Here is a 230,686-nt window from a genome sequence, read left to right as displayed (position 1 = left end):
TGCGCAACTCGGGCGACGACGCGCTGCAGCAGCAGGCGATCGACGCGATCGACCGCAGCGCGCGTTCGCTCACGCGGATGGTCGGCGACATCCTCGACGCATCGTCGCTCGCGACCGGCAAGCTGCAGCTCGACGCGATGCCGGTGGATGTCGTGCGGCTGTTCTCCGACTCGGTCGGCGCGTTCCAGACGGCCGCGTCGTCGGCCGGTATCGTGCTCGAGTTCGAATGCACGGCGGCCACCTGCATCGTGTCGGGCGATGCCGAGCGGCTGCGGCAGATGCTGTCGAATCTCGTGTCGAACGCGCTCAAGTTCACGCCGAGCGGCGGCGCCGTGACGGTCGCGCTGGCGCGTGTCGATACGCGCGTGGTGCTGACCGTGTCCGACACGGGGCAGGGTATCGCGGCGGAGTTCGCGCCGTTCGTGTTCGACATGTTCCGCCGTGCGGACGATTCGCCCGCGTCGTCGCGGCGCGGCCTCGGGCTCGGCCTGTCGATCGTGCGGCATATCGCCGAACTGCACGGCGGCAGCGTGGCCGTCCAGAGCGCGGGCCGCAATCGCGGCGCGACGTTTACGGTGACGCTGCCGGCCGGCTGGCAGCCGATGGGCGCGATGGCCTGGGGGATCGCGCAGGCGGATGGCCGTCACGAGCCGCTCGTGCTGGATACGCAGCGCATCCTGATCGTCGACGACGATGCAACGACGCGCGCAAGCCTGACCGCCGCGCTGACCACGTTCGGCGCGACCGTCGCGATCGCGTCGTCGGGCCGGGAAGCGCTCGCGGTGGCCGCCGACATGCGGCCGACCGTCGTGCTGTCCGATCTCGCGATGCCGGACGGCGACGGCTTCTGGCTGCTCGACGCGCTGCGGCGCAGCGCGATGAACGGCGACGGTGCGCTGACCGACCTGCGCGTGCTGGCCGTGACCGCGCACGCGGGCCTCGCCGACGAACGCCGCGCGCTCGAAGCCGGGTTCGAAGGTTATCTGTGCAAGCCCGTCGACGTGCGCGAACTGGCACGCAAGATTGCGCAGATAACGAAGCGCAACGGTTGACGCCGCGCATGCGGTAGCGCGCCGTCGCGCCGAGGATTCCACAGGCATATCTTTCCCGCGCCGGCGCGGGTTCGCCGATCGATGCGATTCCCTGCATGATGTCGCCGCCGATGCAGGTGGGCGCGTCGACGCGCGCCCGTTGCCCACCCAATACACGCCTGTTACCCGCCCGTTACCCATCGCCGGGCAATCGTCATGCCCGGCAGATACACGCCGAAAAAATTACAACGCATTGGATGAAAGCACCTCCACAAGGCGCCACGCGCGTGCATGCGGCGCCGGCGCCGCGGCACGCGCCTTGCGCGGGTGACACGTGCCCGCCGGCCATGCCGGCCCGACGAAAGGAGGTCACGATGAGGATATTCCCGCTGCAAGCCCGTTCCGCGCGATCGGGCAGTCACCCCGCGAAGCGCATCGGCATGGCCGTCGCGATTGCCGCGGCCACGGCCTGCGCAATGGTCGCGCCGAACGTACTCGCCGCCGGCGACGACAGCGCCGCGTCGTCGTCGCATTCGACGACCGGCACGAAGATCCGCGACGCGACGATCACGACCAAGGCGAAGGCCGAACTCATCGGCACGAGCGGCCTGACGGCCGGCGACATCCATGTGAAGACGCGGCGCGGCATCGTGACGCTCACCGGCAGCGTGCCCGACGAGCAGCAGCGTACGCAGGCCGTCGGCGTCGTGAAGCAGCTCGACGGCGTACGGAGCGTGCGCGATCAGCTGACAATCCGGCCCAAGTGACGTCGGCGCCGTAACAGGAGTCCAGTCATGAACTGCATGCTCAAACCGGTCGGCGAGCAGACGATCGTGATTACCGGCGCGACCAGCGGCATCGGCCTCGTCACCGCGCGCAAGGCGGCACGGCGCGGCGCGAAGCTCGTGCTGTTCGCACGCAACCAGGAGGCGCTGAACACGCTGTGCGACGAAATCCGCCAGCACGGCGGTCTCGCGGTGCCGGTCGCCGGCGACGTCGGCAACATCGAGGATCTGCAGCGCGCGGCCGCGACCGCGGTCGATACATATGGTGGTTTCGACACGTGGATCAACAACGCGGGCGTGTCGATCTTCGGCACGGCGGCTGCCGTGCCGCTCGAGGATCAGCGGCGGCTGTTCGATACCAACTACTGGGGCGTCGTGCATGGGTCGCTCGTCGCGTCCGACCATTTCCGGCGCAAGAGCGATTTCCACGGCGGCGCGATCATCAACATGGGCAGCGAGGCGTCCGACGCGCCGGTGCCGCTGCAAAGCGCCTACGTCGCGTCGAAACATGCGGTGAAGGGCTTCACCGATTCGCTGCGGCTCGAAATGGAAGCGGACCACCTGCCCGTATCCGTCACGCTGATCAAGCCGGCAGCGATCGACACGATGTTCGTGATGCACGCGAAGAACTACATGAACGTCGAGGCGAAGCTGCCGCCGCCGATCTACGACCCCACCCTCGTCGCCGACGCGATCCTGTTCGCGGCCGCGCACGCGCGCCGCACGCTGTTCGTCGGCGGCGCCGCGAAATTCGCGTCGGCGAGCGCGTACCACGCGCCGCACCTGTTCGATCGCGTCGCGGCCACGCTGTTCTCGCGCGGCCAGCGCACGGTGCGGCCCGCGCGGCCGCGCGACGACAACGCGCTGTACGAGTCGCGCCACGCGCTGCACGAGCGCGAAGGCATGGACGGGCCGGTGCTGCGCGGTTGCGCGTACAACACGGTGGTGCAGCGGCCGAAGGTCGCGGGTGCGGTCGCGCTGGGCGCGGCGCTCGTGGTCGCCGCGCTCGCGCGTTCGCGACGCGCTTCCACGTGAGCCGAGCCCGGCATTTTTTCCGAAGGAGGCTTCGATGACATCCCGATTGCATACGGGCCACGAACTCAGTCGCTCGCGTTCGCACGAAGGCGAGCGCGCGGTGCAGGACCGCGACAAGGGCGGCCACCAGGCAGGGCACGGCAAGGCGCCGGGCCCGGTCGACATCCGGAAGACGCTGAAGGGGCTCGACTATCCGGCGAGCAAGGCGGACGTCGTCCAGTGCGCGGAGCGCGCGCATGCGGACCGCGGCGTGATCGACCTGCTCACGCGCATTCCCGATCGCGAATACGGCACGCCGGCGTCCGTGTCGAAGGAACTCGGGCGGCTGATGTGAGCGCCGCCGTGCCGCGCCGTACGCCCGGCGCACCGTTACGAGGAGACGAACATGGCGATGATCGTCGCAGGCCGCTTCACGACGTTCGATGAAGCGGAAGGCGGGGCGCGCTATCTGTACGAACGCGCGTTCGGCCCGGACGACGTGTCGATCTTCTTCCTGAACCCGGGCGGCCAGCATGCGCGCTTTCCGATCGGCGGCGACGTATATGCCGACTCGGCGGCTAAGCCGGGCGGCCGCGGCGCGATGATCGGCGCGATGCGCGGGTTGCTGATCGGCGCCGTCGCGGGGCTGGCCGTTTACGCACTCGGCGAGCGCGAGTGGTTCGTACCGGCCGCCGGCGCGCTGGCCGGCGCGTATCTCGGCGCGTTCGGCGGCGCGCTCGGCCGGATGCGCGGCGAGCGCGCCGAAGGCAAGGGCACGCTCGCGCACAGCGACACCGGCGTGATCCTGGCCGCGCGCGTGACGTCCGATACCGCGAACACGGCGGAGGGCGTGCTGCGCGCGAGCGGCGCGATGTCGATCGAGCGCGTCGAAGGCGACTGGCAGGACGGCGAATGGCGCGACTTCGATCCGGTGCGCCGGCCGGACGACGCCGCGTCGGGGAGCAGGACGAACTGATCGGCTGCAACGTGCCGCTCGTGTCCGATTTCGCGAGCGGCGGGCGGGCCGGACATCGCGCCCGAACGGCGGTTCGATCGGCAGCGGCGGGCGGTTGTCCGTCCCGGCCGCCCCCAAGCAAGGAGAAGACGGATGAAGCAGTTCAACTGGACGATCGCGGCACTCGCCGCGCTCGCGCTCGCTGTCCCGGGCCTCGCGCATGCGCAGATGCCGGGCGGCGTGATCGACCCGTCGTCGGGCGCTGGCGACGCGCGCATCGTGAAGGCGCCGCAAGGCGGCGACGCGGAATTCATCGACAAGGCCGCGATCGCCGGCAAGGCCGAGGTGCAGGCGAGCCAGCTTGCGCTGAAGCAGGCGCAGTCGCCGGACGTGCGCGCGTTCGCGCAGCGCATGGTGGCCGATCACGGCAAGGCGAACGCGCGGCTGAACGAGATTGCCGCGCGCAAGGGCATGAAGCCGCAGGCCGATCAGATCGCGGACCCGGACGTCGAGGCGCTGCGCGGCAAGCGCGGCCGCGATTTCGATGTCGCATACGTCGCGGCGGCCGGCCCCGATGCGCACCGCAAGGCCGTCGCGCTGTTCGAAGGCGAGGCGCGCGACGGCAGGGACGCCGAACTGCGCGCGTTCGCGAGCGCCGCGCTGCCGACGCTCAGGCATCACCTGAGCATGGCACAGGCGCTCGAACGCAAGGTGGGTACGCAATAACGCGTGCCCGTTCAACCCCGGGCCGCATGCGCGGCCGTATCCTGGAGACATTCATGGCACACCGGCAACAGAAGCACGAAGGCATCCGCGAACTGCTTTGTCAGGCGTATGAAACCGAGCTTGGCGGCGCGAAGATCTACGAGGCTGCGCTGCAGTGCGCGACCGACGAGGATTTGCACAAGGAATGGGAGAAGTACCATCGCGAGACGCTCCATCATCAGGAGGTGCTGCGCAAGGTGTTCGACGCGCTCGGCATGGACCCCGACGCGCAGTCGCCCGGACGCAGCGCGGTGGCGGCCACCGGGAAGTCGCTCGTCCACGTGATCGAGCAGGCGCGCAAGCAGGCCGATCCGGCCGTCGCGCAGGTCGTCGCGGCCGAATGCGTGGTGCTCGCCGAGACCAAGGACCACCTGAACTGGGAACTGATCGGCTATGCGGCCGACCAGTTGTCGGGCGATGCCGCGAAGGTGCTGAAGGGCGCGCACGACGAGGTCGAGGCAGACGAGGATCACCACCTGTACCACACGCGCGGCTGGGCACGCGAGATGTGGATCGAGTCGATGGGCTTCAAGGCCGTGCTGCCGCCGCCGGAGGAAGTGAAGAAGGTCGAGTCGGCGGCCGATGCGGCACGCGCCGAACGTTCGCGCGGCAAGATGATGTGACGGGCTGATGTGACGGGCGCGCCAGCCGGGCAGCGGCGGATTGCCGGCGGCCCGGCTGCCATCACGTGCCATCACGTTGTGGGCGCAACGATCCGACCGAGCCGGATCGCGTCAGCATGTCGACGACCATCCACAGCGTGTTGAAGCCGAACTGGCTGCCCGCCTGCGCGTAGACGGCGACGTTGCTCGGGTCGGCGCCGGATGCGCCCGCGAGCAGGCCCGGGCCGAGCCGCCGGTATCACGGCTTCGCGGCGGCGTGCGGCACGGCGGCGCGTCCGGCGGCGCACGCCAGCACGCCGGCGAAGACGAGCAGCGCCGCGCTCGTCGCGAACGTCGCGCGATAGCCGTGCGCGTCGTACAGCAGGCCGCCCGTCGTTGCGCCGAGCGCGATCGCGAGCTGCACGACCGCGACCATCAGCCCGCCGCCGGCTTCGGCATCGTGCGGCAGCGTGCGCGCGAGCCACGTCCACCAGCCGACGGGCGCGGCCGTTCCGGTCAGCCCCCACAAGGCAAGCAGGCCCGCGGTGGCCGCCGTCGACGCGCCGCACCATGCGAGCGCGACGGCGATCGCCGCCATCAGCAGCGGGGTGACGACGAGCGTCCGGTAGAGCGCGTTCTTCAGGAACGCACCGATCAGGATCGTCCCCGCGACACCGGCCACGCCGATGACGAGGAGCATCAGCGACAGCGCGGTATGGCCGACGTGCGTCACCGTTTCGAGGAAGGGGCGCAGGTACGTGAACAGCGCAAACTGCCCCATGAACAGCAGGTTGACGGCCGCCATGCCGAGCGCGACCGGCCGACGGGCGAGCAGCGTCAGCGCATTGGCCGGCGCCGCGCGTGACGCGGTTTTCATCGGCGGCAGGCTGACGAGCTTCCAGCCGAACGCGATCGCCGCGATCGGCACGACGCAGAAGAACGCCCAGCGCCAGCCGACGATGCCGCCGAGAAAGCTGCCGAGCGGCGCGGCGACGACGGTCGCGAGCGCATTGCCGCCGTTGACGATCGCGAGCGCGCGCGACACCTGCGCATCGGGCACCAGGCGCATCGCGGTCGCGGCCGACATCGACCAGAAGCCGCCGATCGCGATGCCGATCAGCGCGCGCCCCGCGATGAAGGCGGGGTAGTTCGGCGCGAGTGCGACGACCGTGCCGGACACGATCGTCAGCAGCGTCAGCACGAGCAGCAGCCGCTTGCGGTCGCGCCTTCCGGCCAGCGACGCGATCAACAGGCTCGTCGCGAGCGCGAATGCGCCGGACACGGAAATCGCCTGGCCCGCCAGGCCTTCGCTGATATGCAGGTCGCTCGCGATCGGCGTCAGCAGGCTGACCGGCATGAATTCGGACGCGACGAGCACGAACGCGCCAAGCGCCATCGCGAGGACGGCGCCCCATGCGGCGGGGCGAACGGTCGCGTCGTCGCGATCGGAGGTGGAAGCGGCTTGCATCGTCGACATCGGCTCGGGTCGGGTGGAATCGCGGCGCAAACGCGCATCAGTCGCAGCGGGCGCCAGCCGTGCTGCGATCGGCCACGCGGGTGCGGCCGCCGGCATCGCGCGCGCCGGCTACGCTTGCAGCCGCGGCCTGTGCGTCGTCGACCCACGTGCGCGGATTGGCGCGCGCCGGATTGAAACCGGCGGCTTCGTAGCGAATCATGTCCTCGCGCACCTGCTCGCGCGTCAGCCCCAGCGCATGAGCGAGCAACGGGCTGGAGGCGGCAAGCGCGACTGCGAAAAAGCGAAGAAGAGGTTTCACGAGCGGGCTCCGGGAAGGAATGCGTGGACGGTCCCGACGCGTGCGGTGGCCATGCGGGAACCGGAAGGCTTCGCAGTCTATCGGCTCGAATCCGATCGATTAAGTAGCACGGCGCGCTTGGACTTATAAGCTGCGCCGATGAATCGGCGGAAGTCGCGCCGGGCGGTCCCGGGCGGTGTCGGTGCTAGGATGGGCGTCCGTTTCGACAGGAGCCGCCCGACATGCCGCGCGAAAACCTCAACGATCTGCTCGTGTTTCTCGCGGTGGCGCGCGACCGGAGCTTCACGCGCGCGGCGGCCCGGCTCGGCGTGTCGCAATCGGCGCTGAGCCAGACGGTGCGCGATCTCGAAACGCGGCTCGGCGTGCGGCTGCTGACGCGCACGACACGCAGCGTGTCGACGACCGAAGCAGGGGAAGAACTGTTTCAGGCCGTCGCGCCGCGCATCGACGAAATCGAAATGAAGCTCGCCGCCGTGTCCGATTTCCGCGACAAGCCGGCCGGTGTCGTGCGCATCACTGCCACCGAGCATCCGATCGACACGATCGTGTGGCCGAAGCTCAGGAAAGTGCTGCCCGATTACCCGGACATCCGCGTCGAGCTGTCGGTCGACTACGGGCTGTCGAACATCGTCGAGGAACGCTACGACATCGGCGTGCGTTACGGCGACCAGGTCGCGAAGGACATGATCGCGGTGCGCATCAGCCCGGACATCCGGATGGCGATGGTCGCGTCGCCCGCCTATCTCGACGGTCGCAAGCCGCCGAAAACGCCGCAGGACCTGCTCGACCACGACTGCGTGACGCTGCGGCTCGCGACCGCGAAGGGCATCTATGCGTGGGAGCTGAAGAAGGGCAGGAACGAGATCCAGGCGCGCGTGAACGGACGGATCACCTGCAATACGCAGCCGCACATGGTGCAGGCCGCGCTCGACGGGTTCGGGATCGCGTTCGTCACCGAAGACATCGTGCTCGAACACGTGCGCAGCGGCACGCTGCGCATCGTGATGCCGGACTGGTGCCCGGTCTTTCCCGGCTATCACGCGTATTATCCGAGCCGCCGCCAGGCATCGCGCGCGTTCTCCGTCGTGATCGATGCGCTGCGGCACCGCGCGTAGCAGGCGTCGGAGCCGGGCATCTCCCGGCTGGGTGAGCTTGCCCGAATCATGCAAAATACCCGGCATCTGAAATGTGGAGACGTGGTCCGTGGGAATCAACTTCGATTTGACCGATTTGCAGGCGTTTCGCGCGGTGGTGGAGCTGGGAAGCTTCCGAAAGGCCGCCGACGCGATCAGCATTTCGCAGCCCGCGCTGAGTCGCCGGATCGACAAACTCGAGGAAGCGCTCGGCGTGCGGTTGTTCGAGCGCACCACCCGCAGCGTCACGCTGACCACCGTCGGGCGCGTGTTCGCGCCGAGCGCCGAGCAACTGCTGGACGATCTCGACGTCGCGCTGCTCGGCATCCGCGACGTTTCGTCGAGCCGCCTCGGTCATGTGACGATCGCATGCGTGCCGTCGGTGGCCTACTACTTCCTGCCGAACGTGATCGCGAGCTATCATCGCCGCTTTCCGCGCATCAGGGTCAAGCTGCTGGATGCGAGCGCGAACGACGTGCTGGGCGCGGTCATCAGCGGCGAGGCCGATTTCGGCGTGAGTTTCATGGGCAGCCAGGAGCCGGAGATCGAGTTCAAACTGCTGCTGCAGGAACGGTTTGTTGCCGCGTGCCGGCGCGATCATCCGCTCGCGCGCAAGAAGCGCGTGACCTGGAACGAGCTTTACGAGTACGAGTATGTGTCGGTGGACAAGACTTCCGGCAACCGCCTGCTGCTCGACCAGGCATTGACGACCGTCGCGCCGCGGGCGCCGAGCGTGTGCGAGACGCGCCACGTGACGACCCTGCTCGGGTTGATCGAAGCGGGGCTCGGCGTCGCCGCGGTACCGTCGATGGCGATGCCCGGACACGACCATCCCGTGCTCACGAGCGTGCCCCTGGTCGAACCGGTGGTCAAGCGCCGGGTGGGCATCGTGAAACGGCGCGGCCGCGCGCTGACGCCGGCCGCGGAGGAGTTTCACCGGGCGATCGTCGACGCGAAACGCGCCGGTGCGGCAAGCGGCGACGCATCCCGATGACGACGATCGGGCCTACGGCCGGAACATCGGGGAGCACCGCATCGTGAGGCTGGCAAGACCGCTTCGTTCGCTCTATGTGCAGGTTCTGCTGGCGATGGTGCTCGGCGTGAGCGTCGGCCACTTCTGGCCGTCGGCGGGCGCGCTGCTCAAGCCGCTCAGCGATGCATTCGTCGGCCTCGTGCGGATGATGATCGCGCCGATCGTGTTTTGCACGATCGTCTCCGGCATCACGTCGCTGGCGAACGGCAAGGCCATCGGGCGCACGATCGTGCGCGCGCTGGTGCTGTTCTATCTGCTGACCGCCGCCGCACTCGCATTCGGGCTCGTCACCGCGTTCGTGCTGCGGCCCGGCGCCGGCATGCACGTCGACGTGCACCATCTCGATTCGAGCATCCTCGCGCAATATGTACGGCATGCGCAACCGCACGGGCTCGTCGAGTTCGCGCTGAGCGTGATCCCGGACACGATGCTCGGCGCGTTCCGCACGGGCGAGGTGCTGCCGGTGCTGCTGCTGTCGCTGCTGTTCGGTTTTTCGCTGAACGCGTATCCGCAGGCCGGTCGGCCCGTGCTGGCGCTGATCGACGGCGTCGCGCAGATCGTCTTTCGCGTGCTCGCGATGATCATGCGGCTCGCTCCGCTCGGCGCATTCGGCGCGATGGCGTTCACGGTGGGCCGCTTCGGCATCGGCTCGGTCGGCTCGCTCGCGAGGCTGATGGCGTCGTTCTACGTTGCCTGCGTGCTGTTCGTTGCGCTGGTGCTTGCGCCGCTCGCACGACTGCACGGTTTCGCGTTGTGGCGGCTGTTGCGCTACCTGCGCGAGGAATTGCTCATCGTCCTCGCGACCTCGTCCACTGAGCCGGTGTTGCCGCGGCTGATCGTCAAGCTGGAGTCGCTGGGGTGCGACAAGGGCGTCGTGGGGCTCGTGCTGCCGGCCGGCTACTCGTTCAACCTGGACGGCACCGCGATCTACCTGACGCTCGCGGCGTTGTTCATCGCGCAGGCGTGCGACGTGCCGCTTTCCGCGCCGCAAATCGCGGCGATGCTCGCCGTCATGCTGCTCACGTCGAAGGGGGCGGCCGGCGTGTCCGGCAGCGGGCTCGTCGCGCTCGTCGCGACGCTCGCCGTGATGCCCGACCTGCCGGTTGCCGGGGTCGCGCTGCTGGTCGGCATCGATCGCTTCATGTCCGAGGCGCGCGCGCTGACGAGCGTGATCAGCAATGCGTGCGCGGTGATCTTCGTTTCGTCGTGGGAAGGGGAGTGCGATCGTGCGCGGCTCGCGCGGGTACTGAGCGCGGCCGAGCCGGCGAACCTCGACTGCGCCGATGATGCCGCGGACAACGCCGGGCGCGACGGGAAGGCTGTCTGACGCACGCCTTCCCGTGGCTCGTGCTCAAGGGGCGGAGACGGAATCCAGTCCGGTCGACTTTACTTGCGCCTGCACGTCGGGCGATGCGAGATAGTCGAGGAGTGCCTTCGCTTCCTTTGGATGTTGCGCGCCGACGGGGATGCCGGCAGCGAAGCGCGTGACGGATTGCAGCGATTCGGGAATCTTGCCGACGAAGGTCGCGCCCTGGACGGGCAGCAGTTCGCTCACCTGCTGGAAGCCGATTTCGTAGTCGCCGTTCGCGACCACGGACGCGACCGGAATCCGCGGGATCATCTTCGCCTTCGATTTCATCTGGTCGTCGATGCCGAGCTTCCTGAACAACTCCCGCTCGATGTAGACGCCGCTCGCGCTATCCGAGTAGGCGACCGACTTTGCATGCAGCAGCGCTTGCTTCAGGCCTTCGGCCGAGCTGATGTCGGGTTTCGCCGCGCCGTCGCGCACGACCATGCCGATGCGGGAATCGGCCAGCTCGACGCGCGATCCGGGGATTACCTTGCCTTGCTTGATCAGGTCGTCGAGCGCGTAGCCGACCATGATCACCGCGTCGGCAGGCTCACCGCGCGCGAGCCGGTTCGGAATCGCTTCGGGCGCCTTGCCCATCGACGGGCCGAGCGCGGTGTCGAGCGTGTTGCCCGTGCGGGACGCGAACTGCGGGCCAAGGAGCTTGTAGGCCGCGGTGAAGCCGCCCGAGCTCATTACGTGCAGCTCGGCGGCCTGTACATTCGCGGTGACTGCGGCGGTGGCGACGAGCGCGGTCGCGCACAGTTTCAGGAGCGGGTTTTTCATGGTTGTCGTCGTGCGGAGTCGGGGCAGGTTGCTCGGTTTGGGGCTTCAGTGCGCGGGCGTCAGCGTCGGCGTCCGGCGGCGATAGAGGGCGAACGTCGCCAGCAGCGCGCACACCGCGGCGAGGCTCATCCAGTAGCCCGGTGCAGCCTTGTCGCCGGTCATGTGAATCAGCGCCGTCGAGATGGCGGGCGTGAAGCCGCCGAATACGGCCGTCGCGAGGCTGTAGGCGAGCGAGAAGCCTGCCACGCGCACCTCCACCGGCATCACTTCCGTCAGCGCGACGATCATCGCGCCGTTATAGATCCCGTACATGAACGACAGCCACAGAAGGACGAGCAGCATGTTGACGAACGACGGCGCATGAGCGAGCAGCGACAGTGCAGGATAGGCGGTCGCGATCGCGAGCACCGTCATGCCGACGAGCAGCGGCCGGCGGCCGATCCTGTCCGACAGCGCACCGCCGATCGGAAGCCACACGAAGTTCGACACGCCGACGCACAGCGTCACGAGCAGGCTGTCCGCGGTGCTCAGGTGCAGAACCGTCTTGCCGAAGGTCGGCGCGTAGACCGTGATCAGGTAGAAGCTCGTGGTCGTCATCGCGACCAGCATCATGCCTGCGAGAACCACGCCCCAGTTCTGGACCAGCGTACCGAACACTTCCTTCATGCCGGGACGATGCCGGCGCGCCTTGAATTCCTGCGTTTCCTCCAGGTTGCGACGCAGCATGAAAATGAACGGCACGATCGTGCAGCCGACGAAGAACGGCACGCGCCATCCCCATGCGGCGATGGCCGATGCGCTGAGCCATTGATTGAGCGCGAAGCCGAGGCCCGCCGCGACGACGATCGCGACCTGCTGGCTGGCCGACTGCCAGCTCGTGTAGAAGCCCTTGCGGCCGGGCGTGGCCATCTCGGCAAGATAGACCGACACGCCGCCCAGCTCGGCACCTGCCGAAAAGCCCTGCAGCAGTCGCCCGATCAGCACGAGCGCGGGTGCGAGCAGGCCGATCGTCGCGTAGCCCGGTACGAACGCGATCAGGATGGTGCCGCTTGCCATGATGGCCAGCGTGACGATGAGGCCCTTGCGGCGGCCGACGTCGTCGATGTACGCGCCCAGCACGATCGCGCCCAGCGGCCGCATCAGGAAGCCGGCGCCGAACACGGCGAACGTCATCATCAGCGAAGCGAACTCGCTCGCGGCGGGAAAGAACACGGCGGCGATCTGCGTCGCATAGAAGCCGAACAGGAAGAAGTCGAACTGCTCGAGGAAGTTGCCGGCCGTGACGCGGAATACCGCGGCGGCCTTCGAACGTCCGGTCGGAAGGCTGGGCGAGGGGTGCATCGGGGGTGTCTCCAGAAAAATTCAGGCAACGCGCGGAAGGCGATCGATTGTCGTTTTGGCAATGTTCGCCCGGAGACGGAGAAACGATAAGTGCGATTTTTGGATGGATTGATGTCGTATGGTTATCAATAGGGTCGGCCGGCAGACGAAAAAAAGCCCCGCATGAGCGGGGCGTGTCGGCCGGTCGCGAACGATCAATGAGGGTCGCGGGTGCGCGGATTGTTCAGTTCCTCGGTCGGATCGGTCAGCCCGAGCTCGTCGCCGGGGCTCCAGTACGGCGCACTGCCGTAGTACTCGTGCAGCGGCTCGGCCCATTGCGGATCGGCCATCGCCGGCCAGTGGTCCTTGTCGAAGCCGGGGGCGTTCTTGATCCGCTCCGACGACACCGACAGCAGGAAGCACTTGCGCTCGGTGTCGAGCGTCAGCGCGCTCCACGGGATCGCGAGCAGCTTGTCGCCGATGCCGAGCAGGCCGCCGCTCGACAGCACCGCGTACGCGATGCGGCCCGAACGCACGTCGAGCATGATGTCCTTGATCTTGCCGACGTCGTCGCCGTCGGTCGTGTAGACCTTGTCGCCTTCCAGCGTATTGGCCGCCATGACGTCGGGGCCGGGGCCGGCCGCCGTTGCGGCGCCCTTGCCGATGATGCGGGTCTGACCTTGATTGGAAGTCTGCATGGTGTTTCCTCCAGGCTGCGTGGTGCGCGATCGTGCCCGGGCGGGCCGCGGGTCGCGCGGGTGGTCGGGACGGGGCGAAGCGCAGGCTCGACCCGTCACGTCTGCCTCGGCTGCGACACGCCTTCGAGCGTGTTCGCGACGTCGTCGTGCGTCGGGCCGGCCGAGCGCGTCGCGATGTCCGCGAGCGACAGCATGCCGACCAGCCGCTTGTCGTGATCGACGACGGGCAGGCGGCGCAACTGTGCGTCTGCCATGTAGTGCTGGATCTCTTCCAGCGAATCGTCGTCGAAGCACCATTCGATCGGGCCCGACGCGACTTCGTGAATCCGCGTCTCCGGCGGCTTGCCGGCCGAGATCGCGCGCACCGCGAGATCGCGGTCCGTCACCATCCCGATCAGCCGGTTGTTGTCGCACACGGGCAGCGCGCCGATGTCGTAGCGCTCCATCAGTTGCGCGGCATGGCGGATCGAGTCGGTCGGCGCGATGCACACGACGTCCTGCGACATGATTTCGTTGACGCGATGCATGAAAGTCCTCCTTGCAGGTTGGGGGGCGATGTTCCAGCACATTCCATTCAGCAAACCGCATGCCGTGCGGCGCGCGCGGCCTGTCGTTCGTCGCCGTCATTTGTCGCGGCGTTCGCGCTTGTCCTGCCACGGCCCGTCGTCGTGCGTGCCGGGCGGCGTGTCGGGCTCGATGCGCGTGATGCCGCCGGTCGCGGGCGGGTCGCTGGCCGGGAACGTGTCCTCGAGCTGCTTGTCGATATGGCGTTCCGAATGGCGCGTGTGCGTGCGGTCCTCAGGCTTCAGCGGCTGCGATGGGGAGGGTCGCTGCTTGCGCTCCGGCGCGTGGCCGGACCGGGTCGAATCCTTCATGGCGAAGCTCCGTATCGGTAACGATGACGCGGATTTCCCGCAACGGCCGTTCCCGGATCGCACGCGGCACGCGATTTGCCACGTCGGCGGCGAAGACGAAGACGACGACGATGAATACGTCCATTGCAGCAACGCGCGCGCACCCGGTGCCTGCGGTGCGCGCATCAAGCGGAGACACGACGATGATTCCGAAACGACGACCAGGCGTACGCTACGAGATCAACGTATGCGGCGGCGGATTCGATTCGGTGAAGAGCCATTTCGATACGTGGAAACACGAACCGCTGATCTACCGGCCCGAGCGCCGGATGTTCGAGGGCAAGGCCGACGTGCGGCCGCTCGGCGACGAGACGTTCGGCTCGACCGAGCCGGCGCGCTTCGCGCTGCAGCGCGCATGCGAGCCGGCCGATCCGTATGCGCTGGCGGCGCGGGTGCGGGACGACGGCCGCGAGCTGTGGCTCGTGATGGCTGCGTACGACGCGTAGCGGCGCGCTTGCAAGAATTGCAGCGAACGGTGTAGCGAATGCACGGCGCGCGCCGCGCGCGCGTATGCGCGGCAGCGCCGGCGTGCGGGCGTCGCGAACGGACGGCACGCGGATTGCGGACCCTGGCCACATCCGTCAGACCACGCAACGATGCGCGCTATGGAGTGCCGATGAATCACGACCGCGATCAGCGGCTGGACCGGCCTGACCCGCCGATGCCCGACGTGGAGCCGGACCCCGAGCCGCCCGATCCCGACGACGTGCCGCCCGACATGCCGGAACCGTACCGCCATCCCGAAGGCGACCCGCCCGGGCATGCGCCGCCGGAACGCGAACCGCCTTTGCGCGATCCGCCCGTGCGCGCATCGCCGGCGGGCGCGCTGCCGCGAACGCGAATGGAGGGCATGCAATGAGCATCCGTATCAAACCCGGCATGCTGCGCGACATCGCCGAGACGCTCGGCCGCCATTTCGAGGCGCGCGCGATGCCGTTCCATGTCGAGGAGCAGCCGGCCGGCGCATTGCATATCGGTTTTCGCGTCGACGGCCATCCGGCGTCGCTGACCGTGACCTTCGATGCCGACGCGTTCGCCGCGCTCGAACAGGCGGATATCGCGCGGCAACGCGGCACGCTCACGCGCGTCGCGGCCGAATTCGACGTGATGATGGCGCGCCGCGCACCCACCGCGTATGCGGGGGATTTTCGTTTCAACCGGCTCTGAGCCGTCGATCCGACGGAGGATTTCGATGAACACGATCCAGACGATACGCGCGGGTGCATGCGCGTTCGCCGCCGCGTGCGCGCTGGGCGCATGCACGCAGGGCACCACCTACGGCACGCGCGCGGCGCCGCCCGCACCGCCCGACGGCCATGCGACGCCGCCGAGCGCGACGATGCCTGATGCCAATACGCGTTACGAGACGCGTCCGTCGCCGGGCAACACGATGCCGCAGGGCGCGACCGGCGGCGATCCGGCCGACGTCCCGCCGCCGGGCCCGAACGGCGTGCAGGGCGGCCAGACGCTGCCGGGCACGCCGCCGCCGATGCAGTACTGACGCATTGCGTGTGTCGCACGGCATGCGCGTTGCGGAACGGCATGCGCGCCGCGCATCGCGCCGCGCGGCATGCCGCATTCGTGATGCGGTGAAGGAACGTGATGGCGAAGATGAAACCCGCGGCGTGCCGCGAGTGGATCGTGCAGCAGGAGCGCGACATGGCCGCGTGGCTGCTGCGTCACCTGCCGGAGCTGACGACGGCATTTTTCCCGATCGCTCGGCCGTCGATCGCATCGATGCGAGGCACGGCGAAGCGACAACGACGCGGGCGACCGGGCGCACTTCTTGCCGCGCGAAATGCGTGCCCCAAACTTGCCGCCGGCTTGTAAAAAAGCGGCCCCGTCAGGTTGCGTGATGGGGCATGAACCCGCGAAAACCCCGGCACGGCGCGCGTGGACGGATTGGCACGAAAGCTGCGTAAACCCTGTCGACGAAATACCGCGAACCGAACCGTCAGGAGGCTTTCGATGTCCGTCTCGCTTGCGCTGCAGATGCGACAGCATCTCGCACTTACGCCGAGGCTTCAGCAGTCGCTGCGGCTGCTGCAGTTGTCCTCGCTCGAGTTTCAACAGGAATTGCGGCAGGCGCTCGACATGAACCCGTTTCTCGAAGACGGCCAGGGCGACGGCGAAGAGGAAGCCGCCGCCGGAACGCCCGAGCAGGCGGCCGAAGCCGCCGCGCCCGAAGCGTCGCCCGAACCCGACGACGTGCGTCCGCCGGGCGGCGAGGTGTCGTATACGGCCGCGCCCGCGCCGCGCGGTACGGGCCGCCAGGGCGACGACGCCGACGGCCTGTCGCCCGGCGAATGGATGGCCGCCGAGCCGTCGCTGCATCAGCAGCTGCACGATATGCTGCGGCTCTACCCGCTGAACAAACGCGACCGCGAAGCCGCACGCATCGTGATCGATGCGCTCGACGACGACGGCTACCTGCGCCAGGAGCTGCCCGACCTGCTGGTCGCGGCCGATCCGGCGCTGCTGCTGTCGCAACAGGATCTCGCGGTCGCGCTGCGGCTCGTGCAGATGCTCGACCGCCCGGGCATCGCCGCGCGCTCGCTGTCCGAATGCCTGGTACTGCAGCTCGACGCGATCCCGGCGGGCACGCCGGCGCTCGCGGAAGCGAAGGCGATCGCGCGCGAGCATCTCGAACGGCTCGCGCGCCGCGAGACGGCCGAGATCCAGCGGCGCATCGGCTGCAACCCGCAGACGCTGCACGCCGCATGCGCGCTCGTGCGCGGGCTCGATCCGCGCCCCGGCAATCACTACGGCAGCACGCGCGGCGACTACGTGGTGCCCGACGTGATCGTGCGCCAGGTGCGCGACGAGTGGATCGTGACGATCAACCCGGCCGTGCTGCCGCGCGCGCGCCTGCACGAGCGCTATGCGACGCTGTTCGCGCAGTCGAGCGGCGAGCGCGATTCGCCGCTCGGCCAGCAGTTGCAGGAAGCGCGCTGGCTGATCCGCAACGTGCAGAAGCGCTTCGAGACGATCCAGCGCGTCGGCGAATGCATCGTCGCGCGGCAGCGCGATTTCTTCCGCTACGGCGAGATCGCGATGAAGCCGCTCGTGCTGCGCGACATCGCGGATGAGCTCGAGCTGCACGAATCGACCGTGTCGCGCGCGACGGGCAACAAGTACATGGCCACGCCGCACGGTACGTTCGAATTCAAGCACTTCTTCCCGCGCAAGCTCGAGGCGGCGGGCAAGGGCGTGTGCTCGGCAGCGGCCGCCAAGGTGCTGATCCGCGACATGATCGCGGCCGAGCGTCAAACCGATCCGCTGTCCGACGTCACGCTCGCGCAGAACCTCGCGGGGCGCGGCATTCTTCTTGCGCGTCGCACGGTGACGAAGTATCGCCAGGCGATGAAGATCCCGCCGGCCGACCTGCGGCGCCGTGACGCCGCATGACGACCCGGGCGACCGAACCGCGCGCGTGCGGCCTGTTGCACCGACATTGCGTCGTAGCGCGCGCGCCAACGAGAGGAGCGCAACCATGCCAGCAAAATCCCAGGCCCAGCAGCGTGCTGCCGGGGCCGCGCTGTCGGCCAAGCGCGGCGACACGAAGATGAAGGACCTCAAGCCGCCGGCGAAGTCGATGGCCAGGTCGATGAGCGAGAAGGAACTCGAGAAAATGGCTTCCACGCCGGTCCGCGGCAAACCCAGGCACAAGCACGATGCGTGATCGACGACGACGTGTGTTCGCGACCGCTGTCATTCAGGAGGGCTCCATGCTTCGATACGCCATCATTTTCTTCATCATCGCGCTCGTCGCGGCCGTGCTCGGCTTCGGCGGCATCGCGGCCGGCGCGGCCGAGATCGCGAAGATCCTGTTCTACATCTTCGTCGTGATCTTCCTGGTCACGCTGCTGCTGGGCGTCGTGCGACGATGACCGGCGCGCCCGACCGCTCGCAGCGCGTCGCGGAACTCGAGCACGCGCTCGCGAACGGCTTCCCGTCGGAGTCGACCGTCGTCGTGCATGCGGACGACGCATCCGGGCGGTTGACGATCCAGGTGTCGTGGGTGCGCGTGCCGGTCGACGAAAGTGCGCGCGAATGGCGTTGCACGGTCGACCTGCGGTTCGATCCGCACGTGGTCGAGCGTTATGCGTGGCTCGGCGAGGACGACCGGCTGCGCGTGCGCACGTATCTGTGCGATGGCGCGCGACGCGCGGTGGACGAACGCAAGCCGCGCGTCGAGGACGACGCGATCGAATGCAACGTGGCGCTCGATATTACGGATGCCGAACTCGACGCGGCGTTGCGCGCGCCCTGACGCCGAGGCCGACGCCGACCGCCGCCCGCGCGGCCGCGCGGCCGCGAGCGCGGCGGACGGCCATCGAATTCCACGAGGACACCTCGATGACGAATCCCCCACCAGCCGGCAAGACGCCGCCGTCCGCGCAGCGAGACGTGCGCGAGGCGTTCAGGCACCTGAAGCCGGTCGCGGCCGTCGGTGGAGGACGGCTATTGACGATCGCCGCGTATCCGCCGGACTCGGCACAACGCGTGGCGGTCGATCCCGACGCGGTAACGCACACGTTCCCGGACGACCTCGGCCGCCACCGGATCCGGGCGCGCAAGCAGCAGGCGGTCGACCTGCCCGCGTAGCAGCGCCGCGATCATGGACGTCGTCGTCGCGCTGTTCGGGCAGGGCCGGATGCTCGGCCCCGGCCAGATGGCGTTGCGTGCGATCGTCGTGTTCGTGATCGCGCTGGTGCTGATTCGCATCGCCGGGCGGCGCGCGTTCGGGCAGCGTTCGCCGTTCGACTACGTGGTCGGCATTCTGCTCGGCGCGATCCTGAGCCGCGCGGTGGTCGGCGCGTCTCCGTTCGTCGCGACCGTCGCGGCGTCGCTCGCGATCGTGCTGCTGCATCGTGCGATCGGCTGGGCATGCGTGCGCTCGCGCCGGCTCGAGCGGATGCTGGTAGGCGCCGAGCGCGAGGTATATCGCAACGGCCGCTTCGACGACGCACAGATGCGCGCCGCGCTGCTTACGCCGACCGACGTGCGCGAAAGCGTGCGGCAGGCGACCGGCGCGACCGACCTGTCCGACGTCGACGCGGCGATCCTGGAGCGCAACGGACACGTGAGCATCGTGCGGCGCAGCCGCGGCCGCCGGCCGTAGCATCGGCCGAGGACGACGGCGTCCGGCGCAACGATGCCGCAAGGAGGACACCCATGGCACGGATGATCTGGAAAGGCGCGATCAGCTTCGGGCTCGTTCACGTGCCCGTGCAGCTGTTCCCGGCGACGCGCACCGTGAAGCCGTCGTTCAGGCTGCTCGACAAGCGTTCGATGGACCCGGTCGGCTATCGGCAGATCAACAAGCGCACCGGCAAGGAGGTCGCACGCGAGGACATCGTGCGCGGCTACGAGTACGAGAAGGAGCGTTATGTCGTGCTGACCGACGACGAGATTCGCGCGGCGAACCCCGAATCGACGCAGACCGTCGATATCGTCACGTTCGTCGACGCGGACGCCGTGTCGTTCCTGTATCTCGACACACCGTACTACCTGGTGCCGGACCGCAAGGGCGAGAAGGTCTATGCGCTGCTGCGCGACGCGCTGCAGGACAGCGGCAAGATCGGCATCGCGCACGTCGTGATGCACGATCGCCAGCATCTCGGCGCGCTGATCCCGGTCGGGCCGCTGCTCGCGCTCGATACGCTGCGCTGGCAGGAGGAACTGCGCCCGCTCGACGAGCTGCCGGTGCCGGCCGGCGACGCGAAGCGCGCGGGCGTCAGCGCGCGCGAGCTCGCGATGGCGAAGAAGCTGATCGACGACATGTCGGGCACGTGGACGCCCGACGAGTATCGCGACACGTTCCGCGACGACATCCTCGAACTGGTCGAGCGCAAGGTGCGCGCGGGCAGCGTCGAGGAGATCGAGGATCGGCCGGCGCAAACGGCGCGCACGGCGACCAACGTCGTCGACCTGACCGAGCTGTTGAAGCGCAGCCTGAAGGGCGGCGGCGGCGCGCGTGCCGCGCGCGAGGACGACGACACCGGCGCGTCCGCGCCGCGCACCGCGAGCGGGCGACGCAAGCCGGCCGCGAAGGCTTCCGCCCGGGGCGCCGCGAAAGCAACCGCGAAACGGCCGGCCGCGAAGCAGGGCGCGACGGGCGCGCATGCTGCGAAGAAGACCGCCGCGCGCCGGAAGCACGCCGCATGACACCGCGCGACAGGAGGTGACGCGATGGCAGGCAAGCTCGATCCCTATCGTCGAAAACGCCGCTTCGACGCGACGCCGGAGCCGGAAGGCGCTCACGGGAAGCGTCGCGCAAAGCCGGGCGCCGAGTCGAAGCAGACCAAGCAGACGAAGCCGGCGCGCACGGCTGCCCGGGCGCGCCATCCGTTGCGTTTCGTGATCCAGGAACATCACGCAACGCGGCTCCATTACGACTTCCGTCTCGAACTCGACGGCACGCTCAAATCGTGGGCCGTGCCGAAGGGGCCGAGCGTCGATCCGTCGGTGAAGCGTCTGGCCGTGCAGGTCGAGGACCATCCGCTCGAATATGCATCGTTCGAAGGCGAGATTCCGCCCGGACATTACGGCGCGGGCACGGTCGTCGTATGGGACGAAGGGACGTGGACGCCCGACGGCGGCGTCGCGCAGGCGCGCGACGGCTATCGCGCGGGCAAGCTGACGTTCCGGCTCGATGGCGAAAAGCTGCACGGCGGCTGGGCGCTCGTGCGCAGCGGGCGGCAGCAGGGCCGCCAGCCGCAATGGCTGCTGATCAAGGAGCGCGACGACGACGCACGCGATGCGGACGAATTCGATGTCGTCGCGCAGCAGCCGGGCAGCGTGCATGACCGCAGTGCGCGGGCCGCGCGCGCGGCGCCCGCCGATGCATCACCGTCCGCACGCACGTCCGCACGCTCGTCACGACGCAGCCGCGACGATGCGCCCCGTACACGCGGCACGCCGCGCGACCGCAAGGATCGCAATCCGCCAGCCGACGTCGACGCCGACCTGTCGCACGTCGAAGGCGCTGTCCGCACACCGCTGCCCGAGCGCGTCGCGCCGCAGCTCGCGACGCTGGTCGATGCTCCGCCCGCGCAAGGCGACTGGCGCTACGAAGTGAAGTTCGACGGCTACCGGATTCTCGCGCGCGTGTCGGGCCGCGGTGCGCGGCGGCACGTCGCGCTGATGACGCGCGAGGGCCGCGACTGGACCGCGAAGCTGCGTGCGCAGCGCGATGCGCTCGCGGCGCTCGAGATCGAAAACGCGTGGTTCGACGGCGAGGCCGTCGTGCTCGGCGACAGCGGCCTGCCCGACTTCCAGGCGCTGCAGAACGCGCTCGGCGCGGGCCGTTCCGACGCGATCACGCTGTTCGTGTTCGATCTGCCCTATCTGAATGGCCGGGATCTGCGCGAGGTGCCGCTCGCCGCGCGCCGCGCGTTGCTCGAACCGCTGCTGGCGGGCAGCGACGCCGCGCGGCTGCGCTATTCGCCGGATCTCGGCGGCGACGTCGCGTCGCTGATCGCGAGCGCGTGCGACACCGGCCTCGAAGGCTTGATCGGCAAGCGCGCGGATTCACGCTATCGCGCCGGCCGCTCGGCCGCGTGGATCAAGCTCAAATGCCGGCGGCGGCAGGAGTTCGTGATCGGCGGCTACACGGAGCCGTCGGGCAGCCGGCACGGCTTCGGCGCGCTGCTGCTCGGTGTGTACGAGCCTGAATCGGGCGGCAAGCGGCGGCGCGGCACGCCGCCGTTGCGCTATGTCGGCCGGGTCGGCACCGGGTTCGATGCGCGCATGCTCGACCGGCTCGCCGCGATGCTGCGCAGGCACGAACGCGATACGACGCCGTTCGACCCGCCGCCGCGCGAACGGTCGCGCACGCGCGTGCACTGGATCGATCCGACGCTCGTTGCCGAATGCGAATTCGCGGAATGGACGGGCGACGGCATCGTGCGGCAGGCGGCGTTCGTCGCGCTGCGGGAAGACAAGCCGGCGGCGCAGATCGTCCGCGAGATGCCGCGCCACACCGAAACGGAGACGACGATGGACGAACGCGATGCAGCGCACGACAAACATGACAAGCACGACAAGCACGAACGCGCACGGCACACGGATGCCGGGAGCGGCCGCCAGCGTCGCGCGACATCGCACGCATCGTCCGGCGACGCGCGCGGCGAATCCGGCGCCGACCACGTCGGCCGCGTGCGCATCACGCATCCCGATCGCGTGCTCGATCCGCAGCACGGCACGCGCAAGATCGACCTCGCGCATTACTGGCAATGGGTCGCGCCGTGGCTGCTGCCCGACCTGAAGGGCCGGCCCGTGTCGCTCGTGCGCGCGCCGGGCGACATCACGGGCGAGCTGTTCTTCCAGAAACATGCGGAGCGCCTCGAGATTCCGTTCGTCACGCAGCACGAAGGGCTGGATCCCGGCCACGGGCCGCTGCTGTCGATCGACAGCGTCGACGCGCTGCTCGGCGCCGCGCAGATGGGCACGATCGAGCTGCATACGTGGAATGCGCACGCATCCAGTATCGAGCGGCCGGACCGCATCGTGTTCGACCTCGATCCCGATCCGGCGCTGCCGTGGCGCGCGATGATCGACGCCGCGCAACTCGTGCGCGGGCTGCTCGACGAGCTGGGGCTCGCGTCGTTCTGCAAGACGAGCGGCGGCAAGGGGCTGCATGTCGTCGTGCCGATCGCGCGGCACGCGGGATGGGACGACGTGAAAGACTTCGCGCGCGCGGTCGCGCAGCACGTGGCGGGCGCGCTGCCCGAGCGCTTCACCGCGACGATGGGGCCGCGCCACCGGCGCGGCAAGATTTTCGTCGACTATCTGCGCAACGGCCGCGGCGCGAGCACGATCGCCGCGTATTCGGCGCGCGCGCGGCCGGGCATGGGCGTGTCGGTGCCGCTCGGCTGGGACGAGGTGCCCGATACGACGGGCGGCGCGCAGTGGACGATCGACACGCTGCACGCGCGTCTCGACGGGCTGAAGCGCGATCCGTGGGAAGGTTATGCGGAGGCGCGCCAGCGGATCACCGCGAAGATGCGCGCACGGCTCGGCGCATCGTGAGCATCGCGAGCAGCGGCACGGTGACGCTCATCGCGAGCAGGCCGACGCGGCACGGGACGCGCCACAGCCGGTCGGACGGCGGCACGCGCAGCCGCAGCCCGATCGCGAACAGCGACACGAGCAGCGCAACCTCGACGATCGAGCGCAGCAGCGGCGCGTCCCGTTCGAGGTCGAGACGCAGCAACCCGGTGCCGGCCGGGCCGAGCGCGATGCCGAGCACGAGATAGATCATCGCGGTGCTGCACGGCAGGTGGCGCAGCGCGGATGTCGCGATGCCTATGCCCATCAGCACCGCGCCGACGATCAGGTACCACGGCGTTTCGTGCATGCGCGCGATTCGGGCGGGGCGATGCGGCGGTGGCCGGCCGCCGTCACGGCTTGCGGCCGAAGGCTTCGCGCAGTTTCCGCTTCGCGCGTTCGAGCGTCGCGCGGCGCGTTTTCGGCAGGTTGCGGCCCGCGCGGTTCACATAGAAGTTCAGCATCGACATCGCCGACTGGAACGGCGAAGACTTGCGGCGGCGGCTCCGTTCGGCCGAGCGCTTCAGCGAAGCGGCGATAGCGCCCGGATCGTCGGACTTGAAGATGTCGGGCTCGATGTCGAGCACGTCGCTTTTTTGCGTGACTTCGGCGGACCAGCGCTTGCGATGTTGCGGATCGGCGCTGCGGGCCCGGCCGGGGCGGCGCGTCGGGCGTTTGCCGTGCGCGCGGGAAGCGGAAGCGGAAGGCATTGCAGGGCTCCGGATGGCGTCGCAGGGACGTACGGGCAACGGCGCCGCAATTCGCGTGCCGCGCGGCGCCCTGCCGCCGGAGGTATGGCCCTTGCTGCAAAGTCCGCGCAGGCGTGCCATTCCGCGCTCTTCGTTCAGCACGAAAACCTCGTGACATCCGCATTACATCCGCATACGAACCGAATGGCCGGCGCCGTTTGAAGCGAGCGCGCGCGGCCGCCACGCAGGAGGACACCATGCGATCGAACTCCCGGATCAGTCTGGAAGACGATGCAACGGACGCCGACACGGCCGACGCCGGCGATCTCGATACGACGGTCCGTCTCGACGTCGAGACAGGCACGGTCACGTTTCATGCGGCGTGGTCGATGGAGGCCGATGCGCCACCCGATACGGGGCGGCATTCGGTCGTGCTGGTGCTCGACTGCGACACGATGGAACGCTACGCGGGCCTCGACGACGGCGCCCGGATGCGCGTGCACACGATGCTGCACGAGGCCGTGCGGGACATGCTCGACCGGCTCCCCGACAACGACGACGACGATCTGACGCTGACGGTCGAACTGACCGACGCGATGCTCGATGCGGCAACCCGCCTGCAGTAATCGTGCCGGGTCGGGTTACACGCCGTTGAAATCTTTTCAGCCCGTGCGCGGCGGCGCGGCATGGGCCGGTTTCGGCCGGTCTCTTGTCGCCGTCGTCCGGTCGGTCGCACGCGGCACGGCGATTGCTCCGTGACCGGGACGGCATAAAGGGTGCCGCGGCATCCACGGAGGTTTCCATGAGCGGCAGACTGGACCATTGCAAGGTAGCGATCCTCGCGGTCGACGGCTTCGAGGAGGCCGAGCTTGTCGAACCGCAACGCGCGCTGGCGGCCGAAGGCGCGCAGGTCGACGTGATTTCGCAGAAACGCGGCGAAATCCAGGGGTTCAGGCACGTCGACAAGGGCGCGCGCGTGAAGGTCGACCGCACGTTCGACGACGCGCGCGAGGGCGACTACGACGCGGTCGTGCTGCCCGGCGGCGTCGTCAACGGCGACGCGATCCGGATGATCCCGGCCGCGCGCGAGTTCGTGACGGCGGCCGTCGGCGCCGGCAAGCCGATCGCCGCGATCTGCCACGGCGGCTGGCTGCTCGTGTCGTCCGGGCTCGTGGAAGGGCGCACGATGACGAGCTGGCCGAGCCTGCAGGACGACATCCGCCATGCGGGCGGCAAGTGGGTCGACGAGGAAGTCGTGCGCGACGGCAACCTGATCACGAGCCGCAAGCCCGCCGACCTGCCGGCATTCAGCGGCGCGCTGGTCGAAAGCCTCGCGTCGCGGAGCGCGTGATCCGATGCCGGCCGATTCCCCCCGCCGCGTGACACTGGCCGATGCGCCGCCCGAGTTCGACGGCGCGGCGCTGCAACTGTGCTTCACCGTCGACGTCGACGGCCAGCCGGAGCACTGCGCGATCACGGTCGAGGCGCTCGAGGATCATTTCGGCGCGCCGTCGGCACTGGAAGCCGACCTGCGCGACGCGTTCGAGCGCGGCCGCGCGCGTATCGAGGCTGCGTGCGCGGAGGTGCTGGCGGACGGCAAGGGCGGCGTGGTACTGCACAGCGGCTATTTCCGCGCGCACGGCCGTGCGGCGGCAGGCAGCGTGAAGGCCGGCATGTCCCGTTCGCGGCGCTCCTGATCGAGGCGCCGCGGCCGACGCGTTTGACCCGCGTTCGCGTTCGGCCCGCTCGCGTCCGGCATTACACGTCGTTGAAAACTTTGCACGGGCGGCCGGACGCCGCGCGGTGCCATATCGGGCCGCGCGCCCACGGCTCGGACGAGCGCCGCTTCGCGCGGATTGGCATGGTCCGTGCACGCATCGACGATCGCCGGTGCGCGTGTCGCGCCGCATGCCGATGCGACGCCGTCGTCGCATCGCGTGAAGCCGTCAACGGGGAACGAGCATGCTGACCGCCCATGAATTTGCCGCGTTGTTCCTGGTGTATCGCGCACCGGAACAGATCCAGATCGATCGCGAGGACGTCGCCGCGCTGGTCGAACGGAACCTGATCGTGATGCAGGGCGACGGCGCGGCGGGCGAGCGCCGGCCCGCGTTGACGGCCGACGGCCTGTCGGTGCTGCGGTGCGTGCAGCGGCACGACGGGTACGAACCGGACGGCACCGATGCGTGACGCGTGACGATGACGCGCGGGCGCGCTGCTCACCGCGCGATCGCGACGGACGCGTTCACCTGCGCGACGGGCGTGTCGCCGTCGAACGGCGGCGCGTACAGGAAGCGCTCGATCACGCCGGCCTCGAACAGCAGGCAGTACGTCGAGCCGCCGAACTGGAAGCGGCCGATCTCGTCGCCCTTGTCGACGCGCTGGCCCGGCAAGACCTCGATCACGCACGACGACACGTCGCCCATCCCGACGAATACCGCGGCCACGGTGCCGATACCCGGGTCGTCGCTCTCGATCGCGACGATCGCGCGCGCGGCGACCGCCGTCATGTAGCCCTGCGAGTCGTTGAGCCCGGCCGGGTCCGGGCCTTCGGCTTCGGCGACCGAGTAGTAGGTGCCGTCGATCCGGTACGCATGCGTGACGGTGCCGCGCACCGGCGCATGCCAGCGATGGTAGTTGTACGCGCTGAGATAGGCCTGGTAGAGATCGCCGCCGACGAAGCGCTCGGCGAGCGGTCGCCCCGCGCGCGTGAAGATGTCGTGCAGCGAATACGGCTGCGCCTTGATCCAGAACGTGTCGCGCAGCTTCACGTTCGTTTCGGTGTGGTACGGCGCGGCCTCGCACGCGCTGACGATCACGTGCGGATCGTCCGGCGCGTCGACGGGCCGCGCGCCTTCCCGAAAGCGTCGCGTGAAGAAGTCGTTCCACGAATCGAAGCCGAGGTGCGGTTGATCGTCGCGATAGCGGAATTGCGACAGCCCGATGCGCTTGCTCGCTTCGTCGCAGAACCAGCCGTCGGGCGCCGACGCGTCGAGATGCTCGCATGAATGCGGGCCGCCGAGGAAGTCGCACCATACGTTCAGCACCCGTTTCAGGTACGCGTTCACGGTTGCGTCCCGAAACACCGCGTGGCCCGACGGCATGCACATCGGCCAGTCGAGGAACGCGTTCAGCGGGCACACGATCAGGCTCGATTCGCTGAACGGCGGCGTGTAGGTCATCAGGTGGTCGATCACGGTCATCAGTTCGCCGATCGACGTGTAGCCGAGCCGGCGGCCGGATTCGACCGCCTCGTCGATCGCGCGGACGAGGCCCATGCGCAGCACGGGGCAGTCGTCGAACAGCCGCGCGAGTGCCTGCACGGCCGGCGTGCGCAGTCGTTCGCCGGCATGCGCGCGCGCGTCGGCCGCGATCTTTTCGCGGAACGCGGCCATGTGCGCTTCCTCGTGGGTCAGCCATTCGCCGAGCCGGCGGCGCGTGGCAGGCGGCGTGTGGGGTTCGGTCGGCATCGTCGGCTCCTGCGGCTGATTCGGTACGAACACGTAGCAAGACGCTTGCCCGGGGGCGGCATCGAAATTGCGGCGTTTTCACCGGTTTTTCGGTTTTTCAGTGACGCAGGAGAGAAACGATGAATGCGGGTTCGAATGTGCGGCAGACAAAAGGCACGGCATCGGCCGACGAGCGCCGGGGCGGCGGGCAGCGCACCGTGACGCCGACGCGCACGCGGGTTCGTGCGGCGAAGCGCGGCGAGACGCGACGGTCGAAGGACCGCGATGCGAAAGGGACCGTGACCGCTGGCCATGGCGACAACGCGGGCGCGCCGCTGTGGGAGGACGACGGCGGGACGATGCCGCCGGACGAGTGGTCGTGATGTCGGGCGCTTACTGTCCCGCCGGTCGTTCTGGCCGGTAACGACCGACTCTCGCGCGATCGCTCGATTCCCCGTCGCGAAAGGCCAGGGATACGGTGACATCACGGTTCGCGATAAGCCATGCGGTACCGTCGCTGCGCAAAATCGACTATGAACGCCCGTTCCGGGCAGAAATCGATTTTGGGCGTACAAAAACGATTACACGCGGACCGTTTTGCATAAATTCGATTACGACCGGGCGATTCAGGGATTCCGATCCGTTGGGGTTGGGTGAGCCGCGACGAGCACGGCGACAGGCAGCGCAGCCAGACAGCGATCGAGCCTGATCAAGCCATCCGGCGCGTCGATTCCGTCCCGCGCATTCAGCCAGTCCGTCCAGGGCCCTTTGGCACCACGCGGCAACACGACCGCCGTATCGCCCCATAACGCGGGCTCCACGCGCGGCAAGCCGGGCCTGTCGCCGAACAGCCGGCACGCAAGCCGCGTTGCTACGACCACCACGGTCGCCGCATCGCCGCACCGCGCGAACGCAACCGCGTGACGCCCGAGCGTGCCGCGCACGCGCAGCGGCACATACGCACCGTCGGCGAACGTCGCCGGCCACCGCGCGCGCAGCGCGAGCATCCGTTCGACCAGCGCCCGTTTCACGCGCGCATCCGGCCAGGTCGGCAGGTACGATTCGACCGGCGCGTCGACGCGCTCGGCCGCCAGCGCCGCGAACGGCACGTCGCGCCGGTTGTCCGGATCGACGAGCGAGTGATCCCATCGCTCGGTACCTTGATACAGATCGGGCACGCCGGGGGACGCGATCCGCAGGGCCGTCTGCGTCAGGCTGTTGACGATGCCGGCCGGCGCGATCCGCGCCACGAACGCATGCAGCCGGTGCGCGAAATCGCCTGCGCCGCGCGGCGTCAGGATCGCGCGGACGAACGCTTCGCAAGCGCGCTCGTAGTCCGTCTCCGGCGCGAGCCAGTCCGTATGCCGCTTCGCTTCGCGCAGCGCCTTCGTCTGCCAGCGCACCACGCGTTCGGCGAGCGCCGCGAGCCCCGCGTCGTCGTCGGGCATCAGCGACGGCGGCCAGCAGCCGACCAGCGTCTGGTACAGCATCGCCTCGGCGGCCGGCCCCGGCGCCCACGCCAGGTCGCGATGCGCGCCGCCGCGCCGGGGCAGGTTGAGCGCGGACCAGTCGAGCGATACCGCGCGCCAGGCGTCGGGCATCTCGCTGAGCACCGCGAGCCGCGCGCGCGCGTCCTCGCCGCGCTTGTGGTCGTGCGTGGCCGTCGCGACGAGCGTATGCGGCACGATTCGGGCGCGGCGCCGGTTGCGCGCATGGAATGCGCCGCGCGACAGGCTGAAGTCGCTCGCGTCGGCGCCGACCTCGTTGCGCGACAGCAGCCGGCCGTAGCGATAGCAGGCCGTATCCTCGACCCCCTTCGCGGCGAGAGGCGCGGTGAGCTGCGCGAACGCGACGCGGGCCGCGTGCAGCGCGGCGGCGCCCGCGCGCGGCACGCGCACGACCGGCAACCCGAGCCACGCGGCGACGCGGTCGAGCGCGTAGCGGTCGGCCGGATCGACGGCCGCGCATGCCCCTTCGTACGCTTTCGCGAGCACCCGGCGGTCGGTGTCGGCCGGCGGGTCTTCCTGCGCCGGATACATCCGGTACACCGGCAGCCGCACCGCGAGTTCGCCCAGCACGCGCTGGATCGCGACCAGACTGACGTCGCGCGTCGCGGGCGACGCGCGCGCAATGCCGTGCAGCAGCCGCGCGACGCGCGCATGCTCGGCGGCGAGCTGGCGCATCAGCACGCGCCGCTTGCCGTCGAGCGCCTCCTGCGCGAACGTGCGCGACGAACCGGACACCGCCGCCCAGTGGGCGGCCAGCGGCGCGGCGCCGGCCGGGTCGTGCAGCAGCGCGCCGACGTCGTTCATGAAGTCGTAGCCGGTCGTGCCGTTGACACCCCAGTCATCGCGCAGCGCTTCGCCGGGCGCCAGGATTTTTTCGACGACGACGTACGGCGGCTGGTCGCGCAGCGCCGCGAGTTGCGCATGCAGCCGCCGGCAGTACGCGCGCGGATCGGCGAGCCCGTCGACGTGATCGACGCGCACCCCGTCGATATATCCGGCTGCGTAGAGGCGCAACGGCAGCGCATGGACGGCGTCGAACACCGCATCGTCGTTGCTGCGGATGCCCGCGAGCGTCGCGATGTCGAAGAAGCGCCGCCAGTTCAGTTCGTCCGAGGCCGTGCGCCACCACGCGAGCCGGTAGTGCTGGCGTTCGAGCAGCCGGTGCAGCCACGCGCGCGAGCGTGCGTTGCGCGGATCGGCGCCGCGCAGCACGGCGTCGAACGCATGCGGGCCGTGCGCGGCCGCGTAATCGCGCAACGCCTCATGCGCGGCGGCCAGCCGGGCGCTGTCGCGCGCCGGCACGGCACCGAAGCGTTCGGCGAGCGTGTTCAGGTCCGAGCGGTTCGCGATGCGCAGGATGTCCGCATAGGTGGCGGCGGACACGGGCAGCTGTCGCCCCGGGCACGCAACGAAGAAGCGGCCGGTCGACGGATCGGCGCCGAGCGCGATGTCGCCGGCCGCGAGCGCGTCGCCGTACGGCGTGCCGAGGCAGGGCAGCAGCACCTTGCCGTCGAGTGCCGCGTCGGGCGGATGCCAGTCGATGTCGAAGCAGTGTGCGTACGGGCTCGCCGGCCCCCATTCGAGCACGTCGTTCCACCAGCCGTTCGACGCGCCGCCGACGCCCATGTGGTTCGGCACGATGTCGACGATCACGCCGATGCCGCGTGCGCGCAGCGCGCCGACGAGCCGGACCAGGCCGGCTTCGCCGCCGAGTTCGGCGCTGACCGAGCCGTAGTCGACGGTGTCGTAGCCATGCAGCGAACCGGGCTCGGCCGTCGTGACCGGCGACAGGTACAGATGGCTCACGCCGACGCGCGCGAAGTAGTCGGCATGCGTGGCCGCATCGTCGAACGTGAAACCCGCATGCAGCTGCAGCCGCAGCGTCGCGCGCGGCGTCATGGGTCGCGCTCCCGCGAGCGGCGCGCGTGCTCGACGGCCGCGATGCGCTTGCGCGCGTCGGCGTCGAACAGCATATCGACGGCGCGCGGCAGGCGCCGCAGCCAGTTCGGATGGCCGCATGGCGGCCCCGGCAGGTTCGGCTGCTCATCCAGCCCGAGCAGATCCTCGAGCGGCAGGATCGCGAGCGGCGACGGGCTGAGCGCGACGTACGCGAGTATCGCGCTCACGGGCGGCGCGCCGGCCGGCGGGACGGCGCTGTTGGCGGGCGCGCAACCTGCTTGCTGCAGCGCGTGCCACAGCGCCGCGCGTTCGGTTGCGCGTTCCGCCTGGGCGGCGATCAGGTCGGGATCGGACGCAGGCGGAGGCGTGGCGCGGCCTGCTTCGGGGCGGGGCACGGTGTCATGCCCGACGTCGGCGCATTGCACGATTTCGTTCGGGTCTTGCGCACTCGCATCGCCCGGCGTGCTGTCGGCCGCGCCGTTTTGCGGCTTCCGCTGTCGGCCGCCACCCGCCGCCACCCCAGATCGACCCCGCGCCACCAGCCGGCCACGGTCGGCAAGTCGTGCGTCGACGTCATCGCGATCGCATCGCGATCCCACGCGGACGGCGGCCGGAACGCGCCGGTCGCATCGCGCTCGAACCACAGCACGCGCATCCCCGCGATTCCCTGTGCGCCGAGCCGCTCGCGCAAACCGCCCGGCACCGTGCCGAGATCCTCGCCGATCGCGATCGCGCGATGGCGTGCCGCCTCGAGCGCGACGAGCCGCACGAGATCGTCGACCGGATAGCGCAGGTAGGCGCCGTCGCGCGGCGTGCCGCCGTCCGGCACGATCCACATCCGCGCGAAGCCGAGCACGTGGTCGATGCGGATGCCGCCCGCATGCGCGAACGCCGCGCGCAACAATTCGATGAACGGGACGAAACGGTCGGCGCGCAGCGCGGCGGGCGTCCACGTCGTCACGCCCCACGCCTGGCCGGCCGCATTGAACAGGTCGGGCGGCGCGCCGAGCGACACGCCGCGCAGCAGCGTCGTGCCGTGCGCCCATGCGTCGCTGCCCGCGCGATCGGAGCCGACCGCGAGATCGGCGATCAGCCCGGTCGCCATGCCTGCGCGGCGCGCCACATGCTGCGCGTCGCCGAGCGCGCGCGATGCGCACCATTGCAGGAACGTGTGGAATGCGATCGTGTCGGCATGCGCGTGCGCGAACGCATCGACTTCCGCCGATGACGGCATGCGCCACGGCGCCGGCCATTGCCGCCAGTCCGCGCCGATCCCGTGTTCGATGCAGAACGCCTGCAGCGCGTCGAAGCGCGCATGCGCGTCGAGCGCCGCGCCGCCGGCCGCGCGAAAGCGCTGGTACGCGTCGCGCGACGGCGTGCCGTTGGCACGCCATGCATCGAAGCATGCGCGCAGGCGGCGCAGCTTCTGCGGCAGCACGCGCGGCCAGTCGATCAGCGGCGCATCGACTGCATCGTCGCGCGTGTGAAGCGCAGCCTCGGCGCCCGGCACCGCGTCGCAGTCGAGATACGCGACGTTGTGCCAGCGCCGCGACGACGGCGAATACGGGCTGTCGTGCGCGGGCAGCGCGGGATAACCGGCGTGCGTCGGGCTGATCGCCACCGCCTGCGCGCTGTGCCGCGCCGCGTGCGCGGCGAGCCGCGCGAGCGCGGTGTAGTCGCCCGCGCCTTCGTCGCCGATACGGCGCAGGCTGTACAGCTGGGCCGCGACCCCCCAGCGGCGGCCTGCGTCGGGCGCGCGCGCGAACGCGTCGAACGGGCGCGCGCGCAGCGGCGCGATCGCGAGCCCGATGCGCTGCTCGCCGATGTCTAGCGCGTGATAACCGGGCATCGCGAGCGGCGGCAGCGTGCCGTGCCCGCCCGCACCGGCCACGCGCCCGTCGACGTAGCCGCCGGTTTCGAGCGCGATTCGGAAGTGTGCGCCCGGCAGTGCGATCGTATGCGGCAGCGTCAGCGGCAGGCCGGCATCGCCGGTGACGATGCGCGGCGGCGCCGCGTTCTCATCGGCGAGCGCCGCCGCGCTGTCGACGCGCTGGAGCGCGGTGCCGCACGGCCAGCCGAGCGCGTCGACGAGCGCGGCGAGCGCATCGTCGCCCACCCGCCGCGCGACGCCGCCCGCGTCGGTCCAGTCGGTTTCCAGTCCGGCCGAACGGGCGAGTGCCGCGATCGATACGTCGGTCGTCATGATGGGCCTCGCCCGTTCGGGCGGTGACTCAGCGCATCGTCGTTGACCGCGCCGTCGCGCCACGCGATGCACGCACGTGGCGGCAGGCGCAGGTCGCGCAGCCGGTCGCGCGCGCGCGGCGGCGTCTCGAACACGATCTTGCCGACCGGCAGCGCGGGCAGCACCGCGTCGTGCGAGCCGAGGTTCAGCGCGATCGTCAGCGTGCTGCCGTTGCCGAGCCGCCAGCGTGCGGCGAGCGCCTGCGGTTCGCCGTCGCCCGCGAGCAGGTCGACGCCGAGCGCGCGCGCGCCCGTCAGGTGCGGCGTCACGAGCGCCGCGCGCACGGCCAGCGCGCTGCGGTAGAAGCGCCGCCATGCGTCGGCGTCGGGCCATGCTTCGTCGGCCGGGTGTTTCGACAACGAGCGCACGAACGTCGCGATGTCGTTCGGATCGGGAATCGCGTCGCGATGCGCGGGATCGGCGAACGCGGGAAACGCCGCGAATTCGCGGCGCCGGCCTTCGCGCACGGCGTCGGCGAGCGCGCCGCGATAGTCGGTGAAGAACTGGAACGGCTGCGTGCTGCCTTCCTCCTCGCCCATGAACAGCAGCGGAATCTGCGGCGCGAGCAGCATCAGCGCGGTGGCCGCGCGGAGCGCATCGTCGTTCGCGAGCGTGCGCAGCCGTTCGCCGAACGCGCGGTTGCCGATCTGGTCGTGGTTCTGCAGGAACGCGACGAACGCGGTCGGCGGCAGGTGCGCGCTCGGCTCGCCGCGCGCGGCGCCGTCATGCAGCGGCGACGGCTCGCCCTGGTACGCGAAGCCTTCGCCGAGCGTGCGCGCGAAATGGCGCAGCGGCGCGTCGGCGTACGCGCGGTAATAGCCGTCGCGCTCGCCGGTCAGCAGCACGTGCGCGCTGTTGTGGAAATCGTCGTTCCATTGCGCATCGAAACGGCCGGGCCCGAGCAGGCTCGCCGCATTGCGTTCGTTCTCGAGCACGAGATGCACGTGGCGTGCGTCGCCCGCATGCGCGCGCACGCGGCGCGCGAGCTCGCGCAGCCACGCATCGTCGTCGATCGCATGCGCGGCGTCGATGCGCAGCCCGTCGAAGCGGTATTCGTCGAGCCAGTAGAGCGCGTTGTCGATGAAGAACGCGCTCGTCTGCGCACGCGCGAAGTCGATCGCGGGGCCCCACGCCGTTTGCCGGTCCGCGCGGAAGAACGCGGGCGCGTAGCGCGGCAGCAGGTTGCCGTCGGGGCCGAAGTGGTTGTAGACGACGTCCAGGAACATCTGCAGCCCGAGCCCGTGCGCGGCGTCGATGAGCGCCTTCAACTCGTCGGGCCGCCCGTACGATGCATCGGGCGCGAACGGCAGCACGCCGTCGTAACCCCAGTTGCGCGTGCCGGGGAACGCATTGACGGGCATCAGCTCGATCGCCGTCACGCCGAGCGCGGCGATGGCCGGCAGGCGCCGCTCGACGCTCGCGTAGCCGCCGCATGCGCCGACGTGCAGTTCGTACAGCACCGTCTCGTGCCACGGGCGGCCGCGCCATGCGTCGTGACGCCAGCGATACGCGGCCGGATCGACGACCTGGCTCGGGCCGTGTACGTCGTACGGCTGGAAGCGCGACGCGGGATCGGGCACCGTGAGTGCGCCGTCGAGCCGGTAGCGATACAGCGTGCCGGACCCGCACGGCGCGAGCGCTTCGAACCAGCCGTCGCCGGCCGGCGTCATTGCGATCGTGCGGTCGCTCGGGTCGTGCAGCTCGACGGCCGCGGTGCGGCTCGCGGGCGCCCACAGCCGGAAGCGCGTATGGCCCGCATCGATGCAGGTCGCGCCGAACGACGACGCGAACGCATGCGTGCCGGGCGGATGAGCGGAACGTGACGTCATGGCGGTCCTCACGAAGGCGGGTCGGGCGGCACGGCCGCGACGGCGACCGCGGCCGCATGCGCGGCGACGTCGAGGCCGTCGGCCGGCCATGCGCGCGGGCCGGCGTCCGGCGCGGCGGTGTCGACCAGCACGCGATAGTTGAGCACGGGCGCGGGCGGCGCGAACGTGATCGTCTCGGACGACGCGTTCAGCATCACGAGCAGCGATTCGGTGCGCCCGGTGCGGCCCGCGCCGACGCGCCGCATCGTCAGCGCGCGGCGTTCGCGGTCGTGCCACGCGGGCACGGTCAGCGCGTCGCCGCGTTCGTCGAACCAGTCGATCTCGGCCATGCCGGGCGCGCCGTCGTGATCGCCCGACGGATAGCGCGGCGCCGACATCAGCGGGTACATGCGCCGCAGCGCGGCGAGCCGCGATACGAAGCGCATCAGCTTCACGGCTTCGTCGCTGCGTGCCAGGTCCCAGTCGAGCCAGGACAGCTCGTTGTCCTGGCAGTACGCGTTGTTGTTGCCGTGCTGGGTGCGGCCGAACTCGTCGCCGGCGACGAGCATCGGCGTGCCGAGCGCGGTGAACAGCGTCGCGAGCATCGAGCGCGCGACGCGCGCGCGCACGTCGCGGATCGCCGCGTCGGCGCTCGGCCCTTCGACGCCCCAGTTCGCGCTGCAGTTGTCGTCGCGGCCGTCGCGGTTGTCCTCGCCGTTCGCGTCGTTGTGCTTGTCCGCATACGACACGAGATCGGCGAGCGTGAAACCGTCGTGCGCGGTGACGAAATTGACCGACGCCCACGTATGGCGCCGCTGGTGGTTGAACAGGTCGGCCGACCCCGCGAGCCGCGCGGCGAGTTCCGGCCGCTGGCCCGCGTCGCCGCGCCAGAAGCGCCGCACGGTGTCGCGAAAGCGGTCGTTCCATTCGGCGAAGCCCGGCGGGTGGCGGCCGAGCTGGTAGCCGCCGGGGCCGAGATCCCACGGCTCGGTGATCAGCTTGCGCTGCGCGAGCACCGGGTCCTGCCGCAGCGCATCGAAAAATCCCGCGCCGGGATCGAAGCCGTGATCCTCGCGGCCGAGCGTCACGCCGAGATCGAAGCGGAAGCCGTCGACGTTGAACGCGGTGGCCCAGTAGCGCAGCGAATCCATCACCATCTGCACGACGCGCGGGTGCGACAGGTTCAGCGTGTTGCCGCAGCCCGTCTCGTCGACGTGGAAACGATGGTCGCCCGGCAGGAGCCGGTAGTAGCTCGCGTTGTCGAGGCCGCGCCACGACAGCGTCGGGCCGAGCTCGTTGCCTTCGCAAGTATGGTTGTAGACGACGTCGAGCACGACCTCGATGCCGGCCGCATGCAGCTGGCGGATCGCGATGCGCATCTCGTCGAGCCGCCGCGTCGCGAGATACGCGGGTTCCGGCGCGAAGAACGCGGCCGTGTCATAGCCCCAGTAGTTGCGCAGCCCGCGTTTCACGAGTTCGCGCTGCTGCAGGAACGCGTGGACGGGCAGCAGCTCGACCGTCGTCACGCCGATCGACAGCAGATGATCGATGAAAGCCGGATGCGCCAACGCCGAGAACGTGCCGCGTTCGGGCGCGCGCAGCCCGGCGCGGCGCATCGACACGCCGCGCACGTGCGCCTCGTAGATCACCGTGCTGCGCCACGGCACGCGCGGGCGCCGGTCGGTGCTCCAGTCGAACGCCTCGTCGACCACCACGCATTTCGGCATCGCGGGCGCCGAGTCGCGCCGGTCCATCGACAGGTCCGCGCGGTTCGAATGCACGCGATAGCCGAACAGCGCGTCCGACCAGCGGAAATGGCCGACCAGCTTGCGCGCGTATGGGTCGAGCAGCAGCTTGGTCGGATTGAAGCGATGGCCGTGCTGCGGCTGGTACGGGCCGTCCGCGCGAAACCCGTACACGGTGCCCGGATGCGCGTTGGGCAGGTAGCCGTGCCACACCTCGTCGGTGCATTCGGGCAGATCGAGGCGCGCGAGTTCCCTGCGGCCGGTCGGATCGAACACGCACAGCTGGATGCGCTGCGCGTGCGCGGAAAACACCGCGAAGTTGGTCCCGAGGCCGTCCCAGGTCGCGCCGAGCGGATAGCGGCGGCCGGATTCGAGGCGAGCGGGCAGGGCACTCGGCATGGGGCGGATATCTCCGTGTCGAAGGGGCGGGGAATCAGGCGGGGCTCAGCCACAGCGTCGCGAGCGGCGGCAGGCGCAGCGCTGCCGACCACGCCTCGCCGTGCGCGGGCACGGCCTCGGCCCACACGGCACCGTCGTTGCCGGCATTGGTGCCGCCGTACGACGCGGCGTCGGTGTTCATCCGTTCGCGCCATTGGCCGGGCGCCGGCAGCCCGACGCGGTAGCCGGTGCGCGGCACCGGCGTGAAGTTGCAGACCGCGACCACCAGGTGCCCCGCATCGTCGCGGCGCGCGAACGCGAACACGCTGTTGTCGCGGTCGTCGCCGATCAGCCAGGCGAAGCCGGCCGCGTGGCAGTCGAGCGCATGCAGCGCGGGTTCGGCCGCATACGCGCGGTTCAGGTCGCGCACGAGCCGCTGCACGCCGCGATGCGCGGGCGCGTCGAGCAGGTCCCAGTGCGGCGTCGAGTCGTGCGCGAACTCGGCCCATTGCGCGAACTCGCTGCCCATGAACAGCAGCTTCTTGCCGGGGTGCGCCCACATGAAGCCGAAGTACGCGCGCAGCGTCGCGAGCCGCTGCCACGCGTCGCCCGGCATCTTCGCGACGAGCGAGCCCTTGCCGTGCACGACCTCGTCGTGCGACAGCGGCAGCACGAAGCGCTCGGAGAACGCGTAGATGAGCCCGAACGTCATCCGGTCGTGGTGATAGCGGCGGTGGATCGGGTCCTCGCGCAGATACGCGAGCGTGTCGTGCATCCACCCCATGTTCCACTTGAAGTCGAAGCCGAGCCCGCCGTCGCCGGTCGGCGCGGTGACGCCGGGCCACGCGGTCGATTCCTCCGCGACGGTGACGACGCCGGGCGGCGCGGCCGCACCGTGCAGCGTGTCGTTCAGCATGCGCAGGAATGCGACCGATTCGAGGTTCTCGCGCCCGCCGTACACGTTCGGCACCCATTCGCCTTCGTTGCGCGAATAGTCGCGGTACAGCATCGACGCGACCGCGTCGACGCGAATGCCGTCGACGTGATAGCGGCGCGCCCACGCGAGCGCCGATGCGACGAGGAACGCGCCGACCTCGGTGCGCCCGACGTTGAACACGCACGTGTGCCAGTCGGGATGCAGCCCCTCGCGCGGGTCGGCATGCTCGTACAGCGCGGTGCCGTCGAACTGCGCGAGGCCGTGCGGATCGTCGGGGAAATGCGCGGGCACCCAGTCGACGATCACGCCGATGCCGGCCGCATGCGCGCGGTCGACGAACCGCGCGAAGCCGTCGACCGGCCCGAAGCGCGCGGACGGCGCGAACTGCGCGAGCGGCTGGTAGCCCCACGAGCCGCCGAACGGGTATTCGGCGATCGGCATGAACTCGACGTGCGTGAAGCCCATCCCGTGCACGTACGGAATCAGCCGCTCCGCCAGCTCGTCCCACGTCGCGCTGCGGTCCATCTCCTCGGGCACGCGCAACCACGATTCCGCATGCACCTCGTAGATCGACCACGGCACGCGGTAGCGGTCGGCGTGCGGCCGCGCATGCATCCAGCCGTCGTCGTGCCACGCGAACGCGTCGAGCGCCGCGACGTCGGCGACGACGGACGCCGTGCGCGGCGGTGCTTCCGTCGCGCGCGCGCACGGATCGGCCTTGTGCGGCAGTACGCGCCCGTCGGCCGCGCGCAGCTCGTACTTGTAGCGTTCGCCCGCGCCGATGCCCGGCACGAACAGCTCCCATACCCCCGACGGCCGCCGCAGCCGCATCGGATGGCGGCGGCCGTCCCATCCGTTGAAATCGCCGACCACCGACACGCGCTGCGCGTTCGGCGCCCATACCGCAAAGCGCACGCCGTCGGTGTCGTCGATGCGCACGGGCGTCGCGCCCAGGCAGTCGAGCACGGCGGCCGGATCGCCGGACGAGAAGCGCGCGAGCGCGGCGTCGTCGAGCAGCGTGCCGAACGCATACGCGTCGTCGGTCACCTGCCGCGCGTCAGGCCAGTCGATCGCGAGCAGGTAATGGGGAATTCCGCCGTCGTGCGCGATCGTGCCGGCGAAGCAGCCGGCGCGGTCGACGCACGCGAGCGCGCCGAGTTCGTCGCCGTCCGGCGACAGCGCGCGCACGCGTTCGGCGCCGGGCAAGAGTGCGCGCACGACGATCCGGTCGGCCTGCCCGTGCGGGCCGAGACACGCGAACGGATCGGGATGGCGGCCGGCGAGCAGCGCATCGATGTCGGCCTGTTCGAACAGCGTGTCGGTCATCGCGTTCCTCCGGGTTCGGGCGCGCTGCCGTCGTCGAGCAGGCGCTCGACGAGCGCCGCGAGCCCGCCGACCGGCACGCTCAGCCAGTCGGGCCGGTTCGCGGCCTCGTAGCACAGCTCGTACGACGCCTTGTCGATCAGGAACAGCGCGAGCAGGCGATCGGCATAACGCGGGTCGACGAAGCGTGCGGGCGCGAGCGCGGCGGCCGCGCGATAGCATTCGACGAAGCGGTCGGCGGCGGCCTGCCCGAACCGGTCGAACAGCGCGCGCTTGCGGCCGGCCGCCTGCGGCGGCGCTTTCTCGATCGCGAATTGCGCGGTCGCGCTCACATACGACAGCGAGCGCAGGAAGCCGGCCACGTCGCGCAGCGGATGCGATTTCGCGCGGCGCCGTTCGAGCGGGCGCGCCGGTTCGCCTTCGAAGTCGATCAGCAGCGCGTCGCCCTGCACGTCGAGCACCTGGCCGAGGTGGAAATCGCCGTGAATCCGCGTGCATTGCGCGTCGAGCGTGCGCGGCACCAGTTCTCCGAGCGCGCGCACGGCGGCGTCGCGCGACGCGAGCAGCGCGTCGGCCGATGCGCGCATCGCGGGATCGAGCGTATCGAGCGCATCGAGTCGCGTGCGCAGCACGTCGAGCGCGCGCTCGAACGATGCGATCGCGTCCACGCACCAGCCGTCGACGTGATCGGGTGTCGCGCGTTCCGGCGCGAACGCGGGATCGTCGGACGGCTGCGCGAGCGCGACGTGCAGCTGGCCGAGCCGCGTGCCGACGATGCCCGCGAACGCCGCATAACCGAGCAGCGCCTCGGGTTCCTCGTCCTCCTCGGCCGCTTCGTCTTCGTCGGCGGCCGGCAGCGCGAGCTCGTCGACCGCGCGCCGCAGGAAGTCGAACGAACGCGTCCACGCGTCGCCCTGGTTGTCGACGTAGCGCTGCAGGATCGCGACCGTGTGCGGCGTGCCGTCCGGATCGACGTGCACGACCTCGCCCGCGAGCGTCGCGGTGTTCGCATAGCCGATGCGCGTCAGGTGCCGGCTCATTTCCGCTTCCGGATGCACGCCGTGCGCGACCTTGCGCACCAGCTTCAGCACGATCGCGTCGCCGATCACGAGCGAGCTGTTGCTCTGCTCGGCCGCGAGCCAGCGCACTTCGGCGTCGTCGCCGGGGTCGAGCGCGGCGAGCGCGCTCTCCGGCAGGAACGCGAGCCGGCCGCCGTCGGAGGTCGGCACCGTTGCGCCGTCGCGCAGCTTGCGCAGCATCCCGCGCGCGAACGACGGCAGCGCGAACGCGTCGGTCAGGTAGCCGACCGTATGGCCGCGCCGCACGCGCGCGAGCGCGAGCTGCGCGAACAGCGGCTGGGACGTCTCGCCGCCCCAGGCCGCCGCGAGCGGCACGATATAGCGCTCGACGCCGCCGTCGCTGGCGCAGACCCACGCCTCCGCATACTGGAACGCTTCGCCCGGCACCGGCGTGACGACGTTCAGCCATGCATCGCCGATCGCGCGATCCTTCGACGCGAACCAGCGCCGCCGCGCGAGCCACGACGCGAGCGCGTCGTGCGCGAGCGCGTGCAGCTGCCCGACGTCCGGCCGCGTATCGCCGCGCCGCATCACGAGCGTCACGTATTCGGGCAGCGGCTCCGCATGCGGCTGCCGCCACGACGGCTCGCGGCCGTGCCCGGACAGCTCGAACCACAGGAACCCGTACGGCGGAAAGGTGAGGAGATACGGGAGCTGGCCGATCGGCGGAAACGGCGAATCCGACGTCATCTCGATCGGCACGCGGCCCGCGAATTCCGACAGGTCGAGCTCGACCGCCTGCGACGCGCGCGACAGGTTCGCGACGCACAGCACCGGATCGTGGCCGTCCAGCTCGCGCAGGTACGCGAGCACCTTGCGGTTCTCCGGGCGCAGGAAACGGATCGTGCCCCGCCCGAACGCCTGCGACGCACGGCGCGTCGACAGGATGCGGCGGGTCCAGTTCAGCAGCGAATGCGGGTCGCGCGTCTGCGCCTCGACGTTGATCGCGTCATAGCCGTACAGCGAGCCCATCACCGGCGGCAGCACCAGCAGTTCGGGGTCGGCGCGCGAGAAGCCGCCGTTGCGGTCCGACGACCACTGCATCGGCGTGCGCACGCCGTCGCGGTCGCCGAGGTGGATGTTGTCGCCCATCCCGATCTCGTCGCCGTAGTAGATCACGGGCGTGCCGGGCATCGACAGCAGCAGCGAATTGATCAGCTCGATGCGGCGCCGGTCGCGCTCCATCAGCGGCGCGAGCCGGCGCCGGATGCCGAGGTTCAGCCGCGCGCGCCGGTCGCTCGCATAGGTCTGCCACAGCAGGTCGCGCTCCGAATCGGTCACCATCTCGAGCGTCAGTTCGTCGTGGTTGCGCAGGAACACGGCCCACTGGTTGCTCGGCGCGAGCGCGGGCGTCTGCCGCATGATGTCGACGATCGGGAAGCGGTCCTCGCTCGCGATCGACATGTAGATGCGCGGCATCAGCGGGAAGTGGAACGCCATGTGGCATTCGTTCTCGTCGCCGAAATATTCCTGCACGTCTTCCGGCCACTGGTTCGCTTCCGCGAGCAGCATCCGGTTCGGGTACTCGGCGTCGATCGTCGCGCGGATCCGTTTCAGGATCGCGTGCGTTTCCGGCAGGTTCTCGTTGTTCGTGCCTTCGCGCTCGACGAGATAGGGCACCGCGTCGAGCCGCAGCCCGTCGATGCCGAGATCGAGCCAGAAGCGCATCACCTGGATCACCTCGCGCACGACGGCCGGGTTGTCGAAGTTCAGGTCCGGCTGGTGCGAATAGAAGCGGTGCCAGTAGTACTGGCCGGCGATCGGGTCGTGCGTCCAGTTCGATGTTTCGGTATCGAGAAAGATGATCCGCGTGCCCGCGTATTTCGTGTCGGTGTCGGACCACACGTAGTAGTCGCGATGCATCGAGCCCGGCTTCGCGCGCCGCGCGCGCTGGAACCACGGATGCTGGTCCGACGTGTGGTTGATCACCAGCTCGGTGATCACGCGGATGCCGCGCGCATGCGCTTCGCGGATGAAGCGCCGCACGTCGGCGAGCGTGCCGTAGTCGGGATGCACGTCGCGGTAGTCGGCGATGTCGTAGCCGTCGTCGCGGCGCGGCGACGGGTAGAACGGCAGCAGCCAGATCGTGTCGACGCCGAGTTCGGCGATGTAGTCGAGCTTCGCGATCAGGCCGGGGAAATCGCCGATGCCGTCGTTGTTCGAGTCGTAGAACGACTTCACGTGCACCTGGTAGATGATCGCGTCCTTGTACCACAGCGGATCGTCCGCACAGAGCGCGGGCGCGCGGCGGCGCGCACGGCGCCGGCGCGGCGTGCCGGCCGGCGCGAGCGACGGGAACTGCGCGCGGCGCACGTCGTCGAGGGAATCTTCGCGTTTCATCATCCGTGAGCTCCCGAAGGTCGTCGGGCGTCGTCCGGTCCGGGCGCGGCCGCCCGCGCGGCGCCCGGAGACGGCGCGAGCCGCCAGATCGCATACGGCCGCACGTGCGGATCGAGCGACACGTACTGGCGATGGCCGCGCCACGTCTGCGCGTGCGCGGCATCCAGTTCGAGCGCGTCGAGCGGTTCGCCGTCGGCGAGCCCGAAGCCGCGCCACAGCGCGGCGTCGAGCGTGAAGTTCGCGGCCTGCGGATGCCACGGGTCGAGGCTGATCGCGACCACGACGACGCTGTCGAACGCCGGCGTCGCCTTGACGAACACGAGCACGGCGTCGTTGTCCGCGTCGGCGAACGTCAGGCCGAGATGCGTCTGCAGCGCCGGGTGATCGCGCCGTGCGCGGTTCAGCCGCGCGACTTCGGCACCGATGTGCGCGGCGCGGCTCCAGTCGCGCGCGCGCAGCTCGTACTTCTCCGCGTTCGCGTATTCCTCGCTGTCCGGCAGCGGCGCCGATTCGCCGAGCTCGAAACCCGAGTACATGCCCCATGAACCGGCCAGCGTCGCCGCGAGCGCCGCGCGGATCACGAACTGCGTGCGCGGCGCGTTCTGCAGGTGGCGCGGGTTGATGTCGGGCGTGTTGACGAAGAAGTTCGGCCGGAAGAAGTCGCGTGCGGGTCCGGCCGTCAGCTCGGTCAGGTAGTCGATGAACTCGCGCTTCGTCTCGCGCCAGGTGAAGTACGTGTACGACTGCGAGAAGCCGACCTTCGCGAGCCGGTACATCATCGCCGGCCGCGTGAACGCCTCGGACAGGAACACGACGTCCGGATGGCGGCCGCGCACGTCGTCGATCATCCACGCCCAGAACGGCAGCGGCTTCGTGTGCGGATTGTCGACGCGGAAGATCCGCACGCCCGCGTCGACCCAGAACAGCACCGCGTCGCGCAGCGCGAGCCACAGGCCGGGCAGCGCGTCCGGCGCGTAGAAATCGGGGTTCACGATGTCCTGGTAGCGCTTCGGCGGGTTTTCCGCGAAGCGCAGCGAGCCGTCGGGCCGCCACGCGAACCAGCCCGGATGCGCGGCGAGCCACGGATGGTCGGGCGAGCACTGGATCGCGAAATCCAGCGCGATCTCGAGCCCGTGAACGCGCGCGGCCTCGACCAGCGCGCGGAACGATTCGAGCGTGCCGAGCTGCGGGTGCACGGCCGTGTGGCCGCCGTCGGGCGAGCCGATCGCATACGGGCTGCCGACGTCGTCGGGGCCGGCTTTCAGGCTGTTGTTGCGGCCCTTGCGCGCGGTGGTGCCGATCGGGTGGATCGGCGGGAAATACAGCACGTCGAAACCCAGGTCGCGAATGCGCGGCAGGTGCGCGATCACGTCGTCGAATGTGCCGTGCCGATGCGGATCGTCGCTCGCCGAGCGCGGGAACATCTCGTACCAGCTCGAGAAGCGCGCCGCGCGGCGCTCGACGTCGACCCGATAGGTGGTTTCGTCGTGCGTGACGAACGGCCGGTAGCGCAGCGCGGCGAACGCGTCGGCCAGCGGCGGCGCGCCGAGCAGCGCGAGCCGTTCGGCGGGCGGCGCGTCCCTGAACTCGGCGACGAGGCGCTCCATGTGCGGGACCGCGCGCGCATCGGCCGGATCGGCGAGCTTGAGCGCGGTCGCGAGCAGCAGCTGGGCTTCGCGCAGTTCGAGCGTCACGTCCTGGCCGGCCGCGTGTTTCTTCGCGACGTCGTCGGCGAGCGACGCCCAGTCGTCGCGCCACGCGATCACGCGAAATGCGTGGCGGCCGACCCGGTCGAGCATGATGCGTGCGTGCCAGCGGTCGTTCGGCTCGGCTTCGAACGGCACTTCGCGCCAGTCGTCGTCGCCTTCCGCGCGCCACTGGAGCGCGGCCGCGAGATGCGCGTGCCCGTCGGAGAAGATCGATGCATGCACGACGAGCGGTTCGCCGATCACGCGCTTGACCGCGAAGCGGCCGCCGTCGACCGACGGCTCGACGCGCTCGATCGCGATCCGGTCGGCCGCGAGCGCGGCCGACAGCACCGTGCGTTCGCGCGCGGCGTCGGCGCGCGTCGTGACGGGCGGCGCGCGCCGTGCATGCAGCAGTGCATGCGCGCCGGGGCCGAGCGTGAAGGCGTCGAGCGCGGTGGGCGGCTGTGTTTGCGTGCCGTCCTGCGTCACGATGCGCGTGAAGCCGCCCGGCACGCCGGGCAGGATCGTTGCGGGTTCGACCGTTACCGACGCGTTGAGATCGGGATTCAACGCGATCAGCAGTGCCGCTTCGTCGTGTTCGAGCGACGGCCCCGTGCCGCGCAGCAGCACCGTCGCGGTTGCACCGGGCGCGCTCAGCTGCGCGATCTCGCCGCGCGCGGCCGCCACGGGCGTCGCGCGACGCCACGCGTTCGCTTCGGCGATCGCACCCGACAGGTCGAAGCGCGCATGCTCGAACGCGGCGCGGTAGCGATCGGCATCCGCGTCGCGCGACATCAGCGGCAGCGTGACGCCGCGCTCGAAGCCCATCGGCGCGAGCCAGCCGGTGCCGACGGCCGCGGCCGTCCACAGTGCACGGCGATATGCGCGTGCGACGGTGTCGTCCGGTGCGTCGGGCCAGTCGTCGGCGAGGCGCGGGCCGTCGAACGCATCGGGAAACGCGATCGGCGAGCCGATGCGCCGCAGCAGCCGGTGTTCGTCGGCGAACCACGGTGCGTGCAGATCCCACCAGCGCACCGACGAGAACACCGCATCGAACCCGGCCGATTCGAGCTGCGCGAGCGCGTCGCGCGCATGGCCGGGCAAGCCGGCGAGCACCGCTGCGTCCGGGCGCGCGCGGCGCAGCGCCGCGCGCCAGCCGGGCCACCAGTCGGCCGGCAGATGATGCGGCGCGTCGACCAGGAAGCCGGCCGCGCCCGCGTCCGCAAAGGCGGCCAGATGCGCGCACCACCACGCCGACAGCGCGTCGCGTGCCGCGTCGTCGCCGAGGTTCGCGTGCACGACATCCAGCGCGTGCGCGGTACCGCGCGGGTCGATCAGCGCATCGTCGTGCGTGCGTTCGACGTACCAGCCCGGATGCGCGGCGCGCAGCGGGTTCTCGCGCGCGATGCGGTCCGGCACGACTTCGAGCAGCACGCGCAGCCCGTGGCCGTGCGCGAGCTGCGCGAGCCGCGAGAACGTTTCGAGCGCGCTCGCGCGCGTCGCGAACGTGTGGGCCGGGCGATGGAAATCGGCCACGTGGCGCGGGAAGCCGGCGACGCTCGCGGCCCAGAACGACCCGACCAGCACGTGATCGAAACCCATTCCGGCGATATGCGCGCAGGTCTGCCCCCACGCGTCGAGCGGCCCGACGAGGCGAGCGTCGCAGAAATAGATATGCGGAGCGAAGGTCGGCGTGGAGTCCATGGCGCGGGGCGTGCGGGCGGCGGCGGTCGATAACGCCGGGTTGCCGCAACGCGTGTGCCTGCCGCGTGGAGTCCGGTGCGGCAATGGTCAGGCGGGATGCCGGCGCCGGCGGGCTGTCGTTTTTACATGACCGCTGTACTGCCGCTTGCACTTACATGCGCGGGATGGAGCGGATGTCCGTGCTGTCGCCCGCGGCGCGATCGTCGTCCGGCGGCAGCGCGGCGGCCGCGGCATCGTCCGGGCCTGCCGTTGCGATGGCGGCGAGCCGCACGCTCCTGCGGTCCGGCGCGATCATCGTGCGTCGACGTCCCGGTCGCCGTCGATGCGCTGCAGCAGCACGTCGCAGCGGGCGCGCAGCGCCTGCAGCTCCGGCGAACGGGCGTCGAGCCGTACGCGTTCGCCGTTTTCGAGGCCGTGCGTGACCGCGATCTCGTAGATCTCCTGCGCGATCGTCGCGGCTGCGCTCGCGATCCTGATCCGGTCGAGCCAGCTGCATTCGGCGTGATGGCACGCGAGCCACGCGCGCAGCGCACCGACGCGCTGGCTGATGGTGAGCCATCCGCCGAACCGCATGCGGGCGGCCAGTTCGCTCGTCACGAGATAGGAGAGCAGGTCGGTCTGGGTCACACGAAGCTCCTTGACGAAGTGTCGGGGCGGCAGGTCCGCACGCCGGCGATGTTTTGCAGCGTCTTGCCGAGCGTTGCAAATTCCGGTCCGCTCGTGCGCGAGAACGGGGCCGGGATGTCGTCGGTGTCCGGATCGTCGTCCGACTGCCTGACGATGAACCGCTTCACGCGCACGCGTCGCGCGCCGGGTGTATCGTGCAGCGTGCCGAGCGTGAGATCGCTACGCTCGACGACGAGCGCAGCGTGCGCGGTTGACGCTGCGCGATGACGCGGCATTCGAGCCGCGAGCATCACGAGTGCCGGGCAGCGCGGCCGGCAGCAGGGGGCCGACGCGTTCGAGGTGCCCGATCATGATGTGCATTCCTTCCGTTTCGCCCAAACGCTTACCGGTAGCGGTTCGACGCGCAATGGGGCTGTAAGGGGACGCAAGGGGGCGCAAGGCGCGTGCCGGCCGGGCACGCTGCGTGCGAGCAGGGCGGCCGGCGCGCGCGGCGCTCGGGCGGCGCGCATTTTTTGCATCGTCATCGCAGATAAGCACAGGAGGCCATCGTGCAACATCAACAGGATGCACAGGTTCGAGACCCGTATCGCGGCCACGAGATCCTCGTATGGGCGCGGCGCAACGATAGCGGCGCATGGCGCGACGAGGTGCAGGTGTATGTCGGCGGCGAGCGCATCGAGCTGGTCGAGCCGGCGGCCGCCGGCCCCGAATGGCTGACCGAGAACGAAGCATTGCGCGCGGGTGTCGAGCGCGGTCGCTACCTGATCGACAAGCGCGTCGACGACGATTGACCGGGACGCATCGACGTACGATCCGCGCACCCGCGCGGTCTGCCGGTACGACCCCGGCCGCGATGCGCGGCCTTGCCCGCAGCCGCTACGAAATCGACGTGAACCCGGCCGGCCGCGTGCTGTTCGCCGTGCCGGCCGCGTGAAGTGCGCGCGGGGGGCTCAATCCGGCGCAGGCGACCCCGGTGCGGCGGATGGTCTACGGCCGCGCGGCGATTTCATCCAGATGCCACAGCAGATCCGCCGGATCGTCGTACACGCGCAGCGCGCCCGCACGTTCCAGTTCGTCGCTGCCGTAGCCGCCCGACAGCAGCCCGACGCCGAGCGCGCGGCAGCGGCTGGCGGCGAGCATGTCCCAGATGCTGTCGCCGACGACCACCGTGTGTTCGATCGGCACGTTCAGTTGCGCGGCCGCGGTCAGGAACAGGTCGGGGTCCGGTTTCGCATATTTCACCTGGTCGCGCGTGACGACGACGTTCTTTGCCGGATCGACGCCGAGCGCCTCGAGATTGATGGCGGCCGTTTCCATCCGCCCGCTGGTGGCGATCGCCCAGCGGATGCCCGCGCCCGACAGCGCGGCAAGCAGCTCGCGCGCGCCCGGCAGCGGCCGAACCTGCGCGCGCAGCCGCTGGTACGCGGCCGCATGCAGCCGGGCGAGCCGTTCGACGCGCTCGGCGTCGATGTCGCCCGCCGTCTCGCGCAGCAGCTGGTTCAGGAACAGCCCGCCGCTCATCCCGATCTTGCGGTGGATGCGCCACACCGACAGTTCGATGTCCTCGGCATCGAGCGCTTCCTTCCACGCGAGCACGTGCTGATAGACGCTGTCGACGAGCGTGCCGTCGAGATCGAACAGAAAAGACGTTTCAATACGCATGTGAATCTCCTGGCTCGATAGGGTTCGAGCGAATCGTCGATGAAAATCCTGCCGACACATTATCGGCGCGCGGCCATGTCATGGCGATGTCCCGTGGCCCCAACGTGCCGCGCCGTGCTGCGACGAGTCAGGCACCGCTGGTACAATCGCGGCGATGCGCCGGGCCGGGCCCGGGCCGGACTTTTCCGCGCCGTACGCGCCCCCAACCCTCGTCGATCCCAGGTATGGCAACACCGGACGCCGTCAGTTCCAGTCAATCGTGGTGGGGCGTATGGGCCCTGGCACTCACCGCCTTCATCTTCAATACCACCGAGTTCGTCCCCGTCGCGCTGCTCAGCGCGATCGGCGACAGCCTGCACATGCAGCCGACCGACGTCGGCCTGATGCTGACGATCTATGCGTGGGCCGTCGCCGTCGTGTCGCTGCCGCTGACGCTGGTCACGCGTCATGTCGAGCGCCGCAGGCTGCTGGTCTGGGCGCTGGTGGCGTTCATCGTCAGCCATATCGTCACCGGTATCGCGTGGAATTTCGCGGTGCTGATGGTCGGCCGGCTGGGCATCGCGTGCGCGCATGCGGTGTTCTGGTCGATTTCCGTCCCGCTGGCCGTGCGGCTCGCGCCGAGCGACCGGAAAAGCCGTGCGCTCAGCATGCTGGCGATGGGCACGTCGATCGCGATGGTCGCCGGCATTCCGCTCGGGCGCGTGATCGGCGAGGCGTTCGGCTGGCGCGTCACGTTCCTGATCATCGCGGGCGCGGCGGGCATCGCGTTGCTGCTGCTGCGCGCGACGCTGCCGGAACTCCCGAGCCAGGGCGCCGGATCAGTCGGCAGCATCGGCGTATTTCTGCGCAAGCCGGCGCTGGTGGCGCTGTACGCGATCACCGTGCTCGTCGTGTCCGCGCATTTCACGTCGTACACGTACATCGAGCCCTTCGTCCAGAGCGTCAACCACGCGAGCAACAGCCGGATCACGTATGTGCTGATCCTGTTCGGCATCGCCGGCATGCCGGCCGCGGTCTGCTTCAACCGCGTCTATCCGCACCAGCCGGACAAGTTCCTGCTGGCGTCGATCGTCGCGTTGTCGGGCTGCCTGTTGATCCTGTTCCCGTGCGCGCTGAACATCGTCACGCTGTCCGTGCATACGCTGGTCTGGGGCGGGGCGATCGTCTGTTTCGGCCTCGCGATGCAGGCGTGGGTGCTGAAGCTGGCGCCGGAGGGGACCGACCTGGCCGTGTCGATCTTCTCGGGCCTGTACAACGTCGGCATCGGCGCCGGTGCGCTGCTCGGCAACCATATCGCGGGCGACTTCGGGCTGCCGTGGGTCGGCACCTTCGGCGGCGTGGTCGGCGCGTTCGCGGTCGGGATCGCGTGGCTCGCGTTGCGCCTTCACGCGAAACGGGCGGTGGCGGAGCCGACACCGGCCTCCGGCGTGCAGTGAAGTGAAGGCGGCAGCGGCCCGATGCATTCGCTTCCCGTGCGAACCGGGATGCGCGAACCGACCGCGCGCTGCCATTTCGCGCTGTCGGTCCGGTTACGCGACGATGAGCCGCCACGGCATCTAGGTTCGCGCTTCAGGCGTCATGCAATCGAATAGCCGCCGTCGGCCACGAGCGCATGCCCGGACACATAGCTGGAATCGTCCGATGCGAGGAACGCGACGATCGTCGCCATCTCCTCGGCGGACCCCCACCGTCCTGCCGGTGTCGCTGCGGCAAAGCCCTCCCGCGCATCGTCCGACGGCCAGATGCCGCGATGATGGAACGGCGTTTCGATCAGTCCGGGGCACAGTGCGTTGACGCGGACGCCGCGCTTGAACCACTCGATCGAAGCCGTCTTCGTCATCCCGATCACCGCGTGCTTGCTCGCGATATAGACCGACGCATTCTCGAAGCCGATGAGCCCGCCCATCGACGCGTTGTTGATGATGCTGCCCGAGCCCTGACGCAGCATGATTTCGGCCGCGTACTTCATCGAATTGAACACGCCGCGCACGTTCGGTTCGAACACCATGTCGAATCGTTCGGCATCCTGCTCGAGCAGCGGCGCGAACACGCCTTCCGTGCCGGCATTATTGAATGCGATGTCGAGGCGTCCATAGGTCGAAACCGTGAAATCGAACAGCTTGCGGAGCTCGTCTTCGTTCGCGACGTCCGCGGCGAAGGCCTTCGCTTCGCCGCCGGCGGCCGTGATTTCGTCGACCAGTCGATCCAGTTCGGTCTTGCGCCGTGCGGAAACGACGACCTTCGCGCCGCGCCGCGCGAGTTCGATCGCGGATGCGCGGCCAATGCCGGAACTGGCACCCGTCACCAGTGCGATGCGGCCCGCGAGTTGAGCCGGATGTGTGCTTGCGTTCATGATGAGATTCCCCAAAGTGGTTGACCATTCACGTCGAAGCGACGTCTGATGCTCATTGTGGTCGTTCGTCGGTCGCAAAAAAATGGAACAATGGCGCATTCAGAATTCCCGTTTCGGGAATTGAAACCGCTTCTTCGCGAGCGTCAAAAGGGTTCCTCATGCTCAACCGGCTCGACATCCTGAAGATCTTTTCCGCGGCGGCCACGGCGCCCACGTTCCGCGAGGCGGCCGCGCGGCTCGGTGTGTCGCCGCAGGTCGTGACGCGCGCGGTGCGCGAACTGGAAGAGATGCTGGGCGAAACCCTGTTCCACCGGACGACCCGCAGTATCCGGATCACCGCCTTCGGGCAGTCGTTTGCGCTTGAAGCGCAGGCGGCGCTTTCAGCCGTCGACGGGCTGTTCGGCGCCGCGAACGGTCAGGTCGACGAGCCGGTCGGCGTCGTCAGGATCACGGCCCCGTCAGGCATGGGGCGTCATTATGTCCAGCCGGTCCTGACCGATCTCATGCAGCGGTATCCGGGTCTCGTGCCCGACCTGCGGCTGTCGGATGTGCCCTCGCCGGTGGTCGACGAACAGATCGACATCGGCGTGCGGGTCGGGGCGATCGGAGACAACCGCTTCGTCGCGCGAATGGTCGGGCCGTTGCCGATGTGGGTCGTTGGCGCTCCGTCGTTGATCAAACGGCTGGGCGAGCCGAAAAACCTCAAGGCACTGGAATCGATGCCGGTGACGTGCCTGATCGACCGCGCGAGCGGTCGGGCGTGGCCGTGGATTTTTCGCGCGGAGCAGCAATTCAAGCCCGCGTCGCCGGCCTATCTGACGGACGACGCCGAGGCTGAGATCGACGCCGTGTGCGCAGGGCTGGGATTCGGCCAGTGCTCGGAATATCTCGTCCGGCCGTACATCAAGAAGGGGCGCCTGGTGCGGTTGCTGTCCAGCCTCGAACCCGAACCGTGGAAGTTGCACGTCTATCGGCCGCGGCGCGGCCCGATACCCCGTCGTATCCGGGTGGTGTACGACGAACTGGTGGCGAAGCTGGCGCAGGCAACGTGGCGAGGGTAGTCGGTGGCGCCGGGTTGAGTCGGCGCCACCGACCGGCCGGTAAAGGTTGCCGCGCCATGCTCCGGATGGGGACCTGACGAGGTTCGCCGCCCCGCGTCGGAGGGCACGTGGAAAGCCGACATATTGCGGCATCATCATGGGGCCGACGCACCCGCGCCCGGGTGCCCAACGATCGACTGGAGACCTGCATGCCGATACCCCGGATTGAAACGCGCGACGCCATGGGCGATCCCGATGTCGTCCATGTGAACCCGGATCACGTGCTCTGGATGTCGCTGCCGACTGCCGCGCACCGGCGGCCGGACAGCATGGCCATCCGCGTGGACGATCGCGTCAAGGGCGGCAGTTTGCTGATGGCCGACCATCCGCCGGCCGCTCGACTTCTGCAGGACCTCGGCCCGTTCGTGACGGTGACGCTGGCGAACCCGTCGTCAGACTATCCGGACGGTCTCGTGCATATCCGCGCGCATGCGATCGTCAAGATCGCGACGGACGAGCACGACAAGCCGCTGGCAGACCGGACGCTGGGCTGGGTCCATGTCCAGGACGGCTCGGCTTTCAAGATCAGGGATTACGCCGGCGTGGCCGCGCAATGGCAGGCGTCGGTCGCAGCGGCTGGCCGCTGACCCTTCGGTGGCGTGGTCTGCGCGTTCGTGGTCGAGATCGCCTGGTTCGCGTGGCGGCCGCATGAGAGGCGGGCCGCGGCGTAGGCACCATCGCCGCACGCAGTGTCAATGCGGCCCGTCGTTCGTGATTCCCGTTGCATCGAGCTGCCTGAGCTTCGCGTACAGCGTGGTGCGCGAGATGCCGAGTTGTCGCGCAGCGGCCGACACATTGCCGTCGTGCTCGTCGAGCGCACGGCGGATCGCGTCGAGCGACTGCTCGTGCAGGCTTGCCTGCGGGCTGGCGGCCGGCGCGGTGCCGCACACGTCGGCGGCGTCTTCGAGCGCATCGGATTGACGCCGCATCGTCGCACGATCGAGCGGCGCGCGCACGGCCCGAACCCAGACGTGACTGCCGTCGTCGCGCGCGATTCGCTGCGGCGTACGCGCGGGTGTCAGCAAACGACGCTGCTGCGCGGGCGTCGCGCCGGGGAAGAGTTGCCGGAGATCGCGCGGTTCGATCGGCCCGGCAGGCGCGAGGTCGAGCATCTGCCGAGCGAGCCGGCTCGCCGCGCGCACGCGGCCCGCCTCGTCGAGTGCGACGACGCCCGCGAGCGGTGTGCCGAGCCAGCGCGGATCGTGCTGTACCTGCAGCAGATGGCAGTCGCGCAGCATCGCATACAGCCGCTGCTCGGCGGACAGCGCCGCATGCCGGAACTGCTCGCGCAACTGCACGACATTGCGCCGGCCGACGCCGGTGATGTCCAGCGCGCCGATCACTTCCCCGTCGAAACCGACCAGCGGCACCGCGAGACAGAACACGCGCGACAATTCGTCGAGATAGTGCTGGGCGCCCGCGACGACCGCCTCGGTGCCGTCGTGAATCACACAGCTCGGCGCGGTCGTGCCGATGTTCGGCTCGACGATCCGGCGTCCGGCGATGATCGGCGTGAGCAGCGCGTCGTCGCAATGCGGGCTGCGCCGCGCATGGATGATCGTGCCGCGCGGATTGACGCAGAAGATCGTCCAGTCGCTGCCGCCGAACGCGGCCCACAGCGGCTCGATTTCCTGCGCGACGCAGCGGTACAGCCGCCGGTCCGCGCGCGATTCGTCGAGCTCGCGCTGCATTTCATAGCGGGCGGTTTGCCACGGCCGGAGCCCGGCGTCGCGCGAGCGCAGCCACGAGCGCGCGACGCTGGCCGGCAACGCCGTTTCCGGCAGCGGTTCGCCCGCCGCGAAGCGGGCGCGGAGCCGGTCGAGGTCGACCGGCCGCGAGGGGGATTCGGGTGCCGTCTTCACGCTGCGCTCCATGAGGGTCGAAGGTCCGGGCCGGGCGTGCCGGCGCGGCGTGTCGCGCGAATGCGTAATATAGCCCGGCGCCCGAAGCGGCGTATTTTCACGAAAGGGGCCGCCGCCGCGTGCCGCCGAGTGGCCCCGGCAGCGGGCGGCGCCCCCGCGCTCAATGCGGCAAACGGAGGATCGGCTTGAGCGTGATGCCGTTGCTGCTGTCCTCCGCGGCCTGGTTGATCTGGTCGAGCGGATAGAACTTCACCAGCCGGTCGAACGGAAACCGCCCTTGCAGATGGAGCTGGACGAGCTGCGGGATGAACGTCTGCGGCACGCCGTCACCTTCGACGATGCCGCGGATCGAGCGGCCGCCGAGCAGCAGGTTGTTGACGTCGAATTCCGCCTTCGTGCCGAGCTTCGGCGCGCCGACCACGCCCATCGTGCCGCGCGAGCCGAGCGCTTCGATCCCTTGCGACAGCACGGCGGGCAGCCCGGTCGATTCGAGCGCGAAGTCGACGCCGCCGCCGGTGATCGTGCGGATCGCGTCGACGACGTCGACTTCCTTGCTGTTGATCGTGTGCGTCGCGCCGAGCTCCAGCGCCAGCGCGAGCCGCGACGGCACGATGTCGACGGCGATGATGGTGGTTGCGCCGGCGACGCGTGCGGCCATCACGGCGCTCATGCCGACCGCACCCGCGCCGAAACTCGCGAAGCTGCTGCCCGGGCGCACCGCGAGCGAGTGGATCACCGCGCCGGCGCCGGTCTGGATCCCGCAGCCGAGCGGCCCGAGCAGTTCGAGCGGCGCTTCCGGCGGCACCTTGATCGCGTTGTTCTCGCGCGCGAGCGCGTAGCTGGCGAACGACGACTGCGCGAAGAAATGATCGTGCAGCGGCTGCCCGTGTTCGTCGCGGATCGCGGTCTGCCCGTCGGCGTCGGCGCCGCCGAAATTCAGCCCGAAGAAGTGCCGGCAGTACGCGCCGTGACCGCCGACACAGGACGGGCAGTGACCGCACGCGCCGTAGGTGAGCACGACGTGATCGCCCGCGGCGAGCGTCGTCACGTTCGGGCCGACCGCTTCGACCACGCCGGCGCCCTCGTGACCGAGCACGGCCGGCAGCGGCACCGGGTAGTACTGGTCGCGCACGATCAGGTCGGTGTGGCACAGGCCCGTCGCGACGACGCGCACCCGCACCTCGTCGTCGCGCGGCGCGCGCAGGCGGGCGGTTTCGATCGAGAAGGGCGCGCCGGCCGCGCGCGCGACGGCTGCGGTGACGACGCGTGAATCGTTTTCCGTGTACATGTTCGGTCTCCTTGTCAAATCGGATACGGCGGCGCTTCACCCTTGATCGTCAGCCACTGCCACTGCGTGAACTCCTCCCAGTTCGCGGCACCGCCGATGCTCGAGCCGTTGCCCGATGCGCCGACGCCGCCGAACGGGTTGATCACTTCGTCATTGACCGTCTGGTCGTTGATGTGCAGCAGCCCGGTGTTCAGGCGCTCGCCGATCCTCAGCGCCCGGCCCACGTCGGCGGACAGGATCGCCATCGACAGCCCGTATTCGCTGCGGTTCGCGAGCGCGATGGCGTCCTCGTCCGTATCGAACGGCACGACGACCGCGACCGGCCCGAAAATCTCCTCGTCGAACGCCGGGTTGCCCGGCGCGACGCCGCTCAGCACGGTCGGCTCGAAGAACAGGTCGCGATGGCCGCCACCCGTCTCGACATGCGCGCCCGCGCGACGGGCTGCGTCCACCAGGCTCGCCGCATGATCGAGCTGCGCGGCATTGATCAGCGGCCCGAGGCCGACGTCCGCGGTCGCGGGATCGCCGACGCGCAGGCTTCGGGCCTTCTCGACGAGCTTCGCGACGAAGCGGTCGTGAATGCCGCGCTGCACGAGCACGCGGCCGGTCGCCATGCAGATCTGGCCTTGATGCAGATACGCGCCCCATGCGGTATTGGCGACGGCGCGGTCGAGGTCGGCGTCGTCGAGCACGATCAGCGAGTTCTTGCCGCCGAGCTCGAGCGAGACCTTCTTCAGGTGGCGGCCGGCCGCCTCGCCGACCTTGCGCCCCGCCGCGGTGGAGCCGGTGAACTGGATCATCGCGATGTTCGGATCGGCGACCAGCGCGGCGCCGGCCGCGCCGTCGCCGGGCAGGACGTGCAGTATGCCTTCCGGCAGGCCGGCGAGCTCGAACACGCGGGCAATCGCGACGCCGCCGCACACGGCGGTACGCGGATCGGGCTTCAGCACGACCGCGTTGCCCAGCGCAAGCGCCGGCGCGACCGCGCGTATCGCCAGGTACAGCGGGAAATTGAACGGCGAGATCACGCCGACGACGCCGCGCGGGCGGCGCCGCGCGAGCGACAGCCGGCCGGCCGCCGACGGCAGGACTTCGCCGGCCGCGCGCGACGGCAACCCCGCCGCCTCGTGCAGCGCCTTGATCGTGACGGACGTTTCGAACGACGCCTTCGCGCGCGTCGATCCGCTTTCGCGCACGAGCCAGTCGACGATCGAATCGAAGTGCGTTTCCGCGACGGCCGCCGCGCGGCGCAGGACGGCCGCGCGTTCGTCGTACGGCAGGCCGAACCACGCGGGCTGCGCGCGATGCGCGGCGGCTGCCGCATCGGCCACCGCCGCGCCGTCCGCGAGGCCGACGCGGCCGAGCGTGTTGCCGGTCGCGGGTTCGATTACGTCGACCGCGTGCGGGCTGGCGTGCCAGCGCCCGTTGAAAGTCTTGCCGTGCCAGACGCCGGCGTCGAACAGTGCCGTGTTGCTGCTGCTATCCATGTACGCTCCTGAGGAAATTCCGACCCGCCGGATCGGGCCTTGCATTGCGCCGACCGGCATGCGCGCGAGGGTAGGCGGCCGAGAGGAAGCGGAGCCATCCGGGTTTGTTCCCACCCGCCGTGCCCGCGCCGGCCGGTGGGGGCACGCGTCGACGTGTGCGGAAACTGAACACTCCGATACCGCCGTGCGAACGGCGTGTCGTTTCCGCCGTCACGGCGGCAGGGACGCGCGCCGTCGAGCGAAACAGCGGGTGTCGCCGCACGAATCGGCGAGCACGTCGGTATCCGCGTACCGATTTCCTGCCGATCGCGTTCACCGAAGTCGAAGTCGCAATCCGGAAGGCCAACCACGCCGTTGTTCCATCAGGAAAACCCTGATCCCGTCCCGGTGGGACACGGATTTCGGCCGGATTCCCCGGCTCGGAGCGCCGCCGCGTCACGCCCTCGCGCAAGCAGTGGCTCGAGCGCGCGCAACCCGCGCCATCAAGCCTTCCGGCCCATATACCTATCCACACAAGGTATGGCGCATCGCAATATTTCGCGTATCCAGTCCTATTTCAATACCTGTAAGGTATCGAAAAACACGCCTAAAAGTATTGGACGGTGAATTTGCCCGGCGCGTATAAATCCGTTCCATGAACTCCCCACACGCAGCGCGCCCCATGTCCACCGTCACCATCGAACGCATCGAAACCCGTCTCGTCGACCTGCCGACGATCCGCCCGCACAAGCTGTCGGTCGCGACGATGCACGGCCAGACGCTGATGCTCGTGAAGGTGTTCTGCAGCGACGGCGCGACGGGCATCGGCGAAGGCACGACGATCGCCGGGATGGCCTACGGCCCGGAAAGCCCCGAGGCGATGAAGCTCGCGATCGACACGTACCTTGCACCGGCGATCGTCGGCAAGGACGCGACCCGCATCCAGACGCTGATGGCATTCGTCGGCAAGCTCGCGAAGGTCAACCACTTCGCGAAGAGCGCGCTCGAGACCGCGCTGCTCGACGCGCACGGCAAGCGGCTCGGCGTGTCGGTCGGCGAGCTGCTCGGCGGGCGCCGGCGCGACCGCCTGCCGGTCGCATGGACGCTCGCTTCCGGCGACACGGCCACCGACATCGCCGAAGCCGAACGCATGCTCGACCTGCGCCGCCACAACGTGTTCAAGCTGAAGATCGGCGCGAAGTCGCCGGACGCGGATATCCGGCACGTGGCCGAGATCAAGAAGGCCGTCGGCGATCGCGCGTCGGTGCGCGTCGACGTGAACATGGCTTGGAGCGAAACGCAGGCCGTGCGCGCGATTCCGGCGCTGGCCGATGCCGGCTGCGAGCTGGTCGAGCAGCCGGTCGCGTCGGCCGCGGCGCTCGCGCGCCTGATGCGCCGCTTCCCGGTCGCGCTGATGGCCGATGAAATCCTGCAGGGCCCCGACAGCGCATTCGACATCGCGAAGCATCACGGCGCGGACGTGTTCGCGATCAAGATCGAGCAGAGCGGCGGGCTCTTCGCAGCACAACGTGTGGCCGCGATCGCGGACGCGGCCGGCATCGAACTGTACGGCGGCACGATGCTCGAAGGCGCGTTCGGCACGGTCGCTTCCGCGCACCTGTTCGCGAGTTGCGCGAACCTGCAGTGGGGCACCGAACTGTTCGGGCCGTTGCTGATCACCGAAGAGATCCTGACGCAGCCGCTGGATTACAGCGATTTCGAACTGACCGTGCCGGACGGCCCCGGTCTCGGCATCGAACTCGACGAGGACAAGGTCAGGCGTTTCACCCGCGACGGGCTGACGAAAGTCGCGCGGTAACCCGAGTCACGCAAAGCCGTCATTCCCCTAAATACACATGGAGACATCATCATGAGCGTCAAAGTTTTCGATAGCCGGGAAGTGCAGGATCTGCTGAAGGCCGCGTCGAACGCCGGCGGCAACGGCGGCAACGCGCGTACCCAGCAGATCGTGCTGCGCCTGCTCGGCGACCTGTTCAAGGCGATCGACGATCTCGACATCACGCCCGACGAAGTGTGGGCCGGCGTCAACTACCTGAACAAGCTTGGTCAGGATGGCGAAGCAGCGTTGCTCGCGGCCGGCCTCGGCCTCGAGAAGTATCTCGACATCCGGATGGACGCCGAGGACAAGGCGGTCGGCCTCGACGGCGGCACGCCGCGCACGATCGAAGGGCCGCTGTATGTGGCGGGCGCGCCGGTGCGCGACGGCGTATCGAAGATCGACCTCGACGCGGACGAAGGCGCGGGTCCGCTCGTGATCCACGGCACGGTGACCGGCCTCGACGGCAAGCCGGTAGCGGGCGCGGTGGTCGAATGCTGGCACGCGAACTCGAAGGGCTTCTACTCGCACTTCGACCCGACCGGCGCGCAGACCGAATTCAACCTGCGCGGCGCGGTGAGGACGGGCGCCGACGGCAAGTACGAATTCCGCACGCTGATGCCGGTCGGCTACGGTTGCCCGCCGCAGGGCGCGACCCAGCAGCTGCTGAACGGCCTCGGCCGCCACGGCAACCGCCCGGCGCACGTGCACTTCTTCGTCGACAGCAACGACCACCGCAAGCTGACGACGCAGTTCAACATCGCCGGCGATCCGCTGATCTGGGACGACTTCGCGTACGCGACGCGCGAGGAACTGATCCCGCCGGTGATCGACAAGACCGGCGGCACGGCGCTCGGCATGAAGGCCGATGCGTACCAGGACATCGAGTTCAACTTCGTGCTGACGCCGCTGGTACAGGGCAAGGACAACCAGATCGTCCACCGCCTGCGCGCAGCCGCGACGGCCTGACCGCCCGCCGGCGCGGCGCGGATGCGCCGCCGCCGGCCGGGTCCCCTCGAGATTCAACCGATACCGATGCGAGCGTGCGTTGCAGGACGCGGCACGCGCATGGGAGGAGCCAACATGTCCGCCACCCTCGACCAAGCCAACGAACTGGATCACCTGCTCGCCACCGCCGTGCAGGATGACAAGGAGGCCGGCGTATTCCGCTGCCGCCGCGACATCTTCACCAATGCCGAGCTGTACGAACTCGAGATGAAGCACATCTTCGAGAGCAACTGGGTGTATCTGGCGCACGAAAGCCAGATCCCGGACAACAACGACTACTACACGACGTGGATCGGCCGCCAGCCGGTGGTCGTCACGCGCGACAAGACCGGCGAGCTGCATGCGGTGATCAATGCGTGCGCCCACAAGGGCGCGATGCTGTGCCGCCGCAAGCACGGCAACAAGGGCAGCTTCACGTGCCCGTTCCACGGCTGGACGTTCTCGAACACCGGCAAGCTGCTGAAGGTGAAGGACGAGAAGACGACCGAGTATCCGGTGCAGTTCAACACGAACGGGTCGCACGACCTGAAGAAGGTCGCGCGCTTCGCGAACTATCGCGGCTTCCTGTTCGGCAGCCTCAGCGCCGACGTGCTGCCGCTCGAGGACTACCTCGGCGAAACGCGCGTGATCATCGACCAGATCGTCGACCAGGCGCCGAACGGGCTCGAAGTGCTGCGCGGCAACTCGTCCTACATCTACGAAGGCAACTGGAAGATGCAGATGGAGAACGGTTGCGACGGCTACCACGTCAGCACCGTGCACTGGAACTACGCGGCGACGATGGGCCGCCGCAAGGAAGACGGCACCAAGGCCGTCGACGCGAACAGCTGGAGCAAGTCGGTCGCGGGCGTGTACGGCTTCGACAACGGCCACATCCTGCTGTGGACGAAAACGATGAACCCGGAAGTGCGGCCCGTGTACCAGCACCGTGAAGAGATCAAGGCGCGCGTCGGCGACGTGCAGGCCGATTTCATCGTCAACCAGACGCGCAACCTGTGCGTGTACCCGAACGTGTTCCTGATGGACCAGTTCAGCACGCAGATCCGCGTCGTGCGGCCGCTCGGCGTCGACAAGACCGAAGTCACGATCTTCTGTTTCGCGCCGAAGGGCGAGAGCGAAGCCGACCGCACGCTCCGCATTCGCCAGTACGAGGATTTCTTCAACGTGACCGGCATGGGCACCGCCGACGATCTCGAGGAGTTCCGTGCATGCCAGGCCGGCTATGCGGGCATTACGGCGATGTGGAACGACCTGTCGCGCGGTGCGCCGCTGTGGGTCGACGGCCCGGACGAGAACGCGAGGAAGATGGGAATGAACCCGCGCATCTCGGGCGAGCGCAGCGAGGACGAAGGGCTGTTCGTGTGCCAGCACGAACACTGGGTGCAGGTGATGCGCGATGCGCTGAAAAAGGAACGCGGGGAGGTGGCGGCATGAACTTCGATTACCGAACCATCTGCGCCGCGCTGTATCGCGAAGCGCGCCTGCTCGACGATCGCCAGTGGGACGAGTGGCTGACCTGTTACGCGGAAGACGTCACGTACTGGATGCCCGCGTGGGACGACGACGATCGGCCGACCGACGACCACCAGAGCCAGATCTCGCTGATGTACTACCCGGATCGCGGCGGCCTCGAGGATCGCGTATTTCGGATCAAGACCGAGCGCAGCGGCGCATCGACGCCCGAGCCGCGTACCAGCCACAACGTGACGAACGTCGAGGTGCTGGCCGAACGCGGCGACGAGGTGGACGTGCGCTACAACTTTCACACGCTGAACCATCGTTACCGCGTGACCGATCACTTCTTCGGCACGATGTTCGTCACGTTGCGCAAGGCGGGCGACGCATGGCTGATCTCGTACAAGAAGATCTTGCTGAAGAACGACTACATCCGGCAGGTGCTCGACGTCTATCACGTCTGACGCCGTTGTTTTGTCATGAAGGGAAGTGGAGGTGATTCCATGTCCAGCTACAAGATTGCACTGAATTTCGAGGACGGGGTGACCCGCTTCATCGACTGCAAGGCCGGCGAGAAAGTCCTCGACGCGGCCTTCCGCGCGAAGATCAACCTGCCGATGGACTGTTCCGACGGCGTGTGCGGCACCTGCAAGTGCCGCGCCGAAAGCGGCAGCTACGACCTCGGCGACGACTACATCGACGACGCGCTCACCGAAGACGAAAAGGACAGCGGCCTCGTGCTGACCTGCCAGATGGTGCCGCAAGGCGATTGCGTGATCGCGGTGCCGACGTCGTCGGTCGCATGCAAGACCGGCCACAGCGGGTTCGCCGCGACGGTGACCAAGGTCGAGCAGCACAACGATGCGGCCGTCGTGCTCGAACTCGACGTCGGCGCGGCCGCGCCCGTGTTCCTGCCGGGCCAGTACGTGAACATCGACGTGCCCGCGAGCGGCCAGCACCGTTCGTATTCCTTCTCGTCGGCGCCGGCCGACGCGAAGGTCAGCTTCCTGATCAAGAAGATTCCCGGCGGCGTGATGAGCACGTGGCTCGAATCGGCGCGGCCGGGCGACAAGCTGGACCTGCACGGGCCGCTCGGCAGCTTCTACCTGCGCGACGTGCAGCGGCCGCTGCTGTTCCTCGCGGGCGGCACGGGCCTCGCGCCGTTCCTGTCGATGCTCGAGGTGCTGGCGCGTACCGGTTCGCAGCAGAAGGTGCACCTGATCTACGGCGTGACGCGCGATCTCGATCTCGTGCTGGTCGACGCGATCGAGGCGTATGCGGCGAAACTGCCGAACTTCAGCTTTGCGACCGTCGTCGCGGACGCCGGGTCGAGCCATCCGCGCAAGGGTTGGGTCACGCAGCACATTCCGGCCGATGCGCTGAACGACGGCGACGTCGACGTGTACCTGTGCGGGCCGCCGCCGATGGTCGACGCGGTGCGCACGTACTTCGACGACGAAGGCGTGAAGCCGAACAGCTTCCACTACGAGAAGTTCACCCCCAACGTCACGGCAAAGGCGGCATGATCATGCAACGATTCTCGGGCAAGGTCGTCGTCGTTACCGGCGCGGCGCAGGGCATCGGCCGCGGCGTCGCGCTGCGCGTGGCGGCCGAAGGCGGCAAGGTGCTGTTCGTCGATCGCGCGGATTTCGTCGCCGAGGTGGCGGCCGAAGCGACGGGCGGCGAGACGGCCGGATTCGTCGCGGATCTCGAAACCTACGAAGGCGCGCACGCGGCGATCGCGTGTGCGGTGCAGACGTTCGGCGGCATCGACATCCTGATCAACGGCGTCGGCGGCGCGATACGCATGCGCCCGTTCGCCGAATTCGAGCCGGCACAGATCGACGCGGAAATCCGCCGCTCGCTGATGCCGACGCTCTATACGTGCCACGCGGCGCTGCCGCACCTGCTCGCGCGCGGCGGCGGCACGATCGTCAACATCTCGTCGAACGCGACGCGCGGCATCCGCCGCGTGCCGTATTCGGCGGCGAAAGGCGGCGTCAATGCGCTGACGCACGCGCTCGCGATGGAATACGCGGAGCACAACATCCGCGTCGTCGCGACCGCGCCGGGCGGCACCAGCGCGCCGCCGCGCCGCGTGCCGCGCAATGCGGCCGGCGACAGCGAGCAGGAACAGGCGTGGATGAGCGAAGCCGTGCGGCAGGTGACCGATTCGACGTTCTTCAAGCGTTACGGCAGCCTCGACGAGCAGATCGCACCGATCCTGTTCCTGGCATCCGACGAAGCGAGCTACATCACCGGCACGGTGCTGCCGGTCGCGGGCGGCGATACGGGCTGAGCGGTGCGCGGTGAAGCTGCTTGCACGTGTTCATCGATAACCAACCGGCCGGCGCCGAGACGCCGGCCACGGAGACATTCATGGGTGATCGCAAAGCCATCGTTCCGGCCGGAATGGAAGCGGTGTACGAAAAAATCGGCTACGCGCCGGGCCTGAAGGTCGGCGATACGCTTTACGTGTCCGGCCAGATCGGCCGCGATGCGGCGATGCAACTGGTCGAAGGCCGCGAAGCGCAGATCGTGCAGGCGTTCGAGAACCTGAAACGCGTGCTGGAGGCGGCCGGCGCATCGTTCGACGACGTGGTCGACCTGACGACGTTCCATACCGACATGCGCGACCTGCCGCTGTTCATGCAGGTTCGCGACCGTTACGTCGATGCGCATCCGAAGCCGGCGTGGACGGCGGTCGGCGCGCACATGCTGGGCGGGTCGCCCGGTTACATCGTCGAGATCAAGGCGGTGGCGGTGCTGCCGGAGTGACGCGTTGCAGGAGCGGGCTTCAACCTGTCGATCCCGCGGAGGCTCCAGTTCGCAGGTTGCGCACGAGGCTATGTTCAATCAGTCCGCCGGTCGGTTGCTTTCATTCGGTTGACGGGGCGGGACGGTCGAAGTCGGTTTCGTGTACGAAGTAACGGAGCGTGGGCAGCCCGGACGCGTGGAACCCTCGGCGAACCGCATTCGACGCATTCCCGAACAGCCGGGACCGGGCAGGCTATGCAAGCGCGGCGGGTGAATTGCAGGGGATGGTTTGGCGCGCGTTGATTTGCGCTTTATGACCGGAGGCCGCGGTTCGAGCCCGCCGGGCACGCGAAATGCTCGTCGAAATACTCGTTCGTCGACGGCGCCCGCATACGGGCCGAACCCCGTGCCGCACGCGCCGCGATCGACAGTCTCATCCGGGAGGCACCATGCGCGAATCGAACGATTCATCCCGCGGCCGTCCACGCGCTGGCGGCGGAGCGGCGGCCGATCCACGGTTTGTGCCGGCCAGGCATCCCGTTACGCGTGCATTCGAACGCCTGGCGTCGCACGTGACCGTCTGGGCCGGTTCGCCGGTCGCGTTCGGCAGCGCGGTCGCCGTTATCGTCGTGTGGCTCGTCAGCGGGCCGCTGTTCCATTATTCGGATGCGTGGCAGCTCGTGATCAATACCGGGACGACGATCGTCACGTTCCTGATGGTGTTCCTGCTGCAGCACAACCAGAACCGCGACAGCGTTGCGCTGCACCTGAAGCTCGACGAGCTCGTCGCCGTGACGCGCGCGGCGAACGATTAGCTGATCGGGATCGAGGATGCGTCGGAAGACAAGTTGCGCGAGCTTGCCCGGAACTATCTCGAACTGGCGAAGCGGGCCGCCGCGAGCGAGGGCACGCCGGGCACCGGCGACGATCGCGGAACGGCCGACGATCAGCCAGGAACCCGGCGGGAATCGTGACGGGCGCGCATGCATGCTTCGCTATCGGGCCGAGCATCCGGATTTTTCAAATGCTTGTCATTTCGTGACCGTCGGGTACGGACATATGTGTCCGACAACGCAGGTCGAAGAAACCGGGTCCCGGGCCGTCGCGAGCGGTGTCGCCTCGCAGTGGAGGATGAACGAGACGAAGTCGGCGTGCGCGTGACCGCCGCCCCGGCGGCAACGCGGCGCCCCATCCGGAGACGAGCCGATGACCGAACGCCAGCCCCCCGACATCACGCCTCCGCACGCGGAGCCCAGTGCGCACGATGCGCTCGAACACCTGCTTGGCAGCCTGCACCGGCATGGTTTCCTGCATTTCGCGAACGAGGTCGTCAGCGCGAACGCGCGGCTGGCCGACACGTTCGTCGATGCGTTCGACAAGCCCGGCATGCAGAGCGGCATGCAGAATCTCGCGGCGCTGCTGATGGCGCTGTCGCGCATTCCGCCCGAACAGTTCGCCAAGGCCGTGTTCGCGGCGGCCGACGCGCTGCATCACGTGAGCGCGTGGCAGCCGGCGCAGCACGAGCACGTCGCGCCCGGCGTGCGCGGCGCGTACCGGCTGCTGCACGACGACGCGCTGTGGGATGCGTTGACGCCGCTGCTCGAAGGCCTGAAGGTGTTCGCGCAAGGGCTTGCGCGCGATCCGGAACAGGCCGTGACCGCGTTCGGCGAGAAGACAGCGGGCAAGTGACGGCGCCGCGTTGCATATCGGGTATCGGCCGCGCGCGAGTGCGCGGCCTTCCGCTTACCGGCTCGCGCGTGAAAACAGCAACGAATCGGTGTCGTTGAAGCGGATGCGCACCGGATCGCCATAACCGGCTTTCTCCGCGACGCGGATCGACGCGACGTTGGTCGGCGCGATCAAACACACGCTGCGTTCGAACCGCTGCTGCGCATCGAGCCATGCGAGCGCGGCCGCGAGCGCCTCGGTCGCATAGCCCTTGCCGTGCGCCCACGTCGCCAGCGCCCAGCCGGCTTCCGGCACGCCGCGAATCGACGGCTCGACGAGCCGGTGGAAATCGGCGAAGCCGAGATCGCCGACATAACGGCCCGACGCCTTCTCGCGAATCGCCCAGTAGCCGTAGCCGAGCAGCGGCCACAGCCCGCGATACGCGAGCAGGCGCATCCACGAATCGCGCGGCGCGGACGGCTCGCCGTTGAAGATGTGCGCGACGACGTCCGGCTCGGTCCACATCGCGGCGAGCGCGTCGAAGTCGCCGAGCGGATGGCCTTCGAGGACGAGGCGCGGCGTGTCGAGAACGGGCGGGGAGGCGACGGGCGGCGGGACATTCGACGTCATCGGGCATTCCATGGGCAGGAAGGGGGAGGCACGCGGACCGGCCGCGCGGAACGTGCCGGTACGATACCGCGGAATCCGCCCGCGCGGCCGCTACTTCAGGCTTTTCAGGAAGGACCGTCCTGCGGACGTGATCGAAATGCCGGAACGGCCGTGCGGCGGATGGCTGGCGAAACCTGCGCCGACGAGTTCCCGCGCGATCGACCAGCCGAGCGCCGGCGCATCCCGGCCGTAGCGAACGTCGGCGAGGCGTTCGAGTGCCCAGACGGCGGACGCCGACAGGTTGGGGGCGTTTGACGTGTCTTGGTCGCTCATGACTTCCTCCGGGAATGGGTATACGGTGTGGATCGCGGCAGCGTGGGTGCGGAATGCGGCGGCAGGCATTCCGTCATCGGGCGCGTGTCTCGCGGCGTGCGCGCATCGACAGCAGCGGGTCGACGCGCGACGGGGCGGAGGGCGGCACGCGGGTCAACCCTCCTGCAGCAACGGCAGCAGCGCCTGAAGCGCCGCCTCCTCATCGGGCCCGGCGGCCAGCACCTGGGCGGACGTGCCGCCGCGCAACTCCAGCGACGCGATCGCGTCGCCGTTTTTCGCGTTGCCGCGGCACCCGTTCACGATCAGCACGATGTCGCTTTCGAAGCGGCGTGCAACTGCGACGACGGCGTCCCTGGCCGCGCCTGCGCGGGTCCGGTTCCACGCGGCGCCGATTTGTAGGTAGACGACGGTTGCCACGTTTTCTACGAAAGCCTCTGGTTGAGTCGTCGGGGGCCGTGCGCGGCGCCGAGCCCGCAGTGCGCGAGAAACGCGCGAAACGCGGTTTCCCACGCGGCGTCGCGCAAGTCGATGTCGATGCCGGCGAGTCGTTCCATTTCCGGGCTGACGAACACGGCGCGCAGCGATCGAGGCGGCACGCCGCGCGCGAAGCAATGGTCGTCGGCGTCGAGCAGCAGGTGAGGATGGCGCCGGAACCGCACGCAGGCGACCGAGATCGGGTCCGTCACATGCCGGGCCGATTCCGCCGGATACACGAAAGCCAGGTGGATCTCGGCCGCCGCCAGCTGTGCGCCGACGTCGTGGAAGCGATGAATCAGCTGGAAGCCGCGTTCGACGCCGCGCCCGACGCCCACGACGACGAGCGGCCGGTTTTCCGTGAGTTCCCGAAGGGTAACGGGGCGCCGATCGGGCCGCAGCAGTGCACCATCCAGCTCGAACATGTCGACATCCTCAGCGAAACCGCCTGCAAGTCCGATGAACGGCGGAAAGCGAGGATTATAGTACAGCGCTGGAAAACATGTGTATTGTATTATAATGCCGTGTGCACCAGATGCTGCACGCCCCCGTTTTTTCGACTCGAACCTTACCCGATGGAAGCTGCAATGAACGCCGCCCCTGCCTGCCCGCAATGCGCGATGGAAAACACCTACCCGGACGGCACGCTCTACGTGTGCCCGGACTGCGGCCACGAATGGTCGGCGACGGCCGGCGCCGAAGCCGGCGATGAAGCGGCCGGCGACGTCGTCAGGGACGCGAACGGCAACGTGCTGTCGGACGGCGATTCGGTCGTGCTGATCAAGGACCTGCGCGTGAAGGGCTCGTCGATCACGCTGAAGATGGGCACCAAGGTCAAGAGCATCCGGATCGTCGGCGGCGATCACGAAGTCGACTGCAAGACGGACGCCGGCGGCTTCATGCTGAAGGCCTGCTTCCTGAAGAAGGTGTGATTGCGCGCGTGCGCCGCCGCGGCGGCGCTTCGTTCGCGCGGCCGGCCGCCCGTGCTTCGAGCGGCTTCGACTGTTTGACTACCCGGGCATAACCAGCATGGCAGAGGATCGAACCTCCTATGATGCGTTCGTCAGATTCCTGTCGACGCCGTTGCACGATGGCCGGCCGTTCGTGCTGGAGACGCGCGATGCGGTGTCGCTGCACTTCGATCATCTCGCCACGCAGAGCTTCATGTCGCTGAAGAATCCGGCCGCGCTCGCGCTCGGCTACACGCGCGTGATGATGGGCTTCCTGCTGCTGCAGCCCGCGCCCGTGCGCATCTGCATGCTCGGGCTCGGCGGCGGCTCGCTGGCGAAATACTGTCACCGGCATCTGCCCGATACGGCGATCGATGCGGTCGAGATCAATCCCGAGGTGATCGCGCTGCGCGACGTGTTCAGGATTCCTGCGGATGATGCGCGCTTCAGGGTAGTGTGTGCCGACGGCGCGGACTACATGATGGAGACGGACGTGCGCACGGACGTGATCCTGCACGACGCGTTCGTCGCCGAAGGCATGCCGGGCCGGTGCGCGAGCGCCGCCTTCTTCGCGGCGTGCCGCGAGCGGCTGAACGAGGCCGGCGTGCTCGCGATCAACTTCACCGACGACGATCCGGCGCTGCCGCTGTACCTCGAGCGGCTGCGCGACGTGTTCGGTACGTCGTATGCGCTGGTCCCGTGCGGTGACGACAACAACTTCATCGCGTTCGCATGGAAGGGCGGCGAACGATTGCCGTCGTTGCGCATCCTGCTCGAGCGCGCGCTTCAGTTCGCCGTTGCCGGCGAGCTGAAGCTGGCCTCCACGGCCCGGCGGCTGAAGGGCGGCGCGGGCATCGATCCGGCGCGGCTGGCCTGGCGCGAGCAAGCCGGGCGCTGGGAAATCGGGGCTTGACCCGCGGTTACTTCATGCGCTTGCCGAGCGGGCTCTTGGTCTTGTAGGTCACGCCGTGATGCTCGAGATACTCGCGGATCAACTGACGGACGACTTGCGACGGCGTGAGATCCTGCGCCGCGCAGAGCATCTCGAATGCTTCCTTCTTGGCGGGATCGATCAGGACGGTCAGGCGGGCGGTCTTCGTTTCCATTGCGCGGACAGGTCGGCGGATATGTTAATCAAATTATAATACATCTGCTTTCGGCATCACGGCCGAAACGGGTTGTCCGGCCGGTTGAATCCACCGTGCGGTCCGGCCATCCATCCGGACGGCCCGCCGGAATGTTCGCGCACGGGTCGGGTTTCGCGCCGGCTCAGGGCCGGCGATCGAGCCGGCAGAACCAGGTCAGCACGTCGTCGGCCACGGGCACGATCGCGAGCATGACGAGCATGCCGGCGAGCGGTACCGTCGACACGTAGCCGACATACTTGAAGCCGATCGCACCGGCCAGGCCGCCGACGAAGAACGACGCCAGCATCGTGGCGTGAATCCTCAGCTTCGCGCGGTTGGCGACGACCGCATGCATGTCCACGTCGACGGCCGAGCGGTTCCAGTAAAACAGCTTGCCCAGCTCGATGCCGAGGTCGGTCACGATGCCGGTCATGTGCGTCGTGCGGATCTCCGCGCCCGACAGCTTCGTGATCATCGCGTTTTGCAGCCCCATGATGAAGCACAGCAGGATCACGGTCACGGGCACGAAGAACGCCTCCCACAGCGCGAGGTGGCTGCCGAGCAGCCCGAACAGCAGGAGCAGCACGGCCTCGACCAGCAGCGGCAGCACGTACTGGCTCTGCAGGCCGCGGCGGCGCCCCCAGTTGACGAGCACCGCCGAGCAGCCGGCACCGACGAGAAACGACGCCAGCGAACTGATGCCGGCCAGCGCGAGCGGAATGTCGCCGAGCGCCGCCTGGTCGGCGATCGCCGACACGATGCCGCTCATGTGCGACGTGTATTGCCTGACCGCAAGGAAGCCGCCCGCGTTGGTCGCGCCGGCGACGAACGCGAGCGAAAAGCCGAGCTGGCGGTTCGCGGTTGCGCTGCGGTGTTTACCCGTCAGGCTTCGAAAGTACTGCGCTGGCATAAGGGTTTCGCTCAATCGCCGGGATCGCGGGCGCGGACGTGCCGGACGGCGCCCTGCGGGCCGAACGGGCGGCCCGCGAAGTCGCCGGCTTCCTCGAATCATGTGGCTTGTATGATAATGCCATTATCATATCCTGTTAGCCAGATTTGGCTTTCGATGCAATAATGCATGTGGAGCCGGCGCGCCTGCCGTCGCCGTTCCATGCCCCCGTTCAACCCGAGCGTACTGGAGACAATCCGGATGGCATCCGTGCCGGTCGTCCATTTCGTGCTGCTGGTCGTGGCCGCCTGGCTCGCGATCGGCGCGCTGGGGCTCGGGGCGCTGCATCGCACGCGGGTCGTTGCGCACGGATTGTTTCCGCTCGGTGCGCTGGGCGGGCTGCTGCTGGCGGCCGCGGGGCTCGCGGGCGTGTTTGCCGAGCCGTCCGTCGCGGTGCTGCCGATCGGGCTGCCCGACCTGCCGTTCCATCTGCGGCTCGACCGCCTGTCCGGCTATTTCCTGTTCGTGCTCGGCCTCGTCAGTGCCGGGATCGGCGCGTTTTCCGCCGGCTACTTCCGCAAGGGCGAGGGCGCCGCGCCCGGGCTCATCTGCTGCGAATATCACGTGTGCGTCGCGAGCATCGCGCTCGTGCTCGTTGCCGACGACGCGTACGCGTTCATGGTCGCGTGGGAAACGCTGACGCTGTCCGCGACCTTCCTCGTGATGTCCAATCACCGGATCGGCGAAATCCGCCGCGCGGGCTACCTGTATTTCCTGATTTCGCATGTCGGCGCGCTCGCGCTGCTGCTGTGCTTCGGCATCCTGCAGGCGCGCACCGGCGATTACACGTTCGCGAACATGCGCACCCAGTCGCTCGATGCAACCTGGGCGTCGCTCGCGTTCCTGTTCGCGCTCGTCGGCTTCGGCGCGAAGGCGGGCGTATTTCCGCTGCATGTGTGGCTGCCCGACGCGCATCCGGCCGCACCGTCCCCCGTGTCGGCGCTCCTGAGCGGGTTCGTGCTGAAGGTGGGGCTCTACGGGCTGCTGCGCACCGTGTTCGACCTGCTGCACGTGCAGATCGCGTGGTGGGGCGTGCTGCTGCTCGTGCTCGGCGGCGGCACCGCGCTGCTCGGCGTGGTCTTCAGCACGATCCAGGTCGACATGAAGCGCCTGCTCGCCTATTCGTCGATCGACAACATCGGCCTGATGTTCGTGTCGCTCGGGCTCGCGGTGCTGTTTCGCGCGTTCGGCATGACGACCCTGGCGGCGCTCGCGCTGACCGCGATGCTCTATCAGGTCGTCGCGCATGCGGCATACAAGAGCCTGCTGTTCCTGGGGACCGGCGCCGTGCTGCACGCCACCGGAGAACGCAATCTCGGCAAGCTCGGCGGGTTGATCCGTTTCATGCCGTGGACGGCCTGGGCCGTGCTCGTGGGCGTCGCGGCGAGCGCGGGCCTGCCGCCGCTGAGCGGTTTCGTCGCGGAGTGGCTGTTGCTGCAGGCGTTCCTGTTCACGCCCGGCCTGCCGGATTCGGTGCTGGCGATGACGGTGCCGATCGCGGCCGCGCTGGTCGCGATGTCGGCCGCGCTCGCCGGCTACACGATGGTCAAGTTCTTCGGCATCGTGTTTCTCGGGCAGCCGAGGGAAGCCAAGCTGAGCCGCGCCCGCGACGCGAATGCGTGGGAGCGGCTCGCGTTCTGCTGGTTCGCGGCGGTCAGCGTGCTGCTCGGGCTGATGCCCGCGCAGTTCGTCAAGCTGCTGGATCCGGTCACGCGCGGGCTCGTCGGCGCCGGTGTCGGCGCGGACAATCACGGCTGGCTGCTGTTCGTGCCGGTGTCGACCGCGCGCGCGAGCTACATGCCGGCCGTGTTCATGCTGTTTTTCGTCGCGTGCTGCGGGCTCGCATGGCTGCTGGTGCGGCGCTTCTACCACGGCCGGCTGCGCCGCGCCGCGCCGTGGGGTTGCGGCTTCCCGTTTCCGACCACGCGGATGCAGGACACGGCCGAGGGGTTCGGGCAGCCGATCCGCGAGATCTTCGCGCCGCTGCTGCGCATCGAGCGGCAGGTGCCGTCGCCGTTCGACGCACAGCCCGCGTACCGGGTGTCGGTCGCCGATCGCACCTGGCTGCTCTACGAGCGCATCGCCGCGATCACGCTGCGCGCGGCCGAATGGGCGGGCCGGCTGCAGACGGGCAGGATCGCCGTCTACCTGACCTACAGCTTCGCGGTGCTGATCCTGCTCCTGATGCTGGTGAGAAGATGGTGACCGTCTCCGGCGTGGTATCGCAGATTCTCGAGATCGTGGTGGCGCTCGCCGCCGCGCCGCTGCTGTCCGGCTGGATCAACCAGTGCCGCGCGTGGCTGCAGAACCGGCGCGCGCCGTCGGTCTGGCAGCCGTACCGGATGCTCCACAAGCTGTTCAACAAGGAATCGGTCGTCGCGCACGGCGCGAGCGCGGTGTTCCGCGGCGCGCCCTACGTCGTCTGGGCAGCGATGACGCTCGCGTGCGCGATCGTGCCGACGCTGTCGACGGAGCTGCCGCTGTCGCCCGCCGCGGACGCGATCGCGCTCGTCGGCCTGTTCGCGCTCGCGCGCGTCGCGCTGTCGCTCGCCGCAATGGACATCGGCACGGCATTCGGCACGCTCGGCGCGCGGCGCGAGATGCTGATCGGCTTTCTCGCGGAGCCGGCGCTGCTGATGGTCCTGCTGTCCGCGTCGCTGATCACGCAGTCGACGCTGCTGACGAGTATCGTCGGCACGCTCGGGCGCGGCGAGCTCACGCTCTATCCGAGCCTGGCGTTTGCCGGCATCGCGTTCACGCTGGTGTCGCTCGCCGAAAACGCACGGCTGCCCGTCGACAATCCGGCCACCCACCTCGAACTGACGATGATCCACGAGGCGCTGATGCTCGAATACTCGGGGCGGCATCTCGCGCTGATGGAATGGGCGGCGAGTCTCAAGCTGTTCGCCTATTCGTGCATCGGCCTCGCGCTGTTCGTCCCGTGGGGCATCGCCGAGGCCGGTAACCCGCTCGCGCTGCTGCTGGCGGTGCCGGTGCTGTTCGTCAAGCTGATGGCGGGCGGCGCGGCGCTCGCCGCGGTCGAGACCGTCAATGCGAAGATGCGGCTGTTCAGGGTGCCCGAGTTTCTCGCCACCGCGTTCCTGCTCGCGGTGATCGGCATGCTCGTGCACATCCTGCTGGGGGCGTGAATGCACGGCTACGCGACGCAACTGATCAACTTCCTGGCAGCGCTGCTGCTGATCCTGTCGTTCGCGATGCTGAGCCAGCGACGCACGCTGTCGCTGATCCATCTCTATACGCTGCAGGGCGTCGCGCTCGTGTCGGCCAACCTGATTCTCGGCGTCCTGACGGGCGATGCGAACCTGTTCGTGTCCGCCGGGTTGACGCTGGTGCTGAAGGTCGGCGTGATCCCGTGGCTCCTGTATCGGCTGGTGCGCCGGCTCGACGTGTGCGCCGACGTCGAGCCGCTGATCAACATCCCGACCACGCAACTGATCGGCATCGTGCTCGTGATCGTCGCGTTCAACGTCGCATCGCCGATCAGCCAGCTCGCGACCTCGGTCGCGCGCGGCGCGCTCGGCATCGCGCTCGCCTGCGTGCTGCTGTCGTTCATGGCGATGATCACGCGCGCCAAGGCGATTCCGCAGGTGATCGGCTTCCTGTCGATGGAGAACGGGCTGTTTTTCGCGGCGACGGCCGCGACCAACGGGATGCCGATGATCGTCGAACTCGGCATCGGGCTCGACGTGCTGGTCGGCATCCTGATCCTGGGCGTGTTCATGTTCCAGATCCGCGAGCAGTTCGACAGCCTGGACATCCATCACCTCGAGACGCTCAAAGATGAATGAGGCCCATGTCGTGCTCGCCGTGCTCGGCCTGCCGCTCGCGGCCGCCGCGACGCTCGTGTGCGTGCGGTCCAGCCGCGTCGCGCGCAACCTGAACGCCGGCTTCAGTTTCGCGACGTTCGCGGCGACGCTCGTGCTCGCCGCGCACACCGTCGAAAACGGCCCGTCGAGCGTGTTCGACGGCGCGTTCTTCGTCGATCCGCTCAACGTCTACCTGGTCGCGCTGACCGCGTTCGTCGGCTGGACGACGTCGTTGTTCTCGCGTCCGTACATGCAGGTCGAGGAGGATCGCGGCCGGATGACGGCCGCGCGGATGCGGCTCTATCACACGATGTATCAGCTCTTCATGTTCGCGATGCTGCTCGCGCTGCTGACCAACAACCTCGGCGTGCTGTGGGTCGCGATGGAGGCGGCGACGCTGGCGACCGTGCTGCTCGTCAGCGTCTACCGGACGGCCGCGAGCCTCGAGGCCGCGTGGAAGTATTTCATCCTGTGCGGCGTCGGCATCGCGCAGGCGCTGTTCGGCACGATCCTGCTGTACCTCGCCGCAAGCCGGCAACTGGCCGGCGGGGATGCGCTGCTGTGGACGAGCCTCGTCGCGGTCAAGGCGCACCTCGACCCGACCATCGTGTCGATCGCGTTCGTGTTCCTGCTGGTCGGCTACGGCACGAAGGTCGGCCTCGTGCCGATGCACAGCTGGCTGCCGGACGCACATGCCGAAGGTCCGACGCCGATTTCGGCGGTGCTGTCCGGCCTGCTGCTGAACGTCGCGCTGTATGCGGTACTGCGCTGCAAGGTGCTGGCCGACGGCGCGCTCGGCAACGGGCTGCCGGGGCGGCTGCTGGTCGGGTTCGGGCTCGTGTCGGTGCTGGTCGCGTCGTTCTCGCTGTTCCGGCAGAAGGACGTGAAGCGGCTGTTCTCGTATTCGTCGATCGAGCACATGGGGCTGGTGACGTTCGCCTTCGGCCTCGGCGGCCCGGTCGCGACCTTCGCCGGATTGCTGCACATGACGGTGCACTCGCTCGTCAAGTCGGCGATCTTCTTCGCGGTCGGCCATGCGGCGCAGAAGGCCGGCACGCAGGCGATCGACGGCATTCGCGGGCTGCTGCAGGTCAGTCCGACCGTCGGCTGGGGGATGATGCTCGGCACGCTCGCGATTCTCGGCCTGCCGCCGTTCGGTGTGTTCGCGAGCGAATTCCTGATCCTGACGACCGCGATGAACACGCTGCCGTGGACCGCGCCGCTGCTGCTGCTCGGGCTCGCCGTCGCCTTCGCGGCGATCTTCGCGCGCGTGCAGCGGATGGTGTTCGGCGGCACGACGACGGCGAAACCGCTCGGACACCGGCCGGCGCTGTTGCCGGTGTTCGTCCATCTGGCGCTCGGCCTGATGCTCGGCCTGTACGTGCCGCCTTATCTGGCGACCTGGTATCGCCAGGCCGCGACGATGCTGGCGGGGTGACGCATGCGACTCGAATCGATACCCAGGGAGGCCGCGGTCCCGCTCGAATGCCGGGCGGGCCAGGTTCGCGCGGCGCTGATGGAAGTCGACCCGGCGGGGTGGCTCGAGACGGCGCGCGTCGCGCGATCGGAGCGGAGCCGGCTCGTCGCGATGTGGGGCGGCGACGCGCGCGACGCGGGTTTCGCGGTGAACGCCGCGTACGAATGCGACGACGGCATCCTGTGGGTGCGTCTCGCGACCGGGCGGCAGCCCGACGCCGGCGGGGATTTTCCCGATCTGGCGCCGCTGTTTCCGTCCGCCGCCCGGATGCAGCGTGCGATCTTCGACCTGACCGGCCTGAGCGCGCGCGGCGCGCAGGACACGCGGCCGTGGCTCAATCACGGCAACTGGCCCGACGACTATTTCCCGCTGCAACGATCGGCGACCGGCGTCGAAACGTTCGAATCGAACGAGGCGAACTACCGGTTCGTGCCGGTGGCCGGCGACGGCGTGCACGAGATCGCGGTCGGGCCCATCCACGCCGGCGTCATCGAGCCGGGACATTTCCGGTTCTCGGTCGTCGGCGAGAAGGTGCTGCGCCTCGAAGAGCGTCTCGGCTACGTGCATCGCGGCGTCGAGCGACTGTTCGAGCGGACGGCCGCATCGAACGGCCATCGGGTCGCGGGCCGGATCGCCGGCGATTCGACCGTCGCGTTCTCGTGGGCCTATTGCATGGCGCTCGAGCATGCATGCCGCACCGCAGTGCCGAAGCGCGCGCTGTATCTGCGCGCGCTCCTGCTCGAACGCGAACGCGTGGCGAACCACCTGGGCGATCTCGGCGCGCTCGGCAACGACGCCGGGTTCGGGTTCGGTCTCGCGCAGTTTTCACGGCTCAAGGAGGACTGGGTCCGGATGAACGATCGCGCGTTCGGGCATCGATACCTGATGGACCGGATCGTGCCCGGCGGTGTGGCGGTCGACGTCGGGCCCGACAGCGTCGCGAGCCTGTCGGACGCGTGCGAACGCATCGAACATGAAGTGCGTGTCATGCGGAAAATCTACGACGACCAGTCGGGGCTGCAGGACCGGTTCGTGGGCACCGGCCGATTGACCGCCGAGGTCGTCGCGCACTTCGGCGTGCGCGGCCTGGCCGCCCGCGCCAGCGCTCATGCGTTCGACGTGCGCGCGGCGATGCGGTCCGTGCCGTACGACGAGGTCGCCGTCAACGCGGCGAGCGATCCGCGCGGCGATGTTGCCGCGCGCGTGGCCGTGCGGTTCGCCGAGATCGACGAATCGATGCGCGTGATGCGCGTGCTGCTGGAGAATCTGCCGGCGGGCCCGGTCGCCGTCGACGTGGCGCCCGCCGCGGCGCCTGCCCGCGGGATCGGCTGGGTCGAGGGATGGCGCGGCGATATATTCGTCGCGCTCGAGACGGAAGCGGGCGACGCGATCGCGCGGTGCCATTGCCATGACCCGTCGTGGCAGAACTGGCCGGCGCTCGAACATGCGATCATCGGCAATATCGTTGCCGATTTTCCGTTGATCAACAAATCGTTCAACCTGAATTACGCGGGGCACGACCTCTGATGTGGCAGCTTATCCGGCAATTCGCGCGCACCGATTTTCCCGACGAGCCCGTGCCGGCCGCGGAGGACGCGTGGCGTCGCGAGGAGCGGCGCATCCGGCAGGACATTCTCGATCTGCTCGGGCGGGCGCTCTGCATCCGGCAGATCGACGCGGGATCCTGCAACGGCTGCGAGCTGGAGATCCATGCGCTGAACAACGCGTACTACAACATCGAGGGGCTCGGCATCAAGTTCGTCGCGAGTCCCCGCCACGCGGACCTGCTGCTCGTGACCGGGCCCGTGACGCTGAACATGCGGGCGGCCGTGCTCGCCGCATACGACGCGACGCCGGCGCCGAAGCTCGTCGTCGCGGCCGGCGAGTGCGCGTGCACGGGCGGCATCTTTGCCGACAGCTATGCGGTGTGCGGCCCGGTTGCGTCGATCCTGCCGGTCGACGTGACGATTCCCGGCTGCCCGCCGCCGCCTCGCGATTTGCTGCGCGGGATCCTGGCGGCCTGCCGGGCGCGCGGCGCTTGACGAGGCGGGGACGTGGCGATTTTCAGCGCGTTCGTTCGGGGATCCTGCGATCATCGTGCCGCGACAGGGTGTGCGGCGCGACGGGCGCGGGGAACGCGGCAGAATCCTGTTTTCATCCCCGCTTTTATCGGCTGGCGAGCCGGATATCCGGCTCGTTCGCCATGACTTCGACTCCTGCTTCATGACACCTGTCAAATTCATTCTTCGCTACACGGCGATCCCTTTCACGGCCATCGTGGCCGTGGTGATCTGGACCGTCATACCATCGTCGAAAGAGATCGATGCGAGACAATATGCGGCGCTGTCGCGTTCGTATGCAAGTTTCCCGCTGCCGTTCCGGCACGAGATCTCGGAAGCGATGGACCACGGCCGGATCAACGACCGGCACTACCAGGCACTCGTGCGCGATTCGCTGGGCAACGGCGTCGCGCTGGACTGGCCGGCATCAGGCGTCGGCGACATCGCGGACGAACGACAAAAACTGGCCGAACTGATTCAGGCCGATTCGGATCTTCAAAGGCAACACCCATGAAAACCCTGCTGGTCTCCGTGGCATTCGCGATGATCATCGCGAGCCTGATTTTCGCGCTGTATTTCATGAATCACGATCGCGGCAAGTCCAAGCGGATGGCGTGGTCGCTCGCGGCACGCGTCGGGCTGTCGGTCACGCTGTTTCTGTCGCTGCTGATCGCGTACAAGCTCGGCTGGATCGAACCGACCGGATTGCCGATCGGGCGTTGAGCGGGGCACGCCCCGCAGCATGCGGGGCGTTTTCGTGAATGCAAGTTTGATTCGGTAATCGAGGTGTTGTGATAAGAATACTTATCCCGATGGTACTGGTCGGATGCCGATGAACGTGCGGCGAGTCGGGTAGATCCCCCCGTTTATCGGACGATCGCGTGCCGTCTGATCGCGCTTGAGGGCACGGGGGCTTGCATGGCGGTATTCGTGGTCGGCGCGAAGCGTGTCGCCTTCGGCCGACGGACCTTCAGCGCAGCAATTCCTCGGCGCGAAGGTTGCCGGGAAGCGGTAATTCGGCGAGGCCGTCGCGTATCGCATACGCGGTCACTTCGGCCACGTTATGCAACGACAGTTTCGTCATCAGATTCTGACGATGCTTGCGTACCGTCAACACGCTCAGGTTCAGCCGGGTGGCAATCTCTTTGCTGGAGTGTCCGTTGGCGATCAGCACGAGGATTTCCTTCTCCCGCGCGGTGACCGGTGGTGGTGCGGCACCGCCGCCGGCGTTCTCCAGCACATGGGCGAGCGCGTCGCTGATATAGCGGATACCCGACAGCACCAGGGAAATGGCATGCAGCAGTTCGTCGCCGTCTTCGTGCTTGAGCATGTACCCGTCGACGCCGATCGCCACAGCCGCGCGCACCGTGACGGGGTTCTGATTGCCCGTGACCACCAGGATCCGGGTCTGCGGCGATTGCGTCTTGATTTGCTTCGCCAGTTCGATGCCGGGGTAGCCCGGTAGATCCAGATCCAGCAGCAGTAAATCCGCCTGCGTGTCGCGCACCATTCGAGCGGCGATCTGTCCGTCTCCGGTTTCCCCCACGACCTGCCAGTTGGCGCGCGTTTGCAGCAACAACTTCAACCCGTCGCGAATAATGGCGTGGTCTTCGGCAAGCACGATGCTTTTCATTTTTCTTTCGCCTTCTCCCGGATCACCCGGAAGTGCATTCCTTTGCGACAATACGACGCGATCCCCGTTGCCGGTGCGTCACGCGGCGGACCCGATCGACACCAGGCCAGTTTAACGCCGGATTTGCTACGCGACTTTGAAATGGCAAAAAGCATAGCGCAAGAATATCGTGCCAACGTGCGGCTGGAACTGGTCAATACGCTGTACCGCCAGTCGCCGCCCATCCTGTTCGGCAACATCGCCGTGGTCAGCCTGACGACCTTCCTGCTGTGGAACGAGGTGTCGCGACGCACGCTGCTCGGATGGGCCGCGGCGATCTGCGTGCTGACCGCGATCCGCGCCGTGATGGTCTGGCGCGATCGCCGCGCGGGCGAGCATCCCGTCGAGACGGCCAGCGGCCGCGCGCGGCGATACGTGTTGTTCGCGGGATTGTCCGGCTGCCTGTGGGGCGCCATGGGCGTCCTGTTTTTCTCGCCGCACAACACGATCGTGACAGCCTTGATCTGCATCGTGCTGGCCGGCATGACCGGCGGCTCGGTGGCGTCGCTTTCATCGTGGTGGCCGACCTATGTCGCTTACGCATTGCCGACCGTGCTGCCGTTCGCGATTCGGTCGTTCGAGTATGGCAATGCGCTGTTTTCGGTGCTCGGATTGCTGTCGCTGTTCCTGCTCGCGGTCAATCTCGCGTTCAGCCGCACGCTGCAGCGTACCGTGCGGGACGCGGTATCGCTGCGCTTCGAGAACGTCGACCTGATCCGGCAGCTGACTGCGGAGAAGGAGCGCGCCGAACTCGCGAATCGAAGCAAGTCGCAATTCCTGGCTGCCGCCAGCCACGACCTGCGTCAGCCGACGCATGCGCTGGGCCTCTACATCGCGACGCTGCGTGCAATGGCCCGGGCGCCGACCGTCGACGGAACCGCGCTCGACGATATTGCCGAACGGCTTCGGGCCGCGTTGAAAGGCATGTCGCAATTGCTGAACGTGTTGCTGGACATTTCCCGGCTCGATGCGGGCGTGATCGATGCCGAGCCGCGCCGCTTTCCGCTGCAGCAGGAACTCGATGCACTGGACAATCAGTTTCGTCAGGCCGCGTTGGCGAAAGGATTGACGCTCAGGATCCGGCCGACGTCGATCTGGCTGGAAACCGATGCGGTGCTGCTGCATACCATCCTGTCGAACGTGTTGTCGAACGCGGTGCGCTATACGCGCAGCGGCGGCATTCTGGTGGGCTGCCGCCCGCGCGGCACGGACGTCGAAATCCAGGTCTTCGATACCGGCATCGGCATCGAAGCCGATCAGCTGCCGAACATTTTTCGGGAGTTTTACCAGATCGGCAATGCGGCGCGCGACCGGGAACAGGGGCTGGGCCTCGGGCTGGCCATCGTGCAGCGCACGGCCGTGCTGATCGGGGCCGGCGTCCAGGTGCGCTCGGCAGCGGGCCGCGGCTCGCTGTTCTCCGTGCGGCTTGCCGCGATCCGGCAAGCGCAGTTGCGCGAGGCCGCGATGGATCTGCGGAGCAGGGGCCCGGAATCCGCACGCGGGCGAACGCGGAAAACCTTTCTTGTCGTCGACGACGATCGCGACGTGCTGGCCGGCATGCAAACCCTGCTTCAAACCTGGGGCCACACCGTGGTCGCCGCGCAATCGCTGGAGCGCGCAATCGAGCTGGCCGCGTCCCGTCGTGCCGAGCTGGACATGATCGTGACCGATTTCAGGCTGGCCGGGCACGTGACCGGCGCGGATGTCGTCCACGCGGTGTTTCGGGTCATCGAACGCGAGATCCCGGCAATCATCATTACCGGCGATACGTCGCCCGAGGGCATCCATGCCGCTTCGGCGAGCGGCTTCAGCGTGATGCACAAGCCGCTCGATCCGCAGGAAATGCAGGCGCTGATCGACGGATCGGCCTGACGGCCTCGTTCCCGCCCGTGCCGGTGCACGGGCGTGAGGCATTCGACGCGTCGGCCGGTGCGGCGAATACTGCATATGCGGTATTTACCCAAGCGAATCGCGTGCAGTACCTTCGCACCTGCTGGCAATCGTAAAAAAACAGCAGCGCGGGGTATCGAAGAAAGCCTGGATAGCCGGGGAGACCAACCTGTCGTTCGGGCCGGCGGGCAGTTGGCCGGCCCGATCGCGACGGCGGCCGGGCCGCACGTCCGATCGGATCGGCACGTCGCCGGCACGGCCCGATGTGGCGGAAGAGCCGGTCGGACCGGCCGCGGCCGATTTGTCCGGGCGCAGTACTTTCTGAAAGCATCGCGACAGGGGGCCGTGCCTGCACCCTGAATCGCGTTCACCTTGCGCATGAGCCGACCGGCGGATCGCGGTCGAATTCTTGAACGGCAATGGCCTTGGTGCCATCGCCCACCGGCCTGGAGCGCAACGGTCATGCAAAACCTGCCCGATATCATGGTGGCCGCGTTGCCGGCTTTCGCGGTGCTGATCGCGGTCGAGGTCGTGCTCGCCGCGATGCTCGGGAGGCGGCTGTACCGGACCCGCGATACGCTGGCGAATCTCGCGCTTGCAGCAGGCGCGTTCGTCGCCAGCGTCCTGACCGGCGGGCTGGTGCTGACGGTGCTGAGCTGGGTGTACGCGCACCGGCTTTTCACGATCCCGATGAACGTCTGGTGGGCGTGGGTGCTGTGTTTCTTCGCGGACGATTTCAGCTATTACTGGTTCCATCGCCTGAGTCACGAGGTGCGCTGGTTCTGGGCCTCGCATTCGGTGCACCATTCGTCGGAGCAATACAACCTGTCGGTGTCGCTGCGCCAGACCTGGACGGGCACGATCAGCGGATCGTTCCTGTTCTGGGCGTGGATGCCGTTGCTCGGGTTCCATCCGAAGATGATCCTGTTCATGCAGTCGGTGAGCCTGATTTACCAGTTCTGGATTCACACGGAAGCGATCGACAAGATGCCGCGCTGGTTCGAGGCGCTGCTGAACACGCCGTCGCAGCATCGCGTCCATCACGGCAGCGATTTCGACTATCTGGATACGAACTACGCCGGCACCACGATGATCTGGGACCGGCTGTTCGGGTCGTACACGCCGGAGCGATTCACGCCGCACTACGGTTTGACGTCGAGCATCGGCACCGACAATCCGTTCAGGATCGCGTTCTACGAGTGGGGCAACATCGCGCGCGATCTCGCGAAGGCCGGGGACCTGCGCACTGCGATCAATTACCTGATCCGGCCGCCGGGCTGGAGCCCTGACGGCAGTTTCCTGACGACGCGTGACGCGCGGCGCGCGACACAGCAGGTTTCTTGAGCAACGGATACGCCGACCCACCGCGCTGCGATGCCGGGCGCCATGTCGTGTCCGCGCGGGGGCCGGGAGTGACCGGGAATCGAGGTCCGGGATACCGAATGACATCGGAGTGAGAACAATGAAAACACCTATGCCGAATACACGCGATTCGCATGATCCGCATTCAGGCGCCGTCCCGGCCAGCACCGGTCGCCGGCAGTTTCTCGAGTATGCCGGCGCGGGATTGCTGTCCGCGGTGCTGCCAGGTTGCGGCGGGTCGGACAGCATTCAGAAGCAGCCGACGTATGGCGCAACCATTGCCGTGGGGCGGCAAACCATTCAGGCCGCGCTCGACGCCGACCGGCAGAACGTCGCGAGCATCTCGGTTGCCTTGCTGAAGGACAACCAGGTGGTGTGGGCCGAGGCTTTCGGCAATGCCGTGGTCAGCCCGGCCGCCGCCGCCACGCCGACGACGCGCTACAACATCGGCTCGGTCACCAAGGTCATCGCGGCGCTGGCCGGCGTGATCCTGCAGGATCGCGGGCTGATCGACCTGGACGCGCCGATCGTGCGCTACGTGCCGTCGTTCTCGATGTTGTCGCCGCAGTACGCGCAGATCACGTCGCGTCATCTGCTGTCGCATTCGTCGGGCCTGCCCGGCCAGAATGTGAACGACATGTTTTCGTATGTGCCGATCCCCGGCTACGCGGCGGCGGCGCAGAAGGTGCTCGCCAACGAGCACCTGAATCACCTGCCGGGCCAGTTCGCGGTGTACTGCAACGACGGCTTCACGATATTCGAACTGGTGGTCGCGGCCGTCACCGGGCAAAGCTTCACGGATTTCGTTCAGCGCAATATCCTCTCGCCGCTGAACATGACGAATTCCGGCTTTCTGACCAGCGTGCCGACCCGCGGCGAATTCGCGCTCGGGTACGCGAACGGAACCCAGTACGGGCAGGAAATCACGAACGCGTATGCAACGGGCGGCCTGGCGACGACGCCGCTCGACATGATGAACCTCGCGCAGATGTTCATCGGCAACGGCCTGTTCCAGGGGCAGCGGATCGCGTCGGCGGCGGGGATTGCCGACATGCTGACGGACCAGACCGACCGGTGGCAGATCAAGTCGACCCGGCTCGGCTATGCGTACGCGTTCGGTCTCGGCTGGGACGACGTCGACGATCCGGTGCTGCGCGCCGCCGGTGCCGCGGCGGCGTACAAGAGCGGCGGCACGCAGTTCTTTTCCAGCCATTTCTACGTGCTGCCGGCCGCGCGGATGGCGCTGATGATCACGGGCAGCATGGGCTACGACGCGGGCAGCATCGCGCCTGCGATCCTGCTGCAGGCGTTGCAGGAAGACGGCAGCATCGCCGCCGCGCCCGCACGCGTGAATACGAGTGCGCCGTCGGCGGCGCCGTCGCCGGACGTTTCCGCGGTCAATGGCGTTTACGGTAACGAATCGACGCCGGTGCAAGTCGCCGTGAACGCGGACGGCAGTCTGGCGTTGACGAAATGGAGCGGCACCGGGTGGGCGCAGCTCGGCCCCGACGCCACACCCTACCGGTATCGCAGCGACGGCTGGTGGTGGAGCGACGGCGATACCACGTCGTACCGGTTCGATATCCTGCCGGGCACGGACGACGCGGGCAATGCGGTGAGCAACCGGTACCTGACCAAGCGTGTCATCGACCACTCGGGTTATGTGTTTCGCGTCGCGCCGTATGCGCAGCAACTGCAGGCACTGGCGGCGCTCGACCCCGCGTGGCAGGCGCGCGTGAATTCGTCATGGAACGTGATCAACGAGTCGGCGCAGTCGGTGTCCCCGCCCGGCAAGCTGCGCGTGTCGCTCGGCAGCCTGGACGCGTTGCGGGGCTATGTGGTGTTCGGTTACAGCGCCGACGGCGGGGCCCACACGAGCTACCAGCTATTGAAGCCGCTGGCCGACGATCGCTGCGGCATGTCCGTCACGGTGCCGGTCATGCTTGGCCGCGACCTGTTCGAAATCAGCCTGACGAACGTGAACGACGTCGAGACGATGGCCGCTTCCGGATGGCTGTGCCAGCGGGCTTGAGAACCAAGGTGAAGGGTTCGATGATCGACGTTCGTCCCGATCGGAATCATGGCGTCGGCGATACCTGGCCGGCGAACGGCGTTTGTGCCGCTGCGAAATCGATATCCGCGCTCATCCGCTCATCCGCGCGCCTGACGAAGCGCGCGACCCATCTCCGCGATCGGCATCGACGCAATTGAGTTAAGCAGGCGGATTTCCCCGGCATCGGGGCGGGCGATCTCGCGCACTTCGTCGAGCGTCTGCGCGACGCTGCGATCGAGCGGTTCGAGAAAGCGCCGAAGCTCGCTTTCGGCCGCCTTCTCCTTGAGCCCGAGCGCGTTGCCGAACGCGATCAGCGCGCCCATGTCGATATCGGAGAACCGCGTCGCCGTGCCGAGCGGCATCGTCAGTTCGCAGTGCGGCCAGTGGTCGCCGCGATGGTCGGGCCGGTGCGTGGGCGTGTGATAGACGACCGTGCTGACGATGTCGTAGAACGGCGCAAGCCGGTAGCCGCGCGCGTCGACGAAGAACGACAGGTTTTTCAGGTGCGCGTCGCCGTTGCCGACCACCACGTTGAAGATCGTCCAGCGGAACACCGACAGGCGCGCGAGGGCGCGCGTGCTGGTCTGCCCGATCGCGCGGGCGAGCTCCTCCGCGTTCGCACGCTGGTACTTGAAGCCGCGATCGTAGTTCAGCAGCTGCATCGCATCGATCGTGTGCAGGCGTCCGGCCGGCTGCGATGCGGTGTCGCGGTCGAAGCGGTCGATCACGTAGCACGCGGACGGTGCGCGAAGAAAATGCACGTCCGGAACGTCGAGGCCCATCCGCTTCGCAAGCTTCATGCAGAAGAACTCGTTGATCGCCGAATGCGGATAGCCGGCGGCGCGCATGTCCGGCTTCAGCAGATGCATCGACGGCTCGCTGCCGACCGGTTCGAACAGCGCGTAGTCCGGCGCGTCGCCGCGCAGGATCAGCAGCAGCTTCTGCTGCGCGCCGGCCGCGGACATGCGCTTGGGCGCGGTGGCCGTCAGCGCGTGCTCGGGCATCGCCTGGATGCGGCGCTCGAGTTCGTCGAGCCCAAGCGGCTGCATGCTGCCGGCCGCTTCCTGCTCGCCTTCGGCCAGCAGCGTGAGCGCGCCGGCCGATTCACGCCCGAAGTAGGCGAGCAGGCCCCACGCGTCGGCGGCATCGACCTTCGCCTCGCGCGCGAGCGACGTCCGCATGCCTTCTTCGGGCAGCAGGTTGTCGAAGAACCACTGGACCGGGCGATCGGTCGAGCTGTCGGTGAAGGTACCGGCGCGCAGCGCGAACGCGGGCGACAGCGGGTACGCGTGCGGCGACGCGAGCCACTGCGCGTCGTACGTGAACGACCAGATGCCCTTGTCGTCGGTCAGCGTGCCCATGCGCAGCCCGTTCGCGGACGCGATCAACGTTCTAGCCGCCATGGCTGCTCCTGCGGCGTCGAGCGGCCTTGAGCGCGTTTTCCGCCGAAATCTCGATCGACGACTGCGCGAACAGGCTTACGCCCAGTTCGCCGAGCAGCAGCAGCACCTTGCCGATTTGCGCGGTCGGCTTCCCGGCTTCCACCTGGCTGATGAATTTCGGCGAGAGCCCCGTGGCGTTCGCGAGTTCGTCCCGCGTGAACCCCTGCTGGAGCCGCACGGCGCGAATGAGGTTGGCGAGGGCGCCGATCGTGTTGACGGACCGAGTCTCCGGCATGACGTTCTCCGTGCTTCGTATCTGAGCGGGAACAGTATTGCACAACTTGCGGGTTCGGGCATTGATTCGTATCCGTTCGGAAACGAAAGTGCTCCACGGGTGACTGGATGATCGTTTCGTTCCCGAGCGGGAACCGGATGGCATCGAATCGCAGGCAACGGCATTTCCGTATCCGAGCGGATACGTGATTGGCGCGCAGGACGGAGCCGGCCGCGCGTGCAACCCGGGCACGGGACGGCGCGCATCGACGCTGACGCTACGTTGTGCTCGTCCGGACCGACATGAGCGTGCACGTCCGTCCGACGATCGTACGGCGTGCGTCAACGCCGCTGTGCAGCGGTCGGCAGCGCGCGTCGACATCGTTAGAATGACCGCGGCACAGCGGCCCATTCCGTGACCCGTCACCCGATCGACATGAACCCATGACCGTACAAGAACTCGAAAAACTGATGCGAAGCCTGTTCGACGACGACAGTCTCGAAGTCTTCGGCGAGACCGGCTACAGCCTCTCTTTCGTCGTGCCCGGCAAGGTCAAGGACGTCAAGGCGGCGCTGCTCGCGCGCACGGACCCGGCCGGATGGGACGGCGAGGCGGTGCACTGGTTCTACCGATGCGACGACGAGGACTGGGCACTGTATCTGCGCTCGATCCCGCATGCGGTGTCCTGCATCGCGACCGTGCAGTCGCTGCATGCGCTCCACATGCAGCGGCATCTGGACGCATCGGCGGTCACGCCGGAGCAGCAGGCGAGCTACGACGCCGAGGAGGCGCAGCGACAGCAGGAGGCCGAAGCCCGGCGCCGGCGCGACACGCGGACCGAGCCGCTTGCGCCGCTCGGCGGGCCGTTCCATACCGATGGCGAACGCGTATGGGCCCGCATCGGCAGCGAGCATCGGTATCGTGCGCTCAACAATTTCGATCTCGGCAGCTTTCGGCATCTGGTCGACAACTTTGCCGTCGATGCGTCGGGGCTGCGCTACTACGCGAGCGGCGCCGCGTTCGGCTACGACGACGAAGGCGAAGGGCTGATCGCCGACGGCGATGCCGCGACGCTGGAATCGCTGGGCGGCGACTGGTATCGCGATGCACGGCAGGCCTACTATTTCGGCCCTGATATCTACGATCGCGGCGAATGGCATCTGACCGTGGTCAACGCGGACGTCGCCAGCCTGACCCATATCGGCGGCGCGTACGCGCGGGATGCGAAGCACCTGTTCTGTGCCGGCGTGCGCAAGCGCGGCATCGCCGATCCGGCCCGCGTGGTCAGCCTCGGTTACCGGTATGCACGGCTCGGCGCGCAGATTCTTTACGACGGCAAGATCGTGACCAAGCCGGGGGGCATCGACGTCGAGACGGCGCGCGCCGTCTTTCACGACGTGCTGGTCGACGATGACGGCCACGTGCTGTGGGGGCAGAGCTATCGCAAGCCGTTGCCGGGGATCGACGCGAAAAGCCTGCGCTTTCTGACGCGGTTCTATGCGGTCGACGACCATCGCGTCTACTACCGGACCAACACGAACCTGGCCGTTTGCGACGGCGTCGATCGCGCGAGCGTGGAGGTCGTGTCGTCGATGAGCATCCGCGACAAACACGGGTTGATCGGCCTTGGGTATCCGGATGGCGTCGTGCGCGTGCCGGATTCATCGACGCAATCCTGAAGGTCCCGATCGGACGGTTTCGTGCGCGGCGCAACCGCCCGTTGCCGCCCGTATGCCCGAGCAGCGATCTTTATGACCGCAGCAGATAAACGTATCCGAATCGCTTCGTTGACGCAGTCCGGCACGCACTCGTAGATTCGCGTTTTGACCGAATCAGGGGCCGTGCCGTGACGACTACCGCCATCCGCGACGCTGCAACGCTTTCCGCCGGGCATCCGCCCGCATCTTGGCCGGGCGGTGCGGCGCAACGCTTCGACATCGTTCCGTTCGACGCGCCGCTCGGCGCCGAAGTGGTCGGCCTCGACCTGTCGCGGCCGCTCGACGCCGAAGGTTTCGCGCGCATCCATCGCGCGCATCTCGACCATCACGTGCTGGTGTTTCGCGACCAGCGCATCACGCCGGACGAGCACATCGCATTCAGCCGCCGCTTCGGCCCGCTGCAGATCCACGTGTTGCACCAGTTCGCGCTTGCCGGCCACCCGGAGGTGCTGATCGTGTCGAACATCGTCGAGCACGGCAAGCCGATCGGGCTCGGCGACGCAGGCCATTTCTGGCATTCCGACCTGTCGTACAAGGAGAAGCCGAGCCTCGGTTCGCTGCTGCACGCGCAGGAATTGCCGGCGGAGGGCGGCGATACGCTGTTCGCGAACATGCATCTCGCGTGGGACACGCTGCCGGCCCACCTGCGCCGCGCGGTCGACGGGCGGCGCGCCGAGCATACGTATCTCGCGCGTTATGCGGAACTGCAGGCGCGCAGCCCGTGGCGGCCGAACCTGTCGCCCGAGCAGATCGCGCAGGTCGATGCGGTCGTCCATCCGGTCGTGCGCACGCATCCGGAAACGGGCCGCAAAGCGCTGTTCGTCAGCGAGCATTTCACGACGCGCATCGTCGGCCTGCCCGACGACGAAAGCCGCGCGCTGCTCGACGAACTGTTCGCGCACAGCGTGCGCGCCGAACACCTGTACCGGCACCGCTGGCGCGAGCACGATCTCGTGTTCTGGGACAACCGTTCGCTGATGCATCTCGCCGCCGGCACGCCCGACCATCTGCGCCGCAAGCTGTACCGCACGACGATCGAAGGCGACGCGCCGTTCTGAGCCGCGTGCCGCGTCATTCTTCCGCCCCATCCTGACCGGAGTTCCGATGTCGTTTTCGTTTTTGCCGGCGCGCCGCGCGCTGGCGGCCACGCTCACTGCCGCGCTCGCGTTTGCGGGCACGCTCGCACCGCACGCCGCGCACGCGGAAGGCCGCATCCGCATCGCCGAGCAGTTCGGCGTCGTCTACCTGATGCTGAACGTCGCGCGCGACCAGCAACTGATCGAAAAGGAAGGGCGCAAGGCCGGCCTCGACATCAAGGTCGACTGGGTACGGCTGTCGGGCGGCGCGGCCGTGAACGACGCGCTGCTGTCCGGCGCGGTCGATATCGCGGGCGCGGGCGTCGGGCCGCTGCTGACCGTGTGGGACCGCACGCGCGGCCGGCAGAACGTGAAGGGTGTCGCGTCGCTCGGCAATTTCCCGTACTACCTCGTCAGCAGCAACCCGAACGTGAAGACGATCGCCGACCTCGGCGCGAAGGACCGCATCGCGGTGCCGGCGGTCGGCGTGTCGGTGCAGTCGCGCGTGCTGCAGTACGCGGCCGCGAAGCAGTGGGGCGACAAGCAGTTCGACAAGCTCGACGCGCTCACGCAGGCGATTCCGCACCCCGATGCGACGGCCGCGATCCTCGCGAACAGCAGCGTGATCACCGGCCACTTCGGCAATCCGCCGTTCCAGGAGCAGGAGCTTGCCGGCAACCCGAATGCGCATATCGTGCTGAATTCGTACGACGTGCTCGGCGGCCCGAGCTCGGCGACCGTGCTGTACGCCACCGAGAAATTCCGCGACGACAACCCGAAGACCTACCGCGCGTTCGTCGCCGCGCTGGCGGACGCCGCGCGGCAGATCGCGGCCGACCCCGAGCGCGCGGCCGATACCTATATCCGCGTGAACGCATCGAAGATCGATCGTGCGCTGCTGTTGAAGATCCTGCGCAATCCGCAGGTGCAGTTCAAGACCGCGCCGCAGAATACGCTGCCGCTCGCGCAATTCATGCATCGCACCGGCGCGATCCGCAACGAGCCGAAGTCGTGGCGCGACTACTTCTTCGACGATCCGGCGACCGCCGGCGGCAGTTGAGCGGTGCCGCCGCTTCGACGCCGCGATCGACGCTTATGCGTCGGCACGGTTTCGATATGCGCAATCGTTGGTTGGTCCGCGCGATGCCCGGCCGTATGTTGACGCTTTACCCGCAAGAGATCCGATCGTGAACGCCACTTCTCCCCGAACCTGGCTGCCGCCGTATGCGGCGCGCGGCGGCGCGTCGCCCGCCGCCCAGGCCGCGCCCGACGCGCGCGCGGCGATCCGGCCCGCGCAGGCCGGCGCGCACAGCGAACGCCTGCTCGCCATCGACCGCGTGAATCTCGAATACCGCAGCGGCGTGCGGATCGTTCGCGCGACGCACGACGTGAGCTTCGACGTGTACGGCAGCGATCGCTTCGTGCTGCTCGGCCCGTCGGGTTGCGGGAAGTCGACGCTGCTGAAGGCGATTGCCGGCTTCATCGAGCCCGTGTCGGGTTCGATCGCGCTCGATGGCCTGCCGGTGCGCGGGCCGGGGCCCGACCGCATCGTGGTGTTCCAGGAGTTCGACCAGTTGCCGCCGTGGAAGACGGTCGTCGAGAACGTCGCGTTTCCGTTGCGCGCCGCTGCGAAGCTGTCGCGTGCCGAAGCACGCGAACGCGCGCTGCACTATCTCGACAAGGTCGGGCTGAGCGCATTTGCCGATGCGTATCCGCACACGCTGTCGGGCGGCATGAAGCAGCGCGTCGCGATCGCGCGCGCACTGGCGATGCAGCCGCGCGTGCTGCTGATGGACGAACCGTTCGCCGCGCTCGACGCGCTCACGCGCCGCAAGATGCAGCAGGAACTGCTGCGGCTGTGGGACGAGTTTCGCTTCACGCTGCTGTTCGTCACGCATTCGATCGAGGAAGCGCTCGTCGTCGGCAACCGGATCCTGCTGCTGTCGCCGCATCCGGGCCGCGTGCGCGCGGAACTCAACAGTCACGAGCATTCGCTCGACAGCGTCGACACCGGCGACTTCCGCGACAACGTCGCGCGGATCCATCGCCTGCTGTTCGATACCGATGCAACGAACGCGCCGACGACGGAGGAAGCCGCATCATGAGCACGATCGATCCGGTCCTGCCGCCGCTGCCGCCCGTGCGCGCCGAATACGAACGCACGCTCGACACGCTGCCCGACGCCGAACGCGCGGCGCCGGCCCCGCTGTCGCGCCGCATCGCCGGCGCGGGCTGGTTCCGCCGCAGCGTCATCGCGCTCGTGCTGATCGCCGCATGGGAGATCGTCGCGCGGATCGTCGCGAACGATCTGCTCGTGCCGACCTTCGGCGCGACGCTGGCCGCGTTCGTGCAGGGCATCGAGTCGGGCGAACTGCTCGTGAAGACGGGCATCTCGATGTCGGTGCTGCTGCGCGGCTACGCGCTGGGCGTGTTCTTCGCGTTCGCGCTGACGTCGCTCGCGGTTTCGACGCGCATCGGCCGCGACCTGCTGACGATGCTCACGTCGATGTTCAATCCGCTGCCGTCGATCGCGTTGCTGCCGATCGCGCTCTTGTGGTTCGGGCTCGGCACCGGCAGCCTGCTGTTCGTGCTCGTGCACGCGGTGCTGTGGCCGCTCGCGCTCAGCATGTACACGGGCTTCGCCGGTGTGCCGGCCACGCTGAGGATGGCCGGGCGCAACTACGGCCTCACGGGCCTGCGCCAGATCGCGCTGATCCTCGTGCCGGCCGCGCTGCCGTCGATCCTGTCGGGCCTGCGCGTCGGCTGGGCGTTTGCGTGGCGCACGCTGATCGCGGCCGAGCTCGTGTTCGGCGCGAGCGCGGGGCAGGGCGGGCTCGGCTGGTACATCTTCCAGAACCGCAACGAGCTGTATACCGACCGCGTGTTCGCGGGTCTCGCGGCCGTCATCGTGATCGGCCTGCTCGTCGAGAACCTCGTGTTCGACACGCTCGAACGCGCGACCGTGCGGCGCTGGGGCATTCAGCACTGATGCGATGGTGCGCCGCCATTCCCGGCGCACGCATAACAAAAGCTGAAATAGGTTTTTCGCGCGCGGCGGGTGCGTCCCTATACTTTGCGGTGCCGCGCGTGCGCCGTGTCGCGAATGCCTCGACCACGCCACGCAGCGACGCTCCCGATCTTCTCGCATAAGGAACCGCCGAATGACTGCCCGTGATGCCGTCGACCCGCGCGACGCGTTGCGCGACGCGCTCGCCGCGCTGCCCGATCTCGCGAACGCGATCGGGCAGGATGCCGCGCAACGCGAGGCGCGTCGCGAGCTGCCGTTCGAAGGCTTCGCGATCTTCCGGCGCTCGGCGCTGGGCGTGCTGCGGATTCCGGTGGCGCGCGGCGGCCTCGGCGGCACGCTGGTCGATCTGTTCGACACGATCGCGACGCTGGCCGCGGCCGATTCGAATCTCGCGCACGCGCTGCGCATCCACTACGACATGACCGAGACGCTGAGGCTGTCGCCGCGCACGCCGTTCAACGACGTGCAGCTCGAACGTGCGCTGGCCGGCGCGATCTTCGGCGGTGCGTCGACCGAGCGCGGCACGTCGCGGCCCGGCGAGAACACGACCGTGCTGCGCCGGGACGGCGCTCATCATCGCGTGACGGGCCGCAAATACTATTCGACGGGCACCGCGTTTGCCGATTTTGCGCGCATCAACGTGGAGAACGAGCAGGGCGACGCGCTTGCCGTGATCATTCCGGTCGCGCGCGACGGCGTGCAGGTGCTCGACGACTGGGACGGGATGGGGCAGCGCATGACCGCGAGCGGCAGCCTGCTGCTCGACGACGTGCAGGTGTTCGCGGACGAAGTGGCCGCGCGCGACGGTTCGTCGCTCGTCGGCCGCCATTGCGGTGCGCTGCGGCAGCTTCATCTCGTTGCGACGGGTGCGGGCATCGTGCGCAACGTGGTCGCCGATGCGCGCCGCTATGTGCTCGCGCACGGCCGCCCGGCGCTGCACAGCCCGGCGCCGACCGCGCGCGACGATCATTTCATCCAGCAGATCGTCGGCGAACTGTCCGCGCACAGTCACGCGATCGACGGGCTCGTGCGCGAAAACGCGCGGGCGCTCGACCGCTCCGCCGACGCGATCGAGGCCGGCGACGCCGATGCGCATGCGCTCGTGCTCGACAGCGCGCTCGCGACCGCGCGCACGCAGTTGATCGTCAGCAAGCTCGCGTTGCATGCGGCCGAGCGGTTGTTCGAAGTCGGCGGCGCGTCGGCGACGGCGCGCGAACACAACCTCGACCGGCACTGGCGCAACCTGCGCACGATCTTCAGCCACAACCCGTTGCTGCACAAGGCGCGCGTGATCGGCGACTACGAGTTGAACGGCGTGACGACGCACCTGACCGAAGGGCGCGTGTTCTGATCCGGCCGCGCGCGGCCATGCGCAACTCGTCGGCACGGCGGAGCAGATCGTCGACCCGCTCGAGGAGCGGTTCGTGCGCTACGGCGCCGACGGCTACAACGTGATGGCGCCGACGCTGCCCGAGCTGGCGCCGCCGCGGGTTGTTTCGCAGCGACCATGCGGGCCGCAAGCTGCGCGACCACCTCGGGTTGCCGCGGCCCGTGCGCCGCGGCGCGCGACGCATCGGCCGCCTGACTTCAGTGCCGCAACCCGGCGTCGCGCAGCAGCGGCAGCACGCGCTCGCCGAAGAAGTCGAGGTCGGGCTTGAAGTCGTAGAAGCTCAACTGGATCCCGTCGATGCCCGCGCGGTGCAGTCGCACGATGGTGTCGGCGACTTGGTCGGGCGAGCCCGTGATCGAGATATTGCCGCCGATCGCGCGTGCGGCAGCCTGCGAGCGCTGTTCGAAGCCGCCGCGCCACGCATGCGCGTCGCTGTCGAAGCGATGGAAGCTGCCTTCGTCCGCATGCGCGACGATCGCGTCGTGGTACGCGCGCGCTTCGGCCGCCGTCTCGCGGCAGATCACGAGCGGATTGAGCAGCGTGCGGATCGTCCGGCCGCGTGCTGCGGCGGCCGCCTTCACGCGTGCGGTATGCGCGGGCAGCGCGTCGAGCGCGCGATCGACGTCGGGGCCGGCCGGGCTCGTGACGAATACGATGTCCGAATAGCGCGCCGCGAAATCGATGCCCGCGTCGGAGCCGGTCGCGTTGATCAGCAGCGGGCGGCCGTAGCGCGGCTTCGGTGTCACGAATGCGCCGCCCAGGCGCCAGCTCGACAGTGCGGGCGCGTAGCTGAAATTGTCTGGTTGCGCCCACAACTGCTGGACCGCGTCGACGAATTCGGCGGCCATCTCGTAGCGCCGGTCGTGCTCGATCCGGTTCCAGCCGAACATCTCGTGCTCGATCGCGCGATGGCCGGTCACGACGTTGATGCCCCAGCGCCCGCGCGAGATGTGATCGAGCGTCGCGGTGAATTTCGCGAAATGCAGCGGATGCCACGGCCCGTAGAGCACATGGCTCGTCGCGACGAGGATGATCCGCTCGGTGCGCGCGGTCAGCGCGGCCAGCGTCATGAACGAGTCGAGTGCCTGGCCGTCGAACACGCCGCCGTAGCCGCCTTTCGGCAGCCACTGCGACAGCGCGAACACGAGATCGAAGCCGAGCGCTTCGGCGCGCGCGACCAGGTCGGCGTTGTAGTCGAAGGTCCAGTCGGTCGAGCGCGGCAGCGTCGATGCGCTCCATCCGCCGGCCTGGATCGGCAGGAACAGCCCGAGCATCAGCGGTTGCGCGAGCACGCGCGACACCGGGCTGTCGGGGAAATCCGCCGGCGAGCGAACGTCGACGAACGGCGACGATGCGACGGGGGCGGCGAGGGTGGTTTCGCTCATGACGGGTTCCTTGCGAGGAGTGTGCACGCTGAAGCCGAACGAAGACGAGGCGCACGCGCTGCGGCGGTTCGCGCGGGAACGATTGCGGATTGCATGGCGAGCGGATCGCGCCGCGTCATAACCGGCCCGGCCTCGGATCGGGCACGAAACCGTCGCGGTTCGGCATCTTCACGCGCGGCAGCGTGCGTGCGTCGAGCCGCGCGTCATCGGGCACGATGCCGTTCAGGTGCAGCACGTATGCGGTGACCGCGTAGACGTCGTCCGCGCTCAGCGATTGCGGCGCGTTGTACGGCATCGCACGGCGGATGTAGTCGAACAGCGTCGTCGCGTAGGGCCAATAGCTGCCGACGGTTTTTTTCGGTTTTGCACCCGCGAGCGAGCCGATGCCGCCGACGAGCGGATCGCCGACGCCACCTTCGCCGCCGGCGCCGTGGCACATCGCACATTTGTCCGCGAACACATGGCCGCCGCGCGCGACCGTGCCCGCGCCGGGCGGCAGGCCGCTGCCGTCGGGTGCGACGTCGATGTCCCACGCGGCGAGCGCCGCGCGATCAACAGGCTGCCCGAGGCCGAAGCCTGCGCCGAACGCGCTTGATACGACCGTGGATGTGGCGACGAGAAAGGCGAGCAGCTTACGCATTGCGCACCTCGCCGTCCGTGCCGACGCGCCAGTTCTGGATGCCGTTGTAGTGGTACTGCGAATTGAGCCCGCGCGCGGCGACGAGCGCATCGCGGGTCGGCTGCACGTAGCCCGTGTCGTCGGTCGCGCGGCTTTGCAGGTCTGCCGGTTCGCCGTTCCAGACCCAGTCGGCCTCGAAGCGCGTCAATGCGCGATCGCGCACGTCGCCCGCGAGCCGCGCGGGTCGCCACGTGCGGCCGCCGTCGGTCGATACGTCGACCGCGCGAATCCGGCCGCGGCCCGACCACGCATAGCCGCCGATCGGGTGATAGCCGTGCGCAGCGAGACGATGGCCGGCCGACGGCCGCGTGATCACCGACTTCGCGTCCATCTCGAACACGAACTGGCGCGCGCAGCCATCGGGCAGCAGGTTCGTGTATTTCGACGTTTCCTCGCGCGTCATCTCCGGCGCGCGAACCAGCTTCAGCCGCCGCAGCCACTTGATGTTCGTGTTGCCTTCGAAGCCCGGCACGATCAGCCGCACCGGGTAGCCGTTCTCGGGGCGCAGCCGTTCGCCGTTCTGCGCATAGACGACGAGCGCGCGCTCGAGGATCCGGTCGAGCGGCAGGCTGCGCGTCATCGCGGCGCCATCGGCGCCTTCGGCGAGCAGCCAGCGCGCGGATGGATCGACGCCGGTTTCGTCGAGCAGCGTCGACAGCCGGACGCCCGTCCATTCGCAGCATGACAGCAGCCCGTGCGTGAACTGGACGGGCAGCCCGCTCGGGCCGTTCCATTCGCTGCCGGTGTTGCCCGAGCATTCGAGGAAGTGGATCCGCGATTCGGACGGGAAGCGCAGCAGGTCGTCGATCGTGAACACGCGCGGCTCGCGCACGAGGCCGTGCACGACGACGCGATGGCGCTGCGCATCGATGTCCGGCACCCCGGCGTGATGACGCTCGTACACGAGGCCGTTTGGCGTGAGGTCGCCGAACAGGTCCGCGAGCGGCGTCATCGACGAGCCGGAGCCGGGCAGCGCAGGCGTGCGGGCGCTGCGGCGGATCACGTCGCGTTCGTGCGGGCCCGGCACGCCGTACGGCGGCGACAGCAGCGGCGCGCCCGGCGAACGCGTCCACGGCGGCACGTCCAGCGGGGAGAGCGGAGCGAGCGGCTGGCTCGCGAGCGCGCCGCCGGCAGGCAGCAGCGCGGCGGCCCAACCGCCCGCGAGCTGGCGCAGCGCCGCGCGCCGGCCGGTGCGCGGCGGGCGGGAAGGAAAACGGGAATCGGTCATGGTCGAACGCGTATCGCGTGCGGCGGCCGCACGCGGGGAAACGGACATTCTCGGCAACCGGGCGCGACGCGGCAAACAACGATTCCCGCTTTGCTTATCGTGCTTGTTGCGCGGCGCCCGCTGCGCGTGCCGTCAGAACTTCACGCGCAGCCCGCTGACGATCGCGACCTGGCGGTTCGTCGACGACGCGCTGCCGATGTTCGAGATCGCCGCGACCTTGCGATAGCCGCCCGACGTTGCCGTGCTCGGATCGCCGGCCGCGAGCTGGTAGATGCCGGACAGGTAGAGATCGGTGCGCTTCGACAACGCATAGTCGAACCCGAGCGTGAACTGGTGCCAGCGCGGCTTCAACGTCTGGCCGCCGGTGCCCGGCAGGCTGCTCGCGCGTCCGTCGGTGAACGTATAGACGCCGATCAGCGTGGCCGCCGGCGTGATCTGATAACGCGCGTTCACGTCGTAGTTGTTGAACTTGCGCGACGAGCCGTCGACATAGTCGAGCTGCGTGTGGCTCCATGCGAAGCCGAGCGTCGCGCGGCCGAGCGCGTAGTTCGCGCCCACGGCGCCGATCTGCTGCTTGAGCACGCCGCCGTTCAGCCCGTAGAAGAACGCGCCGCTGTAGTCGTTGCCGGTGGTCGAGGTCGCGCCGCCCACCGCGCCGCTGGTATTCGACGTCGCGTTCGGATGATTGAGCCGCACGTAGCCGCCGCCGACCGACAGCGGGCCGTTCACGTAGTTCGCCGACACGCCCCACGCGTTGTTGTTCGAGAAACCGGTGCCCGCGCCGCCGTTCGCCTGGTTGCTGAACGCATAGAGCAGGTCGGCCGTGAAGCCGGCGACCGTGTCGCTGCGGAACTTCACCGCGTTGTTCAGCCGGAAGCTCTGGTTCAGGTTGTCGTTGTCGCCGACGTGCGTGGCCGGCGACCAGAAGCCGGACCCCGAGTACTGCGCGACGAGATCGGTGATCGGCTCGTACTGGCGGCCGAACGTCAGCGTGCCGAGCCCCTTCTTCGCGAGGCCCACGTACGCGGAGCGGCCGAACAGGCGGCCGCCCCGGCCGAGCCCGCCGTCGCTCGGCCGGAATCCGCTTTCGAGCGTGAAGACCGCCTGCAGGCCGCTGCCGAGATCCTCCGCGCCTTTCAGGCCCCAGCGGCTGCCGCTCAGCTTGCCGCTCGTCTGCTGGATGTTGCTCGCGCCGCCCTGGTTGTTCGTATAGGCGATACCGGCATCGACGACGCCGTACAACGTGACCGAACTCTGCGCATGCGCGCCGGCCGAACCGATCGAAACCAAACCCAGGACTACCGATTTTTTGATCATGACCATCCTCTGTTTTTATGACTACGTCTGCGAGGATCACGATGCTATTGACGACGGGCGCTGCGCTGAACGGTCGATCCGTGGTTTGTAAATCGCGGCGCGGCGGATTTGCAATGTGCGTTGCCGCACGCTCGACACGTGCGTCGCGATCGCGTCCGGCGCGCATGCTGCGGCGAACGCATCGCCCCGACGGCGAACGTCGAGCGCCGGAAACACGCGGCCGCGGTCATATCGATCGATGAAATCGTTCGATGTCCGCAATGCATGCGGTTCGGCTCGCGATGCTTTTATGCAACGGACTCTTGTGCGGCGAACGGCCGATGCGCTATGCGCGGCCGCATATCGATTTCGCAAAACGTTGGTAGGGCAGTGCGATGCGTGACGGTAGAGTCGGGCATCCGGTCGCGGGCCGGCATGCTCCGGGAACACGAGGGTGCCGATGCGCTCGTTCGTCCCGGTCGTACAACGAACACGGGAGCCGTTTGACATGAGTCGCGATGTACTGTTTTTGCTGGAACCGGGCTTTAGCGATCCGAAGCATCCGGGCCGACGCTTCGTCTGTCCGCATGGACTGTCGATCGAAGGGCTGCTGGCGAGCGCGCCCGACCATGCCGGCCGCATCGACGTGAAGCGCATCGGTTTCGAGCGGCCGCGGCATGCGGTGATCGACGCGCTCGACGACGCGCACCAGGGCCTGCCGGTGCTCGTGCTCGGCCGCGACCAGCCGGCGCCGGACGACGCGCAGACGCTCGGCGACGTGCGCTTCGTCACCGACGCGCGGCGCATCCTCGAACTGCTGGCCGAACGCCACGGATTTCCGGTGCTTCATTGATACGACGGTTTTCACTTCTTATCCGATTCTGATCCGACTGACAGGAGCATCCGATGTCGTCAATTTCGGCGGCACGCCGCCGCCTGCTGCTCGCCGGTGCCGCGGTCGTGTCGGCCCCGTTGGCCCCGTTTTCCGCAAGGGCCGCGTTCGCTGCGCCGGCCGTCAATGCCGATCTCGCCGGCACGACCTTGCGCGTCGCGACCTACAAGGGCGGCTGGCGCGCGCTGCTGCAGGCGGCCGGCCTCGGCGACACACCGTACCGGATCGAATGGCGCGAGCTGAACAACGGCGTGCTGCATATCGAGGCGCTCAATGCGGATGCGCTCGATATCGGTTCGGGTAGCGAAATTCCGGCGGTGTTCGCGGCGCGCCAGAAGGCCAATGTGCGGTTCATCTCCCGCGCACGCGAAGACCTGAACAACCAGGTCACGCTCGCGCGCAAGGACACGCCGATCCGCGGCATCGCGGAACTGAAGGGCAAGCGCGTCGGCTACGTGCGCGCGACGACGTCGCACTATTTCCTGTATCGCCAGCTGGCGGAGGCCGGCTTGAGCTTCGACGACATCCAGCCGATCAACCTGTCGCCGACGGATGGGTTGTCCGCTTACGATCGCGGCGACATCGACGCGTGGGCGATCTACGGCTACAACGGCCAGCTCGCGCGCAATCGCTACGGCGCGCGCGTGCTGAAGACGGGGAAGGGTTATCTGTCGGGCAATTTTCCGGTCTACGCGAACCCGCGCACGCTCGACGATGCGCGCCGTCGAGCAGCGACGGGCGATCTGCTGCTGCGGTTCCGACGTGCGTATGCGTGGGCGAACGGGCATTTCCGCGACTATGCGCTCGTGCAGAACCGCGAGACGCGCGTGCCGGTTGCCGATCTCGTCGCGATGTTCGAGCAGCGCAGCGACGACTATGCGCTGCTGCCGGTGACGCCCGACGTGGTGGCGCAGCATCAGCAGGTCGCGGATGTGTTCGCTCGTATCGGCGTGCTGGACGGACCGGCGAATGTCGCGCCGTTCTGGGATACGTCGTTTAATTCGTTGGTTGCGGCGGGTTGAGGCGGTGCAGCGGTAAGACGCCCGTGTGGCTTCACGGTTTCAAGCCCGACGTGGGCCTCGTCGGGCGACCCGGCGCGACCGGATCAGGAGAACGTCGTCGCGTTCGAGTGAAATCGGCGCCCGGTTCGAGCATCTGAAAAATAAGAGGTTCGTCACCGCGTTGCAGGTCGACGGCGGTATGTCGAAGACCATCGCATGATCGAACGACGCACCGCGCATCCGATGACCGGTCACGCGCGCCCCATGATCCGGGTGCCGAGCGAGATGCCGAGTTCGGACAGCGACGCATTGGCGGCAAGCTGACGGGCCTCCCAGCGCGACAGCGCGGCGTCGAACGCAGGGCCGCGCACGACGCCGCGCAGCGCGTCGGCGAGACCGACCGCATTCTCCGCCGCTTTCGCGACGCCGGCGGCCGTGTGCGGCCGGACGAGGCAGGCCGCGTCGCCGAGCAACACCGCGCGGCCGAACGCCATGCGGTCGACCGCGAGATCCAGGATCGCCTGGGCGAACGGTGCCTGCGTAGCATCGACGAGCGCGGCGAGCGTCGGCGCAAGCATCCGGCGGCCGGCATCCACGAGTTCGAGCCGGTTGTCGTCCCGCATCGCGCCGGGCGGCAGCGACCCGTCGCGCTGCGTGCCGTCCTGCGCGAGGAACAGCGACGGCAGGCGATCCGCTGCGAGCCGCCGGTACCAGACCCAGTTCACGCGTCGTTTGCCCGGTTCGATCGCGCCGCCGCGGCCGGGCACCAGATAGGTCAGGAACAGATGCGCGTCGCCTTGCTGAAACGTGAAGCGGTCGCGCAGCACCCGCAGTGCCGTTTCGGGAAGCAGATGCTCGTCGACGAGCCCGCGCCACGCGACATACCCCGCGTACGCGGGCCGCGTGTCGGGAAGCAGTTGCGCGCGGACGTTCGAGCGGCCGCCGTCGGCGCCGACCAGCAGGTCGGCCTGCTCGACGCGGCCGTCCGTGAAATGCGCGATCACGCGATCGCCTTCCTGCGCGAACCGCTCGAACGATACGCCGGCGTGCACGACGCCGGCGGGCAGCGCGCGCTTCAGGGCCGTGTAGATCACGTTCCACGCGGTCTGCGTTTGCGGCATGTACAGGCGTTGCACGATCCGGTCGTGTTCGTCGAGATAGATCCGGTCGACCGAATCGACGCCCGCATCGCGCGGCACGGGCACGCCGCCGAACGTGAATGCGCGTTCGATCGGCGCTTGCAGCACGATGCCGCCGCCGCGGCTGTCGAGGTCGTTCGGCGATTGCTCGAAGACCTTGACGCGCCATCCGGCTGCCCGCAGCGCGGTGGCCGTGAAAAGCCCGCCCACCGATCCGCCGATGACGACCGCCAGCGGGCCCGAAACGTCGCTCATGATTGCTTCCTCCCGATGATCCGTCGCACGCGCGGCGGTTCAGCCTTCCCAGTGCTTCAGGAAGTCGAGCAGCAGCGCGTTCACGCGCTCCGGCTGTTCCTCCTGCGGCAGGTGTCCGCACTGCGCGATCGGCTCGGCATGCAGGTTCGTCGCCATGCTTTCCCACACGGATTTCATGTCGAACATCTTGCCGACCGCATAAAAATCCTCGCCCCAGATGGCCATGGTCGGGCATGCGATCCGGACGTCCGCATCGACGAGATCCTGCTTCACGTCTTCCGCGTTCGCGCGATAGTCGGCCAGTGCGCCGCGCACGGCGCCCGGGCGTCGATACGCGCGCACGTACGTGTCGAACGCGTCGCCGGAGATCGCGTGCGGGTTGTAGCACCAGTCGGAAAAGAAATAACTCAGCCATTCGGCTTCCTTGCCGGCGATCAACGCCTCGGGAAGGTCCGGCACCTGGTGGAACAGGAAGAACCAGTACGCGCGCGCCGTTTGCGCGGTCATGTTCTGCGCGACGATGCGCGTCGGCACGTTGTCCATCACGACGAGCCGGTCGACGCGTTCGGGGAAGTCTTTCGAGAAACGCGTTGCGACGCGTGCGCCGCGGTCGTGCCCGACGAGCGCGATGCGGCCGATGCCGAGCGTGTCGAGCAGTTCGGCGAGGTCGCGCGCCATGTTGCGCTTGTCGTAGCCGGCGGCCGGCTTGTCGGTTTCGCCGTAGCCGCGCAGGTCGGGCGCGATCACGCGGTAGCGCTGCGCCAGCGCGGGGATCTGGAAGCGCCACGCGAAGCTGGTTTCCGGGAAGCCGTGCAGCAGCACGACGACGGGCCCGCTGCCGGCATCGATGTAATGCTGGCGGATGCCGTTCGCGGTGACGGTGTGATGGGTGATCGAAGGCGTGGCGATGGTCATGTGACGGTCCCTGTCCGGTTCGTCCCGCGCACGGCAGGCGCGGGCGCGAATACTTGTCGAGGATAGGCGAAGCGCGCGGCGTGCCGGATAAATTGTTCTGAATTCGTCTGGTGGTGCGCGCGGCCGGCATCGGCCGCTATATCACGATCACGTTGTCAGCGGATGGCCGGTGTTTCCTGATCCTCGCGTGATTCGCGCCGCAAGCGGCGGTCCGACGGTCGGCGCGACCGACCAAGGAGCCCGGGCGCGAAAATGCCGGATGCCGATTCGACCGTCATCGACCGTCATCGACCGTCATCGACCGTCATCGACCGTCGCGCCGCAGTTGCACGCGACCCGCGCGCGATCGCCGGCCGCCGCCGCGTCACGCGCGCCGGCGGCGCCGGCCGGTCGCGCCCGACGCGAGCTGCTTCAGCGTAGCGGGCGTGCCGTGCAGGAATGCGTCGATCAGCCGTTCGATTTCGGTATCGAGATCGTCGGGCACCGGCAGGCCGTAGACCCATTTGCGGACGCCGAAATAGAAGATGCTCGCGTGCAGGCTCCAGACCAGTTCGATTTCCGCATTGCGCTGGGCCTCCGTCGCCGGCGTGGCGATGTCGTATTCGTACCGCAGCTCGCGCAGCACCGGCAGGAATACGCGTTCGCGCAGCCGCGACAGGTAGCGCGTGTTGAACCCCTCGCGGCTGAGCCCTGCGAAGATGAAGGTGCGGATCCATTCGCGCCGCAGGATGGTTTGCGCGTACGCGCGGTAGAACGCGACGAGCCGCTCCTGCAGCGGGACCGCGCGATCGGCGATCAGCTTTTCCCAGTCGGGATCCCACGTATAGATCTCGTCGTAGACACGATCGATCAGCGCTTCCTTGCTCGGAAAGTACCGGTACAGCAGCGGCTGGGTGACGCCGATCTGCCGCGCGAGCTCGCGCGTGCTGCCGGAAAAGCCGTGCGTCGCGAAGTGCTCGATCGCCTTCTCGACGATCTGACGCTCGCGCGCTTCCGGCGCGAGCCGGCGGCCCGGCGTGACGGCGTTGCCGTCGGTGTCGGTCCCGGGCTCGCGGGCCGGCGTGCTGCGTTTTCTTTCGGTCATTCGTCGGCTCCTGATGGCGCGCATGCCTAAACTATCGATCGAAAAATAACACGATCGGGGCCGCGAATACGGTTTGCAGCGCGGCTTTTGTTGCGGCGCTGAATTCCTTGCGGTATCGCCCTGCGTCGAACCGGACCGGCGCCTCCGTCCTGCGCGCGAGCCGGCGGATTCAGAAAATTTCAGGCCGCCGCCAAGACATTCAGGCCGGCCTTCACTACTCTAGCTTCCGAACCGCCGCATGGGCCGGATGCCAGTCGGCAAGCCGGACCCGTCGGCGAAACCGGAGCGGAACATGCTTTATCTGATCTCGTCGGGCGCCGGCGCAGTCGACACATTCCAGGAAACCGGCTCATGCCTTCGCAGCAAGTAACCGCGGGCGCCGCCGCCGCCGCGCCCGATCACGTGCGCGGCGAGGACGTGTTTCTCGCGTCGATCGCCGGTTATGTCGACACGCTCGGCTTCGTCGCGCTGTTCGGCCTGTTCACTGCGCACGTCACCGGCAACTTCATCCTGATCGGTTCGGGGCTGGCGGGCGTCGGGCAAGGGCTCGTGATCAAGTGGCTCGCGTTTCCGGCCTTCATCGCCGGCATCGTCGGCGCGCGCGTGCTCGACCATCGGATGCGCGTGCTGGGCCATGGCGTGCGCGCACGTTCGCTGTATGCGCTGCAGGCCGTGCTGCTGGCCGGGTTCATGCTGGCCGGCGTGATGGCATCGCCGATCGCCGACGCCGACGCGCCGAGGACGATCCTGTGCGGCCTGCTCGGCGCCGCGGCGATGGGTGTCCAGAACGCGCACGGCCGGCTGACGGCCCGCTCGGTCGTCGCCAACACGGTGATGACGGGCAATGTCACGCAGGCAGTGATCGATGCGTTCGACTGGCTCGTGCCGCTCGCAGCGCCTGTCGAACGGGACGCCGCGCGGGTGCGGCTGCGGCGCACGCTGCCGCCGGTCGCGGGCTTTGCGCTCGGGGCGGGCGCGGGGGCGGCGGCCTATGTGTTCGCCGCCTTCTGGGCACTGGCGCTGCCGCTCGCCGCGCTGTGCTTCCTCGCCTATCAATCCGGTCGGCCCGACACGCGGCCGACGTCACGCTGAATGCGCGCGCAGCATACGGCTGCGCTTGCCACTTTCAAGGAGAATTCGATGTTTGCACTGAAGTTGCGACAAGTATTGCGGATGACGGCCGCGTCGACGGCCGTGCTCGGCGCTTTGCTGGCGACCGCACCGGCTCATGCCGACGAGACGCGCCTGCTGGAGACCTCGTCCGCGAAGGTGCCGGCCGTCGCGGTCGGCCCGCAATACGACACGACGCACGTGTGCGTCGCACCGGAGGATTTCGACCGCTTCACCGACAGCTTCGTCGCGACGTTCGGCGGCAAGAAGTCGAAGCAGGGCGTGTTCCAGGTCACGCCGACGCCGAGCCAGACGATGTCGCAGCTGGTGCTGACGCCGGTCGGCACGGTCTCGGTGTTCGGCTTCAAGACGCCGATTCCGTATCCGTTCTGCGAGGAGCGCACCGGCTATCTCGTCACCGACATGGACGTCGCGGTGAAGTCGGCGCGCGCGCACGGCGCGGACGTGATCGTCGACACGTTCCCCGATCCGATCGGTCGCGACGCGATCGTCCGCTGGCCGGGCGGCGTGAACATGCAACTCTACTGGCACACCCAGGCGCCGAAGTATGACCCGCTGCAGACGGTGCCGGAAAACCGCGTGTACGTGTCGCCGGAAAGCGCGAGCAAGCTGGTGCACGACTTCGTCGCGTTCTCGCGCGGCAAGGTCGTGTCCGACGTGCGCAAGGCGCCGGGCATCGAGATCGGCCGGCCGAACGACACGTATCGCCGCATCCGCATCGAGTCGGGCTTCGGCAAGATGACCGTGCTGGCTACTGACGGCCATCTGCCTTACCCGTTCGGCCGCGAGATGACCGGCTATGAAGTGCAGGATCTGGCCGCGACGCTGAAGCAGGCGCAGGCCGCGGGCGTGACCGTGCTGGTGCCGACCTTCACGTCGGACGGGCGCGATGCGGCGCTCGTGCAGTTCCCGGGCGGCTACGTCGCCGAGATCCACGCGCGGTCGAAATGATGGGCCGCCGGCCGATGAGACGGGCGTGGCGGCGCGTGCTGCCGGCCGCCGTGCTGGCAGGCGGCGTCGCGACGTGCGCCGGGACGGCGGCCGGCGCCGAGGAAGCCGCGGCGGCCGATGCCGCGGCGCCGGCCTCGACCGCCGGCGCGACGTGTACGGCCAAGCGGCCGACCGTGCTGTTCAACCGTTGGCAGGAAGACTGGTCGGCACTCGCGGATCCGTGCGTGCCGCGCAAGCCGCTCGATGCGCTGAAGTACATCCCGCTGGGCGCCGACCCGTCGACCTACCTGTCGCTCGGCGCGAACCTGCGCGAGCGCTTCGAGCTGAACAACGCGCCGCTGTTCGGGCTTGGCGCCGCGCATGACGACAATTACGTGATCCAGCGTGCGACGGTGCATGCGGATCTGCGTTATGCCGGGCATTTCCAGGCGTTCGTCCAGTTCGTCGATGCGCGGCCGTTCGGCAAGGATACGGTCGGGCCCGTCGACAAGGATCAGCTCGATATCGAGCAGGCGTTCGTCGCGTATGTCGATCAAATTGGCGGCGGCACGCTCAAGGCCCGCATCGGCCGGCAGGAGATGGCGTTCGACTTGCAGCGGTTCGTGTCGGTGCGCGACGGGCCGAACGTGCGCCAGGCGTTCGACGCGCTGTGGGCGAACTACGAAATCGGCAAATGGCGGCTGATCGGCTATGTGACGCGCCCGGTGCAATATCGCAACGACGCGGTGTTCGACGACGTGTCGAACCGGCACCTGCGATTCGACGGCGTGCGCGTCGAGCGCAGCGGCACGGGCCCCGGCGACCTGTCGGCCTACTGGTCGCGCTATACGCGCGACAACGCGCGTTATCTCGCCGGGGCCGGCACCGAGCGGCGCGACGTGTTCGACATGCGCTACGCGGGCAAATCCGGCCGGCTCGACTGGGACGTCGAGGCGATGCTCCAGACGGGGCACATCGGGCAGGACACGATCGGTGCGTGGGCGTTCGGCGCGCTGGGCGGCTATACGTTCACGAAGACGGCGGGCACGCCGCGCATCGGCATTCAGGTCGACGGCGCGTCGGGCGACAAGCATCCCGGCGACGGGCGCATGGGCACCTTCAACCCGCTGTTCCCGAACGGCTATTACTTCACGCTGGCCGGCTACACCGGCTACAGCAACCTGATTCACGTGAAGCCTTCGCTGACGTTCAAGCCGGCCAGCAACGTGACGGTGCTGACCGCGGTCGGTTTCCAGTGGCGCGAGTCGACGGCCGACGCGATCTACGGGCAAGGGATGTCGGCGGTGCCGGGCACGGCCGGCAAGGGCGGTTCGTGGACGGGCATGTATGCGCAGGCCCGCGTGGACTGGCTCGTCAATGCGAACGTGGCGCTGGCCGTCGAGGCCGTGCACTTCCAGATCGCCAACTCGATTCGCGCGCTCGGTGCGCGCAATGCCGACTATGTCGGCATGGAAGCGAAGTTCGGCTGGTAATGCGGCGCGCCGCGCCGCTCAGTGCTGCGCGCGCGCCAGCGCTTCGACAAAATCGATGAACGCCGTCACGCGCTTCGAGCCGCGCTGATTCGGCAGGTAGAGCGCGGTGACGACCGAGCGCGCCGCATCGGGCGTGACGTCGTACTGTTCGAAGAGCCTGCGCAGGCGGCCCGATTGCACGTCGGCATCGACCAGCCAGTCAGGCAGCAGCGCGATGCCGGCGCCGTCGAGCACGGCATCGCGCAACACCTCGCTGTGATTCGACTTCAGGCGCCCGGCGACGAGCACTTTCGTCGTGCCGTGCGCATCGGCAAACGTCCACGCCTGCTGGTCGCCGCCGAAGTGAAAGCGCAGACACCCGTGATCGACCAGCTCGCCCGGCGCCGATGGCGTGCCGTGCGCATCGAGGTAGTCGTGGCTCGCGACCACATAGCGCTGGAACGTGCCGAGCGGCCGCGCGACGACTTCCGCGGACGGCGCTGCTTCACCGAGCCGGATCGCGACGTCGATCCGGCCGGCGACGAGATCGACGCGTTCGTCGGTGAGCTGCAGGTCGAGGTCGAGCTTCGGATAGCGTGCGAGGAAGGCCGCGACGTGCGGCGCGATGCGGCGCACGCCGTACGCGACCGGCACCGACACGCGCAGCGGTCCGGACGGCTCGTCGCCGCGATCGGAAACCAGTGCGTCGGCTTCCGCGAGTTCCTCGAGCAGCCGCTTCGCGCGGGCGTAGTACACGGAGCCGGCATCGGACAGCGTGACCTGTCGCGTCGTGCGGTTCAGCAGCACGGTGCCGAGCGACGCCTCGAGCGCATCCACCGCGCGCACCACCGACGACGCCGCGAGCTCGAGGCGCCGTCCCGCGCTCGAGAAGCCGCCGGCTTCCGCTACTTCCACGAACGCGCGCAGCGCGGAGAATTTGTCCATGTCGTCGCCTTTGTGACTTCGTGTCTTCGTGCCTTTGTGCGCGCCGCAACGATGCATTGCGTGCCGTTCGCATTCTATCGTCGGCCCGCACGCGCTATCTTCCGGACTGCAATGTACAGGAAGGAGCCTGCGATGAAACCCCTCGAAGTAACGGTGACCTACGACCTCATCTGCCCGTGGTGCTGGATCGCGGAGCACCGGCTCGCGGAGGCGATCGACGAAGCCGGCCTGGCCGGCCACGTGAGCGTCCGGTTCGTGCCGTTCGAACTGAACCCGTCGATGCCGGCCGGCGGCATCGACCGCAAGGCGTACCGGAGCGCGAAGTTCGGCAGCTGGGCGCGTTCGCAGGCACTCGACGCGCATGTGGCCGAAGCCGGCCGGGCGGCCGGCCTCGTGTTCGATCATGCGCGGATCGCACGCACGCCGAACACGCGGCTTGCACACCGGCTCGTCTGGTTCGCCCAGCAACGCGGCAGCGCGGTCGCGCTCGTCGACGCGCTGTTTGCCGCGTATTTCCGCGACGGCCGCGATATCGGCGATGCGGACGTGCTGGTCGAGATTGCGGCCGGCGCCGGTTTGCCGGGCGACGCGGTGCGTGCGTTCCTGGCGTCCGGCGAAGGGCTCGACGCGGTGGTCGCGCTCGAAGCGCAGGCGGCAAGCGAAGGCGTTGCTTCGGTGCCGTCGACGCGCATCGGCCAGTCGGTCGTCAGCGGCGCGCAGCCGGCTGCCGTCTTTCGCGATGCATTGATTGCCGCGCAGCACGCGCGTGACCGGGCCGCCTGAATCCGGGCCGGCGCCGCCGGGGCCCGGCCTTCAGAACGATTCATGTCCCGCTCAGGATTATTGCGAATCCGGCCGGTAAGCTCGGTGTCGCGTGCATCTCGCCGGCCGGGCCGGCCGGGCGGCGCGCAACGTCGCAACGTCGCAACGTCGATACACAACCGGGAAACGGACATGAAGAACCTGAACTGGCGCACGCGCGCGGCGCGCTCGGGCCGCATGCTGCTCATCGCGTGGTGCACCGGTATCCTCGCATCGGTCGCGTTCGCGGGCGAGCCGGGCGGCGGCAACCAGGCCCCCGGTTTCTATCGGCAGAAGCTCGGCGACCTCCGGATCGTCGCGCTGTCCGACGGCACGCATCCGTTTCCGGTCGATACGGTCTTCCGCGATGTGTCGAAAGACGACATCCGGCGCGATCTCGATCGCGAGTTTCTCGAGCCGCCGGTACAGGGGTCGATCAACGCGTTCCTGGTCGATACGGGATCGAAGCGGATTCTCGTCGATACGGGCGCCGGCGTGCTGTATGGCGACTGCTGCGGCAAGCTGCTCGCGAACCTGCGCGCGGCAGGCTATGCGCCGGAGCAGATCGACGAAGTGTTGCTCACGCACCTGCACAAGGATCATGTCGGCGGCATTGCGTCGAACGGCAGGATGACCTTTCCGAATGCGGTCGTTCGCGTGAACGAGATCGAAGCGAATTACTGGCTCGATCCGGACAACAAGGCACAGGCGCCCGCGTTCCTCGCGTCGTTTTTCGATGCGGCGGCCGCGTCGGTCGCGCCGTACGTCGCGGCCGGACGCTTCAAGACCTTTCGCGGCGAAGCGACGCTCGCCCCCGGCATTCGCGCGGTGCCGATGCCCGGCCATACGCCGGGCCATACGGCCTATCTGATCGAGAGCGGCAACGCGGGGCTGCTCGCGTGGGGCGACATCGTGCACGTCGCGGCGATCCAGTTGCAGGATCCGGACGCGACCGTCCAGTACGACAGCGATGCCGATGCGGCGCGCCGCACCCGGCGCGCTACGCTGAAGCGCGTCGCGGACAAGCGTTATCTGGTCGGTGCCGCGCACATCGCGTTTCCCGGGCTCGGGCATCTGCGCAGGGACGGGGAGCAGTACGACTGGGTGCCGGTCAATTACGACGCGACGCCGCTTCAATGACGCGCATGGCGCGCGCGTGGCGGCTGCTTCAGCGCGACAGTTCGCGCCGCCATGCGCCGGGCGGATGGCCGACGATGCGCGCGAACACGCGGTTCAGGTGGCTCTGGTCCGCGAAGCCGCAGGCGGCCGCGATTTCCGCGAGCGTCATGTCGGTCGTCTCGATCAGTTGCCGGGCGCGGATCACGCGCTGTTCGAGCAGCCATTGATGCGGCGTGCGGCCCGTCGTGCGCGAGAACGCGCGGATGAAATAGCCGCGCGACAGATCGCATTCGTTGGCCACTTCCTCGATCGATACGCCGAGGTTGGCCTTTTCCATCAGCAGTTCCTTCGCGAGCGCGGCCTTGGCCGGCGACAGCAGGCCCTTGCGCTGCAGGTCGCGCGCGTGCGCATTGCCGTAGCGGCATGCGAGATGCGTGCCGATCGCGAGCCCCATCTGCTCGACGAACAGCGTGTTCAGCGCGCCCGGCGCGTCGAGGCTGTGGGCGACGGCGTGCGCGAGATGGCCCAGCACCGCGTCCTGCGTGTCGGGCGCGCAAGTCAGGCCGCCGATTTCCGTTCCGTCGTGCTCGCGGCCGAGACGGTCGAGGTAGCTGCGCGACAGCTCGACGAGCAGGAAGTCGAACTTGCCGTACAGGTCGGCGCGGAAATTCCGGGAAAAGTCGCGAATGTAGATCGAGTTGTTTTGAAACCGCCGCTCGGATTTGCCGGCCCCGCCGTAGATCGTGCGCCGGTGCCCGCCATTCAGCGACACGCCGATCAGGAAGCCGCGGTCGCTGGCCGCCATCTCGATGCGCTCGAATTGCTCGTCGCGCATGCATTTGCGGTGCAGCGTCAGGCCGCCGACCGACCTTTCAATATCCTTGGACAACAGGGTCGAGATGCATCCGAGCGTGTCTTTCGGCGTAGGCGCCGGTGGCGCGGCGAGAGGGGCTGGCATGGTGGAACGATCCTTCGATGGGGGGCGGTGCGCGAGCATCCTGGTTGCGTGCAGTGTATAGCACGGCCGACAGGCCCAAGATAACTTGAATAAATGTCCGCTGGCTGACGGAATGCTTGAAGCGGTCGATCCATGCCGCGCCAGGCCCGGCCGGCCAGCGAAGGCGCGATTCCGATCGATGCTGCCCCATTTGCAATCGCGCGCCGCGGGTTCGGCGGCATGCCTTTCTGCACGGCGCCAGCGCATTTTCCTTCAAGATTTTTGTTTAACCCGCGTTTACACTCGGCCCACTTTTTGAGACTTTGCGCCCGGCCTGCAGGGCTGGCCGGGTGCGGACTCCCGCCCCGGTGAACCGTGCGTTCACATGGCGGTCATCGTGGGGAACCTGGAGGCGGCCATGATCCAGATCGGGCATTTGTCGGTGGATTTCGAGCAGCGCGACATTCGCCATCACGGCGCGTCGCTGCGGATCGGCGCACGCGCGCTCGACATCCTTGAAGTACTGCATCGCGCGAACGGTTCCGTCGTGTCGAAGGACGACATCATGGATGCCGTCTGGCCGGGCCTGATCGTCGAGGAAAACCGGCTGCAGGTCCATGTCGCGACGTTGCGCAAGGCACTGGGCGCGAACCGCGACCTGATCAAGACGGTGCCGGGCCGCGGCTACCTGCTGATCGCGCAGCCGCCGGTCGCGCATTCGGCGGCGCCGCGCGCGGCCGACTGTCCGCCCGAGGTTGCCGCTGCCTTTCATCCGGTTCCGCTGGTCGGACGTCAGGCCGAGATCGAGCAGATCGTCGACATGATCGGACGTGCGCCGGTCGTCACGCTGGTCGGTGCGGGCGGCATCGGCAAGACGAGCCTGGCCAACCGCGTCGTGCACGAGCTGCGCAGCCGGTCCGGCGAGCGTGGCCTGTTCGTGGAGCTGGCCAGTGCCGCGACGCGCGACGACGTGCTGCTCGCGATTGCCGCGGCACTGGGGCTCGACACGGACGGCGTGCCTGCCGCCGACCGCATCGGCGACGCATTCGCCGCTTCGCGCGGCCTGCTCGTGCTCGACAACGCGGAGCACGTCGTCGACCTGGTGGCCGACCTCGTCGAAACGCTGACGTCGCGCGCCGCGCCGCTGCGCGTGCTCGTGACGAGCCGCGAGCCGCTTCATATCTCGGTCGAAGCCGTGTTTCGCGTGGCCCCGCTGGCGGTGCCGGACGGCAGCGCGTCCGTCGACGAGATCGTGCGCCATTCGGCCGTCGAACTGTTTCTGGCGCGGATTCGCGCCGCCACGCCCGATTGCGAGGTCGACGCGGCCGGCGTCAGGCTGATCGGCGACATCTGCCGGCGCCTCGACGGACTGCCGCTGGCGATCGAACTGGCCGCCGCGCGCGTCGCGACGCTCGGGCTCGAGGTGGTCGCGTCGCGTCTCGACGACCGGCTGAACCTGCTGACGGGCGGGCTGCGCTCGGCGCTGCCGCGCCACCAGACGCTGCGGGCGACGTTCGACTGGAGCTACGTGCTGCTGGATGCGGCCGCGCGGTCGCTGTTTCGTCGCATGGCGTGCTTCATCGGCCCGTTTACGTTCGATGCGGCCCGCGAGGTGGCGATGGACCCCGGCATGTCGGCCGCCGGGATGATCGCGGTGCTCGGCGAGCTGGTCGCGAAGTCGCTGGTGACCGTCGAGTTCGACGGCGCGCAGGCGCGCTACCGGTTGACGGAATCGACGCGCGCGTATGCGCTCGAGAAGCTGCACAACGAGGGCGAATTCGAAGCCGTCGCCGAGCGTCATGCGCGCTACGAACGCGAGCAGGGGGAAGCGCGGATGCTGACGCAGGCGCAAGCCGCGGACCTCGCGAGCCTGCGTCTCGCCGCGGGCGAGCCTGCGCCGGCACCGGGCGAGCCCGCGGCGGCCGAGCCGCACGCGCTGGAAGCGGACGCGCTGGCGCTCGCGTTGCGGGAGCCGGCGCGGATGCGCGAATGTTCGATACCGGCGAGGCGAGCGCTCGACGCAATCGAGGCCGGGGCGGCCGGGGGCATCGATGCGGCGCGCGAAATGCGCCTGCGCGCGGCCTATGCGGCGGCGCTGCTGCATACCGACGGCGATACGCACACGGCCGCGGCGATGTGGGACCGGACGCTCGGTCTCGCGGGCCGGATCGGCGACGAGGCGTTCGACGCGCGTGCGCTGGTCGGGCTGTGGAACACGATGCTGACGCGCTCCGACATCCACGAATCGCTGCGCTACGCGACGCGCTTCGAGCGCGCCGCGGAGCGGCGGGGCGACCGGTCGCAGCGGCTGCTGGCGACCGCGATGGTCGCGACCTCGCTGCATTACTTCGGCGAGCATGCGCAGGCGCGCGAGCGGCTGGAGGCGGCGATGGCCGAACTGGCCGAGGTCGGCGAACCGTCCTGTGCAGAGGCGGCGCTCGGGATCGACGTCGCGACGCTCGGCCGGACGATGCTGACGCGGCTCGTGTGGATGCAGGGCGACCCGGAATATGCGATGCGACTGGCGGCGCAGGCGGTCGAATGCGCGCGCCGCAGCGATTCGGCGCCGGCGTTGTGCGTGGTGCTCGGCGCCGCGGCCGTGCCGATTGCATTGCGCTATGGCGATCACGACGTGATTTCCGATTATCTCGGGACGCTGCGATCGACCGCAGAGGCGAACGGCTTCGACGTCTGGCTCGGCCACGCGGAATGTCTTGCCGGGCAGTTCGACATGCAGACCGGGCACCCCGGTGCCGGTCTCGCGCGGCTCGAGCCCGCGCTGCGGCGCATCGAGGCGAGCGGCTTTCAGCGCACGCTCGCGCCGCTGATCGTCGCGTACGCGGAAGGGCTGACGCGCACGGGCCGCGCGGCCGAGGCATGCACGAAGCTCGACGCGACGCTCGCGCGCTGCCGCACGCACGGCGAGCACCTGTTCGTGCCCGAGCTGCTGCGCGCCAGGGGGCTCGCGATGCTCGAACAGGCACGCAGCGCCGATGCGGACCTCGCGATCGCCTGCGAAGCCGACGGGCACCGTCATCTGCTGATGGGGATCCATACCGCGAACGGGCAAGGGGCCGCGATGTGGGCGCTGCGCGGCACGCTCGATCTCGCCGATCACCTGATCGAGCGCGGGCGGACCGGGCAGGCTTCGTCGCTGCTGGCCAGTCTGTCAGGGTATTTCGATCCGCAATCGCGTGCGTTCGACGTGCGCCGGCTGGCGCGCGTGCAGAACTTCGTCCGGCCGGACACGACGCCGTCGACGGGCCGTACGCGGATGCGGCATGAGGCGGCGGATGCGATGCAGCAGGTGGCGTGACGGCGCGCCCGGCCCGCGCAGGACGCAGCCGCGCCATCGCGCCGCAGCCTGCCGGTCCGATCGATCAACGTTCAAGGGGAAGTGGATGGTCCGTGTATCGTCAATCCGGGTGCATGCCGCGTGCGGCCGTATGCCGGCTTTCGGCGCAAACAGGAGGCCGGACGGTGCTTAAGGCGACGGAATCCGCCGCAACGGCGGACCTCATCGTATGCAACGGCAAGATCGCGACGCAGGACGACCGGCAGTCGTTCGTGACCGCGCTCGCGGTGAAGGACGGCCGGATCCTCGCGACCGGCAGCGGGCACGAGGTGATGCGCCATGCGCGCGCCGACACGCTGCGCATCGACCTGAACGGCCGCACCGTGATCCCGGGGCTGAACGATTCGCACCTGCATGTGATCCGCGGCGGCCTGAACTTCAACCTGGAACTGCGCTGGGACGGCGTGCCGACGCTCGCCGATGCGCTCTGCATGCTGCGTCGCCAGGTGCTGCGCACGCCTGCGCCGCAGTGGGTGCGCGTCGTCGGCGGCTGGACCGAATTCCAGTTCGCGGAAAAGCGCGGGCCGACGGCGGCCGAGCTCAACGCGATCGCGCCCGACACGCCGGTCTTCATCATGCACCTGGGCGACAGCGCGCTGCTGAACGCGGCCGCGCTGCGCGCGATCGGCTATGGCCGCGATACGTCCGATCCGCCCGGCGGCGAAATCCAGCGCGATCGCCTCGGCAGGCCGACCGGCATGCTGATCGCGCGCCCGGACCTGGGCATCCTGCATGCGGCGCTCGAGAAGGGCCCGAAGCTCGGCTACGACGAGCAGATGAATTCGATGCGGCACTTCCTGCGTGAACTGAACCGCCTCGGCGTGACGAGCGCGATCGACGCGGGCGGCGATTTCCAGGCCTATCCGGACGACTATGGCGCGATCATGGCGCTCGCGAAGCGCGGCGAACTGACGGTGCGCATCGCCTACAGCCTGTTCGTGCAGCATGCCGGACAGGAACTCGACGATTACGCGCGATGGGTGACGCTGGCGCAGCCCGGCGACGGCGACGGGTTCCTGCGGATGAACGGCGCCGGCGAGCTGCTGGTGTATTCGGCAGCCGATTTCGGGAATTTCCTCGAACCGCGCCCCGATCTGCCCGCCGCGCTCGAGGCTGAGCTGGCCGCGGTGGTGCGGCTGCTGGTGCGGCACCGCTGGCCGTTCCGGCTGCACGCGACCTACGACGAATCGATCGGCCGCTTCCTCAATGTGCTCGAAGCCGTGAACCGCGACATCCCGTTCGACGGGCTGCGCTGGTTCTTCGATCATTGCGAGACGATTTCGGATGCGAACATCGCGCGCATCGCCGCGCTCGGCGGCGGCGTGACGGTCCAGCACCGGATGGCGTTCCAGGGCGAGTACTTCATTGCGCGCTACGGCGCCGAAGCGGCCGCGCGCACGCCGCCGATCCGCGCGATGCTGGCGGCCGGGCTGCCGGTCGGCGCGGGCACCGATGCGACGCGCATCGCGAGCTACAACCCGTTCGTGTCGCTGTACTGGATGGTGTCCGGGCGCACCGTCGGCGGCACGGCGCTCTACCCCGAACGCAACCGGCTCAGCCGGATGGAAGCGCTGCGCCGCTATACGGTCGGCAGCGCATGGTTCTCGAACGAGGACGACCGCAAGGGCGCGCTGGTGCCCGGCCAGTACGCGGATTTTGCGGTGCTGACGGACGACTACTTCACGATCGACGACGCGCAGATCAAATCCTTGTCGTCGGTGCTGACGGTCGTCGGCGGCAAGGTCGTGCATGCGGACGACGAGTTTGCGCCGCTTGCGCCGCCGCCGCTGGCGGTCCGCCCCGCGTGGTCGCCGGTGGCCGAATTCGGCGGTGTCGGCGGATTCGGCCAGCGTCGTCCGGCCGCGCCGGCACAGCCGCGTGCGGCGGCCGACGCCGGCCCGGATGCCGGTTCCGTGCGCGGTTACGGGCGTCGTTTCGCGCAGTGCCTGCATGCGGCCGCGACAGAGTCCGTCAAGCAGTGCGAAGCATTCGGTCAACCCGGTGTCGTCTTTTAGGATGGCGTCGCTCAGCGGGCAGGCCGGGCGACCCCGGCGCGTGCCGCGCGATGAATGGATAATTTCCCGCCCCCGGCGCGGGGCAGAAGGAGACGAGATGAATTCTGCGCACACGTGCGCATCGGCCCATGACGAAGTCGCCGGCGTCCGCATTCCCCGGACGCCGATGGCGATCGAAGCCGCCGAAGCGGCATGCGCGTCGCTGCCGCAGGTGATTACCGACCACGCGTGCCGGGTGTTCGTTCTCGCGTCGCTTGCCGCGCGACGTGCCAGCGATGCCTGCGATGCCGATACGCTGTACGTGGCCGCGATGTACGCGAACATGGGCTTGAGCACCGCGTATGGCCGTTCGACCGAGCGCTACGAGCTCGACAGCGCCGATGCCGCGCAGGCGTTCCTGCTGCGCCATCAGACGTCGCAGCGCATGCGCGACGACGTGTGGCACGCGATCGCGCTGCATACGTCGCCCGGTGTGGCCGCGCGCGTGTCGCCGCTCGCGCGCGTGCTGGCGTCCGCCGTATCGACCGACCTGATGGCAACCGGCGTCGACGCGTATTCGGCCGACGAGCGGCGGGCGCTGCTCGCCGCGTACCCGCGCGGCGACGGGTTCGGCGGCGCGTTCCTCGACGCGATCGCACGCGGGGTCGCGCACCGGCCGGCGTCGACGTTCGGCACGTGGAGCGCCGACGTGCTCGAGCGCGCCGATCCGGATTTTCACCGGCCGAACTTCTGCGGACGCGTGCTGGGCGCGCGCTGGAACGACGCGTGAGCGGGTCGGCACGACGGGTTCGACCAAGGTCGGCGACGGTCTGAACGAGACCGCATCGGGCCGCCGCCGGAGCGGGGCTCAGGCCGCCCGGCTGGCCGCGTCGTGACGCGCATAGTCGACGTATCCCGCGCGGTCGCCGCCATACCAGCCGACCGGCTTCGGCGCGGCGAGCGGCGCATTCGCCGCGATGCGCTCGACGAGATCGGGGTTCGCGATGTACGCACGCGCAAACGCGACGAGATCGGCGTCGCCGGCATCGATCAGAGCGTTCGCGGCCTCCGGCGCAATGCCGCCGTTGACGATCAGCGTGCCGCCGAAGGTCTTGCGCGTGTTCTCGATGATGCGCGGCAGGTCGGGCTCGCCGCTCCAGCCGTTGGTGTCGGCCGCGTGCAGATAGGCGACGCCGGCTTCGTCGAGCATGCGGCCGACGTACGCGTACGTCGCGTCCGGATCCGCGTCGCGCACGTTGTTGTACTTCGCGTACGGCGAGATGCGCACGCCCACGCGGTCGAGCGGCATCACGCCGCCGACCGCGTCGACGATTTCCTCGAGGAAGCGCGCGCGGTTCGCGATCGAGCCGCCGTAACCGTCGTCGCGGCGGTTCAGCGTCGACGACAGGAACTGGTGCGGCAGGTAGCCGTTGGCCGCGTGGATCTCGACGCCGTCGAAGCCGGCCGCCATCGCGCGGATCGCCGCCTGGCGGAATTCGTCGACCGTCCCGGCGACTTCGTCCGTCGTCATCGCACGCGACGGCGTCGCGTGAATCTTCGTGTAATAGCCGTTCTGCAACTGCGCCCACACCTGCAGCTGCTCGAGATCGTCGTTGACGCCCGACGGCGACAGCGGCGCATCGCCGCCGAGCAGCGTCAGCGAGCTGACCCGGCCGCCGTGCCACAGCTGCGCGAAGATGCGGCCGCCGTTCGCGTGGACCGCGTCCGTGATCTGCTTCCAGCCGGCCGCCTGTTCGTCGGTGACGAGCCCCGGCGTCAGTTCGAACGATGCGGAGGCCGGGCTGACGTTGGTCGCTTCGGTCACGATCAGGCCGGCGGATGCGCGCTGCGCGTAGTACTCGGCCATGAGTTCGGTCGGCTGGCCGCGCGACGGCGCGCGCGAACGCGTCATCGGCCCCATCACGACACGGTTGGGAAGCGGCAGGCCGCGCAGGTCGTAGTGGCTGAGCAGGGAAGACATGATGGATTCCTTTTGCGTGGAGCAGGGCGGCGCCGCTTATCGTGCGATAGCGTCCGGTTGCAACCGGCGCAACGGCGGGCCTTGCGGAAAGTTCGGGAGTGACGCGGGTGACGTGCCGGCAGCGTTCCGGCGCGCGAACGGCCCGGGCGGGATTCGCGCGTGAACCGGTGCCGGCGCCGGTTCAGGACTGAGCGTGGCGTTCCGCGTGCGGACGGCCGATGGCAAGGTAGTGGATGAGCGCAACGATCGGGAACGCGCCGGCGACCGCGGCGACGAGCGGCCAGCCGCCATGCTCGTACAGCGGGCTCGCGAGCGCGGAGCCGATGGCGCCGCCGACGAAGATGCTCGTCATGTACAGCGCGTTCAGGCGGTTGCGGCTCGCCGCGTGCAGCGCGTAGATCTCGCGCTGGCCGAGCACCATGTTCATTTGCACCGCGAAATCGAGCACGATGCCCGTGACGACCAGGCCATACAGGCCGGCGCCGTGGATCAGCGCGACCGCATACGACAGGGCGCCGGCGACCAGCGCGATCAGCGTCGCCCGCACGGTATGGCCGGCATCCGCGAGGCGGCCCGCGACCGGTGCCGACGTTGCGCCGATCGCGCCGACCAGCGCGAACAGGCCGATGGCCGATTGCGACAGCCCGTAGTGACGCGTCAGCTCGACCGGCACGGCGGTCCAGAACAGGCTGAACGACGCGAACATCAGGCCCTGGTAGAACGCGCGATGGCGCAGCACCGGCATCGTGCGGACCAGATGCAGCAGCGAGCCGATCAGCTCGAAATAGGTCGCACGGTGATCGGGCTGGCGCGACGGGATCGTCAGCGCGAGCACGGCCGTCACGAGCGTCATCAGCACGGCGGCGGCCGCGAACACGAAGCGCCAGCCGAACGCGTCGGCCACGACGCTCGACAGCGGGCGCGCGAGCAGGATGCCGAGCAGCAGCCCGCTCATGATCGTGCCGACCACGCGGCCGCGCGAATGATCCGGCGCGAGGTGCGCGGCGAGCGGCACCAGGATCTGCACGGCGACGGAACTGAAGCCGACCAGCAGCGAAATCGCGAGGAACAGCCCGGGCGTCTGGACGACCGCGGCCGCCGCGAGGCTCGCGATCGACACGACGGCCGTGACGATCATCAGCTTGCGGTTCTCGAGCAGGTCGCCGAGCGGCACGATGAAGAACAGGCCGAGCGCATAGCCGATCTGCGTCAGCGACACGATGAGGCTCGCGGTTTCGCCGGACATGTGCAGGCTGGGCGCGATGAGTTCGGTGATCGGTTGCGCGTAGTACAGGTTCGCGACGATCGCGCCGCAACTGAACGCGAACAGCAGGATGAGGCCCTGCGTGAGCTTGGCCGCATGCCCGTGGGGCGCGAGCGGGGTGGATTCTGCTGACATGGTCGACTCCTTGGAAAGAGATATCGGGTGCCCGTGCGTCGGGCGGGCGTTGCGATTGCTATCGCGGCGAAACGGAAGCCGCCGCATTGCCGTCAAGATTATTGATCGATCGATAACAAGGGAATACGTCCGGGGCGCAATCGAGCATTGCGCGCCACGCAAAGGGGTCGGACCGGGCGCGGAGGCCGGCCGACGCGACGCGGCATGCGGCCGCCCGTGACGGGGTTCGCAACGCGGTTCGTGACGTGACATCGTGCGCACGGGGCGGCCGCGCCTGCGCGAGGGTGACCGTGTCGGCGAGGGGCTTCGGTATGTCGGATGCGATAGGGGCCCGCGGCGTGCAGGCCGCGTTGCCGGCGAGCGCGATGCGGCCGCCGGCAACGCCGGGCCGAGGACTTCGAAGACGGCCTGGACGGACGCTGCGGCGGTCGCGATCTTCATGATGTGCCTCTCGAAACGGGCTCCCGGCGCGGATATCGCGGATCGCGAAGCCCGATGAGGCCAGTCTGGATCGACAGCGCTGAATAGTCCTGAACGCCGTCTTAAATCACGTGATTCATGCGGCGCGCGCGGTGGCGAGGAGGATCGGATTCAAAAGCGGGATTCAACGGCGGGCTTCAACGACGAGTATCAACAGCGCTTGCCCTGCAGCGTCGGAATCTCCGCGAACAGCCCCGCGAGCCAGTCGACGAAGACCTTGAGCTTGACGGGCGTATGCCGATTGGGCGGATACAGGATCGAGATCGGCCGGGGCGGCGGGTTGAAATCGGTCAGCACCTCGCGCAGGCGCCCCGATTTCAGATACGGCTCGACCAGGTACAGCGAGGTCTTGATCAGGCCGATCCCCGCGACGCCGCACTCGATGTAGGTGTCGGCGTCGTTGACCGCGACCGTGCCGCACATCTGCACGATGCGCGCTTCGCCGTCGACGACGTAGTCCCACGGCCGCGGGCGGCCCGTATCGGCCGAGATGTGGCTGACCGCGATGTGCTGCGCGAGATCGTCCACCGTTTCGGGTGCGCCGCATCGTTCGAGATACGTGGGGGACGCGCAGGTGCAGGTGGTCAGGCTGCCGATCCGCTTCGCGACCAGCCCCGAATCGTCGAGCGCGCCGATTCGCACCACGCAGTCGACGCCTTCGCCGACGAGGTCGATCTGGCGATCGGTCACGCCGAGCTCGACCATGATGCCCGGATGGGCGGCGAGAAATTCGGGCAGCGCGGGCACCATGATCTGCTTCGCCATGGCCGGCGGCAGGTTCACCTTCAGGCGGCCGCGCGGCACGTTGCGCGCCTGCGATACCGATGCCTCCATGTCGTCGATCTCGCGCAGCACCGCGACCGAGCGTTCGTAGTACGCCTGCCCGTCCTCGGTGAGCGAGATCCGGCGCGTGGTGCGGTTCAGCAGCCGGCAGCCGAGATGCTGTTCGAGCGCGCTCAGCAGCGCGGACACGCGCGGCGTCGTCAGGCCAGTCGTGTCGGACGCGCGCGTGAAGCTGCCTGTCTCGACGATGCGCGTAAACACGCGCATTGAAAGCAAGGTATCCATCGTTCCGAAATCTCCAGCCTGTTTATTGCCCGCGCCGGTTCATGCCGGCGCGATGTGTCGTGTGATGCCGCTATGCGTCGATGCGTTTCCTGAGCGCGTCGCCCGCAAACGGCATCTCGCGCAGGCGCTGGCCGGTCGCGTCGAAGATCGCGTTGGCGAGCGCGCCGGCGGTCGGTCCCATCGACGCCTCGGCCGCGCCGAGGAACGGCGCGCCGGGACGATTGATCAGATTGACCCGCACGCTTTGCGGCGCGGCCGAGAAGCGCAGGATCGGATAGCTGCTCCAGTCGAAGCTGCGCACGCGCTGCGTATCGTATTTCAGCGCCTCGTACAGCGTCCAGCTCGCGGACTGGATGATACCGCCCTCGATCTGGTTGCGAATGCCGTCCGGCGACACGATCTGGCCAGCGTCGACGGCCGCTTCCGCACGTTCGAGCGTCACCTGGCCGGTTTCCGGCACGACCGACACCTCGACCGCGATCGCGACGTAGGCCATCAGGTTCTTGTATTTGCCGAAGGCGAAGCCGACGCCGCGGTTGCGTTCGCGCGGCGGCCGCGGCCAGCCGAATTTCGTCGCGGCGAGCTTGATCACCTGGCTCGCGCGGTGATCCTGCATGTGACGCAGCCGGAATTCGACAGGATCGACGCCGGCCGCGTGCGCGAGCTCGTCCATGAAGCTTTCGATCGCCCAGACGTTCGTGTGCGCGCCGAGCGAGCGCATCGCCGACGTCTGCAGCGGCATCGTCGGCGAGAAGTTGTTGACGATGTGCATGTTCGGCAGCGCGTACAGCGGGATCGCGTTGCGGTCGCCGCCGCCCTCGGGCTGCAGCATCGGCGTCGACGGCGCGGGCACGAACGGCGGTTCGAGCATGCGCGCGGGCAGCAGCCGGCCGGCGTTGACGATCCGCTCGTTGTGCGAACTGCTCCACAGCGCGTAGTTCCAGTCGACGATGCGGCCGCTCGCGTCGAGCGACGCGCTGAGCTCGGTGACCATCGCCGGCGTGAAGTGGTCCCACGTATGCTCCTGTTCGCGCATCCACTGGACGCGGATCGGCTTGCCGGGCATCGCGGCCGCGATCAGCGCCGCATGCGCGGCCGCGTCGTCCGCACCGTTGTGCCCGTAGCAGCCGGAGCCCTCGGTATGGATGCAGCGCACGCTCGCCTTCGGCATCGACAGCATCTCGGCGAGCGCGTCGCGCAGCGGGTAGACGCCTTGCGAGTGGGTCCACACGGTCAGCGTGCCGTTCTCGAGATGCGCGACCGAGCAGGACGGCCCGATCGAGCCGTGCAGCAGGTAGTTCTTCAGGAACGTGGCGGACAGCGTTTTCGTCGCCGGCGCGGTTTGCGCATGCGTATTGGCGATCTCGATGCGCTGCGTCGAGATTCGTTTCAGGTCCTCGTGAACCGTGTTGCGATCGGGCAGCGCCCGGCCGGGCGACCAGCGGCAGCCGGCGGCCAGCGCGCGCTGCGCGACGACCGCCTGCCATTCGCCCTGCGCGACCACCGCGAGCATGCTGCCGTTGCGCACGATCCGCACGACACCCGGCATCTTCAGGATCGCGGCTTCGTCGAACGACAGCAGCTTCGCGTCGTACACCGGCGGCATCACGACGCGCGCATGCAGCATGCCGGGCAGCGTCATGTCCTGCACGTAGCTGACGCCGCCCGTGACCTTGTTCGGAATGTCGACGCGCGGCAGCGACGTGCCGATCACGGCGAACGTGGCCGGGCTCTTCAACGGCGAAGCCGGCGTCGCGTTGCGATGCAGGTCGACGGTGCGGACTGCGTCGCCGTAGCGCATCGTGCGGCCGTCCGGCGCCTTGATGACCGCGTCGGCGACGGTGAGCAGGCGCGCCTCGACGCCGAACTGCTTCGCGGCGCCGTCGACCAGCAGCCCGCGCACCTGCGCGGCGGCGTTCAGCAGCGCGGAGCCGCTGTCCGCCATCGTGTGGCTGCCGGCCGTCAATCCCTCGTCCGGCGACGCGCCGGTGTCGGCGGTCAGGAACGTGATCAGCGAGGGCTTCATGTTCAGCTCCTCGGCGGCCACCTGCAGCAACGCGGTGCGCACGCCGGTGCCGAGCTCGACCTTGCCCGTGAACACGGTGACCTTGCCGTCGGGCGCGATCTTGATCCACGCGTCCAGCAGCGGATTGGTCTTCAGGCTGCCGGCCAGCGTTTCGGTAGCCTTGGCCACGTGGACGGCGGCGCCTTCGTCCGCGATCACGACCTCGGCGGCGGCGCGCGCGGCCGGTGCGAGGCTGAACGCGACGAACAGCGCGCCGGAAACCATGAAGTGCCGGCGGCCTTCGTCGATATCGTCGGGTGGGTTCATCAGAGTCCCTTGCTGATCGTGACGGGAGCGGCGGCCGGTTCCGGGTCCGGCAGGCCCGCGACCTGGCGCACGGCCGCCAGGATCCGCATGTGGGTGCCGCAACGGCACAGATTCGGTTCCATGTGCGTGCGCAGCTCGTGTTCGGTGGGTTTCGGCTTGCGCTCCAGCAGCGCCTGCGCGCGCATGATCATGCCCGCGATGCAATAACCGCACTGCGCCGCCTGATGCTCGATGAACGCTTGCTGAAGCTTGCCCGGATGCTCGGCGGTGCCGAGGCTCTCGATGGTCCTGACGCGGCGCTCGCCGACCGCGGCGACCGGGATCAGGCACGAGAACATCGGCTTGTCGTCGACGATCACGGTGCACGCGCCGCATTGCCCGAGGCCGCAGCCGAACTTCGCGCCGTGCAGGTGCAGGTCGTTGCGCAGCGCGTAAAGGAGCGGCGTGGACGGATCGATGTCGAGCGTGTGCCGCACGCCATTCACGGTGAGGGTGATCATCGCGCGCTGTCCTCCTTTCTGAGTTTCGCGGCCAGGGTGTCGATGCCGCTCCATGCGGGGCGATCGGTGTACGTTTCGCGGAGGTACGCGGCGAGGTCCGCGATCTGCGCGTCGTCGTACTGGTCGAGGTAAGACGGCATGTAGTTCAGCGTGTCCTCGCCGTGCCAGCCGATCCCGTTGAGCATCATCTGGATCGCGTTGCGCGGCGTGTCGGCGGCGACCGCCGTGCTGAATGCGAGCGTCGGCCGTTCGCCGATCGACTGCATCGGCGATGCAGGCCCGTGGCACTGCGCGCACGACGCCTGGAACAGCACCGCGCCGCGTTGGCCGGCCGGCGTCGTCGCATGGCGTTCGGCGGCGGTCGTCGCAGGCCGCGCGGCGGCCGGCTTCTGGATCGACAGGATGTAGGCCGCGATGGCCTCGACATCCTCGACCGGCACCGTCGCGAGATCGCGTGTGACGGGCAGCATCGGCCCGGCGGCCGCGCCGTGCTCGCTCGCGCGGCCGGTGCGCAGGTACGTGACGAGTTGCGCCTGCGTCCACGGCCGTGCCGCATTGCCGAGCGTATTGAGCGGCGGTGCTTCCCAGCCGTCGACGATGCCGCCGTCGAATGCCTTGCCCGACTGTTCGCCGCCGATCGCATTCAGCGGCGAATGGCAGGACGCGCAGTGGCCGAGGCCGTCGACCAGCAGCTTGCCTCGATTCCATTGCGCGGATTGCGACGGGTCCGGCCGGTACGCGCCTTCGCGCAGGAACAGCACGTTCCAGAACGCGACCAGCGGCCGGAAGTTGAGCGGGAAGATCAGGTCGTTCGCCGGCGCCTTCGTTCGAACCGGCTCGCGGGTCATCAGGTACGCGTACGCAGCCGCGATGTCGTCGTCGGACATCCGCGTGAAGTGAATGTACGGAAACGCCGGGTAGAGCGGATGGCCATCGCGGGCGATGCCGCTGCGCAGCGCACGCGCGAACGCGTCACGCGACCAGCGGCCGATGCCGGTGTCGGCATCCGGCGTGATGTTGGTCGCGTAGATCGTGCCGAACGGCGTAGCGAGCGGCAGCCCGCCCGCGAACGGCTTGCCGTCCTTCGCGGTGTGGCAGACGACGCAATCGCCGAGCGCGACCACGCGCGCGCCGGCCTTGATCAGTTGCGGATCGAACGATGCGCGGGCAGGCGGATCGATCGGCGCGATCGACGGCCGAACCATGATGCCGATCGCGACCGCCAGGCCGGCGATCGCGATGCCTGCCGCACCGAACCAGAGTCGTTTGTGCTTCATGCGCGCTCCACGTGAACCGGTTCGCCCGGCGTCATTCGACTGGCGGGGCAGTAGACGGCGTGTCGGACGCGCGCGTTCGCATGACGATCGCGCGCGGCACCGCGGATCAGGTTGGCGCGACAGGCGGACCGGCCGGTGCGGCCCGGCTTGCGCGTGCTCGCGACGGACGTTCCGGTCGGCGCCGCCGGATGGCGGCACGGCACCGCCGATCGATTCGGCGATGACAAGCCTGTCCGGCGACAGCGATTCGCGGTGGAGATCATGTCGTTACTCCAGGGGATGACTGCGCGCGGACGATTTGCCTGCGCGGCGGATGTTGGGGGGCAGTCTACGCGGGCGCCGACGCTATTTCCTGAAGCTGCGCTGAAACGTTCTGAACACCCGCATGCTGCATTCCGGCGCCAGCGCACATGCGTCAGCGCGGCGTGCCGAGGCCGAACGACGCGGCAAGTTGCGGACCCTTGTCGAGCAACGAGGTCACTTCCTCCCGCCGCCGGGCCGACCATGACGCCAGGCGCTCGACGACATCGGTCGCGTCCGCCGGCAGCGCTTCGGCGAGCGATACGGCATCGTTCGCCGCCTTCGACGTGCCGGATGCCGTATGAGGGCGCACGGTGCAGGCCGCGTCGCCGATCAGCGCGACACGGCCGTCGACGAAAGCGGGGCTCAACGCATCGAAAATCGCCTGGTTGAACGGCGCGCGCGTCGAGAGCACCAGTTGCGACAGGGAAGCAGGCAAGCGTTCGCCCGCGAGTTGCCGCAGCGTCGCGACGGTGTCGTCGGCAAGCTGCCCCGGATGCACGGACGCATGGTGAACGTGGCCGTCCCGATCCGTCAGGTGCCGGCGCAGCGCATCCGGATCGGCTTCGTTGCGATACCACAGCCAGTTGAAGCGGCGCGTGCCCGGCGCGAGCGAGCCGTCGAGCGCGGGAATCAGGAACGCCATGAACAGTTCGCCGGGCGCCTTGTGAAGCGTCATGTTCTCGACCAGCGATGCGATCGCGGCGGCGTCGAATTCGGCTTCGTCGACGATGCCGCGCCATGCGAGGTAGCCGGCAAACGCCGGCGCATAGCCGGGGAAGAGGTGCGCGCGCAGGTTCGAGCCGGAGCCGTCGGCGGCAATCAGCACATCCGCGCGGATGCGTTCGTCTGCGAGGTATACGTCGACGCCGTCCGCGTCCTGGGCGAAGCCGGTGACCGTGCGGCCGTAATGGATGCGCCCGCGCGGCAGCGTCTCGCACAGCGAGCGGTAGACGGCATCCCATGACGAAAACGGCAGTATTTCGGGTTCGTCGCGCGTGACGACGCCGTCGCGATCGATCCAGCGCCGCCGGTGCGTCGGCACGCTGATCGTCTGGCGGCAATGCCGGCCATGCCGTTCGAGAAACGCCATCATGCGCCGCAGCACGGCCACGCCGCCGCCCCGGCCGCGCAGCGGCGTCGGCGAGCGCTCGCAGACCATGACGTCGTGTCCGATGCAATCGAGCGTCAGCGCGGCCGCGAGACCCGCGATCGATCCGCCTGCAATGACTATCTTCATCTTGCGTGATTCCCGTGTTCGGCCGGCGGCGTGCGTCGCCGGCCGGCCGTCGTGATGCGTGGCGTTGCATGCCGGCCCTCACCGGCTGGCCGGATGATGCCATGTGCGGCAACGGCCTGCGCCGACGGTGCAATGGGTCGAAAATTTCCATATGCCTGCTTGGCCGCTACATTCCGAGCAGCTTGCCCGCATTGCCGCCGAGTATCATCGAACGCTGTTCCGCCGTCAGGTCGAGGCGGTCGAGGAAGCGGACCGGCTGCTCGTAGCCCATGTCGAAGCAATAGTCGCTGCCGAGTACGAGCCGGTCCACCCCGACGTTCTCCATCAGGAAGTTCAGCACGGGCCCCGAATGGGACACCGTGTCGTAGCTGAAGCGCCGCAGATAGCTGCTGGGCTTTTGCGCGAGCCGGCGCGTTTCGGGGCGGGCGGTCCAGCCCGCGTCGAGGCGCCCGACGAGGATCGGCAGCGCGCCGCCCGCATGCGGCAACGTGACGTGCAGGTTCGGGTGGCGGTCGAGCACGCCGCCCAGGATCAGGTGCGAGCCCGCGATCGCCGTATCGAACGGATTGCCGAGCAGGTTGCTCAGGTAGAAATCGCCGAGCCGCGCGCCGCCGACCGTTTGCTGCGGATGCAGGAACACGGGCAGGCCCAGTTGCTCGATGCGCGCGAACACCGGCGCGAACAGCGGATCGTCGAGATCGCGGTTGTCGATGTTGGTGCCCATGTACACGCCGCGCACGCCGGGCAACTGCGCCGCGCGCTCGAGTTCGTCGATCGCATCGGTCGCGTTCAGCATCGGCAGCGTCGCGAGTACGACGAACCGCGTCGGGTGCCGCCGGTAGACGCGCGAGGCGGCCGAATTCCAGTCGCGCGCGAGCTTCGCGTTGAACGGCCGGTCGCCCCAGTACGCCATCGGCACGCTGAGCGACAGCGCCTGGACGTCGACGCCGGACGCATCCATGTCCTTGAGCCGCGCGTCGACGTCGATGAACTTCATCGGCAGCGGCCCGAGGCCGCCGGCGGGCGTCCGGAACGTGAACGACGCATCGTCGCACGCGAACGAGCCGCCAAAGCGCTTGCCTTCGCCGCCGACCAGATCGCAAAAGCTTTCAGAGTAGTAGTGCGCGTGGATGTCGATCGAGCGGGGCCGGTGCCGCGGCACGGCGGTCGAGGCGGCCGGTGCGCTCGCGGTGTCGGCTGCGGATGCGGTGCGTCCGGCGACGGCCGTGCCGGCGAGCGCGGCCAACGCGCCGAGCAGGCGGCGCCGTGCCGGCGACATGCAGCAGGTGCAATTCAACATGGTGTCTCCCACGGGATATCGTTTTTTCGGGGCGTGCGGCTCAGCCGCGTTGCGTCATGCCCATTTCGCAGGCGACGAGCTGCGCGTCGAACTGCTCGCGTTCTCGTTGCGCACGGGCCGAGCGGTCGGTGACGGAGAACAGGACGACGCCGGCGAATGCCGCCGCCATCGAGAACAGCGCCGGATATTCGTACGGATAGACCGCATGCGCATGACCGAGCACCTGCACCCAGACGGTCGGGCTCAGCACGGTGAGCGTCACGGCGGTGGCGAGCCCGGTCAGGCCGCCCAGTACCGCGCCGCGCGTGGTCAGGCCGCGCCAGTAGATCGAGAGCAGCAGCACGGGAAAGTTCGAGCTTGCCGCGATCGAGAACGTGAGGCTGACGATGAACGCGATGTTCTGCTTTTCGAATGCGATGCCGAGCAGGATCGCGAGCACGCCGAGCACCAGGGTCGTTCCGCGCGCCACGCGCATTTCCTCTTGATCCGAAGCGCGGCCGCGACGCAGCACGTTCGCATACAGGTCGTGCGAGATCGCCGACGAACCCGCGAGCGTCAGTCCGGCGACCACGGCCAGGATGGTCGAGAATGCGACCGCGCAGATGAAGCCGAGGAACACGTCGCCGCCGACCGCATGCGCGAGGTGGATCGCCACCATGTTCGCGCCGCCCGCGATGGCGCCGGATGCGTCCCGGTATTGCGGGTCCGACGCGACGAGTGCGATGGTGCCGAAGCCGATGATGACGATCAGCACATAGCCGGCGCCGACGATGCCGGTCGCATAGAGGATGCTCTTGCGGGCGGCGTTGACGTCGCCGACCGTGAAGAAGCGCATCAGGATGTGCGGCAGGCCGGCCGTGCCGAAGATCAGCGCGAGGCCGAGCGACACGGCCGAGACCGGATCGGATACCAGGCCGCCGGGGCGCATGATCGCCGCATGTTTCGGATGCACGAGAATCGCCTGCGCGAACAGCGCATCGAGGCTGAAGCCGAAACGGCTCAGCACCATGATCGCCATGAAGGCCGCACCGGCGAGCAGCAGTACGGCCTTGATGATCTGGATCCAGGTCGTCGCCAGCATCCCGCCGAAGAACACGTAGACGACCATCAGCACGCCGACGATCAGCACCGCGACCGTGTAGTTCAGGCCGAACAGCAGCTCGACCAGCTTGCCCGCGCCGACCATCTGCGACACGAGGTACAGCAGCACGATAACGATCGAGCTCGACGCCGCGAATGCGCGGATCGGCCGTTGCCGGAGGCGATAGGACACGACGTCGGCGAGCGTGTACTTGCCGAGATTGCGCAGCGGCTCGGCGATCAGGAACAGGATGATCGGCCAGCTCGCGAGGAAGCCGACCGAATAGATCAGGCCGTCGTAGCCGCTCGTGAACACCAGCGCGGAGATGCCGAGCAGCGACGCCGCCGACATGTAGTCGCCGGCGATCGCCCAGCCGTTCTGGAACGCGGTGATCTTGCCGCCCGCGGCGTAGTGGTCGGCCACGCTGTGGTTCTTGCGCGCGGCCCAGCGCGTGATGAAAAGCGTCGAAGCGACGAACAGCAGGAACATGCCGATCGCGACCGGATTGTGCCCGTGCGCGAGCGTTGTGGGGCCGGCCGCGAACGCAGGTGCCGAGCCGATGGTGGCGATCGATGCGATGAGCAGGCGTTTCATTGATCGCCTCCGTGACGAATGGATGCGACGATCGTGTCGTACACCGAATTGGCCCGATACACGTAAAGCGCGACCAGCGCGAACGTGACGACGAACATGCCGAACCCGACCGGGATGCCCCACGGGGTAGGCCGGCCCGGCACGATCGGCTGTCCGAGCAGCGTCGGCGAAAACGCCAGCGTGAGGATGAACGCGAAATAGAGGGCGAGCATGACGAGCGTCAGCGACCAGGCGAACAGCCTTCTGCGCCTGACGAGATCGCGAAAGCGGGCATCGCGCAGCAGCGGGTGCGTGGCCTGTGCCGGCGCGTCCAGGTCGGGCGCGGTGCCGGCGGCAGCCGGAATCGGGTGGTTCACGGTGTCTCCTTCTGGTTTGGGTATCCGGGCCGGGCAGCGGGCGCCGCGCGTCTCGCACGCGGCGCCCGTTCGCGCTCAGAAATGCGGCGGAACGGCGGTTTCCCGCATCACGACTTCCGGCGTTCGATAGCGCTCGGCCATTGCGCGCTCGGTGTCGTTTTTCAGTTGCGCCTGCATGTAGGCGCCGAGGTGGCGCGCATGCTGCACGATCGCGGCGCCGAAGGCCGTACGCGTTTCGCTGTATTCGCGCAGTGCGTCGAGCGTATCGGTGCGCGTGGCGAGTGCGGTGACGAGCGCGAGCGCATCGCCGGCGGCTTTCGTGACGCCCATCCCGCAATGCGGCCGCGCGACGAACGCGGCGTCGCCGAGCAGCGCGATCCGGCCGAACGCCATGTTCGGCACTTCGAGGTCGTAGATCGGCTGGAACAGCGGTTGCGTCGCACGCGCCACCACCTCGGCGAACTGTGGCGCAAGCAATGCATGAGCCGCGTCTTCCATGTCGTCGAGGACGTCGCGGCGGATCAGCGTCGGCGGAATGCCGCCCGCCCACAGCTTGCCGGTCTCGTCGGTCAGCAGGTTCGGCAGGTCGGTGTCTTCGCGGGTCGCGCGATACCAGACGAAGTTGTAGCGGCGCTCGCCGGGTTTCGTACTGTTGCCCTGGCCGGCGACCGGATAGCCGAGGATCTGCTCGTGCGGCGGCAGGCCGAACGCGAATTTATCGAACAGCGTCGCGTGGGTCGCGTCCGACAGGCCGGCTTCGTCGACCAGCCCGCGCCACGCGACGTAGCCCGCGTACTGCAACCGCGCATCCGGCAGGAATTTTTCGCGGATCGCGGAGCGGAATCCGTCGGCCGCGATCACGAGATCCGCGTGCACGACCGAGCCGTCGGACAGCGTGACCGAGGCGCGATCCGGCCCGTCCGCGACATCGGCGACGACGGCGCCCGAGTGGTAATGCTGGTCGGGCAATGCCGCGCGCAGCACGTGGTACATCTTGCTCCACGCGGTCAGCGTCTGCGGTAGCCCGCGTTCCGACGCCACGCTGCCGTCCCTGGCCAGCGTGATGCGCGATTCGACCTTCACGCCGATCGATTCGTCGATGCGCACGCCCGCGGCGAGCATCACGTCGAACAGTTCCGGGTGCGTGACGATGCCGGCGCCGCGGCCCGAGAGCGCCTCGGGCACGCGTTCGAACACGTCCACGTCCCAGCCGTTGCGCAGCAGGAGATTCGCGGCGAACAGGCCGCCCAGCGAGCCGCCGATGATGGCGGCCTTGCGGTTCGTCGAAGTGCTGTCGTTCATGTCAGTCTCCGTGGGTGTCGCCGGCCGAGGCCGCGGCGGGTAGTTCCAGGCCGGCGACCTCGGCGGCAGGGTAGTTGAGCTCGATCGTCACGCCGGACGGATCCTCGATGAAGACCTGGTGCAGCCCGAGGCTCGGCACCGTCCGGTCGCGCCACGCGATGCCTTCCGCGCGCAGCGTGTTCCACATCGCTTCGACGCCGGTCGCGAGGAACGCGATGTGGTCGACGGTGCCGGTGCCGGTTGCGGGCAGGTCCTTGTCGCCGAGATAGGCCGCGAGCCCGTCGGGGTTGGCCGGATCGACGCCGATGATGTGGACCGTGCCGTAATCGGCTTCGTCGCCGCCCTTGTAGAGCCACGCGCCGGGAAAGTCGAACGGCGGGCGATAGCCGCGCTTGAAGCCGAGCACACGTTCGTAGAAGCGGCACGATTTCTCGAGATCGAGCGTGCGGATCGAGTAGTGCGCGAGTCTGGATACGGGCATGGGAGACTCCTTGTTTATCGATGGATAAGTTATCGTTCGATAAACTATAGCCGAAAAGATCGGCATGACAAAGCCGCGATCGAACGGTGTTAACCCGCGGTCCGGAAAGGTGCCGGATCGATGTCGACAAGTGGGGGCGACGGGCGGCCCGTCGTGGGACACGGGTGCGCGCGGGTGCCGGATCCCGGCGCGCGGCGCGTTACGACGCGATCTCGCCGGCCATCACGTCGTCCGCATAGCACCAGACCCAGCGCTCGCCGGGTTCGATCGAACGCGCGAGCGGGTGGCCGGTTTCGTGAAAATGCCGGCTTGCGTGGCGATTCGGCGACGAGTCGCAACAGCCGACGTGCCCGCATGTCAGGCACAGGCGCAAATGCACCCACTGGCTGCCGGACTTCACGCATTCCTCGCAGTAGTCCTTGTCGGTGGTCAGGATGCGTGCTTCGCCGAGATGGGTGCAGGTCGTGGTCATCTTCCGCTCCGATGCCGGCGCCGGAGATCGCTCGCAGCGCGGCCGGCGCGAAGCTGCAAGCGGGGTTGGATACGCTGCATTGTGGACGGTCGTGTCGCGCGCGGACCTTAATTCTTATTAAGCATGTCACCCCTGGCGGCAGGGGGACGTACAGTCGCAAGTGCGCCCGGCGCGAGGCCCGGGCGAGATCCGACACGACGGTCACCGGGAGGCGCTCATGACTCAGCCGCAGCATGTCAAGGTAATCGGTTTGCCGAACAGCAAGGAAGCCTATGCAATCCGCGACTTCCTGAAGCGCGGCGTGATCGAGTACGAATGGTGCGAGCTGACGTCCGACACCGATTGCGCGCGCGAGCTGGGCATCGCGCCGCTGCGCGATATCCGGCTGCCGGTCGTCATCTTCCCGGACGGCTCGCGCATCTACCAGCCGACGCTGCCGGAGATCGCCGCGAAGCTCGGCTGGGTCGCCCGGCCGCGCTTCATCGAATACGACGTATCGATTTACGGCGCCGGTCCGGCCGGTCTGTCGGCGGCCGTCTACGCGGCGTCGGAAGGGCTGCGCGCCGTCGTGATCGAACGCGATGCGATCGGCGGGCAGGCGGGAACGAGTTCGCTGATCGAGAATTACATGGGGTTTCCGGACGGCATTCCGGGCGCCGAGCTGGCCGAGCGCGCGCGCCAGCAGGCGGTGAAGTTCGGCGTCGAGCTGCTGATGATGCGCGAGGGCGTGCACGCGACGTTCGTCGACGGCAAGATTCGCGTCGACCTGGCCGACGGCTCGATCCTGACCGCGCGCTCGAACATCTGCGCGACCGGGATCGAATACCGCAGTCTCGGCCTGCCCGACGAACGGAAGTTTCTCAACGCAGGCCTGTTCTACGGCGCGGGGTCGAGCGAAGCGCCGATGTGCGAAGGCAAGCACGTGTTCATCGTCGGCGGCGGCAATTCGGCGGGCCAGGCCGCGATGAACTTCGCGCGGCACGCGCGCGAAGTCACGATGATCGTCAGGGGCGCGTCGCTGGCGGCGACGCTGTCGCGCTACCTGATCGACCGGATCGAGCGCACGCCGAACGTGACGGTGCGGTACGGCTCGACCGTCGACGCGCTGCACGGCGATGGCCGGCTCGAAGCGATCGTGCTGCGTTCGGAAGACGGCGCGCGCGACGTGCTGCCGGCCACGCACCTGTTCGTCTGCATCGGCGGTGCGCCGAACACCGAATGGGCCCGGGATACGAACATCATCCGCAATCCGGGCGGCTATCTGGTGACCGGCAGCGACCTGTACGACTGCCCGGCATTCGAGCGCGTGTGGCCGCTCGAGCGCCGGCCGTACTATCTGGAAACGAGCGTGCCCGGCTCGTTCGCGGCGGGCGACGTCCGGTCGGGTTCGGTCAAGCGGGTGGCGTCGGCGGTCGGCGAAGGGGCGATGGCCGTGACGTTCGTGCACCGGTTCCTCGGCGAAGACGCGCATCGGTCGGGCGGCACCTGAGCCGCAGCGAGAAGCGGGTTGCGCGCCGTGCTTGCCCCACGGGTCAACTTGTCGTCGAAATCGGCAGCCGGAACGTCAGCACGGTGCCGCTGTCGTCGCGCGGCGCGGCGTCGAGCGTGCCGCCATGCGCTTCGACGATCGAGCGGCAGATCGCCAGGCCCATCCCCATGCCGTGCGATTTCGTCGTGAAGAACGGATCGAAGATCCGGTTCGCGATGTCGGCATCGATGCCGGCGCCGCGGTCGGCAACGGAGACGACCGCGTAATCGTCGCCGGCCTGCGACGCGATCTCGAGTTCGCGCGACGTGGCCAGTCCGTCCATCGCGTCGAGCGCGTTGGTGACCAGGTTCAGGATCACCTGCTGGATCTGCGTGCGATCCGCCATCACGCGGATGTTGCCGCAATGGAGGTCGACGCGCAGCGCGACCTGCTTCGCGTCGATTTCGGTCGCGGTGAGATGCAGCATGTCGCGAATCAGGTCGTCGATCGCGAGCGGCGCCAGCGCGGGCGGGGCCTGGCGCGCGAGCGATCGCAGCGCGCGGACGATGTCGGCGGCACGCACGCCGGACGCACGGATGTCTTCGAGGCTCGCGAGCGCTTCGCCGAGATCGGGTTGCGCGCCGCGCAGCCAGCGCATGCACGCACCGACGCTCGATACGATGCTCGTCAGCGGCTGATTGATCTCATGCGCGATCGACGCGGCCAGCTCTCCCATCACCGTCATGTGCGCGGTGCGCGCGAGCTCGGTCCGTGCGTGCCGCAGCGCGGCCTCGGTCTCGAGCCGGCGCGTGTTCTCGTCGATCAGTTCCGCGTAGAGCCGCGCGGATTCGAGCGCATTGGCCGCCTGCGGCGCGAGCACTTCCAGCATCGCGATGCGCCGCGGCGAAAACACGCCGTTGGACAAGGCATTCTCGAGATACAGCACGCCGATCAGCACACCCTGCTTCAACAGCGGCAGGCAGAACAGCGAGCGCGTCGGGTGCGCGCGCAGGCTGTCGGCGTGGTCGGGCACGCCTTCGCGCTGCGCGTTCGCGAGCACGACCGGCTTGCGGGTCCGGGCGACGGTGTTCAGGATCGACAGCGGGACATCCTGCTCGGTCGGTTCGCTGCGGGCAATATCGACGATCACGTCGCTGCCGACGGTCCGCGCGGCAGCCTCGATCGTCAGCCGGTCGTGCCGGGCGAGCAGCAGCAGGCCATAACGCGCGCCGGCATACACGATCATGTTGCGCATCAGCGTCTGGATCAGGCGCTCCAGCACGATTTCCTCGGACAGCGAATGGGCCGCGCGCATCGCCAGCGAGAAATCGAGATCTTCGCGCGCGGGCATGGGCGGGCCGCCCGGCGACGGGTCCATCACGAGGAACGGATGCTGCGCTTCCAGCGCCTGGGTCTTGCCGGCCGCGCCCCAGCGTCGGTAGCACGCATGGGCGAGCCGCAACTGATGGCGGGCGGGGCCGGCGAGCCCGAGCGACGTGGCATGATGCGCGGCCAGTTCGTGCGCGAGCGCCTGTTCGTGCACGAAACCGTGTTCCGCCGCGAGGCTGGCCGAGGCCTCGTACTGCTGCATCGCCACGATATGTTCGCCGCGTACGCGCGCGAATTCGGCATCGATCAGCGCGAGCTTGTTGCGGAACGTGGCCGGATTGCGTTTGCTCCACGCGGCGAAGCGGGCGCGTTGCGGCGCATGGTGTTCGAGCAGCCGCTCGGGCGGCGTGGCGCCGCGGTCGCTCGCGATGCCGGCCAGCACGCCGAACAGGTGGAAGTCGGACAGCATGATGTGCGCGGGAGTGGACCACGCGCTCGAAGCGGCTGCATCGAGCGCCGCACGCGCCGCGTCCGCGTCGCCGAAAATGAAGGCCGCCTGGCCGGCGAGCACGTCGGTCCAGAACTGCAGCACCGACATCGGCGTTTTCGTCGACGCACGGGCACGCCAGGTGCCGACCGGCCGGTGGCAGCCGAACTGCAGCGCGTCGACGAATTCCGACTGGGTGGAAACGAGGTCGACGATGTCGTCGTAGCGTGCACCGCGTGCGATCTGCAGCAGCGGATCGATTTCGTCGCGGATCGTCGGCAGCGCTTCGCCCATCGCGAGCAGATCGCTGACGATGTGGTTGCAGCTGTAGCACATCCAGCGCAGCTCGGCGCTCGCATTGCCCGCCGCTTTCGCATCGCGCGCGCGCTCGAGCGCGTACGACAGCGGCTGGGTCCAGACGCTCACCTGGTCGAGCGCGATCAGCGCCGCGGAGCGGTAGCGCTCGAAGCCGTGGCGATCGACCAGCGCGAGCGCGACCTTCGCGAATTCGAGGCCGTCCTCATACGCGTCGTGATGCTCGGCAATGCTGACGCCGTACCACGCGAGCCCCTGCACCGACGCGGCGGTAACGCCGTGGCGCAGTGTCAGCCGGACCATCGTCGCGAGGTGCAGCAACATCAGCCCGCCGCTCGGATAGAACATCGCGGCCTCGAGCGCGGTCAGCAGCGCCATCGCGGCTTCGACGCGCGTGTCGGTCATCACGGGCAGGTCGACGAGGTCGCGGATGGCGCGGCCATCGAGCGCATCGCGCACGGCGTCGCAGGCCGCCGCGAGATCGGCCTCGGCCGGCTCGGCCGGCAGTTCCACGCCGAGCAGCGCCAGCCCGGCCAGCGCGACGTCGACGGCCTGCCGGTAGTGCGACTCCACCGTGAGCTGTGCGGCCTTCAGCCGGTGGGCCTCGGCGCGATCGGCCGGCGTGCGCGTCCGCGCCATGAGCTCGTCGATCGCGTCGGATGCTTGCGCGGTTTCGCCGGTCGCGAGCAGCAGGCCGCTGCGCAGGATGCCGATCCGGCTCGCGAGATCGTAGTGTTGCGACCATGCGTGGGGGCCGAGCAGCGCTTGCGCGGTCGCGAGAAACGACAACGCGCGATCGCGCGCGGCGACGATCGCCGCGGCCTCGGCCGCCGCGGCCAGCGCATCCGCGAATTCGAGTGCGAGCGCGCCGTCGAGCGGCGCGGTTTTCGCCTGCTCGATCTGGGCGGCGAGTTCCAGCAGGGATTCGGTCGATCGCGCGTCCGCGCGCGCGAGCATCGCGGCGGCGATCCGCGCGTGGCGCAGCGCGCGCTCCGCCGGCCCGGTGACCGCGTAGACGGCCTCGAGGATGCGGTCGTGAACGAAGCGCCAGCGGTTTCCTGAGAGCGACACGAGGCCCGCCTGGCGCGCGGGGTCGAGCCAGAAGCGGAGTTCGGCCCAGGTCTTGCCGGCGGCGGCGCACAACAGCGCGTCGTCGGCATCGCTGCCGACACAGGCCAGCAGCGACAGCAGCGTTCTCGATTCATGCGGCAGCCGCTGCATCCGGATCTCGAGCAGGCTCACGACATTCTCGGTCGGGCGGCGCGCGTCGATGCCGGCCGCATCCCATTGCCACGTTTGTCGCGCCGGGTCATAGCCGAGGAGCCGCTCGTCGATCAGCGTGCGCAGCAACTGCTGGATATGGAACGGGTTGCCGCCGGTCCTGCGGTGCACGATGTCGCCGAGCCCGGACAGCCGGTCCGGCGGCTCCCCGAGCATGCCGGCCAGCATGCGCGTCACGTCGGGTGCGGCGAGCGGCGCCAGCGTCAGGGTCGACAGACGGGTGGGGTCGAGCTGCCGCAGGAAGCGGCGGAATGCCGGCGGGTGGTCGTGCTGCGGCCCGCTTCGATAACCGGCAACGACGCAGATATTGGCCGGTGGATCGGCCGCGATCGACGCGAGCAACGCGAGTGTCGCGTCGTCGGCCCACTGGATGTCGTCCAGCGCGATGACGAGCGGTTCGGCCGGCGTCGCGAACGCACGGAACGCATTCACGACGATCTGGCATAGATGAAATTCCGGAATCGCATCGGTATGGTCGAACGCGACGGGCTCGACATCGAGCAGCCACGCGATCTCCGGGAAGATGCCGGACAGCAGGTTGGCCTGACGGCCCACGCAGTCGCGCAGCCGCGCGGCGATCGCCGCGATTTCGTCGTCGCGCCTGGCCAGCGCGCTGCCGAACAGCGTGCGCAACGCCTGCAGCACGGGCGCGTAGGGCCGTGCGGGCTGGAACTGATCGATCTTGGCCGACGTGCACCAGGCCGTGCGCGACGCCGCTCGCGCATCGCGCATGAAGTGCTCGGCCAGCGCGGTCTTGCCGACGCCGGCCGGCCCGTCGATCAGCACGATGGCCGCCTCGCCGGTTTGCGATACGGCCGCCAGCACCTCCTCGAGCCGGCGGGATTCGGCTTCGCGGCCCACCAGCAGGTCGGGCGCGTGCAACCCGGCGAGCGGATCGCGGCCGCCGAGCGCGAATGGCTCGACGCGGCCTGCCGCCAGCCAGTCGCGCCGGATCCGTTCGAGATCGTGCTGCACCGCTTCGCAGGACGGGTAGCGATCGGCGGGCTCCTTGGCGATCAGTTTCAGGATCAGGTCGTTCAGGATGGCAGGCAGGTCGTCGCGAAAGGCCGTGGCCGGCGCCGGCTGCATTGCCACGTGCGCGTGGACCCATTCGGGCGTCGACGTGGCCTTGTAGGGCATCGCGCCCGTCAGCAGGCGGAACAGCGTGATGCCGAACGCGTACAGGTCGGCGCGCTCGTCGACGCATGCGCCTTCCGATACTTCGGGCGCCGCGTACGCGGCGAATTCCGTGCGCATCGTGCCCGCCGCGGCGCGTTCCGTCCGACGGTTCCACGCATGGGCGAACGAGCGGAGCATGACCGTACCGTCCGGCGCGATGGCGAAACTGGCCGGTTGCAGATCGCCATGCAGCCAGCCGCGCCGATGAAGCTCCCCGAGCGTGCGCGTGGCCTGGATCGCGGCGTCGAGAAAGGCGCCGAGCGGCAGCCGTCCGTCCGCCAGCGTGTCGAACCCTCGCACGTCCGGGCGAGGATAGACGAGCACCGGGCCGTCCGCGGCGCGGATCAGCGCAACCGGCATGAGCGCCCACGCCGGTTCCAGCGCTTCGTTCAATGCGTATTCGTGTTCGAACTGCCGGCAGCGCTGGTCGGATTCCCACCCGGTCTGGCATGCGGACCACACGCGCCCCGTCATGGTGTCGGTCAGGTCGAACCACAGCACGTCGCCCGAGCGGACCGCATTCGATACGCGGGCGCGCGCCAGCCAGTCGGCATTCATTCGCTTCGTGTCGTCGGGGGCGTGCAAGGGTTGGTTCACGGTCGGGGCAGGCTGGGTGGAGCAGGGCGAAAACGGTTCGTAAAACGGGGCCGGCCGGGCTGGGTTGCGCAGGCTCGGGCGGCGGCTCGTGCATTGTCCGCCAGCCTGCGGGAATTTGCAGTACCCCCTTCAGCCCCCGGCGACCGGGCCGGCCGGCGCCGGACTAAACCTATGGATAGTGGTCGGCGCGCCTGTCGCGCCCTACGATGCGTTCAAGCCTCCCGGCATGCATCGATGCGGCCGGACGGGCGGAACAGAGGGCGTCGCCTCGCGAGGCGGCGCAAGGTGAGGAGCAGCATAAGCGAGTGCGGATCATGTACACGTTCGGGCGGGTGACGGTTTCCCTTGAATGCCGCGAAGTCTGCGTCGACGGGCAGCCCCGGTATATCGGCGCCCGGGCATTCGAGATTCTCGAGCTGCTGGTGAAGGCGGCCGGCAGGCTCGTGTCGAAGGACGAGATCATGCAGGCCGTGTGGCCTGACACGATCGTGGTCGAGAACAACATCCAGGTGCACATCTCGACGCTGCGCAAGCTGTTCGGCGGCAAGCACGGCTGGATACGGACCGAATCGGGCCGCGGTTATCGTCTCGCTCCGCCGGTCGACCCGGACCACGCCGACCGCCTGCCGGCCGGGTTCGAGCCGGCTGGCGGCGTCCGCGCGGGCGCGGTGCCGCGCAAATGTCCGCTGATCGGCCGGGAGCAGGAGGCGGCCGAACTGCACGCGCTGCTCGAGCGCGAGGCGCTCGTCACGCTGGTCGGCCCCGGCGGCGTCGGCAAGACGCATCTCGCGCTGGAGGTCGCCACGACCTGGGCGGCGGTGCGCGGCATCGAGATGGTCCGGATCGATCTGGCCGGCTGGCAAGGCGACGCGACGCTGGAATCGGCGGTGCTGGACGCGCTCGACCTGCCCGGCGGCCCTGCCGCCGAACCTGCCGATGTCGTGCGCGCGATCGGCGAGCAGCGCGTGATGCTGGTGCTCGACAATGCCGAGCAGCACGTCGACGATCTGGCGGACCTCTGCGAAGCGATCGCGGACGCGAATGCCGGCGCGACACTCGTCGTGACGAGCCGCGAACCCTTGCGTGTCGCCGGCGAACGCGTTTATCGCGTCGGCCCGCTGCCGGTGCCGCCGGCCGGCGCGAACGACGGCGAGATCGTCGCGAGCGGTGCCGTCCGCATGTTTCTGGCGCGGGCTCGCGCGATGGGCACCGACATTCCGGCGGACACGAACACGCTGAACGCGATCGCGACCATCTGCCGCCGCCTGAGCGGCCTGCCGCTCGCGCTCGAACTCGGCGCGGCCCGGGTCGCGTCGCTCGGCATCCAGGGGCTGGCGGCCGATCTCGACAAGTCCGTCCTGTCGCTGTCCGGCGGCCTGCGCACCGCGCATCCCCGCCAGCAGACCCTCAGGGCCACCATCGACTGGAGCTACCGGCTGCTCGACGACACGGAGCGCACCGTGCTGTGCCGCCTCGCGGTGTTTCCGGATGCATTCCGGCTCGACGCGGCCTGCGCGCTTGCCGCGTGCGACGAACTGGGTGCCGAAGAGGTGCTCGACTGCCTGGTCGGCCTTGCGTCGAAATCGCTGCTGGTCGTTCATTCGGTCGGACTCTCGAAGCGTTACTCGTTCCTCGAGGTCGTGCGCGCGTATGCGCTCGAGAAACTGGCGGAGTCGGGCGAAGCCGGGCGCCTCCATGCCCGGTGTGCGTCCTTTGCTACCGAAGCGCAGCCGGCACCGGCCGCGCCCGCCCAACCGGTGCTGGCCGCGGGGCCGTGGGCCTGAAACACCGGTTGCGCGGGCGTTGCACGAAGCAGCGATGCCCGTCGGCGCAGCGCAAGCCGGGTCGCGATGTTCTGGATTGACAAAATTCTCGGGTTCTCATTTCATGGCCATTGTGTGCATCATCGATGACGATGCGTCGGTCCGTAAGAGTCTTGCCAGCTTGCTGAAATCGGCCGGGCATACCGCATTGCCGTTCGCGTCGGGCGAGGAATTCCTCGCGGCCGGCCCGCTGGACGGCGCGGCTTGCGTGCTGGTCGATCTGAAGATGAAGGGTATGAGCGGTCTCGACGTTCAGCGCCTGCTGGCTCAGCGCAACGCGACGATTCCGGTCATCGTCATGTCGGCGCACGGCGACGGCGAGTCGGTGCGCCGCGCGCTCGAGCAAGGCGCGGTCGCGTTCCTGCGCAAGCCGTTTCCATCCGACGATATGCTCGATCTGATCGATCAGATCGCATCCGGCGCGCCGCCCGCGTGAGCGGCGGCCCGTCGATCGGCCGCGCCGTGTGAGGCGTGGCGGTTCCGCTCGGCTTTTTCTTAGTTTATCATTCGATAATGAAGCGGATGCGTACACAGGGAATGCAATGGCGAGCACGCCGGGAATGACGTCGACCGGTAACCGGGGCGCGGGCGATCCCGCGCCGATCGTCTATGTGGTCGACGACGACGAAACGCTGCGGCGCGCGTTGAGCGCACTGTTGCGCTCGGCGGGGTTTCGCGTCGAGACGTTCGCGTCGTCGCGGGCGTTTCTCGCGTTCGAGCGGCCCGACGTGCCGTGCTGCCTGATCCTCGACGTGCGTCTTGTCGACGAGAGCGGGCTGGCCCTTCAGGAGGAAGCGGTGCGTGCGGGCCTGAACGTGCCGATCCTGTTCATGACCGGTTACGGCGACGTGGCCACGACGGTCAAGGCGATGAAGGGCGGCGCGCTCGACTTCCTGACGAAGCCGTTCGACGACGAAGCGATGCTCGATGCCGTCGGCCGCGCACTGGCCCGCGACGGCGAGCGCCGCGCGCGCGAGCGCGTGCTGGACGCGGTGCGCCAGGCCTACGCGTCGTTGACGCCGCGCGAACGCGAAGTGATGAGCCAGGTGGTCGCGGGCCTGATGAACAAGCAGATCGCGGCGAATCTAGGCCTGCAGGAAATCACGGTGAAGGTGCACCGGGCCCAGGTGATGAAGAAGATGCAGGTCCGCACGCTGCCGGATCTCGTGCGGCAAGCCGAAGCGCTGGGCGTGCGCCCGGCCGGCGCACGCGACTGAGCGAGCGTGCCGGGTTGTTCGACGTAACGGCGCCGGCTGCGGCTTCGGCGCGATATCGCGGGCTCGCGTAAACGCCCAGCGGGATGCGCCCGACGCGCCGTTTTCAGGCGATCCATGACAGGTCTCGCTTCGGTGGATTCTGGCACGACCAGTCCATACGACACTCCGGCACCGGGCAACGCAAAAAACGTTAGGTAAGCTCACGATAGATATGAAGATACGCGAGGCCGTTCGAGCGGAAACGGACGGCGCGTTTTTTCAGAATCGATCAGCGTGTTTCGCGTCGCTCGCCGGTGTCGACGCAGGCGGCGTCCACCCGCCGCCCAGCGCACGCACGAGATTGACCGTCGCGATCGCGAGTGCCTGGCGGCTATGAATCAGCTGGCGTCGCGCATTCAGCGCGTCCCGGTCCGCGTCGATGACCTCGAGATAACTGACGTAGCCGTGCCCGTAACGGCTCAGCGACAACCGCGCCGCCGCTTCGGTGGCGCGCGCCGCGCTGTCGTAGCGCACGATCCGCTCTTTCTGCGCGGCGATGTCGTTGAGTGCGTCCTGAACCTCGCGCAGCGCGCCCAGCGCGGTCGCGCGATAGTTCGCGTCGGCGAGTTCCGCGCCTGCCTTCGCGGCGGCCACCGCGGCCTCGCGCTTGCCGCCGTCGAACACCGTTTCGGCCACGCTCGCGCCGAGGCCCCACAGCGAACTGTTGCGGTCGAGAAACGTGCCGAGGTCGCGGCTGGCGAACCCGCCCTGGGCGGTCAGCGTCAAGGTCGGAAGCCACGCGGTGCGGGCGACGCCGATTTCGAGCGATGCCGCGTCGACGCGGCGCGCCGCCGCATAGACGTCCGGCCGTTGCGCGAGCAGCGCGGACGGCAGGCCGGGCGGCACCGCCGGCACGCGCATGGCGGACGCGGTCGGCGCGACCGAGAATGCGGTCGGCGAGACGCCGGTCAGCACGGCGAGCGCGTCGACGAGGTTTTCGCGCAGCCGCCGGCTGTCCGCGAGATCGGCGCGAGCCGTGTCGAGATCGGCCGCCGCGCGCAGCGCATCGAGATCGCTTGCCGCGCCGGCCCGCACGCGTGCGGCGATCACGTCGAGTGCGGTGCGTCGCAGTTCGATCGCGCGGGCGAGCGTCGCGAGATCCTGCTCGACGAAATGGAGCGTTAGATAGTCGCTTGCAACGTCGGTCGCGACGCGCAGGCGAACGGCCGCGCGATCCGCGTCTGCCTGCAGCACGTTCTGCCGGCCGATCTCCGCATTGCCGCGCAGGCGCCCCCACAGATCGACTTCATAGCCGGCGTTGAACGGCACCGACCAGTTGTGCATCGTGCGTTTCGGCAACGCGTTGTCGACCGTGCCGGATACGCGCGAGCGGCTGAACGACGGATCGACGCCGACGGTCGGCGCCAGCGCGGCTTCGCGCACGCCGAGCAGCGCCTGCGCCTGGTCGACGCGCGCCGCGGCGGCGCGGATGTCGTGGTTGCCGGCGAGCGCGGCATCGACGAGCGCGACGAGCGGCGGATCGCCGAACGATGTGGGCCATTCGACGAGCGACGGTGCGGGTTCGTCGGGCGCATCAGCATGACGGAACCGGTCGGCTCCGACCGCGACGGGGGCGAGCGGCTGCGGCGCGATCGTGCACGCGCTCAGCAGGCCGGCGGCGAGCAGGGCGGCGATGCGGGTCATGGCTGCGTGCGGCCGCGTTGCAGCGAGACGACGACCGACAGGCCGGGCCGAATGCGCGGTTCGGCCGAGGCCGGGCCGTCCAGCAGGATCTTGACCGGCACCCGCTGCGTCACTTTCGTGAAATTGCCGGTCGCGTTGTCGGGCGGCAACAGCGAGAATTGCCCGCCCGTCGCGGGCGACAGGCTGTCGACGTGCCCGCTGAAGGTCCGGTCCGGCAGCGCGTCGAAGCGCAACTGCACGACGTCGCCGGCGCGAACGTGCCGGAGCTGGGTTTCGCGGAAGTTCGCGACCACCCACGGGTGCGGTTCGACGAGCGTGAGCAGCGCCTGGCCGGGCGCGACATGCTCGCCGGTCTCGACGGTCTTCTTGCCGACGTAGCCGTCCGACGGCGCCACGACGGTCGTGTACTGGCGCTGAAGCTCCGCATCGCGCAGCTCGGCGTCGTTCTGGTTCGACACGGCATCGGCGGCCTGCTGCGCGGCCTGCGCGCTGCGCCGCTGCGCTTCGGCCGCCTCGATGCGTGCGCGGGCGGACTTGCGCGCCGCGTTGGCGGCATCGAATTCCTGCTGCGACAGCCCGCGCGGGGTTTCGCGGGTCAGTTCGCGTGCCCGTGCGTAGTCGAGCTCGGCCTTCTCGGCGTCGGCATGCGCCGACACGAGCGTCGCTTCCGCTTGCTCGACCAGCGCCTTCGCGCGGCTCGCATCGGAGCGCGCCTGCGCGACGCGGGCCCGCTGCAGCGCGACGCGCACGTCGAAATCGCGCGGGTCGAGCCGCACGAGCGGGTCGCCCGCGTGCACGAACTGGTTGTCGTTCACCAGCACGCGCTCGACCGTGCCGGCCACGCGCGGCGAGATCACGTGCAGGTGGCCCGTCACGTACGCGTCGTCGGTGCCGCGATCATGCGCGTCGAATTCATAGACCAGCAGCGCGACGAGCAACAGCGCGCATCCGGCGATCGATACGATCGGCCATTTGCGCGAGCGCGCGGCGGAAGTGGGCGGCGTGTCCGGCGAGTTCGTGCTCACGATCGGGATACTCCATCGAAAAAACAGGGTTTGTCGCATCGCGCTATGCTTGCGCGAGCTTTTTGTGCGGGAGCCGCTCGACGATGAACACCACGTTCGCCCCCGGTGGCGCGACACCGGGGCCGGCCGCAGCGCCGGCCTCCGACATACCGACGTTTCGTTCGATCGCCGCGATCGCGGCCGTGCTGCTCGGCGCGATCATCGCGACCTTGACGTCGCGCATCACGTCGCTCGGGCTCGCCGACATACGCGGTGCGCTCGGCGTCGGGTTCGACGAGGGCGCATGGATCAACACCGCATTCATCGCGTCGCAGATGTTCGTCGGGCCGCTCGCGATCGCGGCGGCCTTCGTGTTCGGCACGCGTCGCGTGCTGCTGGCGGGCGCCGCGGTATTTCTGGTCGTCGAAAGCGTGCTGCCGCTGTGCACGAACTTCGGCACGTTCATCGTGTTCCAGAGCCTGGCCGGTTTCGCGTCCGGCGTGTTCGTGCCGCTGACCGTCGGGTTCGTCGTCCGCACGCTGCCGCCGCGGCTGATTCCGTTCGGCATCGCCGCGTATGCGATGAACCTCGAGATGTCGCTCAACCTGTCGGCGACGCTCGAAGGGTGGTACAGCGAACACCTGAGCTGGCGCTGGCTGTTCTGGCAGAACGCATTGCTGACCGTGCCGTTCATCGTCTGCCTGATGCTGTCGCTGTCCACCGAGCCGATCAAGCGCATCGCGTCCGGTATCGATACACGCGGCATGCTGCTCGGCGCCGGCGGGTTCGCGTGCCTGTGCATCGCGCTCGATCAGGGCGAGCGGCTGTTCTGGTTCCAGTCGCCGCTGATCGTCGCGCTGCTGTGCATCGGCATCGTGATGGTGGCCGCGTTCCTGATCCACGAACTGACGTCGCGACGGGCCGGGCTCGATCTCGGCTACCTCGCGCTGCCCAACGTCGCGCTGCTGATCCTGCTCGTCGGCCTCGTGCGCTTTACCGTGCTCAACACGAGCTTCATTCCGTCGGCGTTTCTCGCGAGCACCTACGGGCTCCGCCCGCTGCAGATCGGCGATACGCTGCGCTGGATCGCGATGCCGCAGCTGCTGTTCGCGCCGTGCGTGGCGTGGCTGCTGCAACGCGTCGATCCACGCCGGCTGATCGTGGCCGGCTTCGCGATGGTGGCGGTCGCGTTCGCGCTCGGCGCGCGCCTCACGCCCGTCTGGGCCGAACCCGACTTCATCCCGTCGCAGCTGCTGCAGGCGTTGGGTCAGACGATGGCGCTCACGTCGGTCGTGTTCTTTTTCGGCAAGCACGCGACGGCCGAGCATGTACTGACGTTCGGCGCCGTCGTGCAGACGACGCGCCTGCTGAGCGGGCAGCTCGGCACGACGTCGATTGCGGTGGTCCAGCGCATCATGGAGGCTACCCATTCGAATCTCGTCGGTCTGCATGTCACGCTGTCGGATCCGCAAACGCTGGAGCGCCTGCGGGCCGGCGCGGCGTCGCTCGTATCGCACGGCGCGACCTTTGCGACCGGCGACCAGGCGGCTTATGCGCTGCTCGACCGTGCGGTCCGCATCCAGGCGACCACGCTCGCGCTGGCCGACAATTTTCGTGTCGCGACGGCTTTCGCGGTCGCGGGGGTGTTGATCGGCTTGCTGCTCAGGCCGGCGCGTGCGCCGTGAGTGCCCGACGCCGGATCGGCGGATATGCCGCATCGACGATGCTGGCGATCGCGCCCGCCGCAACGCAATGGCGGCGACCTGAAAAATCCTGAAACGTGCTGAAGGGCGCGCCGGCCTGAAGGCCTTCAGGCCGGGCGCGCCGTGCCGCAATGCTTACGCCTTCAGGAACGCGAGCAGTTCGGCATTGATCCGGTCGGCGTTGACGACGCACATCCCGTGCGCGCCGCCGGGGATCACCTTGAGTTGCGCGTGCTTCACGATCTTCGCGGACAGGCGGGCTGAATCGTCGATCGGCACGATCTGGTCGTCGTCGCCGTGCAGGATCAGCGTCGGGACGTCGATCTTCTTCAGGTCCTCGGTGTAGTCGACCTCGGAGAACTCCTTGACGCACAGATACTGGCCATAGACGCCGCCCATCATGCCCTGCGCCCAGAACGCGTCGATCGTGCCCTGCGACACCTTCGCATCCGGACGGTTGAAGCCGAAGAACGGCACGGCGAGATCCTTGTAGAACTGCGAACGGTTCTCGGCGACGTTCTTGCGGATCCCGTCGAATACGTCCATCGGCAGGCCGCCGGGATTGGACGCCGATTTCACCATCTGCGGCGGCACGGCGCCGATCAGCACGGCCTTCGACACGCGCTTCGTGCCGTGGCGCCCGATGTAGTGCGCGACTTCGCCGCCGCCGGTGGAATGGCCGACGAGCGTGGCTTCGCGCAGGTCGAGCGCATCCATCAGCGCCGCCAGATCGTCGGCATACGTGTCCATGTCGTTGCCGTGCGACGGCTGGCTCGAGCGGCCGTGACCGCGGCGATCGTGCGCGATCACGCGATAGCCGTGCTGCACCAGGAACAGCATCTGCGGGTCCCACGCGTCAGCGCACAGCGGCCAGCCGTGCGAGAAGACGACCGGGCGGCCGCTGCCCCAGTCCTTGAAGTAAATCTGCGTACCGTCTTTGGTGGTGATCGTGTTCATCGGATGAGCTCCTTGATGGGCGGAAGCGGCGTGTTTGGGGGCGGCAGCGGCGGCGGCCGCCGGCAGCGCGGCGGCTGCAACGGCGGTCGCGCCGGCAAGCAGCATGTCTCGGCGACGCGCCGAGGGAACGGCGTCGATGTCTGCTGGACGCATTGGGACTCCTTGAACGTGCGGTGGAACGATGCCGCGTTGGATGGATGGTTCGGACCTGCCCGCATGCGGCAATCGCGCCGGCAGCCGGCGTGCGTTCGCGGTCGCGGGCCGGCAGGCGCGCGAAGGCTGCGAACCAACGCCGACAGGAGCCTATCGCGGGGTCATGCAACCTGTACTGAAATCGCGCTGAATTTTCATGAAGGCGGTCGCGGCGCAGGTCGCGCGAACGCACCGGCCAGAAAAATTAAGCCCGGAATCAAGACTCTTCAGCGGCGGCTCGTTATTGTCAGCATCAGGTCATCCCGTCGCGGGTCTTGCCAGTTCGTGCCGGCGGATGACGACCGCAATGCGGGCGGGTGCGAACCATCCGCGCCCCGTTGCCACTTGCCTGGGTACGCCGCCATGGACGAATTCAATCGCTGGGAGCACGTGATGACGCTGCTCGACCCGTCGCCGGCCGCGAGCCGCTGTGCGCCGTCGCATCTTCGCGACCCGGACGCCGCGCGCCGCCGCCATCGCGACGATGCGTGGCCCGCGTCGAGCGGCGGCGTGCGCCGCCGTTGCGCGATCGTCGCCGCCGAGCGGCAGACCGATTCGTCGGTGCTGATATCGTGGAGCGATCCGACGCGCTGCCGCTACGACGAGCAGCGCTGGATCAGCGCGAAGTCCCGCGCCCTCGGCCGCTGCGCGCTGACCGGCATCACGATTCATACCGGCGATGCGATCTACAAGCCGCAATGGCGCGGAGCGAAGCGCCCCGCGAACTACCGCGAGGTGATCCTCGCGTCCGAACTGGAACGGTTCATCGTCAGGCTGTCCCGTTCATGACACGGGACGGTGCGCGCAGTCCGTCGGCCATCGCTGGCGGCCGCTGCATTTTCACCGCTAAGGAATCTTCATGAGCACGTTCACGACACGCGACGGCGTTTCGATCCACTACAAGGACTGGGGTGCAGGGCGCCCGGTCGTGTTCATTCACGGCTGGCCGCTGAATGCGGACATGTGGGACGTCCAGATGCATCATCTCGCATCGCACGGTTTTCGCTGCATCGCCTACGACCGGCGCGGCTTCGGCCGATCCGGCCAGCCGTGGACGGGGTACGACTACGACACGCTGGCGGACGATCTCGCGACGCTGATCGAGACGCTCGCGCTGCGCGACGTGACGCTCGTCGGCTTTTCGATGGGCGGCGGCGAAGTGGCCCGCTACATCGGCCGGCACGGCACGCGACACATCGCGAAGGCCGTGCTGATGGGGTCGGTGACGCCGCTGGTCGCGCGACGCGACGACCATCCGGACGGCGTCGACGTGGCCGTGTTCGACGGTATTCGCGCGGGCATCGTGGCCGACCGCGCGGCATTCTTCGAGCAATTCTGGCCGCTGTTCACCGGTTCGAACCGGGCCGCTTCGACGATCTCGCGCGCCGCGCTCGACTGGACCTCGTTCATGGCGCTGCAGGCCGGATTGAAGGGCACGCTCGATTGCGTCGGCGCGTTCTCCGAAACCGATTTCAGGGCGGATCTCGACAAGTTCGACGTGCCGACGCTCGTGATTCACGGCGACGACGACCAGACGGTGCCGCTCGCGCTCACGGGCGCCGCCACGGCGAAGCGCGTGCCGCACGCGACGCTGAGCGTCTACGAGGGCGGGCCGCACGCGCTGTATCTGACGCATGCGCAACGATTGAACGACGAACTGCTGGCGTTCGCCCGCGCATGACACGGCCGCGGCCATGACGTGGCGGAGCGGGCCTGGCCGACCGGACGGCTCACTCCGTCCATTTCGACCCGAGCACCAGGCCGCAGAAATTCGTACGACGATAGTCCGGGTCGCAACGCTCGAGCACGTCGGCGCCGACGTTGCCGAACGCAGTGGCAGGGCGATGCGCGGTGCCCGCGGCGAGCGCCTCGAGGAACAGCTCCTTGAAACCCGGGCCGCGCGGCCACGCGTTCAGGATCTCGTCGCGTTCGGATCGGCACACGTCGTCGAAATGACGCGCAAAGAGATCCGTCTCGATACCCGCGCCGAGCAACGCCGTCAACGGCGTCATGTACGGGTGAATGCCGAAGCTCGTGTGCAGCGCGATCGCACGCCAGACCTCCTCCGCATCGTCGGCGGCGACGCCGTATCCGCCGAGGAACGCGTGTGCGGCATTCGCGCCGTCGATTTCGAAGCGCCGGCGCGAATGCCGGTAGCGCTCCGTCAGCCCGAAGTGATGGAACAGTGCGGCGACGTACAGCAGCTCGGCGTCGAACGCGATGCCGCGACGCAGGCCGATGATCGACGCAAACGCGAACACGCGCATCGCGTGCCGGAACAGGAGTTCCGGTGCGCCGGCGCGCACGGTCGCGGCGGCCTCCCGTGCGATCGGGCCGTCGGGAATCCGGATGCCGGCGATACGGTTGCCCATGGTCGTGTTCCTCGCGGCGTGACGGCGGTCGCTCGACGCTGGCGCCATCGAACCATCGTCGCGCGCCGCGCCGCTGAATGTCCTGAGCGGCGCCTGAATCGTTCTGAACGGAAAATCCGACCGGTTCTCACGCCCGGAATCGATTTTGCTGCGCTTCGCACGTCGCTTTTACCAGGTTTTTTTCGCAAGTCATGCGAACTGCGATTTCAATTAACGGGATCACGAAATTGATTTCGGCATATCGGCCGTTTTATCCTGCGAAACTGGTTCACGGGTGAACGACTGTTTCACACATTGAAAATGCAGGACGCCGTGATGCGTCGCGCCGGGCGGGACACGGCGCATGCCGGGGCGTCGCGGCGATCGTGGTTCTCGTCGATTCAAAAATTTTGCTCTTCCTGTTCTGATAATTTGAATCATTTCGCGACGCAAATGCCGTAGCATGGCGTCGAACCGGTGTCATTTCTGACAGGGCATCAATGAAAGAAATCGATTAAGAATTCCCATGATCAGGATTGGAACGCTTCACGTTTTTCTCGACAGGCGTGAAATTCGCTCGAACGGCAAACTGCTGCGCATCGGCAGCCGTGCATTCGAAATTCTCGAACTCCTGATTCGGGCGAACGGCGCATTGGTGTCGAAAGACGAGATCATGCAGCGCGTGTGGCCGCACACGATCGTGGAGGAAAACAACCTGCAGGTGCATATCGCCGCGCTGCGCAAGGCGCTGGCCGGCGACCGGAACCTGATCGTCACGGTGCCGGGGCGCGGCTATCGGCTGGTCGGCGCCCAGGCCGAAGGCGTGGCGGCCGTGCGTCCCGCGGCGTCGCGGCTGACCGCCGCGCCGACCGCGCTCATCGGCCGCGAGCAGACCGTCGCCGACGTCCTCGCGGCGCTCGACACCGCGCGCGTCGTGACGCTGGTCGGGGCAGGCGGCATCGGTAAGACGCGGGTCGCGCTCGAAGCGGCCATGCGGGCCGAGGCGAGCTTTCCGGATGGTGCCGCGTTCGTGTCGCTGGCCACGGTTGCGTGTCCGCAATTCGTGCCCGCCGCGCTGGCCGGTGCGTTCGGCATCGTGCAGCCGGCCGGGTCGCTGACGCTCGAAGCGGTGCTGGCCAGCGTGGCGAACCGCCGGATGCTGCTGGTGCTCGACAATTGCGAACATCTGCTCGACGCCGCCGCGCAGATCGCGACTGCATTGACCGAGTCGGACACCGGATTGTGCGTCCTCGCGACCAGCCGCGAGGCGCTGCGTATCCAGGGCGAGCGGCTGTGTCCGGTTCCGCCGCTCGATGTGCCCGGCGAAGGCGCCGACGATGCCGAGATCCTGCGCGCAAGCGCGGTGCAACTGTTCTCGGCGCGCGTGTGCGCCTCCGATCCCCGCTTTCCGCTCGACGGACGCAGTGTGTCGCTGATGGCGTCGGTGTGCCGGCGTCTCGACGGTCTCCCGCTCGCGATCGAACTGGCAGCGGCGCGAGCGGCCGTGCTCGGCATCGATATGCTGGCCGCGCATCTCGACGATCATTTCAGGTTGCTGACCGGCGGTTTTCGGACGGCCTTGCCGCGTCATCAGACGCTGCAGGCGATGTACGACTGGAGCTACCGCCTGCTCGGGGACGCGGAGCGCCTGTTGTTGCGGTGGCTCGGCGTGTTCCGCGACAGCTTCTCGATCGACGCGGTGCGGGAGATCGTCGGCCCGAAGGGGCTGGCCGATGCGGACCTGCTCGACACGATCGCCGGCCTCGTGTCGAAGTCGCTGCTGAGCCTCGAGAGCGCGCACGGCGCGCCGCGCTACCGGCTGCTGACCACGACGCGCGCGTATGCGCTGCAGCAGCTCGCGAACAACGGCGAATGCGCGGCCGCGGCACTCGCGCATGCGAACTACTTCCATCGGTTGTTCAGGCTTGCGCCCGGTGGCGACGACGGGCCGCGGGCCGAATCGCGGCTCGACGTGATCCGGCGCGAACTCGGCAATCTGCGCGCGGCGCTCGACTGGGCGTTTTCGCCGAACGGCGATGCGGAGGTCGGCATCGCGCTGGCGGCTGTCGCGGTCCCGTGCCTGTTCGACCTGTCGCTGGTGGACGAATGTCGCGAACGGGCGCGCGCGGCGCTCGATGCCATGCGGAATATGGACGAGACCCGGGCGCGCGAGGATGCGCGCGTGCGCCTGCTGGCCGCCTATGCCGCCGCGCTCGCCCATACGTCGGGGGCGACGCAGGTCGTGCACGACGCCTGGTCCGAACTGCACGCGCTCGGGGTCGACGCGGACGAGGCCGGGTTGCCGGCGCGCGAACCGTAACGGCGCGCGCCGCTGCCGAATTCAGAACGTTTCAGCCTGAACTCAGGACTTGGCCGGCCGGTGCGTCTACATTGCATGCATGGAGATCGTCGGCGATTCGCGGGCGGGCAGCAGACCGGCTCGCACCGCCGCTTGTCGATATCCCGACGCCACTGAATGCCAGCGTGGGGCGGCGTCGGCACGTGTCGTGCCGCGGCGACTTCGCGCGTCATCGAACGACTACCGCATGAAACCTGTCCCGTCCGACCTTTCACGCCACGATTCGCTGCCGGCGGCCGCTCGCCGGATCGGGTAGCGCGAGCCATGCGGTCGCACGGGTTCCCCGCCAATCGCAACGCGCGCACGCGGCCCATTCCAGCATGCTGAACCTGTCCGTCACGGTCGCCTACGGCGCGCCGATCGTCGTTGCCGACCTCGTTGCGTGGCGGTTGCTCGGGCCTGGCCGTTCGACGGCGAAAGCGGTCTGGCGCTGCGCGTCGTTCGCCGCGCTGACCTATGTGTTGTTCGCCACCGGCGTGAGCCCGCTCGCGGTGCCACCGTCGCCCGACCGGTTCGACCGGCTTGCGATCCAGGCGATCGGCGTCGCATGGTGGCTGCAGTGCGCGCTGGTGTTCAGCCTGATGCTCGACCATTTGCTGCTGCCGCGCGCGTGGCGCAACCAGCGGCTGTTTCACGACATCGCCGCGGGCGCCGTGTTCGGTGCGGCCGCGGTAGCTGCGCTGGGCTACGTACTGGGCCTGCCGCTGAGCGGCCTGGTCGCGACCTCGGGCGCCGTGGCCGTGATCCTCGGCCTGGCCGTCCAGAACACGCTGAACGATGTGTTCTCGGGCCTCGTGCTGAATACCACCCAGCCGTTTCGCCTGGGCGATACGGTGGCCATCGGCGAACTGGAAGGGCGGATAGTCGAAAGCAACTGGCGCGCGACAAAGATGATCAACAGCCTCGGCAACCTGGTCGTCGTGCCGAACAGCACGGCGGCGAAGGCGACGATCGTCAACCTGAGCGAACCCGCGAGCGTGCACGGCGTGACATTGACGATCGAGATCGATCCGGCAGTTAGGCCGGCCGTCGTCGTCGATGCGCTCGACCGCGCTGCCGCCAGTTCGCTGGACGTGCTGGCCAGTCCCGCGCCGATCTCGGTCGTCAAGGCCTTCAGGACCAATTCCGTCGAATACGAACTCGTCTGCTACGTCGACGCGCTGCAAAAAAAGGTGGCGGTGCGTAACCGGCTCTACGATCTGGCCCACCGGCATCTCGCCGCCGCGGACATCGCGCTGCGCCCGCTCGGCGGGACGGCCGCGGCGCACCGGCCGGCTTCGAGCGGTCAACGGCTGCTGCGCGCGGTCGAACTCTTCAGGCAACTCGACGACGAGGATCTGGCGGTGCTGGCCGATGCGCTGGCGTCGCGCATCTTCCACAAAGGGGACGTGATCTACGCGTCGAATTCCGATACGCGTCTGCTGACGATCGTCGGGTCCGGTGTCGCGTCGGTGTTCGTGCCGGGCGCGACCGGCGACATCGAGGTCAGGCGGATGGTGCCCGGCGACGCGATCGGCCAGTCCGTCGTGCTGGCCGGCACGCAACTTCATGCCAGTGTCTACGCGGTGACGGCCGTGACGGCCTTTCAGTTGAGCAGCCGCGACCTGTCGCCGCTGCTCGCGAGGAAACCCGAACTCGGACGGTTGATGTGCGAATCCCTCAACGAACACATCGCGACCGAGGAGAGGATGATGATCCCGCCGGCCGCGACCGCGCATGCGTCGTTCAACCTGATCGAATGGCTCGAGAAGGAGATGAAGCGCCTTCACGATTCGTTCGGCTGACGTGGCGGTGGCGGGAGATCGCGGGAACAGGCCGATCGAGCGGTGCGGCCGGCGTGCGGCGGAATCAGGCGAGCGCGGTGAACCGGTCGACGAGATCGGGGTGGTCGAGCTGCTCGACCCACCAGTGCAGCGCGCGTCCGGCTTCGTCGCCGCGCCACGCGATATAGCACTGTGTCGTGTCGCGCATGCCGGTCACCTGGCGTGCGACGAGCTTGCCCTGCGCGATCGCGCGTGCCGCGACGCAATCCGGCAGCGTGCCCACCGCGAGTCCTTCGCACTGCGCGGCCAGTTTTGCGGCGAGCGTGGGGACCGCGAGATACGGCTGCCCGGCATCGACGTTGACCGAGCGCGGCTGCAGTTCGCGCGAGGTATCGCTGATGACGGCGCCGCGATACTCGACGACCGACGCCATCGACAGCGGTTCGGGCAACGCCGCGAGCGGATGGGTGGGGGCGACGGCGAACACGTGCCTGAGCGTGCCGATCGGCCGCGCGACGATATTCGGCAGCTCCGGCGGCTCGCCCACCGCGCCGACGACGAGATCCGCGCGGCGCGAAATCAGCGCATCCCAGGTGCCGCCGAGCACTTCAGTGGACAGGCGCAGCCGCGTGTTCATCTCGAGTCCGTAGAACGTATGCACGTACGGCCACAACGCGTCGAACGGCAGGATCTCGTCGATACAGATGCGAACCTCGGTTTCCCAGCCTTGCTGTGCACGCAGCGCCTTGAGTTCGAGCTGTTGGGCGGCATGCAGCAGCCGGCGGCCCTCTTCGACGACCACGCGGCCCGCGTGCGTGAGCTTCGCACGGCGCCCGCTGCGGTCGAACAGTGCGACGTCGAGGTCGCTTTCGAGCTTTTGTACGAGATAGGTCAGCGCAGACGGTACGCGGTGCAGGAGCTCCGCGGCTTCGGCGAACGTGCCGGTGCGATCGATCGCGTCCAGTGCTTCGAGCGCTTCGAATGACAGCTTCATGATGGATTCCACGCGGGCGTCGGGCTGTCATGTTATCGCCAAGCATCGCGGAGGCCAACACGATTCAGAACAATTAATCCGGTTACCGGAGCGGGGGGCGCTATCTTTTTTCCGGCGAGGATTGCCTCGCGCGAATTTCAGCGTCCGCTCGGTATTGGCGATGCGCGCCATTTCCGGAGCGTCAGCGCGCGGGGGAGCCGTGCCGAATGGGCTCGGGTTTCTCGGGGGGGGCGCGTTCCGGCTTGCTCGCGTGCCGCGGGCGTCGGGAGATTGGCTGACCCGCCGATCGGCATCCCCGAACGTGGTCAATCAACGCGTATCACGACGGCGTCGATTAACGTTTCTTCGCGGCGGCATCGGATGCCTGGGCGCCGGGCAGGGAGCCGAACATGTGCTGGCTGCACTTCGCGTCGCTCCACGCGGTTTTCAGATGAATCCCCGCAAGCATCCTCCGTGCGATCGGCAGGATCTGTTCGCCGGCAAGGATGCCCAGCAGGCCGGCCAGTGCGATCGTCGGCGGAGCGGGCGATTGCACGCCGATCAGGAAGTAGACAACGCCGGCGAGAATCCCGGCAAGCAGCGATGAAATATACGGCTTCATGATTCGGCTATAAGTGAATGACAACCGTGTGAAAAATACGGATAACTACTGATCCGCGGACGATCCTGTATTTATTCGATAGCGTAGCAGGTCTTTTTTGATGTGATCATTCAATTCGGTGGTTTTAAGATCTTTTAAGGCCTGGTTTTAGGGATTTTATTAATCGATTTGATTAAGTGGCGTTACCATGAAATCGCGTGTTGAATGACACCGGCTGGCAGGCGAACCTGCCGGCACAGCGTATTGGGCGCCCCCGGCTTGCCGGCGAGGCAGACCCTCTTTTTTCTCCGCGTCAAAGGACATGACCGCCATGAGCAATCCGAAACTTGAAGTACTGACTCCGCAGAACAGCCAGCTGATCTTCATCGACCAGCAGCCGCAGATGGCGTTCGGCGTGCAGTCGATCGATCGTCAGGCGCTGAAGAACAACGTCGTCGGGCTCGCGAAGGCCGCGAAGGTGTTCAACATCCCGACCACGATCACGACGGTGGAATCCGACAGCTTCTCGGGCCACACCTATCCCGAGCTGCTCGACGTGTTCCCGAACCAGAAGACGCTCGAACGCACGTCGATGAACTCGTGGGACGACCAGAAGGTGCGCGACGCGCTGGCCGCGAATGGTCGCAAGAAGGTGGTCGTGTCGGGCCTGTGGACGGAGGTCTGCAACACGACGTTCGCGCTGTGCGCGATGCTCGAAGGCGACTACGAAATCTACATGGTCGCCGACGCATCGGGCGGCACGTCGCAGGCTGCGCACGACTTCGCGATGCAGCGGATGGTGCAGGCGGGCGTGGTGCCGGTCACGTGGCAGCAGGTGCTGCTCGAGTGGCAGCGCGACTGGGCGCGCCGCGAGAGCTACGACGCGGTGATGGCGATCGCGAAGGAGCATTCGGGCGCGTACGGGATGGGCGTCGATTACGCGTACACGATGGTCCACAAGGCGGCCGAGCGTACGCTGACGCCGCACGAGTCGATCCCGCCCGTGCCGGCGAAGTAACCGCAGGCAGTCGCGACTGTCGATGCTGATGCGGCGTGTTTCGTGCGAACACGCGGCATCGGCAATATGAAATCGCGGGCGGCGTACGTGGTCGATTCACGGATGCCGCCCGCAGCGTGTTTGCCAGGACGTACGACCTGCATTCCAACCTGTCCGAGAAATTGATCGTATGGAACCTTATCTGGTTTCCCTTGGTGCGGGCTTGCTGATCGGTGTCATTTACAGCGCGATCAAGGTGCGCTCGCCGGCACCGCCGCTGATTGCGCTTGTCGGGTTGCTCGGCATGTTGATCGGCGTGCAGGCCATCCCCACCCTCAAACAGCTTTTTGGCTTCTGATCGAAACGAGGTGACGTATATGACCGCAACCGAGTCCCAACCGGATCTGATCCTTCACAACGGAAGGTTCACGACCCTCGACCGCGCAAACCCCACCGCGACGGCGGTGGCGATAGCCGCCGGCCGCTTCGTTGCGGTCGGCAATGAAGCGGATGTCATGCGGCTCGCCGGGCGCGCGACGAAGGTCGTCGACCTCGAAGGCCGCGCCGTGCTGCCGGGCCTGATCGACAACCACTGCCACGTGATTCGCGGTGGCCTGAACTACAACATGGAACTGCGCTGGGACGGTGTGCCGTCGCTCGCAGTCGCGATGGACATGCTCAAGCGGCAGGTCGCGATCACGCCCGCGCCGCAATGGGTGCGCGTGGTCGGCGGCTTCACCGAGCACCAGTTCGCCGAGAAGCGCCTGCCGACGATCGAGGAGCTCAACGCCGCCGCGCCCGATACGCCGGTGTTCATCCTGCATCTGTACGACCGTGCGCTGCTGAACGCGGCCGCGCTGCGCGTGGTCGGCTACACGAAGGACACGCCCGAGCCGCCGGGCGGCACGATCCTGCGCGACGCCGCGGGCAACCCGACCGGGCTGCTGCTCGCGAACCCGAACGCGACGATTCTCTACGCGACGCTCGCGAAGGGGCCGAAGCTGCCGTTCGAATACCAGTACAACTCGACGCGCCACTTCATGCGCGAACTGAACCGTCTCGGCGTGACAGGCGTGATCGATGCGGGCGGCGGTTCGCAGAATTATCCCGACGATTACGAAGTGATCCGCAAGCTGCACGACGCGGGCGAGATGACGATCCGGATCGCGTACAACCTGTTCACGCAGAAGCCGAACGCCGAGAAGGAAGACTTCGTGAACTGGACCAAGAGCGTCAAGTATCACGACGGCACCGACTATTTCCGCAACAACGGCGCGGGCGAGATGCTGGTGTTTTCGGCAGCGGATTTCGAGGACTTCCGCGTCGCGCGTCCCGATCTGCCGGCGCAGATGGAAGACGATCTCGAAGGCGTCGTGCGCGTGCTCGCACAGAACCGCTGGCCGTGGCGCATGCATGCGACCTACGACGAAACGATCAGCCGCGCGCTCGACGTGTTCGAGAAGGTCAACAAGGACATCCCGCTCGAAGGCCTGAACTGGTTCTTCGATCACGCGGAAACCATTACCGAAAAATCGATGGATCGAATCGCGGCGCTGGGCGGCGGCATCGCGGTGCAGCACCGGATGGCGTACCAGGGGGAATACTTCGTCGAGCGTTATGGCGCACAAGCAGCCGAGGCGACGCCGCCCGTCGCGAAGATGCTCTCGAAGGGCATCAAGGTGTCGGCCGGCACCGACGCGACGCGTGTTGCCTCGTATAACCCGTGGGTGTCGCTTGCATGGCTCGTGACGGGCAAGACGGTCGGCGGCTTGCGGATGTATCCGCAGCGCAACCTGCTCGATCGCGAAACCGCGCTTCGCATGTGGACCGAGTACGTGACCTGGTTCTCGAACGAGGAAGGGAAGAAAGGGCGTGTAGCGGTCGGGCAGCTCGCCGACCTGGTGGTCCCGGATCGCGATTTCTTCGCATGCGCGGAGGACGATATCGCGGGCACGACCGCCTTGCTGACGGTGGTCGGCGGCAAGATCGTATGGGGCGCGGGGCCGTTCGCGTCGCACGACGCGCCGATTCCGCCGGCGATGCCGGACTGGTCGCCGGTGCGCGAGTACGGCGGCTACGGCGGCTGGGGCGCGACGCAGCGCAACGGCGCACCGCTGCAGCGTGCGGCGGCCGCTGCGATGTGCGGCTGCGCGAGTGCATGCAACGTGCACGCGCATGCGCACGCGAGCGCGTGGGGCAGTGCATTGCCGACGTCGGACGCGAAGGGCTTCTGGGGCGCGTTCGGTTGTTCCTGCTGGGCGATCTGACATGTCGACGACAACCGGCCGGTACAGCCCCGGGTGGATTCGCGTCCTGCTGGCGCAGCCGTGGGTCGGCGCGCTGGTGCGACTTGCGCTGGTTTCCGCCTTTCTGATCGGAGGCGTCGACAAGGCGCTGCACTTCGACGATGCGATCGCGGAGCAGGCGCATTTCGGCCTCCATCCGCCCGCGTTCTGGGCTGCACTGGCGGTTGTGGTCGAGATCGGCGGTTCGCTGTGCGTGGTATTTCGCCGGTTCACCTGGATTGGCGCGGGTGGGCTCGGTGTGCTGACCGTCGTCGCGATGCTGGTGGCGAACGACTTCTGGAACAAGGCGGGCGTGGCGCGCTTCATGGCGCTCAACAGCTTCTTCGAGCACCTGGGGCTGATCGCCGCGCTCGTCCTCGTCACCATGCTTGGCGATGTTCAACGCGGGGAAGGGGGGCGGTCGCGCCTGAGCTTTTTTTAGGCGCGTTGAAGCAGGAAGAAAATTCAATCTTGGGACCCGTTCGTGCAGCATTGCTTGGCTGATGCTGGCGGACGGCTTCGTTGCCGCTCCAGATCCGTTCGCAACGCCTCCCGGACCCGCCGCTACGCTTGCACGTGCGCTCGCGGCAGGTCTGCAATACGACACGACGCTCGTGTCCGTCGCCCCCGGCGATTTCAACCGTTTCACCGACCGCTTTGTCGCGAGGTCTGGCGGCGGCAAGTCGAAGCAGGTGTCTTCGATGTGACGCCGACACCCGGTCGGCCCCTGTCTCAGTTCGTCCTTACGCCGTCCGGCACGATTTCCTCGTTCTGCTTCAAGACACCGATCCGCTGGCCGCCCGCAGCGGCGCGCACGGACGATCGTCGACATGTTCCCCGATCCGATCGGTCGCGCTCGCGTCGACTGCCGGAGAACGCGAACGCGCGGCCATACCGGGCGCGCGCGATGTCGAAGCGTGGCCCGGAATACTCGATCGAGCCTCGCCGGGAAATCCAATCCGCAGACCTTATGCCGGTCAGTCCGACCTGCCTGTCTCCGCGTGTCGAATGGTCGGCACCCAGGCGATCGAATTCAAAATTTGTCTAGTCATCCTTGGGATTTGTCCAAGTCCGTTGCACCAAATCCGTGCCCGGATTCCCCGCAATGAGGCGCGCTGGAGCCCTGTATTTAGGGGATTTCCCGCGTTTACGCGGTTTTTTTTGATCAGCGCTTGTCCCGTGGTTTTTCTTCTTGCATGCTTGTATAGACAAATTCCTGAGGCGACTTGCATGACCGAGGGGATGTCGAACTTCAACGCAAGGAGAAATCTCGTGAACGGCAAGCGCATCAAGTGGGCAATCAGGACGATCGGCGTCATCGCGGCTGCAGCGGCAACGCTTGCCGCGCCGGTGCAGGCAAAGGAATGGAAGACGGTGACGGTGGCGCTCGAAGGCGGCTACGCACCGTGGAACCTCACGCTGCCGGGCGGCAAGCTCGGCGGCTTCGAACCGGAACTGCTCGCCAACGTGTGCGGCCGGATCAAGGTCCAGTGCAACATGGTCGCGCAGGACTGGGACGGGATGATTCCCGGCCTGCAGGCCGGCAAGTTCGATGTCCTGATGGATGCGATCTCGATCACGCCGGAGCGCGAGAAGATCCTGCTGTTCTCGCGCCCCTATGCGGCCACGCCGGCGACGTTCGCCGTCACCGACACGAAGATCCTGCCGAAGGCCGCGCCCGGCGCGCCGGCCGTCAAGCTGACCGGCGACGCGAACGCCGACAAGCCGACCGTCGACGCGCTGCGCAAGCAGTTGAAGGGCAAGACGATCGGCATCCAGTCGGGCACCGTCTATACGAAATTCATCAACGACAGCTTCAAGGACATCGCGTCGATCCGCGTGTACAAGACCTCGCCCGAGCGCGATCTCGACCTCGTCGCCGGGCGCATCGATGCGTCGTTCGACGACGTCACGTACTACGCGGCGAACATCGAGAAGAAGGAAAACGCGTCGATCGTGCTCGCGGGCCCGAAGCTCGGCGGGCCGATCTGGGGGCCGGGCGAAGGTCTCGCGTTCCGCAAGCAGGATGCCGACCTGAAGACCAAGTTCGATGCGGCGATCGGTGCTGCGCTCGCGGACGGCACCGTGAAGAAGCTCGCCGACAAGTGGTTCAAGACCGACGTCACGCCGTAAGCGCGCGTTCGGCCGCCGCCGCGTAGTTGACGTCACGACGCAACGACACGGCGACGCGCGGCGGCGCGCATCCTGCAGATTCACTCAACGCATGCCGGGAGACACGCATGGCGATTCTTGAAATGCTCGGCTTCGGAACCGAAGGCTGGGGCGGCGTGCTGCTGCTTGCCGCACTGATGACGGTCGCGCTGACGCTCGCCGCGCTCGCGGTCGGCGCGGTGATCGGCGCCGCGATCGCGGCCGCGAAACTGTCGCGCCACCGCAGCGCACGCCTGCTCGGCGATCTCTACACGACGGTGTTTCGCGGCGTGCCCGAACTGCTCGTCATCTACCTGTTCTATTTCGGCGGCTCGACGCTCGTCACGACCATCGGCCAGTGGTTCGGCGCGGAAGGCTTCATCGGCGTGCCGCCGTTCGTGATCGGCGCGCTGGCGGTCGGGATGATCTCGGGCGCGTATCAGGCGGAGGTCTACCGCGCGGCCGTGCTGGCCGTGTCGAAGGGCGAGCTCGAAGCGGCGCGCTCGGTCGGCATGTCGAGCGGCATGGTGCTGCGCCGCATCCTGATTCCGCAGGTGCTGCGCTTCGCGCTACCCGGCATCGGCAACGTGTGGCAACTGAGCCTGAAGGACTCCGCATTGATCTCGGTCACCGGGCTCGCCGAGCTGCTGCGCACGAGCCAGATCGCCGCGAACTCGACGCACCAGTACTTCGTGTTCTTCGTCGCGGGCGGCGCGCTCTACCTCGTGATGACGGGCCTGTCGAACCGCGTGTTCAACCGGGCGGAAGCGATCGTCGGCCGCTCGTTCCGCCGCAATTTCGCGCGCAACTGACGGAGAGCACGCATGTCCATCGATTTCGACTTCCTCATCGACACGCTGCGCCAGTTGCTCGCGGCCGTGCCGACCACGCTCGGCCTGTTCTTCGCGTCGCTCGTGCTCGGCGGCCTGCTGTCGCTCGTGATCGTCACGATGCGCGTGTCGCCGCGCTGGCTGCCGAACCGCTTCGCGCGCGCGTACATCCTGGTGTTTCGCGGTTCGCCGCTGCTGATCCAGATGTTTCTCGTGTATTACGGGCTCGGCCAGTTCGGCGTGATTCGCGAGAGCTTCGTGTGGCCGCTGCTGCGCGAACCGTATGTGTGCGCGGTGCTGTCGCTGGCGTTGTGCACGGCCGGCTATACGGCCGAGATCGTGCGCGGCGGGCTGATGGCCGTGCCGGTCGGGCAGATCGAGGCCGGTTATTCGATCGGCCTGTCGGGCTTCGCGCTGCTGCGGCGCGTGATCGGCCCGATCGCGCTGCGCCAGTGCCTGCCCGCGTATTCGACCGAAGCCGTGCTGCTCGTCAAGTCGACCGCGCTGGCCAGCCTCGTCACGGTGTGGGAAGTGACGGGCGTCGCGCAGCAGATCATCCAGCAGACCTACCGCACGACCGAGGTGTTCGTGTGCGCGGCCCTCATCTACCTCGCGCTGAACTTCATCGTCGTACGCGTGCTCGGCGCGCTCGAATGGCGGCTGTCGGCCCACCTGCGCGCGCCGAAGCCGGCCGGCGTGCCCGCCGCGGCGGCACGCAATGCCCGGCGCGTCGCGCCCTGAGCGTATCCATCCTTCCCGGAGAATCCGATGAACACCGCTGCTCCCGTTGCCCTGTCGGTCAGGAACATCCACAAGTCGTTCGGCGATCACCACGTGCTGAAGGGCATTTCGCTCGATGCGCACGAGGGCGACGTCATCTCGATCCTCGGCGCCAGCGGCTCGGGCAAGAGCACGTTCCTGCGCTGCCTGAACCTGCTCGAGACGCCCGACGACGGCACCGTCGCGCTCGCCGGCGAGGAACTGAAGATGAAGCGCACGCGCGACGGCAAGCTGCATCCGGGCGACCGGCGTCAGGTCGACCGGATCCGTTCGCAGCTCGGCATGGTGTTCCAGAACTTCAACCTGTGGTCGCACATGACGGTGCTCGACAACCTCGTCGAAGGCCCGTTGCGCGTGCAGAAGCGCAGCCGCGCGGAAGCGGTCGAGGAAGCCGAGGCGCTGCTCGCGCGCGTCGGCCTCGCGGACAAGCGCGGCTATTATCCGGCGCACCTGTCGGGCGGCCAGCAGCAGCGCGTCGCGATCGCCCGTGCGCTCGCGATGCATCCGAAGGTGATGCTGTTCGACGAACCGACGTCGGCGCTCGATCCGGAACTGGTCGGCGAGGTACTGCGCGTGATGCGCTCGCTCGCGGAGGAAGGGCGCACGATGCTGGTCGTCACGCACGAGATGGGTTTTGCACGGCACGTGTCGAACCGCGTGATGTTCCTGCATCAGGGCGAAGTCGATTCGGACGGCACGCCCGGCGATCTGTTCGGCGGCCAGTGCTCGGAGCGCTTCCGGCAGTTCGTGTCGAGCCATCACGACCGTTCCGCGAACTGAGGCTGCCATGACCGTATTCCGTTCGGCAAAACCGCTTGACTGGCGGCAGGTCGCGGCAGTGGCCGCCGGCGAGCCGCTCGCGCTGGCCGATGAGGCGCGCGTACGCGTCGTCGCGGCCCGTGAGCTCGTCGACGAAATCGTCGCGCGCGGCATCCGCGCGTATGGCGTCAATACGGGCGTCGGCGCGCTGTGCGACGTGATCGTGTCGCCGGCGCAGCAGAGCACGCTGTCGCGCAACATCCTGATGAGCCACGCCGTCGGCGTGGGCGCACCGCTCGGCGCGGCGGAAACGCGCGCGATCATGGCCGCGGCGATCAACAACTACGCGCACGGGCATTCGGGCGTGCGCGCCGACGTCGTCGACCAGCTCGTCGCGTTGCTGGAACACGATTGCCTGCCGGAAGTGCCGGCGCACGGCTCCGTCGGTTATCTGACCCACATGGCGCACGTCGCGCTCGTCTGCATCGGCCATGGTCATGCGCGCCATCGCGGCGAGCGGATTCGCGGCGACGAGGCGTTGCGCCGCATCGGCCGCGAGCCGCTCGTGCTCGGCGCGAAGGAAGGGCTGAGTCTCGTCAACGGCACGCCGTGCGTGACGGGGCTGGCCGCGCTCGCGCTCGCGCGCGCGGAGCGGCTGCTCGACTGGGCCGACTGGGTGGCGGCGACGAGCTTCGAGAACCTCGGCGGGCAGCTCGCCGCCTTCGATCCGGCGTCGCTTGCGTTGCGGATTTCGCCCGGCATCGGGCACGTCGGCGCGCGGTTGCGTGCGCTGCTCGCCGACAGCGGGATGCTCGCCGCGGCAAGCGGCCGGCATACGCAGGATCCGCTCAGCCTGCGCACGATTCCGCACGTGCACGGCGCGGCGCGCGACGTGTTCGACGTGACGGCGGAGGTGGTCGATCGCGAACTGGCGTCGGTGACCGACAATCCGATCGTGGCCGGCACGCGCGACGCGCCGACCGTCCATTCGCAGGCGCATGCGGTCGGCGCGGGCATCGCGCTGGCGATGGACAGCCTCGCGGCGGCGATGGCCCAGGTCGCGGCAATCGCCGAACGGCGTCTCGACCGGCTCGTCAATCCGCTCGTGAGCGGGCTGCCGGCGTTTCTCGCCACGCCGGGCGGCACCTGTTCGGGCTTCATGATCGCGCAGTACACGGCGGTCGCGCTCGTCGCGCAGAACCAGCGGCTCGCGGCGCCGGCGAGCCTCGACGGCGGCATCACGTCGGGCCTGCAGGAAGATCATCTGTGCCATGCGACGCCGGCGGCGCTGAAAGCGCTCGACATCATCGAGAACACGACGCGCGTGCTGGCGATCGAACTGCTGGCCGCCGCACAGGCCTACGATCTGCAGGCGGACGGCGCATCGCGGGCCGCACCCACCGACGCGCTGTGGCGGCATGTGCGCGAACGCGTGCCGGTGTACCGGGACGACCGGCCGCTCGCGGACGACATCGCGATCGCCGCCGGCATCGTCGCGAGCGTGCCGCCGCCCGTGATGTAACGGCCGGAGGCCGGCCGCCGAGCGACGCGACGGACGGCGGACGATCCATCATTCATTCGATCGAGGGCGCATGAACGAAACGCAACGACAACTTGCCGGCCGGATGGGGGGCGCACCGGGCGCACCGGGTGGCGACGTGCCGGCGCGCGCATTGCCGGCCTACCAGCAGATCAAGCGCTACGTCGTCGAGCGGATCGCGAACGGCGACTGGAAGCCCGGCGGCGCGATTCCGACCGAGGCCGAACTGGTCAAGGAATTCGGCGTCGCGCGGATGACGGTGTCGCGCGCACTGCGCGAGCTGACCGCCGAGCGGGTGCTGACGCGCATCCAGGGCGCCGGCACGTTCGTCGAACGGCGGCATTACGAATCGACGGTGCTGGAAATCCGCAACATCGCGGACGAGATCGCGGAGCGCGGCCATCGGCACAGCGCGCGCGTATTGCTGCTCGAAAGCAGCGACGATCAGGAGGCGGTCGAAGCGCTCGGGCTGCGTTCGGGGCCCGTGTTCCATTCGCACATCGTGCATTACGAGGAAGGCGAGCCGATTCAGTTCGAGGATCGCTACGTCAATCCGGCGCTGTTTCCCGCGTATCTGGAACAGGACTTCACGGTCGAGACGCCGAATCACTACATGGTGCGGCTCGCGCCGATCCAGCGCGCGGAGTTCCGGATCTACGCGGAAAAACCCAATGCGCAGGTGCGCCGGCATCTCGTGATGGAAATCGGCGAGCCGTGTCTGTTGTTGAGCCGCCGCACGTGGGTCGGCGAGCACATCGCGACGTCGGTGCGGTTGTGGCATCCGGCGTCGCGGTTTCATCTGGCGGGGCGGGTGTAGGGGGGCTTGATTCATCCCGGAACTTGCCGTTGAAGCTTTCTTCTGCGTCGGCGCCGTTCTGCCAGGGCTTGCCGGGCTCGTCGAGCGCCATCTCCACGCCGTTGTGCGCGGCCCGCTTCAGCGCACGCTCCGCCAGCATCCTCTTCCGCCGCGCGTTCTTCTGCTCGAGTTGCCCGAGTTGCTCGAGCCGCTTGACGCCGGCCGCCGCCAGGCCGCCGACATGCTGCCGCCAGTTCCGAACATTCCAGCGCAAGTCACCCGGGCGCGATTGATTTCGTGCGCGTCCGCGCAAAGCCGCAACGGCCGGGATCGCAAGACATCGAGGAAGAACGCCGGATTTAGCGGTTGACGCACCCGTTGTCAACTGACTGGAGGGCCCTGTCTAACCGTCTGCGCAGTCTTGTCGAACGTGATTCACTTCGCCTGCTGGTGCGAAAACGTTCGTTTGTGTTCGTTTTTATTCGTTTTCGGGCATCGGTGTGTGTCGTGCCAAGCCGTCGAGGCCGGTACGGCCGACATCCCGCGCGCGGGCGACGCTGCAGTGCCGGAAGCGTCGCTGCATCAGCGATTCTCGCGTCCTCATCCTCAAGCAACTGACATGCACGTAAAAATGGAGAGCAAGATGAGCAGATCGATACGAGCGAAGACAGCGGCGGCCGTGGTCGCATTCGCAATGAGCGCGGCACCCGCCGCTAGTGTTGGAACCTTTCTGTCGCTGGCCGGCGCGCAGGCCGCTTCCGCCGCGACGACCGCCGTCGACGATTATGCGGCGACCAGGTACCCGATCATTCTCGTGCACGGGCTGACCGGCACCGACAAGTACGGCGGCCTCGTCGAGTACTGGTATCACGTTCCGGCGGACCTGCAGGCGCATGGCGCGAAGGTGTACGTTGCGAATCTGTCCGGCTATCAGAGCGACGATGGCCCGAACGGGCGCGGCGAGCAATTGCTTGCATACGTGAAGCAGGTGCTGGCGGCGACGGGCGCGCAGAAAGTGAATCTGATCGGCCATAGCCAGGGCGGCTTGTCGTCGCGCTACGTTGCATCCGTCGCGCCGGAGCTGGTCGCATCGGTGACGACGATCAGCACGCCGCACTGGGGTTCGCAATTCGCGGACTTCGTCCAGCAGCTGTTGCAGGCGGACCCGACCGGCCTGTCGTCCGCCGTGCTCAGCGCGTTCGCGAATGCGCTCGGCACGTTGACGAGCAGCAACTTCAATACGAACCAGAATGCGATCCAGGCGCTGTCGGTGCTGACGACGGCGAAGGCCGCCGAATACAACCAGAAATTTCCGAGCGCGGGTCTCGGTGCGCCGGGCTCGTGTCGTGCGGGCGCGTCGACCGAGACGGTCAACGGCAATACGCACCTGCTTTATTCATGGGGCGGCACGGCGATCCAGCCGACGACGACGGTGGCCGGCGTGACGGGTGCCGTCGATACGAGCGTGAGCGGGGCCACCGATCCGGCGAACGTGCTCAATCCGGCAACGCTGGCGCTGCTCGGCAGCGGCACGGTGATGATCAATCGCGGCTCCGGTCCGAACGACGGCGTCGTGTCGCAATGCAGCGCGCTGTTTGGCCAGGTGCTTGGTACGTATCACTGGAATCACACCGATGCGATCAACCAGATTCTCGGCGTGCACGGCGCGAATGTGGAGGATCCGGTGGCGGCGATCCGCACGCACGCGAACCGGCTGAAAACGCAAGGCGTGTAATCGATGACAGGTAGCAAGAGCGGCATTGCGCGACGCATCGTGCTTTACGGGGTAGCGGGCGTCGTTGCGGCCGGCGCAGCCTGGTACGGGATCGACGCTCGGAAGACGCGCGACGCCGGCGTGTCCGGTGTCGCGCCTGCCGGGGCCATGTTGTCCGCGTCCGCGGCGGCAGGCGGCACGGCGGCGAGCCCCGTACCCGGTTTCGGCGCAAGCGGGCTGCCCCCGGCACTCGCCGGCTCGACTGCGCCGCGCCTGCCGCTCGATGCGCACGGCCATCTCGCCAAGGTCGTGGCCGTGCGCGGCTTCTTCGACTATTTCCTGACCGCGCAAAACCAGGTGCGCGCCGCGGAACTCGATGCGCTCGTCGCGCGCGCGATCGCCGCGCAGCTCGACGGTACGGTTGCGCAACGCGAGGCGCTCGAGGTCTGGCAGCGCTACCGCGCGTATTTCGCCGAACTCGCGAAGCTGCCGGGCGGCGGCGCGGCGGACGACAAGCTCGACCTCCCGGCATTGCAGCTCGCACTCGACCGGCGCGCGACGATCGCGAGCCGCACGCTTGGCGACTGGAGCGAACCGTTCTTCGGCGCGGAGCAGCAGTTGCAGCGTGACGATCTCGCGCGATTGAAGATCATCCGCGATCCGTCGCTGACCGAAAACCAGAAGGCGGCGGGTCTTGCCGCGCTCGATCAGCAACTGCCGCCCGATCGGCGCGCCGAGCTGGAGCAACAAAAGGAGCAAAACAACGCGATCGCGCAGATCGACAAAGTGCAGAAATCAAACGCGACGCCCGATGAAATGCGCGCGCAGCTCGCGCAAACGCTCGGGCCGGAGGCTGCCGAGCGAGCCGCGAAGATGCAGCAGGCGGACAACGCGTGGCATGCGAAGTACAGCGAATATGCGGCACAGCGCGCGCAGATCGATGCGCAGAACCTGTCGACACAGGATCGCGATGCGCAGATCGCGCAGCTGCGGCAGCGCTACTTTACGGAGCCGGGGGAGGCGCTGCGTGCGGCGTCGCTCGATCGCGGCAGCGCGTCGACGCGCACGCAATAGATCCAGGCGCGATCGAGCGGATCGTCGTGTATCGCGCGATTTCCGCAACGCGTCGTCGATAACGGTCGACAGCGCGTGGTTGATCGGTGCTTCAGCGCGGTCAGGACGAGCTGCAATGCAGAACCGTCATGCCGGTCTAGAGCCCTCGCTCTGAATCCCCATTGCACCGCCGCATAAAACAGCCGTCGGCCGGTGGAGGCATACGGCGCAAATAATTTCGTAGGCACTCCGCAAGATCCGCCGCGCTCCCGGGATGCGCCCGTCCGGCAAGGGACGCGGTTTGTTTGCCGATGTCATTCCAGGTTTGCCGGGGCCGCTTTCGCGCATCCGGCTCGCGATCTGCATTCAAGCGACGAATGTGTGCATCGCAACAATCCATTTCATTCACGGCAATCGTAACGGTAAGGTGAACGCACGTTCGAATTTGATCGGGCGATGCGAATCCACCACGTGACGATGCCATGAAGACGAACCACGATCGACCTGCGCAAGCAACACCTTCGTCCCCCGGCGGCAATGCGCGCGCGACGGGCCTGCGCCTGCCGGGCAGGCTGGTGGGCCCGATCGTGCTCGGCACGCTACTCAACGCGCTGAACTCGTCGATGATCGCGGTCGCGCTCGTCAGCATCCAGCAGGCGTTCAACCCGCAGGGCGCCGCGCATGAACGCATCGACACGATGTGGCTCGTGTCGGGCCTTTATCTCGCGACGGCCGTCGGCCAGCCGACGATGGGGCGGCTCGCCGACCGGTTCGGCGCGAAGCGGATCTTCTGCATCGGCCTCACGATCGTCTTGATCGCGTCCGCGCTCGCGCCGTTCGCGCCGTCGCTCGGGTGGTTGATCGCGTCACGCATCGCGCTCGGCATCGGCACGTCCGCCGCGTATCCTGCCGGCATGGCGATGATCCGCACGTGGTCGCAGCGGCATGCGAACGGCGCGACGCCGACGGGCGGCCTCGGCGCGATCTCGGTCGCGGCGCAGGTGGCCGTCGCGTTCGGGCCGCCGCTCGGCGGCGCGCTCGTGCAGTTCGCCGGCTGGCGTGCGATCTTCTGGATCAACGTGCCGATCGTGCTGCTGGCCTTCGTGCTGGCATGGCTGTGGATTCCGGCCGATGTCGTCCCGCGCGGCGCGCAGCAACGCCGCACGCTGCGGGGCACGCTGATGGAGCTGGACCTGCCGGGCGTCGCGCTGTTCATCCTGACGCTCACGAGCCTGCTGCTGTTCCTGCAATCGGTGTCGCGCGAGCCCGACTGGCTGCTGCTCGTCGCGACGCTGGTGCTGTGCCCGTTGCTGGTCCGGCGCGAGCGGCTGGCCGCAACGCCGCTGATCGACATCCGCATGCTGAGCGACAACCGTGCGCTCACGAGCACGTACCTGCGCTGCGTCGGCACCTACGCGGTGTTCTACGCGATCTTCTATGCACTGCCGATGTGGCTGCAGGAGGCCAAGCGCCTGTCCGCCGCCGATGCCGGCCTCGTGATGCTGCCGATCGCCGCGGTCGGCACGGTGGCGACGATGCTTGCGACCCGCGTCGCGCACCGTCACGGCTCGCGGCCGGTGCTGATCATCGGCTCCGCGATGCTGTGCATCGGCAGCGTCGTGATGAGCCTGCTCACCAGCGCGATGCCGGTCTGGTCGATCGTGCTGCTGTCGATCGTGTTCGGCGTGCCGAACGGCTTCAACAATCTCGGCAACCAGGCAGCGCTCTACCAGAGCGCGCCGCACGACCGGATCGGCACGGCCTCGGGGCTGTACCGCACCGCGCAGTACGTCGGCGGCAGCCTGTCGTTTGCGCTCGTCGGGCTGGCGCTCGGTCATCCGGCGAGCGATCGCGGCCTGCGCGAGCTGGCCATCGTCCTGGCGGTCATCAGCGTGCTGCTGCTGCTCAACGCGGCATCGAGCCGGCACCTGGATGCCGCCGCTTCTTCCATCTCCCAACAGAAGTGAGGTTTCTACATGTCCATTCCGACGCTCAATCGCACGGTCGCGCTGGTCGCCATCGATCTGCAGAACGGCATCGTGTCGCTGCCGGTCGTGCCCTACACCGGCGCGCAGGTCGTGGCGAAGACGGTCGAGCTCGCGACCGCGTTCCGCGCGCTGCAGCTGCCCGTCATCTACGTGCACACGAGCTACCAGCCGGACGGCGGCGTGGCGCTGAAGGTCAGGACGGATGCGCCGTCGGCGCCGCCGAATCTCGATCCCGAATGGAGCGCGTTCGCGCCGGCGCTCGGCGTGGGGCCGTCCGACCTCGTCGTGACGAAGCACCAGTGGGGCGCGTTCACCGGCACCGATCTCGACGTGCAGCTGCGCCGGCGCGGCATCACGGACATCGTGCTGACCGGAATCGCGACCAACATCGGCGTCGAATCGACGGCGCGCCAGGCATACGAGAACAACTACAACGTCGTCGTCGTCAGCGACGCGGTCAGCACATCGTCCGCCGACGCGCAGCACTTCGCGCTGACGCAGATCTTCCCGAAGCTCGGGCAGGTCGCCGCGACGGCCGACGTGGAGGCGGCACTGGAGCAGGCGTATTCGCGCTGAACGAGGCGGCGGGTTCGGCGTGCACATTCATACAGAGTCATTTAACGAGGCATGACGATGATCAAGACCGATGCATGGGTTCTCTACGCAGGACCGGAACCGAGCAGGAAGCAGGCGCCCGTGGCGGGCGAGCTGCGTCGCGAAACCTTCGAATTCTCCGATCTGGAGGCCGACGAGGTGCTGGTCGAGCCGCTGTACGGATCGTGGGAAGCGAACCTCGACCACGCGCTGTCGCGCAATCCGGTCGACATCTGCCGGCAGCGCCGCGAGGACAAGATCGTGCTCGGCAACGGTGCGCTGGTGCGCATCGTCGAGCGCGGCAGCGGCGTGAAGACGCTGAAGGAAGGCGAGATCTGCATGGTGATGCCGTTCGGCAAGCGCGACGAATACGGATTCGCCGAGCTCGTCTATGCGTACGACGCGCCGGGCACGATCGGCGTGATGGCGCAGCGGACCAAGATGCGCGCCGACAACCTCGTGGCGGTGCCGACGGACAGCCGGCATTCGCTGCTGCAATGGGCGACGTACGGCCGCTACTTCACCGCGTGGGACAACTGGAAGGTGGCGTCGGCGTGCTGGCGCTCGCAGCTGCCGGACGTCGATCCGGCCGACTACCTGGTGTTCGGCTGGGGCGGCGGCACGACGCTCGCCGAACTGCAACTCGCGAAGCGCGAGGGTTTTCGCGTCGCGATGACGGCGAGCAACGACCGGCGCCTGGAGGATCTCGCGAAACTCGGCATCACGCCGGTCGATCGCCGCAAGTTCCCGAATCTCGCGTATGACGACGAGCGCTACAAGACCGATCCCGAGTACCAGGCGAGCTATCGCGAGTCTGAGCGCGTGTTCGCGGAGACGATCGCGGAACTGAGCGGCGGCCGCGGCGTCGCGATCTTCCTCGACAACCTCGGCGGCGCACTGTATCGCGCGACGATGCGCGTGGTCGGCCGCACCGGCATCGTCACGACGGTCGGCTGGAAGACCGGGATGCGCCTGTGGAACCTGCGCGCGACGGAATGCATCAACCGCCGCCTGCACATCCACACGCATGCGTGGCGCTACGACGACAGCATCACGATCCGCGACTTCCAGGAAACGAGCGGCTGGATCGGCCAGGAGCCGACCGAGATCTTCGATTTCGACGAGGTGCCGAAGCTCGCGTCCGACTACCTGAACGGAAAGATCCAGACGTATTTCCCGATCTACCGGATCAACGCCGTCTGAGCGGCAGGTTGCGCGCCGCGCCCGCATCGCTGCACGACGATTAGTCATGCAGACGATGTCGGCGCGCGGCGCGCCGTGCAATCCATCTGACTGGAGAACGGCATGGCCACTGTGGAAATCGGGGACGTCGACGCCGGCGCGGCGCCGGACGCGTCCAAACCGGCGCCGCTCGACGGCATTCGCGTGATCGACGCCGCGACGCTGTTCGCGGGCCCGCTCGCGGCGACGATGCTCGCGGACTACGGCGCCGACGTGATCAAGGTCGAGCATCCGGACGGCGATCCGGCGCGCAAGTACGGCGCGCGGCGCGACGACGTGCCGTTGTGGTGGAAGGTGCTCGCGCGCAACAAGCGGGCGGTCACGCTGAATCTCGGCACGGCCGACGGCCAGCGGATCTTTCGCGAGCTGGCGGCGCAGGCGGACGTGGTCGTCGAGAATTTCCGGCCCGGCACGCTCGAACGCTGGGGGCTCGGCTACGACGTGCTGTCCGCGCTCAACCCGCGGCTCGTGCTCGTGCGGGTGACGGGCTTCGGCCAGTTCGGCCCGTATGCGAGCCGTCCGGGCTTCGGCACGCTGGCCGAGGCGATGAGCGGGCTCGCGTCGATCACCGGCGACGCGGACGGGCCGCCGCTGCTGCCGTCGTTCCCGCTCGCCGACACGGTCGCGGGGCTGACCGCCGCGTTTGCGATCATGACCGCGCTGAAGGCGCGCGAGCGCACCGGGCGCGGCCAGGTCGTCGATCTCGCGATCATCGAGACGATGCTCGCGGCGATGGGCGCGCAGGTCGCAAGCTACGACCAGACGGGCCGGGTGCCCGAGCGCACCGGCAATCGCTCGCCGAACAATTCGCCGCGCGGCGTCTACCGCACGTCGGACGGTAAATGGGTCGCGCTGTCGACGTCGGCGCACAGCATCGCCGAGCGCGTGATGCGCCTCGTCGGCCGCGCGGACCTGATCGACGAACCCTGGTTCGCGAACGGCGCCGAGCGCGCGAAGCATGCGGACGAGCTGGATGCGGCGGTCGGCGGCTGGATCGGGCAGCGCACGCGCGACGACGTGATCGCCGAATTCGAGCGCGCGCAGGCGGCGGTCGCGCCGATCTACGACGTCGCCGACGTGCTGCGCGATCCGCAGTACGCGGCGCTCGGCTCGATCGTGTCGGTGCCCGACGCGGAGCTCGGCGCGTTCCGCACGCACAACGTGCCGTTCCGGCTGTCCGACACGCCCGGCGCGATCCGTTGGGGCGGGCCTGCGCGCGGCACGCACAACGACGAAGTATTCGGCGCATTGGGACTGGAGCGGCGCGAGATTGCCGATTTGACCGAGCGGGGAATCATATGAAAACCAGCGCAACTTACCGCAGTTACCTTTACGTGCCCGCGCACAAGGCGCAGGTGGTGGAAAAGGCGTATGCAAGCGAAGCCGATGCCGTCGTGCTCGACCTCGAGGATGCCGTGCCGGCCAGCCACAAGGCCGACGCACGCGAGGCGGCCGCCGCGATTCTCGCGGAAGGTCCGCCGAAGCCGACGTACGTGCGGATCAACCCGATCGGCAGCCCGTGGTGCCGCGACGACGTCGAAGCGATCGCGCAGCCCGCGCTGCAGGCGCTGCGCCTGCCGAAATGCGACCTGCCGCAGCAAATCCAGGAAGTCGCGGGCTGGCTCGACGCGCTCGGCTGCGATGCGGGCATCCAGATCCTGATCGAGTCGGCGTACGGCGTCGAGACGGCTTACCAGCTCGCGACCGCGTCGCCGCGGCTCGAACGGATCGGGCTCGGCGAGAGCGACCTGCGCGCGGATCTGCAGATCGGCGTCGACAACTTCACGCTCGAGGTGTGCCGTGCGCGCTGCGTGGTCGCGTCGCGCGCGGCGGGGCTGAACGGGCCGATCCAGACCGTCTATCACACGCTGCCCGATCTCGACGGGCTGAAGGAGTCGACGCTGCGCGCGAAATCGATGGGGTTCCTCGGCCGTTTCGCGATCCATCCGTCGCAGCTTTCGGTGATCAACGAGGTGTTCACGCCGTCGGACGACGAGATCCGCGCGGCCGAGCGCGTGCTCGAGGCGGTCGATGCGGCGGCGGGCAAGGCCTCGGCGTCGTCGGTGTTCGTGCTGCCGGACGGCCGCGTGGTCGCGCCGCCGCTGATCGCCAACGCGCGCGTCACGCTCGCGCTCGCGAACAATCTTCGACTCAGTGGAGCACTGGCATGAGCACACCCGACACGCTTTCCGGTCCGGCGGCGGCCGCTGATCCGGCCGCACCGAACCGGCCCGCGCCGCCCGACGGCATCGTCGGCGCGCTCGGCCGCTTCGCGGCGGAGGTGCGCGCCGAAGGGCTGGATCGCAGGCTGCGCGTCGAGGCCGCCGCGCGCGTGCTCGACGTGGTCGGCAACAGCCTGATCGCGCACGACGAACCGGTCGCGCAGTCGGTGCTGCAGGTCGCGCGGCGCTGGGCCGGCTCGGGCCCGGCGAGCGTGATCGGCGCGCCCGATCGGCTGCCGGCCGCGAGCGCCGCGCTGGTCAACGGCACGCTCGCGCATGCGATGGATTTCGACGATTCGCACATGCGGTCGGTGCTGCATCCGAGCGCGTCCGTGATTCCGGCCGCGCTCGCCGCCGCGCAGGCGAGCGGCGCGTCGGGCGCGGCGCTGCTCGATGCGATCACGGTCGGCACCGAGATATGCATCCGGCTCGGCGTCGCCGCTTACAACGAGCGGCTCGGCAATTCGGTGTTCTTCGAGCGCGGCCAGCACGCGACGTCGATCTGCGGCACGGTCGGCGCGGCGGCGGCCGCGGCGATGCTGCTCGGGCTCGACGCCGCGCAGATCGCGGCGGCGCTCGGCATTGCCGCGAGCATGGGCGCGGGCCTGCTCGAAGCGAACCGCACCGGCGGCTCGGTGAAGCGGATCCACTGCGGCTGGGCGGCGCACGCGGGCGTGAGCGCGGCGGAACTGGCAGGCGCGGGCGTGACCGCGCCGCCGACCGCGCTCGAAGGCCGCTTCGGCTTCTTCTACGCGTGGTGCGGCGACCTCGCCGACGTCGACGCGGTGCTGCGCGACCTGGGCGACGAATGGGAGACGAGCCGGATCATCTTCAAGCCGTATCCGTGCAACCACTTCACGCATCCGGGCATCGACGCGGCGCTGCAACTGAAGGCGCAAGGCGTGACGGCGGACGACGTGGTGGCGGCCGAGCTGCGGGTCGCGACGTCGACGCTGCGCACGATCGGCGAGCCGGCGGAGCTGAAGGCGAATCCGCCGAACGGTTATGCGGCGGCGTTCTCGGGGCCGTACACGGTCGCGGCGGCGCTGCTCGGCGGCGGCGGGCTCGGCGTCTGGTTCGACGATTTCGGCGACGCGCTTGCGCGGGACCCCGCCCGGCGCGCGCTGGCCGCGAAGGTGCGCTGCGTGGCCGATCCGTGGTGCGACGCGCGCTTCCCGACTTTCCTGCCGGCCGTGCTGCGCGTCGAGTTGCGCGACGGGCAGGTGCGCGAGGCGCGGATCGAGTCGAGCAAGGGCACGAATTCGCGGCCGCTGACCGAACAGGAGCTCACCGCGAAATTCGTGCTGGCGGCGAGTTCGGCGCTCGGCATGACGCGCGCGCTCGCGCTGCGCGACGCGGTGCAGGCGCTCGCCGACGATGCGCCGCTCGACGCGCTCGCGGCGCTGACGTCAGACACTGAAGGAGGGCACCGATCTTGAATGCACCGCGCTGGAAAAAGCGGCCGCCCGGCTCGAACTGGGGCGATTTCGGTCCCGACGATCAGAAGGGGCGGCTGAACTGGCTGACGCCGGACAAGGTGCGGCAGGGCGCAGCCGAGGTCCGGGAAGGGCGGTCGTTCTCGCTGAGCCTGCCGCTCGACGTACCGCGCGGCGGCGGGCTGAACGCGCGGCGCCGGCCGCCGGCGATCATGCCGGCGCTGCTCGGCGGCAAGCCGTACTTCGGCTATCGCGCGGACGAACAGGTTGCGAACGCAACCGATGTGGTCTGCGACGATTCGTTCTGCATGCACTCGCAGTTCTCGACGCAGTGGGACGGCCTGTCGCACGTGGGCGGCCTGTTCGACGCGGACGACGACGGCGTGCCTGAAATCGTGTTCTACAACGGTTTCCGGATGGGCGAGCATCTGCGGGTGCCGCAGGAAGGCGACGCGACGGGCGGCGCGCGCGCGCTCGGCATCGAGGTGATGGCGCAGACGGGCGTGCAGGGGCGCGGCGTGCTGATCGACCTGCGGCGTCATTTCGGCGACGCGCGCACGAAGGTCGGCTTCGCGCAGCTGATGCAGGTGATGGACGCGGACCGCGTGCAGGTCGAGCGCGGCGACATCGTCTGCCTTCACACCGGCTTCGCTGATCTGCTGCTGAACGACGACGGCGGATCGCCGGCGACGGTTGCAAGCGCGTGCGTGCTGGACAGCAGCGATGCGCGGCTGCTGCAATGGATCGACGAATCGGGGCTGGCCGCGCTCGTGGCCGACAACCATGCGATCGAGGAACGTCCGCAGCATGCGCAGCCGCTCGCGCAACCGGGCGCACTAATGCCGCTGCACGAGCTGTGCCTGTTCAAGATCGGCATTCACCTCGGCGAGCTGTGGCACCTGACGCCGCTCGCGAACTGGCTGCATGCGCACCGTCGGAACCGGTTTCTGCTGACCGCGCCGCCACTGCATATCCGCGGCCTGGTCGGCGCGCCGGTGAATCCCGTCGCGACCGTTTGAGCGTGCGGGCGGCCGTGGCGGCGGCCGCCCGCACTTTTTTTGCAGCGCGACCGGCTTGCGCAAAGTGCGAATTCAATTGCCGATTGACAAGGTATTCAGAAGAATCGACGCGAAACGGGCAATTTAATTTAAAACCATAAATAATATCGTCCGTTATCTAAAAAATATCGACAAGTCAAGATTGGACTATTCTTGTGCATTGCACTAAATATCAGGGGATTGCTCCGATTGCGGAATTTCGCAATCGCGATCGGAGGCGGTGATTAACCTGTTTAGTGGATGGTCGCAAACATGAATCTACGTTCGATCGATTTGAATCTGCTGGTCATACTCGATGCGCTGCTGACGGAGAAACAGGTCACGCGGGCCGGCCAGAAGGTCGGCCTCACGCAGCCGGCCGTCAGCAACGCGCTGGCGCGGCTGCGGTTCGTGTTCAAGGACGAGATCCTGGCGCGCACCGCGGTCGGCATGGAATTGACGCCGCGTGCGCAGGCGCTGGCCATGCCGATTCGACAGATCATGCAACAAATCGAGGAATTATTTGAATCGGATTATCAATTCAATCCTATTACGTCCGAGCGCCATTTTACGGTGCGCATGTCGGATCTCACCGAATTGCTTTTGCTGCCGGCCCTGCTGCGCTGCATGCGCCTGACCAGCCCGAATATCGGCATGGACGTCGTGCACATGAGCGCCGCCAAGACCGCCGACGCGCTCGAATCGGGGCTGCTCGACCTGGCGGTCAGCGCGGGCCTCGAACATTCGGGCACGCTGTCGTCGCAAACCGTGTTTCATGACCGGATGGTCTGCGTGATGAGCCGCAGTCATCCGGACGCGGGCAGGCCGCTGACGCTCGAACGGTTTCTCGCGCTCGACTTCCTCAACGTGACGATCAACCCGGTCGACCACAGCCTGGTCGACAACCTGCTCGCGAACATGAACTGTACGCGGCGCATCGCGCTCAACGTGCCGCACTGGCTCGTCGTGCCGAACATGCTGGATGCGCTGCCGTACGCGGTGATCATGTCGGAGCGGCATGCGGTCAGCCTCGACGATGCGCGGCTCGTGATCCGCGAACTGCCGCTCGCGATGGAGCCCGTCGCGTGGTCGCTGTACTGGCACCGCCGCTACGACGGCAGCAACGCGCACGCGTGGCTGCGCGGCCGCATCGTCGAGGTCGCGGAAGCGCTCGAGCGGCACGGCGTCGCGGCGGAGGCTTAGCGTGAGCCGCCCCGCGGCCGTTCATGCGAGTCGGCCGACGACGAGCAGCGGCGGCAGCGTCGCGACGTCGGGCTGCTCGTCGAGCCGCCACAGATAATCGAGCGCCGCGCGGATCTGCGTCGGGCTCCAGTGCCGCCGGCAGTTCTTCGCGAACTTCGCGTCGTAGTCGTCGCGCCGCATCGGCCGCGTCGGCGAGCCGGGCAGGTCGTCCACCTGTTTCGCGCAGGTCGTGCCGTCTTCGCACACGGCCGTCACCCGGTTCGGCGCCTGCGCCGGATAGCGGGCGGTCAGCGCCGGGTCCTCGTGCACCGTGATCCGCTCGATCAGCGCGCGCAGCGCCGGATCGCGCAGCGCGTCGTGCCGGTAGCTCTCGGTCGTGATGTCGCCGTCGAGCATTGCGCGCGCCACGATGTACGGCAGGCTGTGATCGGCGGTCTCGTGGGTCGACGGCGCCCATTTCTCGCGGTCGCGGCCGGCTGTCACGTAGCCCACTTCGGTCGTATGGATCTCGATGCGCCGGATGCGGCGCAGGTCGCCGACCTGCGCGGCGACGTCGAGCGCGGCCGGAATCGCGGTTTGCGTGAGCCCTTGCGCGGGATAGAACTTCACGAAGCACTTGCCGATCCGGAACGCGCCGCCGCGCCCGCCGAATTCGCGCGTGTCGACGGCGAACGGCCCGGACACCTGCGGAAAGAACCCCGCCATGCCTTCGAAGATCGGTGACGGGCCGGTCAGCCCGGCGCGTGCGAGCTGCGTCGAGAACACCGCGTTGCGCGCCGCGTCCGCATCGGCGAGCGCCTTCCAGTTCGACAGCTGCTGGACGCGCGTCTGGTTCAGCGCGAGATGGCTGTTGATCGACAGGTTCACCGCCTGCACCAGCTGCGGCGCGGGCATGCGCATCAGCTTGCCCGCAGCGAGCGCGACCGCGGGCAGGCTGTAGCACGTGTGGTCCCAGCCGCGCGGGCTGATCGCGGCGGCGTCCATCAGCCGGCACGAAATCTCGTACGCGATCGCGATCGACAGGATCAAGTCGCGGCCGTTCGCATGCTGCGCTTCGGCGACGGCGAGGCACGCGGACATGTTGTCGCTCGGATGGCCGGTCTCCTTGCCGGCGTACGCGTCGTTGAAATCGTAGTAGCGCAGCGCGGTGCCGGTCGCGAACGCGGCGAGATCGGGGCTCGTGCGCCGGTTCGTGCCGACGATCGTCGACACGCCGCCCGGCGACGCGAGCGCCGCGTCGCGCGCGATCCGCACCGGGCGTTCGTCGTGCGCGGCGATCGCGCAGCCGAGCGCATCGATCAGGTGCGCCTTGATCGTGTCGATCGTCGCTGCGTCGAGGTCGCGATACTGCAGCCCGGCCGCGTAGTCGGCGAGCTGTTGCGCGAGATCCGGGCGGTCGGCGGTTGCGCCGGCGGCCGGTAGCGTGCCGGCGCGGGCGTGGGCGAGCGGCAGCGCGAGTGCCGCGCCGGTCAGCGTGGAAAGGAAGTGGCGGCGGTTCATGGTGAGAGGACTCCGAAGGTTCCTGATACTGGGGGAGAGGCGAGTTCAGAACAGCCTGCGCAGGCCGAGTGCTGCGCCCGCGCTGCCGGCGCGGTCGGCGGCCAGCGAGTAGTGGAGGAAGTTGTAGTTGTAATTGTCGAAATCGAGCGCGGCGCGGCGCGCGTAGCCGGCCGCCAGGTACAGCGTGACGGCTTTCGACAGCAAGTAGTTCAACTGCAGCGTGACCTGCTGCGGGTTGGCCGGGTGCGGCGCGGGCGTCTGCGCGTTCGGCGGATTCTGCGCGCGGATGTCCTCGTAATAGAACGCGCCGATCGCCTGCAGATAAGGGGTGATCATGTAGCGCACACCGGCCCACCAGAACGTGTAGTTCGTCACGACCGACGGCGCGGCGACGCCGCTCTGGCCGTGCGTGACGCCGGCCAGCAGCTGCGCGCGGTCGACGGACACGATCGCGGCGGCGGCGTAGCGGCGGAAATGCGCGAAGCCGCCCGGCTGAGGCGTGTTGACGTTGTCGAACGCGGCAGCGAACGAGAAGGCGCCGCCGGCATAGTCGAAGCCGGCGCCGTAGGCGGCGTTCGACTGGAACGCGCCGGGCGTGCCGCCGAACGAATAGTGCGTTTCGAGCGTCAGCGAGCCGATCTTCGCCAGGTACTTGGCGACGTTGTTCTCGCGGAAGTTGACGCCGACGATCGCGCCGGCCGGCTCGTACAGCGTCGAGTACGCCCCCGTCGGCGAATAGCGCTCCATCACGTCGAACAGCGTCGAGTACTGGTGGCCGAGCCGCAGCGCGCCCCAGCGCTCGTGCTGCAGCCCGACCCACGCGGAGCGGTCGAAGCCGCCCGCGCCGGTGCCGGTGCCGTTGTTCAGGTTGATGCCGCTTTCGAGCCGGAACGCGGCCTGCCAGCCGCCGCCGAGCTCCTCGACGCCTTTCAGGCCCCAGCGCGAGCCGCTCTTGCCGCCCGACGCCATCCGCACGAGCGATGCCGACGACTTGTCTCCGGGCGCGGCCTGGTGGGTGAGGAATTCCGTATAGATGTCGGCCACGCCGTACAGCGTGATCGTGCTCTGCGCGCAGGCGCCGGCCGATACGAGGCCCAGTCCGCACAGTGCGGACATCCGCTTGCCCATGGCTTGTCTCCTTCCAGGGTTTGTTATTTATTTGAATGCGGCGCCGAGCCGGTCGAGCGGCGCGGCGGTGCTGCGGGGCGACGCTATCCGGGCCGGGCGGCGAACGGGCAGCGGCGCGGTGGAACGCACGCGTGCACCGCGCGCCGCGCGCTTGCGCAGGGATGACGCACGGCGATGAAGGGCGGCGCGCGCATCACCGGGGCACGCCGTCGGCACGCGCCTGCACGGCCGCGTGACGTGCGAGCACACGCTTCGCGCGGGCGACGCCGGGCGCGTCGACCATCCTGCCGTCGACGCGCAGCGCGCCGCGCCCGTTCGCACGCGCGTCGTCGTAGGCGGCCAGCACCGCGTTCGCGTCACGCACCGCGTCGTCGTCGGGCCGGAACGCGCGGTTGAGCGCGCCGACCTGCCGTGGATGGATGCAGGTTGCGCCTGCATAGCCGAGCTCCGCGGACGCGCGCGCGAGGCGCTCGAACGCGTCGAGATCGCGCAGCTCGTCGAGGCCGCCGATGAGGCCGAGCGGCAGGATGCCGGCGGCGCGCGCGGCGATGATCAGCAGCTGCTTCGGCACGCGCAGCACGTCGGCGCTTGCGCCGCTTTCGCAGTTCAGCGCGAAGTCGCCGCCGCCCAGCATCATCGCGACGACGCGCGGCGACGCCCGCGCGATCCGGTCCATCGCCTGGAACGCGCGCGGCGTCTCGACGATCGCGACGATCCGCGTGCCGCCGGGCGGCGCGCCGGTTTCCTCCTCGAGCGCAGCCAGCAGCTCGTCGATCGCCTCGACGTGCGAGCCGCCGCGCACCTTCGGCAGCACGACGCCGTCCACGCCGGCCCGGACGGCCGCGCGCAGGTCGGGCACCAGCAGGTCGAGCGGGCCGTTGGCACGCACCAGCACGTCGCGGCCCGGCGCGCGCAGCGCCGGCACGGCGTCGGCCAGCCCGTCGCGGGCGGCCTCCTTGCACGCGGGCGGGACGCTGTCCTCGAGATCGAGGATCAGCGCGTCGGCGTCGCTCGCGACGGCCGATGCGACGAAACGGGGGACGTGGGCGGGGACGTACAGCAGCGAGCGCCAGACGGGTTGAGGCGACGAATTCATCGTTGATCTCTAAAAATGAAAGTCACTTTCATTTTTGTGATGGATGAGGACATTCGTCAAGATTATCGTTAACGCCTAGTTTCAAAGGATGTTGCAAGAAGATGAGCGACCGAAGCTGCGCGGATTCATGTTGATGTCATCGATGATCTGCGTATAATGAAAGTGACTTTCATTTTTTGATGCCGGCAGCCGCGACGCGGCACGACTCTGCCGGCCTCGCACGAGGTGGACATGAACAAGGTGGAGACAAGCAATCCCGCAGAGGGCGGCGTGGCCGCGGTCAACCGCGCGCTGACCGCGCTGCTGGCGTTCGGCAACGCGCCCGGCGGGCTGATGCTCGCGCAGGTCAGCGAGGAGACGGGGCTCAACATGAGCACGCTGTTGCGGATGTTCGAGTCGCTCGAGCAGTTCCGCTTCATCAAGCGCCTGCCGGACGGGCGCTACGTGCTGGGGCCGGCCGTGTTCCAGCTCGGGATGATGTATCGCGAGTCGTTCCAGCTGCGCGAGTACGTGATGCCGATCCTGTCGAAGCTGTCGGCGGAAACCGGCGAGACGGCCGCGTTCTACGTGCGCGAAGGCGACCAGCGCGTGTGTCTGTTCCGCATCCAGGCGCAGCGCTCGGTGCGCACGCACCTGCGCGAGGGCGACCGCTTCCCGCTCGACGTCGGCGCGGCCGGGCGCGTGCTGCTCGCGTTCAGCGGCACGCGCGGCGGCGACTACGAGAAGACGGCCGAGCAGGGCTACGCGGTGTCGATCGCCGAGCGCGACCCTGAAAGCGCGGCGATCGCATGCCCGGCGTTCGGCGTCGGCCGCGTGCTGAGCGGCGCGATCTCGCTCGGCGTGCCGCGCTATCGCTTCAACAAGAAGGTGCTGGCCGACTACCTGCCGCGCGTGCAGGCAGCCGCAGCCGAGCTGACGCATGCGCTGGGCGGCGATCTGCCCGCCGCGGGCGCGGCGTTCCGCGCGGCCGACCAGCTCGGCGTGCTGCTCGAGTAACGCGGTGCGCGGCCGAGCGCGCGCCTGACCGGCATTCCGCATCGAACGACACACACACCAACCAGGAGACAAGCATGTTCGTTCCCGACCCGCAGGCCGCTCACGCGGCCGGCGCGCGCCGTCGCGCGTCCACCGGCCCGATCCATCCGAAACCGTTCGACGCCGGCGCGCAGGGGCCGCTCGCGGGCGTGCGCGTCGTCGACCTGTCGCGCCTGATGGCGGGCAACATGCTGAGCGTGCAGCTCGCCGATTTCGGCGCGGACGTCGTGAAGGTAGAGAGCGAGCGCGGCGATACGCTGCGCGCGGTCGGCGCGGGCGGGATCAGCACGAACTGGAAGGTGTACGGGCGCAACAAGCGCAGCGTGTGCGTCGACCTGCGCGCGCCCGAGGGGATCGACATCGTCCGCCGGCTGGTGCGCGACGCGGACGTGTTCGTCGAAAGCTTCAAGCCCGGTGTCGCCGAGAAGATGGGGCTCGGCCCGGACGACCTGCTCGCGATCCGGCCGGAACTGGTGATCGCGCGGATTTCCGGCTGGGGGCAGACGGGGCCGTACCGCCACAGGCCGGGCTTCGGCACGCTCGCGGAAGGGTACGCGGGGTTCGCGGCGATCAACGGCTTCGCCGACCGCGAGCCGGTGCTGCCGCCGATGTTCCTCGGCGACATGACGGCCGGGCTGTCCGGCGCGATCGCCGTGCTGGTCGCGCTGCATGCGCGCGATGCGCGCGGCGCGGCGGGGCAGGTGATCGACGTGTCGCTGTTCGAGCCGCTGCTGTCGATCCTAGGGCCGGCCGCCGCGAACTACGTGATGACCGGCGAGATCAAGGCGCGCACCGGCAGCCGCTCGTCGAACACCGCGCCGCGCAATGCGTATCGGACCCGCGACGGCAAGTGGCTGTGCCTGTCGAGTTCGACGCAGGCGATGGCCGAGCGGCTGTTCCGCGCGATCGGCCGCGCGGACCTGATTGACGATCCGCGCTATGCGACCAACGTGCAGCGCGTGCAGCACGCGGACGCGCTCGATACGATCGTCGGCGAATTCATCGCCGCGCGCGATCTCGACGCCAATCTCGCGTTCTTCGAGGAAGCCGGCGTAACGGTCGGGCCGATCCAGGACATCGCGCAGATCGTTCAGGATCACTATGTGATCGAGCGCGAGGCGCTCGTCGAGCTGCCGGACGACGACGTCGGCAGCCTGCCGATGCACAACATCACGCCGCGCCTGTCGGCCACGCCCGGCACGTTCCGCCGGCCGGCGCCCGCGCTCGGCGAGAACAATCGCGAGATTCTGCTGCCGCTGCTCGGCGAACGCGAATACGAGCGGCTCGCCGGGCTGGGCGTGATCCGCACGCGCTAGGCGCGACGTGCGACGCGGCCGCGAAGGACGGCCGCCGCACCCTGGACATTGCATGGAGGAGACACCATGAAGCCACGCTGGACCCATCGGCCGCCCGGTTCGAACTGGGGGGATTTCGGCCCGGACGATCAGAAAGGGCGCTTGAACTGGCTGACGGCCGACGCGGTGCTGCGCGGCGTCGCGGAGGTGCGCGAAGGCCGAGTGTTTTCGCTGAGCCTGCCGCTCGACGTACCGCGCGGCGGTGGGCTGAACGCGCGGCGCCGGCCGCCGGCGATCATGCCGGCGCTGCTCGGCGGCAAGCCGTACTTCGGCTATCGAGCGGACGAACAGGTTGCCAACGCAACCGACGTGGTCTGCGACGATTCGTTCTGCATGCACTCGCAGTTCTCGACGCAATGGGATGCGCTGTCGCACGTCGGCTCGCTGTTCGATCCGGCGGGCGACGGCGAGCGATCCCGCGTGTTCTACAACGGCTACCGGATGGACGAGCACATCCAGGTGCCCGAAGCGGGCGCGCCGCGCGGCGGTGCGCGCGCGCTCGGCATCGAGGTGATGGCGCAAAGCGGCGTGCAGGGGCGCGGCGTGCTGGTCGACCTGCGCCGCCACTTCGGCGACGAGCGGCGCAAGATCGGCTACGCGGAATGGATGGCGGTGCTGCGCGAGGACGACGTGGTCGTCGAGCGCGGCGACATCGTGTGCGTGCATACGGGCTTCGCCGATCGCCTGCTCGACGCCGACGCGCGCGGCGAGCCCGGTGCGCCGGACGTGTGCTGCGTGCTGGACGGCAACGATCCGCGCCTGCTCGAATGGATCGACGCATCGGGGCTCGCCGCGCTCGCGGCGGACAACCACGCGGTGGAGGAGCGCCCGCGCCATCCGTCGGCGCGCGAGCGGCCCGGCGCGCTGATGCCGCTGCACGAGCTGTGCCTGTTCAAGCTCGGCATTCATCTCGGCGAGCTGTGGCACCTGACGCTGCTCGCCAACTGGTTGCGCGCGCACCGGCGCAACCGCTTTCTGCTGACCGCGCCGCCGCTGCACCTGCGCGGGCTCGTCGGGTCGCCGGTCAATCCGGTCGCCACCGTCTGAACGCCGGCGCCGCGCGCACGCCGCGCCGGCGTCTTGTCCGCCGCTTCGCGCACGCTGCGCGGGCGGATCATCGAGGAGTCGCCATGTCCCATTCCCATGCGGCGTCGATTGCCGCGCGCATCGACCGCCTGCCCGCAACGGCCAGCATCTGGATGCTCGTGCTGTTCCTGAGCGTCGGCGGGTTTTTCGAGGTCTACGACCTGTTCCAGATGACCTACTTGCCGCCGGGGCTGATTCGCGACGGCATCTTTCACGCGGGCTCGCACGGCGTGCTCGGCATGTCGGACCAGGGCGCGCTCGGTGCGGCGACGTTCGCCGGATTGTTCGTCGGCGAGATGTTCGTGTCGCGCCTCGCGGACCGCTTCGGGCGGCGCGCGCTGTTCACCGGCGCGCTGCTGCTCTACACGGCGGCGAGCCTTGCGATGTGCGTGCAGACCCATGCGCTCGGCATTCTCGTGTGCCGCTTCATCGCGGGCTGCGGCATCGGCGCGGAGCTGATCACGATCGGCGCGTTCCTGACCGAGCTGGTGCCGAAGGCCGTGCGCGGCCGTGCGTTCGCGCTGTGCTTCGCGGTCGGCTATCTCGCGATGCCCGTGCTCGCGCTGGTGTCGTGGCTGTGGGTGCCTCACGATCCGCTGGGCATGTCCGGGTGGCGCTGGGTCGTGCTGCTCGGCGGCAGCGGCGCGGTCGTCGTCTGGTGGCTGCAGTCGCGGCTGCCGGAGTCGCCGCGGTGGCTCGCCCGCACCGGCCGCGAGGCCGAGGCCGAAGCCGTGCTGCAGCGGCTCGAGCAGGCAGTCGAGCGGGAATCCGGCCGGCCGCTGCCCGCGGTCCGGATGCCGGCCGTCGCAGCGCCGGCCGCGCGGCGCGCGCCGTCGATGTGGGATGCGCAGCATCGCGGCCGCACGGCGATGCTGATCGTGTTCAATGCATTCCTGAGCATCGGCTTCTTCGGTTTCAGCCAGTGGCTGCCGACGCTGCTCGCCGCGCAGGGCGCGACCGTCACGAAGAGCCTCTGGTATGCGTTCGTGATCGCGTTCGCGTATCCGGTGTCGCCATTCGTCGCCGGCCTGCTTGCCGACCGGATCGAGCGCAAGTGGCTGATCGTCGCGTCGGCGTTCGGCGTCGCGCTGTTCGGCACTGCGTTCGCGATGTCGGCGCAGGCGCCGTTCGTGATCGCGTTCGGCCTGCTCGTCACGCTGTCCAACACGGTGCTCGCGAGCAACGGCACCGCGTACCAGTCGGAAGTGTTTCCGACCGAGATCCGCGGGCGTGCGCTCGGCTTCGTGCATTCGATCGGCCGCCTGACGGGAATCGCGAGCAGTTTCATCGTCGCGCTGCTGCTCGAGCGCGCCGGGGTGTCCGCGGTGTTCGTGCTGATCGGCGGCAGCATGCTGATCGTGATGGTGTCGATTGGGGTGTTCGGGCCGTACACCAACAACCGGGCGCTGGACGAGATCGCCGGCCGCAGCGAGGATGACGCCGAGAACGCGGCGGCGGTGCGCGGGCTCGCCGCGTTGCCAGCTCGGCGTGTCGATGGGCGGCGTAAAGGAGCCGGGGATGGGGCGGTGTAATGGCACCGGCGGCTGCGGGGGTAAGACGCGGATTCGAACGGCTTCAGGGCGGCAGGCACCGTCGCGTAGTCGTCAATAAGCTTCCCGACACCCCGCATCGCCGGCCGTCCCTATTGCGACAGAGTCCCGGAAAGTCTTCGTCGATCTGTCCATCTATTACGTCGTCCTATTGAATTCCCGTCCGTGCACCAACGCCCGGCCGGGCCGCAAACCCGCCTCCACCAGCCATTCCTTACATTTCCGAAAGGAAGTCGTCGGTTATCAGTAACTACGATAATTTCTATTGCAGATACGTCTCTACTCGCAAATCCGGCCTTCGACTACTGTAGCTGTCACGTTACTACCGAGGCCATACATGTCCAAACTCAATATCAAACTACTGGGTCCATGCCTGCTCGCCATTGCGATCGACGCGATGGGGTTCGGGCTCGTGTACCCGATCATGGCGGCGATCTTCTCCGATCCCCAATCCGGCATCATCGGGGCCGATACGAGTCCGCAACTTCGCAATTTCTACCTGGGGCTCGGGTACGGTGTCTACCCGTTCTGCATGTTCTTCGGCTCCTCGCTGATGGGTGAGCTGTCCGACGGCTACGGCCGGCGGAAGATCATGCTGTTGTGCGTGTTCGGCCTGGCTCTCAGCTACTTCCTGATGGCGCTCGGCGCGCTGCTGCCGAGTATCGCGCTGTTGCTGGTCGGACGCGGCCTGAGCGGCCTGATGGCCGGTTGCCAAGGGATCGCGCAGGCCGCGATCACGGACATGAGCACGCCGGAAACCAAGGCGTACAACATGAGCATCATGTCGATCGCGTTCAGCGCGGGCGTCATCGTCGGCCCCGTGCTCGGCGGCGTCACGTCGGACCGCACGATCGCACCGTTCTTCAACTACGGCACGCCGTTCCTGCTGGTCGCCGCGCTGTCGGTCGTCTGCGGGCTCTGGACGTTCTGGTCATATCGCAACGCGGTCGCGCCGACCGGCAACACGCGTGTGGACCTGCTGATGCCGCTGCGGATCATCTACCAGGCCGGCACGCACCGCCGCATCGCGTTCCTGTCGATCGTGTTCTTCCTGATGCAGGTCGGCTACGGGCTGTATCTTCAGACGATCATGCTGGTGCTGCAGACGAAATTCCAGTACACGAGCTCGCAGCTCGGCCTGTTCAGCGGCCTGATCGGCCTGTCCTTCGTGTTCGGGCTGATGGTGATCGTGCGGCTGATGCTGAAAATCTGGAGCGTGGTCGACATCGCGAAGACGGGCCTGCTGATCGCGGGCATCGGGCAAGTGCTGTCGGCGCTGTTTCCGCACGAAAACACGCTCTGGGTGCTCGGCATGGTGGTCGGCTGCTTCGACATGGTTGCATACACCACCATGTACACCGCGTATTCGGACGCGGTGGCCGAGGACCGTCAGGGCTGGGCGCTCGGCGTCGCCGGCTCCGTGATGGCGATCGCCTGGGTCGTGACGGGCTTCCTCACCAACCTGTTGCCCGTGCTCGGCGAGCTCGGCCTGCTGATGGTCGGCGGCCTGAGCTTCGTCCTCAGCTTCGTGATGATGCTGGCGTATGGCCGAAAGTGGTCCGCGCCGACCGTGTCCGTCGGTTCTCGCGCCTACGACTGATGTGTCTTCTCCCGGCGCGCGCATCGCTGCCGCGATGCCGCCCGGGCGCCAGCCGGATTCCAGGCCGGCGCGTGCTCTCCCTGTATCGAAACGGAAGTACCCGATCAATCCAGCAACACGTTCATATTGAAGGACTGACATGGTGAATATCGCATCAAGAGACGAGGACGCCGCATTCGATATGGTCATCGTCGGCGCCGGCGTAGCCGGCCTGTACATGCTGCATCGGGCCAAGGAAGCCGGCCTGTCCGTACGGCTCGTCGACGCGGCGGACGGCATCGGCGGTACCTGGTTCTGGAATCGCTATCCCGGCGCACGCGTCGACATCGAGAGCTTCGAGTATTCGTACTCGTTCTCGCGCGAACTCGAGCAGGAATGGCGCTGGACGGAACGCTATGCATCGCAACCCGAACTCCTGCGCTATTTCGATCACGTCGCGCACCGCTTCGGGCTCTATGAACACATCCGACTCGGCACGCGGATCGATGCCGTAACGTTCGACGAATCGCGCGCCCGCTGGACGCTCGTCACTCAAGCCGGCGAACGCCTGCATGCCCGCTACTGCGTGATGGCGACCGGCTGCCTGTCCGCGCCGAAGGTGCCGGACGTCCCCGGATACGGCAGCTTCGCCGGCGAAACCTACTTCACGTCGCGCTGGCCGACCGGCACGGTCGACCTTGCCGGCAAGCGCATCGGCGTGATCGGCACCGGCTCGTCGGCGATTCAGTTCATCCCGGTCGCCGCGCAATCGGCGGCGCACGTCACCGTGTTCCAGCGCACGCCGAACTACAGCATCCCGCTGCGCAACCGTCCAATGGATGCGGAATACGAGCAGCAAATGAAGGCGAACTACGCGGAACTGCGCCGCATGGAATGGCAATCGCCCGGCGGCTTCGTCTGTGTCGGCGGCGAACCGCGTCAACCGCTGCGGATTTCGGCGTTGTCCGTCACGCCGGAAGAACGCCTGCGCGAATACGAAGCGCGCTGGGCCGCGGGCGGGCTGTGCTTCTACACGTCGTACAACGATCTGCTGACGAACAAGGACGCGAACGACACGCTGACGGCGTTCGTCCGCGCGAAGATCCGGGAGAAGATCGACGATCCCGTGCTGGCCGACAAGCTCACGCCGAGCGGCCATCCGATCCTGACGAAGCGCCTGTGCGCCGACAGCGGCTATTTCGAAACCTTCAATCGCGACAACGTGTCGCTGATCGACCTGAAGGAAACGCCGATCGAGTCGATCACCCGCAACGGCATCGTCGCAGCCGGCCGCGAGATCGAACTCGACATGATCGTATTCGCAACCGGCTTCGATGCGGTGACGGGCGCGCTGCTGAACGTGGACATTCGCGGGCGTGACGGCGAATCGCTGCGCACCGCGTGGAAGAACGGCCCGCAGACGTATCTGGGGCTCATGAGCGCGGCGTTCCCCAACCTCTTCAACATCGCGGGTCCCGGCAGCACTGCCTCGCTGAGCAGCGCGGTGCCGTGCGACGAGCACCAGGTCGAACTCGTGATGAAGCTGATCGAGCGCGCCGCGCACCACGATGCGGCTACCGTCGAGCCGACTCGCGCGGCGCAAGAAGCGTGGACGGCACGCATCCAGGCAATCGCGGAGAAGACGCTGATCCATCAGAGCAACTCCTGGTACGTCGGCTCAAACGTGCCCGGCAAGCCGCGTGCCGTCCTGCTCGATCTCGAGGGATTCGATTCCTACATCGCCGTATGCGAAGGCATCATCGAACGCGATTACGAAGGATTCCTGTTCGACAGCGTAACTGAAGATCATTCCATTCCAGAAAGTGTGGCCGAAGTCTGACCCCGCGACATCCTCCCGCTGAATCGGTTTCCTACACCGGCGATTCGCGTCCGACGGGCGCGAATCTCAATAAGGATTACGTATGAGTAAACTTCATTCGAGCGCTGCTTCAGCGCTCCGGGACATCGTGCGCGACGGCCAGACCTTCGCGATCGGCGGCTTCGGCCTGTGCGGCATTCCCGAGGCGCTGATCGGCGCATTGCGCGATTCAGGCGTCAAGGGCATCACCTGCATCAGCAACAACGCGGGCGTCGACGGTTTCGGTCTCGGCCTGCTGCTGGAAACGCGCCAGATCAAGAAGATGATCTCGTCGTATGTCGGCGAGAACAAGGAGTTCGAGCGCCAGTACCTGGCCGGCGAACTCGAGCTCGAATTCACGCCGCAGGGCACGCTCGCGGAAAAGCTGCGCGCGGGCGGCGCGGGCATCCCCGCGTTCTTCACGAATACCGGCTACGGCACCGTGATCGCGGAAGGCAAGGAAACGCGCCAGTTCGGCGATCGTCACTATGTGCTCGAGCCGTCGCTGACGGCCGACGTCGCGCTCGTGAAGGCGTGGAAGGCCGACAAGTCCGGCAACCTGATCTATCGCCGCACCGCGCGCAACTTCAACCCGATGTGCGCGATGGCCGGCAAGATCACCGTGGTGGAGGTCGAGGAGATCGTCGAGAACGGCACACTCGATCCGGACCAGGTTCATACGCCGGGGATTTTCGTGCAGCGCATCGTGCTGAACGCGACGCCGGAAAAACGCATCGAACAACGCGTCGTACGCGCGAAAGGAGACTGACATGGCCTGGAATCGTGACCAGATGGCGCGCGCGCGGCGCAGGAACTGCAGGACGGCTTCTACGTGAACCTCGGCATCGGCCTGCCGACGCTCGTCGCGAACCACGTGCCGGAAGGCGTCGAGGTGTGGCTGCAGTCGGAGAACGGGCTGCTCGGCATCGGCCCGTCGCCGACCGAGGATGAAGTTGATGCCGATCTCATCAACGCCGGCAAGCAGACCGTCACGACGCTGCCGGGTTCGTCGATCTTCTCGTCGGCCGACGCGTTCGCGATGATCCGCGGCGGCCATATCAACCTCGCGATCCTCGGTGCGATGCAGGTCAGCAAGCAGGGCGACCTCGCGAACTGGATGATCCCGGGCAAGATGATCAAGGGGATGGGCGGCGCGATGGACCTCGTCGCGGGCGTGAAGCGCGTCGTCGTGCTGATGGAGCACGTCGCGAAGGGCGATCAGCACAAGATTCTCGACGAGTGCAACCTGCCGCTGACGGGTGTCGGCGTGGTCGACCTGATCATCACCGATCTCGGCGTGATCGAAGTAACGCCGGCCGGTCTCAGGGTCGTCGAACTCGCCGACGGTGTGAGCGCCGGCGAGATCAAGGCGAAGACGGGCGCGCCGCTCGATGTAAGCGCCGTGTCCTGAGCACCGGCGGCGAACGGCAATGCAACACGCCGTTCCATCGATTTCGATTTGCTTTAGTTGTTTCGCTGTACTTAATGCATCACCTTTATCACCAGGAAGTTGATTCAGATGTCGTCACATTCATAAATCTAATCTGCTGGAGAGGGCCGTCATGAGTCAGGATCAGCTGTGGAAGTTCAAGCCGTATACGAGGCACACCGTTTCCCAATCGCCGCAATGGCAGCTGTTGCCGGGCGAGCTTCAGGAAGCCGTCGACGTCGTTTCGCGCGTGCTGCCGTTTAGAGTCAATCCCTATGTGCTGAACGAGCTGATCGACTGGGACAAGGTTCCCGACGACCCGATCTACCGGCTCACGTTCCCGCATCGCGACATGCTGAAGGACGACGAGTATGTGGCGATCCGCGATCTCATCCACGAAGGTGCCGACGAAGCGCGCATCGAAGCCGTCGTTCGCCGGATCCGCCTGCGGATGAACCCGCACCCCGCCGGGCAGCTGACCCACAACGTGCCCTATCTCGACGGCGTGCCGCTAAGCGGCCTGCAGCACAAGTATCGCGAGACGGTGCTGTTCTTTCCGAGTGCGGGGCAATCCTGCCATGCGTATTGCACGTTCTGCTTCCGTTGGCCGCAGTTCGTCGGCATGGACGAGCTCAAGTTCGACGCTCGTTCGTCGCAGGAGCTCACCGCCTATCTGCGGCGTCATCCGGAAGTTACCGACATTCTCGTGACGGGCGGCGATCCGCTCGTGATGAGCGCCCGCGCGCTCGGCGAATACCTCGAGCCGCTGCTCGCACCGGAGTTCGACCATCTGCAGAACATCCGGATCGGCACGAAGTCGGTCGCCTATTGGCCGCAGCGCTTCGTGAGCGACAAGGACTCGGACGACCTGCTGCGCGTGTTCGAAAGGGTGGTGGCGTCCGGGCGCAATCTCGCGATCATGGGCCATTACAACCATCCGCGCGAACTGCAGCATCCGATCGCGCAGCGGGCCATGCGGCGCATCATCGGCACCGGCGCGAGCGTACGCATCCAGGCGCCGCTGATCCGGCACATCAACGAGGACCCGGCCGCCTGGGCCGAGCTGTGGACGACGGGCGTGCGGCTCGGAGCGATCCCGTACTACATGTTCGTCGAACGCGACACCGGGCCGAGCGACTATTTCAAGCTGCCGCTCGCGCGCGCATACGAGATTTTCCAGGCCGCCTACCGCTCGATATCGGGCCTCGCCCGCACCGTGCGCGGCCCATCGATGAGCGCGTTCCCGGGCAAGGTGATGGTGGACGGCATCGTCGAGCTGGCCGGCGAGAAGGTGTTCGCGCTGCAACTGCTGCAGGCCCGCAACCCCGAATGGGTGCGCCGGCCGTTCTATGCGAAGTTCGATCCGAAAGCGACCTGGTTCGACGAGCTCGTCCCCGCATTCGGCGAAAAAACCTTCTTCTTCCAGGACGAACTGGCAGCGATGGAGCATGGCGCCGGCGGATCGGGCCGGACCATCGCCGTGGCCCATCGCGACGCCGTGCGCCCCGATTTGCTGGAGGCAGTGGAATGAGCGGCCTTCTCGATCAGGAAAGCGCGGAGTACGAAGTCTTTGCGCTGCGTTACGCGACGCACGACGATCGGCGCAGCGGCGAGAACTATCTCGGCGACGATCCGCACGACGACATCTCCATGCCGCTCGACTTCTATGTGTGGGTGATTCGCGGCATGGGCCGCACGGTGCTGGTCGACACAGGGTTCGACGCGCCGACGGCCGCCCGGCGCAAGCGCCGCTATCTGCATTCGCCGGTGGCGCTGCTGGGCGAGCTCGGCATCGACGCGGCAGACGTGGACGACGTGATCATCACGCACATGCACTACGACCACGCGGGGAACATCCGCGAGTTTCCCGGGGCGACGCTGCATATCCAGGATGCGGAGATGGCGTACTGCACCGGGCGCTGCATGTGTCACGAAGCGATTCGCAAGCCGTTCGAGGCGCATGACGTGTGCGCGGCGATCGAACGGCTGCACGCGGGCCGCGTGCGATTCGCCGACGGCGATCACGAGGTGGCAGCCGGCATCCACACGCACCTGATCGGCGGCCACACGGCCGGCCTGCAGGTGGTGCGGGTGCGCACGGCGCGAGGCCATGTCGTGCTGGCCAGCGACGCCGCGCACTACTGGGACCACATCCGCTCGAAGCGCCCGTTCCCGATCGTCTTCAACGTCGCGCGCATGCTCGACGGGCATGCGGTGATCGAAGCGCTGGCGGACGGCCCCGACCACATCATTCCCGGCCACGATCCGGCGGTGCGCCAGCGCTTCCCGCGCTGGAACGGGCATCCGGACATCGTGGCGCTGCACGCGCCGCCCTTGAGCGACGCGCACCTCGCCGCCGATGCGTCGCGCGCGGCGGTATCGAACCCGGCGACAGCATCGGCCGACGTTCAACTCGAAACGGGAGAAACGCAATGACGAACACGATTTCGATTGCGATCATTGGCTTGGGGCCGCGCGGCGTCACCGTGCTCGAGCGCCTCGTCGAGCACGCGCGCAATATTCCGGCCGGCGTCGCGCTGGACATCACGGTGTTCGACGCCGGCGAATGCGGGCAGGGCGCTCATCCGTCGCGCCAGCCGGATCACTTGATGATCAACACCGTCGCGTCGCAAGTGACGATGTTCGCGCCGTCGAGCGAGCTGGGCCGGCACGGCGCGCCGTCGCTCGTCGAATGGGCGCATGACAGCGGATATCGCTACGTCGACGGCGCGTTCCGGAAGACGTCGGTCGATGCGGGCCGCCCGCTCGACGATGCCGACCATCTGCCGCGCAGCCTGCTCGGCGAATACCTGTCCTGGGTTTATGCACGGATCGTCGCCGCGCTGCCGCGCAGCGTCGCGGTGACGCATCGCCGCGCCCGCGTGGTCGATCTCGTGCCGGCCAAGCGCGGCTACGAACTGCATGTCGACGACAGTGCGCCGGCCTTTGCGCACTATGTGTTCCTGACGACGGGCCACGGCACGCGCCGGCCCACCGAGAGCGACCAGCGCCTCGCGCAGTTCGCGGAGCGGCATCAGGCCAACAACGCGCAGCTCGCATACGTGCCGTCGCCATACCCGATCGAGACGCTGAACGATATCGCCCCCACCGCGACCGTCGCCATACAGGGGTTCGGCCTGACCGCACACGATGTCGTGTCTGCGTTGACGATCGGCCGTGGCGGACGCTACGTCGAACGCGACGGCGAACTCGAATACCAGAAGTCCGGGCTCGAACCGCAGATCCTGCTGTTCTCCCGCAACTGCCTGCCGTTCGCCGCGCGCGGGATCAACCAGAAGGGGCTGACGGGGCGCCATCGCCCGCGCTTTTTCACGCCGGACGCGGTGGCGGCATTGCGTGCGGCCGCGCTGGACACGACGGGCAACAGCCGGATCGATTTCCGCGTTGACGTGCTGCCGCTGATTATCAAGGAAATGGCTTACGCGTACAGGCTCGCGCTGCAAGGCGGCAACGTCGATGCCGACGGGTTCGAGCCGCGCCCGGATGAGCTGCACGCGATCGGCCAGATTCTGTGGCCGCTCGAGGGCAGGACGTTCGAATCCTTCGACGCGTTCCGCACGTTCTTTTTCGCGCTCATGCGCGACGACCTGCATCACGCGCTGCTCGGCAACCTGACGAGCCCGGTCAAGGCGGCGACCGACGTGCTGCGCGATACGCGCGAAGCGTTGCGCGCGGCCGTCGAATACGGCGGACTGACGCCCGATTCGCATCGCTACTTCGTCGACGAATTCAACGCCATCACCAACCGCGTGTCGTTCGGCCCGCCGCTGCGGCGCAATCGCGAGCACCTCGCGCTGCATCGCGCCGGCTTGCTCGACATCGCCGGCGGCCCCGGCGCGCGGCTTGTCGCCGACGAGACGTGCGCGCATTTCCGCATCGAGGCGCAATACGGCGAGCGGGTGGAGCGCCGCTACGCGGACGTGCTCGTCGTCGCACGGCTCGATCCGTATTCGCCGGCCACCGACGGTTCGCCGCTCTCGACCGCACTGCTCGGCCGCGGCATCGTCCGCCCGTACCGGAACGGCGACTACCACCCGGGCGGACTCGACGTCGATACGGGTATGCATCCGCTCGGCCGCGACGGCGAAGCGCAGTCGCGCCTCTGGGCCATCGGCTTTCCCATCGAAGGCGCGCACTTCTACACGCATGCGCTGCCGCGTCCGGGCATCGCGTCGCGGCAGACGCGCGACGCCGAGCGCTGCGTGCTCGAACTGCTCGACATGATCGCGGCCGAACAGGCCACCGGCCCGGCCCGCATCGGCGTGCCGGGCGACGACACCACTGCGGCGCGCGATTCGCTCGCAGCCGCGCCCGAAGCCGCGTTGACAGCAGCGCTGGAGGGTAACTGAACATGCTGACCCTGCACGATTTCCACCGCTCGTCGGCATCGTTCCGCGTGCGTATCGCGCTCAATCTGAAGGGCGTCGCCTACACGACGGTCGTTCAGGATCTCGATGCGCGCGCCCACCGCGCCGATCCGTATCTGTCGATCAATCCGCAAGGCCTGCTGCCCGCGCTGCGGATCGGCGACCGCGTGCTGACCCAGTCGTCGGCGATCGTCGAGTATCTCGACGACGAATATCCGGACCCGCCGCTGCTGCCTGCCGGCACGCAGGAACGCGCGCGCGTGCGCGCGCTGTTCCAGACGGTCGCGGCGGACACCCACCCGATCACGGCCATGCGTGTCGCCCAATACCTGAAAGAGGCGACCGGCTGCGACGACGGCGTGGTGCTCCGCTGGAAGCAGCACTGGATCACCACGAGCCTGGGCGCGCTCGAGACGATGCTCGCCGGCAGCGCCGAGACAGGCCGGTTCTGTCACGGCGATCGCCCGTCGCTCGCGGACCTCGCGCTGGTGCCGCAAATCGTCTCGGCCCGCAACGTCAACATCGATATCGCGCCGTATCCGACCGTATCGCGCATTCATGACGCATGCATGCAGCTCGCGGCGTTCCGCGATGCCCATCCGGATACCTGTTCATCCCACCCTGCGTACAACAAGGAGTAACCATGCAGACGATCGAAGGCGACATTCTCTCGTTTTCGGAATATCTCGAACTGACGTCGAAACCCCCGGCCGACCCTGTGGTCTGGAAGTGGGAGTCGATCGAGTCAATGACGCGCAGCCGCCCGCACAACCCGCAGGGCACGCTTGCGCTGTCAGGCGGCAGAGTCGATGAGCACGGGACAGTCGCCCCCGATCTGTCACTCGTCATCCAGGTACTGAAGCCCGGCGAGATGACGGAGCGGCATCGCCATTCATTCTGGCATCTGTACATCGTTCATTCGGGCTCCGGAGAAATGGCGTTCGGCGAAGACCAGACGTGCGAGCGACTCGTGCCGGGCGACACGGTGTTCGTGCCCGCCTGGGGCTATCACGCCATCGGCAACCCGTCGGGCACCGAGCCGTTCGTGCTGTTCCGCCTGCAGAACCTTCCGCAGAACGCGAGTTCGGGCAATCTCATGCGCGAAATCCAGGGGGAGCTGCAAATCATCTATGCCGGCGCGGGTCTGGCATCCCATCGGTAAAACGACGCGCGGGCCGGCCGCACACGGCGGCCGGCCCGCGTACAGACGAAGGAGGTGTTCGTTGGCTTACACGTTCGAGAAGGGGCGCATCTATCGAATGCCCACTCACTTCGGACCGGCACCGGGCCCCCGGCAGGTGCCGAACGCGCTCGCAGTCGACCCGCACCGCAATCCGACGCGCATGACGGTATCCGCGTCGTTCCTCACCGACGCCGCCCGGCTGGAACGGCATCTTCCGGAACGTTTCACGCTCGCCGGCGAGCCCGTCGTGACCGTCGAGTTCCATTACCTGACCGGCATCGACTGGCTCGCCGGACGCGGCTACACGATGGTTCACGTGAGCTGGCCCGCGATCTTTGCGGGGACGCGCGACCGCGCCGCCGGAAAGTTTCTCGCGGCGGTATGGGAAAACCTTGCGGATCCGATCATCACCGGCCGCGACGAGATCGGTCATCCGAAGCTCTATGCCGACGTCGCGGCGCCGCGGCAGTTCAACGGCGAACAGCATTGCGAAGCGAGCTGGATGGGCTTTCGCTTTCTCGAACTCGGCGTGACGGGATTGCGGGAGCCGGTCGCCGACACGCCGCCGGCCCGGTCCGACGGCACCTTGATGCTGAAGTACACGCCGCGCACCGGCGACTGGGGCGAGACCGAGCTGTGCCAGGTCACGCTGACGCCGGTTCACGACCCGTACGTCACGATCGACAGGCGGCACGTCGGAGATGCGCGCGTGCGCTTCAACGTCGCGAGCTGGTCGGACCTGCCGACGATGGCGCACGTCGTCAATGCCCTCGCCGAGTTGCCGATCGTCGAGATGCGCGGCGGCTCGATCGTGCACGCGCATGGCGGGAAACCCTACCTCGACCAGTGCGTGCTGTCGTAACGCGCATGCCCCGGCCCGTCCGGCATCGCGCCGCAAGCTTTCGCGCGATGCGCGGATGCCATCGGGCATTCAACGTTTGCTTGACCCGACCCGCCGGGCAGTCCGGCGGGCACAACCTCAACCCACAGGTGCCAAGATGACCCGAGCCTTCACACAGAAATTCGACGTCACGTATCGCGACCAGGATCCCGCCGGCCACGTCAGCGCGACGATGTATTACGTGTACATGCTGAATGCATACATGGCTTACGCGCATGAACTGCTGGAGGTGCCGCTCGATCAGGGCATTCCGCAGATCATGCTGAAGACGTCGTGCGAATACGTCCGTTCCGCGAAATGGGGGGAATCGCTCGAATTGAGCGCGCGAATCACGCGTCTCGGCACGAAGAGCTTCGACCTCGAATACCTGATCACGCTCGCGAACGACGCCGACACCGTGATCGCGCGAGGCGCGTCGACGCACGTCGCTTACGACTACGTGACGGAATCGACGGTGCCGCTTTCGGACACGTTCCGCGCGCGCGTCAGGCAATACCAGGAGGAGGAGGCGCCCGAATTGTCCGAAGTCGCCTGACAAACCGCGCCCCCACTGCGCCCGGTCCGATGCCGGGCGCAGCGCCACGGTCGGCCGGGGAGAGCGGATTGCCGCTATCGAAAACCGGATGCACGGCGCGCGAGCGGTGTTGACTCGTGCGAAGGCGTCCGGCTCACGACAGGTTGTACCGAAAAGGCTACGTTAGCGTGAAACCGGCCAGAACGGCACACGCGAGCGAGAAGATCAACGTTCAATACAGGGTGAACGTCGAAAGGTTGCACAGTAATCGAGTGTGATGACAAGCCTGGCAGGACCGGGGTTCGCCAAACCTGAATGCCTGCGCCAGGAGAACAACGGGCGATATGGAGCGCTGCAACCCGTCCTGCCTGTCGACACACATGAAAACTGCTGCAAACGGGATGCGTTCATATGGACCGGCATGTCCACTGTCGTCTCGCTCCAGAATGGCGATCGCACGTCGGCGCTGTATCGCCGGCTCGACCGCCGCCTGCTTTCCTTTCTGCTCATCTGTTATTTGTTTGCATGCCTTGACCGGCTCAATGTTGGTTTCGCCCGGCTGCACATGCAGTCCGACATCGGCTTGACCGATGCGCAATACGGGCTGGCCGCCGGCATATTCTTCATCGGATACGCGCTCTTCGAGGTGCCGTCCAACCTGCTGCTGCCGAAAACCGGCGCACGCAAGGCCATCAGCAGGATCCTGGTGCTGTGGGGCCTGACGTCCGCAGCCATGGTCGCGACGCGCGATGCGACGACGTTCTATGTGCTGCGCTTTCTCCTGGGCGTCTTCGAGGCCGGATTCACGCCGGGCATCCTCTTCTATCTGACCTGCTGGTATCCCGAATCCCGCCGTGCGAAAGCCATCGCCGCAGTGATGATCGGCGGCCCCCTTGCGGGCGTGCTCGGCGGCCCGCTGTCGATGTGGATCATGACGACCTTCGCAGGCTTGGGCGGCCTGTCCGGCTGGCAGTGGATGTACCTGATCGAAGGGCTGCCGTGCGTCGCGCTCGGCATCATGGCCCGCGTGCTGCTTGCCGATCGCCCCGAGACGGCATCGTGGCTGTCACCCGAGGAGCGGCAGGAACTCGTCGACATGGCCGCGAAGCCTCAACATGCGAAGCGGCACGGTTTCGCCGAAGTCGTGAAGGACCCGTACGTCTATTTGATGAGCGCCGCCTATTTCTGCGTCATTTGCGGCATCTACCTGATCAATTTCTGGCTGCCCGGCCTGCTGGCGGCCGGCGGCGTCACCGATCCGATGAAGATCGGCCTCTATTCGTCGATTCCGTTCGTTGCCGCGACCATCGGCATGATCGTCGCCGGCCGTAGTTCCGATCGCCGCAACGAGCGGCGCTGGCACAGCGCGATTCCGGCGCTGGTCAGCGCGATTTCGCTCGCCGCTACTGCCTTGTCGAGCGACAGGCTCGATGTTTCGCTGATTTGCATCACGATTGCGACGACCGCGATGTGGATGGCCTACACGGTATTCTGGACCATTCCATCCGCCTATCTGAAAGGACCCGCCGCCGCGGGCGGCATCGCGCTGATCAATACGATCGGCGTGTTGGGCGGCTTTTTCAGCCCGGCGGCGATCGGCTGGCTGCGGACGTCGACCGGGAGTTTCCGCGCGTGCCTGCTGTTGATGGTGGCCATCATGGCCATCGGCGCCGCGCTGCTTGCGGCCACCCGACCCGCTCCCGTTTCCGGGCGCGGGAAAAGTGAAATATGCGAACGTTGATGCACGGATGAGGATGTGTTTTGTCGATCGTCACCGTCTCGGGCGCGCATCCGGCATCGGCTTCATCGACTCTCGCTCCGTTCGATGCCGTCAGCTAACCTGACCGTCCTTGCTGCGGCATCCGCCCGGCGGAATCGCGGTCGGTGCCGCCGCCTGCCGGCCGCGCGCGATGCGCTGCCGATCGATCCGGCGCGGCGCGCTATATGTCGAGCGCGCCGTCCGCAGCCCGCGCCATCGCCTTCGGCAGATACTCCTCGATGATCTTCACGACGACCTGTGTCTTCGAAGGGACGGGCCGCGTGACCGGCAGCAGCGCATGCAGGTCGAATCCCGGTACCGTGTAATCCGGCAGCAGCCTGACGAGCCGGCCGGATTCCAGGGCGTCGATGCAGACGTGTTCCTGAAGGACGCCGATACCCGCGCCGTTCAGCAGTAGCTCGTAGACCGGCCGCCAGTGGCTGGTGCTGATGACGACGTTGATCGGCGTCGGCCGCACCGATTTAGACGGGCACATCAGGCGAAGCTGGCCGTCGTTGAAGAGCCCCGTGACGCGAATGAATGGGTGCCCGACGATGTCGGTCGGTTCCTCCGGCAGCCCGTGCTTTTCGATATAAAGCGGCGACGCGACCAGTACGCGTCGTACATAACCCAATCGACGCGCGACGAAATTGCCATCGCCGATCTGGCCGAGCCGCAATGAAATATCGACGCCCTCGGTGACGGGGTCGGTGATTTCGTCATTCAGGACGAGATCGATATAGAGCTGCGGATTATGTTCGCGGATTACCGTGAGTATTTCCGGCAGCACGACTTCGCCCAACCCATGTGGCGCGGCAATGCGAATGCGCCCACGCACGATCTTGTTGCCGAGCGTGACGACGGCCCGTGCCTCGTCGGCCGCGTCGAGCACGATCTTGCTTCGCTGATAGAACAGAATGCCTTCATCGGTGCACGACACCGCACGCGTGTTCCGAAGCAGCAATTTGACGCCGAGAAACCGTTCGAGCCGATCGACGCGGTCGCTAACGGTAGGTTGGCCCAGGCCGAGATCTTTCGCGGCCCTCGACAAATTGCCACGCTCGACAACCCGCACGAATATTCGCATGGCCGCAAGCAAATCCATAGTCCCTCGATAATCGGAAGAATTTAGTTATTCTGGAAGACGAAAAAGCAGATTCGTCCGTTTTTTTTCCGGCCGGCGGTGAGCGATAGAGCCCATTTGGAATGTTGCGATCTCGTTACGTGGGGCGGATGCGTAACTATACCCAATCCTGTCAACTTTTTGACGAATAGGTAATTCAAAGTGCCGGAAGTGGTCGGTGTGGCGCGTCGTGTGCGGCAATCAAGAGGCTGAATAGCTGGGTCGGCACGTCACGACTAATGACTTTCGCAAATCGGCAGCATTTATTGAGTCCATCCTGCTGGGCGAACGTCGAAACAGGCGCGGTCACGTTTCATGCGGCGCCGCGACGCTGCCGTCTAAAAAAATCCCAAAGCTTCGCCGTCGCGTCAGGACCCTTGTCGGAATGAAACGCTTCGCGAGGGTCGCCACCGCTCCAAGCGTGACCGAGGCCTCGAACGATACAGATCCTCACGACGAGCCGGCCGGCCTTCAGAAAGTCCACGTAGTCGACAGCATCGCGCGTATATGTGCGCTGTTCGCCGACGCGTAACGCGCCTTGGGCATCGACCAGCTGGTTGAGCCGTGCAAATTCGACGCCGAGCTGTGCGGCGTTGCGCTTCGCGACAACGGCATCGAGCTCACCGTGGACGATGATGGCAGGCATGCCCGGATAGCTGGAGACGTCGACCGACGCCTCGATCAGGCGCAGCGGATCTTCACGACTGCCATTACGCATGACGCGCATGGCGCTCATGGCGGAACTTGTGACACCGAACACCGGGCCCGAGTGTAGACCGACGGCGGCAAAGAGCGCGGGGTAGTGAATCCCTAGAACCGCGGCGAGGCCGGCTCCCGCCGAGATGCCCGCGAGATAGACGCGCTGATGGTTGAAGCCGTGTTCCCGGACGATCGCCGCGACGAGCGATGCGACGGCAGGCGCCTCGGAGTGCGTCAGGTTCTCGTGCCAATGCCAGCATCGATGAGGGTGCGCGGTCTTCGCCTGCTCGGGAAGCAGCACCGCAAAACCGGCGCGATCGGCGAGCCGGCAAATGCGCGTGCCGGCGGCGAACGACTCCACAGTCTGCCGGCAACCATGCAGCATGACGACGAGGGGCAGCTCCGCCGGCACCGCCGCAGTAGCCGGCAGATACAACGCATACGTGAGATGGTTGACGAGCCGGCCGGCCAATGGCGGCGCGGAATGAAACGAGCGTATCCACCGACCGGCCGCTCGCATCGATGGAGGGCGGCCCGTACGCGGTTTGCCGACGCGCTTCGTGGCGACCGGACGAGCGGTCTTGACCGTCGGCGGTTTGCGCGCGACGTTTTTCCTCTTCTTCGGCCGAGCGACCGTCAGGCTGGAGAGCAGATCGAGACCGCTGAGCCAGACGTTGGTCTTTTTCCTGGGCATGGGCGATGGCAGTAAGAACTCGCTGTCGATGTCACGCGGCGGTGGCGGGTTTGCGTTCGACGCCGAACGACACCCTCATACTAACGCCGCGGCGCACGCGGCGTGCACCAACTCGGGTGGTTCCGAAAGTATGGCTCGGCGAATGGTTTCGACGCGTGACGGCGACCCGGTGCATCGGCCCACCAGCTTCAGCTCGCGATCTACACCGGCAGAGTGGCCCCCGAGCGCGGTCGACGTCGCGATGAAATGTTGACGAACCTTGTGATCGCCTGGAACACGCAGCGCATGCAGGCGACGGGCGACGGCTGGCGACGCAAAGGACGACGGGTCGACGACGAGTGGTTGCGCCGGATGGGGCCTGCGCATTTTGCGCACGTGAACTTCAGGGGCGCGTTGAGCTTTCCCATCGATCAATACGGCGATGTCCTGCTGGAAGCCGCGCCCTGGCAACGAGGTACGGGTTCATGAGGCGTGCAGGATAGAGAAGGGCGGCGTATCGGTACCGTTGGCGGACTGGCGTCCGTCCGATGAAGTCGACGAGCGTGATCAGCGCCAATACCGGTCTGCGACAGGATCGTGCAGCACCGCACCCCGATGAGGGGGAGCAGTGTGAAATTCGAAAAAATCTTGATATGAACAGGCAGTCGTGAGGCCTCCGCGTTGCTTGCGCGACGGTTTGGCGCAAGCAACGCAGCGGCCCATGAGGATCGGTTCTGGTCCTCTGCCGATCGCCCATGTCCGTGACTGAACGCACACGGTTTTACCATTCGCGAATGGATCGACGTTCTGCTCATCGCCGTGCCGCTTTGTTCGCCGGCATGCTTCACCGAGCTGCTGTGCGGCCGCATGATTTCGCCCGAGGGATGGGTGACCCGAGATGACACTCGATTACGATCGCGACCAAGGTGAGGGCACGTGCGGTCGAGCAGTCGCGTCGGCGACGCGGTCGACCCAGCCCCGGTAGAACGCGCGGTACTTGAGCACGAGCTTGTCGTACCTGCTGTATGCGCCGCCGCCGTCAGGCTTCATCCCGTTCCAGATCTTGACGTCGTACCCCGCGGCCTGTCTGGTCTGCAACCCGAACAGCACGTAGTCGGTCGCGCGGCGCAGGGCGCCGCCCACCTTCTTGATCGAGATGAGCATGTGCATGACGTTTTTGCCGTCGCTCACCGGCGTCACACACTGGAGCAGCTTGTATTTGAAGTCTCCGTCCAGCGCGACGGTCATGACGCACCCGCCGGGGTAGCCATCGAAGTGCAGGTTCATCTGCGACATGTTCAGGCCGAGCGCGCGCGACAGCATGCCGAGGGGCCCGAAGTACCGGTCCACGGTGAAGTCGATCCCGGCACCGAACCACGCGCCCGCCCGGGCCAGCGACTCGACCTCCGGCCACCGGCGCCAATCGTCGAAGAGCTTGAGCTCGAAGGCCGAGATCGGGAGCGCGTGCACGGGGGTCGCGTGCTGCGCGTCGTAGAAGTTCTCGACGATCCGCAAGACCGCCGTCGTCGTCTCGAACGCGAAGTGCAGGTGCATGAAGTCGTTGTTGTCGACGTCGGCCGCGGCGATTTCGGGCAGCGGATGCAGCGGCTGCGGGGAACCGTACCAGACCCACACGTAGCCGTATCGCTCGGCGGTGACCAACGTCGGCTGGCGCGCCCCGCGCGGGACGGGCTCCAGCCGGCTCACCGCCGGGCTGTGGCCGGGGATGTGAACGCACTGGCCCTGCTCGTCGTACCGCCAGTGGTGAAACGGGCACTGGATGCACCCGTCCTTGACCCGCCCGTCAGCCAGGTTCGCGCCGAGGTGCGAGCAGTGGCGGTCCATCACCACGGCCCGCCCCGTCGCGCCGCGCCACGCCACGCACGGACGGCCGAAGAGCGTCAATTCCGTCGGCTTGTCCTTGAGGTCGTCCGAGCGCATCGCGACGTACCAGCTCGCGGCCAGGCGCGTGGTCGCGTCGTACGCCCCCGGGGTATGCTCGTTGGCGACCGCTTGATCCAATTGAACGTCGTTCATCGTTTTCGTGTAGGTGTCGGCCGACTACTTCAGCGCCAAGCCGATGCGGGTCGTGATGTACGCCTTGAGCAGCGCGAACATCGGGTTGTAGTCGAAGTACTTTTTCACTTCTGCCGGCGCGCTGGTTTGCGTCCAGTGCATCAGCTTCAGCGCCGGCAGCAGGCTGTACTTCGAGTTGTTGAGCTGCGGTTTGGCCCCGGTGATGCAGTACCCGAAGCCGAACATCGGCCTGGCGAAGTCTCGTTCGTCGATGAGGGCGTGAATCCGCGCCGCGGCCTCCTCGGCCCGCTTGCGCCCGGCGCTCACGGCCTCGACCTCGGCTTTGGCGTCGTTGAACAACTGGTAGTACCCCTCCATGTCCGCGCACAGGTATCCGAGGTACGGTGGGTCGTTGTCGAGGTGATCGAGGTCGCCCTCGTCACGCGACGCGCGGAACCTCGCGTGGGCTTGCACGAGCCGGAACTGCCCGAGGATCGTGCCGACCGCCCACAGCCTGTGGAACGCGTCCCACAGGCGGAAATCCGAGAACGCCGTGTAGCAGCAGCTGACGAAGTCGTCGTTGTGGTCCAGAAGCTTCTGCTGCAGGCGCTCGATGTACTCGAAGCGCTCGGGGGAGAAGTCGTCGTCGCGCAGCGCCTTGATGAGCCGCGCCGCGAGCGCGTGGATGGTCACCGCGGTGTTCTCGAGCCCCCGGGAGAAGAGCGGGTCGATGAACCCGTTCGCGTGCAGCATCAGGCAGTAGCGGTCGCCGACGCAGGCGGTCGACGAGAATTGCAGGCGGTCGGTCTTGACCCAGTCGCGCACCGGCACGGCGTCCCGGAACTGCGCGCCGATGCTCGGGAACCGCGCGAGGAACTCGTCGAATTCCTGCTGCGCGGAGATGTCCGTTTTCGGATAGACACGCGGGTCGAGCTGCAGGCCGACGCTCACCAGGTTGTTGGTCGACCGCGGGTGGTTGTTGAACGGAATCACCCACAGCCAGCCGCCCGCGAACATGTGGTGCAAGGTCCCCTCGTGCCAGCGCCAGCGCTGCCCCTTGACCTTGAAGATGTCGTCGAACGGCTTGACCCCGAGCATGTGCGTGTAGAGGCTGCGCGAGTGCGTCTTGAAGCGACACGGCTCTTCGCGGAGCTTGAACTTGGTCGCGAGCGGCGCGCGGGGGCCTCCGCAGTCGATCATGTACCGGCCGGTGAACCGTTCGCCCTGGGCGGTGGTCACCGCGACGCCGTCTTTGTCGGCGTGGTATTCGGTCACGCTCGTCTTCTGGCGGACCGTGCAGCCGTATTTGATGGCGGCTTGCAACAGGTAGGCATCGACGTCCTGCCGATAATAATGGCTTTCCGGACCCCACGGCAGTTCGGGAATGACGCACTGCGTGAACTCCTTCGGGTCGTGCTCCTGGCCGGGCTTGTGGAACACGAAGCCGAAGTTGCGCTTGATGCCCGTGCTCGACGCGACGTAACGCTGCGTCGAGTAGAACGACGTGATGCGGTCGAGCTCCGGAATGCCGTAGCGATCGGCGATGATGCGGTTCATGAGAGACGTCTCGGGGATCGACGATTCGCCGATCGTGAACCGCGGGTGCGACGACTCCTCGATGATCAGCACGCGAAACTGTTGATTGGCCAGGATGGCCCCCATCTGGGTGCCGGACATGCCCGAGCCGAGAATGATCACGTCGAAGTGGTTGCTGTCGCGCCCGTTCGCGGGGCTGTTCTGAATCATGGGGGCATACTCTCCTTGTGAGATGGAACACATCGCCGCACGCGTCGGGCGTCAGGTGTCAGGGCTCGTCGAGCGCGGCGCGGAGGCGGGACCGCGCGGCACGCGTGAGCGTGAGCAGATCGACGAGCGCGCTTGGCGCGTACCCCCCGCTGCCGATGGCGGGGCCGCTTTGCCCGGCTTCGTACGCCCGCTCCGCCAATTTGAGGTGAGGTGCCCGGAAGCGCAGCAGGACCTCGAAGACCCGGTCGAGGGCCGCCAGCCCGGCCCTGACGGGCTCGCCCCGCGCGCCGGCCGCTTGCGCCTCGCCGAGCACGCGGTCGACGAGCGCCGGCTCCCCGGCGAACCGGGCGTAGACCGCCCTGTACGCGGGAAGCACGTAGGGCAGGTACGTCTCCTTGAATTCTCGATAAGCTGGGTGGTCCGATCGCGAGCCCCACAGCACGTGCTCCAGCACGAAGAGGGGCATTTCCACGGCCCCGGGGCCGAGGTAGCTCTGGCCCCCGACTCGAATCGGTTCGTAGAAGGGGCGGAGCTCGTTGTAGAAGACCTGTACCGAGATGAAGCGGTAAGCGTAAACGATCGATTCGACCATTTTCTGCAGATAGGCCGCCAGCTCGTCGCACCCTTGCGCGAACGCGGGCGACCGCAGGGGTACGTCGTACAGCTCGACGGTCACTTCGATGGCCGCCTCGAGGGCCGCCATCGAGATGCGCACGCTCTCGAGCAGGTGCCCTTCGTCGCGCAGCCCGGTGTAGCTCCGCTGCGCGTCGGCCGCCGCGGGGTTCCAGACCGTCACGTGCAGGAGCGTCTCGCGCGGCGGCAGGTCGGTCGCGCGCGCCAGGTCGAGCAGCACCGGCTCGAGCCCGGGCACCACGTCCGCGGGTTCGTGTCCGTGCCGCTTGAGCGACCCCAGGAAGAACCCGATGTCCCGCATCGCGGCGGCGGCTTCGACGAAGCCCCAGCCGGAGGGCACGCCGCGCGCCGGCAGGAACTCGCGCAACAGGCCGACGATGCCGGGCACGTCCTTTTTACGGTTCAGGTCAGGCAGTTGCAGAACGAGTGCCCGCGCCCGCAGCGGATCGCAGGCCGCCACCGCGGCGTGCGTGGCCTCGAATGCGCATACCCGGTCCAGGGTGCGCTCCACTACAGGATTTCCGGCGCCGCGAGCGTCGATCCGGGCTGGCTGCGAGACAGCCCCGCGTCGCCGTCACGCAGCGACCGCAGGTAGTCGTAGTTCGTCGGCAGGCTGGTCCGCAGACGCTCGGCCTCGCGCCGGATGCGGGCGAACATCGCCTCGGCCTTGTCGATCGACTCCGGTCGGTGCCGCAAGAGCGGCAGCGACCGGTCGGGCAACATGCCCAAGCCGGCAAAGATGCAGTAGTAGTTTCCGTTCAACCAGAAGTTCCTGAATTCGTAGTCAAACGTTTCGTAGTACGTGGAATCGTCGAACGACGTGGTGGTCAGCGGCAGCCCCGCCTTGTAGCGCTGAACCTTTTCCTTGATGGCGTCCGAGAGCCGCAGGTCGTGCCGGTTCGCGAGCCAGAACGGCGTGTCGTCGCGCGACGTGGTGAAATAGTGCGCCTGGACGAAATCCCGGCAGTCGTCGAACATGTGGACGATCTCGGCGTTGAATGCGTCCGCCAACCGCGGGTCGAACGAGGTATCGGGGAAGTGCTTCACGAGCTGGTAAAGCGCCGCGTAGATGAAGTAGATTCCCGTCGATTCCAGGGGCTCCAAAAAGCACGACGACAGCCCGATAGCGACGCAGTTGTTGACCCACGCCCGCCCGTTGCGCCCGACCCGGAACTTGATCTGGTTGAGCGGCTGCTTGTCCGAGAGGCCCCAGAGGTTGAGGAAGTCGGCGGTGGCCTGGTCGCGCGACGTGAACTTGCTCGAGAAGACGTAGCCGCTGCCGAACCGGCCCAGCATCGGAATCTTCCAGGTCCACCCCGAATTCATGGCGATCGCGGAGGTGTACGGCTCGACCCCCACGCGCGCGTCGGCGTTGGGCACGGCGCTGGCGACCGCGCTGTCGCACAGCAGGTAGTCGGACATGTCGATGAAGGGCTCCTTCAGGGCCTGGTTGATCAGGAGCCCCCGCATGCCGGAGCAATCGATGAACAGGTCCGCCTCCAGCGTGCGCCCCTCCTTGGTGGACAGGCTGGAGATGTAGCCGCGGTCGTTCAGGCGAACCTCCACGACCTCGTCGACCACCCGTTTCACCCCGCGTTCGACGGCCCAGCGCTTCAGGAAGTCGGCCACCAGGTGGGCGTCGAAGTGCCACGCGTGGGACATCTGGCGGGTGCCGTCGGACAGGCACGGTGCGAGCTTGCCGTCGAGCGCCCCGGGCTGCGGGTAGCACGCGTACTCCATCGGCTGCTGGAAGCCCTGTTCGCGCTTGCGCAGCCAGTAGTGGGTAAGCGGCACGCCGTCGCAGTTCGGCACGTTGCCGAACAAATGGTAGAAGTGATCGTCGCGCGAGCGCTCGGGCGACTTCCTCCAGTTCACGAACTTGATGGCGGCCTTGAACGCACCGTTCACCTGGGGCATCCACTCCCGCTCCGGTATCCCGAGGAAGTCGAAGAACACCTTCTGCAAACTCGGGATGGTCGCCTCGCCCACGCCGATCCGGGGGATCGCCGCAGACTCGATGAGCGTAATGTTCGTGTGCTGCTGGAGCGCACGGACGAGGTACGAGGCGGCCATCCAGCCCGCGGTGCCGCCGCCCACGATGACGATATTCTTGATCGGGTTGCTCATGACACGCTTCTCATAGGATTTGAAACCTGAATGGATAGTGCCGCCTTGTCGAGCTGAACTCGCAACTCGTCCGGTAACGCGTCATAACGTGTCTGGCTCATCACGACAAATGACAGCGGGAAGGCATGGTGAATCGCAGCGAAGTTCGGCAAAATGGAGGACGTCCCTCCACGCAATATCCGGACATCCTTGCGTCCCCAGAGTTTGATCCGAGGCTGTTCTCTTCTCAATTCAAATGGAAGCACAATCGAACAATGCGAGGCGCCCATCGCATCGGTGGCACACCGCGTAATGGATACCGAATCAACAGATTGACTTGCCGATGCGGCTAATCGCCATTAGCGCATCGAGATGCTCGGACAACGTCAGCTTCCCGAGGCTTGCCATACCATGCACGTAACCTCTGCGACACACCATAGCAGTGTTCACGATGGCACAGCTCGCAAAATTTCATATCAATCTCAATTGATCCAGAGAAATACTCAATGCGGAAAATATCGGAGAAATATTTTCCGGAAAACTATTTACTTTTTTAAAAGCAAATCGCCTTTTTAATTTTTGGTGCGCGCGCCGTTATTGTATAAAAATGCGAAATGAACGAATGAATTAACGGAAAGGAAATAGGGGCGTCGCCATTTCTGAAACAAAGATGTCAACCTTTGCGCATTTCGGTGGTCTTGACCTGCTCCCCGCGTTTATAGGGTGTTATGAACTTTGCCGCTGACAAGATCTAGCGGTTGAGTACGGAAAACGCCAGCGTGCCCGCGAACATCAACAGCACTACCGACGCACCGCGAAGCAGCGTTCCGGTATGTGTGGCCAGAGACCGGCGCGCCGTCAAGACGCCGCCGATGGTGAGCCACATCGAACCGATCGTCACGGCGAGCGCCGTGAAGACCGCGATCGAGCAGAGATAGAACGGAACCGATACGAAAGCCTGCGGGGGAAAGATCGCAGTGGCGAACAATAACGCCTTCGGGTTCATGGTCGTCGCGACGAACATGTCGCGAAAGCCGATGGCACCCGACTGGATGTCTTCAAAGCGTGGGCTTTTCCACAGCTGCAGGGCGAGATAGCAAATATAGGCCGAGCTCCCCAGCTTCAGCACATCGTAAAGCCACGGCCGTGTGGCCGCGAATGTCGCCAGGAAGAAACCCCACAGTGATATCGCGAAGCCATAGCCCAATGCCTCTGCAACCAGGAGAGGCGACGATTGCCGGAAGCCGACCTTGATCCCTGAGGACAGCAGCAGGGTATTTGTCGGCCCTGGCGTGGCCAGGACCAGCGAAACGTAAAGTGCCATCTTCAACATCACTTGCAATGTCGGCATCTTGCTTCCTTGGTGTCGATGACGATCGCCACGCGTCGGGGCGAACCGTCGTATCAGTTGTCAGTCATTCTGCATTCGGGCAGCTGTAGGCGTTCATGATAAGCGCTAGCGGCGCTCAGTAATCATGCTAACGGCGATCAAGCGAAAATCGCCTGGTTTCAAGGGGTTGGGGGAAATGGTGCATTTGTCACGGCGTTGCCGTTGCGCGACAAATAATGATAGCTTTGCTCACTAACTTTGCCAGCGCGTCAGTCGTGTCCTTTTGACCTGCTCCCCGCGTTTAGTACGGTGACAGTGTAGAGTCCGTTCCCGAGAGCAACGGCAATGAAAAACGATTCACCGAAGAACAAATCATCGGCATCTTGGGGGACTTTGATTTCTATGCAATTTTCCGGTTATATCCACCTCAGCCTGGCGGTACTTTGCATCAAGGCCCAAATTTAATGGTCAAAGTAATCATGGACTTGCTGACTATGCGATACAGTGGGGCCAGCGATCGGCTCCGAGTCTCGTACCACGGCGAACTCGGGACCGTCGAGATGGTCGAGCGGCTCGGCAGCAAGGTCATGGCAGGCAATTTCAATTGAAGGATTGACCTTCTTGTGAGATGCGACGATCGAAGCCGTGAGCAGTCGGCTTACCGATTGATCGCCGATGATGCTGGAATCGGCATGCAGTAGTGTCATCCCGATACTCCCGATTCAATGAAGTTTGGTCACGGCCACAGGAGACGGTAGCCGCCTGGCTGTGGCCGGTGAAGTTCTCATGAAACGCGAGGGCGGTGCTACGGAGATCGGTGCGACTGCTGTAGCGGCCAGCCTTGCCCGGATCATGAGCACTCGATCGCCACGGCGTTTGTCGACTGACTGAGCCTGATCTCGCCCAAGTAGGCGCTGTCGCCCAATTCGCACTCGCGCCAAGCGTTGCCGAGGGCATGTCGGATTTTGACTCGGTAGAGGCCGCTGCCCCCGGCCAGGCCGTCGAACCGGAAATCGCCGAAGCCGTCCGAGACGGTTTCGGCTACCTGCAGATTACCTACATACAAGGCGACGACCGCATCCGTGACACACTCGACCACGTCTCCTGCCTGGACACTGACACTTCCGCCGACGAAGCACGTTTCCCAACGCTCGAGGCCGCTATACCAGACGCGGGGCTTCGTGCCCAGGTTGGGTCGCAATACCTTGAGTCCCTCGCGTCGGGCCTTTTCGGCCATCGCCGTGTCGTCGAGCTTGACCGTCTCGAAGACATCGGTGGGGCACGACTGCTGACAACGCGGGCGGGACCAACCCTGGTCGAGCAAATGAGCATCGAAGATCCAGATCTGCGGCAGTTGCAGCTCTTCGTTCCAGACGATTGCCTTGTAGGGGCAGGCCTTGACGATGTCCTTTCGGCCTCGCGCCTTGTCCGGATCGATGATGACGATGCCGTCGGCACGCTTGCGAACGGCGCTGCCGCCCACACGCATGCAGGGCGCGTCGTCGCAATGGTTGCACATGACCGGCAGATAAGTGGTCTCGACCATATGCGAAGCGCCCTGTACACGACGCAGGATGCGGACGGGGCTCTCGGCGCTGGCCGCGGCGGGTGCGGCGTAACCGGGGAAGTCGTTGCCGACGTGTTCGTCCCGCGTGGCGATCACGCAGTTCTGGCAGTTCTCGCAACGCCCGACTTTGATAATCAGGTTCCACTTGCTCATTTGAAATTCCTCACGCTGCGCGACCGAGCATGAACGCCTCGGCACCGCGCCATTTCTCGACCTGCACCAGGCAGGAATTCGGGCTCATGCTGCTGGTGCCGGAGGTCTGCGGCCGGTCGGGGGTAAGCATGTTCATGCAACCGCCAATCTCGACTTGCTCGCCGTCGATTTCGATCAGCTGAAATTCAGCGCTCGCCTCGTAGGATTTCACCACTCCGGCATTTACCAGGGGCGAGACATCGGCGGCACAGATCACGGCGCCGCGGTCGTTGTGCACCTTGACGAGATCGCGATGGGCAATGCGTCGAATGGCGGCGTCGGCCGGATTGAGCCTCAGCAGCCAGAACCGGTGCCCCGCGATCAGCGCGCGATGATCGTCGATGCCGTTCACAGCGGAATTCTTGCCGTCACAATGGGTATGAAAGCTGTAGCGGCTGTGAGTGGCGATCAATTGCAGCGGGTAGCGCCGAGCCAGGTCCGAGCGCAAGCCCTCCCAGGAGGGGATATAGCGGTTGAGCGCTGGCCGCTCGGGATTGTCCGCAGTGTGCCGCTTCAGCAACTCGGGCACGAACTCCAGCTTGCCGCTCGGCGTCTGCAGGCCCCGGCCGAACTTTTCCGAGAACTGCGACGGCAGCGGATGAGGTTCCGGCAGGTCCTTCCTCCTGTCTTCCGCATACCAACGCATGTCCACGGGATGGCGCAGCTCGGGCTTTTCGGGCGGCACGACGAAGTAGCCCTTGCGGCAGAATTCGCGCCACGAAATGTGATCGGGCAGATCCGACGAGTCGAAGACGCGCCTGACCCAGTCGAGATCGCCGCAGCCTTCGGTGAAAACGCCACCCAGGCCCAACCGAGTCAGGATGGCGGTGAAAATGTCATAGTCGGAGCGGGACTCGCCCAAAGGCTCGATGCACTTGTGCTGCAGCGTCAGCATGCGATGGTTGACCGTGCCATACCCATGGTGGGCGTAGCCGCCCGAATTCGCCCATTCTCCGATGTCCCAACGCTCCAGCGAAGTGCACGCGGGCAGGATGAGGTCGGCGAACTGGGCTTCGCCTTCCATCCAGATCGACTGATTGACGACGAACTCGATGCTCGAGTGCCGGTAGGCCTCCGTCCAGCGTCCGGAATTCGTCACGGTACTGAACGCGGATCCGCCGTAGCGATAGATCATGTGGATCGGCGAATAGCCGGGCATCGGGTAGGTGAACGGTGCAAACTGGGCTTCCTGGGACATGCCGTCCCAGAGATAGCCGGTGGCGTGACCGTTGAGTATCGCATCGGGCATCTGCTGTCGCGGCACCATCTGCTTGACGGGGTTCATGGTCAGGATGTGCGGCATGCGCTGGTAGTTGTCCACCGCATTCGCGGTCCAAGCCAGGTCGCCTGAAATGCCGCCGTCCGCGTAGCCGGGGAAGTAGAACTGGAGATCGTGCGGGGCGCCGATTTCGAGGCAGCCGAAATTCACTCCCGGCTTGCCCCAGCCCTGCATGGACATCATCATGATCATGCAGCGCGCCCATTGCGCCCCGGTCGCCCCGCGGCCCGCACCGCCGAATCCCGCACCGGTCATCCCGACAGCGAGATGAACCTTCTTCTTTCCCCATAGGCGCGCAAGTGCGCGGGCGTCCTTGGCCGGCACGCCGGTCTCGCTCTCCTGCCACTCGGGAGTCTTGGCGGTACCGTCGGTTTCGCCCAGCAGGTAGGCTTTCCAATCGTCGAAACCGGTCGTGCGCGTCGCGACGTAATCCTTGTCGTACAGGCCCTCGACGGTCCAGACGTACATGATGGCGGTAGCCAGGGCGGCATCGGTTTGCGGCCGGACCGGGATCCAGCGGCCGCCCAGCAGCTGTGCGGTCGGATTGCAGTGCGGGTCGATATGAACGAACTCGATGCCGAGTTCCTTGGCCCACAGGCGGCGTGGCGTTCCCTCGAATCCTGCGTAGGCCCCGTTGGTACTTTCGGGGTCGCAGGACCAGAAGACGATCATTTCGGCTTCCTTCAGACCATCCTCGAGGCCGCCGTAGCCGGAGGGCACGCCGACGCGCATCGAGTTGCCGAAATGATGCATGGCGCCCCAGTACCAGCCTTCCCAGCTGTCCGGATTCGCGGCGACCCGGGTGAAGCCGATCAGGTTGGCGAATCGCGTCAGCGCGCTGAGGTAGTAGCCGACGTTGCCCCACTGGTGGTGGGACGACATCGGGAAAGTGATGGAGCCGGGGCCGTGAACACGCTTCTGCCGGTTGATCTCCTTGGCGACGATGTCCAGGGCTTCGTCCCAGCTGATACGTACGTAGCCGGACTTGCCGCGGTTCTGGGGATTGCGCGCGCCGTCGGGGTCGAAGTCGACCCGTTTCATCGGGTGAAGGATGCGCTTGTCCGAGTAGACCAGCGACTTGAGGGTCAACGCGTGAGGCGCGACCAATCCACGCCGTGGCGGGCTGAAGCGGCGCCCACGTGCCTCGATCACCCAACTTTTCGCATCCGTATCGTCCAGCTCGATGGGGGTCACGCGGACGATGCGGCCATCCTTGACGTAGACGAACAACGGCCCGCCATTGGTACAGGTGGTGTAGCGTCGGGTGCCGTCGCGCATGGGCGTGCCCATCGGCAGGCCGACGGTGCGCATCATGCTCAGGGTTTGCATGAGCCAGACCAGCAGTTCGTCCTCGCCCTCGGTGACCACCTTGAAGTTCTTGGCAGCGTGGACGATTTCGCCCTGGTCCGGGTTGGGCGAAAGGAACTTCAGCGCGGTGGCGACATCCTTGAAGGCCATGCGCACGTCGGGCCGCGGATGCTTGCCGGCGCGCGACCGAATGCGGCCATTCTTGAACTCGATGGCGCGACCGATGCTTTGATCCGTGAGCCCGATCCACGCGACGAGATTGCGCTCCTTGAGGCGATCGCGATAGGCGGGGAAGCGGCGCGCCGTCAGGTCCAGAACCTTGGGCAAGGCAAAAAGAATGGTCTTGAGAGCCTGTCGTTTCATCGTTCGATCCAGAGTGTTGCTTCTATGCGGGGGCACTGGCATCCGGGCGCACCCGCTAGAACGTATAAGCGACGTTCAGGAAAACGTTGACGGGATTGAGTCGGAGCGTCGATGTGGAAACGATCTGCGTCCCGGTCGCGGTCCGTCCGTATAACGTGAGGTGAGTCTTCACCGGCATGTAGCCGACGGAAGTACCGACAGACCAATGTTTGGTCATCGCGTAACTCGCCCCGAGCTCGAACACCGGGTTCCACGATGCGCTGAGTGTCGCGCGCACCGAGCCGCCCGGCCCAAAGCTGTCGGAGACGAACTGGAGATTGGTCGCCCGAACCTGAGTGAACCACGTGTAGTTCACGCCAAGCCCCGCGTATGGACGGAATTTCGATGTGGCCGAAAACAGGTGATATCGAAGTTCGATGGCCGGCGGCATCGGCCTTGTCGTGCCGAGGGTTCCATACTTCTGCAACGTCCCGTCACCGACCAGATTGACTGTCAGTGGCAGTCCAAACAGCATGGCGACACCAACGTTGTCGGTGACGTAGTACTCGGTGGTGATGCCCATCGTATCCGTCGAACTGGCATGCGCCCCGGTACCGGCCAGTTGCTGATTCACCGTCACGCCACCGACACTTTGCACGGTCAGCGGCGTTGCGTCGCCCTGTGGCGATATGTGCAGCCATCCCACCGATGTGGTGATGCTTCCTGCCGTCTGTGCATCTGCATTGTCGGCAAGTGCAGCCGAGCAGATACAAACCGCCATGCCTGCGAAACGCATCGTTCGCGTGAAATTCATCTTTGTCTCCTCTGTCTCGATCCGATTAACGAATAAAAATTAATTTGGATACCTTATTGAGCATGACGAGCCGCTTTCTGGGTTTGTGTTATCCCGGCTAGTCGCGCTCGTCCGTCACTGCAGATTCGTCGCTGTCGGTCCGGTCGATCGTATCGGCCTCGCGGCGATCGAAATCGAGAACGCAAACGGAAATCGCCCCAGCACGAAGCGCGCCGCAGTTTCGAGCCCGGGATCGCTCAGCTCGACCAGGACCGACATTCCGCCAGAATCATTGGTCGTGACGTCGACTGATGCGCCGGGGGCTCCGCCCTGGTCCAATGCCGCGCGGAGCGCGTCACCCGTCTCGCGGCGCTTGAGTTCCGGCTTGAATATCTTGCCGACGCCCGTGAGCGGGATTGCTTCGACGATTCGGACATGCTTGGGCAGGGCGGCGCGTTCGGCGATCTCCTGCTGCATGAACGCTTCCAGATCGTGCTCGGTAGCGGTCATGCCCGGCTTGAGCTGAACATACGCGACCGGCAGCTCACCGGCATAGGCATCGGGGCGCCCGATTGCCGCGGCGATCCGGACCGCCGGGTGTCGATGCAGCGGTTCCTCGATCGTCGCCGGGTCGATATTGTGTCCGCCGCGGATGATCAGATCCTTCTTGCGGCCGGTCAGCCAAAAGTAACCGTCGACGTCGCAACGGCCGAGGTCGCCGGTGTTGAGCCAGCGCTTGCCGTCGCCGAGATCGAGCCACAGGGCCTTGTTCTGGTCGGCACGCGTGTAGCCGGTGAAAACGTTCGGCCCGGAGATGGCGAGCAGCCCCTCCTCGTTGGCCGCGCAATCGCGCAGATACCGTCCCGCATCGTCCACGACGACTGCCTTCATCTCCTGGAAGGGGATGCGAAGCCCGATCGATCCGAGCCGGCGCTCGCCGGTCGTCGGGTTGACGCTGCTCACGCACGTTCCTTCGGTCAGGCCGTAGCCTTCGAGAATCCGGATGCCCGTTTTTTCCTGGAAGGCCCTGAAGACGCCGACCGGCATCGGCGCGGCACCGCACAAGCCGTATTCGAGCGAGTCGATAACATGACCGTCGGCAGGAATGTCGAGCAGCGAAGCATAAAGTGTCGGCACGCCACTGAAGAAATTGATGTGATGATGTTCGACGATTTCCCAGAATCGTTTGACGACACCGTCGCCCCGGTAACCCTGCGGTGTGCCGAGCACGACATGGGCGCCGCGCGAGAACGGCAGAAGGCCGGTCACCATCGCAGCATTGACGTGAAAGAGCGGCAAGCCGCAAAACGTCGTTTTGCCGGGGCCGATACTGTCGCCGAAGAACCGCGCGGCGCTCCATGCGTTTGCCACTTCGTTGCCGTGGCTGCGCATCGCGATTTTCGGCAGCCCGGTGGTTCCACCGGTACAGAAGTAAGAGGACATGTCGCCAGGTTGAATGCGGCGCGCATTGTCGAGCGCCGTACCGGATTCCCGCGCGATTGCCGTACCGAAGTCGTGAATCTGGATGTGCGCAGGCACGGCGCTGCGCAAACCGCCATCGCCGTATTGCTGCGCACACGCGTCATGCTGGAGCTTTTGTATCGTCGACTGCGCCGTGCCCCGCACGCGATCGGCCAAATTGACAAGCACGAGATGCCGCAGCGGCTCGACCTCGTGAAGGATATCCGCGACTTTTTGCCAGAGATCGATCCCGGGAAATGGCGTGAGCGTTACGAGCACGCTGGCACCGGCCGCTTTGAGCAGATTGGCAATCGCTTCGCGCTCAAGCAGTGGATTGATCGCGCATACGATGCCGGTCGCCTGTCCGCCCCAGATCACGAAATGCGTTTCGGGCAGATTGGGCAACAAATAAGCGATCACCGACTGCGAATTCACGCCGAGGCGCGCGAACATGTTGGCCGTGCGCGTGATGTCACGGACCAGTTCGCGATAGGTCCAGCACTCCGCGTCGCGGTGCGCGTCGGCGGTCATGAAAAAGGAGAGGGCAGGGGCGGACGGATCGATGGCCGCACCGGCGCAGATCATCTCGTACGTGCTGGCCGGAAGGTCGGGCGGAAGGCCCTGCGCTTCGATCGCCAGTACGTCGTCCCGGGTCGCGATGCCGTTCATGCTGCTTCGTCCACGATTTCGTTACGTTGCACGCCCAGATCGATCGTCCCGTCGCGGCTCGCGATCCGGGCTTCGACGATATCTCCGGCCTTCAGATACTGCGCGCGTCCCGCCTGCACCTTCATGAACATCTTCCACTTGACGGATTCGGGAAAAAGCGCGACGGCCCGCTGCTTGAGCGGCGACGGAATGCTGAGTGCGCAGCCGGCCGGCGTGCCGGTCGCGAGCAGGTCGCCGGCGCGAAGGTCGTGCACGCCCGACAGCTCGGTCAACGTTTCGGCCGGACCATAGACGAGGTTCGATGTCGAGTCCTGCTGACGCACCGCGCCGTTGACGGTCAACGTCAGGTCGAGCGCCTTCAGCTTCGGGAAGTCACGCCGCTCGAGCAGGCACAGATACGGGCCGACCGGGCCAAAGGTCCGGAAGCTCTTGCCCTTGTAGAACTGCATCTGCGGGATCTGGACATCGCGCGCGGAATAGTCGTTGACGATCACGGTGCCGGCGACATACTCGTGCAGGTTCGCGTCCGTGATCTGCCGGTGAGACGTGATGTCGCGTTTGAGGATGAGGCCGAGCTCGATTTCGTAGTCGAGAAACCGGACGTGCCGCGGTTTCACGACCCGTGAGTCGGCGGCGACGATGCAACTTGTCGCCTTCGTGAAGATCATGTTGAACTTTTTCGCGTCCGGATCCATGCCCGATTCGATCATGTGCCGACGATAGTTCGCGCCCTGGCAAACGAATTGCTGGTTGGCTGTCACCGGTGGCAGCCACTCCACGTCCGACTCCGGAATCGTCGATCCGTCGAGTGTGATGAGTCGCTCAACCGGATTCGCCGCGAGAAAGCTCGCGGTTGTTTCGAAGTCGCCGGGAATCGGCGTGACGGCGCCGTTGGCGACCACACCCCATTGGGCGCGGCCGTTATGCCGGAAGTGCAGGACATGCAGTGACATGACTGGGTCTCTCGTGAGTCGAACAGGCGGAGGGGGATCAGGCGAACAGCTTCGCCAGGGTCAGCAGCTTGCTGATCGTCAGATCGGGACTGCGGCGCAGGTTGCGAAACAGCGCCGCGAGGCTCGACGGCGTGAACCGGGGCTTCGTGAAGCTGCGCGGCATCGTTGGGCCCCACTGCGCCATCGCTTCGCGGCTGACTGCATGCACGCCCGTCGGCTCGTCGGCCGTGAACAGGTCGCCATCGCAATAGTGTTCGTGCTTGTCGCCCCATGGGTCTTGCCAATAGTCGAAGATCTGGCTGCCGAGAATGTGCCGGCCGATGCCCCACGCGTGCACCCACCCGTTGTCGCGGAGCACGCGCTGGCCCATGCCGACGGCATCGGCGTCGACCAGTTCGTATGCGCTGTGGCTATAAGTCGGCACGAACCCTTGAGCGAGCGCGAGCGTATGGTGATCGGCCGGCCTGTCGCCGAGATCGAGCCGCATGAATGCAACCGCAGGGGAGCCGTCCGGCAGCACCTGGACATCGCTGGGGATGAACCCGAAATGCTGCGTGTACCACGCGCAGGTTTCCTGGTAGTCGGCGAGTTCGAGCACGACGTGCCCGAGCCGAATGATCTCGGGCGCGTGCGCCGGCGGCCGCTGCGTCTCGTTGATCCGCACGGGCGTGTCGACCGAGTTGAACGGGAGCGGAGCACGATGCGGCAACGTTTCGGCCCGTGTCTGGCCTGCAATCGCATCGACCCGAAAACCCGACGGATCGGCGAGCCGCACCCGATGGCCGCCGCCTGGCCAATTCGACGCCTCGATCTCCGACGCGCCAGGGACTTTGGCGAGCGCCTCCAGATCGGCACGACTGTCGACCCGCAATCCGAAGCCTACGAAGCGTGCCTTCGGCGCGTGGCGAACGACATAACAGAAGTGTGCGGTGCCCGTTCCGCGCAGCAGCAATTGCGTGTCATCCCGCATCACCGTTCGGAGACCGAAGTCGTTGAGGAAGTGCTCCGCCTCGTCGAGATCGGGACGATCGAAGATCAGATAGGCGAGCGCCGATGCCTTCGTTGTGGGATGAGGGTGGCGAGCCGGTTGTGTGGTGGTCAGTTTCATGGCGGATGACAGTCAGGCGGATCGAATGGTGCTCGCGAAGGCACACGCCGTCGCACCGAGGGGCTTGCCGCGCAACGGCAGGCGTGCGATCGAACCGCCGCACGACATACCTGGCCGGCCCGCGAATATTGCGAAGTCGATCGTCGATTTCGCATGGAGGCGGCGCTCCCCGTCGCAGGTGCCGGGAGTCCGCAGCGCTTCGTCGCCGAGTGCGATCGCGCGTGGGGCGGCGCGTATCTCGGCAGCCTTGTCGACGATCAAGACGTCGACTTCGTGACGGGCCCGCCGATTGGCCATTGTGGTGCCGATTGCCCCGAATCCTGCGATCGGTGTGTCGAGCACGAAAGGCAGCGCACGCTCCGTCGAGGAGCGCGAGTTGTCGTTAATGGACGCGCGGGCGCCCGTGTGCAGTTGTGTCTCCACCGTATCTCCATTCGTCGTTCGATCGGTTCTTGAGGGTTTGCCAGTCACCTTGTGTGATATTAAAGTCATAGATGATAATTTTGTCAATGTAGACGTTTGAATCTATACTTGGGCACGAACAAGCATCGGAAACGTCATGACGAATACACCGAGTCGCCGGGCACCCAAGCGCGCCGCTCCGGAAGCATCCAGTCCAGCGGTCGCCGAAGAGCGTGAGCCGCGCGGCGCGCGCCGCAAGCGTGAGACCCGTGCCCGCCTGCTGGACGCCGCGCTCAGACTGATGGCGCAAAAGGGCATGGAAGGCGTCGCCATCAACGAGATCACCGAGGCCGCTGACGTTGGCTTCGGCTCGTTCTACAACCACTTCGAATCGAAGGAGGCGATCTACGCGACCCTTGTGGAATCGGTATTCGAGGAGTTCGCGGATTCGCTCGATCGCCTGGCCAGCGGCTTGTCCGACCCGGCGGAAATCATTTCCGTCTCGGTGCGACATACGTTGATGCGCGCGCGGCGCGAGCCGGTGTGGGGACACTTCCTGATACGCGAGGGTTTTTCGGCGCGCGTCCTGACGCTTGGCCTGGGTCAACGCCTGCTGCGGGACATGGAGCGCGGTATCGCGGAGAAGCGCTTCGTGGTCGCCGACCCATTCGTCGGCTTCCTTTCAGTCGGCGGTACGGTGCTGACCGCAATTGCCGCCGAACTCAACTTCGTCGCTCCGGGCGCACCGGCAGCCGGTGTTCTCAAGGAACTCGGCTTCAGCGGAGAGCATTTTCCGGAACGCACGGCGGCGACGCTGCTGCATACGCTGGGGCTCAAGCGCGCGGAAGCCGAGAAGATCGCAAGCCGGCCGCTGCCCGTCGTGGATGCGGCCGAGACAGCACAGTGACGCAACGGGGTGACACAGGCGGCGGCGAGGTCACCTCGAGTGCTCGTGCGGTACCCATCGGTTGACCGGGTCGATTAGCCGGTCGGGCACGGTCCAGCCGGCGCGTGTCGAAGACGGACGGCAGGGCATGCGCATCGCGGCGTACTACGTCGGCTCGTCGCGCCGTGCGCCAGTACGTAACAGCGCGGCGCCGAGCACCGCCGCTAGTTCGGCCGACGATGACATGCGGTCAGAGGGGGGCGCCGCGCCGCTTGTCGCGTTCGGTGGCGCGACCGGTTCGGCGTGCATGCTGTCCATGATCTGCCGGAATCCGGCATCGCGCAGCGCGTACAGATACACCTCGACCCACAGCGGGAAACATTCCCAGCCGGCGGCGATGTCCGCGGCGTCGGTGACGGTGCAGTAACCGTCGCCCTCCGGCGCCGCCAACCGAAGCCTCTTGATCATTCGATCATGGTCACGGCGAAGGATCTCGATCAACGGTTCACGCTTGTGTTCGAAGTGTGCATAGAACGCGCCGCGCGTGTAGCCGGCGCCCTCTGCGATATGTTCGACACTCGTATCGGCAAAGCCTTTCGCGATGAATAGTGCGCGAGCAGTGGCGATGAGCCGTTCGCGGGTGTCGAGCCTGCGTTGCTCGCGAGTGAGGCGCGTGCGCTTCATCCTGTGTGGTCCATGTTGGCGGAAATGATTGAAGGGGTGCAACAAGGGGCGCAACACCGCATCCCGCGAAACGTCGGATCGACACAGGAAAAGAGCGCTGCATCGGTCCGCTGTTCATCAGAACACTCTCTTATAACGATGTGACTTGATCGTGCGAGAGCACCGGACCGCACAGCCGCTACCGAAACAAAGTCAATCGCCCGATTCGACTCGCCGCGTCGTAGGGGCCAATTCAATCGACCAGTTGGTCCGGCGCACCGCAATCGACGGCGGGTAGCGCGCTTCGACGATCGAGTGTTCACATGCGGCATCCGGCAGGCGGCGCAACGTGCGAGACTTCCGCACGGATTCCCGCGGCGATCCCAAGCGCGAGCGCATCGAGCGCGCGGCGATACGCATCGACGAGTGCATCGTAGCCCGCCGACGTATCGGCCCGAACGATGCTGCGGCACGTCAGCGCCGGCAGTCCGGCCCCGGAACTCACGCTCCAGGCCGCGTCGAGCAGCACGTGCGACGCCGGCCACGACTCGACATGCTGCATGTCCACGGCGATCCGGTAGACAGGCGTGCCGTCCGGGTGGGCGACGCGGTGAACATCGATCGTGCCGAGCACGGACGCGACGCGTGTCGACAGTCCGTCGCGCATCTCGTCGCCGAGCGGCGCGGCCCAGCGCTCCTGCTCCAGGATGTCGGCGCGCTGGGGGGCGCGCTGCACGACGAGCCGGTTGCCGTCCGCCGGCGCCGCGACGTGCACGGCCTGAATGTCGATCAGCCACGCGGGATGCGCGGCGGTGGTCTCGGCACTCGCATCGTCTGCCACCGCGAGGGTATGGAAATGCACCGGCGGCGAACCGCACGCGCTCAGCACCGCGAGTGCGATGCACGTCGCGATGCGCGCCGACTTGCGAAGCCGACCAAACGCACGCGCTTTCATTGATGGTCCCCCTTGTTACCGAACAGCAGCGACTCGGGATGACGTTCCAGATAGTCCGCGAGCGCGTTCAACGACTGCAGCGTATGCGTGAGCGACTGCATCGCCTCATGCACGTCCGACTGCATTGGCGAATCCTGCCGCAACGTCGACTCCGCCGCGTTGAATGTGCGTTGCGCGGCGGCCAGCGTGTCGCGTGCCTGCGGCACGACCTGCTCGTCGAGGTGGCCGAACAACTGGTTCGCATGTGCGAGCGCGCCGTTCAGATTGTTGCCGATCCGGTCGAACGGAACCTGGTCGAGCTTGCGCGCGATGTCGGCGATCTGCACCTGCAGTTCGTCGAGCGTGTTGGGCACGGTCGGTAGCTCAACCGGCGTGCGGCGCGCATCGACGCTCGCGCGCGGCGCCTTCGGGAACATGTCGAGCGCTACGTAGAGCTGACCGGTCAGCAGGCTGCCCGTGCGCAACTGCCCGCGCAGCCCCTGGACCACCAGGTGCTCGATCAGTTCGTGGCCGCCGGCCGTATCGGGCGCGGGCAGCGCCGTATCGCTGTGCCGGCTCAGTCGCGACGGATACAGCGCCATCGTGACCTTCATGCTGAAGTTGCGCGAGTGTTCGTTGTACTCGATGCCGATGTTCGTGACCTGACCGAGCACGATGCCGCGCAGATCGACCGGCGCGCCGACCGACAGCCCGCGCAGCGACTGGTCGAAGCGCATGACGACCATCAGCGGCGTGCCATCTGGGTCGCGCATCGCGTCGGCTTCGTCGGGGGCGAGCCGGAACGGCGCATTGTCGGCTGCCTGAGGCGCGTCCGGTTGTCCGGGCGGCGACTGAAACGCGAGACCGCCGACGATCACGGTAGCCAGCGACTGCGTGTTGAGTTTCAGGCCGCTCGAATCGAGCCGCAGATCCACGCCGCTTGCGTGCCACCAGCGCGTATTGACGCTGACGAATTTGTCGTAGGGCGCCCTCACGAATGCCTGCACATCGACGCCGGTACCGTCCTTGTCGAGCGAGAAGCCGACCACCTGACCGACCTGCAGATGCCGATAGAACACCGGTGAGCCGATGTCGATCGAGCCGAGCGAGTCGCCGTGCAGCAGGTAGCGTCGGCCCTGCTGGTCCGCGGTGACGGCAGGCGGCGTCTCGAGGCCGGTGAAATCTGTCTGCTTCTGCGGTGAGTGGCCGAGATCCGCGCCGATGAATGCGCCGGAGAGCAGCGTGCCGAGACCGGAAATGCCGGTGGCGCCCACGCGCGGTCGGACGACCCAGAAGCGCGTGTCGCGGTTCGCGAAGCGTGCGGCGTCGCGCGTCAGTTGAATGCTGACGATCACACGCTTGAAGTCGGGAGTGAGCGTAATGGTCTGGACCGAGCCGATATCGACGTCCTTATAGCGGACCTTGGTCTTGCCGGCTTCGAGGCCTTCGGCGTTGGCGAACGTGACCGCGATCGTCGGACCGTTGGCGGCGACGGTCCGGATCACGAGCGACAGCCCGATCAGTGCGCACAGGAACGGCACGATCCAGACGAGAGACGGAATCCAGCGGCTGCGCGGCCGGATCTCAGGTGGAGGAAAATCAAACGGAGACATCGTTTTGGAATTCGCGAGAAAGTGGGCGGAGCCGGTTCAGGGTTGGTGATTGGCGGCGGCCGGGCGCGGCGCACCGTCCCAGATGAGCCGCGGATCGAACTGCATCGACGCGCACATGGTCAGCACGACCACGGCGCCGAACGCGAGCGCGCCGGGGCCTGGTGTGATGTCGGCGAACGAGCCGAAATGCACGAGTGCGATCGTCAGCGCGACGACGAATACGTCGAGCATCGACCAGCGGCCTACGCGCTCGACCAGCCGGTGCAGCCGGGCTCGTTCGAGCGGCCGCCATTGCACGCCGCGATGGGCGGCGATCGCCTGAAATGCGAGGATCGCGAGCTTGAGCATCGGCACGAGCACACTCGCGATGAACACGATAGCGGCGAGCAGCCAGTCGCCGGACGTCCAGAAGTACGCGACGCCGCCGAGGATCGTGTCGTCCTCGGCTCGGCCGAGCGAGGTCGCGTGCATGACCGGCAACAGGTTCGCCGGGATATAAAGCAGGGCGGCGGCGGCGACGAGCGCGCCGGTGCGGGCGGCGCTGCGCGGGCGGCGTGCGTGCAGCGGCGAACCGCAGCGCGTGCAGCGCTGGCCGCACGCGTGGGCCGGCTGCACGCGTGCGCAGTGGTGACAGGCGATCAATCCCGCGGTGCGGGCCGTCATGCCCGCCGACCCACTGCTTTCGGTTGTCCGGGGCAACGCATGTCGCGTCATGTCGGGGCGGGGCGGTTTCGTATGGTCGGCGTCGCCCGGCTGCAGAGCGGCGAGTTCGTCGTGCGCTTCCCACAGTCGGGCCGGTTCGACCGTCGACAGCAGGCAGAGCATCACGGTAAGCCCGGCGAACGCGAATAGCGCAGGCCCGGCGAGCACGTGTGCGAGGCTCGTCAGTTTGACGATCGTGATGAGCACGCCGAGCATCAGCACCTCGACCATGCTCCACGGCCGCAATCGGTGAATGCCGCGCAGCACCGACGCGAAGTGGCGCGGTACGCGGCCCGCACGCAACGGCACGAGCAGGTACAGCCATGCGGCCAGCTCGAGTATCGGAAACAGCATCGTCGTGCAGAACACGAGCGCAGCCACCAACGGCTGATCGTTCGACCATAGCGCGCGAACCGCGTCGCCGAGCGTCGCGCGCGACGCAATGCCGGCGGCATCGAGCGCGACGATCGGGAAGGCTTGCGCGATGCAACACGTCGCCAGCGCGGCAACCGTCAATGCGCACATCCGGTCGAGGGATTGGCGGCCGTGCGCCGCACCGCTCACGCGCGCGCGGCATCTCGGGCAGTGTGCCGTCAGCGCGCGCAGGCGCGGCGGACGCTGAAGCAGCAGGTCGCATTCGTGGCAGGCGACCAGGTTGTCGGATTTCATCGGGAATCAATCATGCGGGTAACGAAGGCCGGCACCGCGCGATGCACGGTACGCCGGGCATCGCGCGTCGAGATTGCGGACCAGCGCGGCCCGAAGGCGCGCGGCCGGTCCGTCGACTCACGCAGCGGCTACTGCCGGGCCGCGACCGTCGTGCCGGTGTCGGGCGGCAGTTCGCCCATCGCCTGCAGCAGCGCCGCCGTATCGGTCATCCGGCGGCTCGCGGCACGCACCGCGTCGAGTTCCGCGTTCAGATAGGTCTGCTCGCTCGACCGTTGCGCGGACATCGGAACGGCACCCAACGTGCGGCGTTGCGCCGTTTCGTCGAACGCTTCGCTTGCCGCGCGCGCCGCGAGTTCGTTCGCGGCCAGCGCTTGCGCGTCGTTGTCCAGCGCGGCGAGCGAATCGGCGACGTCGCCGAATGCGGACAGCACCGCCGCCTTGTACTGCAGCACTGCGGCGTCGTATGCATCGCGCGACGCCCGCCGGTGAGCCAGCAGCGCACCGCCGTGGAAGATCGGCTGCGACAGCCCGGCGCCGACGGCCCACAGCCCGCCCGCGCCCGACAACAGCGCCGGCCAGCTGAAGCCGCCGCGCCCCATCGTCGCGGTGAGCGACAGGCTCGGGAACAGCTGGGCGGTCGCCTCGCCGACGTCCGCCGATGCCGCCTTCACGGCTGCCGCGGCCGCGCGGATGTCCGGGCGTGCCTTCAGCAGGTCGGACGGCACCGCCACGGGCACATGTTCCGGCAGCGACAGGCCGGTGAAAGACGGGACCGGCGGCGGTGCGTCGGGCGTGCGGCCCAGCAGGATCGCCAGCGCGTGAACCGCGCTCGCACGTTGTTGGCGCAGCGGCGGCAGCGTCGCGGCAAGCGACGCCGCACCCTGCGTCGACGCCAGCGCTTGCACGTGTGACACCGCGCCGAGCGCGTAACGCTGCTGGTCTTCGAGTGCGGATGCCTCGGCGACGGCGACCAGGCGCTCCGTCAGCAGGATCTGGCGGTCGAGCGCCGCGGCGCGGATGGCAGTGCCGACGATGTTGGCCGCCAGCGCACGCCTTGCCGCTTCGAGTTCGCAACCGCGCACGTCGACGCGCGCGGCGCTCGCCTCGTTCGCATATCGCGTGGCGCCGAACAGGTCGAAGGTGTAATGCGCCTGCAGTTGTCCGACGAAGACGTTGTAGCGCAGGCTTTGCGCGCCTGCGCCTGAGATGTCCGGCGTGCGCGTGCGGGCCACCTGCGCGTTCGCGTCGATCGACGGCAGCGTCGACGCGCCGATCTGCGCGCGCAGTTCCTCCTGCGCGGCGGCGAGCGTCTTTTCCGTCGCGGCCAGCGTCGGGTTCGCGCGCAGGCCTTCATCGACCAGCGCGTCGAGCGCGCTGGAGCGATACAGGCGCCACCATTGGGGGACAGGCACGGCGCCGACGTCGAATTGCTGCGCGACGCCCGCCGCCTCGGCGGTGCGCGATGCCTGAGGCGTCGCGCCGTAGTACGCCGGCGACGGTATCGCGGGCGGCGTACTGCTCGGGGCCATCGCACAGCCGCCCAGGCCAAGCGCCGCGCTGGCGGCCAGCATCGATGTGATACGAGAGGGTTTCATCAGCATGTCTCCGAGGACGCGACGTCCAATGCGCGCGACTCGCGTTCGTCGGCGCGCACCTTGAAGCAGGTCGCGTAGAGCGCCGGCAGGAAGAAGATGGTCAGCACGGTCGCGATCGTGATGCCGCCCATCAGCGCGGTGGCCATCGGGCCGAAGAAGCCGGAACGCAACAGCGGAATCAGTGCGAGTACCGCGGCGGCGGCCGTCAGCATGATCGGCCGGAAGCGGCGCACCGTTGCGCCTACGATCGCGGTGAAGCGTGGCTGCCCGGCCGCGATGTCCTGGTCGATCTGATCGACCAGGATCACGGAATTGCGCATGATGATCCCGAACATCGCGATCACGCCGAGCAGCGCGACGAAGCCGAACGGCTTGCCGAACAGCAGCAGTGCTGCGACGACGCCGATCAGGCCGAGCGGTGCCGTCAGCACGACGATGAAGGTGCGCGAGAAGCGCTTCAGCTGGATCATCAGCAGCGTCAGCACCGCGATGATCATGAGCGGCATCTGCGCATTGATCGACGTCTGGCCCTTCACGCTTTCCTCGGCCGCGCCGCCGATCTCGATCCGGTAACCGGTCGGCAAAGTGGCGCGTAGCTTCGACAGCGCGGCGTCGATGTCGCGCGTCACGCCGATGCTCGGCGCTTCGCCGCGCACGTCGGCCTGCACGGTGACCGTCGGCTGGCGGTCGCGCTCCCAGATCACGCCATATTCGAGCGTGTCGCGCACATGGCCGATCGTGCCGAGCGGCACCGGACCGTGCGGCGTCGGGATCGCCAGGCCGGCGAGTTTCGACGGGTCGATGCGTTCGCTCTTCGGCGCCCGCAGGTCGACGTCGATCAGCTTGTCGCGCTCGCGATATTGCGTGACCGTATAGCCGGACAGCGTCATCGCAAGGAAACCCGATACGTCTTCCGACGTCACGCCGAGCTGGCGTGCCTTGAGCTGGTCGATCTCGAACGAGACCGACCGCTCGGCCGGCTCGTCCCAGTCGAACTGCACGTTGCGCGTGCGGGCATCAGCGCGCACCTTGTCCGCCACTTTTTCGGCAATGTCGCGCACGGTCGCGATGTCGTCGCCGCTGACCCGGAACTTGATCGGGAAGCCGACGGGCGGCCCGTTTTCGAGCCGCGCCACACGCGTGCGCATGGTCGGGAACCCGGTCGCGAGCGTCGACTCAAGCCAGTGCGACAGTCGGTCCCGCGCCTCGACGTCCTTGGTCGTGATCACGAACTGCGCGAAGTTGGGCTGCTGGAGCTGCTGGTCGAGCGGCAGATAGAAGCGCGGCGCGCCCGTGCCGACGAAGTCGACGACGTGATCGATTTCAGGCCGACCGTCGAGCGCCTTTTCGAGCCGCTTCGCCTCACGCAGCGTCGCGTCGAACGAAGCGCCTTCCGGCAGGCGCACGTCGACCAGCAGTTCGGGCCGCTCGGAATTCGGGAAGAACTGCTGCGGCACGCGCGTGAATGCCGCCATCGCGATCGCGAACAGCACGGCGGTGACGCCGAGCACCACCCAGCGGCGCTCGATGCAGACCGAGATCCAGCCGGACAGCCGGCGGTAGAACCCCGTGTCGTACACCTCGTCACCATGCGCGTGACCGTCGCGATGCGCGTGCTCGGGCAGCATGTGGTAGCCGAGCAGCGGCACCAGCACGACGGCCGCGAACCACGACACGATCAGCGAGATGGCCGACACCTCGAAAATCGAACGCGTGTATTCTCCGGTGCTCGATTTCGCGAGCGCGATCGGCAGGAAACCCGATACCGTGACGAGCGTTCCGGTGAGCATCGGGAACGCCGTGCTCGTGTATGCGAACGCCGCGGCGCGTGCACGGCTCCAGCCCTGCTCGAGTTTCACCGCCATCATCTCGACGGCGATGATCGCATCGTCCACCAGCAGCCCGAGCGCGAGCACCAGCGTGCCGAGCGACACTTTGTCGAGGCCGATGCCGAACGCGTGCATGCACAGTGCCGTCACGGCGAGCACGATCGGAATCGTGATGACGACGACCATGCCGGTGCGCAAGCCTAGCGACACGAGGCTGACGACGAGCACGATCGCGACGGCTTCGCCGACCGCTTCGACGAAGTCGTCCACCGAGTGCTTCACGGCATGCGGCATGCTGGACACCGCGGCCAGCTTCAGACCGGCCGGCAAACCGCGCTGCAGCTCGGCTGCCTTCGCGTCGAGCGCCTTGCCGAGATCGATTACGTCACCGCCTTTCTGCATCGTCACACCGATGCCGAGCACTGCGTGACCGTTCGTACGCATCTGCGTGACCGGCGGATCGTCGTAGCCGCGCGTGACCTTCGCGACGTCGCCGAGCCGGAACGTCCGGCCGTTCACCGTGATGAGCATGTCGGCGAGCGCCTGCGTGTCCTTAAACGCACCGCTCGGTCGTACGAACACGCGATCGTCGGCCGTCGTGACCGTGCCTACCGGGGCGACGGCGTTTTGCGCGTCGATGGCCTGCGCGAGCTGCTGCGGCGTGATCGCGAGGCGCGTCAGCTGCGCATTCGAGATTTCGACGAACACATGCTGGGCGGGGTCGCCGAAGTAGTCGACCTTCGCGACGCCCGGCACGCGCAACAGCACGGAGCGCAGCTTGTCCGCGTAGTCGTGCAGTTGCGCGGGCGAGTAGCCGTCGCCCTCGAGCGCATAGATGTTGGTGTAGACGTCACCGAATTCGTCGTTGAAGAACGGGCCGACGACGCCCTTGGGCAGCGTCGCGCGGATGTCGCCGACTTTCTTGCGCACCTGGTACCAGGTTTCCGGCACCTGGTCGACCGGCGCCGAATCCTTCATCGCGAAGAAGATCATCGACTCGCCGGGGCGCGAGTAGCTCTTGATGTTGTCGACGTAAGGCGCGGCCTGAAGCTGACGGCCGATCCGGTCCGTGACCTGTTCCTGCACTTCGCGCGCAGTGGCGCCCGGCCAGTACGTCTGGATCACCATGGTGCGAAACGTGAACGGCGGATCCTCGGACTGTGCGAGACGCGTATAGCCGATCACGCCGAAGATCGTCGCGAGGCCGATGAGGAAGATCACCAGTTGCTGATGCTTCAGCGCCCATGCGGAGAGGTTGAAACGGCCGTCGTCGTGCGATGCCGCGCCGGTTCGTGCACCGAGCGCGCCGTCGGTCGAGGGTCGGTGTTCTGGGGCATTCATGACGTGAAGTCCTCCGCATGCAGCGGCGGCACGACGCGGACGTGCTGGCCGGTACTGACCGTATGGACGCCTTGCATCACGACACGTTCGTTGTCCGCGAGCCCCGACGTGACGGTGATCGTGCGTTCGTCGTAGCGTCCGACCGACACCGGGCGCAGTTCCAGCGTGTCGCTGCCCTTGCGGACGACCCAGACGGCCGGCGCGTCGCCGCGATGAAAGAGGGCGGTGGCCGGCAGCGTGATCGCGTGGTCCGCGGCGATGTCGGTGGCGCCGTCGAACGTGATGCTGGCGGTCATCCCGGAGCGCGCATCCGGCCCCGGTGCGAGC

The 230,686-nt window shown here is 67.7% G+C and carries 202 protein-coding genes and 9 pseudogenes (2 of these 211 only partly in view); 121 read left to right on the top strand and 90 right to left on the bottom strand.

The genetic code is table 11. From position 1 onward, the window contains the following. The 7 genes from MRS60_RS33750 to MRS60_RS33720 form a co-directional block, all read left to right on the top strand. Positions 1–1,052: the 3' end of a hybrid sensor histidine kinase/response regulator gene (locus MRS60_RS33750; RefSeq protein WP_243566978.1), read on the top strand. 1,255 nt of this gene lie to the left of the window's left edge; only the last 1,052 of its 2,307 coding nucleotides appear in the window; the start codon falls outside the window, past its left edge; it ends in the stop codon at positions 1,050–1,052. Between the two features lie 353 nt (positions 1,053–1,405). Beyond that, positions 1,406–1,798 (top strand): BON domain-containing protein, encoded by a 393-nt coding sequence (locus tag MRS60_RS33745; RefSeq protein ID WP_217589171.1) that lies wholly within the window; start codon positions 1,406–1,408, stop codon positions 1,796–1,798. Positions 1,799–1,825: 27 nt separating this feature from the next. Beyond that, entirely contained in the window at positions 1,826–2,851 is a 1,026-nt protein-coding gene (locus MRS60_RS33740) for an SDR family oxidoreductase (protein WP_034184479.1), read from the top strand. Between the two features lie 34 nt (positions 2,852–2,885). Next, complete coding sequence (locus tag MRS60_RS33735) at positions 2,886–3,185, top strand: DUF2795 domain-containing protein (protein ID WP_034184478.1); 300 nt, start codon at positions 2,886–2,888, stop codon at positions 3,183–3,185. 51 nt (positions 3,186–3,236) lie between these two features. After that, complete coding sequence (locus MRS60_RS33730; RefSeq protein WP_034184477.1) at positions 3,237–3,806, top strand: hypothetical protein; 570 nt, start codon at positions 3,237–3,239, stop codon at positions 3,804–3,806. A 132-nt stretch (positions 3,807–3,938) separates the two neighbouring features. Further along, positions 3,939–4,511, top strand: a complete 573-nt coding sequence (locus tag MRS60_RS33725; protein ID WP_243566977.1) for a DUF4142 domain-containing protein — start codon at positions 3,939–3,941, stop codon at positions 4,509–4,511. A 53-nt stretch (positions 4,512–4,564) separates the two neighbouring features. After that, complete coding sequence (locus MRS60_RS33720) at positions 4,565–5,173, top strand: DUF892 family protein (protein WP_105391561.1); 609 nt, start codon at positions 4,565–4,567, stop codon at positions 5,171–5,173. Between the two features lie 238 nt (positions 5,174–5,411). On the opposite strand, the gene MRS60_RS33715 is transcribed toward MRS60_RS33720, so the two are convergent. Next, entirely contained in the window at positions 5,412–6,620 is a 1,209-nt protein-coding gene (locus MRS60_RS33715) for an MFS transporter (RefSeq protein ID WP_105391591.1), read from the bottom strand. A gap of 46 nt (positions 6,621–6,666) precedes the next feature. Further along, positions 6,667–6,927: a DUF4148 domain-containing protein gene (locus tag MRS60_RS33710; RefSeq protein WP_105391560.1), complete on the bottom strand. Its 261-nt coding sequence runs from the start codon at positions 6,925–6,927 to the stop codon at positions 6,667–6,669. A gap of 221 nt (positions 6,928–7,148) precedes the next feature. Between MRS60_RS33710 and MRS60_RS33705 the strand changes: the two genes are divergently transcribed. The 3 genes from MRS60_RS33705 to dctA all read left to right on the top strand — a co-directional run bounded on the left by MRS60_RS33705 (position 7,149) and on the right by dctA (position 10,420). Further along, positions 7,149–8,042, top strand: coding sequence for a LysR family transcriptional regulator (locus tag MRS60_RS33705; RefSeq protein WP_105391559.1), 894 nt, complete (start codon positions 7,149–7,151; stop codon positions 8,040–8,042). 88 nt (positions 8,043–8,130) lie between these two features. Beyond that, a complete protein-coding gene (locus tag MRS60_RS33700) occupies positions 8,131–9,054 on the top strand; it encodes a LysR family transcriptional regulator (RefSeq protein ID WP_034184669.1) in 924 nt (307 codons plus the stop codon). Positions 9,055–9,097: 43 nt separating this feature from the next. After that, complete coding sequence (gene dctA, locus MRS60_RS33695; protein ID WP_243566976.1) at positions 9,098–10,420, top strand: C4-dicarboxylate transporter DctA; 1,323 nt, start codon at positions 9,098–9,100, stop codon at positions 10,418–10,420. A 24-nt stretch (positions 10,421–10,444) separates the two neighbouring features. Here the strand turns inward: dctA and MRS60_RS33690 are convergent, their stop codons facing one another. From MRS60_RS33690 to MRS60_RS33670, 5 genes are all read right to left on the bottom strand, one after another. Next, positions 10,445–11,227 carry a substrate-binding domain-containing protein gene (locus MRS60_RS33690; protein WP_034184472.1) on the bottom strand — a complete coding sequence of 261 codons (783 nt, stop codon included), beginning with the start codon at positions 11,225–11,227 and terminating at the stop codon, positions 10,445–10,447. Positions 11,228–11,272: 45 nt separating this feature from the next. Next, positions 11,273–12,568: an MFS transporter gene (locus MRS60_RS33685; RefSeq protein WP_034184471.1), complete on the bottom strand. Its 1,296-nt coding sequence runs from the start codon at positions 12,566–12,568 to the stop codon at positions 11,273–11,275. Positions 12,569–12,762: 194 nt separating this feature from the next. Continuing rightward, positions 12,763–13,245: a PRC-barrel domain-containing protein gene (locus MRS60_RS33680; RefSeq protein WP_034184470.1), complete on the bottom strand. Its 483-nt coding sequence runs from the start codon at positions 13,243–13,245 to the stop codon at positions 12,763–12,765. Between the two features lie 95 nt (positions 13,246–13,340). Continuing rightward, positions 13,341–13,772 (bottom strand): CBS domain-containing protein, encoded by a 432-nt coding sequence (locus tag MRS60_RS33675; RefSeq protein ID WP_034184469.1) that lies wholly within the window; start codon positions 13,770–13,772, stop codon positions 13,341–13,343. 96 nt (positions 13,773–13,868) lie between these two features. Then, positions 13,869–14,120 (bottom strand): hypothetical protein, encoded by a 252-nt coding sequence (locus MRS60_RS33670; protein WP_131949608.1) that lies wholly within the window; start codon positions 14,118–14,120, stop codon positions 13,869–13,871. Positions 14,121–14,302: 182 nt separating this feature from the next. Between MRS60_RS33670 and MRS60_RS33665 the strand changes: the two genes are divergently transcribed. From MRS60_RS33665 to ligD, 13 genes are all read left to right on the top strand, one after another. Beyond that, positions 14,303–14,605: a hypothetical protein gene (locus tag MRS60_RS33665; RefSeq protein ID WP_034184667.1), complete on the top strand. Its 303-nt coding sequence runs from the start codon at positions 14,303–14,305 to the stop codon at positions 14,603–14,605. Positions 14,606–14,775: 170 nt separating this feature from the next. Then, the gene (locus MRS60_RS33660; protein WP_243566975.1) at positions 14,776–15,018 is read left to right on the top strand and encodes a hypothetical protein; all 243 of its coding nucleotides are present in this window, start codon (positions 14,776–14,778) and stop codon (positions 15,016–15,018) included. Next, positions 15,015–15,326: a hypothetical protein gene (locus MRS60_RS33655; RefSeq protein WP_243566974.1), complete on the top strand. Its 312-nt coding sequence runs from the start codon at positions 15,015–15,017 to the stop codon at positions 15,324–15,326. The genes MRS60_RS33660 and MRS60_RS33655 overlap by 4 nt, the downstream gene beginning before the upstream one ends. 25 nt (positions 15,327–15,351) lie before the next feature. Further along, the gene (locus MRS60_RS33650; RefSeq protein WP_034184465.1) at positions 15,352–15,660 is read left to right on the top strand and encodes a hypothetical protein; all 309 of its coding nucleotides are present in this window, start codon (positions 15,352–15,354) and stop codon (positions 15,658–15,660) included. Between the two features lie 158 nt (positions 15,661–15,818). Then, positions 15,819–15,989, top strand: a complete 171-nt coding sequence (locus MRS60_RS33645) for a hypothetical protein (RefSeq protein ID WP_243566973.1) — start codon at positions 15,819–15,821, stop codon at positions 15,987–15,989. Positions 15,990–16,127: 138 nt separating this feature from the next. Continuing rightward, complete coding sequence (locus tag MRS60_RS33640) at positions 16,128–17,567, top strand: RNA polymerase factor sigma-54 (protein WP_243566972.1); 1,440 nt, start codon at positions 16,128–16,130, stop codon at positions 17,565–17,567. An 85-nt stretch (positions 17,568–17,652) separates the two neighbouring features. Further along, positions 17,653–17,841, top strand: a complete 189-nt coding sequence (locus MRS60_RS33635; protein WP_217589180.1) for a DUF3008 family protein — start codon at positions 17,653–17,655, stop codon at positions 17,839–17,841. Between the two features lie 46 nt (positions 17,842–17,887). After that, positions 17,888–18,049 carry a DUF1328 domain-containing protein gene (locus MRS60_RS33630; RefSeq protein WP_034184461.1) on the top strand — a complete coding sequence of 54 codons (162 nt, stop codon included), beginning with the start codon at positions 17,888–17,890 and terminating at the stop codon, positions 18,047–18,049. Further along, on the top strand, positions 18,046–18,432 hold the full coding sequence (locus tag MRS60_RS33625; RefSeq protein WP_175747923.1) for a DUF3022 domain-containing protein: 387 nt from the start codon (positions 18,046–18,048) through the stop codon (positions 18,430–18,432). The genes MRS60_RS33630 and MRS60_RS33625 overlap by 4 nt, the downstream gene beginning before the upstream one ends. Before the next feature lie 86 nt (positions 18,433–18,518). Continuing rightward, positions 18,519–18,767 (top strand): hypothetical protein, encoded by a 249-nt coding sequence (locus tag MRS60_RS33620; protein WP_034184459.1) that lies wholly within the window; start codon positions 18,519–18,521, stop codon positions 18,765–18,767. 13 nt (positions 18,768–18,780) lie between these two features. Then, a complete protein-coding gene (locus MRS60_RS33615; protein WP_034184458.1) occupies positions 18,781–19,284 on the top strand; it encodes a DUF421 domain-containing protein in 504 nt (167 codons plus the stop codon). Between the two features lie 53 nt (positions 19,285–19,337). After that, a complete protein-coding gene (locus MRS60_RS33610) occupies positions 19,338–20,330 on the top strand; it encodes a Ku protein (protein ID WP_105391551.1) in 993 nt (330 codons plus the stop codon). 24 nt (positions 20,331–20,354) lie between these two features. Next, positions 20,355–23,195 (top strand): DNA ligase D, encoded by a 2,841-nt coding sequence (ligD, locus tag MRS60_RS33605; protein WP_243566971.1) that lies wholly within the window; start codon positions 20,355–20,357, stop codon positions 23,193–23,195. A gap of 4 nt (positions 23,196–23,199) precedes the next feature. On the opposite strand, the pseudogene MRS60_RS33600 reads toward ligD, so the two are convergent. Then, a pseudogene (locus tag MRS60_RS33600) lies at positions 23,200–23,523 on the bottom strand (cation:proton antiporter); the annotation flags it as partial. 43 nt (positions 23,524–23,566) lie between these two features. Further along, positions 23,567–23,923 (bottom strand): DUF3175 domain-containing protein, encoded by a 357-nt coding sequence (locus tag MRS60_RS33595; protein ID WP_131949602.1) that lies wholly within the window; start codon positions 23,921–23,923, stop codon positions 23,567–23,569. 236 nt (positions 23,924–24,159) lie between these two features. Between MRS60_RS33595 and MRS60_RS33590 the strand changes: the two genes are divergently transcribed. The 4 genes from MRS60_RS33590 to MRS60_RS33575 all read left to right on the top strand — a co-directional run bounded on the left by MRS60_RS33590 (position 24,160) and on the right by MRS60_RS33575 (position 26,092). Beyond that, entirely contained in the window at positions 24,160–24,528 is a 369-nt protein-coding gene (locus tag MRS60_RS33590; protein ID WP_034184453.1) for a hypothetical protein, read from the top strand. Positions 24,529–24,704: 176 nt separating this feature from the next. Next, a complete protein-coding gene (locus tag MRS60_RS33585) occupies positions 24,705–25,253 on the top strand; it encodes a type 1 glutamine amidotransferase domain-containing protein (protein ID WP_034184452.1) in 549 nt (182 codons plus the stop codon). Between the two features lie 4 nt (positions 25,254–25,257). Further along, positions 25,258–25,599 (top strand): DUF1488 domain-containing protein, encoded by a 342-nt coding sequence (locus tag MRS60_RS33580; protein ID WP_034184451.1) that lies wholly within the window; start codon positions 25,258–25,260, stop codon positions 25,597–25,599. Between the two features lie 265 nt (positions 25,600–25,864). Continuing rightward, the gene (locus tag MRS60_RS33575; RefSeq protein ID WP_034184450.1) at positions 25,865–26,092 is read left to right on the top strand and encodes a hypothetical protein; all 228 of its coding nucleotides are present in this window, start codon (positions 25,865–25,867) and stop codon (positions 26,090–26,092) included. 29 nt (positions 26,093–26,121) lie between these two features. Here the strand turns inward: MRS60_RS33575 and MRS60_RS33570 are convergent, their stop codons facing one another. Then, on the bottom strand, positions 26,122–27,372 hold the full coding sequence (locus tag MRS60_RS33570; RefSeq protein ID WP_243566970.1) for a phosphatidylserine decarboxylase family protein: 1,251 nt from the start codon (positions 27,370–27,372) through the stop codon (positions 26,122–26,124). A 119-nt stretch (positions 27,373–27,491) separates the two neighbouring features. On the opposite strand from MRS60_RS33570, the gene MRS60_RS33565 reads away from it, so the two are divergent. Further along, a complete protein-coding gene (locus MRS60_RS33565) occupies positions 27,492–27,734 on the top strand; it encodes a hypothetical protein (protein WP_175747912.1) in 243 nt (80 codons plus the stop codon). 243 nt (positions 27,735–27,977) lie between these two features. On the opposite strand, the gene treY is transcribed toward MRS60_RS33565, so the two are convergent. From treY to MRS60_RS33515, 10 genes and pseudogenes are all read right to left on the bottom strand, one after another. Beyond that, positions 27,978–30,758, bottom strand: a complete 2,781-nt coding sequence (gene treY / locus MRS60_RS33560) for a malto-oligosyltrehalose synthase (RefSeq protein ID WP_243566969.1) — start codon at positions 30,756–30,758, stop codon at positions 27,978–27,980. After that, positions 30,755–32,961: pseudogene (gene malQ, locus MRS60_RS33555) on the bottom strand (4-alpha-glucanotransferase). The gene treY and the pseudogene malQ overlap by 4 nt, the downstream one beginning before the upstream one ends. Beyond that, positions 32,958–34,829 (bottom strand): malto-oligosyltrehalose trehalohydrolase, encoded by a 1,872-nt coding sequence (treZ, locus tag MRS60_RS33550; RefSeq protein ID WP_243566968.1) that lies wholly within the window; start codon positions 34,827–34,829, stop codon positions 32,958–32,960. Before treZ ends, malQ begins: the two are co-directional and overlap by 4 nt. A gap of 8 nt (positions 34,830–34,837) precedes the next feature. Next, positions 34,838–36,952 carry a glycogen debranching protein GlgX gene (gene glgX / locus MRS60_RS33545; protein ID WP_131949596.1) on the bottom strand — a complete coding sequence of 705 codons (2,115 nt, stop codon included), beginning with the start codon at positions 36,950–36,952 and terminating at the stop codon, positions 34,838–34,840. A gap of 34 nt (positions 36,953–36,986) precedes the next feature. Continuing rightward, complete coding sequence (gene glgB / locus MRS60_RS33540; protein WP_243566967.1) at positions 36,987–39,194, bottom strand: 1,4-alpha-glucan branching protein GlgB; 2,208 nt, start codon at positions 39,192–39,194, stop codon at positions 36,987–36,989. Beyond that, positions 39,191–42,610: a maltose alpha-D-glucosyltransferase gene (gene treS / locus MRS60_RS33535; RefSeq protein ID WP_243567440.1), complete on the bottom strand. Its 3,420-nt coding sequence runs from the start codon at positions 42,608–42,610 to the stop codon at positions 39,191–39,193. Before treS ends, glgB begins: the two co-directional genes overlap by 4 nt. Continuing rightward, positions 42,610–46,002 carry a maltotransferase domain-containing protein gene (locus MRS60_RS33530; protein WP_243566966.1) on the bottom strand — a complete coding sequence of 1,131 codons (3,393 nt, stop codon included), beginning with the start codon at positions 46,000–46,002 and terminating at the stop codon, positions 42,610–42,612. The genes treS and MRS60_RS33530 overlap by 1 nt, the downstream gene beginning before the upstream one ends. A 151-nt stretch (positions 46,003–46,153) precedes the next feature. Next, positions 46,154–46,297, bottom strand: coding sequence for a hypothetical protein (locus MRS60_RS33525; RefSeq protein ID WP_181152246.1), 144 nt, complete (start codon positions 46,295–46,297; stop codon positions 46,154–46,156). Further along, the gene (locus tag MRS60_RS33520; protein WP_034184442.1) at positions 46,294–46,629 is read right to left on the bottom strand and encodes a hypothetical protein; all 336 of its coding nucleotides are present in this window, start codon (positions 46,627–46,629) and stop codon (positions 46,294–46,296) included. The genes MRS60_RS33525 and MRS60_RS33520 overlap by 4 nt, the downstream gene beginning before the upstream one ends. Further along, positions 46,626–46,909 (bottom strand): annotated as a pseudogene (locus tag MRS60_RS33515) (MgtC/SapB family protein); the annotation flags it as partial. The pseudogene MRS60_RS33515 and the gene MRS60_RS33520, both read right to left, overlap by 4 nt. 268 nt (positions 46,910–47,177) lie before the next feature. On the opposite strand from MRS60_RS33515, the gene MRS60_RS33510 reads away from it, so the two are divergent. Together MRS60_RS33510 and MRS60_RS33505 are read left to right on the top strand one after the other, a co-directional pair. Further along, a complete protein-coding gene (locus tag MRS60_RS33510) occupies positions 47,178–47,420 on the top strand; it encodes a DUF6566 family protein (RefSeq protein ID WP_034184441.1) in 243 nt (80 codons plus the stop codon). Next, positions 47,417–47,563: a hypothetical protein gene (locus tag MRS60_RS33505; protein WP_243566965.1), complete on the top strand. Its 147-nt coding sequence runs from the start codon at positions 47,417–47,419 to the stop codon at positions 47,561–47,563. The genes MRS60_RS33510 and MRS60_RS33505 overlap by 4 nt, the downstream gene beginning before the upstream one ends. Before the next feature lie 53 nt (positions 47,564–47,616). Here the strand turns inward: MRS60_RS33505 and MRS60_RS33500 are convergent, their stop codons facing one another. Then, the gene (locus MRS60_RS33500; protein WP_243566964.1) at positions 47,617–48,291 is read right to left on the bottom strand and encodes an HAD family hydrolase; all 675 of its coding nucleotides are present in this window, start codon (positions 48,289–48,291) and stop codon (positions 47,617–47,619) included. A 224-nt stretch (positions 48,292–48,515) separates the two neighbouring features. Here MRS60_RS33500 and MRS60_RS33495 point away from each other — a divergent pair, with 224 nt between their 5' ends. Further along, a complete protein-coding gene (locus tag MRS60_RS33495; protein ID WP_243566963.1) occupies positions 48,516–49,727 on the top strand; it encodes a sugar transporter in 1,212 nt (403 codons plus the stop codon). 140 nt (positions 49,728–49,867) lie between these two features. Here the strand turns inward: MRS60_RS33495 and MRS60_RS33490 are convergent, their stop codons facing one another. After that, positions 49,868–50,644: an SDR family NAD(P)-dependent oxidoreductase gene (locus tag MRS60_RS33490; RefSeq protein WP_243566962.1), complete on the bottom strand. Its 777-nt coding sequence runs from the start codon at positions 50,642–50,644 to the stop codon at positions 49,868–49,870. 158 nt (positions 50,645–50,802) lie between these two features. Between MRS60_RS33490 and MRS60_RS33485 the strand changes: the two genes are divergently transcribed. Both MRS60_RS33485 and MRS60_RS33480 read left to right on the top strand, forming a co-directional pair. Next, positions 50,803–51,705 carry a LysR family transcriptional regulator gene (locus MRS60_RS33485; protein ID WP_034184437.1) on the top strand — a complete coding sequence of 301 codons (903 nt, stop codon included), beginning with the start codon at positions 50,803–50,805 and terminating at the stop codon, positions 51,703–51,705. Positions 51,706–51,812: 107 nt separating this feature from the next. Continuing rightward, complete coding sequence (locus MRS60_RS33480) at positions 51,813–52,331, top strand: hypothetical protein (RefSeq protein ID WP_131949590.1); 519 nt, start codon at positions 51,813–51,815, stop codon at positions 52,329–52,331. A gap of 105 nt (positions 52,332–52,436) precedes the next feature. Here MRS60_RS33480 and MRS60_RS33475 read toward each other — a convergent pair whose 3' ends face one another. From MRS60_RS33475 to MRS60_RS33465, 3 genes are all read right to left on the bottom strand, one after another. After that, positions 52,437–53,606 carry a helix-turn-helix domain-containing protein gene (locus MRS60_RS33475; RefSeq protein WP_243566961.1) on the bottom strand — a complete coding sequence of 390 codons (1,170 nt, stop codon included), beginning with the start codon at positions 53,604–53,606 and terminating at the stop codon, positions 52,437–52,439. A gap of 160 nt (positions 53,607–53,766) precedes the next feature. Next, a complete protein-coding gene (locus tag MRS60_RS33470) occupies positions 53,767–54,894 on the bottom strand; it encodes an NAD(P)-dependent alcohol dehydrogenase (RefSeq protein ID WP_243566960.1) in 1,128 nt (375 codons plus the stop codon). A 14-nt stretch (positions 54,895–54,908) separates the two neighbouring features. Continuing rightward, on the bottom strand, positions 54,909–56,381 hold the full coding sequence (locus tag MRS60_RS33465) for a benzaldehyde dehydrogenase (protein WP_243566959.1): 1,473 nt from the start codon (positions 56,379–56,381) through the stop codon (positions 54,909–54,911). Between the two features lie 661 nt (positions 56,382–57,042). Here MRS60_RS33465 and MRS60_RS33460 point away from each other — a divergent pair. The 9 genes and pseudogenes from MRS60_RS33460 to MRS60_RS33420 all read left to right on the top strand — a co-directional run bounded on the left by MRS60_RS33460 (position 57,043) and on the right by MRS60_RS33420 (position 65,106). Further along, positions 57,043–58,179 (top strand): muconate/chloromuconate family cycloisomerase, encoded by a 1,137-nt coding sequence (locus MRS60_RS33460; protein ID WP_243566958.1) that lies wholly within the window; start codon positions 57,043–57,045, stop codon positions 58,177–58,179. Positions 58,180–58,230: 51 nt separating this feature from the next. Next, on the top strand, positions 58,231–59,166 hold the full coding sequence (catA, locus tag MRS60_RS33455; protein WP_243566957.1) for a catechol 1,2-dioxygenase: 936 nt from the start codon (positions 58,231–58,233) through the stop codon (positions 59,164–59,166). Between the two features lie 114 nt (positions 59,167–59,280). Then, positions 59,281–60,639 (top strand): Rieske 2Fe-2S domain-containing protein, encoded by a 1,359-nt coding sequence (locus tag MRS60_RS33450; RefSeq protein ID WP_034184430.1) that lies wholly within the window; start codon positions 59,281–59,283, stop codon positions 60,637–60,639. Continuing rightward, positions 60,636–61,124 carry a benzoate 1,2-dioxygenase small subunit gene (benB, locus tag MRS60_RS33445; RefSeq protein ID WP_131949585.1) on the top strand — a complete coding sequence of 163 codons (489 nt, stop codon included), beginning with the start codon at positions 60,636–60,638 and terminating at the stop codon, positions 61,122–61,124. Before MRS60_RS33450 ends, benB begins: the two co-directional genes overlap by 4 nt. 39 nt (positions 61,125–61,163) lie before the next feature. Continuing rightward, on the top strand, positions 61,164–62,186 hold the full coding sequence (gene benC / locus MRS60_RS33440; protein WP_034184428.1) for a benzoate 1,2-dioxygenase electron transfer component BenC: 1,023 nt from the start codon (positions 61,164–61,166) through the stop codon (positions 62,184–62,186). Further along, positions 62,183–62,959, top strand: a complete 777-nt coding sequence (benD, locus tag MRS60_RS33435; RefSeq protein ID WP_243566956.1) for a benzoate diol dehydrogenase BenD — start codon at positions 62,183–62,185, stop codon at positions 62,957–62,959. Before benC ends, benD begins: the two co-directional genes overlap by 4 nt. 80 nt (positions 62,960–63,039) lie before the next feature. Then, positions 63,040–63,438, top strand: coding sequence for a RidA family protein (locus tag MRS60_RS33430; protein WP_243566955.1), 399 nt, complete (start codon positions 63,040–63,042; stop codon positions 63,436–63,438). Positions 63,439–63,866: 428 nt separating this feature from the next. After that, positions 63,867–64,391 (top strand): annotated as a pseudogene (locus MRS60_RS33425) (low affinity iron permease family protein). 232 nt (positions 64,392–64,623) lie between these two features. Next, positions 64,624–65,106, top strand: coding sequence for a hypothetical protein (locus MRS60_RS33420; protein ID WP_034184424.1), 483 nt, complete (start codon positions 64,624–64,626; stop codon positions 65,104–65,106). Between the two features lie 54 nt (positions 65,107–65,160). On the opposite strand, the gene MRS60_RS33415 is transcribed toward MRS60_RS33420, so the two are convergent. The 4 genes from MRS60_RS33415 to MRS60_RS33400 all read right to left on the bottom strand — a co-directional run bounded on the left by MRS60_RS33415 (position 65,161) and on the right by MRS60_RS33400 (position 66,926). Then, positions 65,161–65,715 (bottom strand): GNAT family N-acetyltransferase, encoded by a 555-nt coding sequence (locus MRS60_RS33415; protein WP_235212566.1) that lies wholly within the window; start codon positions 65,713–65,715, stop codon positions 65,161–65,163. Positions 65,716–65,805: 90 nt separating this feature from the next. Next, positions 65,806–66,027: a hypothetical protein gene (locus MRS60_RS33410; protein WP_034184422.1), complete on the bottom strand. Its 222-nt coding sequence runs from the start codon at positions 66,025–66,027 to the stop codon at positions 65,806–65,808. Between the two features lie 153 nt (positions 66,028–66,180). After that, positions 66,181–66,444: an HPr family phosphocarrier protein gene (locus MRS60_RS33405; RefSeq protein WP_034184421.1), complete on the bottom strand. Its 264-nt coding sequence runs from the start codon at positions 66,442–66,444 to the stop codon at positions 66,181–66,183. A gap of 5 nt (positions 66,445–66,449) precedes the next feature. Then, entirely contained in the window at positions 66,450–66,926 is a 477-nt protein-coding gene (locus MRS60_RS33400) for a hypothetical protein (protein WP_034184420.1), read from the bottom strand. Positions 66,927–67,088: 162 nt separating this feature from the next. Here MRS60_RS33400 and MRS60_RS33395 point away from each other — a divergent pair, with 162 nt between their 5' ends. Both MRS60_RS33395 and MRS60_RS33390 read left to right on the top strand, forming a co-directional pair. Further along, positions 67,089–67,433, top strand: coding sequence for a zinc ribbon domain-containing protein YjdM (locus MRS60_RS33395; protein WP_034184663.1), 345 nt, complete (start codon positions 67,089–67,091; stop codon positions 67,431–67,433). 97 nt (positions 67,434–67,530) lie between these two features. Continuing rightward, entirely contained in the window at positions 67,531–68,364 is an 834-nt protein-coding gene (locus MRS60_RS33390; RefSeq protein WP_243566954.1) for a fused MFS/spermidine synthase, read from the top strand. Positions 68,365–68,371: 7 nt separating this feature from the next. Here the strand turns inward: MRS60_RS33390 and MRS60_RS33385 are convergent, their stop codons facing one another. Further along, the gene (locus MRS60_RS33385; protein ID WP_034184418.1) at positions 68,372–68,557 is read right to left on the bottom strand and encodes a ribbon-helix-helix protein, CopG family; all 186 of its coding nucleotides are present in this window, start codon (positions 68,555–68,557) and stop codon (positions 68,372–68,374) included. A 163-nt stretch (positions 68,558–68,720) separates the two neighbouring features. Further along, on the bottom strand, positions 68,721–69,488 hold the full coding sequence (locus MRS60_RS33380; protein WP_034184417.1) for a YoaK family protein: 768 nt from the start codon (positions 69,486–69,488) through the stop codon (positions 68,721–68,723). A 240-nt stretch (positions 69,489–69,728) separates the two neighbouring features. Here MRS60_RS33380 and hyfB point away from each other — a divergent pair, with 240 nt between their 5' ends. From hyfB to MRS60_RS33340, 8 genes are all read left to right on the top strand, one after another. After that, positions 69,729–71,732, top strand: coding sequence for a hydrogenase 4 subunit B (gene hyfB / locus MRS60_RS33375; RefSeq protein ID WP_034184416.1), 2,004 nt, complete (start codon positions 69,729–69,731; stop codon positions 71,730–71,732). Continuing rightward, on the top strand, positions 71,726–72,676 hold the full coding sequence (locus MRS60_RS33370; RefSeq protein ID WP_034184415.1) for a respiratory chain complex I subunit 1 family protein: 951 nt from the start codon (positions 71,726–71,728) through the stop codon (positions 72,674–72,676). The genes hyfB and MRS60_RS33370 overlap by 7 nt, the downstream gene beginning before the upstream one ends. Continuing rightward, entirely contained in the window at positions 72,677–73,336 is a 660-nt protein-coding gene (locus MRS60_RS33365) for a formate hydrogenlyase (protein WP_243566953.1), read from the top strand. Beyond that, the gene (locus MRS60_RS33360) at positions 73,329–74,792 is read left to right on the top strand and encodes a hydrogenase 4 subunit F (protein ID WP_243566952.1); all 1,464 of its coding nucleotides are present in this window, start codon (positions 73,329–73,331) and stop codon (positions 74,790–74,792) included. The genes MRS60_RS33365 and MRS60_RS33360 overlap by 8 nt, the downstream gene beginning before the upstream one ends. A gap of 3 nt (positions 74,793–74,795) precedes the next feature. Further along, positions 74,796–76,358, top strand: a complete 1,563-nt coding sequence (locus MRS60_RS33355) for an NADH-quinone oxidoreductase subunit C (protein WP_243566951.1) — start codon at positions 74,796–74,798, stop codon at positions 76,356–76,358. After that, positions 76,358–76,873 (top strand): NADH-quinone oxidoreductase subunit B family protein, encoded by a 516-nt coding sequence (locus tag MRS60_RS33350; RefSeq protein ID WP_243566950.1) that lies wholly within the window; start codon positions 76,358–76,360, stop codon positions 76,871–76,873. The genes MRS60_RS33355 and MRS60_RS33350 overlap by 1 nt, the downstream gene beginning before the upstream one ends. 181 nt (positions 76,874–77,054) lie before the next feature. After that, entirely contained in the window at positions 77,055–77,405 is a 351-nt protein-coding gene (locus MRS60_RS33345; RefSeq protein WP_034184410.1) for a hypothetical protein, read from the top strand. Further along, on the top strand, positions 77,402–77,614 hold the full coding sequence (locus MRS60_RS33340; protein ID WP_006489184.1) for a twin transmembrane helix small protein: 213 nt from the start codon (positions 77,402–77,404) through the stop codon (positions 77,612–77,614). Before MRS60_RS33345 ends, MRS60_RS33340 begins: the two co-directional genes overlap by 4 nt. A 247-nt stretch (positions 77,615–77,861) precedes the next feature. Here MRS60_RS33340 and MRS60_RS33335 read toward each other — a convergent pair whose 3' ends face one another. Continuing rightward, a complete protein-coding gene (locus tag MRS60_RS33335) occupies positions 77,862–78,524 on the bottom strand; it encodes a response regulator (protein ID WP_243566949.1) in 663 nt (220 codons plus the stop codon). Between MRS60_RS33335 and MRS60_RS33330 the strand changes: the two genes are divergently transcribed. The 3 genes from MRS60_RS33330 (at position 78,495) to MRS60_RS33320 (ending at position 83,847) form a co-directional block, all read left to right on the top strand. After that, on the top strand, positions 78,495–80,435 hold the full coding sequence (locus MRS60_RS33330; protein WP_243566948.1) for an ATP-binding response regulator: 1,941 nt from the start codon (positions 78,495–78,497) through the stop codon (positions 80,433–80,435). The two genes, MRS60_RS33335 and MRS60_RS33330, sit on opposite strands and share 30 nt — an antisense overlap. 480 nt (positions 80,436–80,915) lie before the next feature. Further along, positions 80,916–81,797: a sterol desaturase family protein gene (locus tag MRS60_RS33325; protein ID WP_243566947.1), complete on the top strand. Its 882-nt coding sequence runs from the start codon at positions 80,916–80,918 to the stop codon at positions 81,795–81,797. Positions 81,798–81,927: 130 nt separating this feature from the next. Next, complete coding sequence (locus tag MRS60_RS33320) at positions 81,928–83,847, top strand: serine hydrolase domain-containing protein (RefSeq protein WP_131949574.1); 1,920 nt, start codon at positions 81,928–81,930, stop codon at positions 83,845–83,847. Between the two features lie 119 nt (positions 83,848–83,966). Here the strand turns inward: MRS60_RS33320 and MRS60_RS33315 are convergent, their stop codons facing one another. Together MRS60_RS33315 and MRS60_RS33310 are read right to left on the bottom strand one after the other, a co-directional pair. Further along, positions 83,967–85,271 carry a HipA domain-containing protein gene (locus MRS60_RS33315; RefSeq protein WP_131949573.1) on the bottom strand — a complete coding sequence of 435 codons (1,305 nt, stop codon included), beginning with the start codon at positions 85,269–85,271 and terminating at the stop codon, positions 83,967–83,969. Continuing rightward, entirely contained in the window at positions 85,261–85,545 is a 285-nt protein-coding gene (locus tag MRS60_RS33310) for a helix-turn-helix domain-containing protein (protein ID WP_034184404.1), read from the bottom strand. Before MRS60_RS33310 ends, MRS60_RS33315 begins: the two co-directional genes overlap by 11 nt. Positions 85,546–85,967: 422 nt before the next feature. Here MRS60_RS33310 and MRS60_RS33305 point away from each other — a divergent pair, with 422 nt between their 5' ends. The 7 genes and pseudogenes from MRS60_RS33305 to MRS60_RS33275 form a co-directional block, all read left to right on the top strand. Then, a complete protein-coding gene (locus MRS60_RS33305) occupies positions 85,968–87,203 on the top strand; it encodes a DKNYY domain-containing protein (protein WP_243566946.1) in 1,236 nt (411 codons plus the stop codon). A gap of 167 nt (positions 87,204–87,370) precedes the next feature. After that, the gene (locus MRS60_RS33300) at positions 87,371–88,300 is read left to right on the top strand and encodes a TauD/TfdA dioxygenase family protein (RefSeq protein WP_175747863.1); all 930 of its coding nucleotides are present in this window, start codon (positions 87,371–87,373) and stop codon (positions 88,298–88,300) included. 46 nt (positions 88,301–88,346) lie between these two features. Beyond that, positions 88,347–89,378, top strand: a complete 1,032-nt coding sequence (locus MRS60_RS33295; protein ID WP_131949569.1) for an ABC transporter substrate-binding protein — start codon at positions 88,347–88,349, stop codon at positions 89,376–89,378. 67 nt (positions 89,379–89,445) lie between these two features. Then, a complete protein-coding gene (locus MRS60_RS33290) occupies positions 89,446–90,423 on the top strand; it encodes an ABC transporter ATP-binding protein (RefSeq protein WP_243566945.1) in 978 nt (325 codons plus the stop codon). Then, positions 90,420–91,307, top strand: a complete 888-nt coding sequence (locus MRS60_RS33285; protein WP_243566944.1) for an ABC transporter permease — start codon at positions 90,420–90,422, stop codon at positions 91,305–91,307. The genes MRS60_RS33290 and MRS60_RS33285 overlap by 4 nt, the downstream gene beginning before the upstream one ends. Before the next feature lie 172 nt (positions 91,308–91,479). Next, on the top strand, positions 91,480–92,697 hold the full coding sequence (locus tag MRS60_RS33280) for an acyl-CoA dehydrogenase family protein (protein ID WP_034184400.1): 1,218 nt from the start codon (positions 91,480–91,482) through the stop codon (positions 92,695–92,697). Positions 92,698–92,704: 7 nt separating this feature from the next. Continuing rightward, positions 92,705–92,912 (top strand): annotated as a pseudogene (locus MRS60_RS33275) (nitrilotriacetate monooxygenase); the annotation flags it as partial. A 21-nt stretch (positions 92,913–92,933) separates the two neighbouring features. Here the strand turns inward: MRS60_RS33275 and MRS60_RS33270 are convergent. The 4 genes from MRS60_RS33270 to MRS60_RS33255 form a co-directional block, all read right to left on the bottom strand. Next, entirely contained in the window at positions 92,934–94,121 is a 1,188-nt protein-coding gene (locus MRS60_RS33270) for an LLM class flavin-dependent oxidoreductase (protein WP_175747855.1), read from the bottom strand. Between the two features lie 115 nt (positions 94,122–94,236). Then, on the bottom strand, positions 94,237–94,761 hold the full coding sequence (locus MRS60_RS33265) for a c-type cytochrome (RefSeq protein WP_034184398.1): 525 nt from the start codon (positions 94,759–94,761) through the stop codon (positions 94,237–94,239). Further along, complete coding sequence (soxC, locus tag MRS60_RS33260; RefSeq protein ID WP_105392421.1) at positions 94,754–96,028, bottom strand: sulfite dehydrogenase; 1,275 nt, start codon at positions 96,026–96,028, stop codon at positions 94,754–94,756. The genes MRS60_RS33265 and soxC overlap by 8 nt, the downstream gene beginning before the upstream one ends. 132 nt (positions 96,029–96,160) lie before the next feature. Continuing rightward, positions 96,161–97,345, bottom strand: coding sequence for a porin (locus MRS60_RS33255; RefSeq protein WP_243566943.1), 1,185 nt, complete (start codon positions 97,343–97,345; stop codon positions 96,161–96,163). Between the two features lie 487 nt (positions 97,346–97,832). Here MRS60_RS33255 and MRS60_RS33250 point away from each other — a divergent pair, with 487 nt between their 5' ends. Together MRS60_RS33250 and MRS60_RS33245 are read left to right on the top strand one after the other, a co-directional pair. Next, the gene (locus tag MRS60_RS33250) at positions 97,833–98,177 is read left to right on the top strand and encodes a DUF3088 domain-containing protein (RefSeq protein ID WP_105392424.1); all 345 of its coding nucleotides are present in this window, start codon (positions 97,833–97,835) and stop codon (positions 98,175–98,177) included. Positions 98,178–98,230: 53 nt separating this feature from the next. Beyond that, positions 98,231–99,238, top strand: a complete 1,008-nt coding sequence (locus MRS60_RS33245; protein ID WP_034184394.1) for an ABC transporter substrate-binding protein — start codon at positions 98,231–98,233, stop codon at positions 99,236–99,238. Positions 99,239–99,468: 230 nt separating this feature from the next. On the opposite strand, the gene MRS60_RS33240 is transcribed toward MRS60_RS33245, so the two are convergent. From MRS60_RS33240 to MRS60_RS33230, 3 genes are all read right to left on the bottom strand, one after another. Continuing rightward, positions 99,469–100,611 (bottom strand): FAD binding domain-containing protein, encoded by a 1,143-nt coding sequence (locus MRS60_RS33240; protein ID WP_243566942.1) that lies wholly within the window; start codon positions 100,609–100,611, stop codon positions 99,469–99,471. 39 nt (positions 100,612–100,650) lie between these two features. Beyond that, positions 100,651–101,526 carry an alpha/beta fold hydrolase gene (locus MRS60_RS33235; protein WP_243566941.1) on the bottom strand — a complete coding sequence of 292 codons (876 nt, stop codon included), beginning with the start codon at positions 101,524–101,526 and terminating at the stop codon, positions 100,651–100,653. 364 nt (positions 101,527–101,890) lie between these two features. Beyond that, a complete protein-coding gene (locus MRS60_RS33230; protein WP_034184391.1) occupies positions 101,891–102,610 on the bottom strand; it encodes a TetR/AcrR family transcriptional regulator in 720 nt (239 codons plus the stop codon). Positions 102,611–102,961: 351 nt separating this feature from the next. Here MRS60_RS33230 and MRS60_RS33225 point away from each other — a divergent pair, with 351 nt between their 5' ends. The 3 genes from MRS60_RS33225 to MRS60_RS33215 are packed head-to-tail and all read left to right on the top strand — an operon-like array spanning position 102,962 to position 106,164. Further along, positions 102,962–103,702 (top strand): YoaK family protein, encoded by a 741-nt coding sequence (locus MRS60_RS33225; protein WP_243566940.1) that lies wholly within the window; start codon positions 102,962–102,964, stop codon positions 103,700–103,702. Between the two features lie 48 nt (positions 103,703–103,750). Beyond that, complete coding sequence (locus tag MRS60_RS33220) at positions 103,751–104,692, top strand: hypothetical protein (RefSeq protein ID WP_034184659.1); 942 nt, start codon at positions 103,751–103,753, stop codon at positions 104,690–104,692. Positions 104,693–104,706: 14 nt separating this feature from the next. Next, complete coding sequence (locus tag MRS60_RS33215; protein ID WP_243566939.1) at positions 104,707–106,164, top strand: alginate export family protein; 1,458 nt, start codon at positions 104,707–104,709, stop codon at positions 106,162–106,164. 18 nt (positions 106,165–106,182) lie between these two features. On the opposite strand, the gene MRS60_RS33210 is transcribed toward MRS60_RS33215, so the two are convergent. Next, positions 106,183–107,088, bottom strand: a complete 906-nt coding sequence (locus tag MRS60_RS33210) for a LysR family transcriptional regulator (RefSeq protein WP_217589213.1) — start codon at positions 107,086–107,088, stop codon at positions 106,183–106,185. A 132-nt stretch (positions 107,089–107,220) separates the two neighbouring features. Between MRS60_RS33210 and MRS60_RS33205 the strand changes: the two genes are divergently transcribed. After that, a complete protein-coding gene (locus MRS60_RS33205) occupies positions 107,221–107,871 on the top strand; it encodes a DsbA family oxidoreductase (protein ID WP_243566938.1) in 651 nt (216 codons plus the stop codon). A gap of 216 nt (positions 107,872–108,087) precedes the next feature. After that, positions 108,088–109,029 carry an MBL fold metallo-hydrolase gene (locus MRS60_RS33200; RefSeq protein ID WP_105392463.1) on the top strand — a complete coding sequence of 314 codons (942 nt, stop codon included), beginning with the start codon at positions 108,088–108,090 and terminating at the stop codon, positions 109,027–109,029. Between the two features lie 28 nt (positions 109,030–109,057). Here MRS60_RS33200 and MRS60_RS33195 read toward each other — a convergent pair whose 3' ends face one another. Continuing rightward, the gene (locus tag MRS60_RS33195; RefSeq protein WP_105392464.1) at positions 109,058–109,966 is read right to left on the bottom strand and encodes an AraC family transcriptional regulator; all 909 of its coding nucleotides are present in this window, start codon (positions 109,964–109,966) and stop codon (positions 109,058–109,060) included. Between the two features lie 397 nt (positions 109,967–110,363). On the opposite strand from MRS60_RS33195, the gene MRS60_RS33190 reads away from it, so the two are divergent. The 3 genes from MRS60_RS33190 (at position 110,364) to MRS60_RS33180 (ending at position 116,084) form a co-directional block, all read left to right on the top strand. Continuing rightward, on the top strand, positions 110,364–113,261 hold the full coding sequence (locus tag MRS60_RS33190) for an ATP-binding protein (RefSeq protein WP_243566937.1): 2,898 nt from the start codon (positions 110,364–110,366) through the stop codon (positions 113,259–113,261). A gap of 164 nt (positions 113,262–113,425) precedes the next feature. Then, complete coding sequence (locus MRS60_RS33185; RefSeq protein ID WP_243566936.1) at positions 113,426–115,315, top strand: amidohydrolase; 1,890 nt, start codon at positions 113,426–113,428, stop codon at positions 115,313–115,315. A 97-nt stretch (positions 115,316–115,412) separates the two neighbouring features. Beyond that, the gene (locus MRS60_RS33180) at positions 115,413–116,084 is read left to right on the top strand and encodes a phosphohydrolase (protein WP_034184386.1); all 672 of its coding nucleotides are present in this window, start codon (positions 115,413–115,415) and stop codon (positions 116,082–116,084) included. A 78-nt stretch (positions 116,085–116,162) separates the two neighbouring features. Here MRS60_RS33180 and MRS60_RS33175 read toward each other — a convergent pair whose 3' ends face one another. From MRS60_RS33175 to MRS60_RS33115, 13 genes are all read right to left on the bottom strand, one after another. Continuing rightward, positions 116,163–117,275 (bottom strand): alkene reductase, encoded by a 1,113-nt coding sequence (locus MRS60_RS33175; protein WP_243566935.1) that lies wholly within the window; start codon positions 117,273–117,275, stop codon positions 116,163–116,165. Between the two features lie 181 nt (positions 117,276–117,456). Further along, the gene (locus MRS60_RS33170; protein ID WP_105392434.1) at positions 117,457–118,674 is read right to left on the bottom strand and encodes an MFS transporter; all 1,218 of its coding nucleotides are present in this window, start codon (positions 118,672–118,674) and stop codon (positions 117,457–117,459) included. A 630-nt stretch (positions 118,675–119,304) separates the two neighbouring features. Beyond that, on the bottom strand, positions 119,305–120,222 hold the full coding sequence (locus MRS60_RS33165; protein WP_034184382.1) for a LysR family transcriptional regulator: 918 nt from the start codon (positions 120,220–120,222) through the stop codon (positions 119,305–119,307). A gap of 70 nt (positions 120,223–120,292) precedes the next feature. Then, a complete protein-coding gene (locus MRS60_RS33160; protein WP_243566934.1) occupies positions 120,293–122,554 on the bottom strand; it encodes a xanthine dehydrogenase family protein molybdopterin-binding subunit in 2,262 nt (753 codons plus the stop codon). After that, entirely contained in the window at positions 122,554–123,054 is a 501-nt protein-coding gene (locus tag MRS60_RS33155) for a (2Fe-2S)-binding protein (protein WP_243566933.1), read from the bottom strand. Before MRS60_RS33155 ends, MRS60_RS33160 begins: the two co-directional genes overlap by 1 nt. Continuing rightward, positions 123,051–124,331, bottom strand: coding sequence for a c-type cytochrome (locus MRS60_RS33150; protein ID WP_243566932.1), 1,281 nt, complete (start codon positions 124,329–124,331; stop codon positions 123,051–123,053). The genes MRS60_RS33155 and MRS60_RS33150 overlap by 4 nt, the downstream gene beginning before the upstream one ends. 415 nt (positions 124,332–124,746) lie before the next feature. After that, complete coding sequence (locus MRS60_RS33145) at positions 124,747–125,871, bottom strand: FAD-dependent monooxygenase (protein WP_243566931.1); 1,125 nt, start codon at positions 125,869–125,871, stop codon at positions 124,747–124,749. Positions 125,872–126,037: 166 nt separating this feature from the next. Next, positions 126,038–127,171: an amidohydrolase family protein gene (locus MRS60_RS33140; protein WP_243566930.1), complete on the bottom strand. Its 1,134-nt coding sequence runs from the start codon at positions 127,169–127,171 to the stop codon at positions 126,038–126,040. A 40-nt stretch (positions 127,172–127,211) separates the two neighbouring features. Continuing rightward, positions 127,212–128,846: a cation acetate symporter gene (locus tag MRS60_RS33135; RefSeq protein ID WP_243566929.1), complete on the bottom strand. Its 1,635-nt coding sequence runs from the start codon at positions 128,844–128,846 to the stop codon at positions 127,212–127,214. Beyond that, the gene (locus tag MRS60_RS33130; protein ID WP_243566928.1) at positions 128,843–129,202 is read right to left on the bottom strand and encodes a DUF485 domain-containing protein; all 360 of its coding nucleotides are present in this window, start codon (positions 129,200–129,202) and stop codon (positions 128,843–128,845) included. The genes MRS60_RS33135 and MRS60_RS33130 overlap by 4 nt, the downstream gene beginning before the upstream one ends. A 75-nt stretch (positions 129,203–129,277) precedes the next feature. After that, a complete protein-coding gene (locus MRS60_RS33125; RefSeq protein ID WP_243566927.1) occupies positions 129,278–130,504 on the bottom strand; it encodes an FAD binding domain-containing protein in 1,227 nt (408 codons plus the stop codon). 1 nt (position 130,505) lies between these two features. After that, on the bottom strand, positions 130,506–130,985 hold the full coding sequence (locus MRS60_RS33120) for a VOC family protein (protein ID WP_034184374.1): 480 nt from the start codon (positions 130,983–130,985) through the stop codon (positions 130,506–130,508). Positions 130,986–131,184: 199 nt separating this feature from the next. After that, entirely contained in the window at positions 131,185–131,457 is a 273-nt protein-coding gene (locus tag MRS60_RS33115; protein WP_034184373.1) for a ubiquitin carboxyl-terminal hydrolase 14, read from the bottom strand. A gap of 217 nt (positions 131,458–131,674) precedes the next feature. Here MRS60_RS33115 and MRS60_RS33110 point away from each other — a divergent pair, with 217 nt between their 5' ends. Beyond that, positions 131,675–132,946: an NAD(P)/FAD-dependent oxidoreductase gene (locus MRS60_RS33110; RefSeq protein WP_034184372.1), complete on the top strand. Its 1,272-nt coding sequence runs from the start codon at positions 131,675–131,677 to the stop codon at positions 132,944–132,946. Positions 132,947–132,989: 43 nt separating this feature from the next. Here the strand turns inward: MRS60_RS33110 and MRS60_RS33105 are convergent, their stop codons facing one another. Further along, complete coding sequence (locus tag MRS60_RS33105) at positions 132,990–138,074, bottom strand: trifunctional serine/threonine-protein kinase/ATP-binding protein/sensor histidine kinase (protein WP_243566926.1); 5,085 nt, start codon at positions 138,072–138,074, stop codon at positions 132,990–132,992. A gap of 353 nt (positions 138,075–138,427) precedes the next feature. Between MRS60_RS33105 and MRS60_RS33100 the strand changes: the two genes are divergently transcribed. The 3 genes from MRS60_RS33100 to MRS60_RS33090 all read left to right on the top strand — a co-directional run bounded on the left by MRS60_RS33100 (position 138,428) and on the right by MRS60_RS33090 (position 141,153). Continuing rightward, the gene (locus MRS60_RS33100) at positions 138,428–139,897 is read left to right on the top strand and encodes a winged helix-turn-helix domain-containing protein (RefSeq protein ID WP_243566925.1); all 1,470 of its coding nucleotides are present in this window, start codon (positions 138,428–138,430) and stop codon (positions 139,895–139,897) included. 103 nt (positions 139,898–140,000) lie between these two features. Next, positions 140,001–140,372, top strand: a complete 372-nt coding sequence (locus MRS60_RS33095; RefSeq protein WP_034184371.1) for a response regulator transcription factor — start codon at positions 140,001–140,003, stop codon at positions 140,370–140,372. 124 nt (positions 140,373–140,496) lie between these two features. Further along, the gene (locus MRS60_RS33090) at positions 140,497–141,153 is read left to right on the top strand and encodes a response regulator transcription factor (RefSeq protein WP_235212562.1); all 657 of its coding nucleotides are present in this window, start codon (positions 140,497–140,499) and stop codon (positions 141,151–141,153) included. 258 nt (positions 141,154–141,411) lie between these two features. Here MRS60_RS33090 and MRS60_RS33085 read toward each other — a convergent pair whose 3' ends face one another. Further along, positions 141,412–142,836: an efflux transporter outer membrane subunit gene (locus MRS60_RS33085; RefSeq protein WP_243566924.1), complete on the bottom strand. Its 1,425-nt coding sequence runs from the start codon at positions 142,834–142,836 to the stop codon at positions 141,412–141,414. Next, entirely contained in the window at positions 142,833–143,900 is a 1,068-nt protein-coding gene (locus MRS60_RS33080) for an HlyD family secretion protein (RefSeq protein WP_243566923.1), read from the bottom strand. Before MRS60_RS33080 ends, MRS60_RS33085 begins: the two co-directional genes overlap by 4 nt. Positions 143,901–143,944: 44 nt before the next feature. Here MRS60_RS33080 and MRS60_RS33075 point away from each other — a divergent pair, with 44 nt between their 5' ends. Continuing rightward, complete coding sequence (locus MRS60_RS33075; protein WP_217589235.1) at positions 143,945–145,525, top strand: MFS transporter; 1,581 nt, start codon at positions 143,945–143,947, stop codon at positions 145,523–145,525. Positions 145,526–145,678: 153 nt separating this feature from the next. On the opposite strand, the gene MRS60_RS33070 is transcribed toward MRS60_RS33075, so the two are convergent. Further along, a complete protein-coding gene (locus MRS60_RS33070; RefSeq protein ID WP_034184366.1) occupies positions 145,679–146,500 on the bottom strand; it encodes an alpha/beta fold hydrolase in 822 nt (273 codons plus the stop codon). Between the two features lie 555 nt (positions 146,501–147,055). Between MRS60_RS33070 and MRS60_RS33065 the strand changes: the two genes are divergently transcribed. Continuing rightward, positions 147,056–147,481, top strand: coding sequence for a DUF3331 domain-containing protein (locus tag MRS60_RS33065; protein ID WP_034184365.1), 426 nt, complete (start codon positions 147,056–147,058; stop codon positions 147,479–147,481). A gap of 70 nt (positions 147,482–147,551) precedes the next feature. Next, on the top strand, positions 147,552–148,373 hold the full coding sequence (locus MRS60_RS33060) for an alpha/beta fold hydrolase (RefSeq protein WP_034184364.1): 822 nt from the start codon (positions 147,552–147,554) through the stop codon (positions 148,371–148,373). A gap of 49 nt (positions 148,374–148,422) precedes the next feature. Here the strand turns inward: MRS60_RS33060 and MRS60_RS33055 are convergent, their stop codons facing one another. Then, positions 148,423–149,064: an HD domain-containing protein gene (locus tag MRS60_RS33055; RefSeq protein ID WP_105392451.1), complete on the bottom strand. Its 642-nt coding sequence runs from the start codon at positions 149,062–149,064 to the stop codon at positions 148,423–148,425. Between the two features lie 505 nt (positions 149,065–149,569). Between MRS60_RS33055 and MRS60_RS33050 the strand changes: the two genes are divergently transcribed. Both MRS60_RS33050 and MRS60_RS33045 read left to right on the top strand, forming a co-directional pair. Next, positions 149,570–151,363, top strand: a complete 1,794-nt coding sequence (locus MRS60_RS33050) for a winged helix-turn-helix domain-containing protein (RefSeq protein ID WP_243566922.1) — start codon at positions 149,570–149,572, stop codon at positions 151,361–151,363. Positions 151,364–151,722: 359 nt separating this feature from the next. Beyond that, positions 151,723–153,186, top strand: a complete 1,464-nt coding sequence (locus tag MRS60_RS33045; protein WP_243566921.1) for a mechanosensitive ion channel family protein — start codon at positions 151,723–151,725, stop codon at positions 153,184–153,186. 64 nt (positions 153,187–153,250) lie between these two features. Here MRS60_RS33045 and MRS60_RS33040 read toward each other — a convergent pair whose 3' ends face one another. Further along, entirely contained in the window at positions 153,251–154,159 is a 909-nt protein-coding gene (locus MRS60_RS33040) for a LysR family transcriptional regulator (protein ID WP_105392453.1), read from the bottom strand. Between the two features lie 334 nt (positions 154,160–154,493). Then, positions 154,494–154,760, bottom strand: coding sequence for a XapX domain-containing protein (locus MRS60_RS33035; protein ID WP_243566920.1), 267 nt, complete (start codon positions 154,758–154,760; stop codon positions 154,494–154,496). A gap of 310 nt (positions 154,761–155,070) precedes the next feature. Here MRS60_RS33035 and MRS60_RS33030 point away from each other — a divergent pair, with 310 nt between their 5' ends. The 11 genes from MRS60_RS33030 to hutC all read left to right on the top strand — a co-directional run bounded on the left by MRS60_RS33030 (position 155,071) and on the right by hutC (position 164,898). Beyond that, a complete protein-coding gene (locus tag MRS60_RS33030; RefSeq protein ID WP_034183344.1) occupies positions 155,071–155,757 on the top strand; it encodes a hydrolase in 687 nt (228 codons plus the stop codon). Positions 155,758–155,926: 169 nt separating this feature from the next. Then, positions 155,927–156,094 carry a DUF1427 family protein gene (locus MRS60_RS33025; RefSeq protein WP_034184358.1) on the top strand — a complete coding sequence of 56 codons (168 nt, stop codon included), beginning with the start codon at positions 155,927–155,929 and terminating at the stop codon, positions 156,092–156,094. Between the two features lie 19 nt (positions 156,095–156,113). After that, entirely contained in the window at positions 156,114–158,003 is a 1,890-nt protein-coding gene (locus tag MRS60_RS33020) for an amidohydrolase (protein WP_243566919.1), read from the top strand. Between the two features lies 1 nt (position 158,004). Further along, positions 158,005–158,463: a DoxX family protein gene (locus MRS60_RS33015; protein WP_243566918.1), complete on the top strand. Its 459-nt coding sequence runs from the start codon at positions 158,005–158,007 to the stop codon at positions 158,461–158,463. Between the two features lie 61 nt (positions 158,464–158,524). Continuing rightward, positions 158,525–158,728, top strand: a complete 204-nt coding sequence (locus MRS60_RS33010; RefSeq protein WP_432207861.1) for a hypothetical protein — start codon at positions 158,525–158,527, stop codon at positions 158,726–158,728. 565 nt (positions 158,729–159,293) lie between these two features. After that, positions 159,294–160,154, top strand: a complete 861-nt coding sequence (locus MRS60_RS33005; protein WP_034184651.1) for a transporter substrate-binding domain-containing protein — start codon at positions 159,294–159,296, stop codon at positions 160,152–160,154. 107 nt (positions 160,155–160,261) lie between these two features. Beyond that, complete coding sequence (locus MRS60_RS33000) at positions 160,262–160,984, top strand: ABC transporter permease (protein ID WP_105392458.1); 723 nt, start codon at positions 160,262–160,264, stop codon at positions 160,982–160,984. Positions 160,985–160,996: 12 nt separating this feature from the next. Continuing rightward, complete coding sequence (locus MRS60_RS32995; RefSeq protein WP_034184354.1) at positions 160,997–161,743, top strand: ABC transporter permease; 747 nt, start codon at positions 160,997–160,999, stop codon at positions 161,741–161,743. Between the two features lie 27 nt (positions 161,744–161,770). Further along, entirely contained in the window at positions 161,771–162,562 is a 792-nt protein-coding gene (locus MRS60_RS32990; protein WP_034184353.1) for an ABC transporter ATP-binding protein, read from the top strand. 7 nt (positions 162,563–162,569) lie between these two features. After that, complete coding sequence (locus tag MRS60_RS32985) at positions 162,570–164,063, top strand: HAL/PAL/TAL family ammonia-lyase (RefSeq protein ID WP_243566917.1); 1,494 nt, start codon at positions 162,570–162,572, stop codon at positions 164,061–164,063. 70 nt (positions 164,064–164,133) lie between these two features. Then, the gene (hutC, locus tag MRS60_RS32980) at positions 164,134–164,898 is read left to right on the top strand and encodes a histidine utilization repressor (RefSeq protein ID WP_217589238.1); all 765 of its coding nucleotides are present in this window, start codon (positions 164,134–164,136) and stop codon (positions 164,896–164,898) included. A 10-nt stretch (positions 164,899–164,908) separates the two neighbouring features. Here hutC and MRS60_RS35105 read toward each other — a convergent pair. Continuing rightward, positions 164,909–165,025 (bottom strand): annotated as a pseudogene (locus tag MRS60_RS35105) (integrase core domain-containing protein); the annotation flags it as partial. A gap of 495 nt (positions 165,026–165,520) precedes the next feature. On the opposite strand from MRS60_RS35105, the gene MRS60_RS32970 reads away from it, so the two are divergent. From MRS60_RS32970 to MRS60_RS32925, 10 genes are all read left to right on the top strand, one after another. Next, positions 165,521–166,612, top strand: coding sequence for a triacylglycerol lipase (locus MRS60_RS32970; RefSeq protein ID WP_034184650.1), 1,092 nt, complete (start codon positions 165,521–165,523; stop codon positions 166,610–166,612). 3 nt (positions 166,613–166,615) lie between these two features. After that, entirely contained in the window at positions 166,616–167,665 is a 1,050-nt protein-coding gene (locus MRS60_RS32965) for a lipase secretion chaperone (protein ID WP_243566916.1), read from the top strand. A gap of 461 nt (positions 167,666–168,126) precedes the next feature. Next, the gene (locus MRS60_RS32960; RefSeq protein ID WP_243566915.1) at positions 168,127–169,611 is read left to right on the top strand and encodes an MFS transporter; all 1,485 of its coding nucleotides are present in this window, start codon (positions 168,127–168,129) and stop codon (positions 169,609–169,611) included. 9 nt (positions 169,612–169,620) lie between these two features. Next, complete coding sequence (locus MRS60_RS32955; protein WP_243566914.1) at positions 169,621–170,208, top strand: hydrolase; 588 nt, start codon at positions 169,621–169,623, stop codon at positions 170,206–170,208. Between the two features lie 57 nt (positions 170,209–170,265). Then, positions 170,266–171,429 (top strand): quinone oxidoreductase family protein, encoded by a 1,164-nt coding sequence (locus MRS60_RS32950; RefSeq protein ID WP_034184649.1) that lies wholly within the window; start codon positions 170,266–170,268, stop codon positions 171,427–171,429. Positions 171,430–171,531: 102 nt separating this feature from the next. After that, positions 171,532–172,770, top strand: a complete 1,239-nt coding sequence (locus MRS60_RS32945) for a CaiB/BaiF CoA transferase family protein (protein ID WP_347814855.1) — start codon at positions 171,532–171,534, stop codon at positions 172,768–172,770. Next, entirely contained in the window at positions 172,767–173,639 is an 873-nt protein-coding gene (locus MRS60_RS32940) for an HpcH/HpaI aldolase/citrate lyase family protein (protein ID WP_175747801.1), read from the top strand. Before MRS60_RS32945 ends, MRS60_RS32940 begins: the two co-directional genes overlap by 4 nt. Continuing rightward, on the top strand, positions 173,636–175,129 hold the full coding sequence (locus MRS60_RS32935) for an MmgE/PrpD family protein (protein WP_243566913.1): 1,494 nt from the start codon (positions 173,636–173,638) through the stop codon (positions 175,127–175,129). The genes MRS60_RS32940 and MRS60_RS32935 overlap by 4 nt, the downstream gene beginning before the upstream one ends. Next, a complete protein-coding gene (locus tag MRS60_RS32930; protein ID WP_243566912.1) occupies positions 175,126–176,145 on the top strand; it encodes a cyclase family protein in 1,020 nt (339 codons plus the stop codon). Before MRS60_RS32935 ends, MRS60_RS32930 begins: the two co-directional genes overlap by 4 nt. A 291-nt stretch (positions 176,146–176,436) precedes the next feature. Continuing rightward, positions 176,437–177,366, top strand: a complete 930-nt coding sequence (locus MRS60_RS32925; RefSeq protein WP_034184648.1) for a LysR family transcriptional regulator — start codon at positions 176,437–176,439, stop codon at positions 177,364–177,366. A 21-nt stretch (positions 177,367–177,387) separates the two neighbouring features. On the opposite strand, the gene MRS60_RS32920 is transcribed toward MRS60_RS32925, so the two are convergent. The 3 genes from MRS60_RS32920 to MRS60_RS32910 all read right to left on the bottom strand — a co-directional run bounded on the left by MRS60_RS32920 (position 177,388) and on the right by MRS60_RS32910 (position 181,090). After that, a complete protein-coding gene (locus MRS60_RS32920; protein WP_243566911.1) occupies positions 177,388–178,866 on the bottom strand; it encodes an MmgE/PrpD family protein in 1,479 nt (492 codons plus the stop codon). Between the two features lie 45 nt (positions 178,867–178,911). Further along, complete coding sequence (locus MRS60_RS32915) at positions 178,912–179,994, bottom strand: porin (RefSeq protein WP_243566910.1); 1,083 nt, start codon at positions 179,992–179,994, stop codon at positions 178,912–178,914. 193 nt (positions 179,995–180,187) lie between these two features. Beyond that, a complete protein-coding gene (locus MRS60_RS32910) occupies positions 180,188–181,090 on the bottom strand; it encodes an HpcH/HpaI aldolase/citrate lyase family protein (RefSeq protein WP_243566909.1) in 903 nt (300 codons plus the stop codon). Positions 181,091–181,321: 231 nt separating this feature from the next. On the opposite strand from MRS60_RS32910, the gene MRS60_RS32905 reads away from it, so the two are divergent. From MRS60_RS32905 to MRS60_RS32830, 16 genes and pseudogenes are all read left to right on the top strand, one after another. Further along, complete coding sequence (locus MRS60_RS32905; protein WP_034184341.1) at positions 181,322–182,086, top strand: IclR family transcriptional regulator; 765 nt, start codon at positions 181,322–181,324, stop codon at positions 182,084–182,086. A 74-nt stretch (positions 182,087–182,160) separates the two neighbouring features. Continuing rightward, the gene (locus MRS60_RS32900; protein WP_243566908.1) at positions 182,161–183,441 is read left to right on the top strand and encodes a CaiB/BaiF CoA transferase family protein; all 1,281 of its coding nucleotides are present in this window, start codon (positions 182,161–182,163) and stop codon (positions 183,439–183,441) included. Positions 183,442–183,507: 66 nt separating this feature from the next. Next, positions 183,508–184,527 carry a cyclase family protein gene (locus MRS60_RS32895; RefSeq protein ID WP_131945711.1) on the top strand — a complete coding sequence of 340 codons (1,020 nt, stop codon included), beginning with the start codon at positions 183,508–183,510 and terminating at the stop codon, positions 184,525–184,527. Between the two features lie 83 nt (positions 184,528–184,610). Further along, positions 184,611–186,098, top strand: a complete 1,488-nt coding sequence (locus tag MRS60_RS32890; RefSeq protein ID WP_243566907.1) for an MFS transporter — start codon at positions 184,611–184,613, stop codon at positions 186,096–186,098. A 355-nt stretch (positions 186,099–186,453) separates the two neighbouring features. Beyond that, positions 186,454–187,716, top strand: coding sequence for an MFS transporter (locus MRS60_RS32885; protein ID WP_034184338.1), 1,263 nt, complete (start codon positions 186,454–186,456; stop codon positions 187,714–187,716). Between the two features lie 139 nt (positions 187,717–187,855). Then, positions 187,856–189,535: a flavin-containing monooxygenase gene (locus tag MRS60_RS32880; RefSeq protein ID WP_243566906.1), complete on the top strand. Its 1,680-nt coding sequence runs from the start codon at positions 187,856–187,858 to the stop codon at positions 189,533–189,535. 82 nt (positions 189,536–189,617) lie between these two features. Then, complete coding sequence (locus MRS60_RS32875) at positions 189,618–190,322, top strand: CoA transferase subunit A (protein WP_034184336.1); 705 nt, start codon at positions 189,618–189,620, stop codon at positions 190,320–190,322. 1 nt (position 190,323) lies between these two features. Beyond that, a pseudogene (locus tag MRS60_RS32870) lies at positions 190,324–190,964 on the top strand (CoA transferase subunit B). A gap of 151 nt (positions 190,965–191,115) precedes the next feature. Then, positions 191,116–192,513 (top strand): KamA family radical SAM protein, encoded by a 1,398-nt coding sequence (locus tag MRS60_RS32865; RefSeq protein WP_243566905.1) that lies wholly within the window; start codon positions 191,116–191,118, stop codon positions 192,511–192,513. Further along, positions 192,510–193,418 (top strand): N-acyl homoserine lactonase family protein, encoded by a 909-nt coding sequence (locus MRS60_RS32860; protein ID WP_243566904.1) that lies wholly within the window; start codon positions 192,510–192,512, stop codon positions 193,416–193,418. Before MRS60_RS32865 ends, MRS60_RS32860 begins: the two co-directional genes overlap by 4 nt. Further along, on the top strand, positions 193,415–195,352 hold the full coding sequence (locus MRS60_RS32855) for an FAD/NAD(P)-binding protein (RefSeq protein WP_243566903.1): 1,938 nt from the start codon (positions 193,415–193,417) through the stop codon (positions 195,350–195,352). The genes MRS60_RS32860 and MRS60_RS32855 overlap by 4 nt, the downstream gene beginning before the upstream one ends. Before the next feature lie 2 nt (positions 195,353–195,354). Continuing rightward, positions 195,355–196,011, top strand: a complete 657-nt coding sequence (gene maiA / locus MRS60_RS32850; protein WP_051983840.1) for a maleylacetoacetate isomerase — start codon at positions 195,355–195,357, stop codon at positions 196,009–196,011. Between the two features lie 2 nt (positions 196,012–196,013). Continuing rightward, positions 196,014–196,532 carry a cupin domain-containing protein gene (locus MRS60_RS32845; RefSeq protein WP_051983839.1) on the top strand — a complete coding sequence of 173 codons (519 nt, stop codon included), beginning with the start codon at positions 196,014–196,016 and terminating at the stop codon, positions 196,530–196,532. Then, positions 196,501–197,415 carry an acetoacetate decarboxylase family protein gene (locus MRS60_RS32840; protein ID WP_081938608.1) on the top strand — a complete coding sequence of 305 codons (915 nt, stop codon included), beginning with the start codon at positions 196,501–196,503 and terminating at the stop codon, positions 197,413–197,415. The genes MRS60_RS32845 and MRS60_RS32840 overlap by 32 nt, the downstream gene beginning before the upstream one ends. Before the next feature lie 136 nt (positions 197,416–197,551). Further along, positions 197,552–197,989 carry an acyl-CoA thioesterase gene (locus MRS60_RS32835; protein WP_034184329.1) on the top strand — a complete coding sequence of 146 codons (438 nt, stop codon included), beginning with the start codon at positions 197,552–197,554 and terminating at the stop codon, positions 197,987–197,989. Between the two features lie 400 nt (positions 197,990–198,389). Next, entirely contained in the window at positions 198,390–199,709 is a 1,320-nt protein-coding gene (locus MRS60_RS32830) for an MFS transporter (protein ID WP_243567439.1), read from the top strand. Positions 199,710–199,908: 199 nt separating this feature from the next. Here the strand turns inward: MRS60_RS32830 and MRS60_RS32825 are convergent, their stop codons facing one another. After that, positions 199,909–200,832 carry a LysR family transcriptional regulator gene (locus MRS60_RS32825; RefSeq protein WP_034184327.1) on the bottom strand — a complete coding sequence of 308 codons (924 nt, stop codon included), beginning with the start codon at positions 200,830–200,832 and terminating at the stop codon, positions 199,909–199,911. 331 nt (positions 200,833–201,163) lie between these two features. After that, on the bottom strand, positions 201,164–202,243 hold the full coding sequence (locus MRS60_RS32820) for an extracellular catalytic domain type 1 short-chain-length polyhydroxyalkanoate depolymerase (RefSeq protein WP_243566902.1): 1,080 nt from the start codon (positions 202,241–202,243) through the stop codon (positions 201,164–201,166). Between the two features lie 168 nt (positions 202,244–202,411). Here MRS60_RS32820 and MRS60_RS32815 point away from each other — a divergent pair. Both MRS60_RS32815 and MRS60_RS35250 read left to right on the top strand, forming a co-directional pair. Continuing rightward, positions 202,412–202,711 (top strand): annotated as a pseudogene (locus MRS60_RS32815) (Tn3 family transposase); the annotation flags it as partial. Positions 202,712–202,977: 266 nt separating this feature from the next. After that, positions 202,978–203,119, top strand: a pseudogene (locus MRS60_RS35250) (IS701 family transposase); the annotation flags it as partial. A gap of 12 nt (positions 203,120–203,131) precedes the next feature. Here the strand turns inward: MRS60_RS35250 and MRS60_RS32810 are convergent. From MRS60_RS32810 to MRS60_RS32750, 14 genes are all read right to left on the bottom strand, one after another. Further along, a complete protein-coding gene (locus MRS60_RS32810) occupies positions 203,132–204,259 on the bottom strand; it encodes a Rieske 2Fe-2S domain-containing protein (RefSeq protein WP_243566900.1) in 1,128 nt (375 codons plus the stop codon). Between the two features lie 24 nt (positions 204,260–204,283). After that, entirely contained in the window at positions 204,284–205,984 is a 1,701-nt protein-coding gene (locus tag MRS60_RS32805) for an NAD(P)/FAD-dependent oxidoreductase (protein ID WP_243567438.1), read from the bottom strand. Between the two features lie 58 nt (positions 205,985–206,042). Beyond that, positions 206,043–207,128, bottom strand: a complete 1,086-nt coding sequence (locus MRS60_RS32800) for a monodechloroaminopyrrolnitrin synthase PrnB family protein (protein ID WP_217589258.1) — start codon at positions 207,126–207,128, stop codon at positions 206,043–206,045. Next, entirely contained in the window at positions 207,128–208,744 is a 1,617-nt protein-coding gene (locus MRS60_RS32795) for a tryptophan halogenase family protein (RefSeq protein ID WP_217589260.1), read from the bottom strand. Before MRS60_RS32795 ends, MRS60_RS32800 begins: the two co-directional genes overlap by 1 nt. Further along, positions 208,741–208,920, bottom strand: coding sequence for a hypothetical protein (locus MRS60_RS35100; protein WP_347814859.1), 180 nt, complete (start codon positions 208,918–208,920; stop codon positions 208,741–208,743). The genes MRS60_RS32795 and MRS60_RS35100 overlap by 4 nt, the downstream gene beginning before the upstream one ends. A 554-nt stretch (positions 208,921–209,474) precedes the next feature. Continuing rightward, positions 209,475–210,074: a LysE family translocator gene (locus MRS60_RS32790; protein ID WP_175749087.1), complete on the bottom strand. Its 600-nt coding sequence runs from the start codon at positions 210,072–210,074 to the stop codon at positions 209,475–209,477. Positions 210,075–210,514: 440 nt separating this feature from the next. Beyond that, positions 210,515–210,760, bottom strand: coding sequence for an NAD(P)H-dependent oxidoreductase (locus MRS60_RS32785; RefSeq protein WP_131947016.1), 246 nt, complete (start codon positions 210,758–210,760; stop codon positions 210,515–210,517). Between the two features lie 143 nt (positions 210,761–210,903). Further along, positions 210,904–211,773 (bottom strand): 4Fe-4S dicluster domain-containing protein, encoded by an 870-nt coding sequence (locus tag MRS60_RS32780; protein ID WP_131947015.1) that lies wholly within the window; start codon positions 211,771–211,773, stop codon positions 210,904–210,906. Positions 211,774–211,783: 10 nt separating this feature from the next. Continuing rightward, entirely contained in the window at positions 211,784–214,762 is a 2,979-nt protein-coding gene (locus MRS60_RS32775) for a molybdopterin-dependent oxidoreductase (protein WP_243566899.1), read from the bottom strand. A 55-nt stretch (positions 214,763–214,817) separates the two neighbouring features. Beyond that, on the bottom strand, positions 214,818–215,555 hold the full coding sequence (locus MRS60_RS32770; RefSeq protein WP_243566898.1) for an OmpW/AlkL family protein: 738 nt from the start codon (positions 215,553–215,555) through the stop codon (positions 214,818–214,820). 114 nt (positions 215,556–215,669) lie between these two features. Further along, positions 215,670–217,664, bottom strand: a complete 1,995-nt coding sequence (locus MRS60_RS32765) for an acyl-CoA synthetase (RefSeq protein ID WP_243566897.1) — start codon at positions 217,662–217,664, stop codon at positions 215,670–215,672. Further along, positions 217,661–218,617, bottom strand: coding sequence for a fumarylacetoacetate hydrolase family protein (locus MRS60_RS32760; protein ID WP_243566896.1), 957 nt, complete (start codon positions 218,615–218,617; stop codon positions 217,661–217,663). The genes MRS60_RS32765 and MRS60_RS32760 overlap by 4 nt, the downstream gene beginning before the upstream one ends. A 37-nt stretch (positions 218,618–218,654) precedes the next feature. Continuing rightward, positions 218,655–219,725, bottom strand: coding sequence for a VOC family protein (locus MRS60_RS32755; protein ID WP_243566895.1), 1,071 nt, complete (start codon positions 219,723–219,725; stop codon positions 218,655–218,657). A gap of 12 nt (positions 219,726–219,737) precedes the next feature. Next, positions 219,738–220,148, bottom strand: a complete 411-nt coding sequence (locus MRS60_RS32750; protein ID WP_243566894.1) for a hypothetical protein — start codon at positions 220,146–220,148, stop codon at positions 219,738–219,740. Between the two features lie 136 nt (positions 220,149–220,284). On the opposite strand from MRS60_RS32750, the gene MRS60_RS32745 reads away from it, so the two are divergent. Then, the gene (locus MRS60_RS32745) at positions 220,285–221,034 is read left to right on the top strand and encodes a TetR/AcrR family transcriptional regulator (RefSeq protein WP_243566893.1); all 750 of its coding nucleotides are present in this window, start codon (positions 220,285–220,287) and stop codon (positions 221,032–221,034) included. 144 nt (positions 221,035–221,178) lie between these two features. Here MRS60_RS32745 and MRS60_RS32740 read toward each other — a convergent pair whose 3' ends face one another. The 7 genes from MRS60_RS32740 to MRS60_RS32710 all read right to left on the bottom strand — a co-directional run. Continuing rightward, a complete protein-coding gene (locus tag MRS60_RS32740) occupies positions 221,179–221,697 on the bottom strand; it encodes a TetR/AcrR family transcriptional regulator (protein WP_243566892.1) in 519 nt (172 codons plus the stop codon). A 298-nt stretch (positions 221,698–221,995) separates the two neighbouring features. Continuing rightward, a complete protein-coding gene (locus MRS60_RS32735; RefSeq protein ID WP_243566891.1) occupies positions 221,996–222,631 on the bottom strand; it encodes a PqiC family protein in 636 nt (211 codons plus the stop codon). After that, positions 222,628–224,223 carry an intermembrane transport protein PqiB gene (locus MRS60_RS32730; RefSeq protein WP_243566890.1) on the bottom strand — a complete coding sequence of 532 codons (1,596 nt, stop codon included), beginning with the start codon at positions 224,221–224,223 and terminating at the stop codon, positions 222,628–222,630. The genes MRS60_RS32735 and MRS60_RS32730 overlap by 4 nt, the downstream gene beginning before the upstream one ends. Before the next feature lie 36 nt (positions 224,224–224,259). Then, entirely contained in the window at positions 224,260–225,594 is a 1,335-nt protein-coding gene (locus MRS60_RS32725; RefSeq protein ID WP_243566889.1) for a paraquat-inducible protein A, read from the bottom strand. A gap of 128 nt (positions 225,595–225,722) precedes the next feature. Then, positions 225,723–227,189: an efflux transporter outer membrane subunit gene (locus MRS60_RS32720; RefSeq protein ID WP_243566888.1), complete on the bottom strand. Its 1,467-nt coding sequence runs from the start codon at positions 227,187–227,189 to the stop codon at positions 225,723–225,725. Further along, the gene (locus MRS60_RS32715; RefSeq protein ID WP_243566887.1) at positions 227,189–230,359 is read right to left on the bottom strand and encodes an efflux RND transporter permease subunit; all 3,171 of its coding nucleotides are present in this window, start codon (positions 230,357–230,359) and stop codon (positions 227,189–227,191) included. The genes MRS60_RS32720 and MRS60_RS32715 overlap by 1 nt, the downstream gene beginning before the upstream one ends. Then, positions 230,356–230,686: the end of an efflux RND transporter periplasmic adaptor subunit gene (locus tag MRS60_RS32710; protein ID WP_131947003.1), read on the bottom strand. Its footprint extends 836 nt past the window's final position; 331 of the gene's 1,167 nt are visible here — the last part of the coding sequence; its start codon lies beyond the right edge, outside the window; the stop codon is at positions 230,356–230,358. The genes MRS60_RS32715 and MRS60_RS32710 overlap by 4 nt, the downstream gene beginning before the upstream one ends.

Source organism: Burkholderia pyrrocinia, from assembly GCF_022809715.1.
Lineage (GTDB): Bacteria > Pseudomonadota > Gammaproteobacteria > Burkholderiales > Burkholderiaceae > Burkholderia > Burkholderia pyrrocinia_C.
Note: the sequence above shows the minus strand (reverse complement) of the source record. Positions and strands in the feature narration are given on the sequence as shown.

Coding starts and splice junctions, on each gene's coding strand:
- MRS60_RS33745 (WP_217589171.1), top strand. CDS start 1,406: ATGAGGATATTCCCGCTGCAAGCCCGTTCCGCGCGATCGGGCAGTCAC.
- MRS60_RS33740 (WP_034184479.1), top strand. CDS start 1,826: ATGAACTGCATGCTCAAACCGGTCGGCGAGCAGACGATCGTGATTACC.
- MRS60_RS33735 (WP_034184478.1), top strand. CDS start 2,886: ATGACATCCCGATTGCATACGGGCCACGAACTCAGTCGCTCGCGTTCG.
- MRS60_RS33730 (WP_034184477.1), top strand. CDS start 3,237: ATGGCGATGATCGTCGCAGGCCGCTTCACGACGTTCGATGAAGCGGAA.
- MRS60_RS33725 (WP_243566977.1), top strand. CDS start 3,939: ATGAAGCAGTTCAACTGGACGATCGCGGCACTCGCCGCGCTCGCGCTC.
- MRS60_RS33720 (WP_105391561.1), top strand. CDS start 4,565: ATGGCACACCGGCAACAGAAGCACGAAGGCATCCGCGAACTGCTTTGT.
- MRS60_RS33715 (WP_105391591.1), bottom strand. CDS start 6,620: ATGCAAGCCGCTTCCACCTCCGATCGCGACGACGCGACCGTTCGCCCC.
- MRS60_RS33705 (WP_105391559.1), top strand. CDS start 7,149: ATGCCGCGCGAAAACCTCAACGATCTGCTCGTGTTTCTCGCGGTGGCG.
- MRS60_RS33690 (WP_034184472.1), bottom strand. CDS start 11,227: ATGAAAAACCCGCTCCTGAAACTGTGCGCGACCGCGCTCGTCGCCACC.
- MRS60_RS33685 (WP_034184471.1), bottom strand. CDS start 12,568: ATGCACCCCTCGCCCAGCCTTCCGACCGGACGTTCGAAGGCCGCCGCG.
- MRS60_RS33680 (WP_034184470.1), bottom strand. CDS start 13,245: ATGCAGACTTCCAATCAAGGTCAGACCCGCATCATCGGCAAGGGCGCC.
- MRS60_RS33675 (WP_034184469.1), bottom strand. CDS start 13,772: ATGCATCGCGTCAACGAAATCATGTCGCAGGACGTCGTGTGCATCGCG.
- MRS60_RS33670 (WP_131949608.1), bottom strand. CDS start 14,120: ATGAAGGATTCGACCCGGTCCGGCCACGCGCCGGAGCGCAAGCAGCGA.
- MRS60_RS33665 (WP_034184667.1), top strand. CDS start 14,303: ATGATTCCGAAACGACGACCAGGCGTACGCTACGAGATCAACGTATGC.
- MRS60_RS33660 (WP_243566975.1), top strand. CDS start 14,776: ATGAATCACGACCGCGATCAGCGGCTGGACCGGCCTGACCCGCCGATG.
- MRS60_RS33655 (WP_243566974.1), top strand. CDS start 15,015: ATGAGCATCCGTATCAAACCCGGCATGCTGCGCGACATCGCCGAGACG.
- MRS60_RS33650 (WP_034184465.1), top strand. CDS start 15,352: ATGAACACGATCCAGACGATACGCGCGGGTGCATGCGCGTTCGCCGCC.
- MRS60_RS33645 (WP_243566973.1), top strand. CDS start 15,819: ATGGCCGCGTGGCTGCTGCGTCACCTGCCGGAGCTGACGACGGCATTT.
- MRS60_RS33640 (WP_243566972.1), top strand. CDS start 16,128: ATGTCCGTCTCGCTTGCGCTGCAGATGCGACAGCATCTCGCACTTACG.
- MRS60_RS33635 (WP_217589180.1), top strand. CDS start 17,653: ATGCCAGCAAAATCCCAGGCCCAGCAGCGTGCTGCCGGGGCCGCGCTG.
- MRS60_RS33630 (WP_034184461.1), top strand. CDS start 17,888: ATGCTTCGATACGCCATCATTTTCTTCATCATCGCGCTCGTCGCGGCC.
- MRS60_RS33625 (WP_175747923.1), top strand. CDS start 18,046: ATGACCGGCGCGCCCGACCGCTCGCAGCGCGTCGCGGAACTCGAGCAC.
- MRS60_RS33620 (WP_034184459.1), top strand. CDS start 18,519: ATGACGAATCCCCCACCAGCCGGCAAGACGCCGCCGTCCGCGCAGCGA.
- MRS60_RS33615 (WP_034184458.1), top strand. CDS start 18,781: ATGGACGTCGTCGTCGCGCTGTTCGGGCAGGGCCGGATGCTCGGCCCC.
- MRS60_RS33610 (WP_105391551.1), top strand. CDS start 19,338: ATGGCACGGATGATCTGGAAAGGCGCGATCAGCTTCGGGCTCGTTCAC.
- ligD (WP_243566971.1), top strand. CDS start 20,355: ATGGCAGGCAAGCTCGATCCCTATCGTCGAAAACGCCGCTTCGACGCG.
- MRS60_RS33595 (WP_131949602.1), bottom strand. CDS start 23,923: ATGCCTTCCGCTTCCGCTTCCCGCGCGCACGGCAAACGCCCGACGCGC.
- MRS60_RS33590 (WP_034184453.1), top strand. CDS start 24,160: ATGCGATCGAACTCCCGGATCAGTCTGGAAGACGATGCAACGGACGCC.
- MRS60_RS33585 (WP_034184452.1), top strand. CDS start 24,705: ATGAGCGGCAGACTGGACCATTGCAAGGTAGCGATCCTCGCGGTCGAC.
- MRS60_RS33580 (WP_034184451.1), top strand. CDS start 25,258: ATGCCGGCCGATTCCCCCCGCCGCGTGACACTGGCCGATGCGCCGCCC.
- MRS60_RS33575 (WP_034184450.1), top strand. CDS start 25,865: ATGCTGACCGCCCATGAATTTGCCGCGTTGTTCCTGGTGTATCGCGCA.
- MRS60_RS33570 (WP_243566970.1), bottom strand. CDS start 27,372: ATGCCGACCGAACCCCACACGCCGCCTGCCACGCGCCGCCGGCTCGGC.
- MRS60_RS33565 (WP_175747912.1), top strand. CDS start 27,492: ATGAATGCGGGTTCGAATGTGCGGCAGACAAAAGGCACGGCATCGGCC.
- treY (WP_243566969.1), bottom strand. CDS start 30,758: ATGACGCCGCGCGCGACGCTGCGGCTGCAGCTGCATGCGGGTTTCACG.
- treZ (WP_243566968.1), bottom strand. CDS start 34,829: ATGACGTCACGTTCCGCTCATCCGCCCGGCACGCATGCGTTCGCGTCG.
- glgX (WP_131949596.1), bottom strand. CDS start 36,952: ATGCCGAGTGCCCTGCCCGCTCGCCTCGAATCCGGCCGCCGCTATCCG.
- glgB (WP_243566967.1), bottom strand. CDS start 39,194: ATGACCGACACGCTGTTCGAACAGGCCGACATCGATGCGCTGCTCGCC.
- treS (WP_243567440.1), bottom strand. CDS start 42,610: ATGAAACGCGAAGATTCCCTCGACGACGTGCGCCGCGCGCAGTTCCCG.
- MRS60_RS33530 (WP_243566966.1), bottom strand. CDS start 46,002: ATGGACTCCACGCCGACCTTCGCTCCGCATATCTATTTCTGCGACGCT.
- MRS60_RS33525 (WP_181152246.1), bottom strand. CDS start 46,297: ATGATCGCGCCGGACCGCAGGAGCGTGCGGCTCGCCGCCATCGCAACG.
- MRS60_RS33500 (WP_243566964.1), bottom strand. CDS start 48,291: ATGCGTATTGAAACGTCTTTTCTGTTCGATCTCGACGGCACGCTCGTC.
- MRS60_RS33495 (WP_243566963.1), top strand. CDS start 48,516: ATGGCAACACCGGACGCCGTCAGTTCCAGTCAATCGTGGTGGGGCGTA.
- MRS60_RS33490 (WP_243566962.1), bottom strand. CDS start 50,644: ATGAACGCAAGCACACATCCGGCTCAACTCGCGGGCCGCATCGCACTG.
- MRS60_RS33485 (WP_034184437.1), top strand. CDS start 50,803: ATGCTCAACCGGCTCGACATCCTGAAGATCTTTTCCGCGGCGGCCACG.
- MRS60_RS33470 (WP_243566960.1), bottom strand. CDS start 54,894: ATGTACACGGAAAACGATTCACGCGTCGTCACCGCAGCCGTCGCGCGC.
- MRS60_RS33465 (WP_243566959.1), bottom strand. CDS start 56,381: ATGGATAGCAGCAGCAACACGGCACTGTTCGACGCCGGCGTCTGGCAC.
- MRS60_RS33460 (WP_243566958.1), top strand. CDS start 57,043: ATGTCCACCGTCACCATCGAACGCATCGAAACCCGTCTCGTCGACCTG.
- catA (WP_243566957.1), top strand. CDS start 58,231: ATGAGCGTCAAAGTTTTCGATAGCCGGGAAGTGCAGGATCTGCTGAAG.
- MRS60_RS33450 (WP_034184430.1), top strand. CDS start 59,281: ATGTCCGCCACCCTCGACCAAGCCAACGAACTGGATCACCTGCTCGCC.
- benB (WP_131949585.1), top strand. CDS start 60,636: ATGAACTTCGATTACCGAACCATCTGCGCCGCGCTGTATCGCGAAGCG.
- benC (WP_034184428.1), top strand. CDS start 61,164: ATGTCCAGCTACAAGATTGCACTGAATTTCGAGGACGGGGTGACCCGC.
- benD (WP_243566956.1), top strand. CDS start 62,183: ATGATCATGCAACGATTCTCGGGCAAGGTCGTCGTCGTTACCGGCGCG.
- MRS60_RS33430 (WP_243566955.1), top strand. CDS start 63,040: ATGGGTGATCGCAAAGCCATCGTTCCGGCCGGAATGGAAGCGGTGTAC.
- MRS60_RS33420 (WP_034184424.1), top strand. CDS start 64,624: ATGACCGAACGCCAGCCCCCCGACATCACGCCTCCGCACGCGGAGCCC.
- MRS60_RS33415 (WP_235212566.1), bottom strand. CDS start 65,715: ATGACGTCGAATGTCCCGCCGCCCGTCGCCTCCCCGCCCGTTCTCGAC.
- MRS60_RS33410 (WP_034184422.1), bottom strand. CDS start 66,027: ATGAGCGACCAAGACACGTCAAACGCCCCCAACCTGTCGGCGTCCGCC.
- MRS60_RS33400 (WP_034184420.1), bottom strand. CDS start 66,926: ATGTTCGAGCTGGATGGTGCACTGCTGCGGCCCGATCGGCGCCCCGTT.
- MRS60_RS33395 (WP_034184663.1), top strand. CDS start 67,089: ATGAACGCCGCCCCTGCCTGCCCGCAATGCGCGATGGAAAACACCTAC.
- MRS60_RS33390 (WP_243566954.1), top strand. CDS start 67,531: ATGGCAGAGGATCGAACCTCCTATGATGCGTTCGTCAGATTCCTGTCG.
- MRS60_RS33385 (WP_034184418.1), bottom strand. CDS start 68,557: ATGGAAACGAAGACCGCCCGCCTGACCGTCCTGATCGATCCCGCCAAG.
- MRS60_RS33380 (WP_034184417.1), bottom strand. CDS start 69,488: ATGCCAGCGCAGTACTTTCGAAGCCTGACGGGTAAACACCGCAGCGCA.
- hyfB (WP_034184416.1), top strand. CDS start 69,729: ATGGCATCCGTGCCGGTCGTCCATTTCGTGCTGCTGGTCGTGGCCGCC.
- MRS60_RS33370 (WP_034184415.1), top strand. CDS start 71,726: ATGGTGACCGTCTCCGGCGTGGTATCGCAGATTCTCGAGATCGTGGTG.
- MRS60_RS33365 (WP_243566953.1), top strand. CDS start 72,677: ATGCACGGCTACGCGACGCAACTGATCAACTTCCTGGCAGCGCTGCTG.
- MRS60_RS33360 (WP_243566952.1), top strand. CDS start 73,329: ATGAATGAGGCCCATGTCGTGCTCGCCGTGCTCGGCCTGCCGCTCGCG.
- MRS60_RS33355 (WP_243566951.1), top strand. CDS start 74,796: ATGCGACTCGAATCGATACCCAGGGAGGCCGCGGTCCCGCTCGAATGC.
- MRS60_RS33350 (WP_243566950.1), top strand. CDS start 76,358: ATGTGGCAGCTTATCCGGCAATTCGCGCGCACCGATTTTCCCGACGAG.
- MRS60_RS33345 (WP_034184410.1), top strand. CDS start 77,055: ATGACACCTGTCAAATTCATTCTTCGCTACACGGCGATCCCTTTCACG.
- MRS60_RS33340 (WP_006489184.1), top strand. CDS start 77,402: ATGAAAACCCTGCTGGTCTCCGTGGCATTCGCGATGATCATCGCGAGC.
- MRS60_RS33335 (WP_243566949.1), bottom strand. CDS start 78,524: ATGAAAAGCATCGTGCTTGCCGAAGACCACGCCATTATTCGCGACGGG.
- MRS60_RS33325 (WP_243566947.1), top strand. CDS start 80,916: ATGCAAAACCTGCCCGATATCATGGTGGCCGCGTTGCCGGCTTTCGCG.
- MRS60_RS33320 (WP_131949574.1), top strand. CDS start 81,928: ATGCCGAATACACGCGATTCGCATGATCCGCATTCAGGCGCCGTCCCG.
- MRS60_RS33315 (WP_131949573.1), bottom strand. CDS start 85,271: ATGGCGGCTAGAACGTTGATCGCGTCCGCGAACGGGCTGCGCATGGGC.
- MRS60_RS33310 (WP_034184404.1), bottom strand. CDS start 85,545: ATGCCGGAGACTCGGTCCGTCAACACGATCGGCGCCCTCGCCAACCTC.
- MRS60_RS33305 (WP_243566946.1), top strand. CDS start 85,968: ATGACCGTACAAGAACTCGAAAAACTGATGCGAAGCCTGTTCGACGAC.
- MRS60_RS33295 (WP_131949569.1), top strand. CDS start 88,347: ATGTCGTTTTCGTTTTTGCCGGCGCGCCGCGCGCTGGCGGCCACGCTC.
- MRS60_RS33285 (WP_243566944.1), top strand. CDS start 90,420: ATGAGCACGATCGATCCGGTCCTGCCGCCGCTGCCGCCCGTGCGCGCC.
- MRS60_RS33280 (WP_034184400.1), top strand. CDS start 91,480: ATGACTGCCCGTGATGCCGTCGACCCGCGCGACGCGTTGCGCGACGCG.
- MRS60_RS33270 (WP_175747855.1), bottom strand. CDS start 94,121: ATGAGCGAAACCACCCTCGCCGCCCCCGTCGCATCGTCGCCGTTCGTC.
- MRS60_RS33265 (WP_034184398.1), bottom strand. CDS start 94,761: ATGCGTAAGCTGCTCGCCTTTCTCGTCGCCACATCCACGGTCGTATCA.
- soxC (WP_105392421.1), bottom strand. CDS start 96,028: ATGACCGATTCCCGTTTTCCTTCCCGCCCGCCGCGCACCGGCCGGCGC.
- MRS60_RS33255 (WP_243566943.1), bottom strand. CDS start 97,345: ATGATCAAAAAATCGGTAGTCCTGGGTTTGGTTTCGATCGGTTCGGCC.
- MRS60_RS33250 (WP_105392424.1), top strand. CDS start 97,833: ATGAGTCGCGATGTACTGTTTTTGCTGGAACCGGGCTTTAGCGATCCG.
- MRS60_RS33245 (WP_034184394.1), top strand. CDS start 98,231: ATGTCGTCAATTTCGGCGGCACGCCGCCGCCTGCTGCTCGCCGGTGCC.
- MRS60_RS33240 (WP_243566942.1), bottom strand. CDS start 100,611: ATGAGCGACGTTTCGGGCCCGCTGGCGGTCGTCATCGGCGGATCGGTG.
- MRS60_RS33235 (WP_243566941.1), bottom strand. CDS start 101,526: ATGACCATCGCCACGCCTTCGATCACCCATCACACCGTCACCGCGAAC.
- MRS60_RS33230 (WP_034184391.1), bottom strand. CDS start 102,610: ATGACCGAAAGAAAACGCAGCACGCCGGCCCGCGAGCCCGGGACCGAC.
- MRS60_RS33225 (WP_243566940.1), top strand. CDS start 102,962: ATGCCTTCGCAGCAAGTAACCGCGGGCGCCGCCGCCGCCGCGCCCGAT.
- MRS60_RS33220 (WP_034184659.1), top strand. CDS start 103,751: ATGTTTGCACTGAAGTTGCGACAAGTATTGCGGATGACGGCCGCGTCG.
- MRS60_RS33215 (WP_243566939.1), top strand. CDS start 104,707: ATGAGACGGGCGTGGCGGCGCGTGCTGCCGGCCGCCGTGCTGGCAGGC.
- MRS60_RS33210 (WP_217589213.1), bottom strand. CDS start 107,088: ATGGACAAATTCTCCGCGCTGCGCGCGTTCGTGGAAGTAGCGGAAGCC.
- MRS60_RS33205 (WP_243566938.1), top strand. CDS start 107,221: ATGAAACCCCTCGAAGTAACGGTGACCTACGACCTCATCTGCCCGTGG.
- MRS60_RS33200 (WP_105392463.1), top strand. CDS start 108,088: ATGCTGCTCATCGCGTGGTGCACCGGTATCCTCGCATCGGTCGCGTTC.
- MRS60_RS33195 (WP_105392464.1), bottom strand. CDS start 109,966: ATGCCAGCCCCTCTCGCCGCGCCACCGGCGCCTACGCCGAAAGACACG.
- MRS60_RS33190 (WP_243566937.1), top strand. CDS start 110,364: ATGATCCAGATCGGGCATTTGTCGGTGGATTTCGAGCAGCGCGACATT.
- MRS60_RS33180 (WP_034184386.1), top strand. CDS start 115,413: ATGAATTCTGCGCACACGTGCGCATCGGCCCATGACGAAGTCGCCGGC.
- MRS60_RS33175 (WP_243566935.1), bottom strand. CDS start 117,275: ATGTCTTCCCTGCTCAGCCACTACGACCTGCGCGGCCTGCCGCTTCCC.
- MRS60_RS33170 (WP_105392434.1), bottom strand. CDS start 118,674: ATGTCAGCAGAATCCACCCCGCTCGCGCCCCACGGGCATGCGGCCAAG.
- MRS60_RS33165 (WP_034184382.1), bottom strand. CDS start 120,222: ATGGATACCTTGCTTTCAATGCGCGTGTTTACGCGCATCGTCGAGACA.
- MRS60_RS33160 (WP_243566934.1), bottom strand. CDS start 122,554: ATGAACCCACCCGACGATATCGACGAAGGCCGCCGGCACTTCATGGTT.
- MRS60_RS33155 (WP_243566933.1), bottom strand. CDS start 123,054: ATGATCACCCTCACCGTGAATGGCGTGCGGCACACGCTCGACATCGAT.
- MRS60_RS33150 (WP_243566932.1), bottom strand. CDS start 124,331: ATGAAGCACAAACGACTCTGGTTCGGTGCGGCAGGCATCGCGATCGCC.
- MRS60_RS33145 (WP_243566931.1), bottom strand. CDS start 125,871: ATGAAGATAGTCATTGCAGGCGGATCGATCGCGGGTCTCGCGGCCGCG.
- MRS60_RS33140 (WP_243566930.1), bottom strand. CDS start 127,171: ATGTTGAATTGCACCTGCTGCATGTCGCCGGCACGGCGCCGCCTGCTC.
- MRS60_RS33135 (WP_243566929.1), bottom strand. CDS start 128,846: ATGAAACGCCTGCTCATCGCATCGATCGCCACCATCGGCTCGGCACCT.
- MRS60_RS33125 (WP_243566927.1), bottom strand. CDS start 130,504: ATGAACGACAGCACTTCGACGAACCGCAAGGCCGCCATCATCGGCGGC.
- MRS60_RS33120 (WP_034184374.1), bottom strand. CDS start 130,985: ATGCCCGTATCCAGACTCGCGCACTACTCGATCCGCACGCTCGATCTC.
- MRS60_RS33115 (WP_034184373.1), bottom strand. CDS start 131,457: ATGACCACGACCTGCACCCATCTCGGCGAAGCACGCATCCTGACCACC.
- MRS60_RS33110 (WP_034184372.1), top strand. CDS start 131,675: ATGACTCAGCCGCAGCATGTCAAGGTAATCGGTTTGCCGAACAGCAAG.
- MRS60_RS33105 (WP_243566926.1), bottom strand. CDS start 138,074: ATGAATGCCGACTGGCTGGCGCGCGCCCGCGTATCGAATGCGGTCCGC.
- MRS60_RS33100 (WP_243566925.1), top strand. CDS start 138,428: ATGTACACGTTCGGGCGGGTGACGGTTTCCCTTGAATGCCGCGAAGTC.
- MRS60_RS33095 (WP_034184371.1), top strand. CDS start 140,001: ATGGCCATTGTGTGCATCATCGATGACGATGCGTCGGTCCGTAAGAGT.
- MRS60_RS33090 (WP_235212562.1), top strand. CDS start 140,497: ATGACGTCGACCGGTAACCGGGGCGCGGGCGATCCCGCGCCGATCGTC.
- MRS60_RS33085 (WP_243566924.1), bottom strand. CDS start 142,836: ATGACCCGCATCGCCGCCCTGCTCGCCGCCGGCCTGCTGAGCGCGTGC.
- MRS60_RS33080 (WP_243566923.1), bottom strand. CDS start 143,900: ATGCGACAAACCCTGTTTTTTCGATGGAGTATCCCGATCGTGAGCACG.
- MRS60_RS33075 (WP_217589235.1), top strand. CDS start 143,945: ATGAACACCACGTTCGCCCCCGGTGGCGCGACACCGGGGCCGGCCGCA.
- MRS60_RS33070 (WP_034184366.1), bottom strand. CDS start 146,500: ATGAACACGATCACCACCAAAGACGGTACGCAGATTTACTTCAAGGAC.
- MRS60_RS33065 (WP_034184365.1), top strand. CDS start 147,056: ATGGACGAATTCAATCGCTGGGAGCACGTGATGACGCTGCTCGACCCG.
- MRS60_RS33060 (WP_034184364.1), top strand. CDS start 147,552: ATGAGCACGTTCACGACACGCGACGGCGTTTCGATCCACTACAAGGAC.
- MRS60_RS33055 (WP_105392451.1), bottom strand. CDS start 149,064: ATGGGCAACCGTATCGCCGGCATCCGGATTCCCGACGGCCCGATCGCA.
- MRS60_RS33050 (WP_243566922.1), top strand. CDS start 149,570: ATGATCAGGATTGGAACGCTTCACGTTTTTCTCGACAGGCGTGAAATT.
- MRS60_RS33045 (WP_243566921.1), top strand. CDS start 151,723: ATGCTGAACCTGTCCGTCACGGTCGCCTACGGCGCGCCGATCGTCGTT.
- MRS60_RS33040 (WP_105392453.1), bottom strand. CDS start 154,159: ATGAAGCTGTCATTCGAAGCGCTCGAAGCACTGGACGCGATCGATCGC.
- MRS60_RS33035 (WP_243566920.1), bottom strand. CDS start 154,760: ATGAAGCCGTATATTTCATCGCTGCTTGCCGGGATTCTCGCCGGCGTT.
- MRS60_RS33030 (WP_034183344.1), top strand. CDS start 155,071: ATGAGCAATCCGAAACTTGAAGTACTGACTCCGCAGAACAGCCAGCTG.
- MRS60_RS33025 (WP_034184358.1), top strand. CDS start 155,927: ATGGAACCTTATCTGGTTTCCCTTGGTGCGGGCTTGCTGATCGGTGTC.
- MRS60_RS33020 (WP_243566919.1), top strand. CDS start 156,114: ATGACCGCAACCGAGTCCCAACCGGATCTGATCCTTCACAACGGAAGG.
- MRS60_RS33015 (WP_243566918.1), top strand. CDS start 158,005: ATGTCGACGACAACCGGCCGGTACAGCCCCGGGTGGATTCGCGTCCTG.
- MRS60_RS33010 (WP_432207861.1), top strand. CDS start 158,525: ATGCTGGCGGACGGCTTCGTTGCCGCTCCAGATCCGTTCGCAACGCCT.
- MRS60_RS33000 (WP_105392458.1), top strand. CDS start 160,262: ATGGCGATTCTTGAAATGCTCGGCTTCGGAACCGAAGGCTGGGGCGGC.
- MRS60_RS32995 (WP_034184354.1), top strand. CDS start 160,997: ATGTCCATCGATTTCGACTTCCTCATCGACACGCTGCGCCAGTTGCTC.
- MRS60_RS32990 (WP_034184353.1), top strand. CDS start 161,771: ATGAACACCGCTGCTCCCGTTGCCCTGTCGGTCAGGAACATCCACAAG.
- MRS60_RS32985 (WP_243566917.1), top strand. CDS start 162,570: ATGACCGTATTCCGTTCGGCAAAACCGCTTGACTGGCGGCAGGTCGCG.
- hutC (WP_217589238.1), top strand. CDS start 164,134: ATGAACGAAACGCAACGACAACTTGCCGGCCGGATGGGGGGCGCACCG.
- MRS60_RS32970 (WP_034184650.1), top strand. CDS start 165,521: ATGAGCAGATCGATACGAGCGAAGACAGCGGCGGCCGTGGTCGCATTC.
- MRS60_RS32965 (WP_243566916.1), top strand. CDS start 166,616: ATGACAGGTAGCAAGAGCGGCATTGCGCGACGCATCGTGCTTTACGGG.
- MRS60_RS32960 (WP_243566915.1), top strand. CDS start 168,127: ATGAAGACGAACCACGATCGACCTGCGCAAGCAACACCTTCGTCCCCC.
- MRS60_RS32955 (WP_243566914.1), top strand. CDS start 169,621: ATGTCCATTCCGACGCTCAATCGCACGGTCGCGCTGGTCGCCATCGAT.
- MRS60_RS32950 (WP_034184649.1), top strand. CDS start 170,266: ATGATCAAGACCGATGCATGGGTTCTCTACGCAGGACCGGAACCGAGC.
- MRS60_RS32945 (WP_347814855.1), top strand. CDS start 171,532: ATGGCCACTGTGGAAATCGGGGACGTCGACGCCGGCGCGGCGCCGGAC.
- MRS60_RS32940 (WP_175747801.1), top strand. CDS start 172,767: ATGAAAACCAGCGCAACTTACCGCAGTTACCTTTACGTGCCCGCGCAC.
- MRS60_RS32935 (WP_243566913.1), top strand. CDS start 173,636: ATGAGCACACCCGACACGCTTTCCGGTCCGGCGGCGGCCGCTGATCCG.
- MRS60_RS32925 (WP_034184648.1), top strand. CDS start 176,437: ATGAATCTACGTTCGATCGATTTGAATCTGCTGGTCATACTCGATGCG.
- MRS60_RS32920 (WP_243566911.1), bottom strand. CDS start 178,866: ATGAACCGCCGCCACTTCCTTTCCACGCTGACCGGCGCGGCACTCGCG.
- MRS60_RS32915 (WP_243566910.1), bottom strand. CDS start 179,994: ATGGGCAAGCGGATGTCCGCACTGTGCGGACTGGGCCTCGTATCGGCC.
- MRS60_RS32910 (WP_243566909.1), bottom strand. CDS start 181,090: ATGAATTCGTCGCCTCAACCCGTCTGGCGCTCGCTGCTGTACGTCCCC.
- MRS60_RS32905 (WP_034184341.1), top strand. CDS start 181,322: ATGAACAAGGTGGAGACAAGCAATCCCGCAGAGGGCGGCGTGGCCGCG.
- MRS60_RS32900 (WP_243566908.1), top strand. CDS start 182,161: ATGTTCGTTCCCGACCCGCAGGCCGCTCACGCGGCCGGCGCGCGCCGT.
- MRS60_RS32895 (WP_131945711.1), top strand. CDS start 183,508: ATGAAGCCACGCTGGACCCATCGGCCGCCCGGTTCGAACTGGGGGGAT.
- MRS60_RS32890 (WP_243566907.1), top strand. CDS start 184,611: ATGTCCCATTCCCATGCGGCGTCGATTGCCGCGCGCATCGACCGCCTG.
- MRS60_RS32885 (WP_034184338.1), top strand. CDS start 186,454: ATGTCCAAACTCAATATCAAACTACTGGGTCCATGCCTGCTCGCCATT.
- MRS60_RS32880 (WP_243566906.1), top strand. CDS start 187,856: ATGGTGAATATCGCATCAAGAGACGAGGACGCCGCATTCGATATGGTC.
- MRS60_RS32875 (WP_034184336.1), top strand. CDS start 189,618: ATGAGTAAACTTCATTCGAGCGCTGCTTCAGCGCTCCGGGACATCGTG.
- MRS60_RS32865 (WP_243566905.1), top strand. CDS start 191,116: ATGAGTCAGGATCAGCTGTGGAAGTTCAAGCCGTATACGAGGCACACC.
- MRS60_RS32860 (WP_243566904.1), top strand. CDS start 192,510: ATGAGCGGCCTTCTCGATCAGGAAAGCGCGGAGTACGAAGTCTTTGCG.
- MRS60_RS32855 (WP_243566903.1), top strand. CDS start 193,415: ATGACGAACACGATTTCGATTGCGATCATTGGCTTGGGGCCGCGCGGC.
- maiA (WP_051983840.1), top strand. CDS start 195,355: ATGCTGACCCTGCACGATTTCCACCGCTCGTCGGCATCGTTCCGCGTG.
- MRS60_RS32845 (WP_051983839.1), top strand. CDS start 196,014: ATGCAGACGATCGAAGGCGACATTCTCTCGTTTTCGGAATATCTCGAA.
- MRS60_RS32840 (WP_081938608.1), top strand. CDS start 196,501: ATGCCGGCGCGGGTCTGGCATCCCATCGGTAAAACGACGCGCGGGCCG.
- MRS60_RS32835 (WP_034184329.1), top strand. CDS start 197,552: ATGACCCGAGCCTTCACACAGAAATTCGACGTCACGTATCGCGACCAG.
- MRS60_RS32830 (WP_243567439.1), top strand. CDS start 198,390: ATGTCCACTGTCGTCTCGCTCCAGAATGGCGATCGCACGTCGGCGCTG.
- MRS60_RS32825 (WP_034184327.1), bottom strand. CDS start 200,832: ATGGATTTGCTTGCGGCCATGCGAATATTCGTGCGGGTTGTCGAGCGT.
- MRS60_RS32820 (WP_243566902.1), bottom strand. CDS start 202,243: ATGCCCAGGAAAAAGACCAACGTCTGGCTCAGCGGTCTCGATCTGCTC.
- MRS60_RS32810 (WP_243566900.1), bottom strand. CDS start 204,259: ATGAACGACGTTCAATTGGATCAAGCGGTCGCCAACGAGCATACCCCG.
- MRS60_RS32805 (WP_243567438.1), bottom strand. CDS start 205,984: ATGATTCAGAACAGCCCCGCGAACGGGCGCGACAGCAACCACTTCGAC.
- MRS60_RS32795 (WP_217589260.1), bottom strand. CDS start 208,744: ATGAGCAACCCGATCAAGAATATCGTCATCGTGGGCGGCGGCACCGCG.
- MRS60_RS32790 (WP_175749087.1), bottom strand. CDS start 210,074: ATGCCGACATTGCAAGTGATGTTGAAGATGGCACTTTACGTTTCGCTG.
- MRS60_RS32785 (WP_131947016.1), bottom strand. CDS start 210,760: ATGACACTACTGCATGCCGATTCCAGCATCATCGGCGATCAATCGGTA.
- MRS60_RS32780 (WP_131947015.1), bottom strand. CDS start 211,773: ATGAGCAAGTGGAACCTGATTATCAAAGTCGGGCGTTGCGAGAACTGC.
- MRS60_RS32775 (WP_243566899.1), bottom strand. CDS start 214,762: ATGAAACGACAGGCTCTCAAGACCATTCTTTTTGCCTTGCCCAAGGTT.
- MRS60_RS32770 (WP_243566898.1), bottom strand. CDS start 215,555: ATGAATTTCACGCGAACGATGCGTTTCGCAGGCATGGCGGTTTGTATC.
- MRS60_RS32765 (WP_243566897.1), bottom strand. CDS start 217,664: ATGAACGGCATCGCGACCCGGGACGACGTACTGGCGATCGAAGCGCAG.
- MRS60_RS32760 (WP_243566896.1), bottom strand. CDS start 218,617: ATGTCACTGCATGTCCTGCACTTCCGGCATAACGGCCGCGCCCAATGG.
- MRS60_RS32755 (WP_243566895.1), bottom strand. CDS start 219,725: ATGAAACTGACCACCACACAACCGGCTCGCCACCCTCATCCCACAACG.
- MRS60_RS32745 (WP_243566893.1), top strand. CDS start 220,285: ATGACGAATACACCGAGTCGCCGGGCACCCAAGCGCGCCGCTCCGGAA.
- MRS60_RS32740 (WP_243566892.1), bottom strand. CDS start 221,697: ATGAAGCGCACGCGCCTCACTCGCGAGCAACGCAGGCTCGACACCCGC.
- MRS60_RS32735 (WP_243566891.1), bottom strand. CDS start 222,631: ATGAAAGCGCGTGCGTTTGGTCGGCTTCGCAAGTCGGCGCGCATCGCG.
- MRS60_RS32730 (WP_243566890.1), bottom strand. CDS start 224,223: ATGTCTCCGTTTGATTTTCCTCCACCTGAGATCCGGCCGCGCAGCCGC.
- MRS60_RS32725 (WP_243566889.1), bottom strand. CDS start 225,594: ATGAAATCCGACAACCTGGTCGCCTGCCACGAATGCGACCTGCTGCTT.
- MRS60_RS32720 (WP_243566888.1), bottom strand. CDS start 227,189: ATGAAACCCTCTCGTATCACATCGATGCTGGCCGCCAGCGCGGCGCTT.
- MRS60_RS32715 (WP_243566887.1), bottom strand. CDS start 230,359: ATGAATGCCCCAGAACACCGACCCTCGACCGACGGCGCGCTCGGTGCA.